Origin of the sequence: Vibrio maerlii (genome assembly GCF_003415655.1) — a bacterium.
In the GTDB taxonomy this organism is placed as follows: Bacteria; Pseudomonadota; Gammaproteobacteria; order Enterobacterales; family Vibrionaceae; genus Vibrio; species Vibrio maerlii.
Window position 1 is genome coordinate 1 of sequence record NZ_QRHC01000008.1, and the last position, 230,686, is coordinate 230,686.

203 protein-coding genes and 1 tRNA gene (1 of these 204 cut by a window edge) are annotated in these 230,686 nt (G+C 44.6%); 76 read left to right on the plus strand and 128 right to left on the minus strand.

Translation table 11 applies throughout. The features are described 5' to 3' along the window. The 10 genes from DPF91_RS14470 to nrfB all read right to left on the minus strand — a co-directional run. The coding region (locus tag DPF91_RS14470; protein WP_476756191.1) for a flagellin N-terminal helical domain-containing protein at positions 1-196 on the minus strand (196 nt) is incomplete at its 3' end. Positions 197-472: 276 nt separating this feature from the next. Beyond that, positions 473-1,606, minus strand: a complete 1,134-nt coding sequence (locus tag DPF91_RS14475; RefSeq protein ID WP_117235345.1) for a flagellin — start codon at positions 1,604-1,606, stop codon at positions 473-475. Positions 1,607-1,778: 172 nt separating this feature from the next. Continuing rightward, positions 1,779-2,681: a Dyp-type peroxidase gene (locus DPF91_RS14480; protein WP_117235151.1), complete on the minus strand. Its 903-nt coding sequence runs from the start codon at positions 2,679-2,681 to the stop codon at positions 1,779-1,781. Between the two features lie 69 nt (positions 2,682-2,750). Next, entirely contained in the window at positions 2,751-3,209 is a 459-nt protein-coding gene (locus DPF91_RS14485) for a DUF2919 domain-containing protein (RefSeq protein ID WP_117235152.1), read from the minus strand. A gap of 96 nt (positions 3,210-3,305) precedes the next feature. Further along, on the minus strand, positions 3,306-3,755 hold the full coding sequence (locus DPF91_RS14495) for a cytochrome c-type biogenesis protein (RefSeq protein ID WP_117235154.1): 450 nt from the start codon (positions 3,753-3,755) through the stop codon (positions 3,306-3,308). Continuing rightward, complete coding sequence (locus DPF91_RS14500) at positions 3,745-4,287, minus strand: DsbE family thiol:disulfide interchange protein (RefSeq protein WP_117235155.1); 543 nt, start codon at positions 4,285-4,287, stop codon at positions 3,745-3,747. Before DPF91_RS14500 ends, DPF91_RS14495 begins: the two co-directional genes overlap by 11 nt. Further along, positions 4,274-6,229, minus strand: a complete 1,956-nt coding sequence (locus DPF91_RS14505; protein ID WP_117235156.1) for a heme lyase CcmF/NrfE family subunit — start codon at positions 6,227-6,229, stop codon at positions 4,274-4,276. Before DPF91_RS14505 ends, DPF91_RS14500 begins: the two co-directional genes overlap by 14 nt. 11 nt (positions 6,230-6,240) lie before the next feature. Then, positions 6,241-7,212, minus strand: a complete 972-nt coding sequence (gene nrfD / locus DPF91_RS14510; RefSeq protein WP_117235157.1) for a cytochrome c nitrite reductase subunit NrfD — start codon at positions 7,210-7,212, stop codon at positions 6,241-6,243. After that, positions 7,212-7,901: a cytochrome c nitrite reductase Fe-S protein gene (gene nrfC, locus DPF91_RS14515; protein ID WP_117235158.1), complete on the minus strand. Its 690-nt coding sequence runs from the start codon at positions 7,899-7,901 to the stop codon at positions 7,212-7,214. Before nrfC ends, nrfD begins: the two co-directional genes overlap by 1 nt. 1 nt (position 7,902) lies before the next feature. Further along, on the minus strand, positions 7,903-8,502 hold the full coding sequence (nrfB, locus tag DPF91_RS14520) for a cytochrome c nitrite reductase pentaheme subunit (protein WP_117235159.1): 600 nt from the start codon (positions 8,500-8,502) through the stop codon (positions 7,903-7,905). 535 nt (positions 8,503-9,037) lie between these two features. On the opposite strand from nrfB, the gene nrfA reads away from it, so the two are divergent. Beyond that, positions 9,038-10,405 (plus strand): ammonia-forming nitrite reductase cytochrome c552 subunit, encoded by a 1,368-nt coding sequence (gene nrfA / locus DPF91_RS14530; RefSeq protein ID WP_420855607.1) that lies wholly within the window; start codon positions 9,038-9,040, stop codon positions 10,403-10,405. Between the two features lie 132 nt (positions 10,406-10,537). Here the strand turns inward: nrfA and DPF91_RS14535 are convergent, their stop codons facing one another. Continuing rightward, positions 10,538-11,080, minus strand: coding sequence for a TPR domain-containing protein (locus DPF91_RS14535; protein WP_117235161.1), 543 nt, complete (start codon positions 11,078-11,080; stop codon positions 10,538-10,540). Positions 11,081-11,166: 86 nt separating this feature from the next. Between DPF91_RS14535 and DPF91_RS14540 the strand changes: the two genes are divergently transcribed. Then, positions 11,167-11,511, plus strand: a complete 345-nt coding sequence (locus DPF91_RS14540) for a DUF2956 domain-containing protein (protein ID WP_117235162.1) — start codon at positions 11,167-11,169, stop codon at positions 11,509-11,511. A gap of 25 nt (positions 11,512-11,536) precedes the next feature. Then, a complete protein-coding gene (locus tag DPF91_RS14545) occupies positions 11,537-11,869 on the plus strand; it encodes a DUF4156 domain-containing protein (protein WP_117235163.1) in 333 nt (110 codons plus the stop codon). Between the two features lie 97 nt (positions 11,870-11,966). Here DPF91_RS14545 and DPF91_RS14550 read toward each other — a convergent pair whose 3' ends face one another. Both DPF91_RS14550 and DPF91_RS14555 read right to left on the minus strand, forming a co-directional pair. Continuing rightward, positions 11,967-12,248 (minus strand): winged helix-turn-helix domain-containing protein, encoded by a 282-nt coding sequence (locus DPF91_RS14550; protein ID WP_117235164.1) that lies wholly within the window; start codon positions 12,246-12,248, stop codon positions 11,967-11,969. A 251-nt stretch (positions 12,249-12,499) separates the two neighbouring features. Continuing rightward, complete coding sequence (locus DPF91_RS14555) at positions 12,500-13,102, minus strand: 2OG-Fe(II) oxygenase (protein ID WP_117235165.1); 603 nt, start codon at positions 13,100-13,102, stop codon at positions 12,500-12,502. A gap of 235 nt (positions 13,103-13,337) precedes the next feature. On the opposite strand from DPF91_RS14555, the gene DPF91_RS14560 reads away from it, so the two are divergent. Genes DPF91_RS14560 through DPF91_RS14575 form a run of 4 tightly spaced genes read left to right on the plus strand, consistent with a single transcriptional unit; the run spans position 13,338 to position 15,740 of the window. Then, the gene (locus DPF91_RS14560) at positions 13,338-13,685 is read left to right on the plus strand and encodes an ArsC family reductase (RefSeq protein WP_117235166.1); all 348 of its coding nucleotides are present in this window, start codon (positions 13,338-13,340) and stop codon (positions 13,683-13,685) included. 17 nt (positions 13,686-13,702) lie between these two features. Beyond that, positions 13,703-14,836, plus strand: coding sequence for a succinyl-diaminopimelate desuccinylase (gene dapE, locus DPF91_RS14565; protein WP_117235167.1), 1,134 nt, complete (start codon positions 13,703-13,705; stop codon positions 14,834-14,836). A gap of 2 nt (positions 14,837-14,838) precedes the next feature. Further along, positions 14,839-15,513, plus strand: a complete 675-nt coding sequence (locus DPF91_RS14570) for a M15 family metallopeptidase (protein WP_117235347.1) — start codon at positions 14,839-14,841, stop codon at positions 15,511-15,513. Positions 15,514-15,542: 29 nt separating this feature from the next. Beyond that, entirely contained in the window at positions 15,543-15,740 is a 198-nt protein-coding gene (locus tag DPF91_RS14575) for a DUF2897 family protein (RefSeq protein WP_117235168.1), read from the plus strand. A gap of 34 nt (positions 15,741-15,774) precedes the next feature. Here DPF91_RS14575 and bamC read toward each other — a convergent pair whose 3' ends face one another. Together bamC and dapA are read right to left on the minus strand one after the other, a co-directional pair. Continuing rightward, a complete protein-coding gene (gene bamC, locus DPF91_RS14580; protein WP_117235169.1) occupies positions 15,775-16,806 on the minus strand; it encodes an outer membrane protein assembly factor BamC in 1,032 nt (343 codons plus the stop codon). Between the two features lie 79 nt (positions 16,807-16,885). Then, positions 16,886-17,764, minus strand: coding sequence for a 4-hydroxy-tetrahydrodipicolinate synthase (gene dapA, locus DPF91_RS14585; RefSeq protein WP_117235170.1), 879 nt, complete (start codon positions 17,762-17,764; stop codon positions 16,886-16,888). Positions 17,765-17,980: 216 nt separating this feature from the next. On the opposite strand from dapA, the gene DPF91_RS14590 reads away from it, so the two are divergent. Together DPF91_RS14590 and bcp are read left to right on the plus strand one after the other, a co-directional pair. Then, the gene (locus DPF91_RS14590) at positions 17,981-18,520 is read left to right on the plus strand and encodes a glycine cleavage system transcriptional repressor (RefSeq protein ID WP_117235171.1); all 540 of its coding nucleotides are present in this window, start codon (positions 17,981-17,983) and stop codon (positions 18,518-18,520) included. 38 nt (positions 18,521-18,558) lie between these two features. Continuing rightward, a complete protein-coding gene (gene bcp, locus DPF91_RS14595) occupies positions 18,559-19,032 on the plus strand; it encodes a thioredoxin-dependent thiol peroxidase (protein ID WP_117235172.1) in 474 nt (157 codons plus the stop codon). Positions 19,033-19,100: 68 nt separating this feature from the next. Here the strand turns inward: bcp and DPF91_RS14600 are convergent, their stop codons facing one another. Continuing rightward, complete coding sequence (locus tag DPF91_RS14600; protein ID WP_117235173.1) at positions 19,101-20,168, minus strand: AI-2E family transporter; 1,068 nt, start codon at positions 20,166-20,168, stop codon at positions 19,101-19,103. Positions 20,169-20,174: 6 nt separating this feature from the next. Further along, on the minus strand, positions 20,175-20,399 hold the full coding sequence (locus DPF91_RS14605) for a sulfurtransferase TusA family protein (protein WP_117235174.1): 225 nt from the start codon (positions 20,397-20,399) through the stop codon (positions 20,175-20,177). 222 nt (positions 20,400-20,621) lie between these two features. Between DPF91_RS14605 and bepA the strand changes: the two genes are divergently transcribed. The 4 genes from bepA (at position 20,622) to DPF91_RS14625 (ending at position 23,574) form a co-directional block, all read left to right on the plus strand. Then, on the plus strand, positions 20,622-22,079 hold the full coding sequence (gene bepA, locus DPF91_RS14610) for a beta-barrel assembly-enhancing protease (protein WP_117235348.1): 1,458 nt from the start codon (positions 20,622-20,624) through the stop codon (positions 22,077-22,079). Between the two features lie 70 nt (positions 22,080-22,149). Next, the gene (gene arsC / locus DPF91_RS14615; protein WP_117235175.1) at positions 22,150-22,494 is read left to right on the plus strand and encodes an arsenate reductase (glutaredoxin); all 345 of its coding nucleotides are present in this window, start codon (positions 22,150-22,152) and stop codon (positions 22,492-22,494) included. A gap of 16 nt (positions 22,495-22,510) precedes the next feature. Beyond that, positions 22,511-23,086: an NAD(P)H:quinone oxidoreductase gene (wrbA, locus tag DPF91_RS14620; RefSeq protein ID WP_117235176.1), complete on the plus strand. Its 576-nt coding sequence runs from the start codon at positions 22,511-22,513 to the stop codon at positions 23,084-23,086. Positions 23,087-23,145: 59 nt separating this feature from the next. Further along, positions 23,146-23,574 (plus strand): DUF2069 domain-containing protein, encoded by a 429-nt coding sequence (locus DPF91_RS14625; RefSeq protein ID WP_117235177.1) that lies wholly within the window; start codon positions 23,146-23,148, stop codon positions 23,572-23,574. A 97-nt stretch (positions 23,575-23,671) separates the two neighbouring features. On the opposite strand, the gene flgP is transcribed toward DPF91_RS14625, so the two are convergent. After that, positions 23,672-24,103 carry a flagellar assembly lipoprotein FlgP gene (gene flgP / locus DPF91_RS14630; protein WP_117235178.1) on the minus strand — a complete coding sequence of 144 codons (432 nt, stop codon included), beginning with the start codon at positions 24,101-24,103 and terminating at the stop codon, positions 23,672-23,674. Between the two features lie 11 nt (positions 24,104-24,114). Further along, on the minus strand, positions 24,115-24,750 hold the full coding sequence (locus DPF91_RS14635; RefSeq protein ID WP_117235179.1) for a FlgO family outer membrane protein: 636 nt from the start codon (positions 24,748-24,750) through the stop codon (positions 24,115-24,117). A 171-nt stretch (positions 24,751-24,921) separates the two neighbouring features. Here DPF91_RS14635 and DPF91_RS14640 point away from each other — a divergent pair, with 171 nt between their 5' ends. Together DPF91_RS14640 and DPF91_RS14645 are read left to right on the plus strand one after the other, a co-directional pair. Next, positions 24,922-26,052: a flagellar assembly protein FlgT gene (locus DPF91_RS14640; protein WP_117235180.1), complete on the plus strand. Its 1,131-nt coding sequence runs from the start codon at positions 24,922-24,924 to the stop codon at positions 26,050-26,052. A gap of 92 nt (positions 26,053-26,144) precedes the next feature. Beyond that, a tRNA-Arg gene (locus DPF91_RS14645) sits at positions 26,145-26,220 on the plus strand. Between the two features lie 81 nt (positions 26,221-26,301). On the opposite strand, the gene DPF91_RS14650 is transcribed toward DPF91_RS14645, so the two are convergent. The 5 genes from DPF91_RS14650 to DPF91_RS14670 form a co-directional block, all read right to left on the minus strand. After that, complete coding sequence (locus DPF91_RS14650) at positions 26,302-26,709, minus strand: type 2 periplasmic-binding domain-containing protein (protein ID WP_117235181.1); 408 nt, start codon at positions 26,707-26,709, stop codon at positions 26,302-26,304. Between the two features lie 10 nt (positions 26,710-26,719). Beyond that, on the minus strand, positions 26,720-27,892 hold the full coding sequence (locus tag DPF91_RS14655) for a hypothetical protein (RefSeq protein ID WP_117235182.1): 1,173 nt from the start codon (positions 27,890-27,892) through the stop codon (positions 26,720-26,722). A gap of 123 nt (positions 27,893-28,015) precedes the next feature. Continuing rightward, complete coding sequence (locus DPF91_RS14660) at positions 28,016-29,482, minus strand: methyl-accepting chemotaxis protein (protein WP_117235349.1); 1,467 nt, start codon at positions 29,480-29,482, stop codon at positions 28,016-28,018. A 459-nt stretch (positions 29,483-29,941) separates the two neighbouring features. Next, a complete protein-coding gene (locus tag DPF91_RS14665) occupies positions 29,942-32,047 on the minus strand; it encodes a putative bifunctional diguanylate cyclase/phosphodiesterase (RefSeq protein WP_117235183.1) in 2,106 nt (701 codons plus the stop codon). Between the two features lie 11 nt (positions 32,048-32,058). Further along, positions 32,059-33,003, minus strand: a complete 945-nt coding sequence (locus DPF91_RS14670) for a phosphate/phosphite/phosphonate ABC transporter substrate-binding protein (RefSeq protein ID WP_117235184.1) — start codon at positions 33,001-33,003, stop codon at positions 32,059-32,061. A 503-nt stretch (positions 33,004-33,506) separates the two neighbouring features. Here DPF91_RS14670 and DPF91_RS14675 point away from each other — a divergent pair. Then, entirely contained in the window at positions 33,507-34,010 is a 504-nt protein-coding gene (locus tag DPF91_RS14675; RefSeq protein WP_117235185.1) for a Fe3+-citrate ABC transporter substrate-binding protein, read from the plus strand. Between the two features lie 319 nt (positions 34,011-34,329). After that, entirely contained in the window at positions 34,330-35,130 is an 801-nt protein-coding gene (gene nagB, locus DPF91_RS14680) for a glucosamine-6-phosphate deaminase (protein WP_117235186.1), read from the plus strand. Between the two features lie 227 nt (positions 35,131-35,357). On the opposite strand, the gene DPF91_RS14685 is transcribed toward nagB, so the two are convergent. From DPF91_RS14685 to DPF91_RS14695, 3 genes are all read right to left on the minus strand, one after another. Further along, complete coding sequence (locus tag DPF91_RS14685) at positions 35,358-35,894, minus strand: MltR family transcriptional regulator (RefSeq protein WP_206355576.1); 537 nt, start codon at positions 35,892-35,894, stop codon at positions 35,358-35,360. Between the two features lie 50 nt (positions 35,895-35,944). Next, on the minus strand, positions 35,945-37,093 hold the full coding sequence (locus DPF91_RS14690; protein ID WP_117235188.1) for a mannitol-1-phosphate 5-dehydrogenase: 1,149 nt from the start codon (positions 37,091-37,093) through the stop codon (positions 35,945-35,947). 94 nt (positions 37,094-37,187) lie between these two features. After that, on the minus strand, positions 37,188-39,077 hold the full coding sequence (locus DPF91_RS14695) for a PTS mannitol transporter subunit IICBA (RefSeq protein ID WP_117235189.1): 1,890 nt from the start codon (positions 39,075-39,077) through the stop codon (positions 37,188-37,190). A 468-nt stretch (positions 39,078-39,545) separates the two neighbouring features. Between DPF91_RS14695 and DPF91_RS14700 the strand changes: the two genes are divergently transcribed. After that, the gene (locus DPF91_RS14700; protein WP_117235190.1) at positions 39,546-40,187 is read left to right on the plus strand and encodes an HAD family hydrolase; all 642 of its coding nucleotides are present in this window, start codon (positions 39,546-39,548) and stop codon (positions 40,185-40,187) included. 114 nt (positions 40,188-40,301) lie between these two features. Here the strand turns inward: DPF91_RS14700 and DPF91_RS14705 are convergent, their stop codons facing one another. Further along, positions 40,302-41,888, minus strand: a complete 1,587-nt coding sequence (locus tag DPF91_RS14705; RefSeq protein WP_117235191.1) for an AbgT family transporter — start codon at positions 41,886-41,888, stop codon at positions 40,302-40,304. 408 nt (positions 41,889-42,296) lie between these two features. Between DPF91_RS14705 and tsaA the strand changes: the two genes are divergently transcribed. The 5 genes from tsaA (at position 42,297) to DPF91_RS14730 (ending at position 46,153) form a co-directional block, all read left to right on the plus strand. Continuing rightward, positions 42,297-42,992, plus strand: a complete 696-nt coding sequence (gene tsaA, locus DPF91_RS14710; RefSeq protein WP_117235192.1) for a tRNA (N6-threonylcarbamoyladenosine(37)-N6)-methyltransferase TrmO — start codon at positions 42,297-42,299, stop codon at positions 42,990-42,992. Positions 42,993-43,094: 102 nt separating this feature from the next. Further along, positions 43,095-44,810 carry a proline--tRNA ligase gene (locus DPF91_RS14715; protein ID WP_117235193.1) on the plus strand — a complete coding sequence of 572 codons (1,716 nt, stop codon included), beginning with the start codon at positions 43,095-43,097 and terminating at the stop codon, positions 44,808-44,810. Positions 44,811-44,970: 160 nt separating this feature from the next. Beyond that, complete coding sequence (locus tag DPF91_RS14720; RefSeq protein WP_117235194.1) at positions 44,971-45,648, plus strand: tellurite resistance TerB family protein; 678 nt, start codon at positions 44,971-44,973, stop codon at positions 45,646-45,648. Positions 45,649-45,756: 108 nt separating this feature from the next. Then, the gene (locus DPF91_RS14725) at positions 45,757-45,960 is read left to right on the plus strand and encodes a YaeP family protein (RefSeq protein ID WP_117235195.1); all 204 of its coding nucleotides are present in this window, start codon (positions 45,757-45,759) and stop codon (positions 45,958-45,960) included. A 1-nt stretch (position 45,961) separates the two neighbouring features. Continuing rightward, entirely contained in the window at positions 45,962-46,153 is a 192-nt protein-coding gene (locus tag DPF91_RS14730; RefSeq protein ID WP_117235196.1) for a DUF4250 domain-containing protein, read from the plus strand. Positions 46,154-46,306: 153 nt separating this feature from the next. On the opposite strand, the gene DPF91_RS14735 is transcribed toward DPF91_RS14730, so the two are convergent. Next, positions 46,307-47,071 (minus strand): DUF2884 family protein, encoded by a 765-nt coding sequence (locus DPF91_RS14735; protein WP_338116891.1) that lies wholly within the window; start codon positions 47,069-47,071, stop codon positions 46,307-46,309. 18 nt (positions 47,072-47,089) lie between these two features. Then, on the minus strand, positions 47,090-47,569 hold the full coding sequence (locus tag DPF91_RS14740) for a GreA/GreB family elongation factor (RefSeq protein WP_117235197.1): 480 nt from the start codon (positions 47,567-47,569) through the stop codon (positions 47,090-47,092). A gap of 77 nt (positions 47,570-47,646) precedes the next feature. Between DPF91_RS14740 and DPF91_RS14745 the strand changes: the two genes are divergently transcribed. Beyond that, on the plus strand, positions 47,647-49,578 hold the full coding sequence (locus tag DPF91_RS14745; protein WP_117235198.1) for a RecQ family ATP-dependent DNA helicase: 1,932 nt from the start codon (positions 47,647-47,649) through the stop codon (positions 49,576-49,578). Positions 49,579-49,601: 23 nt separating this feature from the next. On the opposite strand, the gene dinB is transcribed toward DPF91_RS14745, so the two are convergent. Further along, entirely contained in the window at positions 49,602-50,681 is a 1,080-nt protein-coding gene (gene dinB / locus DPF91_RS14750; RefSeq protein WP_117235199.1) for a DNA polymerase IV, read from the minus strand. A gap of 136 nt (positions 50,682-50,817) precedes the next feature. On the opposite strand from dinB, the gene DPF91_RS14755 reads away from it, so the two are divergent. Next, complete coding sequence (locus DPF91_RS14755) at positions 50,818-52,032, plus strand: GGDEF domain-containing response regulator (protein WP_117235200.1); 1,215 nt, start codon at positions 50,818-50,820, stop codon at positions 52,030-52,032. Between the two features lie 121 nt (positions 52,033-52,153). Here the strand turns inward: DPF91_RS14755 and nqrM are convergent, their stop codons facing one another. From nqrM to DPF91_RS14800, 9 genes are all read right to left on the minus strand, one after another. Next, the gene (nqrM, locus tag DPF91_RS14760; protein ID WP_117235201.1) at positions 52,154-52,408 is read right to left on the minus strand and encodes a (Na+)-NQR maturation NqrM; all 255 of its coding nucleotides are present in this window, start codon (positions 52,406-52,408) and stop codon (positions 52,154-52,156) included. A gap of 33 nt (positions 52,409-52,441) precedes the next feature. After that, the gene (locus DPF91_RS14765; protein ID WP_117235202.1) at positions 52,442-53,446 is read right to left on the minus strand and encodes an FAD:protein FMN transferase; all 1,005 of its coding nucleotides are present in this window, start codon (positions 53,444-53,446) and stop codon (positions 52,442-52,444) included. Between the two features lie 155 nt (positions 53,447-53,601). After that, positions 53,602-54,828, minus strand: coding sequence for an NADH:ubiquinone reductase (Na(+)-transporting) subunit F (gene nqrF, locus DPF91_RS14770; RefSeq protein ID WP_117235203.1), 1,227 nt, complete (start codon positions 54,826-54,828; stop codon positions 53,602-53,604). 29 nt (positions 54,829-54,857) lie between these two features. Further along, positions 54,858-55,454, minus strand: coding sequence for an NADH:ubiquinone reductase (Na(+)-transporting) subunit E (gene nqrE / locus DPF91_RS14775; RefSeq protein WP_117235204.1), 597 nt, complete (start codon positions 55,452-55,454; stop codon positions 54,858-54,860). A 7-nt stretch (positions 55,455-55,461) separates the two neighbouring features. Next, complete coding sequence (locus tag DPF91_RS14780; protein ID WP_117235205.1) at positions 55,462-56,094, minus strand: NADH:ubiquinone reductase (Na(+)-transporting) subunit D; 633 nt, start codon at positions 56,092-56,094, stop codon at positions 55,462-55,464. After that, entirely contained in the window at positions 56,094-56,864 is a 771-nt protein-coding gene (locus tag DPF91_RS14785; protein ID WP_117235206.1) for a Na(+)-translocating NADH-quinone reductase subunit C, read from the minus strand. The genes DPF91_RS14780 and DPF91_RS14785 overlap by 1 nt, the downstream gene beginning before the upstream one ends. Then, positions 56,854-58,098 (minus strand): NADH:ubiquinone reductase (Na(+)-transporting) subunit B, encoded by a 1,245-nt coding sequence (locus DPF91_RS14790; protein ID WP_117235207.1) that lies wholly within the window; start codon positions 58,096-58,098, stop codon positions 56,854-56,856. Before DPF91_RS14790 ends, DPF91_RS14785 begins: the two co-directional genes overlap by 11 nt. 3 nt (positions 58,099-58,101) lie before the next feature. Further along, complete coding sequence (locus tag DPF91_RS14795) at positions 58,102-59,442, minus strand: Na(+)-translocating NADH-quinone reductase subunit A (RefSeq protein WP_117235208.1); 1,341 nt, start codon at positions 59,440-59,442, stop codon at positions 58,102-58,104. A 446-nt stretch (positions 59,443-59,888) separates the two neighbouring features. Beyond that, a complete protein-coding gene (locus DPF91_RS14800; protein WP_117235209.1) occupies positions 59,889-60,200 on the minus strand; it encodes a BolA family protein in 312 nt (103 codons plus the stop codon). Positions 60,201-60,395: 195 nt separating this feature from the next. Here DPF91_RS14800 and DPF91_RS14805 point away from each other — a divergent pair, with 195 nt between their 5' ends. From DPF91_RS14805 to DPF91_RS14820, 4 genes are all read left to right on the plus strand, one after another. Then, positions 60,396-61,526, plus strand: coding sequence for a methyltransferase (locus DPF91_RS14805; RefSeq protein WP_117235210.1), 1,131 nt, complete (start codon positions 60,396-60,398; stop codon positions 61,524-61,526). 101 nt (positions 61,527-61,627) lie between these two features. Next, complete coding sequence (locus DPF91_RS14810; protein WP_117235211.1) at positions 61,628-62,197, plus strand: YajG family lipoprotein; 570 nt, start codon at positions 61,628-61,630, stop codon at positions 62,195-62,197. Then, entirely contained in the window at positions 62,197-62,745 is a 549-nt protein-coding gene (locus tag DPF91_RS14815; RefSeq protein WP_117235212.1) for a peptidylprolyl isomerase, read from the plus strand. The genes DPF91_RS14810 and DPF91_RS14815 overlap by 1 nt, the downstream gene beginning before the upstream one ends. A 66-nt stretch (positions 62,746-62,811) precedes the next feature. After that, complete coding sequence (locus DPF91_RS14820; protein ID WP_117235213.1) at positions 62,812-64,173, plus strand: AmpG family muropeptide MFS transporter; 1,362 nt, start codon at positions 62,812-62,814, stop codon at positions 64,171-64,173. A 123-nt stretch (positions 64,174-64,296) separates the two neighbouring features. Here DPF91_RS14820 and DPF91_RS14825 read toward each other — a convergent pair whose 3' ends face one another. From DPF91_RS14825 to DPF91_RS14840, 4 genes are all read right to left on the minus strand, one after another. Then, positions 64,297-64,956, minus strand: coding sequence for a ChrR family anti-sigma-E factor (locus tag DPF91_RS14825; protein ID WP_117235214.1), 660 nt, complete (start codon positions 64,954-64,956; stop codon positions 64,297-64,299). Beyond that, positions 64,953-65,537, minus strand: a complete 585-nt coding sequence (locus DPF91_RS14830) for an RNA polymerase sigma factor (protein WP_117235215.1) — start codon at positions 65,535-65,537, stop codon at positions 64,953-64,955. Before DPF91_RS14830 ends, DPF91_RS14825 begins: the two co-directional genes overlap by 4 nt. Before the next feature lie 69 nt (positions 65,538-65,606). After that, positions 65,607-66,941: a DUF4397 domain-containing protein gene (locus tag DPF91_RS14835; protein WP_117235216.1), complete on the minus strand. Its 1,335-nt coding sequence runs from the start codon at positions 66,939-66,941 to the stop codon at positions 65,607-65,609. After that, positions 66,938-67,531 carry an LON peptidase substrate-binding domain-containing protein gene (locus DPF91_RS14840; protein WP_117235351.1) on the minus strand — a complete coding sequence of 198 codons (594 nt, stop codon included), beginning with the start codon at positions 67,529-67,531 and terminating at the stop codon, positions 66,938-66,940. The genes DPF91_RS14835 and DPF91_RS14840 overlap by 4 nt, the downstream gene beginning before the upstream one ends. A gap of 295 nt (positions 67,532-67,826) precedes the next feature. Between DPF91_RS14840 and DPF91_RS14845 the strand changes: the two genes are divergently transcribed. The 3 genes from DPF91_RS14845 to csdA all read left to right on the plus strand — a co-directional run bounded on the left by DPF91_RS14845 (position 67,827) and on the right by csdA (position 70,817). Then, positions 67,827-68,609: an outer membrane protein OmpK gene (locus DPF91_RS14845; RefSeq protein ID WP_117235217.1), complete on the plus strand. Its 783-nt coding sequence runs from the start codon at positions 67,827-67,829 to the stop codon at positions 68,607-68,609. A 110-nt stretch (positions 68,610-68,719) separates the two neighbouring features. Continuing rightward, complete coding sequence (gene panE, locus DPF91_RS14850; RefSeq protein ID WP_117235218.1) at positions 68,720-69,595, plus strand: 2-dehydropantoate 2-reductase; 876 nt, start codon at positions 68,720-68,722, stop codon at positions 69,593-69,595. Further along, complete coding sequence (gene csdA, locus DPF91_RS14855; RefSeq protein WP_117235219.1) at positions 69,567-70,817, plus strand: cysteine desulfurase CsdA; 1,251 nt, start codon at positions 69,567-69,569, stop codon at positions 70,815-70,817. Before panE ends, csdA begins: the two co-directional genes overlap by 29 nt. A gap of 90 nt (positions 70,818-70,907) precedes the next feature. On the opposite strand, the gene csdE is transcribed toward csdA, so the two are convergent. The 4 genes from csdE to DPF91_RS14875 form a co-directional block, all read right to left on the minus strand. Next, entirely contained in the window at positions 70,908-71,336 is a 429-nt protein-coding gene (csdE, locus tag DPF91_RS14860) for a cysteine desulfurase sulfur acceptor subunit CsdE (RefSeq protein WP_117235220.1), read from the minus strand. 47 nt (positions 71,337-71,383) lie between these two features. After that, positions 71,384-72,193, minus strand: a complete 810-nt coding sequence (gene tcdA, locus DPF91_RS14865; protein ID WP_117235221.1) for a tRNA cyclic N6-threonylcarbamoyladenosine(37) synthase TcdA — start codon at positions 72,191-72,193, stop codon at positions 71,384-71,386. 94 nt (positions 72,194-72,287) lie between these two features. After that, on the minus strand, positions 72,288-73,400 hold the full coding sequence (mltA, locus tag DPF91_RS14870; protein ID WP_164684194.1) for a murein transglycosylase A: 1,113 nt from the start codon (positions 73,398-73,400) through the stop codon (positions 72,288-72,290). Positions 73,401-73,460: 60 nt separating this feature from the next. Beyond that, the gene (locus tag DPF91_RS14875; RefSeq protein WP_241033836.1) at positions 73,461-73,916 is read right to left on the minus strand and encodes a DUF2850 domain-containing protein; all 456 of its coding nucleotides are present in this window, start codon (positions 73,914-73,916) and stop codon (positions 73,461-73,463) included. A 205-nt stretch (positions 73,917-74,121) separates the two neighbouring features. Between DPF91_RS14875 and argA the strand changes: the two genes are divergently transcribed. Next, entirely contained in the window at positions 74,122-75,459 is a 1,338-nt protein-coding gene (gene argA / locus DPF91_RS14880; protein ID WP_117235223.1) for an amino-acid N-acetyltransferase, read from the plus strand. Between the two features lie 415 nt (positions 75,460-75,874). Here the strand turns inward: argA and recD are convergent, their stop codons facing one another. From recD to DPF91_RS14905, 4 genes are all read right to left on the minus strand, one after another. Beyond that, entirely contained in the window at positions 75,875-77,989 is a 2,115-nt protein-coding gene (gene recD, locus DPF91_RS14890; RefSeq protein ID WP_241033837.1) for an exodeoxyribonuclease V subunit alpha, read from the minus strand. Positions 77,990-78,008: 19 nt separating this feature from the next. After that, entirely contained in the window at positions 78,009-81,680 is a 3,672-nt protein-coding gene (recB, locus tag DPF91_RS14895; protein WP_117235226.1) for an exodeoxyribonuclease V subunit beta, read from the minus strand. A gap of 304 nt (positions 81,681-81,984) precedes the next feature. After that, the gene (gene recC / locus DPF91_RS14900) at positions 81,985-85,464 is read right to left on the minus strand and encodes an exodeoxyribonuclease V subunit gamma (RefSeq protein ID WP_117235227.1); all 3,480 of its coding nucleotides are present in this window, start codon (positions 85,462-85,464) and stop codon (positions 81,985-81,987) included. Between the two features lie 92 nt (positions 85,465-85,556). Then, positions 85,557-86,558, minus strand: a complete 1,002-nt coding sequence (locus DPF91_RS14905) for a TDT family transporter (RefSeq protein ID WP_117235228.1) — start codon at positions 86,556-86,558, stop codon at positions 85,557-85,559. Positions 86,559-86,728: 170 nt separating this feature from the next. Here DPF91_RS14905 and DPF91_RS14910 point away from each other — a divergent pair, with 170 nt between their 5' ends. From DPF91_RS14910 to glpD, 6 genes are all read left to right on the plus strand, one after another. Continuing rightward, positions 86,729-87,622, plus strand: coding sequence for a LysR family transcriptional regulator (locus tag DPF91_RS14910; protein ID WP_117235229.1), 894 nt, complete (start codon positions 86,729-86,731; stop codon positions 87,620-87,622). 116 nt (positions 87,623-87,738) lie between these two features. Then, on the plus strand, positions 87,739-88,032 hold the full coding sequence (locus DPF91_RS14915; RefSeq protein WP_117235230.1) for a YebG family protein: 294 nt from the start codon (positions 87,739-87,741) through the stop codon (positions 88,030-88,032). A gap of 373 nt (positions 88,033-88,405) precedes the next feature. After that, a complete protein-coding gene (dapD, locus tag DPF91_RS14920; protein ID WP_117235231.1) occupies positions 88,406-89,434 on the plus strand; it encodes a 2,3,4,5-tetrahydropyridine-2,6-dicarboxylate N-succinyltransferase in 1,029 nt (342 codons plus the stop codon). A 323-nt stretch (positions 89,435-89,757) separates the two neighbouring features. Then, positions 89,758-91,281, plus strand: a complete 1,524-nt coding sequence (gene glpK, locus DPF91_RS14925; RefSeq protein ID WP_117235232.1) for a glycerol kinase GlpK — start codon at positions 89,758-89,760, stop codon at positions 91,279-91,281. Positions 91,282-91,472: 191 nt separating this feature from the next. Continuing rightward, positions 91,473-92,237 carry a DeoR/GlpR family transcriptional regulator gene (locus tag DPF91_RS14930; RefSeq protein WP_117235233.1) on the plus strand — a complete coding sequence of 255 codons (765 nt, stop codon included), beginning with the start codon at positions 91,473-91,475 and terminating at the stop codon, positions 92,235-92,237. A gap of 268 nt (positions 92,238-92,505) precedes the next feature. After that, entirely contained in the window at positions 92,506-94,047 is a 1,542-nt protein-coding gene (gene glpD, locus DPF91_RS14935) for a glycerol-3-phosphate dehydrogenase (RefSeq protein WP_117235234.1), read from the plus strand. A 260-nt stretch (positions 94,048-94,307) separates the two neighbouring features. Here the strand turns inward: glpD and DPF91_RS14940 are convergent, their stop codons facing one another. Continuing rightward, positions 94,308-94,640: a tRNA-binding protein gene (locus DPF91_RS14940; RefSeq protein WP_117235235.1), complete on the minus strand. Its 333-nt coding sequence runs from the start codon at positions 94,638-94,640 to the stop codon at positions 94,308-94,310. A gap of 167 nt (positions 94,641-94,807) precedes the next feature. Here DPF91_RS14940 and DPF91_RS14945 point away from each other — a divergent pair, with 167 nt between their 5' ends. After that, positions 94,808-95,812 (plus strand): substrate-binding domain-containing protein, encoded by a 1,005-nt coding sequence (locus DPF91_RS14945; RefSeq protein ID WP_117235353.1) that lies wholly within the window; start codon positions 94,808-94,810, stop codon positions 95,810-95,812. 115 nt (positions 95,813-95,927) lie between these two features. On the opposite strand, the gene galM is transcribed toward DPF91_RS14945, so the two are convergent. The 4 genes from galM to galE form a co-directional block, all read right to left on the minus strand. After that, complete coding sequence (galM, locus tag DPF91_RS14950; protein WP_117235236.1) at positions 95,928-96,989, minus strand: galactose-1-epimerase; 1,062 nt, start codon at positions 96,987-96,989, stop codon at positions 95,928-95,930. 97 nt (positions 96,990-97,086) lie between these two features. Next, on the minus strand, positions 97,087-98,247 hold the full coding sequence (gene galK / locus DPF91_RS14955) for a galactokinase (protein WP_117235237.1): 1,161 nt from the start codon (positions 98,245-98,247) through the stop codon (positions 97,087-97,089). 121 nt (positions 98,248-98,368) lie between these two features. Beyond that, complete coding sequence (locus tag DPF91_RS14960) at positions 98,369-99,421, minus strand: UDP-glucose--hexose-1-phosphate uridylyltransferase (RefSeq protein ID WP_117235238.1); 1,053 nt, start codon at positions 99,419-99,421, stop codon at positions 98,369-98,371. Positions 99,422-99,533: 112 nt separating this feature from the next. After that, on the minus strand, positions 99,534-100,544 hold the full coding sequence (gene galE / locus DPF91_RS14965; protein WP_117235239.1) for a UDP-glucose 4-epimerase GalE: 1,011 nt from the start codon (positions 100,542-100,544) through the stop codon (positions 99,534-99,536). A 334-nt stretch (positions 100,545-100,878) separates the two neighbouring features. On the opposite strand from galE, the gene ebgR reads away from it, so the two are divergent. From ebgR to ygjK, 6 genes are all read left to right on the plus strand, one after another. Next, entirely contained in the window at positions 100,879-101,862 is a 984-nt protein-coding gene (gene ebgR, locus DPF91_RS14970; RefSeq protein ID WP_117235240.1) for a transcriptional regulator EbgR, read from the plus strand. Then, positions 101,859-102,722, plus strand: a complete 864-nt coding sequence (locus DPF91_RS14975; protein ID WP_117235241.1) for an SGNH/GDSL hydrolase family protein — start codon at positions 101,859-101,861, stop codon at positions 102,720-102,722. The genes ebgR and DPF91_RS14975 overlap by 4 nt, the downstream gene beginning before the upstream one ends. A gap of 301 nt (positions 102,723-103,023) precedes the next feature. Continuing rightward, complete coding sequence (ebgA, locus tag DPF91_RS14980) at positions 103,024-106,122, plus strand: beta-galactosidase subunit alpha (protein WP_117235242.1); 3,099 nt, start codon at positions 103,024-103,026, stop codon at positions 106,120-106,122. A 3-nt stretch (positions 106,123-106,125) separates the two neighbouring features. Next, positions 106,126-106,578 carry a beta-galactosidase subunit beta gene (locus DPF91_RS14985; RefSeq protein ID WP_117235243.1) on the plus strand — a complete coding sequence of 151 codons (453 nt, stop codon included), beginning with the start codon at positions 106,126-106,128 and terminating at the stop codon, positions 106,576-106,578. 115 nt (positions 106,579-106,693) lie between these two features. Next, a complete protein-coding gene (locus DPF91_RS14990) occupies positions 106,694-108,127 on the plus strand; it encodes an amino acid permease (protein WP_117235244.1) in 1,434 nt (477 codons plus the stop codon). A 226-nt stretch (positions 108,128-108,353) separates the two neighbouring features. Next, a complete protein-coding gene (gene ygjK / locus DPF91_RS14995) occupies positions 108,354-110,723 on the plus strand; it encodes an alpha-glucosidase (protein WP_117235245.1) in 2,370 nt (789 codons plus the stop codon). A gap of 108 nt (positions 110,724-110,831) precedes the next feature. Here the strand turns inward: ygjK and DPF91_RS15000 are convergent, their stop codons facing one another. Both DPF91_RS15000 and DPF91_RS15005 read right to left on the minus strand, forming a co-directional pair. After that, complete coding sequence (locus DPF91_RS15000) at positions 110,832-112,601, minus strand: solute:sodium symporter family transporter (protein ID WP_117235246.1); 1,770 nt, start codon at positions 112,599-112,601, stop codon at positions 110,832-110,834. 115 nt (positions 112,602-112,716) lie between these two features. Continuing rightward, positions 112,717-114,819, minus strand: a complete 2,103-nt coding sequence (locus tag DPF91_RS15005; protein WP_117235247.1) for an alpha-galactosidase — start codon at positions 114,817-114,819, stop codon at positions 112,717-112,719. Positions 114,820-115,039: 220 nt separating this feature from the next. Here DPF91_RS15005 and DPF91_RS15010 point away from each other — a divergent pair, with 220 nt between their 5' ends. Beyond that, complete coding sequence (locus DPF91_RS15010; protein ID WP_117235248.1) at positions 115,040-116,116, plus strand: LacI family DNA-binding transcriptional regulator; 1,077 nt, start codon at positions 115,040-115,042, stop codon at positions 116,114-116,116. A gap of 33 nt (positions 116,117-116,149) precedes the next feature. On the opposite strand, the gene DPF91_RS15015 is transcribed toward DPF91_RS15010, so the two are convergent. Further along, complete coding sequence (locus DPF91_RS15015; protein ID WP_117235249.1) at positions 116,150-116,761, minus strand: TetR/AcrR family transcriptional regulator; 612 nt, start codon at positions 116,759-116,761, stop codon at positions 116,150-116,152. 154 nt (positions 116,762-116,915) lie between these two features. Between DPF91_RS15015 and DPF91_RS15020 the strand changes: the two genes are divergently transcribed. From DPF91_RS15020 to DPF91_RS15030, 3 genes are all read left to right on the plus strand, one after another. Next, positions 116,916-117,932 carry an MBL fold metallo-hydrolase gene (locus DPF91_RS15020; protein ID WP_117235354.1) on the plus strand — a complete coding sequence of 339 codons (1,017 nt, stop codon included), beginning with the start codon at positions 116,916-116,918 and terminating at the stop codon, positions 117,930-117,932. 14 nt (positions 117,933-117,946) lie between these two features. Next, the gene (locus DPF91_RS15025) at positions 117,947-118,285 is read left to right on the plus strand and encodes a DUF5329 family protein (protein ID WP_117235250.1); all 339 of its coding nucleotides are present in this window, start codon (positions 117,947-117,949) and stop codon (positions 118,283-118,285) included. A 212-nt stretch (positions 118,286-118,497) separates the two neighbouring features. Continuing rightward, positions 118,498-119,853: an MATE family efflux transporter gene (locus tag DPF91_RS15030; RefSeq protein ID WP_241033838.1), complete on the plus strand. Its 1,356-nt coding sequence runs from the start codon at positions 118,498-118,500 to the stop codon at positions 119,851-119,853. Between the two features lie 47 nt (positions 119,854-119,900). Here DPF91_RS15030 and DPF91_RS15035 read toward each other — a convergent pair whose 3' ends face one another. The 9 genes from DPF91_RS15035 to DPF91_RS15070 form a co-directional block, all read right to left on the minus strand. Then, complete coding sequence (locus DPF91_RS15035; RefSeq protein WP_117235251.1) at positions 119,901-120,878, minus strand: DHH family phosphoesterase; 978 nt, start codon at positions 120,876-120,878, stop codon at positions 119,901-119,903. Positions 120,879-120,928: 50 nt separating this feature from the next. Then, complete coding sequence (locus DPF91_RS15040; RefSeq protein ID WP_117235252.1) at positions 120,929-121,747, minus strand: ETEC_3214 domain-containing protein; 819 nt, start codon at positions 121,745-121,747, stop codon at positions 120,929-120,931. A 2-nt stretch (positions 121,748-121,749) separates the two neighbouring features. After that, positions 121,750-121,920: a hypothetical protein gene (locus DPF91_RS22110; protein WP_164684196.1), complete on the minus strand. Its 171-nt coding sequence runs from the start codon at positions 121,918-121,920 to the stop codon at positions 121,750-121,752. Between the two features lie 63 nt (positions 121,921-121,983). Then, positions 121,984-123,462: a transglycosylase SLT domain-containing protein gene (locus tag DPF91_RS15045; RefSeq protein ID WP_117235253.1), complete on the minus strand. Its 1,479-nt coding sequence runs from the start codon at positions 123,460-123,462 to the stop codon at positions 121,984-121,986. An 81-nt stretch (positions 123,463-123,543) separates the two neighbouring features. Next, positions 123,544-124,158: a lipoprotein gene (locus DPF91_RS15050; RefSeq protein WP_117235254.1), complete on the minus strand. Its 615-nt coding sequence runs from the start codon at positions 124,156-124,158 to the stop codon at positions 123,544-123,546. 192 nt (positions 124,159-124,350) lie between these two features. Then, entirely contained in the window at positions 124,351-125,733 is a 1,383-nt protein-coding gene (locus tag DPF91_RS15055; RefSeq protein ID WP_117235255.1) for a hypothetical protein, read from the minus strand. Then, on the minus strand, positions 125,715-126,893 hold the full coding sequence (locus DPF91_RS15060) for a hypothetical protein (protein WP_117235256.1): 1,179 nt from the start codon (positions 126,891-126,893) through the stop codon (positions 125,715-125,717). Before DPF91_RS15060 ends, DPF91_RS15055 begins: the two co-directional genes overlap by 19 nt. Beyond that, a complete protein-coding gene (locus DPF91_RS15065) occupies positions 126,893-127,609 on the minus strand; it encodes a hypothetical protein (protein ID WP_117235257.1) in 717 nt (238 codons plus the stop codon). The genes DPF91_RS15060 and DPF91_RS15065 overlap by 1 nt, the downstream gene beginning before the upstream one ends. Before the next feature lie 11 nt (positions 127,610-127,620). Continuing rightward, a complete protein-coding gene (locus DPF91_RS15070) occupies positions 127,621-128,565 on the minus strand; it encodes a hypothetical protein (protein ID WP_117235356.1) in 945 nt (314 codons plus the stop codon). A 684-nt stretch (positions 128,566-129,249) separates the two neighbouring features. Here DPF91_RS15070 and DPF91_RS15075 point away from each other — a divergent pair. Continuing rightward, positions 129,250-129,918, plus strand: coding sequence for a YiaD family glycine zipper/OmpA-like lipoprotein (locus DPF91_RS15075; protein ID WP_117235258.1), 669 nt, complete (start codon positions 129,250-129,252; stop codon positions 129,916-129,918). Between the two features lie 184 nt (positions 129,919-130,102). On the opposite strand, the gene DPF91_RS15080 is transcribed toward DPF91_RS15075, so the two are convergent. From DPF91_RS15080 to DPF91_RS15115, 8 genes are all read right to left on the minus strand, one after another. Then, positions 130,103-131,140 carry an FAD-binding oxidoreductase gene (locus tag DPF91_RS15080; RefSeq protein WP_117235259.1) on the minus strand — a complete coding sequence of 346 codons (1,038 nt, stop codon included), beginning with the start codon at positions 131,138-131,140 and terminating at the stop codon, positions 130,103-130,105. A 67-nt stretch (positions 131,141-131,207) separates the two neighbouring features. Then, on the minus strand, positions 131,208-132,869 hold the full coding sequence (gene hcp / locus DPF91_RS15085; RefSeq protein ID WP_117235260.1) for a hydroxylamine reductase: 1,662 nt from the start codon (positions 132,867-132,869) through the stop codon (positions 131,208-131,210). 188 nt (positions 132,870-133,057) lie between these two features. Continuing rightward, positions 133,058-134,587, minus strand: coding sequence for a nitric oxide reductase transcriptional regulator NorR (norR, locus tag DPF91_RS15090; protein ID WP_117235261.1), 1,530 nt, complete (start codon positions 134,585-134,587; stop codon positions 133,058-133,060). Positions 134,588-134,709: 122 nt separating this feature from the next. Next, on the minus strand, positions 134,710-136,842 hold the full coding sequence (locus DPF91_RS15095; RefSeq protein ID WP_117235262.1) for an alpha-galactosidase: 2,133 nt from the start codon (positions 136,840-136,842) through the stop codon (positions 134,710-134,712). An 11-nt stretch (positions 136,843-136,853) separates the two neighbouring features. After that, positions 136,854-139,946, minus strand: coding sequence for a beta-galactosidase (locus DPF91_RS15100; RefSeq protein ID WP_117235263.1), 3,093 nt, complete (start codon positions 139,944-139,946; stop codon positions 136,854-136,856). A 293-nt stretch (positions 139,947-140,239) separates the two neighbouring features. Then, positions 140,240-141,466 (minus strand): ABC transporter substrate-binding protein, encoded by a 1,227-nt coding sequence (locus DPF91_RS15105; RefSeq protein WP_117235357.1) that lies wholly within the window; start codon positions 141,464-141,466, stop codon positions 140,240-140,242. A gap of 128 nt (positions 141,467-141,594) precedes the next feature. After that, positions 141,595-142,446: a carbohydrate ABC transporter permease gene (locus tag DPF91_RS15110; protein WP_117235264.1), complete on the minus strand. Its 852-nt coding sequence runs from the start codon at positions 142,444-142,446 to the stop codon at positions 141,595-141,597. Further along, entirely contained in the window at positions 142,446-143,366 is a 921-nt protein-coding gene (locus tag DPF91_RS15115) for a carbohydrate ABC transporter permease (RefSeq protein WP_117235265.1), read from the minus strand. Before DPF91_RS15115 ends, DPF91_RS15110 begins: the two co-directional genes overlap by 1 nt. Before the next feature lie 355 nt (positions 143,367-143,721). On the opposite strand from DPF91_RS15115, the gene DPF91_RS15120 reads away from it, so the two are divergent. Next, entirely contained in the window at positions 143,722-144,816 is a 1,095-nt protein-coding gene (locus DPF91_RS15120; protein ID WP_117235266.1) for an ABC transporter ATP-binding protein, read from the plus strand. Here DPF91_RS15120 and DPF91_RS15125 read toward each other — a convergent pair. Then, positions 144,813-145,754 (minus strand): LysR family transcriptional regulator, encoded by a 942-nt coding sequence (locus tag DPF91_RS15125; protein ID WP_117235267.1) that lies wholly within the window; start codon positions 145,752-145,754, stop codon positions 144,813-144,815. The two genes, DPF91_RS15120 and DPF91_RS15125, sit on opposite strands and share 4 nt — an antisense overlap. Before the next feature lie 97 nt (positions 145,755-145,851). Between DPF91_RS15125 and chrA the strand changes: the two genes are divergently transcribed. Beyond that, positions 145,852-146,991 carry a chromate efflux transporter gene (gene chrA / locus DPF91_RS15130; protein ID WP_117235268.1) on the plus strand — a complete coding sequence of 380 codons (1,140 nt, stop codon included), beginning with the start codon at positions 145,852-145,854 and terminating at the stop codon, positions 146,989-146,991. A 57-nt stretch (positions 146,992-147,048) separates the two neighbouring features. Here chrA and DPF91_RS15135 read toward each other — a convergent pair whose 3' ends face one another. The 13 genes from DPF91_RS15135 to DPF91_RS15195 all read right to left on the minus strand — a co-directional run bounded on the left by DPF91_RS15135 (position 147,049) and on the right by DPF91_RS15195 (position 159,934). Next, positions 147,049-148,125 carry an O-antigen ligase family protein gene (locus tag DPF91_RS15135; RefSeq protein ID WP_164684198.1) on the minus strand — a complete coding sequence of 359 codons (1,077 nt, stop codon included), beginning with the start codon at positions 148,123-148,125 and terminating at the stop codon, positions 147,049-147,051. 164 nt (positions 148,126-148,289) lie between these two features. After that, positions 148,290-149,372: a phosphatase PAP2 family protein gene (locus DPF91_RS15140; protein ID WP_117235270.1), complete on the minus strand. Its 1,083-nt coding sequence runs from the start codon at positions 149,370-149,372 to the stop codon at positions 148,290-148,292. Between the two features lie 23 nt (positions 149,373-149,395). Next, entirely contained in the window at positions 149,396-150,400 is a 1,005-nt protein-coding gene (locus DPF91_RS15145) for a tetratricopeptide repeat protein (protein WP_117235271.1), read from the minus strand. Positions 150,401-150,421: 21 nt separating this feature from the next. Next, positions 150,422-151,375 (minus strand): type II secretion system F family protein, encoded by a 954-nt coding sequence (locus tag DPF91_RS15150; RefSeq protein WP_117235272.1) that lies wholly within the window; start codon positions 151,373-151,375, stop codon positions 150,422-150,424. Positions 151,376-151,377: 2 nt separating this feature from the next. Next, on the minus strand, positions 151,378-152,343 hold the full coding sequence (locus DPF91_RS15155; RefSeq protein ID WP_117235273.1) for a type II secretion system F family protein: 966 nt from the start codon (positions 152,341-152,343) through the stop codon (positions 151,378-151,380). A 9-nt stretch (positions 152,344-152,352) separates the two neighbouring features. Continuing rightward, positions 152,353-153,789 carry a TadA family conjugal transfer-associated ATPase gene (locus DPF91_RS15160; protein ID WP_117235274.1) on the minus strand — a complete coding sequence of 479 codons (1,437 nt, stop codon included), beginning with the start codon at positions 153,787-153,789 and terminating at the stop codon, positions 152,353-152,355. Positions 153,790-153,810: 21 nt separating this feature from the next. Further along, positions 153,811-155,031, minus strand: a complete 1,221-nt coding sequence (locus DPF91_RS15165; protein ID WP_117235275.1) for an AAA family ATPase — start codon at positions 155,029-155,031, stop codon at positions 153,811-153,813. Between the two features lie 51 nt (positions 155,032-155,082). Further along, the gene (locus DPF91_RS15170; RefSeq protein WP_117235276.1) at positions 155,083-155,349 is read right to left on the minus strand and encodes a hypothetical protein; all 267 of its coding nucleotides are present in this window, start codon (positions 155,347-155,349) and stop codon (positions 155,083-155,085) included. A gap of 15 nt (positions 155,350-155,364) precedes the next feature. Continuing rightward, on the minus strand, positions 155,365-156,828 hold the full coding sequence (locus DPF91_RS15175) for a type II and III secretion system protein family protein (RefSeq protein WP_117235277.1): 1,464 nt from the start codon (positions 156,826-156,828) through the stop codon (positions 155,365-155,367). Positions 156,829-156,836: 8 nt separating this feature from the next. Beyond that, positions 156,837-157,589 carry a Flp pilus assembly protein CpaB gene (gene cpaB, locus DPF91_RS15180; RefSeq protein ID WP_117235278.1) on the minus strand — a complete coding sequence of 251 codons (753 nt, stop codon included), beginning with the start codon at positions 157,587-157,589 and terminating at the stop codon, positions 156,837-156,839. Beyond that, positions 157,586-158,938, minus strand: coding sequence for an AAA family ATPase (locus DPF91_RS15185; protein ID WP_117235279.1), 1,353 nt, complete (start codon positions 158,936-158,938; stop codon positions 157,586-157,588). The genes cpaB and DPF91_RS15185 overlap by 4 nt, the downstream gene beginning before the upstream one ends. Positions 158,939-158,954: 16 nt before the next feature. Beyond that, positions 158,955-159,470, minus strand: coding sequence for a prepilin peptidase (locus tag DPF91_RS15190; RefSeq protein ID WP_117235280.1), 516 nt, complete (start codon positions 159,468-159,470; stop codon positions 158,955-158,957). Between the two features lie 287 nt (positions 159,471-159,757). After that, positions 159,758-159,934 carry a Flp family type IVb pilin gene (locus tag DPF91_RS15195; RefSeq protein WP_117235281.1) on the minus strand — a complete coding sequence of 59 codons (177 nt, stop codon included), beginning with the start codon at positions 159,932-159,934 and terminating at the stop codon, positions 159,758-159,760. 190 nt (positions 159,935-160,124) lie between these two features. Here DPF91_RS15195 and DPF91_RS15200 point away from each other — a divergent pair, with 190 nt between their 5' ends. Together DPF91_RS15200 and DPF91_RS15205 are read left to right on the plus strand one after the other, a co-directional pair. Continuing rightward, positions 160,125-160,862 (plus strand): helix-turn-helix domain-containing protein, encoded by a 738-nt coding sequence (locus tag DPF91_RS15200; protein WP_117235282.1) that lies wholly within the window; start codon positions 160,125-160,127, stop codon positions 160,860-160,862. Between the two features lie 91 nt (positions 160,863-160,953). Continuing rightward, positions 160,954-162,639, plus strand: coding sequence for an AMP-binding protein (locus DPF91_RS15205; protein ID WP_117235283.1), 1,686 nt, complete (start codon positions 160,954-160,956; stop codon positions 162,637-162,639). Positions 162,640-162,826: 187 nt separating this feature from the next. Here the strand turns inward: DPF91_RS15205 and fusA are convergent, their stop codons facing one another. Then, positions 162,827-164,914 carry an elongation factor G gene (gene fusA / locus DPF91_RS15210; protein WP_117235284.1) on the minus strand — a complete coding sequence of 696 codons (2,088 nt, stop codon included), beginning with the start codon at positions 164,912-164,914 and terminating at the stop codon, positions 162,827-162,829. Between the two features lie 231 nt (positions 164,915-165,145). Next, a complete protein-coding gene (gene radA / locus DPF91_RS15215) occupies positions 165,146-166,525 on the minus strand; it encodes a DNA repair protein RadA (RefSeq protein WP_117235285.1) in 1,380 nt (459 codons plus the stop codon). A 173-nt stretch (positions 166,526-166,698) separates the two neighbouring features. On the opposite strand from radA, the gene DPF91_RS15220 reads away from it, so the two are divergent. Beyond that, positions 166,699-169,029: a PilZ domain-containing protein gene (locus DPF91_RS15220; RefSeq protein WP_117235286.1), complete on the plus strand. Its 2,331-nt coding sequence runs from the start codon at positions 166,699-166,701 to the stop codon at positions 169,027-169,029. A 92-nt stretch (positions 169,030-169,121) separates the two neighbouring features. On the opposite strand, the gene serB is transcribed toward DPF91_RS15220, so the two are convergent. Then, positions 169,122-170,102 (minus strand): phosphoserine phosphatase, encoded by a 981-nt coding sequence (gene serB / locus DPF91_RS15225; RefSeq protein ID WP_117235287.1) that lies wholly within the window; start codon positions 170,100-170,102, stop codon positions 169,122-169,124. A 109-nt stretch (positions 170,103-170,211) separates the two neighbouring features. Between serB and DPF91_RS15230 the strand changes: the two genes are divergently transcribed. After that, the gene (locus DPF91_RS15230; protein WP_117235288.1) at positions 170,212-170,823 is read left to right on the plus strand and encodes a YtjB family periplasmic protein; all 612 of its coding nucleotides are present in this window, start codon (positions 170,212-170,214) and stop codon (positions 170,821-170,823) included. Between the two features lie 158 nt (positions 170,824-170,981). On the opposite strand, the gene deoD is transcribed toward DPF91_RS15230, so the two are convergent. The 7 genes from deoD to DPF91_RS15265 form a co-directional block, all read right to left on the minus strand. Then, the gene (gene deoD / locus DPF91_RS15235) at positions 170,982-171,701 is read right to left on the minus strand and encodes a purine-nucleoside phosphorylase (protein WP_117235289.1); all 720 of its coding nucleotides are present in this window, start codon (positions 171,699-171,701) and stop codon (positions 170,982-170,984) included. Between the two features lie 119 nt (positions 171,702-171,820). Continuing rightward, the gene (locus DPF91_RS15240; protein ID WP_117235290.1) at positions 171,821-173,041 is read right to left on the minus strand and encodes a phosphopentomutase; all 1,221 of its coding nucleotides are present in this window, start codon (positions 173,039-173,041) and stop codon (positions 171,821-171,823) included. Between the two features lie 90 nt (positions 173,042-173,131). Next, entirely contained in the window at positions 173,132-174,475 is a 1,344-nt protein-coding gene (gene deoA, locus DPF91_RS15245) for a thymidine phosphorylase (protein ID WP_117235291.1), read from the minus strand. 87 nt (positions 174,476-174,562) lie between these two features. Then, a complete protein-coding gene (gene deoC / locus DPF91_RS15250; RefSeq protein WP_117235292.1) occupies positions 174,563-175,339 on the minus strand; it encodes a deoxyribose-phosphate aldolase in 777 nt (258 codons plus the stop codon). A 201-nt stretch (positions 175,340-175,540) separates the two neighbouring features. Beyond that, a complete protein-coding gene (locus DPF91_RS15255; protein WP_117235293.1) occupies positions 175,541-175,711 on the minus strand; it encodes a XapX domain-containing protein in 171 nt (56 codons plus the stop codon). A 220-nt stretch (positions 175,712-175,931) separates the two neighbouring features. Further along, entirely contained in the window at positions 175,932-177,185 is a 1,254-nt protein-coding gene (locus DPF91_RS15260) for a NupC/NupG family nucleoside CNT transporter (RefSeq protein WP_117235294.1), read from the minus strand. A gap of 204 nt (positions 177,186-177,389) precedes the next feature. Beyond that, positions 177,390-178,169 (minus strand): TatD family hydrolase, encoded by a 780-nt coding sequence (locus DPF91_RS15265; RefSeq protein WP_241033839.1) that lies wholly within the window; start codon positions 178,167-178,169, stop codon positions 177,390-177,392. A gap of 400 nt (positions 178,170-178,569) precedes the next feature. Here DPF91_RS15265 and DPF91_RS15270 point away from each other — a divergent pair, with 400 nt between their 5' ends. The 6 genes from DPF91_RS15270 (at position 178,570) to DPF91_RS15295 (ending at position 185,835) form a co-directional block, all read left to right on the plus strand. Continuing rightward, complete coding sequence (locus DPF91_RS15270) at positions 178,570-179,565, plus strand: BMP family lipoprotein (protein WP_206355574.1); 996 nt, start codon at positions 178,570-178,572, stop codon at positions 179,563-179,565. Between the two features lie 85 nt (positions 179,566-179,650). Next, the gene (locus tag DPF91_RS15275) at positions 179,651-181,234 is read left to right on the plus strand and encodes an ABC transporter ATP-binding protein (protein ID WP_117235295.1); all 1,584 of its coding nucleotides are present in this window, start codon (positions 179,651-179,653) and stop codon (positions 181,232-181,234) included. Continuing rightward, entirely contained in the window at positions 181,231-182,343 is a 1,113-nt protein-coding gene (locus tag DPF91_RS15280) for an ABC transporter permease (protein WP_117235296.1), read from the plus strand. The genes DPF91_RS15275 and DPF91_RS15280 overlap by 4 nt, the downstream gene beginning before the upstream one ends. Before the next feature lie 2 nt (positions 182,344-182,345). Further along, complete coding sequence (locus DPF91_RS15285; protein ID WP_117235297.1) at positions 182,346-183,311, plus strand: ABC transporter permease; 966 nt, start codon at positions 182,346-182,348, stop codon at positions 183,309-183,311. Between the two features lie 354 nt (positions 183,312-183,665). Further along, positions 183,666-185,006: a hypothetical protein gene (locus DPF91_RS15290; RefSeq protein ID WP_123766766.1), complete on the plus strand. Its 1,341-nt coding sequence runs from the start codon at positions 183,666-183,668 to the stop codon at positions 185,004-185,006. Positions 185,007-185,106: 100 nt separating this feature from the next. After that, positions 185,107-185,835, plus strand: a complete 729-nt coding sequence (locus tag DPF91_RS15295; protein ID WP_117235299.1) for a hypothetical protein — start codon at positions 185,107-185,109, stop codon at positions 185,833-185,835. Here DPF91_RS15295 and DPF91_RS15300 read toward each other — a convergent pair. The 7 genes from DPF91_RS15300 to ubiT all read right to left on the minus strand — a co-directional run bounded on the left by DPF91_RS15300 (position 185,832) and on the right by ubiT (position 190,841). Next, entirely contained in the window at positions 185,832-186,662 is an 831-nt protein-coding gene (locus DPF91_RS15300) for a LysR family transcriptional regulator (RefSeq protein WP_117235300.1), read from the minus strand. The genes DPF91_RS15295 and DPF91_RS15300 overlap by 4 nt on opposite strands. A gap of 90 nt (positions 186,663-186,752) precedes the next feature. After that, positions 186,753-186,914: a DUF5363 family protein gene (locus tag DPF91_RS22115; protein WP_206355575.1), complete on the minus strand. Its 162-nt coding sequence runs from the start codon at positions 186,912-186,914 to the stop codon at positions 186,753-186,755. A 208-nt stretch (positions 186,915-187,122) separates the two neighbouring features. Beyond that, positions 187,123-188,703: a peptide chain release factor 3 gene (prfC, locus tag DPF91_RS15305; RefSeq protein ID WP_117235301.1), complete on the minus strand. Its 1,581-nt coding sequence runs from the start codon at positions 188,701-188,703 to the stop codon at positions 187,123-187,125. Between the two features lie 98 nt (positions 188,704-188,801). Continuing rightward, complete coding sequence (gene rimI / locus DPF91_RS15310; RefSeq protein ID WP_117235302.1) at positions 188,802-189,242, minus strand: ribosomal protein S18-alanine N-acetyltransferase; 441 nt, start codon at positions 189,240-189,242, stop codon at positions 188,802-188,804. A gap of 50 nt (positions 189,243-189,292) precedes the next feature. Further along, positions 189,293-189,685 carry a DNA polymerase III subunit psi gene (locus DPF91_RS15315; RefSeq protein WP_117235303.1) on the minus strand — a complete coding sequence of 131 codons (393 nt, stop codon included), beginning with the start codon at positions 189,683-189,685 and terminating at the stop codon, positions 189,293-189,295. A 147-nt stretch (positions 189,686-189,832) separates the two neighbouring features. After that, positions 189,833-190,330 carry a GNAT family N-acetyltransferase gene (locus DPF91_RS15320; protein WP_117235304.1) on the minus strand — a complete coding sequence of 166 codons (498 nt, stop codon included), beginning with the start codon at positions 190,328-190,330 and terminating at the stop codon, positions 189,833-189,835. Beyond that, positions 190,320-190,841 carry a ubiquinone anaerobic biosynthesis accessory factor UbiT gene (gene ubiT / locus DPF91_RS15325; protein WP_117235306.1) on the minus strand — a complete coding sequence of 174 codons (522 nt, stop codon included), beginning with the start codon at positions 190,839-190,841 and terminating at the stop codon, positions 190,320-190,322. The genes DPF91_RS15320 and ubiT overlap by 11 nt, the downstream gene beginning before the upstream one ends. A gap of 210 nt (positions 190,842-191,051) precedes the next feature. Between ubiT and DPF91_RS15330 the strand changes: the two genes are divergently transcribed. From DPF91_RS15330 to DPF91_RS15340, 3 genes are all read left to right on the plus strand, one after another. After that, positions 191,052-193,100 carry a bifunctional diguanylate cyclase/phosphodiesterase gene (locus DPF91_RS15330; RefSeq protein WP_117235307.1) on the plus strand — a complete coding sequence of 683 codons (2,049 nt, stop codon included), beginning with the start codon at positions 191,052-191,054 and terminating at the stop codon, positions 193,098-193,100. Positions 193,101-193,258: 158 nt separating this feature from the next. Next, entirely contained in the window at positions 193,259-194,272 is a 1,014-nt protein-coding gene (gene ubiU, locus DPF91_RS15335) for a ubiquinone anaerobic biosynthesis protein UbiU (RefSeq protein ID WP_117235308.1), read from the plus strand. A 17-nt stretch (positions 194,273-194,289) separates the two neighbouring features. Beyond that, positions 194,290-195,168, plus strand: coding sequence for a U32 family peptidase (locus tag DPF91_RS15340; protein WP_164684199.1), 879 nt, complete (start codon positions 194,290-194,292; stop codon positions 195,166-195,168). A gap of 334 nt (positions 195,169-195,502) precedes the next feature. Here DPF91_RS15340 and DPF91_RS15350 read toward each other — a convergent pair whose 3' ends face one another. From DPF91_RS15350 to queA, 10 genes are all read right to left on the minus strand, one after another. After that, a complete protein-coding gene (locus DPF91_RS15350; RefSeq protein WP_117235309.1) occupies positions 195,503-196,846 on the minus strand; it encodes an MATE family efflux transporter in 1,344 nt (447 codons plus the stop codon). Between the two features lie 119 nt (positions 196,847-196,965). Next, positions 196,966-197,376, minus strand: a complete 411-nt coding sequence (locus DPF91_RS15355) for a MarR family winged helix-turn-helix transcriptional regulator (protein WP_117235310.1) — start codon at positions 197,374-197,376, stop codon at positions 196,966-196,968. 120 nt (positions 197,377-197,496) lie between these two features. Continuing rightward, positions 197,497-198,408, minus strand: a complete 912-nt coding sequence (gene nlpI, locus DPF91_RS15360) for a lipoprotein NlpI (protein ID WP_117235312.1) — start codon at positions 198,406-198,408, stop codon at positions 197,497-197,499. 120 nt (positions 198,409-198,528) lie between these two features. Continuing rightward, positions 198,529-200,646 carry a polyribonucleotide nucleotidyltransferase gene (gene pnp, locus DPF91_RS15365; protein WP_117235313.1) on the minus strand — a complete coding sequence of 706 codons (2,118 nt, stop codon included), beginning with the start codon at positions 200,644-200,646 and terminating at the stop codon, positions 198,529-198,531. A 372-nt stretch (positions 200,647-201,018) separates the two neighbouring features. After that, positions 201,019-201,288, minus strand: a complete 270-nt coding sequence (gene rpsO, locus DPF91_RS15370; RefSeq protein WP_032551549.1) for a 30S ribosomal protein S15 — start codon at positions 201,286-201,288, stop codon at positions 201,019-201,021. A 286-nt stretch (positions 201,289-201,574) separates the two neighbouring features. Continuing rightward, positions 201,575-202,522 (minus strand): protein translocase subunit SecF, encoded by a 948-nt coding sequence (secF, locus tag DPF91_RS15375; protein WP_117235315.1) that lies wholly within the window; start codon positions 202,520-202,522, stop codon positions 201,575-201,577. Between the two features lie 13 nt (positions 202,523-202,535). Further along, entirely contained in the window at positions 202,536-204,392 is a 1,857-nt protein-coding gene (gene secD / locus DPF91_RS15380; RefSeq protein WP_117235316.1) for a protein translocase subunit SecD, read from the minus strand. A 19-nt stretch (positions 204,393-204,411) separates the two neighbouring features. Further along, the gene (yajC, locus tag DPF91_RS15385) at positions 204,412-204,747 is read right to left on the minus strand and encodes a preprotein translocase subunit YajC (RefSeq protein WP_117235317.1); all 336 of its coding nucleotides are present in this window, start codon (positions 204,745-204,747) and stop codon (positions 204,412-204,414) included. 102 nt (positions 204,748-204,849) lie between these two features. Further along, the gene (gene tgt / locus DPF91_RS15390; protein ID WP_117235318.1) at positions 204,850-205,995 is read right to left on the minus strand and encodes a tRNA guanosine(34) transglycosylase Tgt; all 1,146 of its coding nucleotides are present in this window, start codon (positions 205,993-205,995) and stop codon (positions 204,850-204,852) included. A gap of 276 nt (positions 205,996-206,271) precedes the next feature. Continuing rightward, positions 206,272-207,324, minus strand: coding sequence for a tRNA preQ1(34) S-adenosylmethionine ribosyltransferase-isomerase QueA (gene queA / locus DPF91_RS15395; protein ID WP_117235319.1), 1,053 nt, complete (start codon positions 207,322-207,324; stop codon positions 206,272-206,274). Between the two features lie 260 nt (positions 207,325-207,584). Here queA and DPF91_RS15400 point away from each other — a divergent pair, with 260 nt between their 5' ends. Beyond that, positions 207,585-208,025, plus strand: coding sequence for a CBS domain-containing protein (locus DPF91_RS15400; RefSeq protein ID WP_117235320.1), 441 nt, complete (start codon positions 207,585-207,587; stop codon positions 208,023-208,025). Between the two features lie 88 nt (positions 208,026-208,113). Here the strand turns inward: DPF91_RS15400 and aceA are convergent, their stop codons facing one another. The 3 genes from aceA to DPF91_RS15415 form a co-directional block, all read right to left on the minus strand. Beyond that, positions 208,114-209,424, minus strand: coding sequence for an isocitrate lyase (gene aceA, locus DPF91_RS15405; RefSeq protein ID WP_117235321.1), 1,311 nt, complete (start codon positions 209,422-209,424; stop codon positions 208,114-208,116). Positions 209,425-209,566: 142 nt separating this feature from the next. Beyond that, positions 209,567-211,195: a malate synthase A gene (aceB, locus tag DPF91_RS15410; protein ID WP_117235322.1), complete on the minus strand. Its 1,629-nt coding sequence runs from the start codon at positions 211,193-211,195 to the stop codon at positions 209,567-209,569. Between the two features lie 510 nt (positions 211,196-211,705). Continuing rightward, positions 211,706-212,611, minus strand: a complete 906-nt coding sequence (locus DPF91_RS15415; protein ID WP_117235323.1) for a hydrogen peroxide-inducible genes activator — start codon at positions 212,609-212,611, stop codon at positions 211,706-211,708. Between the two features lie 221 nt (positions 212,612-212,832). On the opposite strand from DPF91_RS15415, the gene DPF91_RS15420 reads away from it, so the two are divergent. The 7 genes from DPF91_RS15420 (at position 212,833) to DPF91_RS15450 (ending at position 218,772) form a co-directional block, all read left to right on the plus strand. Continuing rightward, entirely contained in the window at positions 212,833-213,441 is a 609-nt protein-coding gene (locus DPF91_RS15420; protein ID WP_117235324.1) for a peroxiredoxin C, read from the plus strand. A gap of 282 nt (positions 213,442-213,723) precedes the next feature. Beyond that, positions 213,724-214,476 carry a copper homeostasis protein CutC gene (locus tag DPF91_RS15425; protein WP_117235325.1) on the plus strand — a complete coding sequence of 251 codons (753 nt, stop codon included), beginning with the start codon at positions 213,724-213,726 and terminating at the stop codon, positions 214,474-214,476. A gap of 45 nt (positions 214,477-214,521) precedes the next feature. After that, positions 214,522-215,451, plus strand: coding sequence for a LysR family transcriptional regulator (locus DPF91_RS15430; RefSeq protein WP_117235326.1), 930 nt, complete (start codon positions 214,522-214,524; stop codon positions 215,449-215,451). 218 nt (positions 215,452-215,669) lie between these two features. Next, positions 215,670-216,347, plus strand: a complete 678-nt coding sequence (locus tag DPF91_RS15435; protein WP_117235327.1) for a hypothetical protein — start codon at positions 215,670-215,672, stop codon at positions 216,345-216,347. Between the two features lie 49 nt (positions 216,348-216,396). After that, the gene (locus DPF91_RS15440) at positions 216,397-217,071 is read left to right on the plus strand and encodes a hypothetical protein (protein WP_117235328.1); all 675 of its coding nucleotides are present in this window, start codon (positions 216,397-216,399) and stop codon (positions 217,069-217,071) included. Between the two features lie 91 nt (positions 217,072-217,162). Then, a complete protein-coding gene (locus DPF91_RS15445) occupies positions 217,163-218,092 on the plus strand; it encodes a LysR family transcriptional regulator (RefSeq protein WP_117235329.1) in 930 nt (309 codons plus the stop codon). A 128-nt stretch (positions 218,093-218,220) separates the two neighbouring features. Further along, entirely contained in the window at positions 218,221-218,772 is a 552-nt protein-coding gene (locus DPF91_RS15450; protein ID WP_117235330.1) for a porin family protein, read from the plus strand. A 54-nt stretch (positions 218,773-218,826) separates the two neighbouring features. Here DPF91_RS15450 and phoU read toward each other — a convergent pair whose 3' ends face one another. From phoU to DPF91_RS15470, 4 genes are read right to left on the minus strand one after another with little or no spacing between them, the layout of a single operon-like run. Next, positions 218,827-219,534, minus strand: coding sequence for a phosphate signaling complex protein PhoU (phoU, locus tag DPF91_RS15455; protein ID WP_117235331.1), 708 nt, complete (start codon positions 219,532-219,534; stop codon positions 218,827-218,829). Between the two features lie 42 nt (positions 219,535-219,576). Further along, positions 219,577-220,395, minus strand: coding sequence for a phosphate ABC transporter ATP-binding protein PstB (pstB, locus tag DPF91_RS15460; RefSeq protein WP_117235332.1), 819 nt, complete (start codon positions 220,393-220,395; stop codon positions 219,577-219,579). Between the two features lie 7 nt (positions 220,396-220,402). Continuing rightward, on the minus strand, positions 220,403-222,049 hold the full coding sequence (gene pstA, locus DPF91_RS15465; RefSeq protein WP_117235333.1) for a phosphate ABC transporter permease PstA: 1,647 nt from the start codon (positions 222,047-222,049) through the stop codon (positions 220,403-220,405). 23 nt (positions 222,050-222,072) lie between these two features. After that, positions 222,073-224,274: an ABC transporter permease subunit gene (locus tag DPF91_RS15470; protein WP_117235334.1), complete on the minus strand. Its 2,202-nt coding sequence runs from the start codon at positions 224,272-224,274 to the stop codon at positions 222,073-222,075. A 257-nt stretch (positions 224,275-224,531) separates the two neighbouring features. On the opposite strand from DPF91_RS15470, the gene ppk1 reads away from it, so the two are divergent. Further along, entirely contained in the window at positions 224,532-226,649 is a 2,118-nt protein-coding gene (gene ppk1 / locus DPF91_RS15475) for a polyphosphate kinase 1 (protein ID WP_117235335.1), read from the plus strand. After that, on the plus strand, positions 226,618-228,189 hold the full coding sequence (gene ppx, locus DPF91_RS15480) for an exopolyphosphatase (RefSeq protein ID WP_117235336.1): 1,572 nt from the start codon (positions 226,618-226,620) through the stop codon (positions 228,187-228,189). Before ppk1 ends, ppx begins: the two co-directional genes overlap by 32 nt. Positions 228,190-228,221: 32 nt before the next feature. On the opposite strand, the gene DPF91_RS15485 is transcribed toward ppx, so the two are convergent. The 3 genes in view from DPF91_RS15485 to phoB are tightly spaced (at most 51 nt apart) and all read right to left on the minus strand, a layout consistent with a single transcriptional unit that may run on beyond the window. Further along, positions 228,222-229,175: a PstS family phosphate ABC transporter substrate-binding protein gene (locus tag DPF91_RS15485; protein WP_117235337.1), complete on the minus strand. Its 954-nt coding sequence runs from the start codon at positions 229,173-229,175 to the stop codon at positions 228,222-228,224. 2 nt (positions 229,176-229,177) lie between these two features. Beyond that, positions 229,178-230,473, minus strand: a complete 1,296-nt coding sequence (phoR, locus tag DPF91_RS15490; RefSeq protein WP_117235338.1) for a phosphate regulon sensor histidine kinase PhoR — start codon at positions 230,471-230,473, stop codon at positions 229,178-229,180. A gap of 51 nt (positions 230,474-230,524) precedes the next feature. Further along, on the minus strand, positions 230,525-230,686 hold the 3' end of the coding sequence (gene phoB / locus DPF91_RS15495) for a phosphate regulon transcriptional regulator PhoB (protein ID WP_117235339.1). It continues 528 nt past the right edge of the window; 162 of the gene's 690 nt are visible here — the last part of the coding sequence; its start codon lies off the right edge, out of view; it ends in the stop codon at positions 230,525-230,527.

The window sequence follows — 230,686 nt, forward strand, 5'->3', positions numbered from 1 at the left end:
GTACCGCTACATCAAGACCGCGGCTTTGCACGTTCAAGCGGTTCGAAATCTGTAGACCCGCTGCGTCGTCTTTCGCGCTGTTGATTTTGCTACCTGACGCTAGACGTTCCATTGAAGTCTGTTGTGCGCTGTTTGCTTGGTTTAGGTAACGCTGAGCGGTCATCGCTGATACGTTAGTATTTACATTCACTGCCATGGTGATTTCTCCAATTGATTTTCCGTTGTATCCGGCTTCCGACGTCTCGGAAAACCAAGTAGTTCTCTCAAAGTTCTGATTCTCTCAAGGACAAAAGTTATAGCGGCAAGAAAATTGGAACCTTTAGGAAATATTTAAGTTTTTTTCAAATAAATCAAAATGTAGGAAAATACGTGATAAAGGCGACACTTTGCCTACAAATGGGTGAGTTTTAACTAAAGAAATAGAAAATCTGCCGAAAGCAATGCGAACTAATGGATGGAACAATTCCGTCTATCAGTTCAGTAGAGTAAGAGCAAGATTTGGTGCTTGCTTCGCTTGCGCGAGAATGGTTGTACTGACTTGCTGCAAAATCTGTTGCTTCACCATTTGACTGGTTTCTTTTGCATAGTCGGTATCAACAATTCGACTATTCGACGCAGCGAGGTTCTCGTTGATATTATCTAGGTTATTGATTGCATGGCTAAAGCGATTCTGTTTAGCCCCGAGCTCAGCACGGTGGCTATCAACATACTTTAGAGCAGTATCAATCACAGAGACGGCACGCTGCGCACCACCAACATCCGTAATATTCAGATTATCAACCGCTTCGTAACCCATAAGGCCAAGCTGCAATTGATTCGCTAGATTGCCCGAAAGGCTGATGGTTCCAGATGTCTCCTCGCCAGCCATAAAGATCTGGAGCTGACCCTCTTCGTTCACTGACGCTGAGACCTTATCGGTTTGACCATTGATATAGGTAGCAAGCTGTTCGATATCATCACCGGCCTTGGCGTCAATCTGAATGGTTTCAGATTGCCCCTGAGCATTAGTGTATTGCATCACCAAGTCTTGATTACCGGCTGAGACTTGCCAACTACTGTCCGCTTTTGCCGCAGCCATATAGCTAAAGCCACCCATGGCAATATTGTCAGAGCGCATATCTTTAAGTTCTACTTGAACCGCCTCGCCTGAGCTTCCACCAATTTGAAATGCAGTAGAGCCGAACGACCCATTGAGGAGCTTACGTCCACCAAACGAGGTGGTTTCGGCAATGCGATTCAACTCATCATTTAGTGCAGTCATCTCTTCTTGCAACGCAACTCGCTCGGCTTGGCTATTTGAGCCATTTGAAGATTGCAATGAGAGATCTCGCATGCGCTGCAAGATATTGGTGGTTTCCTTCATCGCTCCTTCTGCAGTCTGCATGATAGAGATTCCATCATTAGCATTACGAACCGCGACATCTATGCCACGCATCTGAGATTCAATACGATTTGAAATTTGTAGACCTGCCGCATCGTCTTTGGCGCTATTAATACGCTTACCAGAAGCAAGGCGCTCCAGCGATTGGTTCAGCATATCGGTCGCAGAACTCAGATTTCTCTGTGCGATCATCGCTGAAACATTGGTATTAACAGTAATAGACATGATTAGTGCTGCCTGCATGAAAAGGTTGAAGATACAAATGGGTTATCGGCAGACCATTAGACAACTTTAGAGGTTAGAGTTGTTCGAGAAATAAAACAAAAGCGGCAAATGCCGCTTTTGTTTCTTAGTAAAAGTTTGAGCAAACAGAATTGCTCTATTGTAGATTCTCAGCTTAAGCGACTTTTAGTTCTGCAAGTTGCGCTGTCGATGGCGCGAAGAAGTAGGCGCCCGTTACAGCTTGAGTGAAACGCAGGAGCTGGTCTGTCTTACCATCTGTCTCACCGTACATGCTTTCTAGCATCGTCTTATGGTTGTGCAGAGTATTACAGTAAGCAATAAACAGTAGACCGTGGTCGCCGGTGACAGAACCATAAGGTAGGCTATGACGAACAATCTTTAGTCCCTTTCCTTCTTCTTTAATGTCAACACGACCCACGTGTGAAGCAGCAGGCACATCATCCAACTCAATAGAATCAGGCTTAGTACGACCTACTACTTTTTCTTGTGCAGACACGCCTAAGCGATTCCAAGCTGGAAGGTTATGCACAAAACGCTGAACCATCACATAACTACCCCCCGCGAACTCCCCTTCAGGGATGAGAGCCACTTCTGCACGCTGCTCATTCTTAGGGTTCTCAGTGCCATCAACAAACATTGTCATGTCACGAGAATCTAGATAACGATAGCCGTAAGTTTCATCGACTATTTCAACGTCTTGTTCGATGTCAGCAAACAATTTACGCAGCACGTAGAAGTGAAGATCGTGACGATTAGAGTGCAGGTGAATCAAGACATCAACGTCAGATGCTGGCGCAGTAACATCACCACTACCCAGTGGTGCAAATGGAATAAGCTCTGATGGCATTTCTTGATTCAGCGTCGACCAAAATTGGTGAGCGAATGCGATAGAAGACGTTAGGTTTGCTTCGGGCTGAGTCTCATTAAGTTCAGACACTAATGATGGTAACGCTTGAAGTGCTTCAAGTACTTGAGCTGGATTACTTTTCAACTTTAGTTGAACGTAAAGAGCGAATGGACCAGCCTCAGGTAAAATAGCAGTTTGTGCTTGAGTCATAATGCTTCCATGTTTTAACAATGATTATCGCAACAAGGTAGCGCAAAATGTCCAAGTTTTATATAGGAATTAGTCAATTTTAGGTGCAGTAAAGCAGGTTTTAACTCGGTGGCTGCGACCAACAAACAGTGCAAACCACGCAAGTAATACTAAGGTAATCGCATTCGGCCAACTAAAGGCTCCACGGTCAATCTGAATATGATGAATGGTCTGTAACAATTGGGCAGCAACCACCAGCAAGGTAATTGGCTTTGCCCAAGTAATAAGCTTATCTATCCAACGACGTTCACCATTACGCAAACTGATTATCCACATCAGTATAACCGTCGGGATTGATGTTGCGAGACCCACATATAACAGCTGCTGATCCGGGTACACGAATTCCAAGATCTTACTACCCGATTCTCTACTTGCTCCAGCCACAACAAATACAATCCAAGCGCGAGCCAAAAAGAACCACCCGGCCCACAGCCAGCGAGTCGGCTTTAAATAGCCGTATTTATCATAGGATTCAATGGAGTAACGCATAAGTGACGGGTAATAGGTAATAGGTAATAGGTAATAGGTAATAGGTAATAGGTAAAAAGTAAAAAGTAAAAAGTAAAAAGTAAAAAGTAAAAAGTACTAGCGTTTTCGCTGAATGGAACGAAAAGATAGTGCGAAGAATACCACAAGAATCAAGATTGGTAGCCCCCACAAAACGAGGTTTTTTCCATTGAAGGTAGGCTTATACAAAACAAACTCGCCAAATCGAGCCACCATGTACTCTTTTACCTGTTCATCGCTCGCTCCCTGTTTGATTTGTTGGAACACAATCAAGCGCAAGTCTTTGGCGATAGGTGAGTTTGATTCCACCAAGTTTTGATTCTGGCACTGTGGGCAACGCAGTGTTTTGGCAAGAGCAATCGCACGCTGCTGTTGCTGAGGGGAATCAAATTCAAACAGCTCAACATCAACCACTTGCTCCGTCGTGGCAGGTGCAAAAAACTCGTCATTGGCTTGAGTAGCCAGTGAAAAGCTAACAGCAACAAAAAGAAGCACAATAGAATGAAGTAGTCGAAACCTATTGATCATCGACAAGCTCCTGCTCAAAAAAGGAAACGAAGTGGCGTTGCCACACTTCACCAGTCAATGCGCCAGAATACTTATAGGCAATCTGTCCTTCTCTTGTCACTACGTAGGTTTCTGGTGTTCCAACCACACCTAAGTCGATAGAAAAAAGTCCGCTAGAGTCAAAGATAACCGATGTATAAGGGTTACCTGCGCTGCCTAGATAACGAGATGCCGCACCTCTCGAGTCACGGTAGTTCAGCCCAACTATCGCGATACCATTCTCAGCAAGTTGATTAAGAAATGGGTGCTCTGCTTTACAATAACCACACCAAGACGCCCAAACGTTCACCAACTGATAAGGTGCATCAAAAAGCGTATTTGATGCTACTCGCTGCTCAGTTAATAGTTCAACTTCAGCGTTAGGGAAGTCTCGCACCGTCGGCTCTGCTTGAAGACCCAACTGATTACTCTGTAAACCCACGACCAGAAAGAGAATAAATGAGACTAAAGCGAGTACAAACATCGCTATCTTATGTGTTTTAGTTAGTGCCATACTCTCTCATTCTTTGTAGCTTTGAACTGAGTTCGATTCTCGTTCGACTGTGTTTAGATTGAAAACCTCGATTCATCCACAGCGCCTGCATGCCCGCAAAAGCCAATAATAATCCACTCAGCCAAATCCAAGGGATGTAGGCTTTATATTGAATCTTCACGGCATAGGCGTGGGTATCGACTTTACCCGCAAGGGTGACATAGTAATCACCATGCCAAAAGGTTGTAATCGACGGCTCACTCATATTCATCACTCGAACCGGATAATAGCGTTTTTCTGGCTTAGAGGTGAACGATTGACCATCTTGGTGGGTGAATCGAATAAGTGCTCGCTCTGCCGTGTAGTTTTTACCAATTATCCAATCGGTAGACAGATATTCGGCTTGCCAATCGCCTAGCTCAACGATTTCATTCGGGACAAACTTCTTACTCAGTTCAAAAGAGTGATGACTGTTCATCATAGTCGCAGTGACACACACAGCTATTGCCACGTGAGCCGTCACCATGGGAGAGAAGCACCTAGTGCGAACTGCTAACCAAGCATGCCCAAATATCACCCACACACTCAAACACCAAACTATCAGGACTTCAAGTTGCCAGTATTCGACCTGAAGGAGATAAACTGCGCCTCCTACAACCATTGAAATAACAGCACTTACCAGTATCTCAACCCATTTGCGATTTACTCCCTTCTGCCACTTCAACCAAGGAACAATACCTATCGCTATTAAACCGATAAGCGATAGCGGCAAGAACAAGGTATTAAAATACGGCGCACCAACAGAGACACTCCCCATTCCTAATAGCTCATGCACCATTGGATAAAAAGTGCCAAGAAACACAGTAAAGGTCGCCACGACTAAAATACCGACGGCCAATAGTGACAAGTAACTGCGGCTGAGCAAGGAAGTAATAGGCTGACTAACTAACTGCTCACTTCGGCTCAAAAGTAGAATGAATGAACTGCCCAATACCACAGCAAGAATCAGTAGCAGTGCGATGCCTTTGCTTGGATCAACAGCGAACGCATGCACAGAGGTCAGTACACCCGAGCGAACAATAAAAGTGCCTAAGATACTTAAGCTAAAGGTCACTAGTGCGAGAGCGAAACACCACACTACCAGCTGTTGGTTGCGTCGTTTAGAAATTAGGGCATGCAATAACGCTGTACCGGTAAGCCAAGGAAGTAACGAGGCATTTTCTACTGGGTCCCAAAACCACCAGCCGCCCCAGCCAAGTTCGTTGTATGCCCACCAAGAGCCAACCAAAATACCTATAGTGAGAAACGCCCAAGCCGAGTAAGCCCATGGAAGGCAGGCTTTCTCCCAATCTGGTTTAATCTCCTTTTGCATCAAAGCAGCAAGAGCAAATGCCAATACTGTCGAGAAACCGATGTAGCCGAGATAAAGCAGAGGTGGATGAAAGATAAGGCCCACATCCTGAAGCATAGGGTTAAGGTCGCGCCCCTGAGTGACAAGCTGCTCAGAGTAGAGGTACGGATTAGAGGCGAACAAGGTAAACCAAGCAAATGCACCGGTCAGGCCAGCCATGACCCACAGCACATCATTGATGTAGTCTCGACCCACATTGGTATAGCGAGAGAACAGAGCAATCACACCGCTCCATACCGCAAGGGTGAATACCCAAAACAGCATTGAACCTTCATGCCCACCCCATACGGCAGCGATCTTAAAGAATAAGGGCAAGTCTTGATTCGAATGGCTAGCAATATAGGAAAATTGGAACTGGTCATAAACAAACAAAGCCGCAAGTAACACTAAACACAATATTGCTGCAACACTATTGGTTATGGTCAGTTTCAAGAAATCATCACGGGATTGGCGAGTAGCTTTCCTCCAGCCATAGTGAACGGCGGCAACTGAACACGTCACCGCTATCCATATCAACAAGAAGTGGCCCAACTCGCCAAGTAAACTAAACATCTCCAATGACTTTAAACAACCGTCATCTGTCCCGCATACAGGATGAAGGTACGCAGCATCAAAACACCCACCAAACTCAATGTTGTTACTACAAAGATAAAGCCACCATTATGCTTCACTTCTTTTGGCGTCACAGCGTTCAGTACCAACGGCAAGATCATGCCAACCAAAATTACCCCGAACCAGAACCAGTTTGACCAAAAACCGCCACCAATAGCGTTCCAAGCCGCAACTTCATTCTGACCTCCACTGAAAATCAGACCAGTAAAGAAAGTAATCAAGACAAACAGCTCGAACAATACAACTGGGCGTTCAAAACCGTGTACCCAACTAACACTTGGACTGTGAGCAGATTCTTTAAAGACTAAGATGCCAAACAACAGACAGGCTGCTGCGCCAGATGAAAGGCTTGAGAACAAGAATAGAATCGGCAATACCGGATTGTTTAGCATTGGGTAGGTCTTCAACGCCGATAATAAGAAACCAGTATAAGCAGCCAACATCACCGCCATAACCCCAAGGGCAATCTCGGTGCCATTATTAACTTTATTAGCTTTCTCCAGCACACCATCAACAAAATCAACCAGACCTTGAGGCAGCTTACCCTGAGCAAAGTCGATGATCGTATCTCGGAATATCACGCCAATCCAGATGAACAAAACAATCATGTATACCTGGAATAAGATAACCCCCATGGACATTACTGAACTCGGGTTATAGAAGATCATGATCTTCCAAAACGCCAATGGCTTGGTCAGGTGGAATATTAAGATAGTCAAACCAGAAATAATGCCAAACGGCGCTAGCCAAGCTACCGCCTTGAGGATGCCATTGTCTGCTGGATCGCCCTCAATCACTTTGCGTTTAAGATAAATGCCGATCATCACGGCACCTGCAGACATACCTGCTAAAAATAGATAAATCGCAATTATCCAATCCCACACCAAAGAGTCGAAGTGGAATGCACTTTCAAATCCATTCATTATGAGATCTCCCCTTTTTGATGCGGAACCTTAAACAACTTAGGTTTAGTGCCAAGATGCGACTTATCACGATACACTGGCTTATTGCTCAACACTTGATTGATTTCGCTGCCTTTATCGTTGAGGTCACCAAAAATAAGCGCCTTGGTCGGGCAAGATTCAACGCAAGCAGGCTGCTTCCCTTGCGCTAAGTTGGTATCACGACAGAAATTACATTTATCGGCAGATTTATCCACTGGATGGAAAAATCGTACTTGGTAAGGACACGCCGCCAAGCAATAACCACAACCTACACACTTGTCTTTGTGCACATCAATAATGCCGGTCTTTTCATCTTTATATGCTGCTCCCGTTGGGCATACATACACGCAAGGTGGATTCTCACAGTGCTGACAAGAGTTACGGGTAAAACGGTAATCAACATTAGGGAACTCACCCTGAGGCTCGCTACGAACGATCTCTAAACGGGAGACACCTTCTGGCACCTTATTTACCTCACGGCATGCATCGGTACATGCAGTACAGCCGATACAAGCCGTCTCATCATGCACCATGCCGTAGCGAACATTCGGCGTCGTATCGTCTTCGGATACCGATTGACGGCTATTAAAAACTGAGGTTGCAGCAACACCTGTAGTGAAAATCACCGCCCCGGAACCAGCTAAAAAGTTTCGTCTAGAATAACTCATACTATTGCTCCTCCTTCATCTTCAACTGATTGAAATCCGAGTGGCAGTCCACGCACATTTTGATCTTCTCTTTTCGATCAAAGCTCAGCACTTTTGCTTGCTTAACAGCATGAACGTCGTGACAATTTGAACAAGTCAGGTTCTGGGCGTGCACATCATGCGTCCAGTTCACTTGTTGCAAATTCTCAGAGGTATGACAGTTCATACACTGCCCATTTGCATCGAGAATTTCAGCTTGGGAAACATGAACCTTCTGCGTACCTTGTTGCGATTGCATAGGAGCGTATTTAGTGACAACCGGTGCGCCTTCACGGTGATCTGGACCAATGTTGCCATGACACGTTGTACAGTTGAGGGGGTTACCTACTTCTTCTAACTTCTCGACGGTATGAGTTTGGTGGATGGTTTGCTGTGAATCCTTGTGACACTGGATACACTTATAATCCTTGTCACGGATAAGCTCGACTTCATGGCGTGCAGATGAATTGGCAGCTTCAGTCGCAACCACCTCATTCGCAACGGCATGTAGGGAGTAACCATAGAGACAAAATGCAAGCAGGGACTTCAGCATTATGACTATGGTCAATTTAATATTGCCCATTTTATCCTTTCCTTATTTCAGTCCCGACAACCACTAATGATCGGAATCTGAAAACAATTAAAACCAGACGACGCCATTCAGCACGCCGAAAGATATCAATTCTTAATTTGGATAAAGCCACAACGCTTACAAGGTTAATTGTTGCCCATATATAGCTATATGCCCAACGCCATGCTATGAAATCGAGATCTATATCACCCTAATTTATAACACTGAACCTTGCTAAGTTATTGATGATAATGGTTTTTATTTAGATACAACACATAGCATTAATAACCCTAAAGAGGTAGTTAAACATGTATATGATCTACATCACTAGGTTAAATTGATCTAAAACAATCAATAGTGATGTCACTATTTTTAGATTTGTTTCATTTTATTAAAATTTATTTCAGTTACTCCAATTCTTACTTTGGATTCATTTGCCTTCACAACGCTGCGTGAAAAAGAACAGAATAATGGAGATAACACTGTGAACAAACTGCACTGGATACCAAAGTCCGCTGCTACTTTAGCGATCGTGGCAAGCTCATTAATGAGTGCCTCGGTCTTTGCAGCACCTGAAGAAAAAGGCTTAATTGATCCTCGCAACGATGCATACGAGGAGCAACACCCAGACCAATACCATTCTTGGAGAGCAACCTCAGAGAGCGAACACATCGAAGACGCACTAGCAGAAGATCCAAACATGGTGATTCTGTGGGCGGGATATGGTTTTGCCAAAGACTATAATAAGGCTCGTGGGCACTTTTATGCAGTTGATGACGTTCGCCAAACACTGCGTACAGGCGCACCTCAGGATGAAAGCTCAGGCCCTATGCCAATAGCTTGTTGGAGCTGTAAGAGCCCTGATGTCGGTCGTGTCATTGAAGAACGTGGGGAAGATGGCTACTTTGATGGCAAATGGGCTCGCTTAGGGAATCAAATTGCCAACCCAATTGGTTGTGCTGACTGTCATGATACGCGCAGCGATGAGTTCAAGAACGGTGAGCCTGCATTAGCATTGGCAAAACCCTATGTAGAGCGCGCATTCCAAGCCATAAACAAACCATTTGAAGAGCAATCTCGCCTTGACCAACAAGCATCGGTTTGTGGTCAGTGTCATGTCGAATATTACTTTGTGAAGTCAGAGAAGAACGCGGTGAAATTCCCATGGGATATGGGTACTAGCGTAGAGGAGATGGAACGCTATTACGATGCACTGGGCTTTAAAGACTGGACTCACAAGGTATCGAAAGCACCAATGCTAAAAGCACAGCACCCTGGCTACGAAACATGGCGTGAAGGTATTCACGGCAAGAACAAGGTAGCGTGTGTTGACTGTCATATGCCTAAAGTGACAAAAGAAGACGGCACGGTTTACACCGACCATAAAGTGGGTAACCCATTTGACCGCTTTGAAGACACTTGTGCAAACTGTCACACCCAATCTAAAGAGCAAATGCGTGAAATCGTATCAACTCGCAAAGCTCAAGTGCTGAACATGAAGCTGACCGCTGAGAAGCAAATCGTTGCCGCTCACTTCGAAGCAGGTGAAGCTTGGAAGGCAGGCGCAACAGAGGAAGAGATGAAAGATATCCTGCAAGATATCCGTCACGCTCAATGGCGCTGGGACTATGCCATCGCTTCTCACGGCGTGCACATGCATGCACCAGAAGTAGCACTTGAAGTACTTGGTACCGCGGTGGATAAAGCAGCCGATGCTCGTACTAAGCTAGTTCGCCTACTGGCGAAGAAAGGCATTACAGACCCTGTTGAACTACCAGATATCTCTACCAAGCTAAAAGCACAGCAAGCTCTGGGTATGGACATGGATACGATGAATGCAGATAAGAAGCACTTCCTAGAAACAGTTATCCCACAATGGGAAGCGGAAGCCGAGAAACGCGAAGCCACTTACTAGTTTTCATCAAGGACTAGGCATCAAGCACTCAACAACAAAGCCAGCAGATTCGCTGGCTTTGTTTTTTCAATCTTCTGAATTAATCAATCTACCCAAATACAAGTTATCGCGAACTGAACTATATAATTGATGCTACTTGGGTTGTTGACTCAACAGCTTGGCTTGGTTAAGGGATTGAATAATAGCGACTCTATCCAGGTCCGCCTGTTGTGAATCCAGAAGTTGCGTCCAGACATCAATCGCCTGCTGGTAGCGAAAACTAATAAAATGATCATTGGCAATCAGGGTTAGCGCAGTGATATTTGACTTATCGAGCTCTAAAGCCTGATTCAACAGAGCTTGAACATCATCTGTCATTTGCTGCGAACGCACGTAATAAAGTGCACTCGCCTTCGCCGCGAGTTGATTCGCTGACGGTTTTTCGCTCAAGCGAATAGCATAATCAAAACAAGTCACCGCAGAGTTAAAATCTTGCTCATTGAGATAACCATGACCCAATTGAAACCATAACTCTGCCTCATTGGGGTTTTGCTTTAGCTTTCCTTGAATCTCCTCCATCCATTCACTATGAGTTGGCATTTCCTCAACATTCATCTCAGGTAAGGGTGCTTCCCCCCTCAAATAGAGAAATATAGGCACAGATAACACCAAACTTGCCAACAACACTCGTTTCATCTTAGGTTCTCATTTATTGCTGTTACCTCCAGATAAGTATATCTTGTAACAGTAATTTTTTACTTTGACCTATGGTAACCCGCCCCATGAAAAAAAACGTCGTACCTTCTCAAGAAACCCAACAAGAAGCGATGAAAATCGCCAAAGCAACTCAAAAACCGGGGCAAACCAAAGAACAAACCAAGCTAATTGCACAAGGGGTCGAAAAAGGCATTGCACTGTACAAAAAGCAGCAAAAGCAAAAGAGCCGTGAAGCAGATAAAGCCAAGAAAAAAGCGTCTAGACTAAAAGCAGTGCAATCGGTAGAACGTGAAGCAAATGACCAACCGCAAATCCCAGCAAACAATGAAGAAAATAAAGCGAGTAATATGCTGCCATGGGTTTTGCTAGTCGCGAGCTGGGTTGGTTTTGCTGCCTACTTTTTCGTATAGATATTTGGCTCAAGGAAGAAGCACAATGATGAGAAAACTAATCCCGGCCGTAACCCTATTACTACTATCAGGGTGCGTTACACCGGATAACATCCTTAACAACAACGCCAAGAACGTTCAGATTCGAATGGATATGGGATTTCGAGCAGATCAGTGTGAGTGGAAGGGCGAGGTCATAGGCAGTGAAGGACACTGGTATTCCTATTGGTTCTACAGCAATGACCTCCTGACCCAAGGAGCGGTTAACGCGGTTAAGAACCAAGCCCATGAGCTTGGAGCTAATACAATATTTACACTACCGAATAACGACTTCCAAACCTCGGTCACTGTTTTTGGTAGTGCCTACTACTGCGAATAAACCTGTAACCTTGACAGATTAAGAGTCGCTTTGTAGATAGAGAAAGCCCCTAGGAACAGACGTTTTCTAGGGGCTTTTACACACATAAGGTCTAGCGCTAGACGCCTAAACCTGATTCAATCTCGTTTTGTTTATCCATCACCCAGCGGCTGTCAAACGGCCCCCAGTCAGATAACTTATAGTATCCGTCATTGTGGCGACGACCATCTTGAACAAACATCAGCTCAATGCCGATTCCTGGTAATGCTTTCAGAACATCTTGAATCGTTCGGCGTGGCCAACCTGTTTTTTCGATTAACTTCGGCACATTCGGTCGTTCTATGCTCTCTACGAGTAAAGCCAAATACAGTCGACGTGCAAACACAGGACTCAATTCCATTGATACCTCCTTATACTGTGCTTGTCACATTATTTCTGTTTTGCTATCAGGGATGTTGAGGCTGATCAATAAGTAAGCCAATGAAGTAAATTTACACCAATTTTTTTGATCTTCGAACAAAATGCGCCATATTCATGTAAATCAATGGTATTTGTTGTGTAGCTTACTTTTAACCTATTTGCAGCGATGTCGAATATAACGTTACCAATCGTTCACGAGCACGAAGCCATCACAGGTAATAAGTCATTCGATTAATTTGCTATATCGAGCTTGTTTCCCGTAACACCATTAACACGGAACCATCCTGCAATACTGAAGCGCTTAGCATTAGTCGGTAACACCTCGTGTGGAAACTGCTCAGAAAAAAAGACGAACAATCGACCCGATTTTGGTGGCAACTTCGCAAGCTGATTATCATCTAGGTCATAGACCACAAGCTCACCCGCATCTTCTTCAGACCACTCTTCATTCATATAGAAAACGGTCGTTAGACGGCGGTTCTCATAGCCTTGGAAGCAATCCAGGTGCTTCTGATAAAAGTCCCCTTTCTCATACTTAGCAAAATGCGCCTCGTATTCGAACAAACCCAAGAAGAATGCTCGGTTTGCTGCTAAACGAAGCTCTTCCATCTTATCGAGAAACTCCGCGACCGGCTCACCCATGTCACGCTTCAGCCATTGAATTTTATCGCTGCGAATTGCCGACTCTCGCGTGACTTCATCATTACGGCCAATCCTTGCCTTTTTCCAATCTTCAGGAATACAATCCCTTAACGCTGCCACCTGCTCTGCTGAAAAGAAATCATCCCAAATGTAGTAACCTTGGGTCGTAAGCGCATCGATAAGCTGGTTCATGTTTCGCACTCTGGCAGTAAAAAAAGGAGCGCATATATAAGGTTTAAATAGCCCATCACCAAATCGATTGTTTTGTCGTGACAATAAATATTGTTACAAATCTACTTTTAATCGGCGTTCAATCGTCCACTCATGCAGCAATTAACCACTCAACTCCTTGCTCGGGTTGAGGTCTACACCGTGTGACGGTAAGCTGTTTCCACTTTTATTTCCCCAATCGATATGGATATTTATTATGACCATCACCATGTATGGCATCCCGAATTGCGACACCATTAAAAAAGCCAAGAAATGGCTAGAAGCAGAATCAAAACAATACGACTTTCACGACTACCGTAAGCAAGGTATTGATACTGAGCTAGTTACTAAGTTCTGCAACGCTTTAGGTTGGGAAAATGTGCTTAATAAACGTGGTACGACCTACCGCCAGTTGACTCAAGAGCAAAAAGACGGCTTAAATGAAGCAAACGCTATTGAGCTATTAGTCGCTAACCCAGCAATGGTTAAACGCCCAGTTCTCGATATTGATGGTGAACTTCACCTAGGCTTCAAAGCCGAACAATACAGTAAGATTTTTAATTAGTAAGTAGGATTTCAAGGATGACAGACACCCCCACTCTGGCTCTTGCAAAAGATTTAATTAGCCGCCAATCAGTGACCCCTGTCGATGCAGGTTGCCAAGAGGTGATGATTGACCGCCTTAAAGCTCTAGGCTTTGAAATAGAAGTCATGGTATTTGAAGATACCACTAACTTCTGGGCACGCAGAGGCACACAAGCACCGTTATTTGCGTTTGCAGGGCATACTGACGTAGTTCCTGCCGGCAAAGTAGAGCTTTGGGACACACCGCCATTTGAACCAACCATCATCGATGGCATGCTTCATGGTCGTGGCGCTGCAGACATGAAAGGCTCTCTAGCGAGTATGATTGTTGCGGTTGAACAGTTCATTGCCGAACACCCAGACCATAAAGGCTCTATCGGTTTCTTAATTACATCTGATGAAGAAGGTCCATTCATCAACGGTACGGTGCGCGTAGTCGAAACTCTCATGGCTCGCGGGGAAAATATCGATATGTGTATCGTCGGTGAACCCTCAAGTACAGATATCGTTGGTGATGTGGTTAAGAATGGCCGCCGTGGTTCTATCACTGGTGATTTAACAGTGAAGGGGATTCAAGGTCACGTGGCTTACCCGCACCTTGCGAGTAACCCAGTTCATCAATCTCTGATGGCCATTCACGAGCTGGCAACCACAGAATGGGACAAAGGAAATGATTATTTTCCACCAACCAGTTTCCAGATCCCGAATGTTCATGCCGGTACCGGTGCATCAAATGTGATTCCTGGTGAATTCAATGTTCAGTTTAACCTGCGTTTCAGTACCGAACTGACTAATGAGATCATCGTTGACCGCGTTACCGCTACACTCGATAAACACGAACTCGACTATGACCTAAAATGGACATTCAATGGCGACCCGTTCCTAACCGATACAGGAGCACTGCTAGATGCAGTTGTTGATGCGGTAGATGCCGTAAACAATACCAAGCCAGCATTACTAACTACGGGGGGCACATCTGACGGTCGTTTCATCGCTCGTATGGGTGGCCAGGTTGTTGAACTCGGCCCTGTGAACGCCACCATTCACAAGGTTAACGAGTGTGTGAAAGTCGCTGACCTAGAAAAGCTCACTGACATGTACCAGAAGACGCTTGAGAACCTATTGGCATGATGATGTCGCCTGAGCAGCTTACGGGAAAGTTCACGACCCACTTAAAAGAGGTTGTGGTTGGTCAAAAGTCATTTTTTGTTCATCAAGATGTAACGCAAGACCTCCTATCTCTGAAGAAATCTGCAACTCAGGCAGGGTTTGATTTATGTATCGCAAGCGGCTTTCGTGAATTTTCACGCCAAGCCGCTATCTGGAATGCCAAATACGATGGTGAAAGACCCATACTCGATAACCAAGGCAAACCTGTTGATCCAGATACGCTAACAGACGAAGACAAGGTTTTAGCTATTATGCGTTGGTCTGCTTTACCTGGAGCGAGTCGTCATCATTGGGGTACAGACTTTGATCTCTATGCACGAGACCGACTGCCAGACAACACGACTTTGCAACTGGAGCCATGGGAATACCTAACCGGTCATCAGGCAGAGTTCTACACATGGTTAAGAGAAGCGGCGCCGATGCATGGTTTCTACTTCCCCTATGACCAGGATCGAGGAGGAGTAGCGGTTGAACCTTGGCACCTGAGCCATAAACAGACTGCGACCATCGCAATGACACAACTATCATTATCTGTCTTAGCGAAAGAACTGGAAAGAGCAAAAGAAATAAGTGGGCGCTCAGTAATACTTTCTCAATTAGAAAGCCTCTATAATCGTTTTGTGGTTAACGTTTCTTAGGGCCATTCAGCTAATGTGTAGGAGTGATTATGATTGAGTGGTTGTTTAATCCTTGGGTCATATCAGCCATCGTCGTCAGTGTAATTGTGGGCAATATCGCTGCACTCAAATACACCGCGAATATGAAGTTTGATAAGCCAAGTAAAACCGAGTCGGATCTCGATAGGCTCAATGAGCTAGACAAAAAGCATCACGCAGATGCCTCAGACAAAGAAAAAGGAGCCTAATGGCTCCTTTCTTGATCTTATTCAGCTGAACGAATTACTCAGCTTTATTACCTTGCTCAATGACCGCTGCCAGCACTGGTACTAGGTCTTGTAGCAACTGTTCTTCAACAGGCTTACCGGTTGAGTCCGTCACGTTAATTGATGTACGGTTACCCAAGTCACCTAGTAGGAAGGTGTAAGTACCTCCAGTCAGGTTAAGTGGTTTCACACCGATCTCATTCCAGAATTCGTCACTCGGAGCGGCAAATTTCGCTTTGATGGTACCTTGTGACTGATTTCGCTCTTCTAAAGTGAAACCAATCGTCGGTAGCAAGGAAGGCACTCGCTGCCAGAAAATGTTATATGGCGTACGTGCAATAATCACAGGGAAACCACTGCGGTCAGAACCCATGCTGATTGGGATCTGCTTCACTAGCTGTTGAGCCTTACGTGCAGCTTCTTCACGTTGAATAGTATCGTAGCGAGCAGCAACAAAGTTGGTCATCAGTGTGTTGTAACGCTCTTTGTTTACACGCGAAACTTCTTTCACTTCGCCCGCTTCACGCCACTCAATCAGGCGAACCTTAAAACCGTAGCGATTGTTCGCTTGGAAGCGAGATACTTCGTGGCGACTGCCTAGCTCTACATCTTCATCTTCCGATGTCCAAATCATCCAATCTGTTTCGATAAGATCGTCGGTATTCTTACGCAGGGCAACGCCATTTTCAGTTAAGATTCCTTTCGCCGTTTCCCACACGTTATCTGCTTCTTTTTCTTGAATCATCCACAATGTGATTTCGCTGTTTTCTTCTTCGACACGCGCACCCGGGATCAACTCAAGGATTTGTTGTGGTGGACGAATATCAACACCTCGGCCAATCTCACCCTTGAAATCTCCCTGAGGAATTTCGTAGTTTGGGTAAAACTGGGGAGTCGCATCCGCAGCAAGTTGCCATTCAGAGAACTCTGGGGTCTCCAGATATTTGAAATCATCTTTTGCCTGACGACGCTGTGCAGCCGAACCAGAACATGCTGTTAAAACGAGAACAGCTAGTGAACTGATCACTAGCTGGTGAGAAACCTTCATTGATACTCCTAGAAAAGCCGACTAAGTCGGCTTCATTCAAATTACGTTATGCGTCTTCGCTACTTGCTAGATACTAAGATTAATATACGCAAGCTTCCGCCATTGCTTGAGCAACAATTGGGCGAGCACCTTCTGACAGCTCAGTCAGTGGCAGACGTAGCTCACCGTTCGCAATCAAGCCCATTTTGTGTACTGCCCACTTAACTGGAATAGGGCTAGATTCAACAAACAGGTTTTTGTGTAAAGACATTAGACGCTGGTTGATTTGCTCTGCTTCTTCAAAGTTGCCTTCTTTCGCTAGACGAAACATTTTCGCCATGTCCGCAGCAGCAACGTTATTCGTTACAGAAATCACCCCTTGACCGCCTAGACGAACAAAATCTAGACCCGTTGCGTCATCACCACTTAATAGGACGAAATCTTCGCCACAAAGTTCACGGTGAATTGCAATTCTGTCTAAATCGCCCGTCGCATCTTTCAATGCAATGATGTTGTCGATCTTAGAAAGACGAGCAACCGTCTCTGGAAGTAGGTCAACAGCCGTACGACCCGGTACATTGTATAGGATCTGTGGTACGTCACTTACTTCAGCGATCGCTTTATAGTGTTGGTACAAGCCTTCTTGCGTTGGCTTATTGTAGTAAGGAGTTACGCTCAAGCATGCTGCGATACCAGAGTTGTTTAGCAAACGGCTAAAGGTAACGGATTCATGAGTTGCATTTGCACCTGTACCAGCGATAACGGGTAAACGACCATCCGCAAATTCAACAACCTTCGTCACTACCTTTACATGCTCTTCAACAGTCAGAGTTGCAGACTCGCCAGTAGTACCTACTGCGACGATACCATCAGTACCCGCTTCAACATGGAAATCCACCAGCTTTTTCAAGCTGTCGTAATCCACTTCACCGTCCTGATTAAATGGTGTAACTAATGCAACGATACTTCCTGAAAACATGTCTATCTCCCTAAATTGATTCTCTCTGCATGCTACCGTAAGCAAGCTAGGCAACACAAGGGATTAAACAAGTTTACACGTCACAAAATGTTGAATTGAGGAGCAACAAAATAGTTTGCCTTAAATGATGTACAAAATCGCAACAAAGCTGCGCATGATGAGTACAGTTAAGTGTGCTAACATGCAAAGATAATAATCAAAAAGAAGCACTAAAAAATGCAACATCTTGTCGTGACCGCTGTCGGTACGGACCGGCCTGGTATTTGCAACCAAGTCGTCCATCTCGCTACTCAAGCAGGCTGTAATATCGTAGACAGCCGCATTGCTCTCTTTGGCAATGAATTTACTCTCATCATGCTCGTTTCGGGCAGTAACGCGAATATCACTCGCGTCGAAACCATGCTGCCGTTGCTTGGTCAAGAGCATGAACTCATCACCATGATGAAACGTACATCTCCTCACGAAGAACTCGATAACAGCTACACACTTGAAGCGTTTATCGAATCAGATGACCGAATTGGCCTAACCGAGCAGTTCACTGAGTTCTTTGCAGATCGCAACATAGGCTTGTCGTCTCTGAGCGCTCAAACCATCAAAGGCTCAAAGGTACATACCTCGCAAGACCAGTTCCATATTTCAATGACTGCGCTTGTTGATGCCAACTGTAACCTAATGCAGCTTCAAGAAGAATTTGAGCAGTTATGCCAACAACAGGGTGTAACCGGTTCGCTTAACTTTATTAAAAACGGTGCGTAGACACCGCGATATCAGCAATCATTTAAAAAGGAAACTACATGAATACGCTAACTGCAGGCTCTCCTGCTCCAGCATTTTCTCTTCTAGACCAAGATGGCACCACCGTTAGCCTTGATCAATTCAAAGGTAAAAAGGTTCTGTTTTATTTCTACCCTAAAGCGATGACCCCGGGCTGTACGGTTCAAGCACAAGGCCTACGTGACGTAAAAGCAGAACTAGACGCTCACAATGTTGTGGTTTTAGGTGTTAGCATCGATCCAGTTAAGCGCCTAGGTAAATTCATCGAACGTGACTCACTAAACTTCACTCTATTGTCTGACGAAGACCACGCAGTCGCTGAGCAGTTCGGTGTTTGGGGCGAGAAGAAGTTCATGGGTAAAGTATATGACGGCCTGCACCGCATCAGTTTCCTTATCAACGAAGAAGGTGTGATTGAACACGTATTCAATAAGTTCAAGACCAAAACACACCATGAGGTGGTTCTGGATTACTTGAACGCTGCGCAAGCTTAATTCTGAGATTCAACAGATATCTGGCTTCAACAGGCATTAAAAAACCGCACCTAAGTGCGGTTTTTTTATCATTCTTGTACTACGTGTTCTTCGGTACTTGGTAGGGCTTTCCAAACAGCTTTTACTAAGGTTGCGAGCGGTATAGCAAAGAACACCCCCCAGAATCCCCACAAACCACCAAACACCAATACGGCGACAATAATTGCCACTGGGTGCAGGTTCACCGCTTCTGAGAACAGGATTGGCACTAATACATTACCATCGAGTGCCTGAATAATGCCGTAGGCAATCAGCAGTGAGTAAAACTGTGTATCTAAACCCCATTGGAACAAACCAACAATGGCAACAGGCACGGTAACCGCTGCCGCACCAATGTAAGGAATCAATACTGACAGACCAACACACACAGCAAGAAGCACTGAATAACGTAAGTCTAAGATAGCGAAAGTAATGTAACTCACACCACCAACAATCAGAATTTCAAGCACCTTACCACGGATGTAATTTGAAATTTGCTCGTTCATCTCTTGCCATACCTTGGTAGCAAGGCGACGATTTTGAGGCAATATCCCACTCATCATGTCCATCATTTCCGACTTATCTTTCAGCAAGAAGAAAACCAGAAGTGGCACAAGGATTAAGTAAACACCTAGCGCTGCGATGCTGACCAGTGATGCGAGTGAGCCTTTAACTACGCTCTCACCTAAACCAACCACTTTATCCTTTGCATTATCAAGCACCGACTCAACAATCTGTAGGTTTGCCAGCTCTGGATAGCGCTCAGGGATAGTTTGGATAAACTCCTGAAGCTCAATATACATGCTTGGAATATCGTTGATCAGGTTACCAATCTGATTCCAAATAGTCGGCACCAGGCCGAATATCGCAATCAAGGACAGGCTGATAAAGACGATGAGAACCACCATCACCGCGATAGTTCGAGGGACACCCACTTTACGCAATTGAGCCACCGGCCATTCCAATAAGTAAGCGAGAACAATCGCAACAAGAAGTGGTGCAATCAGGTGTCCGAAGAAGTAAATGGTAATAAAACCAAATAGCAGTATTGCAACTAGGCTAACGGCATGTGGATCAGAAAAACGTCGTTTATACCAACGACTGATCATAGTTAACATGTCGTACTATTCCTTATGTGAAAGAGAGATAATGGAGAACTCTGGCTCAGAATGAAGTTCAACATTTAAGGCTTGCTGTTGGAAATAGCGCAGCATATCTTGTAACGATGCTGCATCTTGAACGTAAATGCTTAATTTAGAGCCAGTTTTTAGGCTCTTACTCTCTCGTTTAGCCAACAAGAGTGCCATGGGACAACGTTCTCGGCGCAAATCTAGAATATTGGCTTTCATTCTATCGCTCGATGCTTATTATAGAGCGGGTATTGTATACTCTCACGTCGGTAAGATACAGAACATCCAAGACAGGGATTGGTAAACTTTAAAGCGCTTCTCATGCTTTTCGCTATCAATGACCAATTCCTACCGTTTGAGCTGATTTCCAACACCTCAACTCGAACCATTACGTATAACAGTGGTCGAAATGTCAGAAGAAAAGGAGCACTACTGACTACTATGAATTTTAAACGACTTCGTTCTATTGCTTGCCTAACTGCTGCAACGACTTTGGCAGCAAGCTTTCCAGCGACGGCCAATACCTTCGATTTACCCGATATCGGTACTGCTGCAGGTGGCACTCTCACTATCGACCAAGAGTTGGTTTATGGTGACGCTTACATGCGTATGATTCGTGCTAGCCAACCGCTCGTGAACGACCCAGTGCTCAACACTTACATCAGTAACCTTGGTCATCGCTTAGTCGCCAACGCTGATGATGTAAAAACACCCTTTCATTTTTTCATGGTTCGCGATAGAAACATCAACGCCTACGCCTTCTTTGGCGGTTATGTGGCGTTGCATTCAGGTCTCTTTCTTCATGCTCAAAGCGAGAGTGAACTCGCCTCAGTTGTCGCGCACGAAATCGCGCATGTAACCCAGCGACACTTAGCTCGTAGTATGGAAGAACAAGCTCGGCGTTCACCTGCGACCATGGCTGCGCTTGCCGGTTCATTACTGCTTGCGATTGCCGCTCCAGAAGCAGGCATTGCCGCAATAACTGCAACTCAAGCGGGCTCGATGCAAAGAACCATAAACTACACACGTAGTAATGAAAAAGAAGCTGACCGTTTTGGTATCGCAACCCTTGCAAAAGCGGGATTCGACGTCAACGCTATGCCAAAGTTCTTCAGCCGCCTTGCTGATGAATATCGTTACGCAAGCACACCGCCACCTATGCTGCTGACTCACCCACTGCCAGAAGACCGTATCACAGATACCCGAGCAAGAGCGCAATCTTATCCACCGATGCGTTTAGCGCCATCGTTGAACTACCATCTCGCTCGCGCTCGTATCGTCGCAAGATATGCTGGAATCGATTCGGACGCCTCCCTTGATTGGTTTGATCGTACATCACGGAAAGTCGATCCCGTTTACCAGCCGGCAATGGAGTATGGTGAAGCGCTGGTTTATCTAGACAGTAACAAGCTTGAAGAAGCCGAGAAGCGCTTAGTAAAACTCTACAATGAAGACAAGCACAACGATTTTTATCTGGATGCGATGTCTGACTTGTACATTGCATTAAAGCAACCAGAGAAAGCCATTGATCTGATGGAAAAAGCGCTAAAGAAAAAACCGGATAACGCAACCGTCACGATCAACTATGCTAACGCACTGATCAAAGGTGAGCGATATGAAGATGCGGTCCGTGTACTTCAACGTTATACCCACAATCACCCAGAAGATACTAATGGCTGGCACTTATTGTCTGATGCCAACATTCAACTGGGAAATAGTGACGAAGACCTAGCTGCACGTGCCGAAATTCATGCATTGCGCGCAAACTGGAATAAAGCCATTCAGTACTATACCCAAGCAGGTCAAATCGCGGAGCTGGGAAGCCTAAAGCAGGCTCGCTATGATGCTCGCATCGACCAGCTTATGATTCAGCGTGATCGCTTCATGCAACTGCAATAGAAGAAGTAAAAGCGATGGCCACTAACAAAAAATAGAAAATAAACAGCCTCAACAAGAATAAGGAATTGGAATGTCAGTAGAAATCTACCACAACCCTCGCTGCTCAAAGAGTCGTCAAACACTTGCGCTACTTGAAGAAAAAGGCATTGAGCCAACAATCATCAAATACCTAGACACACCACCATCGGTAGAGAAACTGAAAGAGCTTTATACTCAGCTTGGCATGAGTCAGGTTCGAGATATGATGCGTACTAAAGAAGATATCTACAAATCACTTGAGCTGAAAGACGCTGAAGATGAAGCATTGTTCATAGCAATGAGTGAAAACCCTAAACTGATTGAACGCCCTATCGTGGTAAATAATGGTCAAGCTAAACATGGCCGTCCACCTGAGCAAGTTCTCGACATTCTTTAATCGATAGACTCTTTATATGATTGAAGTACTCGTTCTTTACTACAGTCGACACGGCTCAACTCGGGCGCTAGCAAGACAGATTGCTCGCGGTATAGAACAAGTTGATGGGTGCGAGGCTACGCTTCGCACCGTGCCGGAAATTATCGAAAGTCACCACGCCAGTGAAGACCCTGTAGCAACGTTGGATGACCTGAAGCGTTGCCACGGTTTAGCGATGGGAAGCCCAGTATGGTTTGGCAATATGGCAGCGCCACTCAAGCATTTCTGGGATCAATCCACCTCGTTGTGGATTTCGGGTGACTTGATCGACAAACCCGCATGCGTATTTACCTCCGGGTCATCACTGCATGGTGGTCAAGAAACCACACTCCAGAGTATGCAGTTACCACTCCAGCATCACGGCATGTTGATCGTGGGTATCCCTTATTCCGAGCCTGAACTGCACACGACTGAACAAGGCGGTAGCCCCTACGGCGCAAGTCATGTTTCTCAGCATGGAAGCGAAGGGATATCTTCCACTGAGGCTCAACTTGCACGTAAGCTAGGACAACGCCTGGCAACGCTAAGTAAAACCCTCAGCAACGGCGAATAGAAAGCTGATCGGTCAGGTGTGAACTTAGCCAAATGTTATCGACCTTCAAGGAATTAAACATGAGAACCGAAATGGAATCGAAAACTAAGGTGATTCGATACCTCGCATTAACCGGTAATCTTGGACTACTCGTTTGGGTAGTCTTGTGGCAGTACACCCTATCGCCACATGAGCAATTCAACCCAAGCACATTAGCCATTGTGTGGGCGATACCGCTATTGTTCCCTCTTCCAGGGATCTTAATTGGCAAGCCTTATACCCACGCGTGGGCTAATTTCGTTCTAATGCTTTATTATCTTCATGGATTTACGATCTTATACATCAGCCCAGATGAAAGATGGTTAGCAGGTATTGAGTTACTACTCACCACAACCGCCTTCATTAGCAACATTCTTTATACCCGTTTCCGAGGTAGAGAATTAGGCTTGAAACTGACAAGACTCTCGGTAGTAGAGAAACAAGAGCGTGCTAAATTCGAACAAGAATAAGAGAAGCAATAAATAGAAAAATAACACAAAGCCGCTGATGAAAATCGGCGGCTTTGCTTTGAGATAAACGCAGCTTTGAGAGTGAATTAGAGAGAAATTAGAACAATGTTTGCTGGCGTTTTTCTGGTACCTGCTGCACTTCGCCGTAATCACGAAGCTTTTCCATTTTAGCAATATCTAGCTGCAGTTCAGTTACGTAGCTGTCGCCCACCTTGTAGCTGCGCACCACTTCGGCGCCACGAATCACACCATCTACCGCACCCGAGGTAAACTCTGTACCTAAACGTTGGTCTTGTAGCTCAGCACGGCCGCTTACGCGCATGCCATATACTTGCTCAGCTAACTCACGATAAGCATCGATTTTAGAGGCACGCATTGCTCGTATTTGTTTTTCTTCTTCATCACGACCCGCTTGCTCGCTAATGCTCGCATAGCCAACCGCAGTGAGATAATCATCTGGGCGCATGTGTTGTAATGGCTGACAACCCACCGTTGCAAAAGCCAACATGATTAAAAATAACTTTTTCATTCTATCAGCTCCTACGGGCGCAAAATTACGGTGTAAGGTTGGCGAATTGTTGGGTCAGAGCGGATAATGACACCATCTTCAGTACGCATAGTGTTTAGCGTATCAATATCACGGCCAATTCGATCCGCCGGCAAGAAACCTTGTGCTGTTGCTACAACAATACGTGACTGCATACCGACAACTCGAGCATTCACTAACACACCGCCTTCTTGGCGCAGCATAGTCCCCGTCAGTACGTATTGAATATCTTGTTCTTGTGCGAGGTTCTTCCAGTCACGGCTCAGCGCAAAGTCGCCTTGACTCGTTACCTGAATATTGCCCGTCGTCTTAAAGTCGACGACTTTAAAACCACGGCGCTGTAATTGATGAATAAAGGCTTCGGATACCGAATTACCCAACCAATTTGTCGCATCCATATGTTGCAGATCGACAAAAGAAGTAATCGCTATAGGTGTACGTGCAGATACACTTGTATTGGACACAATGAGCTCTTCAGTCATGCTTTCGACAAAGTAATCCATCGTATGACGTGGGTTCTCCATCAACATAAACTGGCTACCATTGTACGGTTCTTTACCATTATAAATTGGCGCATAGGAACAGGATGTTACCAACATCACTGACGCTAAGATTAGCCATTTTTTCATTTTCACTCTCCAGATACTCTCTATGGCGATGGCTCCATCAGGCTGATTCAAGCCCGATATATAAAGATGGAACAATCTTTGCTTTTCATTATTTGCGATTACAATGGAAAGCGTCACCAAATCTATCACTCAAACTTTAAGCAATAAGCGTACCCAATTGGTAAAAAGCTGATGAAAAAACATTTTTATGCCCTACTTTCAGTTATTTGTAGCCTTATCTCAATCAACAGCGTGAGCGCCGCTTGGTTTGAAGTGACAGGAACGGCAACGATCGTCTCGTCTGAAGAGGCAGCGAGGATCCACGCCTTAGAAGACGCGATCTACAAAGCTGTTCAATTTTCTGGCGCTGATATTGGCAGTATCTCCAACCTTCGACCGTTTTTAGAAACAGAAAGAAAGGAATACCAGTTCACCAATCACGAGGTACGCTACGTTCGAATCGACCGTGAACGCTCCCGTAGCGGTCAAATCGTGATTAATGCTCGTATCGATATCTATCCATCGGCAAATGGTTGCCATGTGGATCAATATAAGAAGACATTTTTGGTCGGCAACATTGATCTTGCCTCGCCGCAACAAGCGGTAATGGGTCAAATCTACAAGGTAGGCGATGACTTTTCACATGTGATCAATCGCCAAATCGATCAACAGTCACGTAGTTTTGTTTCGGTCGGTTCGACTGACTATGCACTTAGTAAAAATCAACCGGAGCGTTTAAAAATGATCGCTCAGGATCATGGTGCACAATACATCATGGCTGGTGTGATTACCGACTTAACCGCAACGATCGAACAAAAACTTCTACGTGATGATGTAATTAACCGTCAGTTCGCGTTAGAGATGTACGTCTACGATGGTAAAACCGGCCATGAGATATACAACCGTAACTATCGTGAAGTGGCGAACTGGCCTTTCCCGAAAACCAGCCAGGTAGATACTCGTAGCGCGCGCTTTTGGGCATCAACCTATGGTGACATGATGCTTCGCGTTAGCCGTAATATTATGCTCGACCTTGAATCGGAACTCTCTTGTAAGATCACTCTGCCTGAGATTGCTTACAAGTGGGGCAACACAATTACCATGGACCTTGGCCGTATGCATGGAGTAAAAGAGGGTGACAAACTGCAGCTATGGCATACCGGTTCATTCATCGACCAAAATGGCTTACCACGAAATAAAGTCAGCGAAAGTGGCATTACATTAACTGTAAGCCGAGTTTACGAGCATGAGGCTGAGCTAGCGGTTGACCAACCAGAACTTGCCGGTGCGATCCAAATTGGCGATGTAATGCATAAACTGTGATCAAGTTGCGACGCATGAGACTTTTCTCATTTGCAAGACGAACTTTAACGATGAGAGAATGACGTAAAGGTCTTAACGAATAAGACCTTTACGTCCCTATCGATTAACAGGATAAATCCCGGGCCTCCTAAGCCCGAGCTCCAGGTTCGAGTCCTGGTGGGGACGCCAATCGTTCAATTTGGTGCCTTTAGAACGAAAAATGCCAACCTTTTTAGGTTGGCATTATTGTTCACTGGTTAATGGGCGGTACTAGAATTTGAATAGTACTTTTACATCACCCGTTAGTGCTGACTCGTCAACATAACCAATGGCATTCGTATTGCCACTCACTTCTGCAATCATTGCAGAGTAATCGGCGACCTGAACAGGGGCTTCGGCTTTACCGGTAAAGACCAAACGCGACCAGCCAGATTGCAGCTGCGCTTCTGTACGACCTGTCGCCACTTCATGGAAAGCAATACGACCTGCATCACCATCCGTCAGTTCAACGATCTGCACCTTAGCACCGCTCATCTTGGTTTTCTTGCCCATGAAAAGCTTTTTCACATCACCTTGCTTTAGTGAATCGATACTGGCGTTATTGCCAATCACCACCATGCCCGCCATCGCATTGAAAGAGAGTGCAGAAGCCGCTAAAAGCGTAAATAATTTTTTCATCATGCTCTCCTTAGAATACGAAGTCTAAACGCGCTGAGTAGACAAGGGTGTCTTCTTCAACAAAACCACCACCAAGTAGCGGAGATACTACATTCTCTGTAGAGCCACCACTTGTGTCTTGATAATCAACATAGGTTACATCCAACTTAAGAGACATATTCTTTTCAAAATCCCAACGGGAGCCTACCGAATAAGCGATGCGCTCAAAGTTAAGACCTTGATTCAAACCATACGATATTTCGTCTGCCATCAAAGGACGCTCATCATCATCCGTTGTCTCCATCCAGCTCACCGAAGCATAAGGAGTAAACTCAGCCACTCGGTAGCCAACTAGACCAGAAACGGTACGGTAGTCGTAGTACTTACCTTCAAGCTGCACATCCGTCGCTTCGATGTTGACTAACGCAGACCCATTATCGTAGTTCATACCCGCAGAGACAAAGGTGCCATCTTGACCGTAGAGGTCTAAAGCCGTTGCCATGATGCATTGCTCTGAAGCTGTCACAACCTCGGCATTATTAGTAAAATCGACAGTCCCACATTCAGGATTCGCTTCCGCCACAAAATAAGACGCTCGAAGGGTCAAGTCTTCGTAGTTCCAGCTCGCTGCCAAGCCGTACATATTGTCTAGCTTCACCTCACCAGCAGCAGAATCATCTTCGTCGAGGGTTGCGATGCCAACTACAGGTTGTAGCATAAGACTTGAATTTTCAAACTCAATTGGGATGAGCAAATCAACACCAGTATGACCTTTTAGAAGAAGGTTTTCGTAGGTTTCTTGCGATGGACGAATCATCGGATATGCGTAACCGACATCTTGGAAGTCTGAATAAAAGAACAGTGGCAGACGCAACTTACCTGCACGCGCAGTTACGTTGTCAAACTCATAAGAGGCATATGCCATCTCAATTTTTGGGTCATAATCATAACGGCTATTCGCAACGATCTGCGTAACGAATTTAGCGCGCTCATTGATTTGGAAATCAAACTGGATACCGCCTAGCGTTTCCTGTTCCCACTCCACTTTATCATCAGTGTAACCGGCATACGCGATTGCATTGTCTGCTTTACCGACACCGACAGAACCAAACCCGCTGATAGAGAGATCATCCCAACTTGCAGCATTGACGGCACCACTGCCAGCAAGCGCGGCGATAGCCATCGCCAGAATAGACTTATTCATAACAAACTCCGTTATGTTATTTTAGTTATTAAACAGTATGTCATATCATTAATATTCAAATTTAACTCTAGACGAAACAAGCTCGATGTTCGTCTAGAGTGTGAGTAAAAATTTATGAGAAATTTATTGGACCTTGAAGTGCCCTGTTAGATCAGAAAGATCGTGAGTAATCTGGTTAATATCTTGTGCTACTTGTTCAAGCTCATTCACGCTGTCAGCCGTCACTTGGGCCATATCACGAATCTGTCCAACGTATCCTTCTACCTCTGTTGAGGTTTGTTCCTGTTCTTGAGTGGCAGATGCAATCATGTCATTGCGTGAACTTATCTCTTCAACATCGCGAGTGATCGCTTGCAGAGAGTCTTCAGCCACCAAGGACTTCTCAACACATGCTGCTGCTTTTGAAGCACTTTCAGAAATCAATTGTGATGCTGTCTTCGTCTGCTCTTGTAACTGCTGAAGAACATTGTGAATCTCTTGTGTAGATGTTTGTGTACGGCTTGCTAGTGTGCGAACTTCATCAGCAACGACTGCAAAACCTCGTCCCTGTTCGCCCGCGCGCGCTGCTTCGATAGCCGCATTCAACGCGAGCAGGTTTGTTTGCTCGGCAATCGCACTGATAGAATCTAGGATGGAGCCTGCACTTTGTGTGTTCGCATCCAGTTGTTGAACAAGTAGCGAGACATTTTCAACATCACTCGTCAACTCTTGCACGGCATGAATAGTACTCTTCACTTGCACTTCACCACGAGAAGCTTGGGATTTTGCGCTATTTGCAGACTCAGATGCGTCATTAGCGTTCGATGCAATATGTCTAGCCGCTTCAAATAATTGATCTAACGAATTAGACACCTCTTCGACAGCTTGATGTTGTTGATGAGACATACTTTTCGTTGACTGACTAGAAGAAACCAAACTATTCGAAATCATATCTAATTGCTTGATGCTCGAGATGGTATCTGTAATGTTTTGTTGCAGCTTTCCAACGAACATGTTGAACGAATCGACAAGCGGTTTGAGCTCATCATTTTTTGAATACTCGATACGTGCAGTTAGGTCACCATCCCCTTCAGAGATATCGCGCATCTTTGAAGAGATAATACCTAAATCAACGCGAATACGGCGAACGACGATCCAACTTGCAATGAGAATAAGCAGCATCGCTATCCCACCAAGAAGGCGCATCATCATACTTGAGCTTGAGTTTACCTCTTGAAGGTCTGTTACAGATGACTCAAATAACTCAACGCGCTGGCTTGAAAAGCTATCCATATCAGCAATCAATTTTTTCAGACGTTGTTGATTCTCGTTCGCTTGCTGAGCAGCCTTTGATAAATCGACATTACCATCGATCATGCCAAGAGCTAGGTCATAAGTACTCTGATAATAGTTCTTGAGTTGATTCTCTAGATTTTGAAGACTTGGCGCTAAGGCTGGTGCTAACTGACGTTGCAAATCAAAGTTTGCTTGAATATGACCCAAGGTTTCTTGGTTCATCTCTAAAAACTCTTCATCACCAACCGTTACAGCTAGGTTAAATCTTTCTGACAGTTGCTGAACCATCACGGCATTCAGTGACGCAGAGTTCATTATTGGGTAAACAACTTTATCTATCTCTGAGACTTTCTCTGTGTTTCTCGTCAGTGCGCTATTACCCACATAGGCAATACTGACAAACCCTAAAAGTGAGATAACTCCCAAGGTAATGACTTTTCCACGAATTGACAACATATTACATCCATGAATCTATTGGTAATTTATAATTTAGGGGGGGGGGGGAGGCATCTGTAAATTAGATATCTTTTAAAGAGAATAACATTCTATTTACAATAAATGTGCGGCACAGATCACACTGTTAATCGAGTTATAAAATTAGTCGCAAGGTCGCTGAGCCTATGCTGACAAATGAAATTACAACCCAATGAAAGAAAAAAACACTTACTCAGTGCCTTAGAAACTTCCGCTCTACTTGCTATCCAAACCCATTAGTATTTTGACATTCTATATATCAAATCTACATTCAATCATTTTTGCCCATACGATAAGTTATTATGCAACATGCTTATTGGTCTTAATAACTACATCGCCAATAGGCAATGGCTTAGAGTAAAAATAACCTTGGCCAAACTCACACTGCTCACTCTTTAAAAACTTCGCTTGTTCTTTTGTTTCTATCCCTTCCGCGACGACTCTAATGCTTAACTTTTTCGCCATTGAAATAATCGCTGAGCATAGAACATTATTAGTCATGTTCAGATCCTGACCAGATACAAAACTTCTATCAATCTTGAGTCCATCGACGGGTAGCTTCTGCAAATAACTGAGTGACGCGTACCCCGTACCAAAATCATCAAGCCAGATTTCTACTCCAAGTGCTCTAATTTGCATAAGGGTATCAATCGCGACTTGCCAGTTCTCCATCAAAGCCGTTTCTGTCACTTCGACTTGTAACTGATGAGGTTCGATACCCGACTCCTTAATTCTGGATTCTAAGTATGCGATAAGGTCCTGATCACGCAGCTGTTTTGCAGATACATTCACCGAAATGCTGAGATTAGAATCCATCTGAAAATCGATCGTATCTTTAATTACCTGGTCAAACACCCACTTACCTAAATCAACAATAAGACCTGTTGATTCGGCAATAGGAATGAAATCTGCGGGAGAAATGAACCCTTTTTCTGGATGTTTCCAACGCACTAACGCTTCATAACCTACAGTCGAGCCATCTTGCAATCTCACCTTCGGCTGATACCACACCTCGAAGTCCTGATAGTCACCTATCGCGAGCCTGAGATCTCGCTCCATCTCTTCAGCAATACTCAAGGAGTCTTCAAGTTGCTGTGAATAGAGTGTGCACTGATTCTTACCTAAAGATTTCGATGAGTACATTGCGAGGTCTGATTTTTTAATCAGCTCTTCCGCAAGATCACCTAAATTAGAGTAAGAAACAATACCAACGCTCGCACTTGCGTTAAACAATTCAGAACAACCCGTTAATACCATTGGCTCTCGTATTTCCTCCAACAACGTCTCTGCCATCGTAGAAGCTTGAGTCGTATCCTCGAGAGCACAAACGACAAATTCATCACCACCGACCCGAGCTGCAATATTGGAGGAATTCGATTCTTTTATCCTTCTATTGATTCTATCTGCTACAGTACAAAGCAGCTCATCACCCGCTTGGTGGCCAAAACTATCGTTTACCCGTTTGAAGCCATCTAAATCAATAAACAAAATGGCAAACGGTTGATACTGCCGCACATTGAGATCGATAAGATGTTGAATGTGCCTAATAAGGGTCACTCGATTGGGCAACTTCGTGAGAGAGTCATTAAAAGCCAAGAATTCGATCTCTGCTGTACGCTCCTCCAAACGGACATCGACGTCATTAATCGATCGAGCGAGCTCACTAAGTTCGTCTTTAGAAGAGATGGTGTTATATGTGCCATACTCACCGGTCTGTAAGCGTTTAGAATGCTTCAATAGCGAGTAGATAGGTCGAATCAAGCGATTAGCTAAGTTCAAAGACAAAAACAAACTGAGTACAGTGATGATGACAAAAACGAAAAAATTCAGTTGGTTAAACAATGATTCATTCGACTCACTTAGCTTTATGACCAGTTGTTCATGTTCAAGAATATCATTGTGAACCGCTTCCATAGAGTAGACAATTAGCACCCCCCCCAAGACATTATTTTGTAGCTTTAAAGGGGCGGCGAGCATCAGTGACTCTTGGGAAATATGTTCGTATATTTCGCTAAGCCCCAATACGCGGTGCTCAAGTTCTGGTAAATGAACTCTTTGACCGTAGCGATCATCAATATGACTCGAATGAAAAATCTTACCTTCTTGGTCGAACACCACCACTTTCTGAATACTATTGTCATTGGTGACGGGTTCTACCACATAGCGGATACCATCTAAATCGAAGAAGTACATGGGATCGACAACCGCATCGACTAAGTAATTCAGAGTCGTCGATGCCCTTTGTTTTGCTTGTTCAATGTAACTATTGGAGATATTTGTTGAAGTTACCGTCAACAACTCCTCGGTATAACGAGAACGAATATGACTTTGCGAATAAAAGAGAGCGAGTACGGTGAGAAGCATAAACACCGTGCTCGTCATCAATATTTTGCCTTTTAACTTCATACAGGTTCTCTTTAATGCTCAATTAAAGATGAAGTCGCCCCAATTTCGCGAATAGTCCGGAGAGACTCTTCAGTGACGGTATCAAAGAGGGTAGTTTTCTTAAACGCTTTTAGGGCTTCTTGCCCTTCTTCCGTTGTTTCTGCACTAAACAATAACTGCTGTATCTCTTTTTTAAGCGATTCATCTAATGATGAGCGCACCAGCATTAAGGCTCTTGGAACGTCAGGAGTTCGATAAAAAATTGTTAGGTTTGACTCGATTTCAGGTGTGATTTCTTTTTCCCAATCTTGGTTACTAAAAGCCGTGGCAGCAACAATTTCATTGTCCACCCAAGACATCATGTTTGACTCATCACCATAACGAGAGAGTTCATCAGCAAAGAAGTAACCAATCTCACCGGGTTGAGGTCGTTCTCGAGGTGAAGACACTTCACCTAATTGATATCCTTGTTGAATAAGTGTTGCTGCCGGCAGCAAATAGGCACTGGTGGATAATCGGTCTTCAAATACAATAATTTTCCCAACGAGATCATCAAAGCTACTAACGTTGCTATCTACACGGGAGAAAAAGATTGAGTGGTATTCTGCTGCCCCGTCCTTCCATTGACGAGCAATGATCTCAGCAAGCTCTACTTGCTCTAGTTGATAAGCAGCAAAAATAGTCTCGGAAAAAAGGTCGACTTGGCCGTTCTTAAGCCATCGCTGCAGCTCACGTAGATCTCGTGCTACCTTCACCTCACCATGGGTATAACCCAAATGTTTTAGGTTCAAGGCTAAATAATCAGAGAGTGGCTGCGCACGTTTGAATGCCTTTTTAGGCTTGGAGCTAATAACCCCTATAACAAATGCCTGTTCGGTACTATTTTCTGCTTTAGTAACGACAGGGAAAGAAGCGAATAAAAATAGACATAAAAATGAAACAAGGCCAAAATTACGACGGTTTAACTGTTGTGCCATATATCTTCCTTAACACCGAGATTCAGCATCCATACAATCAGTACAGCGTTTTATATTCTCAAATTAAAGCAGCGAATAAAAGAGCATTTTATTGTTAATATCCAGTTAATGAGGTGATGAAAAAATCACATTTGGTAATGTTTTATTAAGTTGCCTCTCCCAAAGTCATAACTTATTGAATGAGCTGTCATTTATTTATTCTTGTTATTGACGATTCGTCAAAGTAGTTAATGAACTCTTTCATTCTGCGATTGAGATTTTGTTATTCAAATCACATTGAATTTATAAATCAAGAGCGAAAAGCAAGCCTATAATGTGCAACTTGACCAATAAAAATCAAACTGTAGTGATAGTGCCTAACAACAAATGTGACTAAGCTAGATGAAAGGTAGAAATGAATCGTTTACATTTACACTCGGTTTCCCGATGAAACCTATTAAACTTTTCGTTCTTAGAATCATCGCTTATTATTAATAATACGATTATCAGTAGCTGTAACCCTTATGCCGCAGAAGAAACAACCTACCACCGAACATCGCTTTATTTCCCAAAGCAAAGCTGCATTTAAAATTCATATCCACACCCCTGAAGATACAATCCTGAGCCGCTCTATCGGCTATCTTAAAATTGGTGAAGAGGAAGGATTGAAAAAGGCCATTAAAACCAGAAATGAGTTAGGCAAAGAACTGTGGGGGAAACACTGGTCACGCATTCTTAATGACCCTACCGTCATGCTAAGACTACCCCACTCTTTAGAGCCAAAGATCGTTCATAAGCCGAGCCCTACCAAAGATAATCCTGACAATCGTGATACTTGCTATATTGCCAAATGGCGAGAGGTCGATGAAGACGGTAAGTACAAATATAAGACGGTTGTTCGCTCTATCAACAAGTACGGCAAGCTCGCCGCTTATTCGCAAACCAAGCGCGCCCTGCTCGATGCTCACAAAGAGAATCTAGAGATCCTCACTTATATGGGTCGGTTGAGTAGTATTGATTTGAAATAGAGCCTAGATAACAGGTAATACATAGATAAAAGGTTAACGGCATTCCTTTTCCCTTTAAGCACACGACCTTTTATCTTTCACTTTTTCTTTAACCGCCCCTTCTTTTGCTTCAATAATTTTCCTACAAACCATCCTCAGCCGCCCGTTATTATCTATACAATAAGATTACAAAATGATTCAAAAATTGTAACTTGTGGCTCTAGATCTCATCTTTGGCAAAAAAACACACATTTATTTGGGCCAATCTATAGTCAGATTCGAACACTTATTTTATAATGCGAAATAACAAGACAAAACTTCAATCCATAGAGGTCATACAATGAGACTTATTCCATTAAACAACGCTGAACAAGTAGGTAAGTGGGCAGCTCGTCATATCGTAAACAAGATCAACGCATTCCAGCCAACTGCTGAGAAACCATTCGTTCTTGGTCTACCAACAGGTGGCACTCCTCTATCAACTTACAAAGCGCTAATCGAGCTATACAAAGCTGGAAAAGTAAGCTTCAAACACGTTGTGACTTTCAACATGGATGAGTACGTTGGTATTGACCCTAGCCACCCTGAGTCTTACCGCTCTTTCATGTATAACAACTTTTTCAACCACGTTGATATCCAAGAAGAGAACATCAACCTGCTAGACGGCCTAGCAGACGACATCGATGCTCACTGCGCAGCGTACGAAGAAAAAATGCGTTCTTACGGTAAGGTTAACCTGTTCATGGGTGGCGTTGGCATCGACGGTCACATCGCATTCAACGAACCTGGTTCTTCTCTAGCATCTCGTACTCGTATTAAAACTCTGACGCAAGAAACTCGCATCGCGAACTCTCGTTTCTTCGATGGCGACATCAACCAAGTACCTAAGTACGCTCTAACTATCGGTGTTGCTACTCTACTAGACGCTGAAGAAGTAATGATCCTGACTCTGGGTCATAACAAAGCACAAGCTCTGCAAGTGGCAATCGAAGGTTCTGTAAACCACATGTGGACTGTTACAGCTCTTCAAATGCACCCTAAAGCGGTTATCGTTGCTGATGAGCCAGCTCAACAAGAGCTAAAAGTTAAGACGCTTCGCTACTTCCAAGAGCTAGAAGCTGAGAACATCCAAGACCTATAAGAGTCAAGGATGGGCTGCGGCCTAAAGAACGCTTCGCTATAGGTTTTAGAAAACCTAAAGAAGCAGAAAATACGAAGGGGTTGATGTTTCGCATCAACCCCTTACTTTTAATAACAAACTAAGCTCAATTGTTGTTAATCCCAAACTCTCAACTCTTACTTTCCAAATCATAGGCACAAAAAAACCTGCATCCTGCAGGTCCATTTCTTTTCGAATTTTATGCTGTCTTATGACGTCAGTGCGTTATCACGGCACAGCTCATTCACTATATCCGTAACCGCAAGTACTATGGTTGATTGGACTTTTTGATTATGGCGACCTTGAAACATTTCCAGCATAGGGCCACTCATCCCTTCAACAAGCGCAGGGTCATAATCGATTGGCATAATTTTTTGGATAGCATTCACCTTATTCAACTCAAAGATGACGTTTATATCCATAAAGTTGATTTTATCTTCTTCTAGCTTCGCGAACTCTTTCAGTGTGACGAAAATTTCAATGTCGTCGTAGACTTCCTTACTAATCACACCAAGACCAAGCAATAACTTGGTACGCACTGCAATCTCACCCAAAGGACCAGAGCTCGTTAATAGTGGCTCCACCACGAATTTCACCGCATAGTCATCTTTGTGGAAGATGTTTTGTAGCAGTGCATCGACGGTATCATCAAGCGCATCATAAGCCGCCATCAGGATCTCTCCTGCGCCTTCTGCTTCTGACAGAGCTTCTAATAGTTCGGTTTCGTGGGTTGGATGTATTGGCATAACGCTTCTATAAGAAGAAAGTGCCACTTGCGTGGCACCTTTCATTTGTATCATTTCATTGCTAGGTAAGCTTGTTCCGCTAGTTTAACAACTTCTGAGTCTTTATTCAGCTCTGAATAGTGTGCTAGCGTCTCAGCAAAACCTTTTTCTGCGAACATTGCTTGAAGTTCAACCGCTTGAGGGTCATCTTCATTCTTGTAATGGAACGCAGCCGCGATACCTTTCAATAGGTTTTCGTTTGGTAGACCGTATTCAAGCGTACCGTTAAGTGGCTTGATAAGACGATCTTGTGGGCTTAGCTTACGGATTGGTTGACGACCAACGCGGTCAACTTCGTCACGTAGGTAAGGGTTAGCAAAACGACCAAGGATTTTCTGAATGTAAGCCGCGTGTGCTTCTGGGTCAAAGCCGTAACGCTTAATTAGGACCGCACCACTCTCTTCCATTGTCGCAGTCACTTGTGCACGGATTTCATCGTTCTCGATAGAATCTTTGATTGTCTCAAGACCCGCCAGTACACCAAGGTAAGCCGTTACTAGGTGACCTGTGTTAAGGGTAAATAGTTTACGCTCAACGAAAGCCATAAGGTTATCTGTGCATTCCATACCAGGGATGTTTGGAATCTCACCTTTAAATTGAGTTTGATCTACGATCCACTCGCTGAATGTTTCTACTGTAACTGCTAGAGGATCAGTCTCACCAGCTTCTGCCGGTGGAACAATACGGTCTACCGCAGAGTCAACGAAACCGATGTTCTCTTCAGTAAATGCTTTCATTTCATCAGACAGGTGATCAAGAACTGCCGCTTTAAGCTGGCTAGTACCACGAACCATGTTTTCTGCAGCGATGATGTTCATCGGTGCTGTATTACCCGCTGCTGCACGCTTCTCGATGCCTTGAGCGATAGACTTAGAGATGATTTTTAGAACTGTTGGGCCAACTGCTGTTGTGATTAGGTCAGATTCAGCAATGCAATCTACTACAGCGTCAGTTGCTGAGTTTACTGCAGTTACGTTCTTAACTGTCTCAACCACACACTCTTCACCCACGATCTTTACTGGGTATTCTTGGCGCTCGATTAATGCATTTACAACCGTCTCGTTTACGTCTGCAAATGTTACGCGGATACCAGCGTCAGCTAGAAGCTTACCAATGAATCCACGACCGATGTTACCTGCACCAAAATGTAGAGCTTTCATAACGTTTTCCTAAAGTGTCAAAGTAAAAAATAAAAATATAAAATCGAAAATGAGGCCAGAGGGGGTATCTGGCCTCCATACTTAGGAGCTTTGATTAAGCGTTCAAGATGTTTAATACGTCTTGAGGGTTCGTTGTGTTTTGCAGTTTCTCTACCGCTTCTTCATCGTCTAGAGAGTTAGTGATAGCCATCAATACCATATTGTGTTCATCACCTTGTGCTGCAATACCGATAACCATCTTTGCGATATCATCTTCGTCATCACCCCATTGGATACCCTCTGGGTACTGACAGAACACGATGCCAGTCTTCTGTACGTATTGTTTCGCTTCGATAGTACCGTGAGGAACCGCAATTGATTCACCTAGGTAAGTCGATACAAGTTCTTCGCGAGCAAACATACCTTCCACGTATTCAGGAGCTACGTTGCCCAGTTTTACTAGTTGCTCACCAGCAAACTTAATTGCGTCTTGCTTGTTGTCAGATTTAAGACCTAGGAATACAGCGTCAGCAGTTAGAGTCAGACCTTCTTCTTTCTCTTCTGCGGCAGGAGCTGCTGGCGCTTCAGCCTTTTTTGCATCACCTTTCTGTGCTTCAACAAGTTCAGCAACTAGGTTGTCGTATACCGCACCGTCTAGGAAGTTGTTCAGAGACATGTGCATTGCACCCGGAATTGTCTTACGAGCACGGTCCGTCAGGTCTTTGTGTGTAATTACGATTTGTGAATCCGCTGGTAGTGCGTTGATAGCGTAGTTCGTTACCGTAATATCTAGGCCTGCAGCGTCTACTTTCTTACGTAGTAGACCAGCACCCATTGCACTTGAACCCATACCCGCATCACACGCTACGTATACTGCTTTCACGTCAGCTAGGTTGATGTCAGCACCCGTCGCTTGACCTTTAGAAGACGCTTTCATGTCATTCATTTGCGCAGATGCTTTTTCTAGAGAATCTTCATCCTCGTCTTGAGAAGTCGTCTTAAGCAGGATAGAAGCGACAATGAACGATACAGCTGTTGCAGCGACTACCGATAGGATTACACCTAGGTAAGCACCTTTAGGTGTCATCAGTAGAATCGCAAAGATAGAACCCGGAGACGCTGGAGAAATTAGACCAGAGCTGAACATTACGTTTACGAATACACCAGTCATACCACCTGCGATAACCGCTAGGATTAGACGTGGGTTCATTAGTACGTATGGGAAGTAAATCTCGTGAATACCACCTAGGAAGTGGATGATAGATGCACCTGCAGCAGATTGCTTCGCGCTACCTTTACCAAATACCATGTACGCTAGTAGTAGACCAAAACCTGGACCTGGGTTCGCTTCGATTAGGAAGAAGATTGAACGGCCAAGCTCTTCAGATTGCTGGATACCTAGTGGAGAGAAGATACCGTGGTTAATAGCGTTGTTTAGGAATAGGATTTTCGCAGGTTCAACGAAGATAGATGCTAGAGGAAGAGCACCCGCTTCAACCATTGCGTTTACACCAGCCGCTAGACCGTTAGACAGTACTTTAACTGCAGGACCGATTAGGTAGAACGCAAGGATTGCGCAAACCATACCAATGATACCAGCAGAGAAGTTGTTCACTAGCATTTCGAAGCCGCTCTTCACTTTACCGTGCATAGCGTCATCGAATTTCTTAATTGCGATACCACCTAGTGGACCTACAATCATTGCACCCATGAACATTGGAATGTCTGTACCAACAATTACACCCATAGTTGTGATAGCACCAACAACCGCACCGCGGTCGCCGCCAACCATCTTACCACCGGTGTAACCGATCAATAGTGGTAGCAAGTAAGTGATCATTGGACCAACAAGTGCTGCCAGTGTTTCGTTTGGCAACCAACCCGTTGGAATGAATAGAGCAGTAATGAAACCCCACGCGATAAACGCGCCGATGTTTGGCATTACCATGTTCGAAAGGAATCGACCAAAGTTCTGTACTTTGATCTTCGCTTCTGGTGATAGCATAAGGTTAACCCCGTGTTTATTGGATGGCCAAATGGCCCAAAGTGTTTGTTCAAAAGTTGATTAAAATGTATCACAAGATTTCCAAATTGCAGCCCAACCCTAAATTTTGTGACATATATCACATCGGCAAATCCAAAACCCAAACCGCAAAGTGATATAGATCGCACAAAACACGTGTTTTTAAATTACAGTTTCATATATATGATAATGACTATCAACAAATAGTGATCAGCCTCACAATCATAAACAGCAACCACCCCAAATAGTTAGTGACCAATATCACATTTTTATTATTGGAATTATTTTTGTGAATTAGATCAGCACATTAAAGCAGCACCTCAAAGACAACCAATATGCAACAAGTTTCAATTTATATGGTTATTTGTAATTAAGTTACACATTGATTTTTTGATTGATTAGAGAGCTGTGGTAAAAAGATAAGGTACCCACAACAAAAATAAGAGAATTATGATTACAACATTATTGTTTGATATGGACGGGCTTATCTTCGATACCGAGTCTGTTTACAAGAAAAGCTGGCAATATGCTGCGAGTGAGCAAGGCTTAGATTTAAACGATGAGTTCTACCAAAACTTTTTAGGTGTCCAAGACCCACAGTGTGAAGCAATGATGCAAGATCGCTTTGGCGAAGCACTAGATTTACCTCATTTTAGAGAAGTAAGGGATAACCACTTCCACGAATCTCGAGAACAAGGGATTGATTACAAACAAGGCTTCGCTGATCTGTTCAAAGCCTTAAAAGAGAGGAAACTTCGCTGCGCTCTTGTCACCTCGTCTCACCTACCTGATGTAAAACACAACTTCCTAGGCAGTGACTATCTGTCTCAATTCGATCTCGTGATTACCGCAGAAGATGTAGACAATGGCAAACCGGCCCCGGACTGCTACCTGATGGCATGCGAAAAGCTTGGCGTACAACCAAGTGAGTGCTTGGTACTAGAAGATTCGAACAATGGAGTACGCTCTGGCCTAGCCGCAGGCTGCCAAGTAACAATGATCCCAGATATGCTTCCACCAGCAGAAGAGCTGGTTGATAAGGTTATTTTGAACAACAGCTTGCTGGATGTGGTTGGATTACTAGAGAGCTAGAGAAAAATAAGGGGGTTGACGTGTAAGCGTCAACCCCCTATTTCGTATGTCTGAAAAATCTAGATATCTAGTTTTCCAAGAGCGAAGCGCTCTAGCTTTCTAATCTATTTAGGATTAAGGCGTGTAGTACGTCGCTGCGCCTGGGCCTACAGGTAGACCAAATACGAATACCCATACGTAGAATAGTACACTCCAACCTACAAGGAAGCAGATTGAGTAAGGAAGCATAGTCGCGATCAGCGTACCAATACCTAGGTTCTTCATGTAACGCGTTGCTACGGCTAGGATTAGACCGAAGTAGCTCATCATAGGTGTGATGATGTTCGTTGTTGAGTCACCGATACGGTAAGCCGCCTGGATAGTTTCCGGAGCGTAACCAACTAGCATTAGCATTGGAACGAAGATAGGTGCAGTTACTGCCCACTGAGCAGATGCAGAACCAATCATTAGGTTAATGAAGCCACACATTAGAATGAATGCGAAGAACAACATTGGACCTGTTAGACCGATGCTTTGTAGGAAGTCTGCACCCGCTACTGCGAATACTTGACCGAAGTTAGTCCACTTGAAGAAAGCAACGAACTGAGCTGCAAAGAATACCAGTACGATGTACATGCCCATAGAAGACATAGACTTCGACATAGCATCAATCACATCACGGTCAGACTTCATTGTGCCCGTCACTTTACCGTAAACAAAGCCAGGAACAGCAAAGAATACGAAGATGAACGCTACGATACTTTTTAAGAATGGAGAACCCGCAACTGTGCCAGCGTCTGAACGAAGTACGCCGTCAGCAGGAACGATAGTCCATGCCAGAATTGCAGAAACAACTAGAACTGCGATACCAGCTAGCTTAAGACCTTTCTTCTCAACTGCAGTTAGAGAACCCATTGAATCGTTTGATAGATCTTCTGCTGCTTCTTCATCGTTGTATTTACCAAGTTTTGGCTCAACGATTTTTTCAGTTACAAATGCACCCGTAATCGCAATGAAGAACGTTGAAACAAACATGAAGTACCAGTTTGATTCAGGACCAACGCTATAAGTTGGGTCGATCATTTGCGCTGCAGTTTCTGTAATACCAGAAAGCAGTGGGTCAACCGTACCAATAAGCAGGTTTGCAGAATAACCACCAGATACACCCGCAAATGCTGCAGCAAGACCTGCAAGAGGGTGACGACCTAGTGAGTGGAATAACATTGCCGCTAGTGGAATTAGTACCACATAGCCCAATTCTGATGCGGTATTAGAAATGATACCTGCAAAAACAACCGTTACGGTAACCATGCGCTGAGAAGCACCCATTACCAAACCACGCATTGCTGCAGAAAGTAGACCTGAGTGCTCAGCGATAGCAACACCAAGCATTGCTACTAACACTGTACCTAACGGAGCAAAGCCAACGAAGTTTTTCACTAGGTTAGTTACGATAAGCTGTAGGCCTTCAGCATTTAGCAGACTTACTACGTGGATCATACCATCAGCAGCACGACCTGAAGCGCCTTCTGGACGAGGGTCCATGACTGATACTTCGAAGTAACCTGCAATTCCCGAAAGAACAAGGATAGCAACACAGAAGATTGCAAAAAGAGTGATCGGGTGTGGTAATAGGTTACCAAGGTATTCTACGCCATCAAGAAAGCGCGTAAACAACGGCTTCTTTGGTGAGTTTTGTTTTATTGAAGCAGATGAACTCATCTGTTCCCTCCATGTATTAATTCCTGTTGGGTTGTGACGTTAAAATCACAAAGCCCGCGCAGGGTAATAGACATAGAGCACAATTGGAACAGTAAAATGTTTCCAATTGTAAATATAAAGGCTAATTGCGCTGCTATATGCCTAAAACGCAAGCAAAAACCCCTAAAAGTCATGTTATTGTTAAATTATTGTTCTAATTCTTGATGGGATTTAGATCACGCTTAGAAACCGAAGTGAGCAACTATATTCACAATGAGAACCTATTAAATACGGAGCTCACTATTAATTGGTCTATCATTTACTTCTAAACGGCCTTAAATCTAGAGTTCGTTTTGCAGATGACATACAGCTGACACTTCAATTGTGATAGTTTGTTTACCCTCCTATTTAGTCGATTAGAACCGTCTTATGTATTCCATCTCACCTATTGGTTATATCGAAAGCCCATACAAAGAAAAATTTGCAGTGCCAAGACAACCTAGCCTTGTGTCGACAGCCACATCTCGCGTACGTCTTGCTGGTGAAGCCAATTGCCCTGAATCTCTGCGAGGTATCGAGCAATTCAGTCACATTTGGCTGTTATTCCTATTTGATCAAAACCTGGAGCAGGGCTGGAAGCCGACCGTACGCCCACCTAGGCTGGGAGGGAATGAGAGGATTGGAGTGTTCGCTTCACGCGCTACTTTCCGTCCAAATGGTATCGGCATGTCTGCTGTCGAAGTAAAAGGAGTCACAAAACAGGGCGATCAGATGTATCTCGAACTAGGCAATGTCGATTTGGTCGACGGAACGCCTATTGTCGATATTAAACCTTATATCCCTTATTCAGATGCCATTGATGATGCAAAAGGCGGCTACGCAGAAGAAGAGCCCACCACTAGTGAGGTAATCTTCTCAGTTCAACCAAGATCTCTATTATTAGACAGACCCAATGGTGACACAGAGAAAGAGGTCATTAGCCAAGTTCTGGCTCAAGATCCTCGTCCTGCTTACAAGAAGAATAAGCTCGACCTAAAAGAATATGCGGTAAATTTGTTCGATATGAACGTTAAGTTCACGGTTACAGACAACTTAGTGACAGTTACAGCAATCGAAAGCTTTTGAGATTCGCCATAGGCTGATATAATTTCGGGCTAATTTTTATTTATCATTTCTCTCTAAAGAGTGAAGTGATTCCTTCAATCATGATGAAACGGATACCATAGAATGCGTACCAGTAACTATCTTCTTTCTACTCTGAAAGAGACTCCAAACGACGCAGTAGTAACCAGCCACCAGCTGATGCTACGTGCAGGTATGATCCGTAAGCTAGCTTCAGGTCTATACACTTGGCTACCTACCGGTCTGCGTGTACTGCGTAAAGTCGAAAATATCGTTCGCCAAGAGATCGATAATGCAGGTGCAGTTGAGACTTTGATGCCCGTAGTGCAGCCGTTTGATCTATGGGAAGAGACTGGCCGCTCTGAGAAAATGGGTGCAGAACTACTTCGTTTCACTGATCGTCATGACAGCCCATTCGTACTAAGCCCAACTGCTGAAGAAGTGGTAACAGCACTTGTACGTCACGAAGTTAACTCTTACAAGCAGCTTCCACTTAACCTGTACCAAATCCAAACTAAATTCCGTGATGAGCGTCGTCCACGTTTCGGCGTAATGCGTGCACGTGAATTCTCGATGATGGATGCGTACAGCTTCGATATCGATAAAGAAGGCCTAGAAAAATCTTACGACAAGATGCACGCAGCATACTGTGCAGCATTTGACCGTATGGGTCTTGATTACCGTCCAGTACTGGCTGATACCGGTGCTATCGGTGGTAACGGTTCTCACGAATTCCACGTACTGGCAGAAAGCGGTGAAGACCTAATCGCATTCTCTTCTGAGTCTGACTACGCAGCAAACATCGAGAAAGCGGAAGCACTAGCTCCTGCGACAGAAGCTGCAGCACCGACTCAAGAAATGACACTGGTTGACACACCAAACGCGAAAACTATCGATGAGCTAGTTGAGCAGCACGGTGTAGCAATCGAGAAAACGGTTAAGACACTATTCGTTAAAGCATCTGATGAAGTAGAAGCAGACATCATTGCGCTTATCATCCGTGGTGACCACGAGCTAAACGAAATCAAAGCAGAAAACCTAACAGAAGTGGCTTCTCCTCTAGAGATGGCAACAGAAGAAGAGATTCGTACACTCGTTAATGCAGGTCCAGGTTCACTAGGCCCTGTTGGTCTTGAGCTGCCATTTATCGTTGACCGTGCAGTTGCAGTTGCAAGCGACTTTGGTGCGGGTGCCAACGTAGATGGTAAACACTACTTCGGTATCAACTGGGGTCGTGATGTTGAGCTAGGTAAAGTTGCAGACCTTCGTAACGTCGTTGAAGGTGACCCAAGCCCATGTGGCCAAGGCGTTATCCAGCTTAAGCGTGGTATTGAAGTTGGTCACATCTTCCAGCTAGGTACAAACTACTCAGAGAAAATGAACGCTGCGGTTCTTGGTCCTGATGGTAAGAACACTATCCTAGAGATGGGCTGTTACGGTATCGGTGTTTCTCGTGTAGTTGCATCTGCAATCGAGCAGAACCACGACAAGTACGGCATCATCTGGCCTGACGCACTAGCACCTTTCCAAGTGGCTATCGTGCCAATGAACATGCACAAGTCTGAAGAAGTTAAGGAAGCGGCTGAGAAGCTTTACGCTGAACTAACAGCAATGGGTATCGAAGTACTATTCGATGACCGTAAAGAGCGTCCAGGCGTCATGTTCTCTGACATGGAACTCGTTGGTATTCCTCACACTGTTGTGATTGGCGATCGTTCAATGAAAGAAGGCAACTTCGAGTACAAGAACCGCCGTACAGGTGACAAAACTGCAGTTGCAATGGCAGACATCATTGAGCACATTAAAGCTCAACTGGCGTAATATCATCGCCCTGACTCTCAAAGGCTACCCTCGGGTAGCCTTTTTTGTGCCTTTAAATCTTACTTCCGAGATAGCGACAAAGTCTGTAAACAAACGTCAGTTAATCTTGTGTTCATCTTCCCGCGTATAGACTACACCTACGACAATATTGGAGGTAATGATGGATATTAAAAGTTTACTTAACCAGGCGTTAAACTCAGACCTAGTTAAACAAGGTAGTCAAAAGATTTCACAAGGTTCGTCAGGCCTGTCTTCCATCACCAAAGATAAAGGCAAGCTTGGCGCTCTTGGAGCCGGTGCCGTTGGCGGTGGGTTGCTTGGTATGCTCATGGGCTCTAAGAAATCAAAAAAAGTAGCCCAAAAAGCGGTGGGGATTGGTGGTGCTGCCGCACTAGGCGCCCTCGCCTACAAGGTGTACAACGACTATCAATCCAATAGCCAAACCGAACCAGAGCCAAACCACGCAGACAGTGAGTTCAATGCCAACGATGAGAGCCATCAGGTACTGATATTAAAAGCGATGATCGCCGCCTCTAAAGCTGATGGTCACGTAGACGAAAGCGAGATGGCAAAAATCGAACAAGCACTTGAAGATATGAGTGCAGATTATCAGCTGACTCAAATGGTATCGCAAGAGCTTCACAAACCGCTCGACCCGACTGAGATAGCGAACTTAGCGCAATCTCCACAACAAGCAAGCGAGATCTACCTCGCCTCCCTTATCGTCGCAGATGATCAAAACTTCATGGAAAAGGCTTACTTAAAAGAGTTAGCGAAACAGCTCGGCCTTGCACAAGAAGTGATCGAACAGCTAGATGCTCAGGTGCAGCCGGAATAGAAAACTTGAGTGAGGACAAGCTTAGATAGGTATTTTCTGTTTCGAGATTGTCTTTAACTGCTCTCTGTGTATGATTGAGAGCAGTTATCATTTAGTTAGGACAAAACCATGAAAGTATACGATTGTTGTGACTTGGTTCGTGAACTTTATTCTCTTATCGGTAGTGGCGATCAAGGCTACATCCCACAAGCGATCACCTGTGCTGTGAAAACTTTCAATGACATTGCTGCAGATGAGTCACTGCCAATGGAAACCCGTGAAAGAGCCGCTTTTGCAGCTGCTAACCTATTGATCTCGGACTTCGAGGATTAATATGAACCTAGCTAATTTTGAATCTATGGATCCAATCATGCTGATGAGTATTGTCAACATGAAGCTTCGTGATGATTTTGCTGGTGACCTAGATAAACTAGTGAACTACTTTGATATTAGCCGCGAAGCGTTAGAAGCCAAGTTGGCGACCGCTGGTTTTGAGTTTCTACCCGAAGCAAAACAGTTTCGCTAACAAATCTGTCTTGCAAACTATGCAAACACGTTAACAACAAAAACAGCCAGTGTTTCGAAAAACACTGGCTGTTTTTATATCCGTTATGCCTAAATAACCTCAGCTCGGTATAATTGAAGCCATTCAGCACAGCTTCTTAAGCGCCTAGCTTCGTTAAATTGTGAAGACCTGATAGTCCTTCAACGCTGGGATCTTTTCATGCAGAGCTTTCTCTTCTTCTGCGAGATCACCTACAGAATCACACAACTCTTGAGACTGCCTTTCAACTTCTGCCTCATGGGCTTTGAGTCGCTCATCAAACTTAGCTTTTAGCTCTGACATGCTATCCGCTAACTCACTCAGGTTAAGGCCACCCTCTTGATCCATCTTTGCCGACAAAGCATTAAAAGCGCTTTCGAAAAACTCTTCGTTTAGCACTGCCATTAGAGCATCAATATCTTGCTGCCAGCTTTTTTGCAGTTCATCGGTATCCACTGAAGGTAACACCCAGTCACCGTTTTCTGAGTACTTCTCTTGAAGCCCATCAAAAAACTCTTTCACTGAGACCTTGGCATCATCGAAGGCACCTGGCATATCTAAACTAACCGCAATATCATCCATAATGTCTTCAGCTAGCTTCAGGCTCTCTTCCGCCATCTGTTTTGCTTTTGGCACATAACTATTTATTTTATCGCGATACTCCGCGATAGCTTGCTCTTGGTCGGGATCGAGTTCAATCTTATCACCGTGAATATACAGGTGATTGTCATCATCCATTACGACCGCGGTCTCTCCTTGATGTTCGATCTCCAATTCACTATCACCAATATGTACCTCGCTCTTTATAGAGATATCACACTGTGCTGCACTAGCCAAAGGTGCACTCAATGCAGTCGCACACGCTAAAGCCATCAGGGCAAATTTATTGGTTGGCTTCATTACATCCTCCAACATCAGTTATTCAACAACATCTACTTCGTAATAAGTGTGCTTACCATTAATGACAAGCTCAACTTCATCCCCCACAGCTTTGCCAAGAATGGCCTTTCCTAGTGGCGATCCGGGCGTCAATACGTACACTGATTGACCCTCAAGCTCAACTGTCAATCCGCCTGATGTTGGACCGATGAAAAACGCCTTCGTTTCATCCTCTTCATCAAGCAATTCGACATAGGCTGTCATACCGGCAGTCTTACCATGGTAATCGCGTAAAACTAACTCACGATACTGACGGACCTCTTCTTCGCTTTCACTCACGCGCATCGCTTGCCCATGAGCTAAGTAAGAAGCCTCCAAAGCCAGTGTATCGTATTTATGCTCTGGTAGTGTCTCTTCATCAGTTGCCGCATCAATGGCTCTTTGGGTAGAAGCCACAGCGATTTGATACTTTTCCTCCAGCAGATTGATTATTTTCTGCTTGAGTTCGTCTTTTCTCATTCTTAGTCCGTGCTTAAGGTTCAGCAAACGACCCTAAAATCCAGTAGTATTAGCTCAATACAACAGAGGACTTCACTATGTCAGATACGCTTCACTCTAGAATCAGCACGACTCTTCAACAACACTTCGGCTTCGACTCTTTGCGTTACGGCCAACAAGAGGTGATTGAAAAGGTACTTTCAGGGCATTCGAGTGCAGCAATATTCCCTACTGGGTCTGGTAAGTCGTTATGCTATCAATTACCGGCTCTGATGTTACCACACCTAACACTCGTGATATCACCTTTGCTTGCATTGATGAAAGATCAGCTAGACTTCCTGACCAGCAAAGGCATCAATGCTTCATCTATTGACTCGACTCAGACACGTCAAGAAACACAAGCTATCATGCAGTCCGTAAAAGACGGACAAACCAAGGTTTTGATGATCTCAGTGGAGCGTTTGAAGAATGAGAGGTTCCGTCAGTTCATCTCGCAAGTTCCTATCTCTTTATTAGTAGTCGATGAAGCGCATTGTATCTCTGAATGGGGCCATAACTTCCGCCCAGATTACCTCAAGTTGCCACACTACAAACAGCAATTGAACATCCCTCAGGTACTGCTATTAACCGCAACGGCAACCACACAAGTGATCGAAGATATGCAGGCCAAGTTTGCTATCGCTCCTGATGATGTGGTCGTTACAGGCTTCTATCGCTCGAATCTAGACCTTGAAGTAATCCCTTGTGAAGACTCTAACAAGCTAGCAACTCTAAACGCCCTAGTACAAAAACAACCGACGCAACCAACCATTGTTTATGTCACGCTTCAACACTCAGCTGAGGACGTCGCTCGAGCATTGCAAGCTGCTGGAGTCAATGCTGCCGCTTATCACGCTGGGTTAAAAGCCGATGTGCGTGAGCAACTCCAACAACGATTTATGGCCGGAGCCGTTGATTGTATTGTTGCAACGATTGCATTTGGTATGGGAGTGGATAAATCTGATATCCGTCGAGTGATTCATTTTGATTTGCCGAAGTCGGTCGAGAACTATTCACAAGAAATTGGTCGAGCTGGACGTGATGGTCAACCATCTAAATGCATCATCATTGCCAACCAAACAGGCAGAAATACCTTAGAAAACTTCGTGTTCGGAGATACTCCAGACTTGTCTTCTATCAAGCTAGTTCTCGGCCAAGTCATTGCATCTAGCCCTCAATGGGAGACGGTGCTGCTGCGATTATCGAAAGAGACAAATATTCGCCAACTTCCCCTGAAGACACTCTTGGTTTACCTAGAAATATCGGGAATTATTGAACCTAAATACAGCTATTTTGCTGACTACCGTTTTAAATTTCTTCTTCCTGCAGCACAGATCGTGGCTAAGTTTGAAGGGGAACGACAACACTTTGTTCAAGGTATTTTTAATTGTTCCCCGAAGGCGAGAACATGGTGCCAACTTGATTTTGAGGCTATCTACCAAGCAGGGATTGGTGACCGACAACGTGTCATTACGGCAATGGACTATTTCCACCAGCAAGGCTGGATTGAACTCGAGAGCAAGCAACTCACCGATGTTTACCAAGTCTCAAATACTCAGATTGATGTAGAGTCAGAGGCACAGAAGCTGTTTAACCTATTCAAGCAAAAAGAAATCAACGAAGTCGCTCGAATCGAGCAGATGATCAGTTTCTTTGAATCCAACCGCTGCCTGAGCGCATCATTAGCAGAATACTTTGCCGATGCACAAGCACCACAAGCATGTGGGCATTGCTCGGTGTGTCGTGGAGCCGTCGCCTCGTTACCTAGTCAGCCGACAGTCGATATCGAAACAAGTCAGCTTCAAAGTTGGGTAACACCTTTTGTACAAGCAGCAACACAACCGCTGACGAGTGAAGCGATTACTCGATTCTTATGTGGTATTGCCACGCCACTATCTACTCACCTTAAAGCCAGCAAGATGGCAGGATATGGCAAACTGGAAAATGCCCGCTTTGAGGATGTGCTCAAGTTGACCCAACAAATCCAATAAGCCTTGTGGGCTTCCAAAGCACACTACTCACTTTCGTCAAAGAAACTCAGTTGTTCAATCGGTTCAATAGGCTTAAGCATCACACTTAAGCCTAACAAACGAATCTCTCGCCCTTGTTGACGCTGCATGATTTCAGCGAGGAGCTCTTTGAAATGGTTGAGATCCAAATAAGGCTGAACATGCTCAATAGTCGTTTGCTGAAAATCAGCAAACTTCATTTTAATGCCTTGCTTGATGATCGCTTTGTCGGGGCGAGCCTTCTCTAAACGCTGCGCCAATTCGGGAAATAAACGCTCTTCTATCACTTTCCAACATTCTTCGTACTCTAGAATGTTCTCACTAAAGGTACGTTCTACACCAACCGATTTACGCTCTCGTTCAACCACTACCTGACGGTTATCAATACCATGGCTGCGCTTCCACAAAGAAGCACCCAAGCGCCCAAAGCGTCTCAATAACTCTCGATAGTCAGTGTTTCGAATGTCCTCACATTGATAAAAGCCTGCACTGTTAAGCTTGGCTAGGCTCACCTTACCTACCCCAGGTATTTTCTCTAGCGGCAGTTGGTCGATCTCTTGCTGTACCTTTTCGGGAGGAATGACGTACTGACCGTTCGGTTTGTTCATATCTGACGCCACTTTTGCGAGAAACTTTATCGGCGCCACACCGGCAGAGGCAGTGAGATTCAGTTCATTCCAGATATCATTGCGAATAGCTTTGGCTATAAGGGTTGCTGAACCATGGTGTAACTTACAATCGGTCACGTCGAGATACGCTTCATCCAATGATAAAGGCTCGATTAGTTGGGTATAACGAGAAAATATAGATCGGATCTGACGAGAAATGTCTTTGTAGACCTGCATGCGACCCGGTACAACGAGTAAATTAGGGCAAAGCTTGAGCGCTTGACCCGTTGGCATAGCAGAGCGAATACCAAACTTACGCGCTTCATAATTACATGTACTGAGTACCCCTCGCTGTTTCTCGTGACCACCAACCGCAAGAGGTCGATTTCGATAATGGGGATTATCGCGCATCTCGACGGCTGCATAAAAGCAGTCCATATCAACGTGGATAATTTTTCTATCGTAAACCGGTTCCATACAAACACTCAAAACTGTATATATAGACAGTATACAGCCAATTTTTAGGATTGAGAAACGACTCTTGATTTACGCTCGTTATTAAACGGCAATTATGTTTAAATGCTAAGAGAATGTTAAAAGAAAGGGACTTCTTTTGAGTCATAAAATTCTTGTTGTTGAAGACAGTCGCGCTTTTAGAAACTATTTAGAGCAACAACTTACCCAAGCGGGCTATCACGTTTACCTCGCAGAATCTGTCGCAGAAGCAAAGCAAGTACTAGCGAGTGAAAGTGGGTTCGTGTGTACTGTTCTCGACTATTGCTTACCTGACGGACAAGACGGTGAAATCATCGATATTGTACTTGAACATGGGTACAAGGTGATACTGCTCACAGCTATGTTTAACGAAGATATCCGTGAACAAGTTCTATCGAAAGGCGTCTTAGATTACATACTCAAGGATAGTCAGGCTTCGGTCTCTTATATTCTCCCTCTTATATCCCGTATCATCAACAACCGTCACCATAAAGCACTGGTTGTGGATGACTCAGCCATGGTTCGCAAACATATTGTACAGTTACTTGAGCATCAATATATTCAAACCGTTATTGCAAATGATGGTGAAGAAGCACTTCAGGTCCTACGAGAATGCCCAGGTATCACCTTTGTCATTACTGATCATGATATGCCTGTTAAAGATGGCATCTCGATGATCCAAGAAATTCGCGCTCAATATGACAAGAACCAATTGGCAATTCTAGGGCTATCTGGCAGCAACGACCGAACGATGACGGCTCGTTTTCTAAAAGCTGGTGCCAATGACTTTCTCTATAAACCATTCAACCAAGAAGAGTTCTATTGCCGCGTTCACCAGCTGCTCGATATCAAAGAGGCAAACAACCAGCTCTATCGTCTGGCAAATCAAGATGCTTTAACCGGATTGTGGAATCGCCGCTTTTTATTTAGCCAAGCGTGTGGAGGTTGTAGCAGCCGCCATATAGCGATGATGGATATTGATCACTTCAAACGTGTTAATGATACCTACGGTCACGATGGCGGCGATGCTGTGTTGGTGACTGTTTCTAATATCCTAAAGATCTACTTCAAAGAAGATGTCGTCGCTCGATTTGGTGGAGAAGAGTTTTGCATTCAGTCGTGCTCCTCATTCGAAGACTTTACCACACGGCTAGAGCAAGTTCGGACACGTATCGCCAAGACTCCGATTAATCACAATGGCTCCGATATTTCTGTCACTATCAGCATGGGTGCAACCAACAGTGAGGCCACGTTGGATGAGCAGATAAAGATAGCTGACACGAGATTGTATCAAGCGAAAGAGAGTGGCCGAAACCAACTCATTTATTCCTAGCTCTCTAGCTCTCTAGCTCTCTAGCTCTCTAGCTCTCTAGCTCTCTAATGAGAACCCCTATAACAAGAAAAGCTCAAGGCATAACCTTGAGCTTTTCTAGTCTAAGTCAATAGCTGATCGACTATGCGATACGATCGTTTTGCCAAGACTTAAGCTGTTCTTCACGTGCGGCTAGCTTTTCAGCTCGCTCTGCTTCACGAGCTTCACGCTTTTTACGCGCATCACACGGCTCAGGGCAGTTACATACTTTGTCGATACCTACAGCACCAAGGCCACCACAACTGCCTTTTACCACTTTTTTCTGGAAGATATAGCCCACTGCCATTGCAGCGATAACAGCCATAAACACACCGAAAGTAATTAGAAATGTACTCATAATTCTTGCTCTCTGTCTTTTCTTAAAGAACGATTATTTGTTTAATAACGGCTTATACGCTTCCGATGCCATCTCTTTAAATCCGTCTTCTGTTTTCACAATCATAAAAACAGGAATATTGTGTTGCTCAGCAACCTGCATACCTAGTTCTTCTCCCAAGACCATTAGACCCGTTGCAAGGCCATCAGCCGTCATCGAAGATTTATCCACCACGGTTACAGAAACAACTTTGTTTGAAATAGGCTTACCTGTGTTTGGATTGATAATGTGCGAATATCGAATTCCGTCACGTTCAAAGTAATTACGGTAATCACCTGACGTCGCCACTGCCATATCGCCTGGCTCAATAATATCTTGAATCGCACGTTCTTCAACCGATGGTTTCTCAATTGCGATGCGCCATTTAACGCCTTCGCGGTTCAAGCCTTTCAAACGCATCTCTCCGCCAACTTCTACCATATAGTTAGTCACGCCTTGAGATTGAATGTAGTCGGCAACAACATCGACACCCCAACCTTTCGCAATCGTCGAAAGATCAACGTATAGATTAGGAATGTCTTTAGTCAATGTATTGCCATCTACTGATAGGTGGCGAATACCAATATTAGCCTTACGAGCAGCTAACTCTTCTTCGGTTGGCACTACCTCAGGACGAGCTTCCGGGCCAAATCCCCACAAGTTAACTAAAGGACCAACAGTAACATCCAGCGCTCCCAGAGTAAGACCGTTTAAACGAATCGCTTCTTGCACTACGATTGCCGTTTGTGGCGATACTACAAAAGGTTCTGAGTTTTGAGTTTGGTTAAAACGACTCAACTCTGAATCTTTACGGTAAGTCGACATCTGATCATTCACTTCTTCAAGTAAACGGTCGATTTCTAGCTGCAGATCTTCAGCCGACGGCTGTCCCTCTTCAGCAATGTATTTTACGTTATATGTGGTGCCCATTGTAGGGCCGCTTAAATGAATCTGCTCTACTGGCTTTTCACAGCCTGCTAGAACAAGAAGAGAAGCTAATGCAACAAGCCACTTTTTCACTTGAATTAGGTTCCTAGTTTTGAGTACCTAGTGCCTAGATCCGACCTCCTGAAGAATACTTCTAGGAACTAGGATCTAGAAACTAGGTTCTTGAAAAAATAATGGCTGACTCTAGTCGAGTCAGCCATAACATTCAGAGATTAAAGCAGTTTTTATTAACCACCAAAATCATCTAGTAGAATATTCTCGTCTTCTACACCTAGATCTTTCAGCATGCCGATAACAGCTGCGTTCATCATCGGTGGACCACACATGTAGAACTCACAATCTTCAGGAGCTTCGTGATCCTTCAGGTAGTTTTCGTACAGTACGTTGTGGATGAAGCCTGTGTAACCATCCCAGTTATCTTCTGGCATAGGGTCAGACAGAGCACAGTGCCAAACGAAGTTGTCGTTTTCTGCTTGTAGGCCGTCGAAATCCTCTACGTAGAACATTTCGCGCTTAGAACGTGCACCGTACCAGAAAGACATCTTACGAGAAGACTTCAGACGCTTAAGTTGATCGAAGATGTGCGAACGCATTGGAGCCATACCAGCACCACCACCAACGAATACCATCTCGTTGTCTGTGTCTTTCGCAAAGAACTCACCAAATGGACCAGAGATAGTACATTTGTCACCGTCTTTAAGAGACCAGATGAATGAAGACATGATACCTGGTGGTACGTCAGGATTATTAGGCGGCGGCGTAGCGATACGCACGTTCAGCATAATAATACCTTCTTCTTCTGGGTAGTTAGCCATAGAGTATGCACGAATTGTTTCTTCGCTTACCTTAGACTCGTAACGGAACAGGTTAAACTTGTCCCAGTCTTCACGGTACTCTTCTGGTACATCGAAATCAGAGTATTTCACGTGGTGAGCAGGCGCTTCAATCTGAATGTAACCACCAGCACGGAAAGGTACTGATTCGCCATCAGGGATTTGAAGCTTAAGCTCTTTGATGAATGTTGCTTTGTTATCGTTAGAGATAACTGTACATTCCCACTTCTTAACGCCGAAGATTTCTTCAGGTAGTTCGATATCCATGTCAGTTTTCATTGCAACTTGACATGCTAGACGTTCACCTTCACGAGCTTCACCTTTAGAGATGTGATCAAGCTCTGTAGGTAGAATGTCACCACCACCAGATTTCACTTTTACGCGACACTGACCACAAGAGCCACCGCCACCACAAGCAGAAGATACGAATACACCTGCACCAGCTAGTGCACCTAGTAGCTTACCACCAGGTTGAGTAGTGATAGCTAGGTCAGGGTTATCGTTTACAGCAATAGTGATGTCACCTGTAGGTACTAGCTTAGATTTAGCGAAAAGAATCACTAAAACTAGCGCCAGTAGGATAATGGTAAACATCGCTACACCAAGAATAATGCTTTGCATTTGTTATTCCTTATTTTGGGGTGCGAACCCTACAGTTGAACACCAGAGAAAGACATAAAGCCTAACGCCATTAGACCTACTGTGATGAACGTGATGCCAAGACCACGTAGACCAGGAGGTACGTCAGAGTACTTCATCTTCTCACGGATACCCGCAAGAGCGACGATAGCAAGCATCCAGCCCACACCAGAACCGAAGCCGTAAACAACAGATTCAGCAAAGTTGTAGTCACGTTGTACCATGAAAGATACACCACCAAAGATTGCACAGTTTACTGTGATCAGCGGTAGGAAGATGCCGAGTGCGTTGTACAGAGGCGGGAAGAAACGGTCTAGAACCATCTCTAGGATCTGTACAAGTGCTGCGATTACACCGATGAAAGTGATGAAGTTTAGGAAGCTAAGATCCACACCGGCAACAAGAGCGTTCTCTTTTAGTACGAGGTTGTAAACTAGGTTGTTCACAGGCACAGCGATTGTAAGTACTACAACTACCGCAACACCAAGACCAAAAGAAGTTTTAACTTTCTTAGAAACCGCTAGGAATGTACACATACCTAGGAAGAAAGAAAGCGCCATGTTTTCGATGAAGATCGATTTAACTAGCAGACTAATATAATGTTCCATGACTACCTTACTCCTTCGCTTCTACTTGTTCAGGTCTTAGGATACGAATAGCCCAGATCAAGAAACCGATTAAGAAGAATGCTGAAGGTGCTAGAAGCATCAGACCGTTTGGCTGATACCAACCACCGTTGCTCACTAGAGGTAGAACTTCCATACCGAACAGTTTGCCTGAGCCGAACAGTTCACGGAAGAAACCAACAGTGATAAGAACGAAACCGTAACCAAGACCGTTACCAATACCATCGATAAATGATGGGAATGGCGCAGACTTCATAGCGAATGCTTCTGCACGACCCATTACGATACAGTTCGTAATAATTAGGCCAACGAATACAGAAAGCTGCTTAGAGATGTCGTAAAGGTACGCTTTTAGTACCTGGTCTACCACGATTACTAGTGATGCGATGATCGCCATCTGAACGATGATACGCACACTATTAGGAATGTGGTTACGGATAACTGAAACGAAGAAGTTCGACAGCGCAGTAACGAAGATTACCGCAAGTGTCATAACGAAAGCCGTTTCTAGTTTAGTAGTTACCGCAAGAGCAGAACATACACCAAGAACTTGTAGCGCGATTGGGTTGTTATCCAATACCGGCGCTAGGATGCTCTTTTTAATTTCTTTAGCACTAGACATTAGTTAAGACCTCCGTCGCGTACTTTTGCTAAGAATGGACCAAAGCCCATATCACCTAACCAGAAATCGAATGTGCCTTGCACACCGTTACCAGTTAGGGTTGCACCAGATAGACCGTCAACGCCGTGCTCAGAACCTTCTGGAGCACCGCCTTTAACAACCTTGATAGCTGGCTTGTGGTTTTCATCAAATAGCTTTTTGCCTTCCCACTGAGCACGCCATGTTGGGTTCTCAACTTCACCACCAAGTCCAGGAGTTTCACCTTGCTCGTAGTAAGTGATACCAGAAACTGTGTTGCCATCAGTTTCTACCGCCACGAATGCGTACATCATTGACCAAAGGCCGTTACCGTGTACTGGGATGATAACTTTAGAAGTCTCATCACCGTCTTTCACTAGGTATACAACACCCGTGTTAGCGCGGCGTAGGATCTTCGCCTTATCGTCTTCTGCACTTAGTTTGATAGATTCAGCAGGATCTTTCGCAGCTTTACGTTGGTCGTAAGCGCCAGCATCGCCTTCAACGAAATCACCTGACTCAAAGTCTACCAGGCGAGGTTCGATGTTTTGTGCGAATAGCTCAGGGATGCTTTGACCTGCTGCTTCAATACCTGCAACTTCAATGATTTTAGTTTGCTTATCAAGAACAGCATTATTTTGCTGTTTCTCACGCAAACCAACCGCTGCTGTCGATACGATGATTGAACACACAAGGCTCAATCCGATAACAACACCCAGCGTCTTTTTAATGCTGTCGTTATTACTTGCCATAGCGTGCTAGTCTCCGCTTAACGTTCTTCTCAATTACAACGTGGTCAAACAGTGGTGCAAACAGGTTCGCGAATAGGATTGCCAGCATCATACCCTCTGGGTACGCTGGGTTTACTACACGGATCATCACACACATAACACCGATTAGAGCACCGTACCACCACTTGCCACCATTGGTGAATGAAGCAGATACTGGGTCTGTCGCCATGAAGAACATACCGAATGCGAAGCCACCTAGAACTAGGTGCCAGTGCCAAGGCATGCTGAACATTGCGTTAGTGTCAGAACCGATAACGTTGAATAGCGTAGACGCTGCAATCATACCGATCATTACACCAGCGATGATGCGCCATGAAGCGATGCCCATGTAAACGATCATTGCTGCGCCGATCATAAGTGCTAGCGTAGAAACTTCACCGATAGAACCAGGGATGTTACCTAGGAATGCGTCCATCCAAGTGATAGCTTCACCAGAAACTGTGTTCACTAGTGCACCGTTACCGCCTTGTGCCCATTGGCTCAGTGCTGTTGCACCAGAGAAGCCATCTGCAGCAGTCCATACTACGTCACCAGAAATCTGTGCAGGGTATGCAAAGAATAGGAACGCACGACCAGCAAGCGCAGGGTTAAGGAAGTTACGACCCGTACCACCGAAGATCTCTTTCGCTACCACAACACCAAATGTGATACCAAGAGCTGCTTGCCATAGAGGAAGCGTTGGTGGAACGATCAGTGCGAACAGGATAGAAGTTACAAAGAAGCCTTCGTTAACTTCGTGCTTACGCACCATACAGAACAGTACTTCCCAGAAACCACCAACGATGAATACCGTTGCATAGATAGGCAGGAAGTAAGTTGCACCAAGCAGCATCTTGCTACCCCAACCTGCATCAGCGCCAAGTGTGCCGCCGAGCATTTGAGTTAGCCAATAGTGCCAGTTACCATCAATTACAGATGCTAGTTCAGCGCCTGCGTACATATGGTTAAGTGCAGCGATAGCTTGGCCACCCGCGTTGTACATACCCCAGAACATAGCTGGGAATACCGCGAACCAAACCATAATCATGATACGTTTTAGGTCAACGCTATCACGAACATGCGAGCTTTTCTTCGTTACAAGACCTGGTGTGTAGAACACAGTAGCTGCAGCTTCGTAAAGCGCAAACCACTTTTCGTGCTTACCACCTGGCTCAAAATGATGCTCGATGTCTTCAAGAAACTTTTTAAGGCCCATGAATTACCCTTCCTTCTCAATCTTATCTAGACACTCACGAAGTAGCTCACCGTACTCGTATTTGCCAGGGCAAACGTAAGTACATAGTGCTAAATCTTCTTCGTCTAGTTCTAGTGCACCTAGGCGCTGAGCGTTGTCAGTATCACCTGCACACAGATCACGAAGTAACAATGTTGGTTCCATATCCAACGGTAGTACTTTTTCGTAGTTACCGATTGGCACCATAGAACGGTCACTACCGTTAGTCGTTGTTGTCATGTTAAACAACTGACCTTTGAATAGGTGACTCAAGAAAGAGCGAGTTACAGAGAACTTGTTCTTACCAGGCATAGCCCAGCCAAACAGTTCTTTCTCACGGCCTTCACGAAGTACAGAAACTTGCTGGTGGTAACGTCCTAGGAATGCATGTGGACCAGATGCTTCAGTACCCGCAAGTACAGAACCAGAGATCACACGAACTTCACCCGGCATTAGTTCGTTATCAGTCAACTCTTCTAGGCTAGCACCTACTTGAGTACGAACTAAACGAGGGTTGTTCACAACAGGACCTGCAAGTGAAACAACACGATCTGTGTATAGTTCACCTGTTAGGAATAGCTTACCGAACGCGATAACGTCTTGGTAATTGATGCTCCACGCAACATTCTCAGCACTTACTGGGTATAGGAAGTGCATATGCGTTCCAGCTAGACCAGCTGGGTGTGGGCCATTGAATACGTGTTCTTCGACGTTCGATTTCTCAGAACGAGGTAGGCTTTCGCCACCCTTACACACGTAAACTTTGCCGTCAGTTAGGCTTGAAAGGATATCAAGACCTGCAACGAAAGCTTCAGATTGCTCATTGATGATCAACTCTGGCTGAGCTGCTAGTGGATTAGTATCCATTGCAGTTACGAAAATAGCCTGAGTAGAAGACTCAATTGCAGGAACCTTGCTGAACGGACGAGTACGCAGAGCGGTCCATGAACCAGACTCAACCAGTTGAGCTTTAACCGTTTCACGGTCTAGGCCTGCCAGTTGACTCGCTTCATAGCTATTGAAAGTGATTTGCTCTTCGCCTGCTACTTCAATCACTACAGATTGAAGAACACGCTTAGCGCCACGGTTCACTTCAATAACTTTGCCACTTGCTGGTGCAGTAAATACTACGCCTGGGTTCTTTTTATCAGCAAAAAGAACTTGGCCTTTCTTCACTTCATCACCTACGCGAGCATGCATCGTAGGACGCATGCCAACGTACTCTTCGCCAAGCAAGGCGACTTTAGTGATGGACTTACCATCATTAATCACCTGGGATGGAGCTCCTGCGATAGGAAGATCCAAACCCTTCTTTATTGTAATCATACGCACTTGCACTACTTTATCGGGAAAAAGATTCTTTTAATTGCGTAAATTCAGGGTTGAACAGTCATACCCTTGACACGACATATATGTGTTATAGCGCATAAATTGAAATAATTACGCACTGCAACATCCAATTAAAATTCTCGTTACAAACTAGTACCGAGATTTATCAGGTGCGATAGTCTAGCATTTTTTGTGTTTAGGTTGCCATGACCAATAAGGGGAATGGTGGAAATAATTGATAGGAATGAAGGGATAAGGGCTAGCGAATTTTCATAACTTTGACGCATCGCACATCTATTGTCTAAACCATACTTTAGTGGTATTCAGCCATTCAATTAATGACACAATTTACTTTAACATTTCATATTATCGAATTGTTAATAATGTCAATTCACATACTGAATGGCTGTTCTCACTCATAAATGAGGAATACTTTTTGCGTGCTACAACTTATTCCCACCAAGGCACATAGGACTTTCTGGTACACCGCCAGTTTGCGCAGCCCACTCTTCTTTGGTGTAAGTGTGCATAGATAGAGCATGTAACCCTAGTTTGAACTCGTCCGCTAACAGCTCATTAACCATGCGATGACGAGGTAACAGACGCTTGCCTTCAAATGCATCACTAACAACAATCACTTTAAAGTGACTCTCTGAGCCTGCAGGTACATTGTGCATATAGCTTTCATTAATCACCTCTAAGTGCGATGGTAGTAAGCCCGTTTCCAGTTTTGATTCGATTGATTGCTGTAACATTGAAGGTGCCTTTCTTGTTTTTATTGAGTACTAGGGCCTTTAATCATAATTTCACACCCTAGTTGACTACTATTAATGGTTGCTATTGATGAGCGACTACTAAGCTATCACTTTTCACTAAATCATCAAATAGGTTCCCTGCGACGCGAGCTTTTGCGACAATAAAGACAGAAACTAGACCAAAACACTGACTTGATGAAAACTGAACTCTCCCTATTCGATCGTGCTCTAAACCTCTTTCGCTATCCGAAGCGCAGTAATGAAACCCTACAAGCCTGGGATGCGGGTGATGAGTACCTGATTAATCATGTTGAAGAACTAGCACTCGAAGATAATCAACACATCGTTATTCTTAATGATAACTTTGGCGCCCTTGCTTGTTGGTTCTCTAGTAAACATCGCGTAACAGTGATGAGCGACTCTTATATTTCGCATCAAGCGGCATTCAGTAACCTCAAGGAAAATGGATTAAACCCAGTTACACTGCTCGACACCAATCAGGCTATTCCAAGCGATGCTGATATCGTTCTGATGCAGATACCGAAAAGCAATCGCCATTTAAAATGGCAGTTATCACAACTAAGAGAGTCACTGTCACCATCGACACCTTTTATTGCTGTAAATAAAGCGAAAGAGATACACACCTCGACATTAAAACTCTTCGAACGTTATTTGGGTACGACCAAAACGTCATTGGCTTGGAAGAAGCACCGCCTGGTATTTTCTGTTGCGGACAGTTCTCCAATCGAATCGGTTGACCCTATTACTCGCTGGAATGTCGATGGAGAGAATTATCAACTAGACAACTTACCCAACGTCTATTCAGGTGAGAGTCTCGATTTAGGTGCGCGGTTCTTCTTGAAACACTTACCACAAGATGAGTCTATTACTCACGCTATCGACCTTGGATGTGGCAACGGCGTATTGTCTGTGAAATTAGGACAGATCAACCCTGAAGCTAAGATCACTAGCGTTGATGAAAGCTATATGGCGGTTGCTTCGGCAAAAAGAAATGTTGAACAAAGCTTAGGTAGCAGTGACAACTTTACCTTTGTTGCAAACAATTGTTTGGATGGTTTTGAGGCAAAGCGCTACGACTTGGTCATGTGCAACCCTCCATTCCACCAGCAACAAGCGGTTACGGATCACATTGCTTGGCAAATGTTCTGTGACGCAAAACATGTTTTATCGAATGGTGGTAAGCTACTTGTTATTGGTAACCAGCACCTTGGCTATGAGGCTAAACTAGTGCGCTTATTTGGCCGAAGCAACGTTAGTTTGGTGTCAAGAAACAATAAGTTTGTGATTTTACAAGCAATCCGCTAGCTCAACGCCGTTATTGCTTGAACTCAATCGATTTCTGAATAAGATTGAGACACTAAAAATTTAATCCCTTGATGTGTCTACAAAAAGGAAAGGAAACAACAATGAAAAAACTCATCCTGGTGGCATCGGTATCATTACTTGCAGCGTGTGCTGCGCCACAGCCAGAGCAAATTAACCTTGCTCCAAAAGCGACTCTTGCTAACAGTGACCTCGTTTCCGGCTCTACAGTGAATCTAACAAGTAAAGACGTACGTGCTGCGCAGTATGTAGCACTCGTCGATAGCGGTCGTTCAAACATCGAGCCTCTACACCCAAAACAGAACGTACGTATCTCAGTTGAAGACGCGGTTGCTAAACAGCTTCAGTCTCAAGGCTTCGACCTAACAGTAAACAGCGAAAACTCTATCATTGTTGAAATCCAAGAAGCACTAGTGAACGTTAGGCACACTGTGATGAAAAACGAAATGGATGGAAAAGTAACCATCCAGATCACTGCTGAGACACCACAAGGCAAACTCGTTAAGACTTTCACAGGTACAGCTAAGCGTGAAGGCTCTCTATCGGCAAGCAACGAAGAGATCGAAACAGTATTGAACGATGTTACTAACCTTGTCCTTAAAGAAATTGCTAATGACCAAGAGTTGAACGGTTACCTTAAGGAGCGCTTCTAATGAAATGGTTAGCACTACCAAGCCTTTTGCTTGCAAGCTTTACTGCATGGGCAGCACCTCAGGTTCACTTTGAAACCACCTTAGGTGAAATCGTTATCGAGGTGAACGAGAAGCAAGCGCCAATTTCTGCAAAGAACTTTATCCGTTACGTTGAAGACGGCAGTTACGTTGGCAGCCAGTTCCACCGCGTAATTCCAGGCTTTATGGCTCAAGGCGGTGGTTTTGATCAGGAGATGAATCGTCTACCAACCTACGCGCCGATCCCACTAGAAGCAGACAACGGTTTGAAGAACCTAACAGGCACCGTTGCAATGGCTCGTACCAATAACCCAGATTCTGCGACTCGCCAATTCTTTATCAACTATGCGGACAATAACTTCCTAGATGCTGACCAGCGTCCACCAGGTTACGCAGTGTTTGGTAAAGTGGTGAAAGGTATGGATGTCGTTGAGCAAATGGCCCAAAAGCCGACTCGCTCACAAGGTCGTATGCGTGATGTACCAGTGGAACCTATCATCATCACCAAAGCAACGTTAATCATTGAGTAACAGCGAATTTAGCAACAATAAGCAGTAGCCAAGGCTACTGCTTTTTTTTCAACAAGGAAGTCGTGAATGTCAGAGAGCTCTTCAAACTTAACTTGGTCTCAAACCATTAAAAGCTATATGGATAAACGCCTTATGTGGGTGTTTATGCTTGGATGCTCAAGTGGCTTCCCTTGGGTTCTCATTGGCTCCAACATGTCAGGCTGGCTCAAAGATGCAGGCTTAACGCGTGCTGCTATCGGCTACTTCGGTAGTGTCTTTGCTGTCTATGCTATCAACTTTTTATGGGCACCCTTAGTCGATCGTGTGAAGCTACCTGTTTTACATGCAATGTTGGGACAACGACGCAGCTGGATTTTCTTGTGTCAGTCGATCGTACTGGTTTGTACCTTATTTATTGCCGGTGTCAATCCAGCCAACGATTTGATGTTTACTTCGATGTTGGCTTTAGGTATCGCCATTGCTTCAGCGACTCAAGACATCGCTATTGATGCGTTCCGTATCGACACCTTTCCTAAGTCTGAATCCAGTAAATTGCCCCAAGCGTCGGCAATGGCCGTCATTGGTTGGTGGACTGGTTACTCGCTTCCGGGTTACCTAGCCTTCATTAATGCAGATTCTATGGGTTGGAACGGGGTTTACTATGGCATGGCTGTGATTATCGGCGTGCTGATGTGTTTTACCGTTCTTGTTGGTGAGCCAAATACTCAACGTGAAGCCTTACAACAAAAAGCAGAGCAGCGCCATAGTCAGGTGGTGGGTTCACAGCTAATGAGTTGGATTACCGTTACTGCGGTAGAGCCGTTTTTAGACTTCTTCCGTCGCAACGGTGTAAGAGTCGCAGTTACGCTACTCCTGTTCGTATTCTTGTTTAAGATTGGTGAAGCGTTCTTGGGTCGGATGTCGATTCCATTTTACAAAGAAATTGGCTTTAGCAACGAACAAATCGGTTACTACTCGAAGTTAATTGGTTGGGGTGCAACAATATTCTTCACCTTGGTTGGTAGCATGTTTAACGTGAAGTTTGGCATCGTCCGCGGATTAATGATCGGCGGTATCGCTATGTCTGCTAGCAACCTTATGTTTGCTTGGATTGCATCGGTTGGCCCTAGCGAGAACCTATTTTTAGCAACCATTATTGTCGATAACTTCACTACGGCATTCTCAACCGTCGCCTTTGTTTCCTTCTTAACCGTACTGACCGGTCAAGCCTTCTCAGCAACCCAATACGCGTTGCTTGCTTCATTGGGTAACTTTGGGCGGACAACGCTCGCCTCGTTCAGTGGCGAACTGGTCGATTACCTCAATGACTGGTCATTGTTCTTTATCATCACTGCATTGATGGTTATCCCGAGCTTGATCATGCTTTACTCGCTTCGTCACTACTTTACTGACTTACTAGAGAAGGCTAAGAAGGATGTGAGCAGTTAATTTTTTGCCTCAACAAGTTCGATAAACTAAAAGCCCAGCTATTTCACAACGGCTGGGCTTTCGCTTTCTATTTTCTAGATTCTAGCTCTCTAGCTCTCTAGCTCTCTAGCTCTCCAAGCATTCTTACGGATACATGCCACGTCCGAACAAATTAAATACCCTCGCAACGCCCTGGGTGAATACCATCGGCTCAGTGAGAACAGTAAGGCAGAGGCAATCTTGCCCTGGTTTTGTTTGTGGTGAATGTTTTGTTGAACCGTCTGCGAACAGGTAATCCCCTTCTACGTACTCACCGCCTTCATCACTGAAGCTACCATGAAGAACAAGGGTGGACTCCATTCCTTTGTGCGAGTGTTGAGGTACCTGCACATCTTCCCCTATGTACAAGAGATTAACTCGTTCTTCTTCACCAAGATCAATAGTAGAGCTAAACACTTTTCCGCCATAGCTACGCCATTCACCCATCTTCTCTGGGAGGTGACTCAGAGATTTGGGCAAAGTGAATTCTTTTCCATTCACTTCAATTGTTGCTTTTTGGCGTAGGGTCAGTGGCTCGCTCACCACGTCCATTAAGAGAATGTCATCTAATATACTATCCATAGACACATCATATTCACTGTCATGACTTTCAAGCACTAGGGCGTGTTGATGTTCAAAAGAATCAACAGCTTCGCGACACTTGGCACACGTTTCTAGATGTGTTGCAATAACTAGCCCTTCAACTGCTCCAATCGTACCGGTGGCATAGGACTCTAACTGAATGTTTGTTGGATGATAGGTCATACTTCCTCCACCTTAATCGAATGTCTTAATTTCTCTACGGCCAAGCGTAAACGCGATTTCACTGTCCCTACTGGAATATCAAGCATGTCTGCGACTTGCTGATGCGGTATCTCTTGTAGGTATACCGCTTGGACCACTAACCTTTGGTTTTCTGGAAGCTTGTCTAAAAACTTCACTACTTGCTCTTTCAGCATGTCCTGCTCAGGAGAATAGTGTTCTACTAAGTCTGCAGGCATGTAATCTGATGGCCAAATATCATCAGAATGAACGTGAAGCTCCCTTCCTTTTTGTTTGCGCAGCAGGTCAAAACACAAGTTACGAGCAATGGTGTATATCCATGTCGAAAGCGCGCTCTTAGTTCCATCAAACAGGTGCGCTTTTTGCCAAACTGCAGCCATTGTTTCCTGCACCATTTCCACCGCGACCTGCTCGTTTCCTACATGCTTAAAAGCAAACTGTTTTAATTTTGGAGAATAGAAGCGGAACACGATGGCAAAAGACGCTTTATCTCTCGCCTTCACTTTCTCCATACATGCCGTCCACTCCTGACGACTCGATGGTATTGGACTCTCTGCGTGCATACTGCCCTATCCTTAGAGATTCTTAATCTCTGAACTGAAGAGCGCATCACTGCGCTCTGTGTACTTTGTCTAATCTGTAATTGTTGGTAAAGCTATCGCTCCAAACCCAGTAGATGACGTCGAATCGTCAATCGCTATGATTTGATATACCTCACCAGAGACCAATGGGATAGTCGCTGATATTACCGCACTCCCGATACCTGCTCCCGCTGGTGCGACATCTATGTCGTAAGAACCTTCAGCAAGGTAGACACCACTTATAACTTCTTTATACGGGAAATCACTTACAGCCAGATCACCGTTGATGAAAATATCTACTGTCGCTGCCGCTGGGTTGGCTGCAGCGTGAGTAATATTCACCACAGCACTGGTTGCTACAGGTCTACGTTCTTCAACAACTACTAGCGGTGAAATGTTGTTTAGAGCGACCTGTCCCGACGCGTAAACGCTGTAGTCCATACCCGCTTCAAAGCTCACGCCTGGTGCACTTAGAATGTCTGCAGTTCTAGTCGCGTTGTCTACGATTGAGATGTCGTAGGTACCTGACGCTGGCAGATCAAGGAACGGTGTAATAGTTTGGAATGTTACCGCGGCCAAAGCCTGATTAGCTGGCCCAGTCACATCTACATCAACGGCTGGCGCATCACTCACCAAATGACCGATACGAACTTCGGCGACTTCATTAATATCGTTAATTATAGAAGAGCCTGAACCGTCCATTACTATAAGTTTGACCGGGGATTTGCTGCTTGAGTCGCCGGTTTTCACTGCAGCTACTGTAAGTTCACTACCCGCAGCCAGTGACACGATGCCAGAATCGAATACTATCGCGTTGCCCGCTTCCAACTGAATTTGGTAATAACCTGCTTCAATGTTGAGCACGCCAGTAAATGCTTCATAACCTAGAGTGGCGAGCGTGGTTGGAGATCCACCAGTCGCAGGCCCTGTCACGATTACATTGACGTCTGGTATATCAAACGCAGCATGCACCACTTGAAGATCTAGCGTTGTACTGTCTGCCTCGCCGTCTGCCGGACGAGTCACGACAAGTGCATCGACAGAATTAGCAGCGACATCCCCGACAACCATTACGGTGTAGTCTGTATCAGAAGAGAGATCAAAAGTGGAGTTGGGAATAGCAGTAAATAGCTCGCCACCAGGCAGCTGTACATCGACCTGAATCGAGTTAGAACCTTCATCTAAACTCAAATAACCTGACGCTTGAGCGTAATCCACGCTATCCAGTTCCTTCGTACCGTTGATTAATACATTTGCTCTAGGTGCATCAGAAGACGCATGGACTGCTTGAAGGTTCGTTTGTGGCGGCTTGTCGTCGTCTTTTGGACAGCCTACAAGTAAGAGTGTCGCTGAAATCACGGCCGCTGTTGAGATTAAATTTTTCATTGTCTTGTCTCTTTCGGAGATGGACATTCAATGGCGCTGCGCAAAAAATCTATTGAAGGCTGACACGAGGATGCCGACGTGAGTAGTTCAAATTGCTCGCTTTCAAGAGGCAATAATTCCAACCACCTTTGGGCGACCCAACTGGCGTCGTCAAAAAAGCGGTGGGAATAGAGAGCTCCCAACTGCGGGAATTTGTTATAGATCTGTTCGAGCTGAACACTCAAGAAAGAATCGCTGCCGTTGAGTTCTGAATGATTCCAGTTATCTAACCACTCAACCTTTGCTTTCCTTAAACCATCGTGTTCACTCCAAACCTGCTGCAAGCTGAATCTTTGATTACCGACAACGGTAATACCGAGTAGTCCATCTGGTAGGGTTTCGAAGTCGATGATTTTCACCATCGTACCGACTGTAGAGATAGTGATACCTGAGGTGCTCTTGCGGCCGCTGGCCAAGTTCATGCCGAAACCAATGTCATTCGCACAGCATTCCTTCACCATACGCTTATATCTTGGTTCGAAAATCCTTAGGTTCATTTTGCCTTCAGGGAGTACAACTGAATTCAAAGGAAATAGCATTAACTCGGTCATGAACACCTCTCGTACTTTAAGTCTCATGACTAATTACGCAGCTTCATTTCAGAGGATCAATCGCGGTTCAAATTCTTCAGCCAGCTAAACGGTTGCGCAAACGTTTTGCGAAAAGTTCCTCAAAAATTTATAAAACCATCTAAAAAGGTGATTTACATCACACTTTTAGGTGTAATAGCGTAGTTTTACCACTTTATTTTGCGACCAAAGTCATTAAGATGCGCCCCATATCGGAATTATTAACGCATGGATAAGCGATTAAATACTCAACCATTACACAAGAGTTCACCACAATATGCGTAAATCACTTTTAGCTCTAGGCGTAGTAGCAGCAACTGCAGTTGCTCCAGTACAAGCAGAATATCTTTTCGGTTTCGGTAGCATGTATGCAGACTACCAAGTTTGGGATCACGGCTTTGGCAACGATGCTGATAATAACGGTGGCGACATCTCAGATCGTAACCAAGCGGTAATCGGTATCGATGGTGGAGCAGTTTTCGATTGGGGCCAAGTTTACGGTTTCTATGACTACGAAGGTGTAGACCGTTCTGGAGACGATCGTGGTGCTTCTCTAAAAGGTACTATCCACTACAACCTGATGGATACTAACGTTAGCCTTTACGCTCAAGTTTACAACACAGACGCAGACTCAGGCTTCCACGAACAAAACCGTGTACTAGGTCTTGGTTACACAGGTCTAAAAGGTAACGGTTGGGCGTTCACACCATTCATCGGTGCTCACCAAGTAAACGCTACTTTTACAGACCTTAGCGATGACAACTATAGTTCAATCGACTCAGGCTCAAACGGCGGTATGCTAGGTTGGACTGGTTACTACAATACCGATATTGCAGGTCAAAACTTTACTTTCTCTACGTGGGGAGAGTACGAATTTGCACGTAACTCAGATTACGCAGCCGCTCAAGGTGGTGACTGGGGTCTAAACGGCTCGATCAACGCAATGTGGAACTTCCACAAAGGTTGGTCAACTGGTGTTCTTTACCGTTACACAGTGAACAAGCTAGCTCGTGAAGACTACCAAGATCTTCTAATTTACCGTCTACAATACAACTTCTAATTGTAGAACGCTGTAAATCCCTAAATGGCACCCTCGTGGTGCCATTTTTGTTTGCTTTCTTCCCTCTCCCCTTTATCCTTACGCCCATCGCTGCAAAACGAGATATTTCCGTGCATATTACAATCCTTGGGCCTGGCGCCGTCGGTTCACTGTGGGCAACGAAGCTGAAACTAGCAGGCCATAGTGTTGCGTTGTGGAGTCGTGAAAGTGAGTCCTCTTTAGAGCTCTCGCCCGATGAACAAACTCCAGTTCTGTTTGATAACAACAACAGTGAAAAACTAAAAAACTGCGACTTACTGCTAGTCACGGTCAAGGCTTGGCAGGTGAAGGATGCCTTAGCAAAGGTGCTACCTCAGTTAAACCAAGACACTATTTTAGTCTTTATGCACAACGGTATGGGTGCTGTCGATGATATCTCAGCAGAACTCGCGAACTACCCTGTACTACTCGCAACCACGACACACGGCGCATTCAAACCAAATAAACATTCGATTCACCATACTGGTCAAGGTGCCACCCAAATAGGAGCATACAACTGCAAAGGTGAACAATGTCGCTTCCTCGTTGAAGTGCTCAACCATGCGCTACCTAAAGTGGAATGGGCCGACAACATACAGACAGCGTTATGGAATAAGCTTGCTATCAATTGCGCAATCAACCCACTCACTGCAATTGAGCAATGCAGAAATGGGGACTTAGCCGATTCTCATTTTGAATCTATAATCTCTGCGGTACTGCACGAAATTCATCAAGTGCTCAGTGCCGAATATGTTCCACTTTCTCAACAAGAGCTCAATGATAGGGTATACCAGGTGATTCGTGCGACGGCGCAAAACTACTCTTCCATGCGCCAAGACATCGCAAATAAAAGACGTACAGAGATCGACTTTATTACCGGCCACCTGATACGAACGGCTAAGATGCATGGTATCGCTGTACCAAACAACCTAGCCTTATATGAACAAATTAAACGACTTGAGAAGTAAGAGAGCTAACGTGTTAGATATCGAACTTATCCGCAACCAATTTCCAGCTTTAATGCAGCAGGTTAACGATCAAGCACTGATCTACCTAGACAGTGCAGCAACCACACAAAAGCCTCAAGCCGTGATCGATAGCATCACACACTATTACTCAAGCCAAAATGCCAACGTGCACCGTGGCAGTCATAGCCTTACCGCTCATGCTACCACTCAGTTTGAACAAGCCCGTGAGTGTGTGGCAGACTATATTGGTGCTCAATCAAGCAAAGAGATTATCTGGACACGCGGTGCGACTGAAGCACTCAACTTAATTGCTCAAACCTATGCCCGCAGCACACTGCAGGTTGGCGATGAAATCCTTGTTAGCGAAATGGAACACCACGCCAACATCGTGCCTTGGCAAATTGTCGCAGAACAAACAGGTGCTAAAGTGGTAAAAGTGCCGATGACCGCTAATGGTGAATTTGACTTCGATACATTCACCACTCTCCTCAGCGAAAAAACCAAGATCGTTGCATTAGCTCAAATCACTAACGTAACTGGGTGTCGTCAACCTATCGAACAGGTTATAGAAACTGCTCATCAACATGGTGCTGTTATCGTCGTCGATGGAGCTCAGGGTATTGTTCATGAGTCAGTGAACATGCAACAGCTTAACGCAGACTTCTACGTTTTCTCCGGTCACAAGCTCTATGCCCCGGCAGGTATTGGTGTACTTTATGGAAAGCTTGCTCTACTGGAAGCCATGCCCCCATGGCACGGTGGTGGAAAAATGGTAAGCAAAGTCAGCTTTGAAGGAACCACCTTCTCCGAATTACCGGGTAAGTTTGAAGCTGGTACCCCCAATGTAGCCGGAGCCATTGCACTCAAAGCGGCTATTAATTGGTTACAACAGTTTGACCAGCGCGCTGTCGAGCAGCACATCCACCACCTGCAGCAAAAGACTTACAACGCGCTATCGAACATCGAAGATATCCAAGTACTTGGTTATCAAGCCAATGCCAGTGTGATTACCTTTGTTATGGATGGGGTCCATCACCAAGATATCGCGACATTGCTTGACCAACAGGGCATTGCAGTGCGAGCTGGACACCATTGTGCTCATCCTTTGATGGATGCATTTGGGGTAAAAGGTACGGTGAGAATTTCGTTTGGTCTCTACAATACCGAAGAGGAAGTGGATCTACTGATTGCAGCGATCGAGAAAGCGGTAGATATGCTCTAAAGAGTCTAGATTTTAGAACGCTTCGCTATAGATTTGAAAAAAGCTTGGTAGCGGAACGTTCACGATTCAAAAAATTAAGTCTGAACCCTGCTAGGCTGCAATAGCTTTTATTTGCTCGACAATCGCCTTGAGCCCATTGCCACGAGATGGGCTTAAGTGAGCTATCAAGCCAATTTTCTCAAAGTACTGGTCGATATCAAATGCTTGGATTTGGTCAGAGGTTTTACCTTGATATGCTGCCATAACAAGAGCGATCAAACCGCGGACGATACGGGCATCAGAATCGGCACTGAAGTACCAGATTCCGTCAACTTGCTCGCTAACCAACCAAACCTGACTTTCACAGCCCGCAACGATGACTTGATCAGATTTAAGCTCTTCCGCCATTTTTGGCAGTTTTTTACCCCATTGAATAACCTGACGATAACGGTCTTCCCAACCAGAAAACTTCTGCATGGTGGCAACCACATCATCGCTGGATATTTCAGAGCCAAAAGGCATTACTGGAAAGTTTGTCATGTTTTGTTCTCAGGGTAATAAATCAATAATAGGATCTGTTGAGCTTTCTAGGAACGATACTTCTGAATCAGTTTTTCAACGATACGAGAAACCGCCACAAAACCAAACGTCGCAGTGACAACCGTTGCCGCCCCAAAGCCGCTTGCACAGTCCATGCGTTTTGGACCTTCAGCCGTCGCTTTTACACCGCACACTGAACCGTCTGGCTGGGGGTATTTGAGCTGCTCGGTGGAGAACACACATTCAATACCAAACTTACGAGCTGGGTTTTTAGGGAAGTTATGATTGCGACGCAACGTATCCTTAAGTTTTTTCGCCAATGGATCTTGAATCGTTTTGGTCAGATCAGCCACTTTAATCTGTGTTGGATCGACTTGACCACCAGCGCCACCCGTCGTGATCACCTTGATTTTATTACTGCGGCAGTATGCAAGCAGTGAGGCTTTCGCATTTAGGCTATCAATCGCATCAAGCACGTAATCGTACTCTTTGGTCAGGTATTCCGCTTGGTTATCAGGGCCAATAAAGTCATCAATTAAGTTAACCTTACAATCAGGGTTAATCAGCTTGATACGCTCTGCCATCACTTCGATTTTGCTTTGGCCTACTGTGCCGGTCATCGCGTGAATCTGACGGTTAATGTTGGTTACGCACACATCATCCATATCGATAAGGGTAATCTCACCGATACCGGTACGGGCAAGCGCTTCAGCCGCCCATGAACCAACACCACCAATACCGATTACACATACGTGAGCAGCTCGAAGAATCTCAACTTCACTGTTACCGTAAAGTCGTCGAGTACCACCAAATCGTTGGTCGTAGCTTTCTGAAGCTGGAGCATCAAGTTCACGCATAATGAAATTTCCAAGGTAGTAGAAAAACAAAAGAGTGCGATTTATACGCACTCTTTCAATAAAGGTCAACAGTCAAGTAAGTTACTTAAAGTTACTACTCTTTTTTCTCTGGTGGCATCGCCCAAGGTGCTTGGGTTGCAGAGCCGTCTAAGCCGAGCTTCCAAACGCGGCCAAAGTGCTTGTAATGACCCGCTTCAGTACCTGCTCGCGGTCCCATACCATGATAGAGGTCCAGATGATTTTGTTTCACTGCACCACCCGTATCTAACACAAGCAACAGACGCAGTTGGTGTGCCCCACTCCACGTACCATCTTGATTAAGCAATGGTACCTCAGCTAAGATCGGTGTGCCCATTGGTAGGATGGAACGATCACCCGCGACAGCCGCCATTGGTTGCAGAGGAATCCCCGCGGACCCCATTACATCGTGAGACTCTCGACGTTCAAAGAAAACAAAGGAAGGATTTTGCTCTAGCAGCTCTCGAACGGTGGCTTCATCATTCTCATAAACCCACTCTTTGATTGCCTTGAGAGACATCTTAGAACGCTCCACTTCTCCACGTTCAATCAATACACGACCAATGCTAACGTAAGGGTGGTTATTTTTCCCCGCATAAGCGAAGTATTCAAGAGTATCGTCGTCTTCAAAGTGGACAAATCCACTGCCCTGAACTTCCATCATGAAAGGCTCAATTCGGTTCGCTGCGTAACCCAAAACCAGATCTTGACCTTCTAACGCTCCGGAATAAATTTCTGCTCGTGTTGGACATTTTTTTTCACAATCTGGCAGAGCATAAACAGGATAACGGAACTCTTCGTTTTGCGTATGACGCAGTTCCATCACAGGTGAGAAATAGCCCGTGAACATGACATTGCCTTGCTTATCGCCACCACCGAGTTGAGCGGCTTGAATGCCGTAAGCACTAAGCTCCGCGGGCTGACCACTCTGAAGTACCCATTCATTGAGTTTGTCATATAAAGGTTGATAGCTTTGTGCCATTGAAGGAGAACGCTCGGTCACAAGCTCAGCTTGCTGTTGAAACTTAGTAAAATCTTGAGGCTTATCTGACTCAACGACTTCGACTTTGTTCAGTATTTGTGGGAATTCGCCATCAAGATATTGTTGAGCGCGATCGGTTGATTGAGCACAACCCGCAAGAATAGAAATTAAGCTTAAAGGGAGGATTTTATTTAACACATTAGCCATCCGGTGGTATCAGTGGCAACAGAATGACAAACTATGCAAACTAGCGCAAATAGGAAAGTGTTAACGGAGTTGTTTTTTGTGCTTTCCTACCAAAATAAAAACTGGATTATAGTGGTTGTCAGAAACTTGAACCATTTGTGTGCGAGCATCATCAGTAAAGCGATAACGAAACACCCCTTCACCGGTAGTATATTCCAAGTATCGACCATCGTAATCAAAGCTTGTCGATATCAGGTTTCCGTCTTTGATAACCCCATCATCAGACAGTAGGATGTATTCCTTCGCATACTCGGCTACTTTCTGCTCCTGCCATTCTCCATAGACATCTGATTTGGGATAGGTTTGTTCAACATATCGACCAAACAAATCGCTGTATAAACCGAACACAGCAGCACTACCAATCAGTGCTAACACAATTAGCACACGCTCGATAATCTTTCTTTTGCGCTTGGTGTTAGAAGTATCAACTTCTGGGTAGAGATTCTTGGTGATCTCATCAATTTTGTTTGGTTTCACATCAACTGCCACAAGCTAAGCCTATATGCCCATTTGAAAAGTGCGCGCTCCACTCTACGCAAGAATAAATAGAATACAACATACTATTAATTTTTTCTTGCGCTTGCTTCCAAACCTTAGCTTCACTTTCTTGAGAAAATACTTGCTCAAAACTGAATAAAGAATCATTATTAACGCATAGTTAAACAGATGCGCAAATTAAATTGTGAAAATAAGAAGTACGGCACTAGTAAAAGGATTTCGACAGTCTACTCCCTATGTCAACGCTCACCGTGGAAAAACCACGGTCATTATGCTTGGGGGAGAGGCGGTTGCCGATTCCAATTTTGGTAACATCATTAACGATATTGCACTCCTACATAGTCTAGGGGTAAAAATCGTATTAGTACACGGCGCTCGGCCTCAGATTAATCAGATTCTCAAAGACAACCAATACCACACGCCCTATCACAATGGTGTGCGTGTCACTGATGAAAAAGCGCTACAGTTAGTCATGCAGGCAGCCGGACAACTGCAATTAGCCATTACGGCACGACTATCGATGAGCCTAGGCAACACACCGATGGCGGGAAATCAACTCAACGTTGTCAGTGGTAATTTCGTTATATCCCAACCTCTTGGAATTGATGACGGTGTCGATTATTGCCACAGCGGGCGTATCCGTCGGATTGATATCGATGGTATCAACCGAACGCTCGATCAGGGCTCAATAGTGCTACTTGGCCCTATAGCAAGCTCCGTGACTGGCGAGTGTTTCAACCTACAATCAGAAGAAGTAGCCACCCAGGTTGCGATTCGTTTACAAGCAGAAAAATTGATTGGCTTCTGTTCTGAGCAAGGGGTTATAGACCCAAGTGGTCGTGTGATTGCAGAGCTATTTCCACGCGAAGCTGAAGAGATCATTTCAGCGACTCCCCTCTATTCATCCGATGACGATGACACCTCAACGGGCACGACTCGTTTCCTGCAAGCCTCACTCAAAGCCTGTCGCGGAGGTGTTCGACGTAGCCACTTGATCAGTTATCAGGAGGATGGGGCACTGATTCAAGAATTGTTCTCGTTCGACGGTATCGGTACCCAAGTCGTAAAGGCAAGTGCTGAGCAGGTTCGATTAGCCAACATCGATGATATTGGCGGGATCTTAAAACTGATTCGTCCACTAGAGGAACAAGGTGTGTTGGTACGCCGCTCTCGTGAACAGCTTGAGCAAGAGATCCATCAATTCACTATTATCGAAAAGGATGGATTGATCATCGGTTGTGCAGCGCTTTACCCATATCAAGAGGCACGAATGGCGGAAATGGCGTGTGTGGCTATTCACCCAGACTACCGCGATGGAAACCGTGGCTTAATGCTACTCAATCACATGAAGCAACAATCTTTATCCAAAGACATCGACCAAATATTCGTCCTTACTACGCACAGTTTACACTGGTTCAGAGAGCAAGGTTTCTATGAGATTTCTGTTGAGGAGTTACCGATGGAGAAACAAAACCTCTACAACTATCAAAGAAAATCCAAGATCCTCTCACTGCAGGTTTAGCCCTAGGCTTATACAGGAAGTTATCTTAGATCAATTTGAACGATGTTTTTTTATACGGAAGACTTTCCATATGCAACTCGGTCATTTAACATACGACCGCGCCATGATGGACTGCATGAGTGTGAATAAAACGACAATACCGCATGGATTGCCCTTTAATAAAAAGAGCAAAACTATGAGAACCATTATCTGTAACTCAATACAAAGTTTTTGGGATATGGCAGACAATCGCTTTTTGGAGGGACTCAATGTTCATTGTGTCTTCCCTGCGAGCGAGGAACTTAAAGAGTTTCTTCTTAACTGTAAGAATCAATATAAGATCAACGAAATATCTTTTACTAACAGTATTTGATCTTATCGCTTGATACCAAAAGCAAAGGCAGCCTCGCTGCCTTTTTTAATGAATTCTAGCGCGTTAGTTATTCAGCCTAGCAATCAACCCACTCGCTCGCTGCGTCTTGGCTTTCACCGCTCTTTTTAGCACAGCGGAGTCAGTCAGCAACATCAATCGCTGCTTCGCCCTCGTTACTCCGGTGTAAACCAGTTCTCGCGTCAAAACTGGACTGAAGTCCGGCGGCAGGATCATCAAAGTAAACTGAAACTCACTACCTTGAGACTTGTGTATCGTCATAGCATAAGCCGTCTCATGCTCTGGTACTCGACTCGGTAATATTGCTTTGACGCTGCCATCAGGTAATTCAAAATAGACTTTTAAACGAACATCTTCACCGTCAGTATCCAGCATACAAATGCCAATATCACCGTTATATAACCCCAGTCCGTGGTCATTCTGGGTGATCATTACAGGACGTCCCGGGTACCAAAGCTCATCTTGAGTTTGAATCATACGGCGAGCACTTAAGGCTCGTTCTATACGCTGGTTCAATCCAGTAACACCAAAGTCGCCTTCACGCACTGCACACAATAATCGACATTGGGCAAACTCCTGCAACGCTTGCTTCGCTCGTTGATTCTGACTCTGCTCTTTAAGCACATCATCTTTAACAGTTTTGAGATAAACACTGTACTGCTCAACCAAAGAGCGAATCATTTGGTTATAGCTTTCACTTGCTAGTGGCAGAACCTCAATGTCGCCAAAACCCTTCGCTAGTACGCTATCGACATTCTTAGCAAAGCCAGAGTTGATTGCTTTCGCCAATTGACCGATCCCAGATCGCGCATCAAAACGGTAACTCTTTTGCAGCATACATAAGCTATCCGCGACCGCAGCATGACTCTGAACGTGCGGTGAGCTTTGGGCCAGTGTTGAGTATCCAGTGAGATCGCTAATCAATCGGCCTTGAGGAACACTCATCCCCATAGCATTAAACGAGCAAATATCTCCTAGTACGGCCCCTGCCTCCACTGAAGCCAACTGATCTTTATCTCCCAACAATATCAGTCGAGCGTGCTTTGGTAATGCATCGATTAGCTTGTACATCATAGGTAGATCGACCATCGAGGCCTCATCCACCACTAAGACATCTAGGTGCAAGAGGTTGTCACGATTATGACGAAACTCGGCACGCCCTGGTATTGCACCCAACAGGCGGTGAAGCGTGCTCGATTCGGTAGGGATTCGCGTTTTGATCGATGGATCGAGCGGCAGTTGTTCAATCGCTTGACCAATGGATTCAGTGAGGCGCGCCGCCGCTTTACCGGTTGGAGCGACCAACTTAATACTTGGCTCGTGTCCATCCTGTTGCGCCTGTTCGATCAAGGCGGCAAGCAACTTGGTTACTGTGGTGGTTTTACCGGTGCCTGGGCCACCTGAAATCACTGAGAACCGGCGAGTTAATGCGACTGCAGCAGCGACTTTCTGCCAGTTCACACACACAGATTGAGGGACCAGTTCATTGAGCTTTTCGAGATCCTTAATCTGCACGGCTTGTGCAAGCACCTGCTCAATCGCTGGCCAATTTAAAGCACCGCTGTCTACCACGTCAAGGTGATCACACACCAGCTGCTGACGGATGACTTGGGTACTCTGATTGGATTCTTGTACAGCCTTTAACGCCTTGAACAAGAAGCTGTAGCTGCGCTCAAACAATCTATTGAGAGATGCCTTCAACGCAATCTTTTGGTCACTAGATAAATCGACGGCCACACTCCAGTCATTCAAACGGTTAGCGAGTGTCATCTCATAGTGCCAGTAACGATGAAGATAAAGTCTTTCACCGTCGAAGATTAATGGTCGAGTTTGATGCTGCTTACCAACGACACTACTCTGGCTTAAAAGCGTACTCCAATCGACTGTTAAGATGTGTTGATTAAGCGCTAGCGCTGATTCGCCATACAGTCCGAGTAGCACAGCGGTATCAACTTGCATCTCCGCGTCAAGCACGATACAGATGTTACCCTTACCAAGTTCATGGCTCAGCACTCCGGCAATAAAGCCGATTGCATCGGCAACTCCTTCTTCACTCGCAAGGCACTGCTGTTGAATAAATCGTGCGAACTGATAATCAAGTTGACGAATCGCTCCACGTTTAGCCAGCGCCTCCAAGGTCGTCATGAGAGGTGTTGTCATCGTTATACTCATCATTAAATTAAATACCTAACCCCATTTGACCAGACGTCGATTCATCTTCTGAGCTTTTCAGCTGGCGCTCTCGCTCAATATCAGCCAACGAATCACCATCAATTAACCGATCCATTTCTGTAAGAAACTCCAACGATGGTTTGGCAGAGAAAACACCTTGCTCTGACTGTCCATCCATACCACGTAAGAACAGATAATAGACACCTCCAAAATGCTGCTCATAATCATAATTCGCTACACGGCTGCGTAAAAAACGATGCAGAGCGAGAGCGTAGATCTGGTATTGGAGATCATAGCGGTGATCGGCCATCGCTTCTTTCAATGCCGCACCATGATAAGCACTGGAATCATCCCCTAAGTGGTTGGATTTCCAGTCAAGTACGTAGTATCGACCTTGATGCTCAAACACCAAGTCAATGAAACCTTTCAGCATCCCTTGAGTAGTTTTAAATCCCAACTCGCCAGCTTTCGCAGATAGTGGGTCATAGTATTGAATCACGCGATTAAGAGCTGGTGCCGCAAGGACTTCAATGGGTAACAAAAACTCCATTTCAACCAAGCGTTGACTTGGACCTTTCTGGTTCAAAACCAGAGATTTTCCATCCAACTTGGTCGCGAGAACGGTATCCACCAGCTGTTGCAAAATTGGCAACCACTCTGGTTCATACTGCTCGCTTTCTAGTAAACGGGTAATAGTCCCTGTGTTCTCTTCCGTGGTTGCAGGTTGGGTAAACTCAACCTCTTCAAACAGCGTGTGCAAGAAGGTACCTGGGCGTGCGCCTCTTGGAAAGGTGAAGATTGAACGCTCAGGTTCCACCAACTCGACCTCATCATGCTCTTGTGCAGAATCAATATCAAAGCCAGACACCTCACTCGACGCATCAAACTGCACATCATGATGTGCTCCATGGCTCCCCTGCTTCACCAATCCCGAGTAACTGGTGATACGCCAATTCCTATCAATATCGGCGGTAAGCTCTTGCGCTGTTAACTCCACCTCGAGGTCATCTTGAATTTGGTATTGTTGCTCGAGTCTTTCTGGCGGCGAGCAAGTATCAGCAGCCTTGTTTGCTATAACTAGCTGTTGGACGCGGCTATTCAACTCAGCAATGCCAGCTTCTTTACCATCTTGCAATAGGTAGCCAATCGCACTTAAGTGCACGCCAGTCGGCTCTTTGGTAGAGCGCCCCTTTCGTAAAGGCGCCAAGCCAATGAAACAGCCATATACTGCACGAGTTAAGGCGACATAAATGAGTCGTAAGTCTTCTGCAAGACGCTCTTTATCTGCTTGGGCCAATGATGCCTTGTCATTGGTGATGTCGAGAATTGTGTTGTCGCTGTCAGCATCATAGTACTTACCTTCACTTGCCTCTCGGTAGCTGGCAACGAATGGCAAGAAGACTAAGTCATATTCCAAGCCCTTAGACTTGTGGATTGTGACGATTTGGACCAAGTTTCGCTCTGATTCCAAGCGCTGTATCTCTTCATCGCTTCCACCTAGCCCTTCGTGTGCCTCTTGTACCGATTCAGCTAACCAACGCAACATACCGTAGTCACTGTCAACGTCCTGTCTGGCTTGTTGCAGTAGTTCACCTAGATGCATCAAATCAGTTAGAACCCGTTCACCTTGGCTTTCTTCAAGTAGACGTTCAGCGATGTGACGCTTCGCCATCACACTGCGCAGCATCGGCAGTACGCCACGCATTAGCCAAAGCTTACGATACTCTTTGAACTCGTTGATGGCGTTTTCCCACGCAACTTCATCATTATTTAACTGGTCTAAGGTTGCTGCATCCAGAGCAAACAGCTCAGAGGCCAAACTCGCTCTTAAAGCTCGATCGTTTTCTGGGGTCAATACGGCTTGCAGTAAGCGTTGCACATCTTGCGCAACAGTACTGGTAAACACACTGTCTCGGTTAGAAAGGTAAACGCTGGCAATGCCTTGCTCTGCCAATGCCTCTTTGATTAAGCGGCCTTCGTTGCCGGTTCGCACTAATACCGCAATATCACCGGCTTCGATGTTATGCTGCGTTTTCCCTGAGTGAAACTGCGCCTTACCTTGCTGAGAGGCGGTCAGAATAGATTGAATCTGACTGGCCGTTGCCTCCGCCATACAGGTCAGGTACTCGCCTTTTGGCAGTGGTTTCTCTTCGGTATCTTGCATCCAGTAGGTGATCGCTTTTTGCTTCTTATCATCAATAAACCAAGCCCGCTTATCTGCATTCGGGCTCGAGTTTACGGGTAAGAAAGGGATGTCTTGATCATAAATAAACGCACTTTCTGGCGTAGCAAAAATCTGATTCACCGATTCAACCATATCGGCACTGGAGCGCCAGTTTGTACCCAGAGTATAATGGGCGGTCACCTGATTTCTTGCTTTGATGTAGGTAAAGATATCGGCACCACGGAAGCCGTAGATCGCCTGTTTCGGGTCACCAATCATAAATAAGCCAGATTGCGGATTCGCCAGATAGATTCGACTAAAAATACTGTATTGAAGTGGATCCGTATCTTGGAATTCATCAATCATCGCCACCGGGTAGAGTTGACGAATCCGCTCAGTAAGCAGCGCCTCATCATCCACATCGATTGCCGCCGATAATTGAGTGAGCAGATCGTCGAAAGAAAGCCACTGCTTTGCATTTTTGGCTTTCGCTAACATCTCACGGCAGTGAGTAATCGCATGTGCCAACATCGCGGGTTTTAAGTCAGCAGGTTGTGCTAAAAAATCATCAATAGCTTCAAAAACAGCGTGCGTTGGAGGCGTTCCTTTGGGCGTTTTCTCCGTCAGAATGCTCTGAGCAAACTTCTCTAGCTTATCTGGATAGTGGTGATCCGTGGTTTCACTCTCAGCCCAAGCGGTGACTACATCCAACCAAGTTGGTAGTGATTTCTTCGTATAGCTGCGTTTGTTCACATCGGAGCCAGAAATCAATGCATGGAAATCGTCGCAACTCTCCAACCACTGAAACTTAAGCGCCTTCACCTTATCGATATTTTGCTGATGCAATTCTGCTAATCCAGATTGCATCGGTTCAACACTGAGCTTAAGCGGCGAACCCGTAAGATAGCGAGTTACATCCGAGAGCAAAGCTGAAGGTGAAGACCAAATGTTGCGGACTTCTCCGGCCAGGTTCATTGGCAAAGGATAGAAGTTGCGACGCCAATAATCGGCCACCACTTGAGCTTTCAAATGGCTCTCATCAGTCACAAACTCATTGTTAAATCGACTACCTGATTCAAAGGCATTCTGTGTCAGCATGCGTTGGCAGAAACCATGAATGGTGTATACCGCTGCTTCATCCATCTGCCTTTCTGCTTGTAATAAGATCTGCGCCGCTTGCTTATGGTCAGATACCTCTTCAAGCAAAGGATCGATCACGGGGTCATCACTGTACCCACGCGAGAAAGCGATGCGAGCGTCATGAATTCTGGCACGAATACGGTCACGAAGCTCAGCTGTTGCCGCCTCAGTAAAGGTCACAACCAATATTTGATCAACGGTCAGTGGCGTTTGATGCTTAGTTTGATCGTTCCCATGCCCCAACAGCAAGCGTAAATACAGGCCTGCGATAGTAAAGGTCTTACCCGTACCCGCAGATGCCTCGATTAAACGCGCACCGTGTAGCGGGAAGGTCATGGTATCAAGATTTTGTGGTGTGACAGTTGGCTGCGTCATGCAAAATGCCTTCATCTTTCTTGTCTTGATCTTCTCTATGCAAAAAGAAGATGCTCTTTAAATGTGATCCAACCGAAAAAACTGCGTTCAAGTTAATACAAAACAGTATTATGTATACTTGGTTGGGATCTACCTCACGGATCAAGGATCCGCTTCTCGTTAGTATGCGCGCCACGAGCCGAGACATGCCTGAAGTTCTCATTAGGCTCAACCTAATTATGGTCCCTCTGACCTGTGGCCGCACAGCGAACGCCCTACACTAATAATGATTTACTGGCGGCCACTTTAATTCTCTCTTCATCGATTACTCTTTCCCATCAGCAATGTCTTGAGCTGCTAGTCGTGGCGCTTGCAATACCAAACTTGCATACAAACGTTGTTGAGTCGCGAGTTCATCCGTCCATTCAGGCCAGATCCTTGAAATATAGCTATCACGGCCTTCGCCAGTGAATGCATAGCTGTCATTAAAGGTTTCTGCCATTTTTTTCAGCGCTTTATCTTCATCATCTGCCCAAGCTCCTCCACGGCTGAATCCAGCCTCAACACCCGCAAGTGCAGTCTTGGGGAAATATGGCAGCGGCTCAGTCATACCTTGATAGAACAAACGCACTAACTCATTAAGTAGCGATAATGCTTGGTCTTTTGAATCAAGCGGTGGATAGGTAAAGTGAACCACCCCTTCTTTTTTGTCATACCCAATGAGATGCGTGGTTTTACTTATCCCTTGGGCATTCATACAGAGATGATCAATCCAAGCTGAGAGGTAATCCTGTGAGCGGATCTTGCCGCTGCGATAGCGAATCAAACCCGATTGATAGTGGTTTGTCAGCCAGCCAAGTAAACGAACCGGTTTGCTTTCACCTAGCGCGTTCAAGGCCAGGTTAACCTCAATGTCTTGTTGAGCACTCGCTGTAACAAATGCGACTTCTTTGGCCAGCTCTTCTGCTTGTACACGGTTGGTTTCAAACTCAATGGTTCCGAACGCTTCAATCGGCAGCTTACCTTGAGCACGCTGTATTCGAGTAAAATCATCGACTGCCTGTTCAACGGCTTCCCCCTTACGTTCGCACTCTAGTAAGAGCTCAAGCAGTTGGGATTTCATCTGATAGCTTTCCAAACCATTCAGAGCAAATGGCTCATCGTCTTCCATCACCGGAAGTGGGGGTTCAAACATCACTTTTAAGCGACGATTGAAGAAATATTGCACGGGTAAACGCCAAAATCGTTGCAGCTCTACCAAATCCAGCTCTAGCGGATAGGTTGCACCCAATAGGTAATCACTAAGGGCTTGCTTAAACTCACCACTCTTCTGACCTTGGCGATTGGCCGCTGGCAACCACTCTTTTGCATAGCTCATTGCTGGTTGGGTAAATGATGCAGGACTAAATGGCGTCATAGCATGATGCGAGGTGATAAATTCAACCAGCTTCTTACCAGAATCATCCACTCCGAGTTGTTCATCGCCCACTAAGCAGTAGTTCTGTTGGCAATACTCCATTAACTCAGAGACTAGGACAGACGGAACACGCTCAGTGTTGTCTTGGATCGAACGCCCCACGTAGCTGATGTATAGGGTTTGCTGCGCAGATAACATCGCTTCAAGGAATAGGTATCGGTCGTCATCTCGGCGTGAGCGATCACCAGGGCGGGTTCGACCGTTCATCAAATCAAAGCCTTCTGGTGGCATCGTTCTTGGGTAGACACCATCGTTCATGCCAAGTAAACACACCGTCTTGAAGGGAATAGAACGCATTGGCATTAGCGTACAGAAGTTCACTTGGCCCGCTAAGAAACGCTGACTGACTCGAGTACCTGAGAGCTTATTGGTTAAGTATTGCGATACGATAGCAGGAGCAAGTTCAGCGTCATACTGCGCGTCCGATAACTGCTCCTTTAATTGGCCTAATGTGTCGCGAATCGACTTCAATGCCAGCTCACCCTCGAGCTCCACTTTAAAGAAGTCTTCTAGCACTAAATTCAATTGCTCTCGCCAGCTATCAATGGATTGAGTATTGCCAAGAACATGACGATAGTGACTGATGCGCTCAATGTAATGAGCAAGCTTGCCTGCAAGCTCAGCAGCCATACCTTGCACTTCATTGTAAGGCGCAATCTGGTCATCTACTCCCTCATAAAGTCCATGAGCGTCTGACATCGCATAACCCAACAGCATGCGTTGAATTCCAAATAGCCACGTATTTTGTTCGGTTGCCGGAAGGTCAAACTCACTGGCTGTACCGCCATCGACTCCCCAACGTACGCCCGATTCTTCTACCCATTGCTTGGCTTGCTCAAACTGTTTCTCATCGAGTTCAAACTTCGCCATGATGGAAGGAATTTCGAGCAGTTCGAGTAACTCCGATGCATGGCAACGAGAATTAGGCAGAGCCACCAGCTGGAGAAACGCCGCGAGAATTGGGCTTTCTTGGTCTGCGGTTCTATCCGAAATTGAGTATGGAATGTAACGTTCGCCAGGTGCGTTACCAAACACCGCTTGAATCGCAGGGCTGTACGCATTGATATCTGCCACCATCACGATGATATCTCGAGGTTTCAAGCTTGGGTCGTTATCAAACATTGCCAGCAGCTGATCATGCAAAACCTCGACTTCACGCATTGGACTATGACACGCATGAATCGTCAGTGAACGGTCTTTATAATCAACCACTTGTTTGTGTTGGCTTGACTCTAGAATCTCATCATTTTGATGCTCTTCTAATTGCAAGATATCGGCTTGTAGTTGATGCAATAGGCTATCTCGCTCCACATCAATAAAGAATTCATGCTCTTCACATTCAGATTGTGAGAGCAAGTACAGGTTGTCACGACCTAATTTACCCATGGATGCCAGCAAGCTATTGCCAACCGCATGACTAGTATGAAGTTCATCTTCAACATTCGCTTCGAGGCCATCTTTAAGCTGAGAAACCTCCCCCTCAAGTAGCAATTCACCTTGAGTTAAGCTGAACTGTTTTCGACGCTGGTTTTCAATTCGAGCCAGATATTTACGATCACGAATATCTCCCCAGTAGTGCTGACATGGGTTAGTAAACATTAGATGCACATCAATGTGTTCGCCTAGCGCTTGGAGCGCGTCCATATAGCGAGGTGGCAATGAGGAAATACCAAAAACAAACAGTCGCTTAGGTAGCTTCTCTAATGGCTTATCTAACTGCTCCAGAGAAGATATAAAGTCATGATACAAGTTACCACGGTGATATTTAGACTGACCTTGAGTCAACGTCTGCTCATAAAGCGCATGCCACAGGATAGGTTGCCATGGATGCTCTTGACTGCTCTCTTCATTTTGCAGTTCTGCGACGGCTTCACCATTTTCCCACGCGGCAATCCACTCTGGACGATACACCAAGTAACCGTCGAAGATATCGGCAATTTTTTCTGCCAACTGATAGAGCTTTGAACCGTCATCGTCACTATCGAGATAGCGTTGTAGAGGAGAGAAATCAGGATGAGAAAGTTGACTTGGTAATAAGCTCATCAAGCGCCAAGTCATTGCCTCCTTGTTAAAGGCGCTGCGCTTTGGCACATCAGGAAGTACCTGGGTGAACATTTCCCAGATGAAGGTCGCTGGTAGCGGGAAATCAATGTTTGCCGCCACGCCAAATTCTTTGGCAAGTTCCATCTTCAGCCACTGAGACATACCCGGACTTTGAACAAGGATCTGTTCTTTATCAAAAGGGTTCGCTAATGGATCGCTTTTGATTAAGTGAACCAGAAGAATTTTAAGGGTTTCGACTTGATTGGAGTGATAAACAGTAAACAAGATGAACCTGCGCTAAACGACCAAAATTGCTTTGAGATTAGCACAAGTCCAGAGGTGAGATGAGTAATATAAGCTTATGAAAAGTTAAAAGGTTAGTGATTAATCACACCTTGTGCTTTTGAGTCTTTTATAAAGTGTTGGTGCGGTTGGTAATGATAGTAATAACGCACGGCCACATAGCCCACGACCAAAGTAGCAACCACCAGCTCAATCACAGCAATGAAATGGATCTGAGCGACATATTGCTCGGCAATTCCAACATCAGCCATCCAATCCGCCATCTTAAATAGTGCGGTTGAACCAATCACCATTGGAAAGGTAAAAGCGGCGTACCCCGGTGAGAAAGGCAGTTTCATTAAGTGAAAGAAGGCCAAGTAAATAATTGACGTCATTAGAATCGCAATGCCAAATAGCAACGCGACTAATACCGGCGATGGTGCTGCGGTGACGCTCAAATAGCCTGCTAGGGTTAAGCTTGCTGGCGCCGCCAGTATCGCAATCGTCGGTTTCGCTGCATCAGGAATTTCATGTCTAAATACGATTCGATAAATCATCATCGGAAGCATCACAGCATAAGTCACCAAGCCGAATATTAAAGCACCATGAGCGACAGGTTCAAGTACTGCCACACCAGAGAAGGAAACATCAGCCACCACGATGCCGACAGGTGGCACAAACCAACTCGGCACCATATGGTGTAGACGAAACTCTTTTGCACGGTGGTAGATAAAGCTCACCAAAAACACAAGATGCAGAATCACCGCTGCAAGCCAGATCGCATTGCCCACATAAGGTTGGAAGTGCACAACGGAGTTTGAAACCACCATCCATGCCATCGCATAGGTAGGAACAACACTGCCAACAACAGGGTGTGATAGATCTTGGTGGAGCAAATGACCATGAAACAAGAATTTGATCGTTAAGATAAGTAACAGAACAGTCGCAATAAACGCACTCGCCCATTGAGCGTAGCCTTGATGACCAAGCAGGTTTTCCCAGCACCAACCTAAACTTGCAATCGCTAATGCCAAACCCGCCATTGGGGTTGGCGCTCCGGTCGTAATCTGACTGAATGTTTTGATTCGCTTAAGCATAAAACTATCTCTTACTTTGGTGCCTTCTCACATAGTGTGAAAAGGCTCAATAACCTATAGCCAAAATCATATGCTTGAACTATGTTTAGGTATATCTAATAAAACATAACCAAGGTTCAGATATTCTGAACATATAAGGTTATCTTTCGAAGTAAGGATCACAAACCAAAGTGGCCAACATTTCACTGAAGCAAATCAAAGTGTTTGTAACTATTACCCAACACAACACGTTAACCGCAGCGTCTGACGCACTTTTTCTTTCAAAGGCGGCAGTCAGCATGGCGCTCTCAGAGATGGAGAAGCAACTCGGTCACTCACTGTTTGATCGAGTCAATAACCGATTAATCCTCAATCAGGAAGGACAAAAGTTATTACCGCTCGCTGATGAGTTACTCCACCGAGCGCAAGATATCGACCAACTGTTTAACGATCAAACAAGCTTAAACGGCACCCTGCGCATCGGTGCGAGTGACACCATTGGCAATCAAGTCGCACCTCAATTACTGGCAGGATTTCGTCAACATACAGAGCACAAGTCTCAAAGCGTGTTCATTTCAAACAGCGCATTAATTTGCCAAAAGGTGGTCGACTACGAGCTCGATTTAGCTCTCATCGAGGGAAAAACGGTGCACTCAGAGTTGATCGCTGAGACGTTTGGTAGTGATGAGATGTGTATTATCGCTAGCCCTAACTACCCTCTTACTGGTAGCAAGCAAGTCTTCCCGCACGATTTAGAGAACAGCGAATGGATACTAAGAGAAGCAGGCTCTGGAACACGAGAGTTCTTCTTACGTAATATCGCCCCTCGTCTTGATGAGTGGCATGAAGCCTTTGAATTCAATACAACAGAGGCCATCATCAACTCGGTCTCAGCAGGCCTTGGGGTCGCTTGCCTCTCACACCTCGCCGTTGATGCTGCCATTCGAGATGGACGTGTAGTGGAGCTGCCCATCTCTCTGGATATGAAGCGCCGCTTCTGGATGCTGGTGCACAAGGAGAAATATCAGAGCCCACTACTTAAATCATTTATGAACTATTGCCAGCAATGGCAACATAAGCAGTAGTAACTGAGAGCGATAAAACGCGATAGGTCTCAATAACCCAGCCTCAACTGGACTTTTGAACGTCAAAACTGTATAAAAAGCCAGTAAAAATTCACCCAAGATTTGAGGATAAAACCATGGCTGTAATCGTTAAGTACGTGGTCGAGCGCAATGGAGAAGAAAAGATGACTTTTACCTCTAAAGCAGAAGCGGACGCTTACGACAAAATGCTTGATATGGCGGACGAGCTTTTTGAACTTCTAGGTAAGAGCGAGCTTGTTGAAGATGAAGCTAAGCAAGAAGAACTTGCTATGTACCTTGCTAAAAACAAGGAAGAAGTGCTTTACGCACTAGGTGCAAAACGTAAACCTGCACCTAAGAAAGCAAAAATTGAAGCTGTTGAAGAGCCAAAGGCAGAAGACGCGGCTTAATTGTCTTTAATTCACTTTTACTATAAAAACCAGCGCTAAAGCGCTGGTTTTTAAGTATTACGAGTCAATAATTATAGCCATTATTACATTGCAGCAGAGAAGATCGCAGAGATCTCTTCGTGCGTCGCTTATTTCGGGTTAGTGAAACCACACGCACCTTTTAGTGCATTATCGGCTAGAGTTGGAATATCATCTCCCTTTTCTTACTAAAGAAAAGTATTTCCAAAAAGACAACGCATATCCTTTTACGGACTTTCTATTCCTTTACCTCTTTCATCTCCACCCTGCTCTCTTTATGATGTTGTTCATTCAAAGCTTTCCACCACCAACCGGAAAGCAGACAACAGAATAATTTTGAACACGGAGACTCAACATGGCTTTCTTTTCTCTAGCCTTCGGTACGGCAACCAAAAACCGCGACGGTAAAATCATCGAAGCATTCTTCCCGAACCCACTACTTAACCCTTCTGAAGAACTGGTTAACGCAGTGGCAAAGATTGCGGGTTACGAGCAAGGCAACCAAGCTATCGAGGTCTCTGCTGAGCTAAGCGGTGAATTAGCGAACGCTTTTGCGGCACAAGGTGATGTAGCAAACGCAAGCTTTGCTGAAAAAGCGGCAGCCTCTTCACAGCCGCTAGTGCTTGTTGTACTAGCAACGGACGAAAAGCCAGCCTCTGTTGCAGAAGGCTTCCTGAAGCTTCAACTTATCTCTAACCGTCTCGTTCAGCCGCACGGTACTGTACTAGACGGCATCTTCGGCCTACTGCACAACATCGCATGGACCAACGAAGGTCCTATCGACTTACCAGAACTAGCAGACCGCCAAATCGAAGCTCGCTTAGCAGGCCGCGCGCTTTCCGTCGATTGCGTAGACAAGTTCCCTAAAATGGTGGATTACGTGGTACCAACGGGCGTGCGTATCGCAGATACATCTCGTGTACGTCTTGGTGCACACGTTGGCGAAGGCACTACAGTTATGCACGAAGGCTTCATCAACTTCAACGCGGGTACAACTGGCGTGAGCATGGTTGAAGGTCGTATCTCAGCTGGTGTTGTTGTGGGTAATGGCTCTGACATCGGTGGCGGTGCATCTATCATGGGTACACTATCTGGTGGCGGTACCGTGGTCGTTTCAATCGGTGAAAATTCACTACTTGGCGCAAACGCAGGCCTTGGTTTCCCACTAGGTGACCGTTGTACTGTGGAGTCTGGTTTGTACGTAACGGCAGGTTCTAAAGTACGCATGATTGCTGAAGGCAAAGAAGTAGAAGTAGTGAAAGCACGCGATCTAGCAGGCGTTTCTGACCTACTATTCCGTCGCAACTCGGTAACAGGCCAAATCGAATGTCTTGCTAACAAGTCTGCGGTTGAGCTAAACAGCGAACTACATAGCAACAACTAATTTGCTTCGCGATTAACCTTGTACTTAATCGCAGAGAAAGCGCCTACAACCAAAGCCCTTGCTATATGTAAGGGCTTTTTTATTACCTTTATTATTTCGAACGCTCAATTTTTGCACTTAATTTAACATCTAGATCACTTTTAGTGCGAAATTTAATGTTCGAACACTCATTTTTTGCTCATTTTTGTTTTCGATTTGTTTTCGTTATGCAAAATAGACGGCATTGAAAATGCCGACTTGCTCTCGATACCTAAAATAGAGAGATATCTCCTAAAATAAACTTTAGGGAGTCAGTCTGGTGACCATAGAAAAAGGAATCCATTATGAACGAGCAAAAATATATAGTCGCATTAGATCAAGGCACCACGAGTTCTCGCGCCGTCATTTTGGACCACGACGCTAATATCGTTAGCGTAGCCCAACGTGAATCCACCCAGATTTACCCAAAAGCGGGTTGGGTTGAACAAGACCCTCTAGAAATTTATGCTGCTCAAAGCTCGACTCTGGTTGAGGTGCTTGCTAAATCTGAAATTCGCAGTGACGAAGTCTGCGCCATCGGTATTACCAACCAACGCGAAACCACCATTGTATGGAATAAAGAGACTGGTAAACCTGTATACAACGCCATTGTATGGCAGTGTCGTCGTACCGCGGCTATCTGCGAGGAGCTCAAAACTCGCGGGCTAGATGAGTACGTTCGTGAGAACACCGGTCTGCTTCTCGACCCTTATTTCTCTGGTACCAAAATCAAATGGATTCTCGATAATGTAGAAGGCGCTCGCGAAGATGCTGAGGCGGGTAAACTGTTATTTGGTACCGTGGATACTTGGCTTGTTTGGAAGATGACTCAAGGCCGTATCCATGTCACTGATTACACCAATGCGTCTCGCACCATGCTATTCAATATCAACGAGATGAAATGGGATCAGAGGCTGCTTGATGAACTTGGCATCCCAATGAGCATGATGCCTGAGGTTAAACGCTCTTCTGAGGTTTACGGTGAAACGAACATCGGTGGTAAAGGCGGTACTCGTATTCCTATTGCAGGTATCGCTGGCGACCAACAAGCCGCGCTGTTCGGACAAATGTGTGTAGAGCCCGGTCAAGCGAAGAATACTTACGGTACGGGTTGTTTCTTGTTGATGAACACCGGCCAAGAAAAAGTCACATCCACTCATGGCCTATTAACCACGCTATCTTGTGGCCCTGAAGGCCAGCCAGCTTATGCACTAGAAGGTGCAGTATTCATGGGTGGGGCATCGATTCAGTGGTTACGCGACGAACTAGGCCTCTTAAATGATGCGAAAGATTCCGAGTACTTCGCGACCAAGGTCGACTCTTCAAACGGTGTTTATGTCGTGCCCGCCTTTACAGGATTAGGGGCTCCTTATTGGGACGCTTATGCTCGAGGTACCATTGTCGGTTTAACTCGTGGTGCAAGCTCAAACCACATCATTCGCGCAACCCTTGAAGGGATCGCGTATCAAACCCGAGATGTACTCGATGCTATGCAGGCAGACTCTGGGATTCAACTTTCAGCCCTACGCGTAGATGGTGGCGCAGTAGCCAACAACTTCTTAATGCAATTCCAATCGGATGTTCTGGATACTGAGGTTCATCGACCTAAAATCACTGAGGTGACGGCTTTGGGTGCGGCATACCTTGCCGGTATCGCTGTCGGTTTCTGGGATAGCTTGGATGAGCTAAAAGGCAAGGCGGAGATCGATAGAAGCTTTATACCTCACCATGATGAAGAGAAGCGAAACCGCCGCTACCGTGGTTGGAAACGCGCAGTCAAATGCGCACAAACTTGGGCAGAATTGAGAGCGGAAGAGGAAGACGATTAAGCACAAGGCTATTTCGAACTCGAACATTAATTAGATCTAAAGCTCTAAATCGAGCAAAAGAGCGTGATAATAAACCGATTATTACGCTCTTTTTTGCGTTTGAACGCAAAAACACACAAACGAAGCTTCTCCCAATCAGCAGTTTGCCGCACAATACAGTCAATTGAAACGATACTTCGCTAGGAGTGAGCGTGAAGCAAATCCCAAGACATCAGCAGATCATCGAACTGGTGACTACTCAAGGTTACGTGAGTACCGACGAACTCGTCGAACGATTCAACGTCAGCCCACAAACCATTCGCCGCGACTTGAATGAGCTTGCTGATGAGAACAAAATCCGACGCTATCATGGCGGAGCAACTATCCCCCTTAGCTCAGAGAACACCTCTTACAACACCCGCAAATCTCACAACTTCAGTGAGAAAGACCAAATAGCGGAGAACCTGGTAAGACATATCCCTGACGGTGCGACGCTTTTCATAGATATCGGTACCACACCAGAAGCGGTGGCGCACGCACTTAATAAAAAACACAAGCAACTCCGAGTGGTTACCAACAACATCAATGTAGCCACAATTCTGCAACCGAACCCAGAGATCCGCGTTATCTTGGCCGGCGGCGAAGTTCGTGATCGTGATGGTGGCATCATTGGGGAAGCAACGCTCGATTTCATCCAGCAGTTCCGTTTAGACTTTGGCATCATAGGTATCAGTGGTATAGATTTTGATGGTTCACTGCTCGACTTTGATTACCACGAAGTTCGCATCAAGCAGGCCATCATCGAAAACAGCCGCAGTGTATTTCTTGCCGTAGACCATTCAAAATTTGGCCGCAATGCCATGGTAAAACTGGGCAGCATTACCCAGATTCACACGCTATTTACCGATAATCAGCCACCAGCAGAGATCCAGGCGCTTCTAGACGAACACAATATCCCTTGTGAAGTAGCGCTTTAAGACACTAGCTCAAAGTTCCTAGTTCATCGGCTAGGGACTCTCTCCCTTGTCCATAGTCCTCCCTCCCCTAAAGCTCCAGGTCCTGAATCATCTCTCAGCTCTCAAATCCATTTTTTCGTTCTCATCATGAGCTAACGAACATTTTTACGTGCTCATTTCACACAAAACGCGCAAATACGAAAATAATTAGTGATCATATGCGAAAGCTATTGTAGAGTTTATTCAGTTTCATTTATGTTCGTTCGCTCATTTTAGATAGGCCATTCTCATGGATATGAAAACAAAAGAGATTGATAACCGTGTACTTGATTTAATTGTAATTGGTGGCGGGATCAATGGTGCAGGTATTGCAGCCGACGCCGCAGGACGCGGTCTTAGTGTTGGACTTTATGAACTTAACGACTTTGCCTCAGCAACGTCTTCTGCAAGCTCTAAGCTGATTCATGGTGGCTTACGCTATCTGGAACACTATGAGTTTCGTTTGGTCTCGGAAGCACTCGCAGAGAGAGAGGTGCTACTGGCAAAAGCTCCGCATATCGCACAGCCAATGCGATTCCGCCTCCCACACCGCCCTTTCTTACGCCCAGCCTGGATGATTCGTTGCGGTTTGTTCCTTTATGATCACCTGGGCAAACGAACAACGCTTCCAGCAAGCCAAAAGGTAGACCTTGCGGCTTCAGGTTTGCTGAAGCCAGAAATGAAGATTGGATTTGAGTATTCAGACTGTTGGGTCGATGATGCTCGTTTGGTTCTTTTGAATGTTTTATCTGCTAAACAAAATGGTGCGGAGGTTGAGAACTACTGCAAGGTTGAGAGTGCAACACGTGAAGGAAACATCTGGCGCGTGACACTAGTGGACCAAATCACTGGCGAAACCAAACAGCGCTTTGCAAAAGCAGTCGTTAACGCGGCAGGTCCATGGGTAAAACAGTTCTTTGATGATGGCTTAGAGACCCCATCACCAAGAAATATTCGCTTAATTAAAGGCTCACATATCGTCGTACCTAAAGTGCATGACGAAGAACAAGCTTACATCTTGCAGAATAAAGATAATCGAATCGTATTTGTTATCCCTTATATGGACGACTTCTCTATCATAGGTACAACCGATGTTGAATACAAAGGCAACCCACGTGAAGTGGCTATTGATGATAATGAGATCAATTACTTAGTCGATATCGTCAACCAGCACTTTGTTAAGCAACTTACTCCTGCTGATGTAGTATGGACTTACAGCGGTGTTCGCCCTCTTTGCGATGATGAGTCGGACTCACCTCAAGCGATCACCCGAGACTACACCCTAGAGTTAGAGCAAGAGCTAGATCAGGCGCCGCTTCTGTCTATTTTTGGTGGCAAGTTAACGACTTATCGAAAACTAGGTGAGTCAGCAATGAAGATGCTAGCACCTTACTTCCCTGAGATGGGCTCACCTTGGACGGGGAAAGAAAGCCTACCCGGTGGTAACTTCAGTTGTAGCCGCGAACAGCTCGCAAACAGCATTACGCAACAATATCCTTGGATTACTAATAAGCTAGCTCACCGCTACGTACGTCAGTTTGGTACCCACACCTTCGCGATGCTAGCCAACGTCAAAGACTCTAGCGATATGGGTCATGAGTTTGCTGAGGATGTGTATCAAGTTGAGGTTGATTATATGATCGAGCATGAGCTGGTTAAGACAGGTGAAGACCTAATGTGGCGCCGAACCAAGCTTGGTTTATATCTAAACCACGAGCAGCAACAATCAGTCACACAATACATCTCAGACAAACAAAGAGTCGTGACTACCGAGTTTGTTAAAGTGAGCTAGAGAGCTAGAGAGCTAGAGAGCTAGAGAGCTAGAGAGCTAGAGAGCTAGAGAGCTAGAGAGCTAGAGAGCTAGAGAGCTAGAGAGCTAGAGAGCTAGAGAGCTAGAGAGCTAGAGAGCTAGAGAGCTAGAGAGCTAGAGAGCTAGAGAGCTAGAGAGCTAGAGAATTCTGAAGGGTTGACGTTTAACGTCAACCCTTTTGTTCACTTTCGGTTCTGAAAAACTAGATATACAGTTTTCCAGAAGCTAAGCGCTCTAGATTGCTACACAATACGTGTCCCTGCCGCCATAGCGCGCTCTGGTTTTAGCAAAACACTTTCTGACTCATCATCCGCTTCCGCACAAAGCAGCATGCATTCAGATATCTCACCACGCATCTTCGCTTTTTCAAGGTTACACAGCACCACAACTTGCTTGCCCATCAACTCTTCTTCTGTGTAATACGGAACTAGGCTCGTCACCGTCTGCAGCTTTGTTCCACCAACATCAACCTGAACAATATAGAGCTTGTCAGCGTTTTCGTGGCGCTTAACCTCGACAATATTTCCGACACGCATCTCAAGTTTTGCAAAGTCTGCATATTTGATCTTATCCAAAGTAAAAACCTCTAGTAAAATTTAGTAAAAGAGAAACGTTTACACTAACAACAATCCAAGTGATTACAACAGGTAAACCTCTCATTTTTGAAAGTAATTAGATGGAAGAGTTGCGTTATTTACATACCGACTGTTTAATAAAAGGATAACGATAATGAGGGTGAATGATGGCAACAATTAAGGATGTGGCGAAGGAAGCAGGCGTCTCGGTTGCAACGGTATCTCGAGTGATAAACAAGTCACCAAAAGCCAGTGCAGCATCAATCGAAAGTGTGTCCAAGGCAATGGCGAAGTTAGGGTATCGTCCTAACGCCGCGGCTCGTGCGCTCGTAAGTCAAAGTACCAATACCGTTGGCGTGCTTGTCAGTGATGTATCTGACCCATTCTTTGGCACCATGGTCAAAGCTGTCGATACAGTGGCGCATGCTGCTGGTAAACATATTCTGGTCGGCAATGGTTACCATGATGCCAACGAAGAACGTCGTGCAATCGAGCTTTTGATTAATAGTCGCTGCGACGCTCTCGTTATTCATTCTAAGGGCCTATCGGATCAAGAGTTAATTCAATACGCCAGCGAAGTAAAAGCGATGGTACTGGTTAACCGCCACATACCAGAGTTGGCTGATCGCTGCATCTCTCTTGATAACTATAAGGGTGCTTACTTAGCAACCGAACACCTTATTAAGAATGGCCATCAACAGATTGCCTGTATCGCCTCTTCTCATGCTATCGAAGATGCCGATGAGCGTGTCAAAGGCTATTTGGCGGCACTTAAAGACAACAATATCATGCTGCCAAAAAGCTACATCGAATACGGCGAACCCAACAATACCGGTGGTGAGAATGCTATGACCAACCTGCTGAGTAAGTCACTGTCGGTCACAGCAACCGTGGCTTATAACGACTATATGGCTGCTGGTGCTCTTGCTGTTCTCGAAGAGAATGGCATCAGTTCACCGGGCGATATGTCCATTATCGGCTTCGATGACGGCATTATTGCAAAATACCTGAGTCCTCGCCTCACAACCATCCGTTACCCAATCCATATGATGGCAGAGAAGGCTGCAGAACTTGCTTTGACCTTAGCGAAGCAAGAACCGGTTGAGGCTCAGCCAATGATGTATTCGCCTACTATCGTTAAGCGCAACTCTGTTAAAAGCATCTCAGCGTAAATAACTCCGGCTAAGATTACGACAACAACAGAAAACGGCTGACGATGCTTCTTTCAACTAGAAGTATCGTCAGCCGTTTTTCGTATTTAGTTGGCGAATGAAATTGCTCTAGGATTTACACCACAAACTGATAGCGAGTGTAGAAACTATATTCCTCACTAGGTTGCAGAATACAGCTTGGTTGAGGCCACTCTGGGTGATTCGGAGAATCTGGAAGGAACTGCGTCTCCAATGCAACACCGGCATGTGCGACATACTCACCATCTTGTCGATTCGGAGTACCCTCCAACCAGTTACCGGTATACAGCTGCATTGCTGGTTTATCAGTATAGAGTTTGAGCGTAATTAAACTGTCAGGAGACGTCACAGTTGCTGCGCACGTTCCTGATTGCGTATCTGTATTTAAAAGATAGGAGTGATCAAAACCACGCGCAGGCACTTGCTGTTCGTCTTGCATAAATTGCTGAGAGATCACCTTTGGCTCTCGGAAATCAAAGCCAGTGCCATCAACACTCTCAAGTTCGCCTAATGGAATGCCAACCTCTGTTGTCGGCAAGTACTGAGCACTGTTCACACTCAAGATATGGTCAAGACAGTCAAAGCCAGACTCGGCACCAAGCAGATTGAAATAGCCATGATTAGTCAGGTTCACCACTGTTGCTTTATCGGTCTGAGCAAAGTAGCGGATCGTCACATCGTTGTCGTCGGTAATCTCGTACCGAACCGAGACGGTAAGATTACCCGGGAAACCCTGATCGCCATCTTCTGAGTTCAGCGTAAATACGACATGAGTTTCGGATTGCGCTTCAACCTGCCAACGACGTTTATCAAAGCCATTTGGTCCACCATGGAGTGCGTTACCCGCTTGGTTGGTCAACACTTGGTATGCTTTATCATCGACCTCAAACTGACCATTCGCAATTCGGTTGGCATAGCGACCGACTGTCACTCCCATATAACTGCTCTGTTTATCAAAGTCAGTCATATTGGTAACGCCTAACAATACTTCGCGCTTTCTCTCTTGAACGGGTACGAGGCAGCTAAGCCATGTTGCACCAATATCCATAAACGCTACTTGCATACCAATACGATTGGTTAGAGTAATGACCTTTGCAGGAAGCCCATCGTAAGCCTCCGATTTACCCATTGTGAGTTCTAATGTCGTTGTATCCATCATTCATTTCCTTTTGTTTCCATATGCGACTTTCGACATCATTTTTATCATCGCAAATATGCAAACAGCCCCATTTAAGGGGCTTTGTTATCTATTCGGTTTATAGTGTTTCCACCAAACCTGCGCCATTTTTCGCTTGGCAAACGTAAATGGACTCTTTTAGTCCCGTTGAAGCTTCGTACTTCGCTTCAACGGTCGCTTTCACGTCATCAACCAGACTTGGCGGTACTAGTGCGACGATACAGCCACCAAAGCCGCCGCCTGTCATACGAACGCCACCCTTGTCACCGACTACCTCTTTCACGATACCCACTAAGGTATCAATTTCTTTCACCGTAATTTCAAAATCATCACGCATTGAGGCATGTGATTCTGCCATCAGCTCACCCATGCGTTTCATATCACCCGAAATCAGTGCTTTTGCAGCTTCCTCTGTACGGTCATTTTCAGTGATAACGTGACGCGCACGTTTTGCAACCATCTCATCAAGTTCCGCTGCTTTGACATTGAATTGCTCAATGGTCACATCACGCAGTGCTTTCACTTCAAAGATACGTGCTGCTTCTTCACATTGTTCACGGCGAGTGTTGTATTCACTGTCAACCAAGCCACGTTTCTTGTTTGAGTTAATGATAACCACCGCCATATCCTCAGGCATAGATACAGCGGTAGTTTCAAGACTACGACAATCCAGCAGCATCGCATGGTTTTCACGACCCTCTGCTGAAATCATCTGGTCCATGATGCCACAGTTACAACCAACGAATTCGTTCTCTGCTTGTTGACCATTAAGCGCAATCTCAGCTTGAGTGATTTCCAGGTTGTATAGCACCTTGAAGGTTTGACCAATCACAACTTCCAGTGCTGCAGAAGAGCTCAAGCCTGCACCTTGTGGAACGTCACCACTTACAGAGATATCAGCACCACCCAGCTTATAACCACGACCAATCAAACACTTCACAACACCACGGATGTAGTTTGCCCACATTTTGTTTTCTTGGAAGGTGATTTCTTGGGTGATATCAAATTCATCGAGGGCATTTCCGTAGTCAACAGAAACAACACGCACGATGTTGTCGTCACGCTTTGCTGCAGCCACTACAGTCTGGTAGTTGATCGCACACGGCAGTACGAAACCATCGTTGTAATCGGTGTGTTCACCAATTAGGTTTACACGACCTGGCGCTTGAACGATATGAGTCGGTGAATAATTCAATACTTCATTGAAAGAGGCTTTCACGTTTTGGATTAGATCAGACATAGTAAATTCTCAAACTGTTTTATTAATTGGTAGTAGCTCCAAACCTAAAGCCACTTTTATTCTTCTGCTTGCCGGATTGAAACTGTAGCTTTCGTCATTACAGCTTCAAATAAGACAGCCGTTATTGTTCTTTATAATGCACGTCACTTAAGTCACGTAGACGCTGTGCCGCTTGCTCTGCCGTTAAGTCACGCTGAGATTCTGCAAGCATTTCATAGCCAACCATAAATTTACGCACAGTGGCGCTACGCAGCAGTGGTGGATAGAACAGAGCGTGTAGCTGCCAGTGTTCGATATCCGTTCCTTCTTCGAAGAACGGCGCATAGTGCCAGCCCATCGAGTAAGGGAATGAGCACTGGAACAGATTGTCATAACGACTCGTCAGCTTCTTGATTGCAACCGCTAAATCGTCACGCTGCTCGTCTGTTAGTTCACTAATGCGACGAATGTGTGTTTTTGGCAGAAGCATGGTTTCATACGGCCATGCCGCCCAATAAGGCACCACCGCAATCCAGTGTTCGGTTTCAACGACAGTACGCTCACCATCTTTCATTTCAGCCTGAACGTAGTCCACCAACAGGTTTGAACCTTGCTCTTGGTAGTACTCTTTCAGAAGCTTCTCTTTGCGCTCTATTTCATTTGGTAAGAAACTATTCGCCCAGATTTGACCGTGTGGGTGTGGCTGTGAACAGCCCATGGTTTCACCCTTGTTTTCAAAGGCTTGAACCCAAAGGTAGTCTTTACCTAACTCTTCAATTTGCTCGTTCCATGTATCTATCACACCACGAATTTTAGCAACGGATAGTTCTGGCAACGTTTTGCTGTGATCTGGCGAGAAACAGATAACACGGCTCAAACCACGCACACCCTGAGTTTTAAATAGCGGGTTTGCAGACTCTGGTGCATCCGGTGAGTCCGGCATCAATGCCGCAAAGTCATTGCTGAATACATAAGTGCCTTCGTAATCTGGGTTTTCATCACCAGAGATACGCGTGTTGCTTGGACACAAGAAACATTCTTTGTCGTAAGCTGGTAACTCTTCGGTAGAAGGCTTTTCATCTTGGCCACTCCATGGGCGCTTCGCACGATGTGGAGAAACCAAGATCCACTGACCCGTCAATGGGTTGTAGCGGCGGTGTGGGTGATCCACTGGGTTAAATTCAATATTAGACATTGAGGTACTCTTTTCTTTCTTCAATCCAAAGCGTTTACTGTCCGCTTTGGTGATTAATTCTTGTGTTAAAGCTCCCTGCTGCACTTACGCTAACTGCAGGGAATAACGATGTTTAGTACCCTTCCGGGTTGTTTGATTGCCAGTTCCAGGTGTCTGCCGTCATTGCGTCGACATTGCGAGTTGCTTTCCAACCAAGGTCTTGCTCCGCTTTGGTCGTACTTGCCCAGCACTCTGCAATATCACCAGGGCGACGAGGGCAGATCTCATAAGGAACAGGCTTACCACACGCTTTGCCAAAGGCTTCTACCATCTCGAGTACGCTTGAGCCTTTACCCGTACCTAGGTTGTAAATGTGCAGACCTGATTTTTCACCCACTGCTTTTAATGCCGCGATGTGTCCATCAGCAAGATCCATAACATGAATGTAGTCGCGAACACCTGTGCCATCTGGCGTTGAATAGTCATCACCAAATACTGAAAGTTTTTCACGGCGGCCAACCGCAACCTGCGCAATGAATGGCATCAGGTTGTTCGGAATACCTTGAGGGTCTTCACCCATGGTGCCAGATGGATGAGCACCAACAGGGTTGAAGTAGCGCAGTAAGGTGATGCTCCAATCGTCTTCTGCTTGGAACAAATCAGAAAGGCATTGCTCTACCATATACTTGCTGCGACCGTATGGATTGGTTGTCGCACCTGTTGGAGAATCCTCGGTAATAGGTACTACGTCTGGGTCGCCATAAACTGTTGCTGAAGAGCTAAACACAATGCTCTTAACACCCGCTTTACGCATTGAGCGAGCGAGTACTAGGGAACCATTTACGTTGTTGTCGTAGTACTCCAGTGGTTTTGCCACTGACTCACCGACCGCTTTCAAACCAGCAAAGTGAATCACAGCTTGGATATTATGGTTCACAAACACTTGATCAAGCAGCGCCTCATCTCGAATATCCCCTTCAATAAACTCAGGTCTCACCTGAGTAAGAGCTTCAATACGTGAAAGCACCTCTTCTTTACTGTTACACAGGTTGTCTAAAATCACGGGAGTCATACCCGCTTCTATCATTTGCACACAGGTGTGACTGCCTATGTAACCCATGCCTCCGGTGACCAATACTTTCACGTTGAATCTCCTACCTAAATTGTTTCATTAAACAAATGCGTTTGCGTTATTACTGAAGTAAGTTTAGCAGCAGCACTCGGTTAGGTTCTGTGATCAAATTCCCATTGTGTAAACGTTTCCACAAAACATTACACTCATATCACCGACGCGTTTATAATCTGTTTAAGACATTAATCCGCACAAAAAAAACACTACCCATCATTCAATTGGACTAAAAATAGTCCGATTTATCGATAGTTAGAAAGTTTTACTAAAATCGTTGGAGTGTCTTTTTTAAACGCTTTACAATGCTTAAAGCTAAGAATAGAAGTAAAAGAATTATTTAGGACACAACATGGCTACTTTAAAAGACATCGCACAGGAAGCTAATGTCTCTTTGGCAACCGTTTCTCGCGTGTTAAATGATGATCCGACGCTAAGCGTGAAAGAGGAAACCAAGCGCCGCATCTTTGAAATTGCCGAAAAACTGGAATATCGCACGACCACAGCAAAGCGCGCGACGGTCGCTAAAAAGCAACACCAACACATTGTCGCTTTGTATAACTACAAACAAGAAGCAGAGGTCGCTGACCCATACTATCTTTCTATCCGTCACGGTATTGAAACCCAGTGTGAAAAACTGAGCATCGAACTCACCAACTGTTATGACAATCAACTGGATACAGGCCTGAGCAATGTGACTGGCGTGGTGCTAGTTGGTCGTTCAAACACGAAAGTAATTAATCAAGTAAAGAAAATCACAGACAACATCTGTTATGTTGACTTCACCGATCATGCTCAACCGTTTGACTCTGTGGATATCGACCTCACTCGTATTAGTAAGCAGGTTACAGATTACTTTATTAAGCAAGGTTATCAGCGCATTGGCTTTATTGGTGGCCAAGATAGCGAATCGACGCCTGATATCCGCGAAGAAGCCTTTGCCGAATATGGTAGCTTGAAAGGCGTGGTAAAGGACCAAGATATCTACCGTGGCGATTTTACCAGTTCATCAGGTTACGAGCTGACCAAAAAAATGCTCAAAACCGGCGACTACCCAAGTGCGCTTTTTATCGCTTCAGACTCAATAGCAATCGGTGTTTTACGCGCTATTCATGAGCACGGTTTATCGATCCCTGAAGACATTGCATTGATCAGTGTAAATGATATCCCAACGGCTAAGTTCACCTTCCCTTCGCTTTCTACAGTAAGAATTCACTCCGAAATGATGGGCGTGCAGTCAATCAACCTCATCATTGAAAAGCAACGTGATGACCGAGAGATCCCGATTCGCCTCTATGTTCCGGGTAAATTAAAGCTAAGAGGAACGACACAATGAGTCGTGATGAATTAGTTCAAGTACTCAAGAATAACCAATGCTTAGATCTTCATGAGTTGTATACCCAAAACCCTTCACGCTCGATGTATGCATTGGTCAATGAACTTGATCAATTGCGAGAAGAACATAACCTCAAGACAAAAATTTCCGCATTCAATAGTGAGATAGATGGACTTATCCAGACTCACTTATCGCAACATGATTGGCAGCAACCTATCCCTGGTGATGTATTCAAACAGATTGCTCAAAGCCTCGACTTAAATCAGAGAGCCCATAAGATGAGTCGCTTTATTTTGGCTAAGAATAACCATACCCACTTCTCTAAACAGAGTGATTTAGTGATGTTCGGTGATTCTATCACCGAGTGGGGTCCATGGCATGATGCCATAACCGATATCAGCCTCAGCAACCGTGGACTCGCGGGCGATACCACCAGCGGTATGATCCAACGACTTGAGACAACATTAAATTGTAACCCTCAGCTCGTATGTGTGATGGCTGGCATCAATGACCTTGCACAAGGTTACTCTGTAGATTCTGTCATCAAGAACTATCAAACCCTAATCGATACTTGGCAAGAGAGCGGCATTGAGGTTTGGGTTCAATCAACACTATATGTTGGTACGCGTATGGCGGCGCTGAACCCAAAAGTAGAAGCGCTCAACTCATGGTTAAACTCGTACTGCGAACAGCAGGGCCATATATTTATCGATTTAAACACATCGCTGAGCCCTGAAGGTATCCTTCCCTTAGAGTGCAGTTGCGATGATTTACACCTAAATGCTTTTGCTTATCAGAATTGGCTTGACGTGTTACTGCCAATGCTGGAGAAAAGGTTTCCTTCAGTCGAACAATATTAGTAAAACTTTTATTCAACCTTAACCGATCTTCAAAGGAGGCGTTCGCCTCCTTTTTTTATCTATACCTTTCAACATCCCAACTCTGTCATAGAACGTACGTCATCCCATGGTTAATTTTTAACTCGATCACACCTAGAGGAACAGTCTGCTAGCAAAACGTGATCTAGTTAAAGTAAAACGTTTACATTAATTTATTTTAGTAAAAGTTTTACTTAATATCTTTCCCAGATGCTCAAAGAGCTTTTATTCATAGAACGTCGGTCTGCTGGCTGCATCAGCGAAAACCGAGGGAGAGAACAACGTGAACAACTGGGAAAACTTCCTACATCTGCATGAGAATCGTATGGCACCTCGCGCCTACTTCTTCTCATACGGCTCAGAAAAAAACGCAAGAACGTTTCAACGTGAATTAAGTAATCATTTTCAACTACTTAGTGGTCAGTGGTCATTCAACTACTTTACGAACCCATTACTAGTTCCTGAAGAGTTTTATACCCAAGAAATGAAAGACTGGGGACACATTACCGTTCCTAACATGTGGCAAATGGAAGGCCACGGTGATCTTCAATACACAGATGAAGGTTTCCCATTCCCTATCGATGTACCTTTCGTCCCTACAGATAACCCAACCGGCGCATATCAACGCTCATTCTACCTGGGTGAAAACTGGCATGACAAACAAACCATCATCAAGTTCGATGGCGTCGAGACCTACTTCGAAGTGTATGTGAACGGCCAATATGTTGGCTTTAGTAAAGGCAGTCGCTTAACGGCTGAGTTCGATATTTCACAGCACGTAAACACAGGCAATAACCTACTTTCCATTCGCGTCATGCAGTGGGCAGACTCAACTTACATCGAAGACCAAGACATGTGGTGGACTGGCGGTATCTTCCGTGATGTTTACCTAGTCGGTAAAGAGCAGTTGCACGTTCAAGACTTGATGGTTCGCACAGACTTTGATGACAACTACCAAAGCGCAACACTCTCTTGTGAGGTTGAGCTAGAAAACCTTGCAACAGCGGCAAATGCCAACCTTGAATACGTACTTTACGACGGTAAACAGGCTATCTCACAAGGCTCTGTTGACAACATTTTGGTTGATAACAAAACATCGACTCAATTTGCAATTGATGTCGTCAACCCAACCCAGTGGAACGCAGAAACCCCATACCTTTACCACCTGCTGCTCACGCTGAAAGATGAGCAAGGTAAGATTCTGGAGATCATTCCTCAGCGTGTCGGTTTCCGCGATATTAAAGTGCGTGACGGACTATTCTACATCAACAACAAATACGTGATGCTGCACGGTGTAAACCGTCACGACAACGACCACCTAAAAGGTCGTGCGGTTGGTATGGATCGTGTCGAAAAAGACCTGATCTTGATGAAGCAACACAACATCAACTCGGTACGTACTGCTCACTACCCAAATGACCCTCGCTTCTACGAGCTATGTGATATCTACGGCCTATTTGTGATGGGTGAAACCGATGTAGAAACCCACGGTTTTGCTAACGTTGGCGATCTGGACCGCATCACTAATGATCCAGCATGGGAGGCGGTGTTCGTTGAACGCATTGAGCGTCATATTCACGCTCAAAAGAACCACCCATCGATCATCATGTGGTCACTAGGCAACGAGTCTGGTTATGGCTGCAATATTCGCTCTATGTACGATTCTGCAAAAGCCATTGATGACACTCGCCTAGTTCACTACGAAGAAGATCGCGATGCGGAAGTGGTAGACGTGATTTCTACTATGTACTCTCGCGCACAATTGATGAACGCATTTGGTGAGTACCCACACGAAAAGCCACGCATCATTTGTGAATACGCACACGCAATGGGTAACGGCCCTGGTGGTTTGACTGAATATCAAAACGTGTTCTATAAGCATGATTCGATTCAAGGTCATTACGTATGGGAGTGGTGTGATCACGGCATTCTTGCACGTGATGAAACAGGCACAGAGTTCTACAAGTACGGTGGCGATTACGGCGACTATCCAAACAACTACAACTTCTGCATGGATGGTTTGATTTACCCAGACCAAACCCCGGGCCCTGGCCTAAAAGAGTACAAGCAAGTGATCGCACCTGTGAAGATCCGCGATTTCAACGCAGAAGACGGCACGTTCACTGTCGATAATAAACTTTGGTTCTCTAACATCGATGATTACACCATCACAGCGGAAATCCGTGCTGAGGGTGAAACGCTTGAAGTTATCCAACTAAAAGCAAAAGAACTTGCTGAAAACTCGAGCCGCGAGTTAGCGATTACCCTGCCAGAAATGGATGAGCGTGAAGTGTTCGTTAATTTCACGGTACGAAAAGACACTCGTACACCTTACAGTGAAGCAAACCATGACGTCGCGGTTTACCAGTTCCAAATTAAAGAGAACACTGCGCAACTTGAAAGCTTCACCAATACCAACGCAACTGCACTTCAAGTTGAGGAGTCACGCCTTGGCTATCTTATTAAAGGCCACAACTTTGCACTCAACTTTAGCAAGGTAAACGGCAAACTCACCTCTTGGTTAGTGAACGGTGAAGAACTGATTAAATCTGAGCCCAAGCTGAGCTTCTTTAAACCGATGATCGATAACCATAAGCAAGAGCACGATGGTTACTGGGAGCCAGCGCATCTACAAATCATGCAAGAGCACTTCCGTACATTAAAAGTAGAAGAAAACAGCGGCAAAGTCGACATCACAACCACCAGCATCATTGCACCCCCTGTGTTTGATTTCGGTATGCGCTGTAAATACCGCTACCAAATCAATGCTGAAGGACAATTGAACATTGAACTCAGCGGTGAACGCTACGGCGATTACCCGCATGTGATTCCCGTTATCGGCTTAGACCTAGGCATCAATGGAGAGTTTGACCAAGTTCAATACTACGGCCGAGGCCCAGAAGAGAACTATCAAGACAGCAAACAAGCCAACTTGATTGACGTTTACCAATCGACCGTCTCTGAAATGTTTGAAAACTACCCATTCCCGCAAAACAACGGCAACCGTCAACATGTTCGCTGGACAGCACTATCAAGCCGAGCGGGTAACGGAATTGCGATTAAACCACAGCAAGAAATCAACTTCAGTGCTTGGTTCTATACCAACAAAAACTTACATGAATCTCAACACACCATCGAGCTAGAGAAAAGCGGCTACATCACACTGAACCTTGACCACCAAGTAATGGGATTAGGTTCGAACTCTTGGGGTAGCGAGGTTCTCGATTCTTACCGTGTTTACATGGAAGAGTTCCGCTACGGCTTAACTTTGATTCCATTCCAAGCGGGTGACTGTAGCGCTCAGACATTGGTAAACCACAAGTTTGAAGACAACTTCTTCACCACATCAACCTCTGTAACAACAGAAAGTAACGAGGCGTAACCCATGATCGTTTTACCAAACCTAGAACAATTCAAAGTGGTATATCGCGATGGTCGTAAGTGGCAACGCTGCGTCGAAGCGATTGAGAACATCGGCAATATCAAAGATGGCGTGATGTATTCCATTGGTGACTCGCTGGCTTACATGATTGAAGACGGCGTGGCTCGTCATACTGAAAACTTCATCGGTAATCGTCGTTACTTTGACGTTCATTACTACCTAGAGGGACGCGAAACGGTCGAATTTGCTAACAAGTCTCAGCTTGAACAAATCCAAGCTTACAGCGATGAAACTGACCGTGAGCACCTGGTTGGCCGTGGTGAAACTCAACAATTACACGAAGGTCAAGTTGCAATCTTTGATAACAGCAAAGCCTATCGCTTCCACGGTGACAGCCGAGTTCGCAAGGTTGTGTTGAAAGTCACAATTGAGGATGGATACTTCCTAAATAAATAAGTCATTAGTCAATGACCAGATAAAATACGGGCCGGACATAAGGATCTGGCCCACCTAAATAACAAAGCATCACAAAAAAGTGACGCACTAATATTCAGTGAAACCGGAGGACATTATGTCTGAATCTGTACGCGGTAAGTTAGGCAAATTCGCCCTACTATCCATGACGTTTGCGGCGGTATTTAACGTTCGTAACATCGTAAACAACAACATCGAACTGGGTTTAAGCTCGGCACCTATCTTCTTGCTTGCAACCCTTGTCTACTTTATCCCGTTCGTATTTATCATTGCTGAGTTTGTATCTGCGAACAAAAACTCAGAATCTGGTATGTACGACTGGCTGAAAAAACCACTAGGTTCTAAAGCGGCTTACCTTGGCTCGTTCCTTTACTGGTTTGTAAACCTGTTCTGGTTCGTGTCACTGCTACCAAACGTAATCGCATACGCATCTTACGCAATGCTTGGTTACGAGTACGCGTTCTCTCCAATGGTGACCTCGGCAATCTCGATTGTGCTATTCGCAGCAGCGACGCATATCTCGACGAAAGGCGCAACTTGGTTAGGGAAGATCTCTGAAATCGTCGCTTACGGTGTATTTGCTCTGTTCTTTATCTACGTGATCGGTGCACTAATGGCACTGGGTGGTAATCACGAGCCAGTACAACCAATCACTATGGAGGCAATGTCGCCAACCATTAACTGGGCAACGCTAGGTATCATGTGTTGGATCTTCCAAGCAGCAGGTGGCGCTGAAACTGCAGCAGCTTATCTAAACGATGTGAAAGGCGGTCATAAGTCATTCATCAAGGTCATCATCGGTGCAGGTATCGCAATCGGCACTATGTACGCGGTTGGTTCACTGTTGGTTAACGTATTCGTAGCTCGTGAAGACCTAACCTACGCTGGCGGCATGGTTGAAATCTTCACTGGTATGGCTCAGTACTTCAATATATCTGAAGGTCTGGTTGGCCGCTTCGTTGGTATCATCCTATTCGTAGCAATGTTCGGCTCAATGATGATGTGGACAGCAGCACCGGTTAAAATCCACTTCTCTGAGATTCCAAAAGGCGTTTACGGTGAGAAAACAACCGAGCTTAACGAACACGGTGTTCCCGTCCGCGCAGCATGGTGGCAATTCGCGTTCGTACTCGTAATGCTAATCGTGAATGGCTTCGGTTCTGAATCGGTACAAGACATGATGAACACCGCTATTAACCTAACGGCTGGTACAGCAATGCTTCCACCTATCTTCATCATGGCAGCGTACTTTGTCTTCCGTCTGAAGCACGATGATACCCCACGTGATTTCCGCATGGGCACACGTACTCAAGGTATGGCAGTGGTTTCGGTACTCATCACCATCTTCGTAGTAAGTATGACAGCATCAGCATTCCCAACAGGCGTTGACCTAGTACAAGCGTTCTTCGTGAACGTATTTATGACGGCGGTGTTCTCAGGTATCGCTTGGTGGTGGATATCTCGCTTCGAGAAGAAACAAGCACTAAAGCAATCTGAAGACGTGACATCAGAACCAGCAACTCAAGCTTAAGTCTATGTTCTAAATAAATAAAAACGCCGCAGACCTTGCGGCGTTTTTTCGTTTGTTGAATAGGTAAAGTCTAAATTAAAACCTAGGTAAATATTTTACTAAAAGGATCACACTTTTAAACTGAAAGCGTTTTAACCCAATTCGCTTGTCGATATGATCCTCTCTGTTATCACAGAGACTCCCCCACCTCTAGAGTAACGACGTTTTTAATAACCGAGATTAAACGATGAAATTGAATACTCTATTTGCCGCCATTTCTACCGCCCTAATCGTATCGGGCTGCGCTTCTGTTGACTCAACCACCAGCGATGATGCCCAAGCACTAAACTTTAAAAATGTGATTGATCGTACGGGCTCACCTGAATATATGCGTGACTACGACTTCGATGACCACCAGCGCTTTAACCCATTCTTTGATAAAGGTGCATGGCATGGCCATCTCTTACCTGATAACGATGAAGGGATGGGGGGATTCCCTGGTACCGCTCTACTAACCGAAGAATACATCAACTTCATGGCAAACAACTTTGACCGCCTGAGCATCTACAAGGATGGTCAAAAGGTGTCATTTACGATGGAAGCCTACAGTATTCCAGGAGCATTGATTCAAAAGCTCACATCAGACGATGTAATCATTGAAATGACAATGCGCTTTGCGACAAACCGTACTTCACTATTGGAAACTAAGATCACTTCTGATTCAGCTTTGGAGTTGGTTTGGGATGGTGAGCTACTAGAGAAATATTATGCGAAAGAGGGTGAAGCTCAGTCCGATAAAACTATCGACCAAGCATACCCAGATTATAATCGTCAGATCACTGCGACGGATGATGGCCTAGCGGTAACCTTTGGTCAGGTTCGTGCAACTTGGAGCCTGCTAACTTCTGGCGAGTCTGAGTATCAAATCCACAAATCTATTCCGATGAATACCGAAGTGAATGGAAAATCATTTGTATCAAAAGCCTCGGTAGACGGATCAACCACGCTTTACACCACCTATACCCATGTTCTCACCGCAGAAGAAAACCAAGCAGAACAAGCAAAGATCACAGATATTCTTGCCAACCCACAACAGTACTTTGATGCCTCTGAACAACGCTGGGAAGAGTATCTACAAGCCGGTTTAACCAACCCAAATGCCACGCCAGAGCAAGAACGCGTCGCTGTTAAAGCGATGGAAACCTTGAACGGAAACTGGCGTGGTGTCGCCGGTGCCATGAAGTTCGATTCGGTTACTCCTTCAGTCACCGCACGTTGGTTCTCTGGTAACCAAACTTGGCCATGGGATACATGGAAGCAAGCTTATGCAATGGCACACTTCAACCCAGACGTCGCAAAAGACAATATTCGCGCGATGTTTGCTTACCAGATCCAAGCTGACGATTCAGTACGCCCTTGGGATGAAGGCTTTGTTCCTGATCTCCTGGCATACAACCAAAGTCCAGAGCGTGGCGGTGACGGTGGCAACTGGAACGAACGTAATACCAAACCAAGCCTAGCGGCTTGGGCTGTCATGGAAGTATACAAAACCACAGGCGATGAAGCTTGGTTAGAAGAGATGTATCCAAAGCTTGTGGCTTACCACAACTGGTGGCTAAGAAACCGTGATAACAACGGCAACGGTGTGCCTGAATACGGAGCGTCACGTGACAAAGCCCACAACACGCCTAGCGGCCAAATGACCTTTACGGTAAAACGCGGCGACAAAGAGCAAATCTTTAGTGGCTTAGAGCAATACCGAGAGATCATCAAGAACGGTCAATACGACCACATCGAGATCCCAGCGCAGACAGCTGCGTCCTGGGAGTCGGGCCGTGATGATGCCGCAGTATTTGGCTTTATCGACAGCGAGCAGCTCGATGCTTACGTAGCAAACGGCGGCAAACGTAGCGACTGGGATGTCGAGTTCGCGCAAAACCGTTCGCAAGAAGGTGTACTACTGGGTTACTCACTGCTTCAAGAATCCGTTGACCAAGCGAGCTACATGTACAGCGATAACCAATACCTTGCACAGATGGCGGAGATCTTAGGCAAAGCTGACGAAGCGAACGAGTTCAATGAAAAAGCTGACAAGCTCGCAGATTACATCAACACCTGTATGTTCGATGAGAGTACGGGTTTCTTCTACGATATTCGTATCGAAGATCAACCGCTAGTCAACGGCTGTGCGGGCAAGCCAATCGTCGAACGTGGAAAAGGCCCTGAAGGCTGGTCACCGCTGTTCAATGGCGCTGCAACACAAGAACACTCAGATTCTGTCGTAAAAGTGATGAAAGATAGTAATGAGTTCAACACTCATGTTCCTCTAGGTACCGCCTCACTAACTAACCCAGCATTCGGTCCAGATATCTACTGGCGTGGACGTGTTTGGGTAGACCAATTCTACTTTGGCCTGAAAGGTATGGAGAAATACGGTTACCGTGATGATGCAGTAGAGATGGCAACCAACTTCTTCAACCATGCCGATGGCTTGGTACAAGATGGGCCAATTCGTGAGAACTACAATCCATTGACCGGCGCTCAACAAGGTGCACCGAACTTCTCTTGGAGTGCTGCTCACCTTTACATGCTCTACAACGACTTTTTTACTAAATAAAGCTAACTTTGGTTAGGGTCTGTTTACCCAGCAATGAGAACTAGAAAAAGCCCGTTAACTTACTCGTCAACGGGCTTTGTTTTTATCACGAAATGGTGTTTTTAAACGTTACGCTTCTTGTGCTTTTAATTGAGCTGCTTTCGCTTGCTTCTTTCTAATACGAGCGAACAAACCACCCAGAATCACGATGCCACACAGTGCGTAAGTCACCATGAATGAAGTGTCACCTGCCACTAGGCCTAGGTCAGAGAACGTGATGTAAGCGCCAAGTACCATGTATAGAATCACTGCAGAAGCTTCGAAACGGAACTCCCAAGGTTTGATGTCCATCGCTTCGTTTACTGGCAGTACGTAGTCAGTATCACGTGGGCGAACCTTACCAATAGCCAGCATAATGGCGCAACATGCAACAAACAGTACCGCGAGTTGGTGGAAGAAGTGTAACTCCGCCAGTGGTTTTAATGGACCAAGGTAATCATGCATTGCCGCTGGGGTAAACTGAACGATACCGTAAGCCGCTACGAATACTGCTAGTGATACTTTCGCCGCTACCGCTGGTACACGCTTAGTCACGTAACCCATGAATACGATAGTGAAGATTGGCACGCTGAATAGACCTGCTAGACGTTGTAGCAAATCGAACAGACCGTTTGGAGCGAACATGATAAACGGCGCAATGCCAACAGACAGAATAGCGATAAACAGACCAAATGAACGACCTTTGTTTACTAGCTGTTCATCAGAAAGCTTGTTCTCTTTATCAAATAAAGGCTTGTAAACGTTCAGCGTAAACAGAGTTGTTGACGAGTTCAGTACGCCGTTAAACGTAGACAGAATTGCGCCAAACATTGCTGCTAGGAAAAAACCAACCAATGGTTTAGGCAGTACTTCGTTTACCAGACGAGTGTACATGGTGTCGGCTTCGTAGCTTTGACCTGCTGCATCAACCGTACCGAACATGTGGTATGCGATGATACCTGGGATGATTAAAAATAGCGGTGTGATAACCTTAACGGCACCCGCTAGGATTACACCTTTTTGACCCTCTTTGAGGTTCTTCGCACCAAGAGCACGTTGGATAATTGCTTGGTCCGTACCCCAGTAGTAAAGGTTTACTAGCAGCAGACCTGTGAACATGGTTGAGAATGGTACGTTTGGATCATCTTCTGCACCCACCGCTTGAAGCTTATCCGTTGCGTTAGTGCTAATAACGTTAACGCCTTCCATGAAGCTACCGTCACCAAGAACGATCAGACCGAAGATTGGGATCATTAGGCCACCTACAATCAGGCCGACACCGTTTAGCGTATCTGCGATTACGACCGCTTTCAGGCCACCGTAGATTGCGTAGAACAGACCAAGAAAACCGATAATTGATGCAATAAGCAGGATCGCTTGGAAGCGACTAATACCCAGCATTGTCTCCACATCGAAGATGCCACCGATAACCATTGCCCCTGCGTAAAGCGTGTTTGGCAGTAGGTTGATGATGTAGCTCAGCAAGAACAGAACCGTGACAAACTGCTTAACAGACAGGTCATAGCGCGATTCTAGGAAATCAGGAATCGTGGTAATACCCTGCTTTAGGTAGCGTGGTACTAGGAATAGAGCAATGATGATCAGGGTAATACCTGATGCAACTTCATAGCCCATCACTGACATGTTACCTTTAAACGACAGAGCACTCATCCCTACAAAGCTGGTTGCAGAAAGGTTGGTTAGGATAAGTGAACTTGCGATAAGGCCACCGGTCAGGCTTCGGCCTCCGAGGAAGAAGCCATCTTTTGAATCATTTTTCTGATTCTTCACACGCGACCAGGTGAAAAACACCACGAAGCCAGTGAAGAAAAAGAATGACAGTAGGATTGTCATTGGCATAATTTTGTCCTTAATTATTGGATCTTAATATAGATTTTTTTGTTTACGACAAGGATGCGAACCGACACTATCACCGCACCCTTGCCATGTTTTCTTGGGCTTTTCTGTTTGTTAATTAGATTTTTTGTAGGTGCACGATCAACGCTGATTCAGGGTCAAGAATTGGCAAAGTTAGGCCAATCTCTTTCAGGTTGTCGCCGCTTAGCGTTAGTGTTTTGTCCAACCACTTAGGGCGCTGCTTCATCAATTGAAAACTGGTTTGAGGCATCTCAACCAACTTCACTTGATACTTCGCATTCACGTCAGCGCAGCTGATACGCAATGGTGAAGGCAGAGCGTGGTCTGGCATTGCCAATTGGCAAACCGTAATTAGCATTTCATCATCGCTCTCTACGCCGTATATGTTCTGATTCTTGTCTGCTGGATCGATACGGAAGCTACGGCCACCGTGAAGCACATGGCGATATTCTTTGTGTAGCGCGATATAGCGAGAGAAGGCCTCTTTCTCTTCTTTTGACTCTTTCACAGGGTCAAGCTCAACCCCCATGTGACCACCAAGCGCTGTGACCCCCCGCATGTTGATACCGTGACGACGATTGGTTGAGTGACACTCGTAAGGACCGATATGTGCACCCATCACTTCCGGTGGGAAGAAGTAGCTCATGCCCTTCTGAATCGATTGGCGCTCAAGCGCATCGTTACAGTCCGACGCCCAGAATCGCTGGGTACGTTTGAGGATTTCGAAGTCGATACGACCGCCGCCTGAAGAACAAGATTCAATCTCGACTTCTGGGTGTGCTTTATTCAACTCATCCACTAAGCGGTACAACGCTTGGGTTTGACCATGTACCGCAGGGCGACCTTGGTGGCCAGGCTGAACCAACTCGCGGTTCATATCCCACTTAAGGTAAGTAATGTTGTAACGAGTCAATAGATCGTTAAGACGCTCAAACAAGTAGTTGAAGCAATCTTTATTTTGTAGATCAAGCACATACTGCCAACGACCTGATGGTTGATGATAGCCTTGCAAACCTAGCACCCAATCAGGGTGGTTGCGGTATAGGTTTGAGTCTTGGCTCACCATTTCAGGCTCAACCCAAAGACCAAACTCCATACCTTGTTGGTTCACGTGGTTAATCACAGGCTCTAGACCGTCCGGGTATTTCACCTCGTCTAGGTACCAGTCACCCAACGCTGCTCGTTCACCATCACGACCGATGAACCAGCCATCATCAATAATGAAACGCTCTACACCCATTTCAGCTGCTTCGGTTGCCATCTGCATGATGTATTCTGGTTTGTGGTCAAAGTAGATGCCTTCCCATGTATTTAGGTGTACCGGGCGTGGCTTACTAACTGGGAACTTCACAATGTTCTCGCGAACAAATTGTTGGAAACGTTGTGAGATACCATTTAGACCTGTGTTGCTATAACAGCCATACAACCAAGGTGTTTGGTACTCATCTCCCGCTTCAAGAATGGATTCCCCAGAAAGTAAGAGCTCACCAGCTTGAACGAAGCGACGACCATCACTACGTACATCTGCACGCATTTGATGGTTGCCACTCCAACCAAGGTGGAAGCCCCACACCTGGCCAAGCTGTTCACTAAAACCATTTGTCCCCACAAATAGCCCTGGAAAGTTTTCATGTGATGTACGACCACGACGGTTCTCTTGCATGAAGCCGCCATGTTCAAAACGTTGACGCTGAGTTTGGAACTCATGACACCAGCGACCATGGAAAGTCATTAACTCATTAGCGTGGTTTGGCAAAGGTAAGGTCGAAGAGAGTTTGCCAAGGTAGTATTTGCTGTCACCGAGGTTTTTAACACTAACGCGCTTTTGAACCACATCCGTGTTCACATTCAGCTTCAATTCAACAGTTAACTCAAGCTTGGCAACCTCATCAGCCATCACAAACATCGCTTGATTGTCTTCAACCTGAGTTGATGTCAACTTGAACACGGGTGCCCAATCAAAACCATCACGGTGCCCCTCAATACCCGGCGCATTGAAGTGACCACTACCAAGCTCAGGACATAGTGATAAAGGTACATCAACATCTAAACGAGCCTGAGAGATAGGGCGCTCTGTCGATAGCAAAAGGTCTTCATCGATCTGTGCAATCTTTGCACCCCAGTGAAGAATTTCTGGCACTCGGTCTGTTTTGATAATCAGACTGTGGTTATTGCTTTGTAGATGGACAAACTTACTCATGACCTGTTCAACCCTTCCGTTTCAAATTTGGTTTTATTTTTTGTTTTCGTAAACATTAATTGAGCGCCATCTTGCTCTGTTTAATCCTAATTAGTAGCTGGAATGCCATTTATTGTGATCTAAAGCGGGTCTGAAATTGACTTTATTTGCACTAGATCTCTTTGTTTTCGGAAACATTCGGATATGTTATTCAAGACATTTTTACTTGGATGAAAACACCATGACCGTGACCTTCAAAGATGTGGCTAAACTGGCTGGCGTCTCTACTCAAACCGTTTCTCGTGTCACTAATGGATCAGAGAATGTGGCGGAAAAAACACGAAAGAAGGTAAATCAAGCCATTAAGCAGTTGGGGTACGTGCCAAATAAAGGGGCGCAAATGCTCAGCCGTGCAAAATCAAAAAACATTGGCTTGGTCACTTTAGATATGGCATTACATGGTGCAGCTTTAATTGCCAACGGTGTTCGCCATATGGCGCATGACTTAGATTGTGGTACTGCAATCTCTGTGGTCTCTGAACCCACACTAGCCAATGTACAAGAGGCGATCAGAGAGCTTATTGCACAGCAAGTTGAAGGGGTGGTACTCAATGTTCCTCTGACCAGTGAAAATGCTCTAAAGGTGGAGGAGCAATTCCAAAGCCTCAAACTGGTGTTTATTGATGTCCCTGAAACCGCACCTGTTCACTTCGTTCATGGTGCTCATGCCGAAGGGGCTGAGCAAGCCGCAGCTCATTTAATTAATCGCGGTCGAGGCTCATTTATGCTGATTACTGGTCCGGAAAACTCGAGTGCGTCGCAAGTACGCCTTGAAAGCTGGCTAAAGATCATCAAGCAAGAGGAAAGACAGATCGCTTGGCGTTACACCGGTGATTGGCAGGCACAAAGTGGTTACTTAGCGATTCGTGAGGCCTTTGCTCAAAACAAACAGTTTGATGCGGTGCTGGTTGCTAGTGACCAAATGGCACTTGGCGCACTACGAGCGCTGTATGAACTGAACATTCGCGTGCCAGAACAAGTAGCGGTGGTGGGTTTTGATGGCATTGAGGATAGTGCTTACTTCACCCCTCCTCTAACGACCATCAAACAAGATTTCAAAGAAATTGGCAGGCAAGCTGTCATTCAAGCAATGAAACTGATTGAACTTGGCAATCAACCGAACATCGAGCTGCATCAGCACCATGTACCGGTCGATTTAATTGAACGCAGAAGCAGCGAGGAAAAGGAAATCTCGAACTACAATAAGCATGACATTCAACAGCTTCTGCGTCAGATAGAGTCTATGCTACCGGGTTAAGGTTGACCTAAACAAACCCTAAGTCCATCGTGATTAAGCTCGGTAGTGACTTAAGAACATTTTCGCTGTTTGAGTTGCCAACTGTCTTGCTTGGTCTTGAGTTAAGGAAGGGTGCATACCCATGACTTGAGGCCAAAATGCACTGCCTTTAACCAAGCTATGCAATTGAATATTAGCAAATTCAATATCCTCGATTTTCAGCGTACCTACTTCTACTTGCTGCCCTAGCCACCTGAAAATCGCGGTATCTTTTTTTGATATCTTCGCCTCTTGTTCTTTAAGCTCTTCAGGCTTGTGGAAGTAGTGACTCATCGCGACTTTGGCCAGTTCAATGTAATGAGGTGCTGTCGCCACATTGATTTCACTTTCAAGCAAAACGATCAACTGCTCCTCTAAAGACAGGTTTGCCAAGCCAGAGATTTCCTCTTCGGTCGTGGCTTCGCGCCATAACTCTGACAGCAGTTCTACGACCAAGGCTTCTTTCGAAGAAAAATGGTTATACACGGTTCGCTTGGATACTTGAGCCAGCGCAGAAAGCTTATCCATGCTGGTATTTTGCACGCCAAATTCCTGAAATGCTTGCTTGGCCGCAGTAAGGATCGCTTCGCGTTTTAATTCACTGCGTCCTTTTCTTTTTGTATTCATACGGTTAAAGATCCTAGTCCCAACTAACATTCACTATTTTACACTAAGCAGTTTACTTTTAAAGAACTAAGTGTAAACTACACCGTACAGTTTACTTTGTGTGTGAATCTTTAGAATGAAAAAAGCTATCTTAGCCACTGTTGGAGCCGTTGCCATGACTACATCGATCATCTCTTGTTCTAGTTCTGATGAAAAAAATAAAACCAACTACCCAAAAACTTTCGCTAATACAGAGCTTGAGTACAAAAGTGGTTTGGGCGACATCCTTAAGATTGCAAAGTCTTACTTCACGACTGAACGTCTGAATCCAACACCCACTTTTGATTTGCCTGTACAAGCCATCACTGCAGAACAACTCACCGAAGAGCAAGAAGATGTTATCTATCGCCTTGGTCACTCAAGTATCGCGATGAAGATCGATGGCCAGCTTATCCTTACGGATCCAGTCTTCAGTGACCGTGCATCACCAGTACAGTGGGCTGGGCCAAAACGCTTCCATCAAACGCCGATTTCTTTGGACGATCTTCCAAACATTGACGTAGTGATGATTAGTCACGATCACTACGATCATCTGGATAAAGCAACGGTTAAACAGCTTGCTGATCGAGTGGGTGTTTTCTTAGCGCCACTGAAAGTCGGCCAAATCATGATCAACTGGGGAATTCCAAAAGAAAAAGTGGTGGAACTAGAGTGGTGGCAGTCATACACAGTCAACAACGTAGAGTATGTTCTCACACCAACCCAGCATTTTTCAGGTCGTGGGCTGACCGACCGTGATGGAACGCTTTGGGGCAGCTGGGTGATCAACGGCCAAACAAACAAGGTGTTCTTTAGTGGTGATTCAGGTTACTTCTCTGGGTTTAAAGAGATTGGTGATAAATATGGGCCATTCGATTTTACTATGATCGAGACCGGCGCTTACAATACCTTATGGGCAGACATTCACATGTTCCCAGAGCAAAGTGTTCAAGCGCATATCGACCTACAAGGTAAAGTGATGATGCCTATTCACAACAGTACCTTTGATCTCGCTATGCACGATTGGAATGAACCTATGCAGCAAGCAATGGAGCTGAGCGAGCAACGTGGCGTAACTATGGTGAGCCCAGAAATTGGGCAGCGTTTAGAAATCAATAACCCACTCCCATTGCAAACTTGGTGGAATCGATAACCTAAGGAAAAAGTATGAAGCGTACCGCTGTTTTGATGAGTTTGAGTCTATTGTGTACTCCTGCCATGGCTAATGTGTCAGATGATGTAACCCAACTCATCACTCAAGTCGAACATTCAGAGTGCACCTTCATTCGCAATGGCAAACGCCATACTCAACAAGAAGCCGCCGATCATCTACGTAGAAAATGGGATTATGCAGAAGACGATGTCACAGATATCCAAGTCTTTATTAGTGAAGTGGCTTCAAAAAGCTGGTTCACTGGGACTCCCTACACCGTTGACTGCCAAGGTAGGACTCTAACCAGTGAAGAGTGGTTAACTCAGCTTTGGCAGCAAGCGAATAGCTATTAACATTTAACCGTCACGTCAATCCGTGGCGGTTTTTTCAAATATAAAATTCTAATCCTGCAGCCACTCCTAACAATTTTTATCTAGCAGTTTCATAAGCCATGATTGTTCAGTGACATTATGCACAGAAATAACTCGCGTTCCCCTCTCTAACTTCAGTACAATATTGCCCTTACGGCTACTCTGGCCTCTCTTCTGATACCGGGCACTCACCCATGACAACTTCGACTCAAACCGCGTCATCTAACTTAGATCAACGCATGAACATCGTGACCCTTACCTGGCCGATTTTCATCGAGATTCTGCTGCGCACCGCACTCAGTACCAGTGACGTATTTATGTTGAGTAGCTATTCAGATAAAGCGGTATCAGCAGTCGGCGTGATCAGTCAGATCGTCTTTTTCTTAATTGTCGTTTCTATGATGGTCAGCAGCGGTACAGGTATATTAATTGGCCAATACAACGGCTCAGGCAGACTGAAGGATTCCGCCCACGTTGCCGTTGCCAGTACCATGTTAGCTCTGTTAGTCGGAGGCTTGTTGAGCATCGGTGCTTTCGTCAGTGCCGAGGGCATCATGATTCTATATGGGCTTGAACAACAGGTAGCCCAATACGGTTATGACTACCTAATTATTAGTGGTAGTTTGACGATAAACGTCACCGTAGGCATCGTATTCGCGACGATTCTACGCAGTAATGGCTACTCAAAAGAGCCGATGCTCATTAACTTAATATCAGGTGTTATCAATGTCATTGGTAACTATATTGCCCTGTATCAGCCATTTGGTTTGCCTGTTTATGGGGTGAGCGGTGTCGCCATCGCAACGGTATTAAGCCAAATCATCGGCACCATCATGCTGTGGTTTGTGATGAAGCAAAAGCAGATCGACCTTCCTTTCCAAGAATGGCGTACCATCCCTAGCCAGCTCTACAAGAAAATCATGAAGATCGGCATGATGAATGCGGGTGAGATTCTGTCTTATAACTTGATGCAAATGACAGTAGTGTATTTTGTCGTACAGATGGGCACAGCCTCATTAGCTGCGTTCACCTACGCGCAGAATATTGCTCGCCTCTCTTTTGCATTCGCTCTCGCACTGGGTCAAGCGAGCCAGATTCAAACCAGTTACTTTGTAGGTAAAGGCTGGGTAGATGAGATTCTACATAAGGTACAGAAATACTTCGTGGTGGGTTTTCTCGCTTCGACAACTATCACTTTGATTGTTTTCTTATTCCGTTACGAAATCGTCGGTGTGTTTACCCAAGATTCGGATATCCTAGCGCTTACAGCTGGCTTAATCGCCGGCTCCATCCTGCTCGAAGCTGGGCGGGTATTTAACCTCATCTTTATCTCAGCGCTTAAGGGCGCTGGTGACATCAAATTCCCAGTTCAACTCGGAATCGTCAGTATGTGGGGCTTCGGTGTCGGATTTACCTACATCCTTGGTGTCTCATTCGGCATGGGCGTTCTTGGCGCTTGGCTCGCTATCGCAATGGACGAGTGGTTTCGAGGTGTAATTATGGCAAGGCGCTGGCGCAAGAAGGGCTGGACAAGGTTTATTGAAAAATAGGCGAAACACTTTTTAGAAAAATACATAAGTGCGTCGCCTTCCAATATTTATGCACCAAGCACAAGGTTTGGGCGAATAAGGTCGTAAACGAAATCCAGCTCATCACTCAACTGATATTGATTATTAATGATTCCGCCGGCCATATGTGAATGCCCTCCCCCAAAACCAAGCCTTTGGTCATTAAGGGATCGACGCACAATATTCGCCACATTATTCTTTGGGCACTCTGAGCGCATTGATAAAAACGTTTTTTCTCTATTGCGAGCGGTAAGGACAATAATATCCAACTCATCAACGCCCAGTAGGAAATCTCCTAACACACCAAGCATGTTCTTTGGGCAACCTTCCGGAAGCACCGCAAACGCTGCATTTTTCTCCCTACGCATCGTATTCAACATCGAGTTAAAGAGCTGTAGTTCATGGAACTCGACCTGGTTCCTACAGATCTTATTTACCATCTCGTTGTCCGCTTTGGCTTGCAGATAGTGCAACGCTTTCAGATCTGCCGGGCTCACTGCACGTGTGAAATTAGCGGTATCGAAACTTAACCCGACTAGCAGTGCTGTTGCCACTTTTTCAGGCATACTCAATGAGAAATAACGATAGTATTCAACCATCATGGTCGCTGTTGAACCATAGTTTGGCCGTATATCGTCATACCAAACAAAATCCGGCGCTTTCACTTGGTGATGATCAATGACACCAACCTCTAAACCAGGAAAATCAGTAATGTTCTTCTCACCAATACAGCCATCGATTACTATAATTTTGTCCGACGGTTGTAACTGTAACTCTCTCGGTTCATAAATGGGTATATCTAACCAGTCGATGAGATTGCGAAGTGAGATACGATCGACATACCCTTGAAAGGTGATGAATGGTTCAAAGCCCTTGCTCTTGAGTAAATGAGCCAGTGCGTATGCTGACGACAAGGCATCATGATCAGGGAAATCATGAGCTTGAACAATAATCCTTTTGTTGCCCTTTAAACGCTCTAAGAACGCTTCAAATTTTTTATTAGCCATATATAAAACAGGCCCTAAACTTTGCAGGTTAGAGCCTTCTTCAACTGTTATTAGATCTTATTGATTAGTCGATACTCTGTATTCGAAAGAATCGCATCTTCTAAAGCACCAATTCCAAGAGTGCTATAACCATAAAAGTTCGGTTTTGTATGTAGACGAAGTGACTGTACGGACTCCGCCACGTTCTCATCCAGCATTAGCGCATCCGTTACTCCCGCCAAAAGCTTCTGAGTACCATCACTCATTGGGGAAATAAATTCACTCACTCCACTGATAGACGCATATAAGAAGCCGAACTCACCACCATTGTTTTCCTCAATATAGTAGTTACCCGTTCTTGCGTAAGAAGCCCGAATTTCGTTAACACTTTCAATGGCATTGAAATGATTATCAAAGAATTCTGTTCCTCCAGCATGCTCTAGTGTTTCTGGAGCAAATCCTTCATTAGGAAAAACCAGATAAGCCACGATCGCATCATCTCGAGAGATTGCAGACAGTATGAAGTTATCATCCTGATAGTATTTAATAACATCATCATTTGATGAGCGCTTGATATATACCGGGGCACCAAAGGTTTCATCCAAGATGTCAGCCGACGAGCGAATATAGATCTTATCTAACTTCTTATGGGATGGGATATCTGTCATTTGAGATAAACCGAAATCTACTATCTTCTCAATCGCATCAAAGCTGTCATTAAAACCGCCTAGTGCAATCGAGACGACAGAAGCCAAGCCAATAGTCTTCGCCCAACCTCCCGCCCAAGAGTTATGCTGTCGCGCTTCGACTAACTCGTCTTGGGTTTCTTGGATCTCCTTGAGCTCTTCTTGAATCTCTTTCTGAGCTTCATCTATTTGTGCTACAGACATGATTAGCCCTTAATTTCGTCAATTTTATCAAGAAGGGCCTCTTTCCCCTCTTCGGCATGCTCCTGCACACGCTCAAATGTGTCTGTGTCCATCAACTGTTCAATCTCATCGGTGTAGTTAATGCCGACATAAATTCCGATAGCGATAAAAAAAAGTACAAAAATCTTAAACATGGTTTATCTCAATTTCTTTTAAATAAATTGAGCGCATCACAAGGTAATGCGCTCGTTATAACGTTATTTATACAGTGATATGCGCCCACTTACTTTTTCTAAATAGCCCTTCGTTTCATCGTAAGGGAGATTTGCAAGCATATGGTTATAAACTTCATCAGGAGTCATCGAGTTGATTACTTTAATCGCACTCGATTTTTTCATAGAGCGGTCCTTATTGAAGGTACGATACACGTTCCCATGGCCTGTGTTATATGCTGCGATTACGCAGTATTTAAGGCTCTCTTTGTTTTCAACACCTTTCATGTATCTATTCGTTAAAATATTTAGGAAGGCCGTACCGGTTTCAACGTTGATAACTGGTTGGTATAAATCTGCGGATTTCATTGGTGCATCGATCTTGCGAACTATCTTGTTCACATCATGACCTGCACTGGTTGGTACCACTTGCATCAAGCCAAACGCAGGAATATGCGATTTAGCATCTGGACGGAAGGCTGATTCTGAGTGCATGATCGCCATGATGAGCGCCGCATCGATTTCCCAGTTTTTACTCTCTTTCTCAGCCAAAGGCGCATATTTGCTTGCACGTGCTTTTAGACTGTTTTCAGGAAGCTTAACCTTGTAACTCACCACTTTCTTCGGCTTTTCAGCATCTAAGGCTGGCTTCGATACTTGTGGTTTAATCGGCTTGGCTTCAGCTTTTGCCACGTCTTTCGCTACCGCTTGTTTTTTCTCTACAGCAGGTTTCTCTGCTTTAGCGATGGCTGGCTTCGCTTCGGCCTGTGGTGCTGTTTCAATGACAGCTGTTTTTTCTGGGCGCTCAACTTTAATGCCGTGCTTAGCTCGCATTTCATCATACAGCTTCGTTTGTGCTGCAATACGTTCTTGCGCTTGAGCAAGTAGTGCTAACTTCTTGTTGTGCGCGCGCTGGTAAATAAATGAATCCGGAATACCAGTATTTGAATTAATCAAACGGTCAGCTTGCACGTCTAACTCTTTCATTTGACGTTGAGATTGCTGAATAACAAAGTCTTTCTCAGCTTGTTCTTTCTCTAATGAGTAAAGAACCGCGTGATCTTCTGCCTTCAAGTTCTCTAGCTCGACTTTTTGTCCCGCAACTTCAACCGGCATGTCTTTAACCAGTGCCTGAACGTCAGCCTCTGAACTATCTGCATCGACTAAGATAGAAACTGTGGCTTCATTTGCCTCGTAATCAACCGCGGTCTTAACTGAATCGTCTTCAGAATATTGAACATCTTTAGTTTGAGAAGACACTTCACCTTCACCCCAAACTTTAATCAGGTCAGAACGTCGCTCATCTAGGTTCTTCGTATATTCATCACGCCAAGCTTCATACTCATCCAAATACGCATTAACGTACGCATGAAAGGCTTTCTTCTTTTCTTCTGGTGTTTGATTTGCTTTTGCTACAGCCTTGTTTAGCTGCTGAAGTTGGTCTTCAGAAACCGCAAAAGCAGGAAAGCTCACAGCTGCTGAAATAGCCACAGCTAAGAACGTTTTTCCTAATTTCGTGTACATATATCACTCCTTGAGCACAGAAAGACAAAAAGCCGCCATAGTGGCGGCCCTTATCTACTTTAACGAGTCATGAATCCGCGTTTATTTTTTCAAAGCTTCGAATGCTTCTGCTAGATCAGCAGCCGCTTGCTCGTTATTGAACTGGTCCCAAAGTGCAGAATCCTCACCTGCTACTTGGTCAATCACATTGTTCATGTTTGAGTCAAACGTCGCTTGGTCCATACCAATAAGAACGTACAGGCCACCAGCAGGGCTAGCTTGGCTTACAATCACTCGACTGTTCGTTAGGTTACGAGTTACTACGGTTTTAGTGATGTTCTCGAACGTTTCTTGTACATTCTCATCAACAATACTTACACCCTCAGCAGATGAAGTATTGACTGAGCTTTCAACTGCTTGTTGAAATAGGTTGTTTACGTCAGTCTCAAACTGAGCAGCAAGATTAACGCGAGCATCGTTAGTAGCGATCTTGCGCATAACACTCATACCCGCTGCGCTTTTCTTCGCATAACCTGTAGCGCCTGCAGCAAGATCAGTTGGGAGCACATCACAGATCCACCCTGGAGCTTCCACTGTTGGAGCATCAGGGAAAGTACATTGCGCAAAGTTCTGAGCTTGCTCAACCGTTGCATGGTTGTTGCTCTGACAGCCTGCTAGGGCTGTAACTAGTGACGCTGCAATAAATAGTTTTTTCATTATTAAAAATTATCCGTAACGGTTTTTAGTCGTGATTCCCATAAGTAAGTTTGAAAGTGAACAATTTCTTGTAAAAGTCCAGCTTACCTATAGTGTGTTTTTATATTCTCAGTGATGCTTCTCAAGCATTCTGCAATCGGCTGTGTGAAAGCGTATAGTTCACTGAAAACGAAAGCCTTATAGAAGCAATGCTTAAAGCACTTTTATTTGGTATTCATTGAGCACATTCAGCTTCGAATGATAATTCGACTTATGGGTTCGCATAATGCGTTCAATATGTTTAGCTAAATCACTTGTATCGCTAAGTGACCTTAACTGAATAACAATATTGCTTCCTTTCTGGCTTGGTTTTATATCGGAAACTCCATTGATATTGCGTATCGATTGATAAAGCTGCCCCTGATTGCCTACTGCCTTTTGTGAAATAATTAGCTCTCGAATAGGCCCACCTCGGCTTGCCATTATTTGCACCGAAGACTGAAGCTCACGCTTTAATGCTACTTGGTTATCTTCGACTGCAAGATGAACAGTGGCGAGTTCATTGAGCATGCCTTTTTTGTTTGGTAACGTCATGAGAGTAGGATCATTGCGCCAACTTCCATATCGGTTTCCAGCGCGATCGAGCACGGTTGCCTCAAGCTCAAGCTGTAAACCAGAAGGCGTTACTTTTTGAGTTTCTTTTACATCGAGAATGAGACTCGACTGAGCAGGGTTTAAAGCAAGATCAAAGCCCAATTCCGCAAGAGTGTTTGAAAAGGTGTTTTTTACGATCGGAAGCTGTGAGCTAACATAAATAGAGGGCTGACCAAGACTTTTTAACAACCTTGCTATTCTGTCTTCCACTTTTTGTCGCTCAACAAATACATCAAGCGTAAGTTTAACGGAACCGTTAGGATTTTCTTGGTAAGAGATTTCATTCCAACTGGAAATCATACCTTGAGGTTCTAGCGACAGTGATTTTGTAGCGATCTCTTGTAGCTCGAAGCCATCACCACTTTGTTGTCCTAACTGCATATGGTTGGAATTGACCATAGCACCTAATACCTGACTAATCGCACGCCTAAAAGCATCCTGTTCAGCAACTTGCCTAGCACTCAATGCGAGCTCCTTGCTTTGACTGCCTTCGCCAATAACTACAACGGACATTACGGGTGAGTCATCCCACTCAATATCGCCGTCAAAACCCGAAAGTTCCGTGCTAGGTTGCGGTGCCAAACGTACAGTTACACAAGTATCATCTCCTAGAATTTCCGCTGGACCATACTCTGCACCAACATTGTCGTTAGCAATGTCTTTTATCAGTAAATCACGACTCTGTTGGTCGAAATGTTGATCTATCAATGCTCTGTCTTCTGCAGAGAAAGACACCGAGGTTCTACCTTGCAAAAACAGACGAAGGCTATTCAAACCATCAGCCTTTGCAGATTCAATTGCCATTGCTCCACGACCATATGCACAGCCCTGTTCGATGAGAGCCAACGTCGGTTGGCCCTTATCTAGTTCCAATGCAGGAACGGACATGCTTACAAACAAAGTTCCAATAGCAAAGCTTTTACCTAGCCCTTTGTTGCCCATGTGCTACGCTCCTTCATAAACTCCAGTGGCACTCCTACGCTCACAGCAAAAATACGTCGCTGACGGTCAGGACGATAGATTCCATCCTCAGCAATGTCTTTCACTTCATCGGCAACATTACTGTCCTTCCAACGAATTATTTTGCCTTGGGCACTTTGTTGACTTGGGTTAACGGTAGCAACACCAATTGGCTCGACAAACCCTGCACTGTACTCAAACACAACCATGGTTTCATTAGGTAATACACCTGCATTTTGACCACGATCTAGCGAAATGCGATCACCTTTAATACCCATAACTTGAGCAGTAGCCGGCATCTCTTTGAGCAAGCGTGTCAGCATAATATCGAAGCCACGTGATGACATTTCATTCAAAACTGCATCGACATCTTTACCACTTGTGTAGTTGAAACCGCGATAATAATCGCCATTTGCAATCACAGTGGTGTAGCTGTCTTTATCACGCACATCAAAGTTGGAAACACGAATCTTCCCGATGTTTGGATAACTCAGCTTTTCACGTGTATAGGGGTCGATCACACCCGTCGTCATCTCCATTGACGTTTGAAATAATGACTGGGTTGAACCAAATAGCATATCGGCCGTTTTGAGCACATCGACTTTCATTATGTAATCAGTCGATAATTTACTCCTGCCACTTACTTTTTTCGCTACATTCGCGGCACCTTCATCTGCGAGAATTTCTTCCATAGCAGCATTTACAGAATCAGTATCACGAGTAAGAATACGGAAGCGGTTAACACCCGCAAACTGATTTTCTAAGGTGTTTTCTAGCGCCTTAGTTTGGAATTTTCCAATACTTGAATGCATCGCATTGAAAACATCTGCAGATTGCCCCTGAAGGCTCTCATTCACATCCGTTTTCACATCACCGAAATACAAACGAATCGTTTTCTTCGCTAGTGGGCAGCGTGAGTCTTTTTCTTCCGCTTCATAGCTACAAAATTGAAGACCTTGTGTATTGAAGTACGCCGGTACTTCAATATCATCACTGCTAAATTCATACGCTGACTTTCCGATAACCAGCGATGAATTTCCCGCATTGCTTTCAACTGAGTACGTTTGGCTACCTTGATTACTCTGACAGCCAGCTAAAACAATGGCAGCCGAGACTAAACCTGCAATACGAGAAATTTTCATTATGATTTCACTTTATCTGCAACAACTTTATCTAAGTTTTCAAGCTGTTCAATAGTATTTTTATCCAAAGAAATCAGCTGATTAGCATCAAACGCAAGTACAGAACGCGCTTCCATCTCTTTGTATGCCTCAACTACAGGTACGATTTCTTCTTCACTTTCATCTTCAGCTTGCTCATTTGAGAAAGCTGCTAAAGCACTGCTAAATCCGCCAGCTGCTGCATCTTGTGCCAATAAAGATGCATTGTCAGATGCAATGATAGCTAGCTCACCAGCTTGAACTGCGATGTCCAGTGCCAATTCAACGTTTTTATCGAAGATATCATCAGATGCTTTTTTATAAGCTTCAACTAGCGGTGTGATTTTTTTGTTAGCAGGCTTACCTTCGTCAAACTCTGCCATAGCAGCACGAAGCTCTTCATCAGACTTATCCGCGTTTACAGCCAAGAAACCAGCAACGTCACCGTGCTTAGAAGCAAGCGTACGATAGTCATTAAACACGGCACATTGGCGCTCCTGGATCGACACCATTACCTCAGATACTTTATCAACTGTGAATGAAACAGGAGTAAAGTCAGCACCTAGCTCATTACAATTCTGAGTCAATTCCGTGCTCATAGCTTCGCGGTCTACTGTTGCTGATTCCATGCCTGGAATTGACGAACAACCAGCCATCGCTGATACAACTAAGCCGGTAAGAATTGTTTTTTTAAGCATTTTTAGATCCTTTAGTTAAAGAGAGTATAAATAGAATTTTCATTCAGAATTTTTGTTATTTTATCTTGTGCAGAAATAAGTGCTTCTTCTTTACTTATCGCTGATTCACCTATTTCAGATAGAACTTTTTGACCAACCGCTACATTAGTGTTTCTAGCTTCAAACACTTGTAAAATGAGTTTTTGCTCTGCCATGTATTTGTTGTTTTTTCGACCTTTTCTTGCATGTCCTTTGATATATACAATGATGTCCCCTTGAGAGGTGGCCCTTACCTTCTCACTTAATAATGAATTAACTTCTTGGGAGTACATATCTGAGGCTGAGCGAATAGAAATATTGATACTTTTAACACGCTCGATAGTCTTACTTTCCAGCACGACTTGTTGGTCATGAAAGGCTCTGGCTACATCATTATTTATCGACGATAAAACAAGAATTGATTGTTGCGTTTTCTTTAGTAAGTTTTCAGCTTCACTGAAAGACAATGTACTTTTCCAGTCACGGCCTTGATTTAAGGTATACTGCTGGGCGCGACGGTGTTGCTGATTAATATCACGTGATAGTTGTTCAGCCCAACGTTCTTTATTAACGCGAAATTCGAAATAACACTCTGAACCATTGCAGTCTGACTTCACCACTTCCATATTGGTAATGTTGATGGGTGCCGACGTGATTGTTGATGTTGTATCAAGTGTGTTGTGCAGTTGAGCGTCTGACTCTCGCTCTTCTCCGTTTCTGATTTTTGTTGTCTCTCGGTATGTCTGCGAGCTACTCTCAGAAACCTGAACAGTACTACTCATTCGCAAGGCTAACTTTTCTTTGGCGTCCCTTTCTGCTTGAGATTGATTTTTCCCATAGCCCTCAATATATAGGTACGGCTCAGCTAACACGGAACATGAAATATTAAATAAACATGTAACGATTAGTAATTTAAATATAGCGTTAACTTTTCTCACAAAAACCTCAATCAACTTCCTTGTATCTAAGTAACATTAGAAACATTGATTCCCATAAAGTTATCTATTTACAGTGCTAATTAACTTGATAAATAAAAAACCAAGCATGAACAAAATGTAAAAACGTTAACACTTTACAAACAACAATTAATAAGCTGAGCTTATGTTATATACCTAAGACCCTGCACTCAAGATTACAATTATAAAATTGACTAAGTAATATACAAAATATCACTTATATTTGACATAACCCTGACTTAACAAGTATAAAATTCACCCACAAATGACATTTAAATCAATATAAGTTAATGTTTACCAATAAATTAATTAACAAAATTTTTAAGGTGGAATTATTTATTTCTTTTATAGATAGTTTTTATAATTCTCAAATATGTGACATTGATCACGGGTAGTATTTCAGTCAAAGTTTGATACCTGGTCAATATTCATACAAAGCTAACACTATTGACATTTAAGTTAATACATTAGAATTCGTAAGTACTCTTCCAACTGAGCCCCTTTAGCTCTTGTAAAATATCGGTCTTATAAATGGCTAGAGTAAGATTCACAGATTGCAGAACTACTCTCGTATTTACTTGCAATTTTTATCTTCTTAACAGCATTGCAATATCTAAATTTTTAAAATAGCCTACGGTTACTCTTGAGAATTATGGATTCAGAAGTATGAAAAAAATTTCCGTCGCTTTGGCTCTTCTAGTTGCCCTAACAGGCTGTCAGGCAACTCAACGTCAAAATGCAACAACAGGTGAGACAGAAACCAATTCAGCAACCAAAGGGGCTGTTATTGGCGCCATTGGTGGTGCAGCTATTGGCTTAGCAACAGGTAAAGATGCAGATGATCGCCGTAAGCGTGCACTAATCGGTGCAGGCGCAGGTGGTGCTATTGGTGGTGGTGTTGGTTACTACTTTGACCAACAAGAAGCAGCGCTGCGTGAAGAACTAAAAGCCTCTGGCGTGCAAGTGAAGCGTGTAGGTGAAAACCAGCTAGTGCTTGTAATGGAAAACGGCATTGGTTTCCGTTCTGGCGATTACAACCTAGATGCAAGCATCTTTAATACGCTAAATGGTGTCGCTCGTATCCTAGTTGAGTACCCAGAAACCTCATTGCAAGTTGTTGGTCACACTGACAGCACAGGCTCTGATGCAACGAACCAAACGCTATCTGAGCAACGTGCGAACTCTGTGCGCAGCTACCTAGTCAGCCAAAAAGTAGCTTCTGGCCGCATTTTCGCTACAGGTTACGGTGAGCGTTACCCGATCTGTGATAACGGTACTTCGGAAGGTCGTGCGTGTAACCGTCGTGTAGAAATCTCTATTCAGCCTCTGCAATAAAAGCTAGAGAGCTAGAGAGCTAGAGAGCTAGAGAGCTAGAGAGCTAGAGAGCTAGAGAGCTAGAGAGCTAGAGAGCTAGAGAGCTAGAGAGCTAGAGAGCTAGAGAGCTAGAGAGCTAGAGAGCTAGAGAGCTAGAGAGCTAGAGAAAAATAGGGGGTTGACGTTTACAAAGCGTTCTAAATTATTAGTTCAAACTCACTTCAACATCACTTTGTACCTGCGTCGAACATGCTAGCGTATATCCCGCTTCGATATCGGCTTCAGTCAGAGTTTCAGTGCTGCTACGGGTAACTTCACCTTTGGTAACTTTGCACTTGCAAGAACCACACATGCCGCTACGGCATGCGATAATCACGGGCACACCATTTTCTTCCAATACATCGGCAAGAGTTGCACCTTGAACGACTTCAGCACTGACCCCAAAAGCGGGAACCTCGAACTGAACCACGCCACCAGCATCTTCTGCCTCTGTGTGAGCGTCAATAGGAGTAAAGCTCTCTTGGTGGAACTGACTTGCGTCGACACCTAGCTCTAATGCGTTTGCTTCCATATCACTCATGAAGGCCGTCGGCCCACAGAGATACACTGTGCGTTCTGCCAAATCAGGGCAAAGTGTAGTTAGCCACTCTTTATCTAAGCGACCTTCCTCATGCTCTGCGTCGGTATTGTCTTTAAGCAACAACTTAAGATTGAAGTTGTCATGCTCTACAGCGAGTGCTTCTAACTCTTCAAAGTAGATGGTTTGAGCTTTGCTTTTCGCTTGATGGATGAAGGTAATATCAATTTCCGCTTCATCACGCAGCCAAGTTTTTGCCATCGACATGACAGGCGTAATACCACAACCCGCACTCAGCAAAGCCACTTTCTTTTTAGGTTGGCAATCAATACTGTTGAATGGACCTGTCGGAGTTAACACAGCGACTTCATCACCCGCTTTCAACTCATCGACAATGTAGTTAGACATTAAACCGCCTTCAACTCGTTTGATGGTCAACTTAAGGTGGTTATCGCCCGGCATCGATGCGATAGAGTAAGCACGGTATTCCATCTTGCCATTGAACTCTAAACCCAAAGAGACAAACTGCCCCGGCTTAAAACCACTAAAATGCAGATGCGTTCCATCTGTGGCTGCAAGCTGAATACTCACGGTATCTTGAGTCTCAAACCACTTGTTGACGCAGCGCATTTGGGCTGGTTGATTGTTTTGCCATTCAATAAACATGTTATTCCTCGTAAAAACGCCCAATGTTTCGAGCAAAACATTGGGCGATAAAAAGGTTAGCTTGAAATTAAGCTGCTAGGATATCGTTCAGATCGCCTTCAACGGTGCCAATACTGCGCATGTCGAACTTCTCTTGGATGATCTTAACCAGATTCTCAGTCAGGAATGCAGGTGCCGTTGGGCCTGTGTAGATGCCTTTTACACCTAGAGCAAAGAGCGTTAGCAGAATAACAATCGCTTTCTGCTCAAACCAAGATAAAACCAGTGTTAGTGGCAGCTCGTTGATATCGCAGTCAAACTCTTTTGATAGAGCAAGCGCAAGCTGAATTGCAGAGTAAGCATCGTTACACTGACCAACATCAAGAAGACGCGGGATCCCGTTGATATCGCCAAATTGGTTCTTGTTGAAACGGTACTTACCACAAGCAAGAGTTAGGATGACTGTGTCTTCTGGCGCTTGAGCCGTGAAGTCTGTGTAGTAGCTACGCTCTGCTTTGTCGCCATCACAACCACCCACTAGGAAGAAGTGCTTGATGTTACCCGCTTTGACTTCATCGATAACTGCAGGTGCGGCTTGCATCAGTGCATTACGACCAAATCCAACCGTGATCATCTGCTCTATTTCATCGTGCTTAAAGCCTTCTTGCTCTAGTGCACATTCAACCACTTGGTTGAAGTCATCACCTTCAATGTGTGCAACACCCGGCCAGCCAACAATGCTACGAGTGAATAGACGGTCTGCATACTGACCCACATTTGGGTTCAGTAGACAGTTTGACGTCATCACGATAGCACCAGGGAAGTTTGCAAATTCTTTTTGCTGGTTCTGCCATGCGCTGCCGTAGTTACCTACTAAGTGAGAGTACTTTTTAAGCTCTGGGTAAGAGTGTGCTGGCAGCATTTCACCATTGGTGTAAACGTTGATGCCTTTACCTTCTGTTTGCTGAAGGATTTTTTCTAGGTCGTGAAGGTCGTGACCAGAAACTAGGATCGCTTTGCCTTTTACCGTCTTAACATTTACTTGTGTTGGCTCTGGGTGGCCGAAGGTTGTTGTTTCGCCTTCGTCCAACATTTCCATCACTTTGTAGTTCATTAGACCGATCTGCATCGTGCACTCAAGTAGCGCATTCAGGTCTGTTGGATCCGTACCTAACCAAGCCATGATTTGGTGGTATTCGGCGTAGATGTCATCGTTAGTTTGCTCAAGAACGCGAGCATGCTCCATGTACGCTGCTGCACCTTTCAGGCCGTAAAGCGCAAGTAGACGCAAACCAATTACATCTTCGCTGATTGTCTCGTAACCACGGTTTACCGCAACTTGAGGAGCAAACGCTAGGATCTCCTCCGCTGTTTTTGGTAGCTCGAAGTTCGCCACTCCTGGTGCTTCTTCCAATGCAACATCACCTAAACGAGCAGCTGCGATAGTTTGATCTTTAAGGCGAGCTTTGTAAGTTGCTGCTTGCTCTGATAACTCAAGAATACGAGCAGGGTCAAAGTTAACGTTAGTCAACGTCGAGAAGAATGCACGTGGAGCCCACTGGTTGATCTCGTTATCAACAATGTCGAATTTCTTCGCTTGCTCTGCCCAGTAAGACACACCCTGTAGAACGTAAACTAGAACGTCTTGTAGGTCAGATACTTCGGATGTCTTACCACACATACCTTGTGCGAAAGAACAACCTTTAACAGTTGGGGTTTGAATAGTCTGTTCACATTGAATACAGAACATGGGTGTCTCCAGTGGTTATTATTTCTATTGTTACGATGTTTCTACACATCGCGATAATTACACTGGAATTGCACGGGTCGTGCCAAAAGTTAAGCTATTGAAATTAATAACATTTAAGTAAATCAACAAAGCACCTTGATGTATTAAAGACTACACAACTGATGTCATTAACACATCCACGCACTATTTTATTCCGGCTTGATTCCAAACTTCTTACCCATCCGGTAGAGGTTTCCTCGGTCCATTTGGAGAAATTCTGCCGCTTTTGACCAAGTTCCATCCGATTTGTTAAGTGCATGAACAATGAGATCTTTTTGATACTGTTCAACCAATGATCGCATTGGCTGACTATCACTAGGCAATAAGCTTGATGTATTTTTCACATCAAAGCTTAAATCGTTATCAAAATGCGCAGTCGTGATTGTAGAGGTTTCTTCTTGAATCGCTCGCAATGCAGAGCGTGTTAACGTGTGCTCAAGCTCTCGCACATTACCCATCCACGGCATATTTTCTAATTTTGTCAGTGCTTTAGGGTGTATATGTAGATTCGGAATATTGAACTGGCTGCGCACCTTTTCTAGTAAGAATCCTGCAAGTACGGGAATATCCCCTTCACGTTCGCGCAATGCAGGAACCGCAATAGGAAACACATTGAGGCGGTGATAAAGATCAGCACGGAACGCCCCTCCTTCAACTTCTTGCTGCAGATTACGGTTTGTAGCTGCAATCAAACGAACATTCACTATCTGATGCTTGTCGCTGCCCACTCGTTGTAGTTCGCCTTGCTGGATCACACGCAACAATTTAGCTTGCAGAATAAACGGCAGCTCCCCTACTTCATCTAAGAAGATCGTTCCACCATCGGCCAATTCAAACTTACCCGCACGATTGCTTGTCGCGCCAGTAAATGCGCCTTTGACGTGACCAAACAACTCACTCTCGGCAAGTCCTTCAGGCAGCGCAGCGCAGTTGACGTAAATCATAGGTTTATCTTTACGGCTAGACTGCGCATGTAAGCTATGAGCTACCAGCTCTTTACCTGCACCAGTTTCTCCCGTAATCAACACCGCATAGTCCGACTGAGCAACGGTAGAAATATTGTTTCTGAGGTTTTGTATTTGAGGGCTGAAGCCAACCATCTCGCCTTGTTTAGAGCGAGCTTGTTGAATCAAGGTTTCGGTGACGTGCTTCTGCTTCTTGTTTTGTGCTTTCAGCGCGCGAATTTGTCCGATATTACGAAGAGTTGCGGCCGCCAATGCCGCAAAGGTTTCTATCGCAACAGAGTCAATGGTATCAAACGCCCCAACATTGAGAGAGTCCAAAGTCAGCACACCGACCAATTGCCCTTCAACGTATAAGCTGCACCCAAGGCAATCATGAACATCTAGCTCAACCTCCTCACTCAGTAGTGCTCCAGTAAATGGGTCAGGTAAATCACAGTCAGCACCAAAGCGCACAGGTTGCCTGCTTTGTATGATCGCTTCTAATCGTGGGTGGGCCTTGGGAAAAAAGCGACGCCCAAGTATTGAACTGGTCAGCCCCTTTACCGCAACCGGAGTCAAAAAGCCGTCCTCATCCAAAATAAACAACGCGCTAGCGTCACATGGAAATACCTTGTCGATACCATCAATTAGATGCTGGTATTGAGCTTCACTGTTTAGGTTTGAGCTGAGGTTGAGTGCAATATCGAGTAGCACTTGATTGAGATGGCTTTGCATAGCAGGGTTCATAGCATGGGTAATAAAAACACACCCAATAGAATAAAGGCGCGATGTCAAAACAACATCACACCTTTAGGTATAACTTCCATTAGCTTGAGTTAAATCAAGTGAAGTGGTGATTAAACCCTTTCTATGTAGATGAGTAAGCACGCTTCAGGGTCAAGAACCGGTAAGGTAATACCCACTTGTTTGAGTATCGCACCATTCACAACTACTTCATCCTGCTCCACCCAATCTGGCATCACTTTCATCAATCCAGCACTGCTTTGCGGGTACTCCACCAGCTTAACTTTATAATCAGACTCCGAGTCTAAAATTGATAAACGAACAGGCTCAGGCAGCATGTAATCTGGCATCGCTAGCTGGCTCACCGTTAGTAGCGCTTCACGTTCATTGTGCACACCATACGCATGACGTGTCTTGTCATTACTATCGAGATAGAAGCTATCGCCAGTATGAAGCAAGTGGCGATATTGCTTGTGCAATGCAATGTATTTCGCGAATGCCTGCTTCTCTACTTCGCTCTCTTTTACCGGATCAAGCTCTACGCCCATATGACCTGCAAGCGCTGTAATGCCACGTAAGTTGATGTCATGTTGACGACGAGTCGTATGGCTATGGTGCGGACCAATATGCGCGCCCATTACCTCTGGTGGGAAGAATATCCCCATGTTCTTTTGAATAGTCTGGCGCTCTAGCGCGTCGTTGCAATCGGATGTCCAAAAGCGATAGGTTCGCTTTAAGATCTCATAATCAATGCGACCACCACCTGAGGAGCACGATTCAATCTCGACGTCTGGGTGCGCTGCCACCAATTTATCTAGCAAGCGATACACTGCTTTAGTTTGCCAATGCACAGCCGCGCGGCTGTTATGGGTTGCTTGAACCAATTCGCGGTTCATATCCCATTTAACATAGCCGATGTTATTTTCGCTTAGCAGTTCATCTAAGCACTTATATAAGTAATCGAAGCAGTCTTGGTTTTGCAGGTTGAGCACATATTGGTAGCGCCCCGTTGGCGTAGCATAACCTTCGGCTGTCAGCAGCCAATCAGGGTGAGCACGGAACAGGTCTGAATCAGGATTAAACATCTCAGGCTCAACCCAGATCCCAAACTCCATGCCCAGTTTGTTTACGTGTTCGATCACTGGCGTTAAACCATTTGGGTATTTCTTGCGGTCAAGAATCCAATCACCTAGTGCCGCTTTATCATGGTCACGACCTTTGAACCATCCATCATCAATAATGAAGCGTTCAACACCGATCTGCGCCGCTTGGGTCGCCATCTCACAGATGTAGTCTGGATCGTGGTCAAAGTAGATGCCTTCCCATGTATTGAGGTGGACAGGCCTTGGTTTACTTTCATCAAAGTTAAGTAAGTGCTCCCTTACATATCCGTGGTTAGCTTTACGTAAACCGTTAATGCCTTTTTGACTATAGGAAGCATAGAGCTCTGGTGTGGTATAGGAATCACCTTGCGCCAGCTCAATTTCACCGGCAAACAGCAGCTCACCAGCCTGAACAAAACGGCGACCATCGCTTTTCGCTTCTGCGCGCCAGCTATGGTTGCCACTCCACGCAAGGTGGAAACCCCACACTTCGCCCTGTTCTTCGCTAAAGGCGTGAGAGCCAATTAAGCAACCTGGGAAGTACTCATGCGACGTGCGCCCGCGACGGTTTTCTTGGGTAAACACGCCGTGCTCAAGCTGAGTTCGTTGTGGCTGGAACTCTCGGCTCCAACGCCCAGTGTAGGATTCCAACTCCTTCGCATGGTATGGCAAAGGCAAACTAAGCACTAACTTATTGAGTTGGTACGCACTCTCATTGTTGTTGATTAACTGAATCGATTTCTTCACCACGCCAGTTTTGCCGTCCATTGAGAGTGAAATCAGCAGCTCCAATTTGGCGATATCATCAACACAACGTATCTCAACTTGATTACCGGTTTGTGTATGCGAATCGTACTCAAAAATTGGGGTCGAGTTTTGACCCAAATGGTGCCCCTCTAAACCAGGGGAGCCATAACTACCTCGGCCGGTTTCTGGGCAGAGTGAAACCGGCACATCGAGGTCGAGCCTCGCTTGAGGAACCGCACGAGAAACCACCATTGCCATTTGAGAAAGCTGCGCATCATCAAGATGACCAAGTTGGTGACCCCAATAGATAATTTCGGGAGCTGGCGCGAGCTTAATAATTAAGCTCGCCACATCACTATGAAGCTGAATGAAAGAAAGTTGCTGAGTTAAAGACATTCCTTTGCTCCTTAAAATTGTAAAGTCACTTGGTAACGGTAGCGCTCGGCGACCAACTTGTATTCTTCATGAACACTTGGCGTCCAAGAGTCATCGCCTCCTACACCCATGTGGAATCCATCTAAGCGAACAAACACATTGCCACTGTCTTCAAGTTCATTGGTGTGTTTTGCTTTCGCAACATTCGATTGTTCGTATCGGCTCACTGACAAGTAGAAATCACCTTCCACTGATAACTGACCAACCTGCGCTTGTTTCACATCACAACGAAGTCCACTGTCCGAAGGGAAGATGTAAGGGGTGTGCATCTCTTGCTGAGTCGCACTAAAGCGGCCAATGTGCGCAGAATCGAGGCGGTCTGGGTAGTTTTCATGAGGTCCGCGACCAAACCACTCCACAGTTTGCTGTTGTTGTGGCAACGCCAATTCCATACCGACACGAGGAAGTGGAGGAAGCCCTTTACTGGCTTTAACATCGACATCAATAGAGACCTTACCGTCAGCAAAAATCTCATAGTGCCATTGCGTGGCAAACAGCACAGAGCCTTGGTATTGATGAGCAAAACGACAGATAATCACAACCTTATCCTTGCCCTCTTGAGCAGAGAGTTCAATACAGTGCGATTCTAGATTTGCTAACCCCACCGCATCCCAACGCGAAGTCCACGCTGTTGGGTCGATTCTATCAGCTTCACTCACACCAATATCGTTATCCAAAGGCGCACGATAGAAATTGTCTTTTGGCCCTACTGCAATCTGCGGCTGCCCACCTTTCTCCCAGCTTTCAATTAAGCCTGAGAGTCGATTGAAACGGATAACGAACTTATCGCCAGAAACAGTTACAGATTTTTCATTTTGCTCTAGGCTTAGCTTGCCCTCGGGAGCACTAGGCTCTAGCTCTAAACTTAGATTTGCAGGCAATTCAAACTGCGCAGTAGCAGTCACATGACCCGCTTCAGCCCAAGCTGTCGATTCTCGCAATGAAACAGATAGGTTCAGGTGGTAGTCTTTACCTGGTTTGGTATTAGGAAGGGCTTTATCCAATTCGATATCCACTAGCTCTTCTGCACCGACCGCTAATTCAATTTCTCCAGAGCTGATCACATGACCATCTTCGGTAATCGTCCAACTCAAGCGTTCGTTGTCAGAACTGGTAAATAGGTTTTCACTGCTCACTCGAATTGTAATTGGTGAGGTACCTATCAGCTCAAACTGATAGAACTGCTGAGCATACTTCGCTTCCAACAATGTCGGGTGAATACTTCTATCTGGGAAAACTAAACCATTAATACAGAACTGTCGGTCATTGATGGTGTCACCAAAATCACCGCCGTAAGCCCAGTATTTTTCTCCACTCTCATCGGCTTTAGTAATACCTTGGTCGACCCAGTCCCAGATAAAACCGCCTTGCAAGCGAGGATGGTCACGAAATGCTTTCCAGTATTCCCCAAAGCTACCCAAGCTGTTACCCATGGCATGAGCATACTCACACAAGATCAATGGACGCGTCTCGTTAGGTAGTGCGATAGATTTCTTAATGCCGACGCGCGGCGTGACTTCGGGTTGATGAGCAACGACAGGTAGATCCCAATCAACACGTGCATACATCGGGCAAATAATGTCGGTGGCTTCGGTCATAGCACCGCCGCCCTCGTACTGAATCGGACGAGATGGGTCACGACGTTTTGTCCATTGATACATAGCATGATGGTTAGCACCAATGCCGGATTCGTTACCAAGGGACCAAATAATGATAGATGGGTGGTTTTTATCGCGCTCGACTAAACGGGTCATACGACGCATAAAGGCATTGAGCCAGCTTGGGTCATCCGCCAGGCGACACATTGGCACCTGGCCATGAGTTTCGATGTTCGCCTCATCCACTAAGTACAGCCCATATTCATCACACAATTCGTACCACATAGGGTGATTCGGGTAGTGTGCGGTGCGAACCGAGTTGAAATTATTCTGCTTGAGTAGTTTGATGTCTTCGATCATCCCTTCACGAGTCATAGTATGACCCAACTCGGGGTGATGCTCATGGCGGTTGGCACCACGAACTAAAATCGCCTTGCCATTCACCTTTAGCTGCCCATCTGCGATCTCCACACTGCGGAAGCCAACGTTATACGCCTCACAATCAAGCAGTTCATCGCTTTTATACAGGCTGATAACCACTCGATATAGGTAAGGCGATTCAGCGCTCCATTTATGAGGATTCTCGATGTAAACCTTATGCTCGGCACGATCAAGCCAAGGACCTTTCTCATCGACAAAACGTTCGCCACATTGTGCGGACTTCTTGCCGAAAACAGAGCCTCCCTGTGCGTCAAAAAGCTCGACTTCAACACGGTTGGCATCGATTTTTTCATTAACGAATGTGGTGACTTCTAAAAAGGCATCTCGGTAGCAAGCATCAAGATTGGTCTTCACCTCCACATCTTGAATCGCCACATGCAGTTTAGCCGTTAATGTCACATCACGGAAAATACCGCTTAGCCACCACATGTCTTGGTCTTCTAGATAAGAACCATCAGACCAACGCATCACCATCACGGCAAGTTGGTTCTTTCCTTGTTGAAGAGCCTCTGTCAAATCAAATTCGGCAGGCAGACGGCTATCTTGAGAGTAACCTACCCACTCACCGTTACACCAAAGATGAAAAGCGGAGTTGACCCCGTCGAACGTAATCATCTTGCGTTTTCCCACAAAACAATCAGGCAATTCAAACTCTAAACGATAAAGCCCCGTTGGGTTTTCATTAGGAACAATCGGTGGCGTATCGGCGAACGGATACTTCACGTTGGTATAAATGGGTTTGTCGTGACCTTGAAGCTGCCAGTTGCTTGGTACCGTGATATTGTCCCAGTGAGAATCATCAAATGAAGAAGCAACACATTCACTCTCAACAGTCTCTGGTCGTTCGAAAAGTTTGAACTTCCAATCACCATTCAAAGAGAGTTGATTTGAAGAGGGGGTATTGTCCAACGCCGCCTGCACCGTTGGGTATGCGTGCAACGGAGCGTGAGTTTCACAGACATTATGGTGAGTGACATATTGGTTTTCCCACTCTCGGGCCGCAATCACTTGCTCAAATGTTCTCATTGTTCTTTCCTATCATGTTTCACGATGCCGCGGCTCGGCAGCAACAAGCTATTGATGATTCTCTACCCTGCTCTAATAATTTTATTGTTGTGTAACGTATCTCAAATCATTCACTAGAGCAGAGATGAAAACGTTTACATGAATTTACCACCAGCCCTTGATATGACTGAGTTTTTTGCATTAATTTCGTGATCTATTCACAAACTATTTTCAGCATTAAAACAAGGATCACTAAAACGAAAAAAGCCAGCACCGGAGTACTGGCTTCAGATTGTCGTTGTTCTTACAGCTAACTACTTAAACGTACGCTTACGAACTTTCTCTAGACGCTCAAGAATCTTGTCAACACGCTCAGGTTTCACCATGAACTCTTGGAAACCTTTCATGCCTTCTTTCGCCATTGCAGGGTCAGTATCACGGTCGTAGAACTGCGCAGTACCACTCGCATCAGCAAGCATTTGGACACCAACATTCAAGAATTCGTCTTCTGCTGGTTTCGCTTTACTGTTGGTTGGGATTTGCAGTAGTACGTCGTTGATTAGCTCTTGAATCTCAGGCTGAGCAACAAACGCTAGGAACTTACGTGCATCTTCTTTGTTCTTCGCTTTCGCAGGGATGTGAATCGTATCCATTGGCGCATCTTCTGCCATTGGTACTGAAGGGTCGATCTCTGGGAACTGGAAGAAGCCCATCTTACCTTTTAGCTCTTCTGGGAAGTTAGGTGCAATGAAGTTACCAATTAAGTACATTGCCGCTTGGCCGTTATATAGGAACGGCTGCGCTTCCTGCCAAGAGTAAGACGCATGGTTTTCTAGGAAGTAACCTGGCTCAACAAGCTCAGCCCAGTTTGCGAACGTCTTCTTAACACGATCATCAGTGTAAGGAACCTTACCGTCCATTAGGTCGATGTGGAAATCAAGACCATTGGTACGTAGGTTGATGTAGTCGAACCAACCTGCCGCAGTCCAAAGGTATTTAGTACCGATAGCAAACGGAGCGACATCGTTAGACTTCAGCGTTGCTGATGCGGCTTTTAGCTCTTCCCATGTTTTTGGTTCTGCAATGCCGTATTGCTCAAAGATGTCTTTACGGTAGTAAACACCCCATTGGTAATATGTGTAAGGCACACCATACTGCTTGCCATTCACTGTCATCGCTGGTGCTGCTGACTTGAAGTCTTGCTTCATGTTGTTGTCAGCCCATACGTCACTCACGTCTTCAATTAAGCCGCGGTCAACGAATGTTTTCATACGGTTACCCGCATACCAGAAAACAACATCAGGTGGTGACGTTACCAACCAGTTACGAATCGTAGTTTTGTACGCTTCTTTATCGTAAAGGTTGTACTTCACTGTGATGTCTGGGTTTTCTGCTTCGAATCGCTTAACGATTTCTTCCCACGCAGCTTTTGGTGCAGGGTCCGCTTGGTCCGAGTTAATCACTAGCGTTCCTGCGAATGCAGAAGTCGATAGTGTCGCCCCGAGTACAGCGGTAGCAGCAAGGTGTTTCACATATTTCATAGTCAGATCCTTATTGTCGAGCAAAAGCTCTGGGTCCATTTATTATCGTTTTTGTGATGCCAGGGCTGCTAACCCTGGCATGTGATACCGATTGGTATCTTCCTTCGCTTAACAGTGTAGTTTGACGGTTATCCTTTCGTCGCACCGAGCGTTAAGCCAGCAATAAAGTGACGCTGCATTGTGAAGAACAGCACCACAGGAGGAATCGCAGCAACAACCGCACCAGCAGAGATAAACTGCCAAGACGCAAGCCATTGACCTTTCAACGCACTTAAACCAGCCGTTACAGGACGAACTTCATCACTCTGAACCAATACCAACGCCCAGAAGAAGTCATTCCAGATGAAGGTGAATACAAGTACTGCCAATGCTGCTAATGCAGGACGAACCAATGGCAGAACGACGTGACGGAAGATTCTCCACTCACTCACACCTTCTACACGCGCCGCTTCAATCAGCGCATCAGGAATACCAACTATAAAGTTACGCATAAACAAGGTACAGAAGCCGGCTTGGAACGCGATATGGAAGAAAATCAGCGCCCAGTGGGTGTCGTACAATCCAAGACTAATCGTCAAGTCACGTACCGGAATCATTAGGATTTGGAACGGTACAAAGTTACCCGCAATAAACATCGCAAAGATCCAGATGTTCGCTTTGAACTTGTACTTAGCAAGTGCATAACCCGCTAATGTCGACAAAGCCACTGCTCCAGCCACCGCTGGTAACGTTATCATCAAGCTGTTTAACAAGTACTGTCCCATAGAAGTACTAGTAAAAACTTGGGTATAGTTCTCAATAAACTGAATTTCTGAGGGCCAACCCCAATAATTACCCGTATTAATATCTTCTATTGAACGAATAGATGTCATCATTACCGCGATAAGAGGTAGTAACCACATCACGATTGCAATAGGTAACGCGACACGATAACTAATATTGGTGAAGCGACCTGATTTAGAAATTGGTTGTGGGTACATTATTTTTCACTCCTTAACATACGCCATAAGAAGTATGCGATGTAGACATCCATGATGAGGAACAAGACAACAGAAACCGCCGCACCGTAACCCATACGATAGTTAAAGATAGATTCTTCATACATTTGGTAAGCAAGTACTGATGAGCTACCCCAAGGACCACCCGCCGTCATTGTTGCTACCAAGTCGAACGAACGCAATGCACCGATAACCGTAACAACGATAGCGATAAAGGTTGCAGGTCTTAGCTGAGGAAGTACCACATACCAAAGCATGCGCAGCTTCTTCGCGCCATCAAGACGCGCAGCTTCAAGTTGCTCCGGATCTAGGTTGTTCAGACCTGTTAGGTACAAGATCATGCAGTACGAAATCTGAGGCCACAAACCCGCAGCGATAATGCCGTAGGTCACGTAGTCTTCGTCGGCTAGAACCGAAATAGGATCAATACCAAATGCTCCTAACGCGATGTTAAACAAACCGAAAGATGGATCGTAGAACCACGCAAACACAAGACCAACCACCACTTGTGAGATAACAAATGGGAAGAAGAAAAGAGATTTAACAACTCGAATCCCACGGACTTGCTGGTTCAAGAAAAGAGCAATCGCCAAGCCTAATGGCGGCGCTAACATAAAGAACACCAACCACAAGAAGTTGTTCTTTAAAGAAGTGTAGAACGCCTCTGAATCGAACAACTCACGATAGTTGTCCAAACCAACCCACGTTTTTTCTCCTAATCCATCCCACTCAAAGAAGCTTAACCAAATACTATCGAGGATCGGGTAAATCACGTAGACAGCAAAAATTAAAATAGCAGGTGCTAAAAACAGCCATGGGGAAAGTTTGGCTGAGATTCGAGCCTTCTTTCTAGCTGAGGGTAAATTATTTTCCGGATAGGTCGCTTTCACTGAACGCTCCATTTCGGTTCTCCATACATCCACCACTTTTTACAGTGGCTATAATCGCTGTTATGCCTAACCTTATTAAAATGTGTGTTTTTGGTTAGGCATGCGCGTTCGAATATTCAACGAACAAATTGTAGACCGTGTGAATATAATTCGCACATAAAGATACATTTTTTGTAAACGTTTCCACAAAAATCCCAAAAAGTAACACCAAAACCATGAAGATGATCAACTATTCGGTAACATCGACTATATCAACGCTGAGATGCGCGTATATTTGACAGCATCTTAAAATTCGTCGAACAAGCCAATTAATTACCCACTAAGTAGTAGAAATTAGTTTGGTTATCAAAAAGATAAAGGACTCGATATGGCCAACATTAATCTAAAGAATGTCATCAAGCGTTTTGGTGATGTACAAACCATCCATGGTGTCGACCTAGACATCAATGACGGTGAATTCGTCGTTTTTGTTGGGCCATCGGGTTGTGGTAAGTCAACACTGCTTCGCTTAGTTGCGGGTTTAGAAGAGATTACCGAAGGTGAGCTGTCTATTGATGGCCAAGTCGTCAACGACGTTGACCCGGCAGAACGTGGCGTTGCAATGGTATTCCAGTCCTACGCACTATACCCACATATGACAGTAGAAGAGAATATGGGTTTTGGTCTAAAAATGACTGACCACCCTAAAGAATTTATTGAAGAACAGGTATCAAAAGCCGCAAAAACTCTTCAACTAGACCACCTACTAAACCGTAAGCCAAAAGAACTCTCAGGTGGTCAGCGTCAGCGTGTCGCTATCGGCCGTGCCATCGTACGTAATCCTAAAGTGTTCCTATTCGATGAACCGCTGTCTAACCTAGATGCTGAGCTTCGTGTCGATATGCGCCTACAAATCGCGAAACTTCACCAAGATCTGCAAAATACGATGATTTATGTAACGCATGATCAGGTAGAAGCAATGACGCTAGCTGATAAGATTGTGGTATTGCGCGATGGTCGTGTTGAGCAAGTGGGCTCTCCTCTGGAGCTGTACCACCGCCCAGCCAATGAATTTGTAGCAGGCTTTATCGGCTCACCAAAAATGAACTTCATTCCAACTACTGTGGAAGCGTTATCATCGGAAACGTTAACACTAGTAACCAATGACAACCAAGTGATTACGCTGCCTGCTAACTCTAACATTGGAGCTAAAGTGTCGACAGGTGACCCGCTAACACTGGGTATCCGACCTGAACACCTAGAAATCCATCAAGATTGCGACGTTAAGCTCAACTTCAAGAGTGAAGTGGTTGAGCGCTTGGGCAACAGTACCTACATGTTTGGTCAATCAAGTGGTATTGATGGCTTCACGGTTCACCTGCCTGGTGACCAAGAGGTTCAGCGCCATCAAACGATTCAACTGAGCTGCAAGAGCAGTGATTGCCATCTGTTTACTACAGACGGCATCTGTATCACTAGCTAATTCAATGGTTCATCTGACCCAATAACACTTAAAACAGCTTCTTGAATGTTCCCTCGCAAGAAGCTGTTTTTTTCATCCTTCTCTTTATTCGCTCTGTAGACCAAGTGAATATTGAAGTCAGGTACATCGATAGGTGGCTCACACGCAACTAAGTCTTTATCTTCACCTTCAGCTGTAATGGCAACTAAACGCGGCACAATACACATTAAACGTCGACCTCGAACTAATTTACGAATTGTCAAAAAGTTACTCGATACGAACGACACATCACGTTTAAGCCCTAACTCTTCTAATTGTGCATCGACCTGTGTCGCAACCGCACCAACCGGGGAAACTAAAGCATGTTCAACAGACACAAAATCTATCTCGCTTAGCGGCAATTCAAATTCAAGCTGGCGGTTATCAAACAAGCACAAATGCTTTTCTGTATAGAGTTGCTGCACACGATACTTTGAACTCGTTTGACCAAAGCTACCGATCACTACATCCAACTTGTGTTCCTCGAACTGGCTCTGATAGTTCGACTTATTCACGTTAAAGAACACAACCTTTGCATTTGGGGCTATCTGTTTAATCAGATCGAACAGTATTGGGCCAAAGGCTTGCTCTGCATAATCGGTCAAGCCTATTCGCCATAGACCTTTATATTCTTCGGGGTTGAACTGTTTAGGTTCTAAAAGCTCAGTCTTCACCGTCAACAACAGTGAATCTACAACCTTACTAAGCTCCAAAGCCCTAGGTGTTGGCTCCATTCGACTACCCACACGCTCAAACAACGGATCATCCAACAGCACTCTTAATCGTTGCAAGCTGTGGCTCATTGCAGATTGACTCACATAGCTCTTCTCAGCGGCTCTAGTGACACTTCCCGCTTCCATCAGCGCCTGAAAAGCAACTAGCAGATTAAGGTCTATATTTTTCCAGTTAAAATCGCTCACAACCCATCTCATTCATAGTTGATATCAAAACTATCGATTTGAATCATAGTTCATTCCTGCATACATTACAGCCAGTCACTTACACTATGAAACGATTATGCTAACTATCTTTAAAACCTTTTTCTGGCTTGGCTGGATCAGCTTCGGCGGGCCAGCCGCTCACATTGGTTACTTTCGACAAACTTTTGTCGAAAAGTTGAATTGGTTAACGGACGAGGAATATGGGCAGATTGTCGCCCTAAGCCAATTCTTACCAGGCCCAGGTTCCAGCCAAGTGGGTTTCGCATTAGGATACAAAAAAGGCGGACTAACAGGTGCGATTGCAGCTTTTGTTGGTTTCACGTCACCATCTGTTCTATTAATGCTAGCGCTCGCCGTGTTAAGCAGCCAATTCATGTCGAACGACCTGTTTCAATCCATTATTCACGGTTTGAAATTGCTGGCTGTGGTCGTTGTTGCTGATGCGACATTCGGTATGTACAAGAACTTCTGCAAAAACAAGCTCACCACCACTTTGTTCATGCTCACCGCCGTCGTATTGTTATTGGCACCTGGAGTATTACCTCAGATCTTGGTACTGATCTTTGCTGCACTGGTTGGTGCTTTCTATCTCCAAGGAGCAGAAACCAACACGCCTTCAAAAGAAACTAAACTTTCCATTGCTCCTTTAATTCTTTTCGTTGTTCTTTTACTTGGCATGCCAATGTTAAATGGACTGTTCTCAGGTGTTAACATTTTCAATCAATTCTACCAAGCGGGAAGTCTCGTGTTTGGTGGCGGCCACGTGGTTTTACCTCTACTTCAAAATGGTATTGGCGACCAACTTACACAAGATACCTTCTTAACCGGCTACGCTGCCGCTCAAGCAGTACCGGGACCGATGTTTACCCTAGCGACATACTTAGGGTATTCACTCTTACCTGCTTCACCAATTGTCGGTGCATTAGTTGCCACCATCGCTGTGTTCTTGCCAGGCTTCCTACTGCTATTAGCAGCGCTGAAAAACTGGCAAGCCATCGCATCGATTCCAAAAGTCTCTGGTGCGTTAACAGGCGTTAATGCAGCCGTAGTGGGTCTACTTCTAACGGCTCTATATCAACCGATTTTTTCTAGCTCTGTTTTGTCATCGACCGATTTTGTGCTAGTTATCGTAGGTGCATGGTTGCTAAAAGGGCTCAAGTTGCCAATAGTTGGATTGGTTGGGTTCTTTGTTGTGGCGGGGGCTCTAACTTTATAAACCATAAAAATGTGGTCCACAAAGGTGAACCACATATTCAATTTCACATTACTATTGCTAAGACTGTTGCTCTTCTATTTTAGTAACTTCGGCAGCCATATAAGCACACAAAACGAAAAATACCATCAATGGGGCTGCATGGTAGAAATTTCCATCAATCAGGCCTTGTGCAATTAATGCAGCAAAAGCCATAAAAGCAGGAAGTATATGCCGATGGCCTCTAAATAACGCTTTGGAGCACACTCTCCAAGTGAGCAAGGCCATTAAACTTAATAGTAATGTTGTACCTACTAACCCAAACTCTACTAACCATTGTAAAATAAAGTTATGGGGTTGAAGAAAGCCAATCTCCGTTATGTAATAGTGTGCCTCTGCACCATAACCAAACCAAGGCTTATCAAGAAAGTTCGCGTAAGCCTCTTGCCATAATTCATATCTAGCAACCATCGAACTAGATGACAAAGCGTCTAGTGTTTGACCTGGGTCTAAAAAACGGTTCAAACCATTCCACTTAAAAACATTCAAAGGTAAGGTTATCACCACAGTGAAAAGCCACACCAAAGCTAATCTCAGCATTAAACTGGCTCGAAATTGGTTGCAGTAGATCAAATAAACAGCAGCGAGAGCAACTGAGCCCAAGTAAGCAACAATTGCACCACGACCTCCAAGCCAAACTAGATAGCCCAAACAAACAACTAAACCCAAGTAACTTGAAACATTAGTCTGTTTCATCAACAGTCGAATTGAGTACATGACGGTCGGAATCAGAACTAAGTAGCCTTGATACCGGCGGTTAGCACTGAAGAAAAACTGACCTTCTTTGAGCCCTTCTCTTAGTGATGGGTCTACAAAAGAAACCAGGCTAAACAAAACTGCGATGCACGTAGTTACAGTCAGCACATAAGACAATTCAAAGTTGACACCTCCTTCGTCAGAAAAATAAAAACAAAGCACGTAAAAAACACAAAAATGGGTTGTTATATAGAGAGATCTTATAAGAGAGCTAATAGAGAACTCGAAATCAACACTAGTAAAAAAAAGGGATGCAGATCCCAAAAGCGTTAACAATACAAATGTAAATGAAATGTATCTATTTAACGAATTTACCCTAAATGCTATTCTATTTATATCCATGATATTTCTATGGACATATATAAGAAAAAACACTTCCAAAGTAAATATTATAAAAGCCCCCAACGCTGGGGTATAAAATGTTGAGAAAAAAGAAATACAAATGATAACCGATAATAAAGAGCTAATATAACAATTACTACTGTAAAGTTTCAGAATGCTATAGTTCATATAGTAACAACGCCTCTATCTTTTCGACAATTTAAAATATACTTGACCAAAGACCAAATAAAAACAGTCAGAATAATAGACAAATACCCATCAATAGCATAATGCCAGCCAATATGAACTGAGCCTACTTGAATTAACAACGCATAGGTCCACATAACGTACCCCATGTATCTATTAAGCTGAGAAGCACCTAAAGCCATAACTACGCTTAGTGATACATGCATACTTGGCATAGCCGATATCCCTGCTCCTAACATATTCCCATCATTTATATGCTGTTGCCAAAGTGTATCTTGAACATTCAAGAACCATAAATTTATACCCCACTGCGATTCTAGAGATAAGCTTTGGGCTTCTAATTTACTAAACAGTCCAAAATAAGCTTCAGTATTAGATGAAACATAATGAAAGAAGCAAGGACCTGCCGATGATAAAAATGTTGCGACAATATTTCCTAATAAAAACCAAGTTAAAACAAAAGATATGATAAACTGATTTCTTTTTCTTTCCGATCCAGAGTAAAAAACATAGAAAACAAACCACAACCAAAGAATAACAAACCACAAGTAATACAATGAAGTTATGAATAAAGTAAAATATTCGTTAGGAAATAAGAAGTGCGTAATTTTCCACGGGTCTATACCAAAATGTAAGAATCTATCAATTTCATAAAAAAATTCATCATAAGAAAAAGGAATTATTTGTGGGATAATTTTTTTAAAATAGGTATAGTTTGAAATTATTAAGTTTAAAACTAAAAACCTGAAGACCACATCATAAAAATAATTTCCTGATTTAACAAAGACGGTCACCTCTCCTATTATCTTTTTAGTTGGATGAGACTCTCCACCAATGAAACACATTACATATTTATATGATAACCAAAATATAAACGTGATATAAATACCAGTCAATAACTGACCGAAATAATCCATCAATTGATAAGAAGAATAGTCTGGAGCAAATAAAAACTTAACAACAAAAGTAATAAAAATAGAAACGAAACAAATAAAACATATAATCTTTTCTTTAAAAAAAATAGATGAAATGTCTTTGATTTTGAGTTTGGTTACATCCATATAAACCAAGCCTTAAATAAGATTTAGGATTTTTCTTCACGCATCATTGACAGCGCTCTTTCAAGGTTCTCATTTGCGACTTGATAGTAAGTCGGTTGGGTGTCAATAGCTTGTTTCAAGTAAGGTACTGCTTCTTCTGGTTTATCTTGTAGTATCAAAATATAACCTATATTGTTCAGTGCCTCAGGTTCAGACATTTGACTCTTAAAAACATTCAAAGCTCTATTCACCTGGCCTTGAGCAATGTATGTCAGCGCAAGATTATTTTTTGCTTTCTCGTTATTGGGATTTACCTCCAATGCAGAAAACAGGTAACGTTGAGCGCTTCTATACGACCCAGATAAATAATAAGAATAGCCAATATTGTTGAGTACTTTCTCTGACTTCGGATCGATTTGAAGTGCTTTGCCATGAAATACTTGAGCTAACTCATTCTCTTTTTCTACATCATATAAAACGCCAAGCCCTGCATATGCAAATGTAGGAGACGCATTAACCTCAACCAGTAGAGTTTTCGCTTCTTCTAAAGTCACACTACGGCTTGATGAAAGATTGGCAGATGATTTTTGACGAATTTGGTCGGCATTTACTGATCTCAAAAAATAGCTCTTACCTTGCTCAGTATCACCCAACCTAGTATAAAAAACACCGAGCTGCTCTAACGTTTTTATGTTGTCTGGATTTTCATCGAGAGACATTAAAAATGCGCGCTCGGCAATTGATGAATTCGATTTAGCTAAATGAATCATACCGATGTTATATAGGGTTTTATCTTTATAAATGCCGTTTTCAAATGATAGCGAACGAATATACTCATACAAAGCCAGATCTAAGTTTCCCGTAGAATAGGCTCGATCTCCACGAACTATCGCTTGCTTTTCGGTTTGAGGTATATTTTCTTCATCAACACTTAAAGAATCTACTGGCATCCCAGAATACAAAGTTTCGTCAAAAGAAGTTGGTTCTGTAGAACTACATCCAACTAGCCATATTAGACCAAGAACCACGAATGACTTTCCAATTCTCATGTTTTTACTCCTTTTTCAGACCTATCTATTTCCCATGGATTCCATCAAATTTATTATAGAAGGACCAATCGCGACGATGAAGAAACATGGCCATATAAATAAGAGTAGAGGAAATATCATCTTTGTAGGGATCTTAGCCGCGACTTCTTCCACTTCCTGGTTACGCTTATCTCTATAATCTTCGTTAAACTCGCGAAGTGTCTGTGCAACGCTACCACCAATTTTTGCAGCATGGGTTAATGTGCTAACCAAACCCTGAATATCACGTACACCAGTTCTTTCAACTAAATCGGCAAATGCATCAGACATTTCGACACCGGCGCTTATTTTTGAACATACGGTATCAAGTTCATCCGCAAATTCAGGGTGGGAAATCATCACCTCATCCGCCACTTTTTTAATAGAAGCATTGAGACCTAACCCAGACTCGGTACAAACAACGAGTAGATCAAGCGCATCTGGAATAGCACTTTTGATTCTAGACTTTCTTTTATTACCTATTCTCTCTAATACAATGTTAGGAAGTAATAACCCAACACCAACGCTGAGTGCCATGTACAAATATAATTTATCAATGTCAGGCGTATAAAAATATAGAGTTGCTGCAACTAAAACGCCTAACGTGAATGTTACTATTTTTATTATATAGAAAGCTGTTAATGCACTAGCATCATGGTAACCTGCATGCATCAATTTAATTCGTATACTTTCACTCTCTTTACCGCTACTCGTCGCGATTACAGGAGCTAAAGACTCTAGGGTACCGCCCTTGGTTGACCTTTGGTTCTGGGAAACTCGCAAAGACTCTGACTCTTTTGCAACTTCACGAATCCTCTTTTTTAGTGTTGTTTGACGATTAGCCAACAAAACATACCCAATCGCAAACACAAGTAACATTGCAGATAAGAGAATTAAAATGAGTAAAATAAGCTCATCATCGACGAGGTTAATAACATTATTAAAATATCGTTCCATAGTTAGACCTCAAAATTAATAATATTACGAATCCAAATAGAACCGAAAAATAAACATACAATACCTATCGATATAAGCTTTATTCCCGAAGCTGTTTGGTACAACGGATCCATATAACCAGGGTGCATAAATACCATTATTCCAAACATAACGAATGGAGAAAGAACTAATATCCAAGCAGATAAACGGCTTTCAGCTGAGAGTGTTTTAATCTTTCGCTGCAACTTAAATCTAGACCGTAACACTTTTGATACTTTGTCTAAATTCTCTGATAGGTTCCCCCCCGTCTCTTTCTGAAGTAACACTGCACTAGAAAAAGCAAGCATTGAAACCGTGGGGGTACGTTCCGCCATTTGCATAATTGCAAGGCGCATATCGTAGCCATAGTTCAACAAATTGAACGTATTTTTAAATTCAACGCCTATCGGATCTGGTAACTCCTCTCCTACTTCATTAAACGCTTGAGTTATCGGCTGCCCTGCTTGCAACATTCTCCGCATGATATCTAAAGCATCAGGTAGCTGCTCCTCAAAGGCATGTAATCTATCAGAAACTTTCTTTTGTAAATAAAAATAAAGCAATACCCAAACTGTAAAAAACACAACTACTGTAATAATCCATTGTGCCGTTAAAATCCAGACCGTGATACTGAGACCAAGACCCAACAAGAATGCTGAAGCTATCGTTCCAGTCAGAGACCAACTCAGCCCTGATAACTCTATTAATTTCTTTATCGACGCAAAGATCGGAACCTTAATCAGACTTCTATCCGTTGATGATAATGAGCCTAAATATTGTTCTCTTAACAACGTTCTACTTTCTTCATCCAGACTCATTTGAGTCTCTTTGAGCCTTTCTGACAATTGTTTATGTTTGGCTTTGCTACCGACTGCCGGTAGTAATAAGGCTTGAGAGATAAAAACAACGGCTAAAAACAATAACACAAAGAATAAAGTTGCATCCTGCATACTAGCCCCCTACCTTAAGACTTCGTTGAAGATATCAAACGGCATGTGAAGACCTCGTTTCGAAAGCTTGTCATGGCAAATAGGAATGACACCCGTGGCTGTGTAGTAGCCGATGACATTTCCTTCTTCATCCATTTTTTCTCGATGAAAACGGAAAATTTCAGACATGGTTATAATGTCACCTTCCATACCATTGATTTCGGAGATACTCACCATTCGACGCTTACCATCTTCTTGACGTTCCATTTGCACGACAAGGTGTATTGCAGATGCAATTTGAGCTCTAAGGTTTTTAGTCGGCATGTTCCAACCAGCCATGGCAAACATATTCTCTACACGGCTTAGAGCATCGCGGGGTGTATTGGCGTGAATCGTCGCTAAAGATCCATCGTGACCGGTATTCATAGCAGAAAGCATATCTACTGCCTCTGCTCCACGAACCTCCCCTAAAACTATGCGATCAGGTCGCATACGCAATGAGTTTTTTACCAAGTCCCTTTGTGTGATTTCACCTTTTCCCTCAAGGTTTGCAGGACGAGTTTCTAAGCGAACGACATGAGGCTGCTGTAATTGAAGTTCAGCTGAGTCTTCAATAGTCACGATTCGCGAATCTGAGGGGATAAAGCCCGAAAAAATGTTCAGAGTAGTGGTTTTTCCCGAACCTGTACCTCCAGAAATAAGTACATTCAGCTCACCATGAACTGCAGCTTCGACAAACTTAGCCATTTCAGGGGAGAGGGAATCAAAGCTCAGCAGGTTATCCATCGTCAACTTATCTACAGCAAAACGACGGATTGACACGGATGGTCCATCAAGCGCCAGAGGTGGGATAATTGCGTTAACACGTGATCCATCAGCTAAACGAGCATCAACCATAGGCGAAGCTTCATCGATACGCCTTCCTACACGGCTTACAATGCGGTCAATAATGTTTCTTAGATGTCTGTCATCTAAAAAAGTATACGGTGTTTTCTCAAGACGACCTCTGCGTTCAACAAAAACATCCTTAGCACCGTTGACCAAAATATCAGACACAGAGTTATCTTTAAGGAGAGGCTCCAGAGGACCAAGGCCAAAAACTTCGTCTTCAATCTGCTGGACGATACGTTTCCTCCCCTCGGAACTCATAGGGTGGCTGGAGTCTTCCGCCATTAGCTGTAAGATAGCCTCATGAAGTTCACTTTTAGCTCTATCTATCTCAAGGCTTGATAACAAACCTAGATCTAAGGTCTCTAATAAACGTTGATGGTAATAGTGTTTAACCGATAGTTCGTGTTCTAGTTGCTTTCGTGCGTCATCTATAGCTTGCTCGCGTACACTTTGCTCAGCGAGTTTATTTTTAATAGCATTAGATTGCTCTTCAGCCTTTTGACTCGTCACATCACTTTCAATGTTACGTACTTTATCTTGGAAATCTGGATTGATATTTTTTCGTTTAAAGAACATAGCCACTCCTTAGCCTAACTATTAAGAAAACAGTCGCTTTATCCAAGACTTTTTAGGCTCCTCACTAGAGGTGACCGTATTTGCTAACTTGATTATAGACTTAGATAGAGGACTTCCTTTTTTCCCTTCAACAAAAGGTTGCCCTAAGTTCACACTATCTAACGCTGTTTTAAAATCATTTGGGATCGCATGTACAGGAGTACTACCTATCGCCTCTTGTATATCTTTCAGCTTTATTGATTGGCGGCTCTCAAAACGATTGACAACAACCTCGACAATATCCCTACTTACAGCGAATTCAAAAGTGAGCAATTTCAAAACTCGGCTCACGTTTTTTATGGCAACCAAATTCTGCTGTGTTACGAGTAATATTCTTGTCGCTGGATTAATAACAGGAGATGTCACATAGTCAATACCTCTAGATAAATCAACCACAACATAAGAGTAAAACTCTCTAAGTAAAGGGAGCAGCTTCTTAATATGAAGAGATTTATTGTAGTTATCTTGAATATTACCGAACTGAAATCCCAAAACGTGAAGACCAGACGAATGTTTTGTGACAAAACTCCCCAAAGACTCTTGATCTAAATCACCAACGTTATCTATTGCATCAACCAGACTATAAGGTGATGATATGTTTAAATATTCATCAGTAACTCCAAATTGCATGTCAAGATCAAGTAACAACACATCTCCTTTATTGCTATGAGCCATTTCAACCGCTGTATTCATTGCTAAAGTTGAAGCTCCTGATCCACCTTTAGTGTTAATAAAAACTAATAACTCTCCAAGCTCTCGGTTTGATATTTTTTCATGCGCAATACCCTCTAGGATCGGGAAAAAATCAGACAATTCAGCTTTATCAGAAATAAAGTCCGCAGCTCCTGTTCTTAACGCCAGTTTTAATGCTTGACTATCGCTATCATCTCCAAGTACGACAAGTGTCGGTTCGTAACTATCAGAGACAATACCAAGGTCTATGTTTTGTAATTCCAGTATCGTTTTTGCCCATTGTTCACCAGTATCAATCAGAATCAGGTCTGGGGCATTCCTTTGACCTGATACACCGATGTTAATTTCTTTAAATGAGAAGGTTTCGATAGTAAGGCTGGAGCTTCTGTTTAACTCGTTGGTAATATGCCTTTGAAAATTTTCATTAGAGTATATAACCCAAACAATTAAGTTGGTTCTCAGGCGATATCCACTTCCCTTATGTCTTGATATATTAATAGCTTCGCTCACACACCACTCCCTTGCATTTCAAAGCACTCGTTTAAATTGGTTTGTGCTACATCAATTTGAAAAACCACCAATAAACTGGCTATCACTACCAGACAAATCATTGTCGCCTTTGCCTGTATATGCCTGGTAAGCACCTTCCATACGCTCACCGGTACCCGTTGGCACGACACCCAAGTTTTCCTGGCTAGCATTAGGGTTATAAACTTGCTCACTTTTCAAACGCGCAACATGCTCTCCAAGAGGGGGTTCATTGGTCACACACCCAATAATTACAACTGGAGATAGGCAAACAACAATTCTCATCAATAACGTTTTCATACCATCACTCCCTTCTTACAAACTATGCCCAAATGAGCTATCTGTGCCACCTTGTGAGTTGTCAACATAGCTTTTAGATTGATTAGTTTGCGAACCTTTATTAGATGATTCGCCTACTTCGATATGTGAGCTACGTCCTAGTAAGTAGAATTCTAAGTCACTCGGTGAAACATAGGCGTCTGTAGGTAGAGTCACTTTACTTCTATCAATAGGTTTAGCTAAACGAGGAGTCACAAGTATCACCAATTCGGTTTCTCCGGAGACAAACTCTTGACTATTGAATAATTGTCCTAAAACCGGAAGCTCGCCTAAACCTGGCATTTTATTAGCCACATCACGAACGTTTTCGCTTAACAGTCCCGCAATACCAATTGTTTGACCATCAGCAAGTTCTAATGTAGATGAAGCACTACGGCGAGTAATCGGTGGAATAATATAAGAGCCATTCGTTTCACCCGGGCTCAATGTAAGAGCGTTGGAACTTGCAATCTCACTGACATCAACCGCTAGATTTAGGTTAATTTTTTGATCACTTAATACTGTAGGGACAAACTTCACTCCAACACCGTACTCTTTATATTCAATGGTAACGCCATCATCATTCGGTACGGGAATAGGAAACTCTCCACCCGCCAAAAATTCAGCTTTTGAACCACTTAGTGATGTTAAATTGGGTTCAGCAAGAACTTTCGCCGTCCCTGATTGCTTTGCGATATCGAGAGCGAAAGTAAACAATGTATTCCCATCGATGAACGACCCTAGAACACCATAATCACCAACTGCAGGAATATTAAAGATTGGTGTAGCATCAGGTAGTATTCCACCACCACCCGCTGTTCCGCCCCACTTAAAGTTCGAACCACTTGATTGGAAAAAAGTAAAGTTGGCATCAAACTTCCTAACCAAGCTTCGTTGTACTTCAGCTACTGTGACCTCAAGCGTAACCTGTTGGGCCCCGCCAATACTCATTAAGTTGATAACACCTGTCTGTTGTACCGAGCTACTCAGCGATTCCCCACTTTCATCAGCCCCTTGGCCCGCAGCAAATGTTTCTGCTACTCGGAGTGCTATGTTCATCTTTGATTGAGAGCTCACTTGACCACCCAATATCAATCGATTTTGAGAGCTATGTACCTCGATTTTTTCGTTCGGTAAAAACTCAAAAAGCTTAGCCTTCAATCCATTGAGGTCATGAGTTACCTCTATGTTCAATGACTCGATTAGTTGCCCCTGGCTATTCCACGCCATCAAATTGGTCGAGCCTAACTTTTTACCGATTAGAAACACCTCGTTGGACTTGAGCATGACGATGTCCAAGACACTAGGGTCCCCAAGTGAGATTCGCTTTGCCTTACCTGCGAGGTTAATGTGAAGAGATTTATGATGAGGAACCTTTATGATCTCTCCGCTTTGTACTGCGGCGTAAGTACTAGAAACACAAAACATGGCAAGTGCAATGGTTAATAAGATATTTCTCATGTTTCACCTCAATCCTTGACTCGAACATTGCTAGATTGCGTTCCCTTTAGAATAGTCACACTTGGTGCGGCAACTCTGCGAATAGGTTTAACCGGCTTGTCTATGGTTACAGGGTTTCTGAGAGCAAGTTGAATAGCCCCTTTGCTCTTTGCTGTAAGTAATAACTCTGCTTGTTTTGGTGTAACTTCTAGCGTCACAGCCCGCACTATTATTGGTTTGTTATCATCAGTTTTAGCCGTTTGGTCAACCGCTAAAACTTTGATATCTTTAAGTACCGTTTTAGTCGCTGCACTACTTTTTCCATAACTGATCGTATTCAGAATATCGACTTTGTTTCCCGGTAACAGGAAGCCCGCTACACCGATAACATCGTTCACCCGTATCGTAAGTGCGCGCATGTCTTCGCCAATTAATGATGCTAAAGTATTGCCTTCGCCTTGAGGAGCGACTCTGAGCTTATGAATAACTTCACCAGGATATATATCCACAGATGCAACAGTACCAATTACGTCTTCAACACGGGTGTGTTGTGTTTCTTCACGCCACTCTTTCTCCAAAAGCTTACTGGTTAAGTGTTGTTCATCGATAATAGTACCTTCTGGGATTTCTTTAGCTGCAACCACGACAGGTTCTCTGAACACTTCTTCAACTTTAACCTCGGGCTCTGTTTGTCCTTCCATCCATTGTTTGGCAAAGAAAACTGCTCCCAGCCCAAATAGCACAGATAAAAACAACAGCATTACGACAACATTTTTACTCATCGCTTACCTCCTCCATTTCCTTCTGCTGTAAAATAGACACTCCATGCACGTTCAACAATTTCCGGCGTAATGACTGCGTCATATTCTTCAAATACAATAATATCGCGACTTATCCCCACCATGTCTTTTGGCAGACATGGGTAGAAATTGATATCATCCTGGCGATGTAGCTCAAACAGTTTTTCTAATGTTGGGGTCGTTAACTCAAGGTTCTTTGAGGACGCCACAATATGCCAAAGTTGGTGATATTCAGCTTTCGTCAAAGGTTGGAACTGTATCTTGTAACCAATTCGACGTAAGAAGGCAGGATCACTGATCTTTTCGGGGTCTAAATTGGTTGAAAAAGCCAATGTCAAAACAAACGGAACGGTAACTTGCTGTCCGTTAGGAAGAGAAAGAAAGTCCTCAAAATACTCCATCGGAACGATCCAACGATTGAGCAGCGTATCGACAGACATACTTTGCCGCCCTAGGTCGTCAATAATAAAAATTCCATTATTTGCCATCATTTGCAGTGGAGCCATCCAGACTTTGTTGTGTTGCGAATGGTTCACTTCCAACATATCCATAGTGAGCTCCCCACCGACCTGTACACTCGGACGCTCACACAGTACCCATCTGGGATCGTATTTATCCTTATATATATGTGACCCTTGTCGCTCATTTTCCTGCACTTTTTCATGATGTTGAGCAGAGAACACTCGTATTACATTACCTGAAGCAAACACTGCGTAAGGAATATATACAGATGTATTCAATGATCTAAGCAACTTAGTCGCTACAAATGTTTTACCGGTGCCTGCGTCTCCATATAACATGAGAGCACGTCCAGAATTAATCGCAGGGCCAATCATCGAAATAAGTCGTTCACTGCCGAGTACATCCTCTAATGCATGCTCAACCTCGGGTTTAGTAACGACTCTATTTCGAACATCCTGCGCATTGACCATTTTTTCATAGTCTTTTAATGAAATTGGGGTCGGGCCTAGGTATGGGTCTTCTTTAAATGCATTATCAGCTTCTTCTAGACCCGATTGAGATAGCGAATACCTAACACCACCTTGCTGTGTTACGGCTGCGTAAGAGTTAACCTCGTTGGCAGAAAATACTTCTATATGAGACTTTCGTCTTAAGTCAGCAAGCATTTCTTCAACAAGGTGACTGTTAATTGCCATCAGTTTAGTGAGCTGTAGAACATCCGATTTTGGGTATGCAGCTAAGTGCTTGATTAGAAGGTTTTCAACAACTGTACGTGGGATACCTAACTCAAAGAAACTTGTTGGCACTTGAGGTGCCAAAGCCTGAGGCGACAGCGTATCTCTATGTCGACCTTCCTTTGTCGTGTTCATAGAGGCTCCTTAAAATCTAAATAAAATAACGTGACATAGCAATTCCAATCACAACTACAGGCCCAAAGGGCATGTACATTTTTGAAACTTCATTCGAGTCAAAAAGATCTGTTTTTTCTACAGGAGATTTAAATAACACCTTTTGATATAAGTACTGAAGGTAATCTGTCCTCGTCGCGATAAAGGAAGCTAGATAAAAAATACCAACAAGGACCCCTGATATCAAAATCCAACAAATAGTTTCATACAAACTACCCCAGCCAACGACAAAACCAACAACACCAAGCAACTTAACATCGCCTGGAGCAAGCGCACCTAAGAAATAAGCAGAAAGACCAATTAAAAAAAGAGTCAGAAATGATATTACCGACCAAGATAAAGAAGTAAGTGGTTCCGGTGTAGACAAAATATCAATAAAAGAAACCATCACTATAAGGAACAAACTAGCATTCGATATTCGATGTTCTCTTGCATCGCTTACTGCGATAACAGCAAACATAAACCATATCAATAAACTATTATTTCCATCCATTTATAGCTCCGTTAGTGGCTTAATCCGATGGGATAGAACTCGTTATATCGGACATTTCACCACTTGTTTGGGAAAGTAACGAGGCAAACAAACTTCCCAAAACTACCAAAATAACCCCGCCCGCGATTACATACTCTGCTGAACTCAAACCACGCTCGTTACTAAAAAAAAGAAGTAAACGATGGGAAAGACGTTGACGTGTTGATATCATTCGTATCTTCATTCCAAAGACCCTCCCAAAGTCTATTTGCTTTTTGAATTCAGGTTTATATTTACGTTTAAGACGGTTACTCTGCCATTTTAGTAGTGATAGTACCCATTTCCGTAGAAACAGCTTCCTCTAGACTCGAAAATATAGCAGCAATCCCAACTAGCAAAACCCCACCCGCAATTACATACTCTACCGCACTCAAGCCATCTTCATTGTTATAAAAATCTTTAATATTTTTCAGAAACTTATCCATGAGAATCTCTCCTTTTCAATCATGTCACAGGGAACTAAACCTGTAACTTAAAGTTAGTGATAGAAATATTGTTTAGTTAGGATTTTCTTGTAATACGTTTGCACTTTCTTGTAGTACTTCTATGCTAAGTATTACAGTTAGCTAGTACTTTAGTTAGAAAGATAAAAAAAGCAGTCTGAGTACCAAGAAAATGAACATTAAAATTGCTGTCATAGGAAGTGACACATCTTTATTAAACAAAGAGTTAAACTTAATTTCAGAAAGCGAGTTTGAATTTATAAAATGCAACATGGATGTTTCGAGGGTGAGTGACCCCGATACGCAATTTGTTTTTTTTACGACATCTGGTCATGGTTTGGATCATTTATATAGGATGAGCATTAATCTGTGCTCAAACCTAGGTAAGTCTTTGGTCTTGTTTCACCATGGTGAAATGCTTTCTACTGTAAATCATAATTCACTACTTCAGTGCATCGATTTATCAAAAGAAAATGCTTCAGATATGATAAACAAGCTAATAACACAGGTTTCATATCAATCTGTTGGGTATAACTTTTATGACTCCAAGAATAAAAAAAGCTCTAAATTTACCTCTCAAATATCTGTTGATGAAGTCACCGGATTTATAAAACAAAACTTAAATTCCAATATACGCGAGGAAGACATTGCACAACGCTGTCATTGCTCTATCACCCACTTTTCAAAACAGTTTCATAAACAAATAGGCATTAGCTTTCGAGATTATATTTGTGAAGAAAGGGTTAAGTTAGCAAAAGACCTTATTCGTTCTCAGCCCTCAGATAAGTTTGCAGTTATTGCATATCAATGCGGCTACCACGATGTCTCCTACTTTACTCGTGCTTTTAAGAAGCGGACTGGGATTACACCAAGTGGTTATCGCCAATCGTTACTCAGTAAACAAAACTGATTAACTCATCACCATGTTTAGCTCAAGTGTGCTACGATTTAACAGTTAGTTAACACTAATCAATAATAACAATACAAACATGGAGTTAGACATGGTTCAGCCTGACCAAGTAACGGACACGACAAAAGCTCTCCCTACCCCTAACGAGATGATTTTGAAATGGGCAGAGGAACGCCCAGATGACATCTACCTGAAACAGATAATCAATCGTCAATTTGTCACCTACACCTTTGGAGAGGTGGCAGATAGAGCACTAAGATTGGTGAGCGCACTCAGAACGCTCGGTCTCGAACCTGGCGATAAGGTTGCGCTTATATCAAAAAACTGTGCAGAATGGTTCATTACTGACTTAGCATTAATGCTTGGTGATTACGTTAGCGTGCCTATATTCCCAACCGCAGGCTCCGATACAATTGAGTACTGCCTAACACACAGTGAAAGTAAGGCGCTGATTGCCGGTAAGCTTGACGACAACGCTGCTACCACAAGCGTGCTAGGCAACATGCCTGACCTTATTAGTATCGCGATGTCTTATGACACTGCACCAAAGTGCCAGCATGATTTTAACGCAATCATTGACGCTGCAGAGCCTAGTACCGAACGACCAGATCACCACGACCAAAAACTCATGTCGTTGGTATACACTTCGGGGACATCCGGCTTACCAAAAGGAGCCATGCTGACGTACGGCGCTTATGCTTGGTCGGTTGCGCGCTTAGTCGAGCTTATCAGTATCAAAGGAGATGACCGCTTATTCTCATATCTTCCATTAGCGCACATTACAGAGCGTGTCTACATCTTCGGCTCATCGATTTACGGTGGGGTGCAGACGGCATTCCCTGAATCACTCGATACCTTTATTGAAGATGTGAAAATGCAGCGACCAACGCTGTTTATCTCGGTGCCACGTCTCTGGACACTGTTCCAGCAACGAATTCAAGACAAGCTACCGCAGAAGAAGCTCAATATATTGCTGAAAATCCCATTCATCAACTCAATCATCAAGAAGAAACTTGCTGATGGTTTAGGTCTTGATCAAGCTCGTGTACTCGGTTGTGGCTCAGCCCCTGTTTCTCCGGCTTTACTCGAATGGTATGAAAGCGTTGGCTTACACATCACCGAAGCTTGGGGGATGACGGAGTCCTTTGCCTACAGTACGCTAAACTACCCATTCAGGGCCGATAAAATCGGTAGTGTGGGTAACGCAGGACCAGGTATTGAACTCAAAATCGCTGAAGATGATGAGATCATGGTTCGTGGTGAGGGTTTGTTCTCTGGCTACTACAAGAATGATATCGCAACACAAGAATCCTTCGACTCTGAGGGTTGGCTGCATACCGGCGACATCGGCTTTATCGACGCCGACGGCTACCTAACCATTCAAGGTCGTAAGAAAGATACATTTAAGACGGCCAAGGGTAAGTTTGTTGCACCGGTACCAATCGAGAAGAAGCTGTTTGAATATAGCCGTGTGGAGATGATGTGTTTGATCGGGTTAGGACTTCCAGCGCCTATCTTACTCGTGGTGCCTCATGACTTCCCTAACTTTGACCGTGAACGTTATGCCCGTACAACCAAACGTGTCATCGAGAAAATGAACTCAGAGTTAGCATCACATGAGAAGATCAAAGGCGTGCTAATGATTAAAGACCCGTGGAGCATTGAGAACGGGATTTTAACTCCAACGCTTAAAATAAAACGCCACGTACTTGAGCAGAAATATCATGAAATTGGTCATAACTGGCCTAAAGACCAGCTAGTGGTGTGGGAAGAGTAACCGCATTTAGATGAGTTTATTTAGGAGTTAACGGCAGCGACGACATAGTTTCTGCCGTTTTCTTTTGCCGATCTTTCAAGCAAGAAGCTCCTTTCAGTCAATTGCAGGTATAACAAAAAGCCCCGCAAGCTTTCACTTGCGAGGCTTTAATAGCTATCTGCTTTTAGCTAGATAAGAGAATCAACAATTACTTGTTTTCTTTCTCTTCTTTAGCTTTAGCGATTACTTCTTCAGCTACGTTCGCAGGACATGCAGCGTAGTGTGCAAATTCCATTGAGAACTGACCACGGCCAGAAGTAATAGTACGTAGGTGACCGATGTAACCAAACATTTCTGATAGAGGTACGTCAGCTTTAATACGTACGCCAGTAGCACCAGCTTGTTGGTCTTTGATCATACCACGACGACGGTTAAGGTCACCGATTACGTCACCAACGTTGTCTTCTGGAGTGAACACGTCAACGTTCATGATTGGCTCAAGAAGTTGCGCACCAGCTTTTGGCATAGATTGACGGAATGCGCCTTTCGCTGCGATTTCAAATGCGATTGCAGATGAGTCAACTGCGTGGAAGCCACCGTCGAATAGCTCAACTTCAACGTCTAGAGTTGGGAAGCCAGCAAGAACACCGTTTTCCATCATAGACTCGAAGCCTTTCTCTACTGCAGGCCAGAATTCTTTAGGTACGTTACCACCAACAACTGTTGAAGAGAACGTGAAGCCTGAGTTTGGCTCACCTGGCTTGATGCGGTAGTCGATCTTACCGAACTGACCAGAACCACCAGACTGCTTCTTGTGCGTGTAGCTGTCTTCGATAGCTTGAGTGATTGTCTCACGGTAAGCTACTTGAGGAGCACCTACTGTTAGCTCAACGCCGTAAGTACGCTTAAGGATATCTACCTTGATGTCTAGGTGAAGTTCACCCATACCTTTCAGGATAGTTTCGCCTGAATCTTCGTCAGTCTCAACTTGGAAAGATGGATCTTCTGCAACCATCTTACCGATAGCGATACCCATCTTCTCAGTAGAACCTTTATCTTTAGGCGCTACAGCGATAGAGATTACTGGTTCTGGGAAGATCATTGGCTCAAGAGTACATTCGTGCTTAGGATCACATAGAGTGTGACCAGTTTGAACGTTCTTCATACCAACAACTGCAATGATGTCACCCGCTTGAGCTTCAGTTAGCTCGTTACGGTCATCAGCTTGCATCTCAACCATACGGCCGATACGCTCAGTTTTACCTGTTGCTGAGTTAAGGATTGTGTCACCCTTCTTCATAACACCAGAGTAGATACGGATGAACGTTAGTGCACCGAAACGGTCGTCCATGATCTTAAATGCTAGAGCACGTAGTGGCTCGTCTGCAGATACTGTTGCTACTTCGCCAGTTGGCTCACCAGTTTCTTTGTCAGTTAGAGGTTGAGCATCTACTTCTGTTGGAGAAGGTAGGTAGTCAACAACTGCGTCAAGTACTAGCTGAACACCCTTGTTCTTAAATGCAGAACCACAGAATGTTGGGAAGAATGCTAGGTCACGAGTACCTTTACGAATACAACGCTTGATGTCTTCGATAGAAGGCTCTTCACCTTCCATGTAAGCTTCCATTAGGTCATCGTCTTGCTCTACAGCAGTTTCGATTAGCTCTTCACGGTAAGCTTCAACGTCATCAACCATGTCAGCTGGTACGTCTTGTACTTCGTAGTTTTCTGGAAGACCTGAGTCATCCCATACGTATGCTTTACGGCTTAGTAGGTCTACAACACCAACGAAATCGTCTTCACGACCGATTGGTAGAACCATAACTAGTGGGTTTGCAGCAAGAACGTTCTTCACTTGGTCAACAACGTTGTAGAAGTCTGCACCCATACGGTCTAGTTTGTTAACGAAGATCAGACGAGATACTTCTGATTCGTTCGCGTAACGCCAGTTAGTCTCTGACTGAGGCTCAACACCACCAGAGCCACAGAATACACCGATACCACCATCAAGTACTTTAAGTGAACGGTATACTTCTACTGTGAAGTCAACGTGTCCAGGAGTATCGATTACGTTTAGACGGTGACCGTTCCAGAAACAGCTTACAGCAGCTGACTGGATTGTAATACCACGCTCAGCTTCCTGTTCCATGAAGTCAGTAGTAGATTCACCATCGTGAACCTCACCAGTTTTGTGGATCTGACCTGTTAGCTTAAGGATACGCTCAGTGGTAGTTGTTTTACCCGCATCAACGTGCGCGAAAATACCAATGTTTCTGTATTTCGATAAATCTGCCATTGTCTTACTCTGTTAATAGGATATAAATTGCGCGCAGAGTATACCACAATCTGTGAGGACTGATAGCTTTGCGTGCAGTAAAGGCCGAGAATTTTACATTTTTCATTAGAAAGAAAAAAGCACTAATGGAAAACAAACGCTAAAAAGCTGTTTCATAAGTACTTTTATCAAAGTAAGAACAAAACAGCCCATTGATTCGTCTACCCATAAAGGTAGCTTAAGATGAATTGATTACAACTCGTCGAAGGCACTAATTGCTTCAGAGAGTTTTTTCACTCCGTGGATCTGCATTCCAGGAATTCCACCCTTTGGCATATTAGCCGCAGGAACGATTGCTTTCTTAAAACCATGCTTAAAGGCTTCATTCAAACGTTCTTGCCCACTCGGCACGGGACGAATCTCACCCGCCAAGCCAACCTCTCCAAATACCACTACATCTTTTGGTAGCGCTCGGTCACGGAAACTAGAGAGAAGCGCCATGACTAACGCTAAGTCAGCACTGGTTTCTGTTACCTTCACGCCCCCCACAACATTGACGAATACATCTTGGTCCGCCATTTGGAGACCACCGTGTTTATGCAGCACGGCTAATAATAGAGAGAGTCGATTCTGCTCAAGTCCTACCGCAACTCGACGCGGGTTGGCTAATTGTGAGTAATCCACCAGCGCTTGAATCTCCACTAATAGTGGGCGAGTACCCTCCCACACCACCATAACCGAAGAGCCCGAGGTCTCTTCTTCTCCACGAGACAGGAAAATTGCAGAGGGGTTGGACACTTCTTTCAGCCCCTGCCCTGTCATCGCAAACACACCTAACTCATTAACAGCACCAAAACGGTTTTTATGGCTGCGCAAAGTTCTGAAGCGGCTATCCGTCCCACCATCGAGCAATACCGAACAGTCAATGATGTGCTCCAATACCTTAGGGCCAGCCAAGGTGCCATCTTTAGTAACGTGACCAACAATAAACACTGCCACATTATTTTGCTTCGCGTAGCGAGTGAGTGCCGTAGCTGATTCACGTACCTGTGCCACACTACCTGGTGAGGATTGAACATCACCGACATGCATAACTTGGATAGAGTCGATCACCATAATCTTTGGCTGTTCTTTCTCTGCTACCTGGCAAATCTTATCGACGTTAGTTTCCGATAGCATCTTAAGATGCTCTTTCGGTAGACCTAAGCGAGAAGCACGCATGGCGACCTGCTGTAATGACTCCTCACCGGTCACATATAACGTTGGCATTTGCGAAGAGAGCAAACACATGGTTTGCAGCAATAAGGTCGATTTACCTGCACCTGGATTACCACCAATCAGAATCGCCGCACCCGGCACAATACCACCACCCAGTACTCGGTCTAATTCTTTAAAACCACTGGTGAAGCGCGGTACCTCTTGTAGGTCGATTTCAGAGAGAGTTTGGACTGTCGATTCTGTCGCGCTACCCGCATAACCCGATAAACGTTCATTACGAGCGGCTGCTGGAGATGCTGCAATACGCACTTCTGTTATCGTATTCCAAGCACCACATGCATTACACTGTCCCTGCCAGCGAGGGAAATCTGCGCCACAATCGTTACAAACGTAAGCGCGCTTTGCTTTAGCCATAGCCAAATGTACCTAAATAATTTGAGTGGGTTCTATTTTGTTAGGGTAAGAGGTTAAATAGAGTGGCTATATATGTAAAGATATCCATTCGTTGGTCGATATAACCAATATATATAAAAGCGATCAACGATAAATCAAAGCTATCAATGTTTGCCATAACTATAAATTAATTCATGCAACAGTCAGAAATTCTATCCCTTACAGAAAAGCTCATCCCCGTCTATCGCTCAGACGACTTTGAGTTTGTGCTCAATCAACTCACCGAAGGCGAACCAGCCTCACTTAAACTATTAGTGAAAATGGAACTGAACAAGCTGATGGCGCCCTGCCAGAAGTCTATTGATCTTAGAGGTCGAGTTCAGGGTGAAGTTCGTGAGTATGTGCTAGATGGTAAGACTCACTGGTTCGATGACGTAGCACTAAATGCCTATCATAAGAACGTACAGAAATACGGAAGTTTTACTGAAGGCGTTTGGCAAATCCTCACCAATACTCGAAACAATTTTCGAGTAATGCATCAAAAGAACAAACAATCGCAAGTTCAAGGACAGAAAGTGGATCCAGCCTTTGTTGCTGAACCCATTCGCCTCGGCTTTCATTTACAACGACAAGAGAATCGCCTCAAGGTTGCAAGCCAAGTTGAGATAACTCTCGACAACCAAACCAACATTCATGGTGTGAGTGTTGATTTATCAAGCTCTGGTGCCAAATTTAAGCTTCCAAGTGCATTCCAGTATCAGCTGGGTGATGTTATTTCTGTCTCTTTTACTGAGTTACGCCAATCAACCAACATTCCTGGCCTATCAAAACCTATCGAATATCGAATTCTCGGAGTTGATGACTTCAGTGAAAGTGTTCGTATTATTCGAACACTTAAATTGACCGAGACAGAGGTTATCGACCAAGCCATCGAAAAGTCGCTACAGTCTGAAACGAAGCGCAGTCAACATGACAATCAAGATAAAATCATTCGCACACGTACTAAAGGCTATGAACACGCTTATCTGAAACATACGTGTCACCTTCCGCTGTTTTTTAGCGGCAAAGATCTGAAGCTTGCGATGTTGACTGACAATAACCAACCTTTATGGCAATACTGGCAGGATGAACGAAACCAGCAAACCATAGCCAACCTATTTAGCCCGAATCGCATGGAGTATCTCACTCGACCTGGAATGCGCAACTCGAGCAATATGATTTATGCATTCAATCACCAACACAAAGAGCGACAATTCTTCTACTCTATGATGCTGCCTGAAGCTTCAATTGAGCAGCGCCAACTTTTTTGGCATTTAGGCAGTCGTCAAGACAGCTGGAAAGCTTTCCGTATTCAAATTTTTGAATTGTCGGAAAGTGAGAGCCAAGCACTCGCAGAAAATACTGAAGCTCTACGCTCCATCAATGAGCCATTAACTCATTGCGGTATTCTGCAAGAAATCAGCAGTAAAGATTCAGCAAGCGATTACCTACTCACAGAAAGGCCGCGATTGCCTAGTAGCGAGATAAACCCTTTCCGCCACGCGAGAAAGATCGTATCCCAACCACTGTGTATGTATTTCGATGACAAATCTCGTCGCCGCGAACCTCGTTATCAGTTCACATCACCTTTGACGGTAACGACAACGGAAGGGAAGGTCTTTAATGGAAATACTATTGACCTATCTAAGCATGGGTTGAGTCTCAAGCTTGATGAACCGGGCATCTTCAAAGCGGATGACCAGATTAAGATCCACTTTAAAGAGCTTCAGCGCTATGACAGCTCAGTACCACTTTCTAAGGTACCGTATCGTGTCATCCGAACCAACAATCATACGCTGCAATTAGCAATTTTGAGTAGCGGTGATACGGTCAAAACCACGGTTTTCCTCAATAAACTGATTGAACACAACCAAGAAAAGCTTAAATCGAAGAAAGAAATTTTGCCGAGCCCTGAGCTACTGCAAAGTTTACATGCCTGCTTACTTGATAAAATGGTTTCTTCGCCTTTCTTTGTGCATAAAGACAATAAGGTCTTAAGTACCAATGTCATTGGCGTTAACTATCCGCTTCCTGAATACCTAAAAGTGCTCTCGCAATACTCTGGTTCACAAGGGATCAGCCTAGAACCTTTGTTCAAAGGTAAAACCAATAGCTTGTTGGCGACGCCAATGAAGCGCATTGTAGGTGCCGAACCAAGCTTTAATGAGCTTTATGTTGCTGTGGTTAAGAGCGGAGAACGAATAGACTCGATTCACACTCGATTGAGGCAAGAGTTTAAGTCGATTAACGAACGAATCATGTTCATCAAGAAGGCCAGAATGCTTGGCGAATGCTTCGTACTTCGTCTTTCGGGTGCCCCTGTCTTTGATAGCTTTACTAAGATATTGCAGCAGGATCTTCTCGACCTGACTCAACTTAATATGATCAGTGCGCGTAATGTAGAGAAAGAAATCGCCAATATTATCGGCTACGGTGAGATCACGGACATTACCGAAGAAGTACTGATCCGATTGGAGCTTACCTAGTACAGTTTTAGAAAACCTTAGGGTAGCAAGCTAGTAGAAAGAGCCTCTATTGAGACTCTTTTGCCAAATAATCTATAACGATTAAATTAAAACTATGGCTTACGCTGCCAGCTCACTTTCTGCTGCTTGGCCAGTGCTGCTGATAAGATACAAAGCACACCACCTAGGCCCGAATAACGAATGGCGACTTGAGCTTGTTGTTCTACCTTAGGTTTAGCGTGGTAGGCAATACCTAAACCAGCACTATCCATCATAACAAGGTCATTGGCACCATCGCCGACTGCGATCGTGTTATATGCATCGACATCATACTCTTCAGCCAAAGACTGAAGGATATCGGCTTTAGTTTGAGCTGAAACAACATCTCCCAACACTTCACCCGTCAGTTTGCCATCAACAATCTCAAGCTGATTCGACTGTGCATGATCAAGGCCTAATGTTTCTTTAAGATAATCAGAGAAGTAAGTAAAACCACCCGAAGCAATGGCGGTTTTCCAACCTAAGGCGTTTAGCGTAGACACAAGTTCTTGAAGGTCAGGCATGAATAGCAGTTCATCACGCACTGAGCTAAGAATGGATTCGTCGGCACCTTTTAGTTTAGCAACACGCTGACGAAGGCTCTGTTCAAAATCTAGCTCTCCTTGCATCGCACGCTCGGTAACGTCAGCAACCTCTTCGCCCACACCGGCCAGTTTTGCGATTTCGTCAATGCATTCGATCTGAATTGCAGTAGAGTCCATATCCATCACAATCAGACCAGGCTGACTTAAATCAGGTACGTCCGCTAAGTTTGCATAATCAATTCGCAATGCTTGAAGGATCTCTTCGTGCTCTGAAGTCAGTTCGCCCGACATTAAAGCGACATCATAGTGGCCTACCTTCCACGTATCGAGTACTGGATTGTATATCCCGGTATAAAAGTCGATATCATCAAAGTGTTGTGGCGATAGATACTCGGCAAACACGACCCAACTTGCTTTCGCTTTTGCCAAACGCGTTGAGAAACGAGTCTCAGGCAATCGCTTTAACAAAGAAGTGTGACGATGAATCGGTAAAGTTTTTTTCAAATCCATATGTTGATATTCCTAAACAAATTAGACAAACGTTACCCTATTGCAATTTATAAACGCAAGTCTCAATATTACTCACAGAGAAATTGACAATAAAAATACTGAGTTTCCCATGAAAGAGTCCTTATTTTCCATACGAGTATTTGCCCGCGCGCTTGCGGCCATCCTCCTTATGGTGATGTTTTTCACTATTGCTAATAATAGCCAAGTGATCAGCAAGGGAAATGAAACCATTCAAGCACGTCAGCTTGAAACGCTTACCAAGGTACTCATTACCCAAGCGGCACTCTCTGCTAGCAATAGCATTGCAACCCAAGATCAAGAGCGCTTACTACACCTAACCAATCAACTTGCACAAGACAGACTCGTATTCGATGCCACTATTTATGATGCCGAAGGGGTTCGTTTAGCCTCAAGCAGTAACGCGTTAACTGCTCGTGAGGTATTAGGATTAGATACACCGCTTTCTACTGCTTCCATTGGTAAGCAGCAACTTGTCGAGCCTATCTACAGAGATTCGAGCCTAGTAGGCTATGTACGCGTGACATTTGAAACAGGAAAGGTAACGTCTATCTCTGACCATCATTATCGTAAGAGCGATCGCTACATGATTGTGATGATACTGATGAGTTTTATCAGTGGCGTGCTGATTACGCTATTACTACGCAAGAAGAAGATTGCCCACAGAACACGTGGCGAAAATCAGTTGTTGAAAGATATGTAAGAGCTAGAGAGCTAGAGAGCTAGAGAGCTAGAGAGCTAGAGAGCTAGAGAAAAATAGGGGTTGACGCTTACACGTCAACCCCTATTTCGTATGTTAGAAAGAATCTAGTTCTCTACCTTTCCAGCAGCGAAGCGATCTCGCAACTCAAGTTCTAGCGATTACTCTTCATCACCTAGAAGAACTGAATCTAGAGCGATTTCCATCATCTCGTTGAACGTCGTAGCACGCTCTTCAGAAGTCGTTTGCTCACCTGTTTTGATGTGGTCAGATACAGTACAGATAGCTAGCGCTTTTGCACCGTACTCAGCAGCAACGCCGTAGATGCCTGCAGCTTCCATTTCAACACCTACGATACCGTACTTGTCCATTACGTCGAACATTTCTGGATCTGGCGTGTAGAACAGCTCAGCAGAGAATAGGTTACCGACTTTTACGTCGATACCGCGAGCTTTTGCTGCTTCTTCTGCAGCTTTAACCATTTTGTAGTCTGCAATTGCCGCGAAATCATGGCCCTTGAAGCGAATGCGGTTCACTTTAGAGTCCGTACATGCACCCATACCGATCACTACATCACGTACCTTGATGTCTTCGTTTACAGCACCACAGCTACCAACACGGATGATCTTCTTAACACCGAAATCTTTGATTAGCTCAGTTACGTAGATTGAACATGATGGGATACCCATACCGTGGCCCATAACTGAGATCTTACGGCCTTTGTAAGTACCTGTGTAACCAAACATGTTACGAACGTCACACACCTGAACAACGTCGTCTAGGAAAGTTTCTGCGATGTATTTAGCACGTAGCGGGTCACCCGGCATAAGTACTACGTCTGCGAAAGCGCCCATTTCTGCGTTGATATGAGGAGTTGCCATTTTTTAATTCCTTTGTTGTGTTGTTGGCGCAATATATCACGCCATTTCTTTACTGTTTTCAGGTAAGAACCTAAGAATTCACTACCTAAGCTCTCACCAAAATAAACCGTTAAATCAGCTTATAGAAAGCTCTTACCATATTCCATATCAGACGTACCAAAGTACTCTGCTAAGGTTTGGCCAATATCTGCAAAGCTATCACGGCGACCTAGAGAACCCGCTGGAACCTTGTTGCCATATACGATAACAGGGATATGCTCACGAGTATGATCGCTACCAGGCCATGTTGGGTCACAACCGTGGTCAGCTGTCAGGATCAAGATATCGTCTTCTTTCATCATTTCGACGACTTCGTTGATACGACCATCAAAGTACTCAAGAGCAGCAGCATAACCTGCAACGTCACGACGGTGACCATAAGCTGAGTCGAAATCTACGAAATTGGTGAAGACGATAGTGTTATCACCTGCTTCAGCAATCGCTTCTTTAGTTGCTTCAAACAGTGCTGGGATACCCGTTGCTTTGGTCTTCTTAGTGATACCACAACCTGCGTAGATATCAGAAATCTTACCGATCGAGTGAACTTGACCGCTCTTCTCGTCAACCAACTTTTGCAGCACGGTTGCTGATGGTGGCTCAACTGATAGATCACGACGGTTACCCGTGCGCTCAAATTGACCTTTACCTGGACCAACGAACGGACGCGCGATTACACGACCAATGTTGTAGTCTTCAAGCTCTTCACGTGCAATTTGGCACAGATCGAGTAGGCGCTCTAGACCAAAGGTTTCTTCATGACACGCGATTTGGAATACTGAATCAGCAGAGGTATAGAAGATAGGTAGGCCTGTCTTCATATGTTCTTCGCCAAGATTATCTAAAATCTCAGTACCAGACGAGTGACAGTTACCCAAGAAACCATTTAGGTCTGCACGTTCTAGAATGCGGTCTGTCAGCTCTTTCGGGAAGCTGTTCTCTTTGTCAGTAAAGTAGCCCCAATCAAATAGAACCGGCACACCTGCAATTTCCCAGTGACCTGATGGAGTATCCTTACCCGATGAAAGTTCAGCCGCGTGGCCATAAGCGCCGATGATCTCTACATCATCAGAAAAACCAGCAGCAAAGCTACCCGTCGACTCTTTATGTGCCATTGCCAAACCAAGTTTAGATAGGTTAGGTAGCTTCATTGCACCTTGGCGGTTTTCATTGTCTGCTAGGCCTTTATCACACTGCTCAGCAATGTGACCCATAGTATCTGAACCCACATCTCCGAACTTGTCTGCATCACCTGCAGCACCAATTCCGAATGAGTCTAAAACTAAAATAAACGCTCTTTTCATCTTTCTTTCCCTCTAATTGGCCGAGAGATTTAACCCACTCGACCAATCTATACATTCTTAATCAAACTAAGCTATTCAATTTGCTCAGAGTTATAGGTCTTCTTGACGAATAAACTTATAGACTTCTGGAGTTGGCGAGTATTCACCACCAACAGTAATTGCTGCTTTCAGCGCATTCGCTGCGTCTTGCCATTGCGCTTCATTTCGAGCGTGAATCACAGCAAGGGGCTTCTCTGTGGAAGCTTGTTCGCCTAAGCGGATAAATTGGTCGAAACCAACCGCGTAGTCAATCTCATCGGTTGCAACTCGACGACCACCGCCCATAGCAACGACTGCCATGCCGATAGCACGGGTATCCATCGCGGATACCACACCAGATTCATCCGCGTAAACTGGCTTAACAATCTCGGCTTTATCTAAGTAATTATCGTAGTTTTCTACGAAGTCTGCCGGACCGCCTAGTCCTGCGACCATCTTACCAAAGCACTCTGCCGCTTTACCGTTATCTAGAACGGTCATTAATTTCGCACGAGCACCTTCAGTGTTGTCAGCAAGCTTGCCCAGCACCAACATTTCCGCACATGAAGCAATCGTCACCTCAAGAAGGCGTGGATTGCGGTATTCGCCCGTTAGAAACTGAACCGCCTCACGAACCTCAACGGCATTACCAGCCGACGAAGCAAGCACTTGGTTCATATCCGTTAGAATTGCCGTCGTCTTAGTACCCGCGCCGTTTGCTACTGCAACGATTGATTTCGCAAGATCTTCAGACGCTTCGTAAGTTGGCATAAATGCGCCAGAGCCCACTTTTACATCCATTACGAGAGACTCAAGGCCCGCCGCTAGCTTCTTCGATAGAATTGAGGCTGTGATTAGCGAGATATTATCTACTGTTGCTGTGATATCGCGAGTCGCATACACACGCTTATCAGCAGGTGCAAGATCGCCAGTCTGGCCGATAATCGCCACACCTGCGTCTTTGGTTACATCACCAAATACGTCGTTCGTTGGTGTGATGTTGTAGCCAGGAATCGACTCAAGCTTGTCTAGCGTGCCACCGGTGTGACCAAGACCACGACCAGAGATCATAGGTACAAAACCACCACATGCTGCCACCATAGGGCCAAGCATAAGTGAGGTTACGTCACCAACGCCACCAGTTGAATGTTTATCGACAATTGGGCCACCGAAGTTTTTGTGGCTCCAGTCAATCACCATGCCTGAATCGCGCATTGCACAAGTCAGTGCGATACGCTCTGGCATTGTCATTTCATTAAAGAAGATTGCCATGGCAAATGCGGCAATTTGGCCTTCAGAAACGGTATTTTTCGCGACACCTTGAATGAAGAAGTCGATCTCTTCAGCAGTTAGGACTTCGCCGTCACGCTTCTTACGAATGATTTCTTGAGGAAGAAAAGTTGCTTTTACTGACATTAGTAACCTCCCGAGAGTACGATTTCTCGGTTTGTAGAGTAGAGAGGTTAGGAGGTCGCTACACAGCGACCTTCTATCTTGACGAATTTAGTATGCTGCTGGATCAGCAGTCTCGTCTGTCACTTCTAATGTATTAAGAAGGTTAGTCAGTAGGCTTGAAGCACCGAAACGGTAGTGACGAGCATCAACCCAGTTGTCACCAAGAATTTCGTCAGCCATTGCTAGGTAAGCTGCTGCATCTTCTGCTGTACGTACGCCACCTGCTGGTTTGAAACCGACAGTTTCAGCAACGCCCATATCGCGGATAACTTCTAGCATCATGCGCGCGTATTCTGGTGTCGCGTTTACTGGCACTTTACCTGTAGAAGTTTTGATGAAATCCGCACCCGCTTCGATACAGATTTGAGAAGCTTTCTTGATAAGTGCTTCTTCTTTTAGTTCACCCGTTTCGATGATCACTTTAAGAAGGATGTCACCACATGCTTCTTTACAAGCTTTCACTAGGTCGAAACCTACTTGCTCGTTACCAGCGATAAGAGCACGGTATGGGAATACCACGTCAACTTCGTCCGCACCGTAAGCAACCGCTGCTTTCGTTTCAGCAACTGCAATTTCGATATCGTCGTTACCGTGTGGGAAGTTAGTTACTGTTGCGATACGTACTTCAGGTGTACCTTGTTCACGTAGCGTTTTCTTAGCAACAGGGATAAAACGTGGGTAAATACAGATTGCTGCTGTGTTACCTACCGCTGATTTTGCGTCGTGACAAAGCGAGATCACTTTCTCGTTTGTGTCGTCATCATTCAGCGTAGTTAGATCCATAAGTTTAAGTGCACGTAGAGCTGCTGCTTTTAAATCGCTCATTTCTATCTCCGATCAATATATTCATATAGTTCGTTATACAAGTTTGTATAACCACAAATGAACGGACTTGGTTCCTTGAAGACTTGATGCCTTTGCATCAATCGATATCCCTTTCGCCGCACAGTACCAGTTTGGTCTATGGCACGATAACAGGCTGATATCGTGACTAACGTTTAAATTTGTTGCTAACGCATCCTCGCGTTAACTAAAAAATCGTTCGACTACCCAATGGTAAGCCACGCCACCAAGATACACCCCAACTATTCCCATGACACCAGAAAGTACTGGCGGTGCGGGAATCGGCAACTTGATAGCAGAAAACAAAATTCCGACAACAAATCCGGCAAGTGTCGCTAAGATCACTTCGTTCATGTTTATCACTCTATTTTCTTACGGTACTTACAGTATAGGTATTTCTCAGTAAACGGTAGTCCAAACCAAGACGCAAACGGTTTGCATCTCAAAATAATTACAACTAAGAAATTCAAATCTGAGTTGCTTTATTTTTCAACAGAAAAATAAATAAAACGCCCCGCAGCACAGAGGGCTACGGGGCGTTTTTATAATAGCGTCTATATAAAACTAGACCTAATTAAAGTGCCGCTAGGCTTAGGCAGAAACCAGCGATTGTCGCTGCCATTAGGTTAGATAGCGTACCCGCGATAACTGCTTTAACACCCATACGTGCGATATCACCGCGACGGTTTGGTGCAAGGCTACCTAGACCACCCAGTAGGATTGCGATAGAAGAAAGGTTCGCAAAACCACATAGAGCAAATGAAATGATTGCTTTAGTCTTCTCAGATAGTACAACTGGAGCTGCATCACCAAGGTACTGAGCAAAGCCAGCGTATGCTACGAATTCGTTCGCTACAGTCTTAAGACCAATGAACTCACCAGCAATGATTGCTTCTTCCCAAGGTACACCTAGTAGGAATGCTAGAGGAGCGAAGATGTAACCAAGGATCATCTCCAGGCTTAGCTCAGGCATACCAACCCAGCCACCGATGCCACCAAGCATACCGTTCACTAGAGCGATAAGACCGATGAATGCGATTAGCATTGCACCAACGTTAAGCGCTAGTTGAAGACCTGCAGATGCACCGCCCGCTGCTGCGTCGATTACGTTTGCTGGCTTCTCAGCACCTTCAGCATCGATATCGTCTAACTGATCAATGGCTTCTTCAGTTTCTGGCTTGATGATTTTAGCGAATAGAAGACCACCTGGAGCCGCCATGAAAGATGCTGCTACTAGGTATTCGATTGGCACACCCATTGATGCGTAACCCGCAAGTACACCACCTGCGATAGATGCTAGACCACCACACATTACTGCGAATAGTTCAGACTGAGTCATCTTAGGAACGAAAGGACGTACCACCAGCGGTGCTTCTGTTTGACCAACAAAAATGTTAGCCGCTGCAGACATTGATTCCGCACGAGAAGTACCTAGGGCTTTCTGAAGACCACCACCTAGAATTTTGATAACCCACTGCATGATACCTAGGTAGTAAAGAACCGAGATAAGCGCAGAGAAGAAGATTAGAGTTGGTAGTACTTGGAATGCGAAGATGAAACCAAGACCGTCAACAGAGAATGTTACTAGGTTACCAAAAAGGAATTTCGTACCGTCTGCACCGTAGTTAATTACGCTAGATACAGCATCTGAAAAACTCTTCAGGATCTCTTGTCCCCAAGGAACGTAGAGTACGAACGCACCGAGTGCGAATTGGATGGCAAATGCGCCACCGACAGTTCTAAAGTTAATAGCTTTGCGGTTGTCAGAAAGTAGTACTGCGATAGCAATAAGTACGATCATACCAACCAGGCTCATAAACAGGCTCATAGTTTATGATTTCCTTCTAATTTGTTTGGCGTGTTACAAAATGGGAGCTAAAAAGCGGGGCGATTATACGCACGCCACCAAATAGAAAGTAATACACACCTCACACAATGAAGTTAAATACACATTACATTCACAGAAAAATGCGACACACATCACAAGAAAACGTTTAGCCGAGTCTACACGTTACATCAAAAAAAGATCTATTTAACAAAAATCAAACACCGAGCTTGCGTTATAATGGACTTTTAGGGCAACCGTTTGCTCACCCTCATTTCTTAGCAATATCAATTCATTTAGCACCAATTTTATGAATTTTGGTTCATTTTGTGAGCCTTGTTTGCCATTTAACGGCATGTCTGGTGCATCCGTTTCTAAAACCAAAGAATCAAGTGGCAACTGGCTGATTGCTTGCCTGGTCTTGCTTGCTCGAGGGTAAGTAATAGAACCTCCTACCCCAATTTTGAGGCCCAGTTTGACGTACTCCATCGCTTGCTGATAACTCCCAGTGAAGCCATGAAGCACACCACCTTTTATCGGTTTGTTTGCTTTGAGTACTTTCACCAGATCTTGGTGTGCTTTTCGGCAGTGTAAGATCACTGGCAATAAATGTTGGTTCGCAAGCTTGAGTTGCTTAACTAGGTATTCTAGTTGCAGATCCGCATCTTCTCTTCCTTTATAAAAGTCTAAACCGCACTCTCCAACCGCAACACATCGCTCATTTCGATTATCTAACGCTAGCTCTAATCGACGAAGTGAAGAGGAGATATCAGCAGAGAGATACATAGGGTGGCATCCCAATGCATAATAAACACTTTCATTCTGCCGGGAGAGCAACTCAACTTGTTGCCAATTTGATGGAGAGATTCCAGGAACGAGTATTTTATCTACCCCCAATTGCGCGGCGTCATCTATTACCTTTTGTGTTGAAAGAGGGGCTTTGATTAAATCGAGATGGCAGTGGCTATCAATCATTACGTACTGCATTTTCTTCCCACCTTTTTATAAATCATGTTCATTCGAGAAACACATTTAGAGCATTTACTCATCACACCAATAACAAGCATCTAATAACCACCATATTCTTCTCAAAAGATATTAACACGATGTAATCGATTGCAAGCAGAAACACGCTACAGCCCCCGTCCTGTCTAGACTTTAGTTTTTTGACATTTTTATTGTCAACTCTTGATCTAAGACACATACGCAAACGATGAAATGGTTTTTTTTTTGCTAAGCAAACGATAAAATGTCCAATCATCTATGCGGATGACCTCATGTAGTAGCCTCACCGCTTTGCATAATTTCGACACAATGATTCAATGTTGACAGTCTTGAACTAAACACAACACAGTCTTGGACTAAAAAACAACATAGGGAAACGACCGTGAAAAAAACTATTCTAAAACTTTCTACGCTAGCGCTAGCAGTATCTTCTTTCAGTGCTCTAGCAGCAAAACCAGCAGTGGTTTACGATACAGCAGGTAAATTTGACAAGTCTTTTAACGAAGCTGTATTCCAAAATGGCGTTAAGAAATACAACGCTGACAAAGGCGTTAAAGTTCGTGAGTTTGAACCACAAAACGAAGCACAGCGTGAGCAAGGTCTTCGTCGTCTAGCAAGCCGTGGCTTCAGCCCAATCGTTGCTGTTGGCTTCAACTTCTCTTCTGCTGTTGAAAAAGTAGCAAAAGAATTCCCAGATGCACAATTCACAATCATTGACTCAGTGGTTGACCTACCGAACGTACAGTCTGTTGTATTTAAAGAGCACGAAGGTTCTTTCCTTGTTGGTGCGCTAGCAGCGAAAGCTTCTGCAACAGGTAAAGTTGGTTTCGTTGGTGGTATGGATATCCCACTAATCCGTAAGTTTGAGTGTGGTTACCAGCAAGGTGCGAAATACGCAAACCCATCTGTAGAAACATTCCTAAACATGACAGGTTCTACTCCAGCGGCATTTGCTGACCCAGCAAAAGGTTCTGAGCTTGCAAAATCTCAGTTCTCTAAAGGCGTTGACGTAATCTACGCAGCTGCAGGTGGTACTGGTCTAGGTGTTTACCAAGCAGCAAAAGATGCGGGTAAATTCGCTATCGGTGTTGACTCAAACCAAAACCACCTACAACCAGGCACAATGCTAACTTCTATGGTTAAGAAAGTAGGCGTAGCAGCTTACGCGACTTGGGAAGATGCAGAAGCAGGTACTTGGACTGCAGGTATCAAATCTCTAGGCCTTAAAGAAGGTGCAGTTGAGTGGGCTCTTGATGAGAACAACAAAGAGCTTATCACTGAAGAAATGAAGACTTACCTAGCGGGTCTAGAAGCAGACATCATCGCTGGTAAGATTTCAGTTCACGACTACATGTCTAACAACAAATGTGAATACTAATAATAAGATAGCTTCTCTATCTTAATTTTATTACGCCGCTGTCTTGGTACAGCGGCGTCTTCGTTAACTATGCAGGACAAACTTAGTGAATCCGACACAACAATTTGCCATTGAGCTCCAGCAGATTGACAAGCGTTTTGGTGCCGTACACGCCAACCGTGCTATCGATCTAAAAGTTCCTGCTGGCACAATTCACGGTATTATCGGTGAAAATGGTGCTGGTAAATCCACTCTAATGAGTATCATCTACGGCTTTTATCATGCCGACTCTGGTGAAATGCTCGTAAACCATCAACCTTATAAGCCAGCAAACTCGCAAGAAGCGATTTCAGCAGGCATTGGTATGGTTCACCAGCACTTCATGTTAGTTGAAACCTTCACCGTTCTGGAGAACATCGTTCTTGGTGCTGAAGATGGTTGGAAACTAAATGAGAGCCTACGTGCAGCACGTAAGAAACTAAAGGCGCTTGCTGAAGACTACGGCCTAGAAGTACCTCTTGATGAAGTGGTGGGTAACCTACCTGTTGGCCTCCAACAACGCGTAGAGATCCTAAAAGCCCTGTATCGTGGTGCGAAGATCCTGATTCTTGATGAACCAACGGGTGTATTGACACCACAAGAAGCAGACCACCTATTCAAAATTCTTGATAAACTGCGCGCTCAAGGTACAACGATCATGATCATCACGCACAAACTGCGTGAAGTCCTTGCGATTACCGATAACGTATCTGTCATGCGCCAAGGTGCAATGGTTGAACACGTCGTCACTGCTGAAACCGATAAAGAACAGCTTGCTGAACTGATGGTTGGCCGCAAGGTTCGTTTGAAGGTTGAAAAGCAAGCCTCTTCACCGAAGAAAGAGCTGATTAAAGTCAATGACCTAAGCTACTTTGATGACGCTGGCGTTGAGCGTGTTAAATCAGCAAACTTCTCTGTACGCCAAGGTGAAGTTGTGGGTATTGCCGGTGTATCTGGCAATGGTCAATCCGAACTTCTTGGCTTACTTTCTGGTATTTTGACACCACATTCTGGTTCTATCGAGCTCAACGGAAAGACAATCACACCAGAATCTAATCTATGCCCGCAACAGGTACGTGCTAACGGCGTAGGACACATCCCAGAAGACCGTCATAAACAAGGCCTTATTAACAAATTTGAAGCGAAAGAAGCTTATATTCTGGGCTACCACAACAAGCCTGAATACAATAAAGGCTTGCTCCAAGACAAGAAAGCGATTGAAGAAGCCTGTCAAACCAGTATGGATAAGTGGGACGTTCGCCCAAACGACACTAACCTAAAGACAGCAAACTTCTCTGGTGGTAACCAGCAGAAACTGGTCATCGCTCGTGAGATGGAGCAAGACCCTGATGTTATTCTGATCGGTCAACCGACTCGCGGTGTGGACATCGGTGCTATTGAATACATCCACCAGCAAGTCATTGCTGCTCGTGATGCCGATAAAGCAGTACTACTCGTATCGGTAGAGCTTGATGAGATTCTAGCCCTTTCTGATCGAATTTTAGTGGTGTTTGATGGTGCCATCGTTGGTGAGGTTTCCGCCAAGCAAGCTGATGAGAAGACACTAGGTCTAATGATGGCGAACATCATGCCAGATCACCTCAAGAACCCAACTCAACAAGATAATACAACTCAAGAGGACGTGGCATGAGTCAGGCAAAAGTCCCTGCTTGGGTAACCGTGGCATTACTGCCTGCGATTAACGTACTGGTTGCCTTTCTAGTTTCAGCTTTGCTGTTTATGTACATCGATATCAACCCTATTGATGCGGCAAAAGTGATGTGGACAGGTGCATTCGGCTACGCTGAAGGCTTTGGCTACACACTTTATTACGCAACCGGCTTTATCTTTACCGGTCTTGCTGTTGCTGTGGCGTTTCACGCTGGCCTATTTAACATCGGTGGTGAAGGCCAAGCTTACATTGGTGGGCTAGGTGTTGGCTTAATCTGTCTAACATTGGGTGAATTCGCTCCTTGGTACATTGTGTTCCCTGTAGCGATCATCGTAGGTGGTCTCTTTGGTGCTGCTTGGGCATTTATCCCAGCTTACCTTCAAGCAAAACGCGGTTCACACATCGTAATCACCACCATTATGTTCAACTTTATTGCTTCTTCTTTGATGGCATACCTGCTGGTTGATGTATTGAAGCCAGAAGGCACGATGGCGACAGAAAGCCGTGTATTCGCAGTAAGCAGCTGGCTACCAAAAATGCACGATGTACTAAGTATATTTGGCATTGAGATGGCAGCAAGCCCACTGAACTTGAGCTTCTTCTTCGCTCTACTTTGCTGTGTATTTGTATGGCTGTTTATCTGGCATTCTCGCTGGGGTTATGAGATCCGCTCTGTTGGCTCAAACCCATCTGCAGCTGGTTATGCGGGTATCAAGTACGTGAAGGTGATTGTAATCACTATGCTTATTTCGGGCATGCTGGCAGGCTTCTTCGGGCTTAACGTACTTCAAGGTGAGCTTCACCAGATCAAGCTGAACTTCGTTGAAGGCTTTGGCTTTACAGGTATCGCGGTAGCGCTTATGGGCCGTAACCACCCTATCGGTGTTCTACTGGCAAGTTTACTGTTCGGCTTCCTATATCAGGGTGGTGCCGAACTAAGCTTTGAATACGGTGTTGACCGCAACATCGTTGTTGTATTGCAAGGCCTAGTTATCTTGTTCTCTGGTGCACTTGAGCACATGTTCCGCCCATCTCTAGAACGAACTTACCTCAAGTTCTTCGCTAAACCTGCACAAGGAGCAGCATAATCATGTTTGAAACGATTATCCTTATGCTGGATGCAACCCTACGTGTTGCAACTCCGCTAATTTTGGCTTCACTTGCAGGTATGTTCTGTGAACGTGCAGGTATCGTAAACATTGCACTTGAAGGTAAGCTTCTGGCTGCGGCGTTTGCTGGCGCTGCGACAGCGCACGTAACAGGTTCGGCATTTGCTGGCCTATTTGCTGGTGTCGGTATCTCTGTTCTGCTTGCGCTACTTCACGGCTTTGCGTCTATCACACACCGTGGTGACCAAGTTGTGAGTGGTATGGCTATCAACATCCTAGCAGCAGGTTTAACAGTGACCTTAGGTCGTCACTGGTTCCATCAAGGTGGTCAAACACCGGCACTTTCTGGTGATGCGCGCTTCGCACCAATCACCTTCCCTGGTGCTGACGCGCTTGCTGATGTGCCTGTACTTGGCCTTCTTTACTCAGAACTTATCAGCGGTCACTCGTTTATTGTCTACCTAGTGGTATTCATCGTTCCTGCAGCTTGGTTCTTGATGTTCCGCACCCGCTTTGGCTTACGCCTTCGCGCAGTAGGTGAATCACCAAATGCAGTTGATACGGCGGGTATCTCTGTAACAGGTATGCGCTACGCAGCCGTTGCGATTTGTGGTGTGCTTGTGGGTATTGGCGGTGTTTACCTTTCTGTAGCTCAAACCGCTCAGTTCATTCCAAACATGAGTGCAGGTAAAGGCTATATGGCACTTGCTGCCCTTATCTTTGGTAAGTGGCGTCCATTCACTGCTATGGGTGCATGTCTGCTGTTTGGTTTCCTAGATGCATTAGCAATTCGTCTACAGGGTGTTTCAATTGGTGACTTCCCTATCCCAGTACAAGCAATCGAAGCGATTCCTTACGTACTAACGGTATTCCTACTTGCTGGCTTTATTGGTAAGGCCATTGCACCAAAAGCAATTGGTGTTCCTTACAGCAAAGAGCGTGAGTAAGAGCTAGAAAACTAGAAAACTAGAAAACTAGAGAGCTAGAGAGCTAGAGAGCTAGAGAGCTAGAGAGCTAGAGAGCTTATTGAAGAGGGTTGATGTGAAAGCATCAACCCTCTTTTTTATATACCTTACGAAGGCAAACACACCAAAAGCATAAATAAAAACACAGAAGCTAGTCATACAAATATCAAATAACAACCTATCAAGCCTTAAATTTGGTCAAATATATAAATAGAATTTATTAGAAAACACTAGCTGGCTTTATTGTTGTAAAGTCATACAAATCCAATAATACCCTCATCAGCCAGGAGGCACACACCTCGCAAGATGCCCCAACTTATTAAGATGAGAACTCAAATGAAAGCTTCTATCCTAGCCGTTACCATATCTTCGCTGCTATCTGCTCACGCTATTGCATCAACACCTAAAGTTGATGTCGAACTAGCTAACTCACATACTAACCAGCTAATCACAGATCAAATGGGTTTTGTTGATGCGTCTGTTCAAGCTCAGCTCAATGCACAACATGCAAACGCTGTAGCTGGTACAACTGCCACTTTGGATGACGTGAACTACGAAAAACAAGCAAATGGAACTTGGGCTGCAGTAGGCGCAGCATCTGCTACCTTGGTGGCGGGCCTATTGAGTTCTTCGTCTACTTCTAGTAACAGCGATGGCAACGACACTCCACCGGCTCTTCCACTAGATTCATTGGCTATGGATGACTTAGGCACCTGGGAAGGTGATAACAGTGGCTATGTACTAACAGTAGCAGGTGAGAGCATTCACGTTGATGCCGAAAATGTTGTAGATAATGGTAACGGAACAGCTACGATTACTGTCGATGACCAAAAACTTACGCTAGGCATCAATGGAGACACGATCTACTGGGTAGACCAAGTTGAGCACCCTGAAGTCGAGGCTCCTGAATTTGGTGATGACCGCCCAGAGATGGAAGAGCGTGACCTTACCGTTAAGATCGTTAACGGTGAAATCCACATCATTGATGAAAACACCAGTGAGTGGGTAGGTACGGTTCAGCGTAAAGATGGCGAGCTTGTGTTCATCGGCAACGGTGACTTCAATAAAACTCTACTTAAAGTTGAAGGCGATTTAGAAGCCGATGGCACTGCAGCTATCGTTAAAGGCAACGCTGAGTGGGTGGCAACGATTGAGCGCGTAGACAATGGTTTTGAGCTTACAGGCAAGAATGGAACAATTGTAGTTAACAGCCCTCGCCCAAATTTACCTACTTCTCCTGAGCACCCAGACTTGGAAGTTGATGATACCCCACGTTGGGCTCCTGAATTCGGCGATGACCGCCCAGAGATGGAAGAGCGTGACCTTACCATTAAGATCGTTAACGGTGAAATCCACATCATTGATGAAAATACCAGTGAGTGGGTAGGTACGGTTCAGCGTAAAGATGGCGAGCTTGTGTTCATAGGTAATGGTGATTTTGAGAAAACTCTACTAAAAGTTGAAGGCGATATTTCTTCTGACCAATTCGCTTTAGTCAAGGGTAATGGTCAATGGGTAGCAACGGTTTCAAAAGTAGAGAATGGTTTACGTGTACAAACTAAGAATCACGACCATGTTTTCGATGGTTCTAACATTGACCGCAGCAAGCTACAAAATATTAACCCAACTAAACTACAAAAAGCGAAATCAGCAATTCAACAACGCTTACGTGGCTAAGCCAATCACTAATTAAAAAGACTAAACCCGGTAATTTCTATTGCCGGGTTTTATTTACCACCCACTCTTTGCTATGGAAAGCGCTTCAGGATTTAAAGATATGAAACGCCTTCTTCTACTCGCTACACCGCTACTCTCTTTTCAATCTATTGCCAACGACACCTTAATCGAATCTATTGAACGCTTTACTGATATCTTCTCAGTCAGTCTTTCTCAAAGCCCAGATAATGATAAAACAGTTGCAACGTTAGATATTAACTACCAGCTCACTGATCAGTTTCGTATTTTTGGTGAAGTTGATACCCGGGATTATTGGCAAGCAGGTTTAGGGTACTCATTTTGGCAAGGGGATACTTATTACACGGAGAACAACTTAAAAGTCAGTGAGCATGAAATTAATACAGGGATCTTTGCAGCAAAACTCATTCACGAGCAATGGACTCTTCTAGCTGAACTAAACTACAACTTCATGGATAAAGATTCTGAGTTTGATAATGCAGCTAGTAAAGTTCAGTTCAACATAGCTGATACATTTGACTATGGTATCGGCACACTATGGAGCCCTGTTAAATACGTAGACATTTTATATAAATTCAATCACGAAATTGGCGTTACAAAAGATTCGCGTAACTTGTACGTCAAAAACGATTATCCGATTCTAGGTATAGATTCTGGACATTACAAAAACAAAGATAGGTTTAACCACCATTACCATGAAGTTGCTATGTTTCTGAACCTCAAATACCTTAAGCCATCTGTAACTTACACATTCGACCTAGAATATTCTGACAACAATTTTGTAGAATTCGGCTTAGCGTTCGACTTTTAACTATTCAAATACCCACGAATCATATCCCGCAACGCTTGATGCTGGCCGTTGGTTTGATACTTTTTGTGGAAGACCAACTCAAATTCAACGGGGCGCAATTCAAAGGGTGGTTCGTGGATTTTAAAGCCCATACCTTTGGCCAGGTGCGTCATTGTTTTAGGTAAAGCAGCGATATAACTCGTTCCTTTCAATGCCAACAATAAATTGGTGACGTTTCTTACCTCGATAGCAACATCTCGATTGAAGGCTTTCTCCGATAAAAAATCAACAATAGGGACGTCTTGGCGCAAGAGCTTCAACGTAATGTGCTTGCCCTCTAAAAATGCCTCCATAGAGAGCTTTTCTGGATAATCACTCATCTCAGGGTCGGTAATAAAAATGATTCTATCTGTTGTTGCTTTTTCAAACGCCAAGCTAGCTTGCTTGGGAATACCTGCATCAATCACTAGGTCGACTCGGTTCATGCGAATATCTTCAACAATATCATCCACTGAGACCGGAGCTTCAATGAGCAGTACCCCATCCATCATTGGCAGCTTGTGCAATAAATTAGCTGGGGTGTAAACAGTAAAGTCACGCTTGGTCGATACCGCACCTTCCATCAGCTCCAATGCTTCACCTAGCTGTCGAGCCAATTTGTGAGCCATAGAAGTCGGTTCAATCGCGCGTCCGACTCGAACAAATAGTGGATAGCCAACAATTTTTTCGAAACGCTTGATTGCTGCACTGACAGCCGGTTGGGTTAACTCTAATGCTTCCGCCGCTTTGGTGATGGAGTTGAACTGATAGACAGAGAGAAAAGGCTTCACTAAATTCAGGTCAAACATTGGAGGCTCCCTCAAAGGTAATAGACATAAGTGTACCAAAAAAGATTCCCGCAAAACGCGGCGAACCTCAATATACACACCTAATTACAATTACTTAGTTAGCTCTCTTTCAGTTTCTACTTTCTTGTCATCTGCTGATTTGGTTGTGGGTTCTGCTTTGTAAGGGACACAAGAACGCTTTTTGTCAGGCGTTAATCCTAGCTCTTCACACCATGCATCATAACGCGCAATAACCCGTTTCAACCATTTCATCAGTCCCCCTCCTGTGCACTATCACAACTCGAGAGTAACAAAAAAGCCGAACGCAAAATGCGTCCGGCTTTAAAATTACAGCATATCTTCTAAGTAATTGGGGTTAGAACAAGGCAACAAGCAAATTCAGCCCCATGAGCATAGTCCACTATGTGATTGGGGTGAATTTGTGCTGTTAACGCAGTAGTCACCCCAAGTACGACGAAGATTAGTGTTCGCGAGTTGCTCTAAACTCAACATCTGGGAAACGCTCTTGCGCTAGGTTCAGGTTCACCATAGTCGGTGCGATGTAAGATAGGTTATCACCACCATCAAGCGCTAGGTTTGACTGGTTCTTACGTTTGAACTCTTCGAGCTTCTTCGCATCGTCACACTCAACCCAACGTGCTGTTGCTACGTTAACGCCTTCGTAGATTGCTTCTACGTTGTATTCTGCTTTTAGACGAGCCACAACCACATCAAACTGAAGCACACCAACCGCACCTACAATTAAGTCGTTGTTTTGTAGCGGGCGGAATACCTGTACCGCACCTTCTTCAGAAAGCTGGACCAGACCTTTTAGCAGCTGCTTCTGCTTCAAGGGATCTTTTAGGCGAATACGACGGAACAGTTCCGGTGCGAAGTTTGGAATACCAGAGAATTTCAGTGCTTCACCTTGAGTGAAGGTATCACCAATCTGGATAGTACCGTGGTTGTGTAGGCCTATGATGTCACCCGCATAGGCGTTTTCTGCACGCGCACGGTCGCCCGCCATAAAGGTAACCGCATCGGAGATGCTGACCTTTTTACCAGTACGAACGTGGTTCATCTTCATGCCTTGCTTGTAGGTACCGGAAACGATACGCATGAAAGCAATACGGTCACGGTGTTTCGGATCCATGTTCGCTTGGATCTTGAATACGAAACCAGAGAAGTCTTCTTCTGTCGCTTCAACATCACGCTCTACCGCTTGACGAGTCTTCGGCGCTGGAGCCCATTTCGTCAGGCCGTCAAGCATGTGGTCAACACCGAAGTTACCCAGTGCAGTACCGAAGTAAACTGGCGTTAGCTCGCCCGCTAGGAATAGGTCTAGATCGAACTCAGGACACGCGCCCATCACTAGTTCTAGCTCTTCACGCACGCTTTCTGCTAGGTCTGCACCGACTTTCTCATCAAGCTCTGGATTGTCTAGACCTTTGATGATACGCACTTCTTGGATCTCGTGACCGTGACCAGATTCATACAGAATCGTTTCATCACGGTGGATGTGATACACACCTTTAAACTCTTTACCACAACCGATAGGCCAAGAGATTGGCGCACACGCCATACCCAGTTCGCTTTCTACTTCGTCTAGAACTTCCATTGGGTCACGTACATCACGGTCCAATTTGTTCATGAAGGTAACGATTGGCGTATCACGTAAACGTGTTACTTCCATTAGCTTACGCGTACGATCCTCGACACCTTTTGCAGCATCGATAACCATCAAACATGAGTCAACAGCAGTAAGAGTACGGTAAGTATCTTCCGAGAAGTCTTCGTGTCCAGGAGTATCAAGTAGGTTTACTAGACAGTCATTGTATGGGAACTGCATAACCGACGTTGTTACCGAGATACCACGCTCTTTTTCCATCTCCATCCAGTCCGACTTCGCATGCTGTGCTGAGCCACGACCTTTCACCGTACCCGCTTTTTGAATCGCGTTTCCGAATAAAAGTACTTTTTCTGTGATGGTGGTTTTACCCGCATCCGGGTGAGAGATAATTGCAAACGTTCTACGTTTGCCAACTTCTTGTTGGAAAGACATAACCGCCCTTTACTGATCTAAAGCGTAAAAAGGGCAGTAATAATACTGCCCTTAAAATTTGTGTGCGGATTATACAGAAATTGCTGTCATTTCTAAAGTTAGAAAAAGAGGTAACTCATGATTATCGCATCCTCTTTACCGCTTTTAGTCGGATAATAGTTGCGGCGACGATCCACTTCATTAAAACCAACCCATTCGTATAAACCAAATGCTGTCTGATTGCTCTCACGTACTTCTAGCCATGCACTCTCTGCTTTCGCGTTTTGGCATACCTCTAAAAAGTGCTCAATTAAAGCCTTACCCAAGCCTTTACCTTGTTGAGCTGGATCTACCGCTATATTCAACAAAGTTACTTCGCCAACAATATTCTGGGCATAGAAATAACCAACAACTACTTGTTCTAAAGTCAAAACATAGTGACAAGCGCCGCGGCTATTGACGTCCCGAATCATGGATTCTGCCCAAGGGTGAGAATGTGCCGCTTGCTCAATTCGCCAAACGGCATCGAGATGGTGTGGTGCTAAAGGTTCAAACTGCATGTGAATACGCTTTCGTTGATTCTGCTTTTGTAGAGTTCGCTTTTTACAATCTAGTTATAGAGACAGATTTGCTGCCAAAGCTCACGCTTGAGTTGATTGTTGCCATCCACTTCTTTCAACAATGGCGAGGTAAGTTTGTTCAGTTCAGCTAGGGTATCTGCGTTGCTTTCGCTACAACCCGAATACCAAACCCATTTAAGTTGATGCTTGGAAAGCTGAGATAATAGCTCAGGCTCTAAATACATAGCTTGAGACAACTCGAGCTTCATACTCTTGAGTACACGCTCAAACATCTCAGCCAACTGACCTTCTGGCTTTTCAGGTGATACAAGCAATAACAAGCAGGTATCTGGTAGCTCAATGCCAGGTGCTTGATAGTTCTCTAATCTTTCTGGGTGCACCAAATGCCACTCTTGGATACCCATTTCTTGTAGATAGCTCATTGCTTACCAAAATCTGTTGCTTGTTACGGATCGAATAGAAAAAGGAGCCGAGGCTCCTTTAAAGATAACGCTGATGATAACAAACTCGTAAAGAGAAAGTCATTAGGCAAAAATAGCAGCTCTGATCGCTTTAGCTTCTCTAGTGATTTAGAGCTCTGAGAACTCAGGCGCGTATTCAATCAAGCCTTGTTGATTGTCGAGTGTGCCTTCAACCAACTCGATCACACGAAAGACACCTTGAGGTACCTCCCATGGGCAAGTAAAGCGAGCATCATCTTGATAGCCAAACTTGCTGTAGAATTCTGGGTCACCCAATACAGCGACAGCTGGATAACCAAAATCTGCCAATGTAGAGTGTGCTTCTTCAATGAGCGCTTTTGCGATGCCTTGGCCTCGATACTCTTCTTTCACTGAAATAGGCGCAAGCCCTTGCCAGTTTAAGTGTTCACCATTGAGTGTGACTGGTGAAAACATCACGTGACCAATCACCTCTCCTTCATCAGAACAAGCTACCAGCGATAGCGTCAACTTTGCGTTCTCACGCAGCTTCATCACTAGGTTCGCTTCGGCTTCCGTTGGGAAAGCAGATTTAACCAAGCGGTCGATGGTCAGGATGTCGGCTGGTGCCTCAGTTCTAATAAGCATGTTTAACCTCACTTTGTGCAGGCTCGGATTGTACTCCTTTATGCACAAAGTCAGCTAGTTGATTCATCGCAATTTGAACAGCTTTTGGTAATAAATCTAAATCTACGCTATCCATCAGGTTCTTCACTTCCAAGCCAAGTTCAGTATCACCTTCAATAGATAGTCGGCGCTGGAAGAACAAGGTGTCCGGATCTTCTTTGCGCCCAGCAATTAATACAAGGTCGTTTAGGTTACCTGCAAAGCTCACATCTTCCTGCACTGGCTTGTCCGCTACCACGAGCTTTTCACCTTCGTAGCTAATGCACCAGTTGAGGTTTAGATCCTTGATCGAAACCTTAAGCCATTTACCCTCTAAAAATTCAAAGTCACCGTCTTCAAGTGATTCTTTAAAAACGGTTTTTAGACCTTCAAGCAAGGCTTTTTTTTGTACAGTTTGCGGCAATAGTTGGATTGGAGATCGCAAAATTGACGCTGCGTTTTGCACTAAGTGCGCTCGAATCTTGTTAAACACGTTGTTTATCCGTTACTTTATTGACTGTAGTATTAGGCGATAATAATGGAAGCATCGATCTTTTTTCCTGTTGTGTATCAATAAAGCAAACAGTCCAATCGCACTTTTATATCTGAAAGATCACAGTTATAGTTAACTCATCGGACAACACTCGGTGAAGTTCACCTCCAATCGAGATATCAAAGACATTCCAAGGAGTATGGGTCTCAAATGCCTTCTCAAAATTTAAAACATTGGTTTGAGAAACTGACGGCTAATAGCCCCTTCTTTTTTGCCATTCTTGATGACAAGCACAACTACAGTATGGTTAACCAACGATACTGCGAAATTGCAGGTCTCAAAGAATCCGACTTGGTCGGAATGTCGGACAGACAAGTCCTCGGTGAATACTTCTACGAAACACTAAAGCCTTATTACGAACGCACGTTCAAAGGTGAATCTCTAGAAGCCGAAATCACTCTCAAAGATCTCAACCTCGATACCAGTTTATACTTCACCCTAACTCCTTTAAGCAACGACGACTCCGATATCCAACAAATCTTATTCCAAGCCGTCGATACCTCAGAAAAACAGCTACTGATTCGGACACTAGAAGAATCAGAAACTAAACTTTCGACCCTTTCGACCTTGCTTAATGACGGTCTACTATTGGTTGATGATGACATCATCATTTCAGCCAACCCCGCTGCGGCCAATATTCTTGGTTTCCGAAGCTACAAGGATCTACTAGGTGAAGAACTCAGTAGGCTATTTGTCGAAGAGACAAGTAAAACGGTCTTCACACAACCTGTCTCATCATTATTGAATGACTCACCGCTCATCTGCTTGACAGGGGCTCGTTGTGGTATCGAGCGTGTGGTGAAGCTAAAGTCAGAAAGCACAACACTGCTTGGCAGCAACACTCAATTTATTTTGCTGCAAACGACTAATAATGAGACTGTGCCTTCCGTTCCTGTGACAACGGACAGCCCGCACATCGACACCTTAACTGGTCAATTAAATCGTCAAGGTTTTACCCGCAAGCTGGAGCAATATATCCAAGATGAAACACCACTCACGATGTTTTACTTGGATATTGATAACTTTAAGAATATCAATGACTCACTAGGTCACCATGTCGGTGATAAGGTGATAAAAGAAGTCGCTACTAGGCTTAAGCGCCTGCTACCCACTAAGGCAATCATTGGTCACTTAGGTGGTGATGAGTTTGGTATCATCTTCCCTGATCCTGACCGTGAGCAGTCTAACTTTGAAGAGCGAGTGGCAGACAAGATTATCTCACTGGTCAATCAACCGTTTGACCTACACCACTTCTCTAAACGACTTGCCTGTTCTATTGGCAGCGTTTGTTTCCCAGAAGATGGGACCGATGCTCGTATCTTGCTACAAAACGCAGATACGGCAATGTATGAAGCCAAGGATCGCGGCCGCAATCGCCTTATCAAGTTCAATGATCAAATGAACAAAGAAGCCCGCATGCGCCTTTGGCTTGAGATTGAACTACAAAAAGCACTGCAACAAAATGGCCTTGAGGTGTGGTACCAACCTAAAGTGAACGCCCGTGATTTCAGCATCAACGGCGCTGAGGCTTTGGTTCGTTGGAAGCACCCTGTTGAAGGCTATATCAGCCCTGGTGCCTTTATTCCTGTCGCAGAAAAAGCAGGGCTAATCGAACACCTTGGTCGTGTAGTCATGCGCGATGTATTCTCTACGGTTAAACATTGGAAGAACCAAGGTATTTTACCTGGTCGTGTCGCTATCAACCTATCACCAGAGCAGTTTGGTAACCCTAGCCTGATCAGCTACATGGAAAAGCTGCTCAAGAGTACAGGTCTTGATCCTAGCTGCATTACTTTTGAATTAACTGAAACAGCTGTTATGAGCGATAGTGAACATACTCTGCAAATGCTCAAGGCGATCAAAAAACTTGGTTTTGCTCTCTCTATTGATGACTTTGGTACTGGTTACTCTTCCCTGTCTTACCTAGCGCGATTCCCGCTGGATGAACTCAAGATCGACCGTGCCTTCATCACTAACATTGATGAGTTACCTAAGCAGGTGACAGTGGTTGAGAACATCATTAACCTTGGTAAGTCATTGAACCTGACTGTTGTAGCTGAAGGCATTGAGACGCACGAACAAGCGACTCTGCTTTCGAATCTAAACTGTCACTCGATTCAGGGCTTCCACTTCCATCGCCCACAACCTCGTCATGAAGTTGAACAACTCTTAGTCAAGAATCGCCGTCACAAGAACTAACTGCAATTGAGTACAGATTGTTACTCAGTAAGTTAATGAGTCGTTGAGATTTTTTTGCTACTAGAATGGGTTAATCCCACTCAAACCTGCCTCACATCAAATTTGCCATTCATTATTCTTCATAAAATGCCTGCATTAGAAAACCGACTGGTAATGACATGGAACTTTTATGCCCTGCGGGTAACTTACCTGCACTTAAATCTGCTATCGATTGCGGTGCTGACGCTGTCTATATTGGTTTTAAAGACGATACCAATGCTCGCCATTTTGCAGGCCTTAACTTCACAGGTAAAAAACTCGATAAAGCGGTGCAATATGTACACGACCGCAATAAGAAGATTCATGTTGCGCTGAATACCTTTGCTCACCCTGATGGTTTTAATCGCTGGACGAATGCTGTAGACCAAGCAGCCGCATTGGGTGTAGACGCTCTGATCGTTGCTGATATTGCTGTGCTCGAGTACGCAGCAAACAAGTACCCTCATATGGAGCTTCACCTGTCAGTTCAGGCATCAGCGACCAACGTCGCAGCGATCGATTTCTACCACAAGAATTTCAATGTTAAGCGTGTGGTTCTTCCGCGCGTATTATCTATCCATCAGGTAAAACAGCTCTCTCGCAACATCACTAGCGATGTCGACCTAGAAGTGTTTGCGTTTGGCAGCCTTTGTATCATGTCTGAGGGTCGCTGTTACTTATCATCTTACATGACGGGTGAATCGCCAAATACAGTCGGTGCTTGTTCTCCGGCGAAATATGTACGCTGGCAAGAGACAGAGCAAGGCCTAGAGTCTCGCCTAAACGATATTTTGATCGACCGCTACAGTGAAGGCGAGAACGCAGGCTACCCAACGCTATGTAAAGGCCGTTTTGAAGCGACCATCGAAGGTGAAACCAAGCGTTATCACGCACTTGAAGAGCCAACCAGCCTTAACACCCTTTCGATGTTACCAGAGCTATTTGCCGCTAATGTAGCCTCGGTGAAGATTGAGGGTCGTCAACGCAGTCCAGCTTACGTTGAGCAGGTGACGCGAACTTGGCGTGCAGCGATCGACCGCTACCAAGCAAACCCAGAAAACTACCATGTCGATGACGCTTGGAACGCAGCACTTGCAAACGTATCGGAAGGTACACAAACCACACTCGGTGCATACCACCGTAAATGGCAATAATTGAGGAGTTGGAATCCATGAAATACGCACTAGGCCCACTACTCTACTTTTGGCCGAAACAAGACGTCGAAGCTTTCTACCAGCAAGCAATGAGCAGCTCTGCAGACATCATCTACCTTGGTGAGTCAGTCTGTTCAAAGCGTCGTGAAATGAAGCCAAAACACTGGTTTGATATTGCTAAGGAGCTCTCTACTGCAGGCAAGCAAGTCGTATTGTCAACTATGGCGCTACTTGAAGCTCCGAGTGAAGTAAGCGTGATGAAGAAGTACATCGACAACGGTGACTTCGCCATCGAAGCAAATGATGTATCCGCAATTCAACTTGCGTCTGAAAACAAGGTACCGTTTGTTGTTGGCCCAGCAGTGAATACCTACAACGCACACACACTGAACCTATTCTTAAAACAAGGTATGACACGTTGGTGCATGCCTGTTGAACTATCTCGTGAATGGTTAAGCAATGTAATAAGCCAGTGTGAGGCTCTAGGTATTCGCAATCAGTTTGAAGTGGAAGTGTTCAGCCACGGCTATCTACCACTGGCTTATTCTGCTCGCTGCTTTACGGCCCGCGCAGAAAACAAAGCCAAAGACGACTGTGAGACTTGCTGTATCAAGTACCCAACAGGTCTTAAAGTCAGTAGCCAAGAAAGCCAAGAGGTGTTCAACCTCAATGGTATTCAAACTCAGTCTGGTTACTGTTATAACCTAATCAATGACTTGCCAAGTATGGAAGGCATTGTGGATGTGGTGCGTTTAAGCCCGCTAGGTGTCGATACCTTCTCTGAGCTTGATAAGTTCAAGTCAAATGAGCAAGGCAATTCTCGCTTCCCACTAGAAGCTCGTCAATGCAATGGTTACTGGCATCAGATTGCAGGTCTCGATATTAAGAATGTCTAATTCCTAAGATTAGGGTCTGTTGACCTTTCGAGCTGGTTTTTGCAGCAGTTTGTGGGAAATTTAGGCTTTGATGTGTAGCTAGCCTACATGAGAAGCCGATAACGCAGTAGAAATGAAGCACAAACGCTGCCCGAAGGGTTCGAACTAGGCGTCCCCGCAAAAATCATTTTATGCTTTGTTAAGGGGTATTTACTTAGAGTGACTAGGCTACACACCCCTTGCCGCGCCTAAAACGATTTTATCTCGAACAAAATTTAACCTCGAAAGATCAACAGACCCTAGTTCTTCTAAAATTTAAGTTCCTAGTGCACACAAGCACTAGGAACTTTTTTGATTATGAAGTCGGTGCAACCTTCAAGTCAGTTTCGCTTTCCAGACCTCGCACATCTCTCCAAAGCATAGCCATGACCAACAGACTCAACGCAATGTTGGATAATGGGTAGGCTAACCAGATCCCCTCCAATCCATATAGCTTCGGCATGATGTATAGGAAGGGCAATTGAACCGCCATATTACCTATCGTCACGAATAGTGCTCTTCCACCTTTATTCACTGCTTGATAGTAAGCGCCAGCCACGACCAAGAAGCCATCTAAGAATAAGGCAAACATATGTAGGCGAATCCCCAATACCGCTCCTTCTATCAACTCAGGCTCTGAGCTATTGAAGACGGATACAGCCTGGTATGGAAACACGTTAAGCACTACAACGAAAGCAATACCCAAACTTACTGATGTCACCATAGCAATGCGCAGCAAGGTTTTAATATTCGCTGTATGCTTTGCACCATAGTTATAGCTCACTAATGGTTGCATACCGTTAGCGATCCCTTCAGCCGTTAGGTAATAGATTGTCACTATGTACCCAAGCACTGCATAAGCTCCCACTAGCATTGCACTGCCGTATTGGGTAAATAGCCCATTGTGTAATGCCACCATGATTGAGCCATAGGCATACATGAAGAAGCTCGATACACCGATCATGAATATCTTCGGCAGTACGTCATAGCGGAACTCCAACTTAGCGATACTCAGCCGTACCTTGGCAAAGCGAGAGAAGAAGTAACTCACACCCAAAACGGTAACCACCGCCTGCGCTGCGCCTGTTGCAAGTGCTGCGCCCGTGAGCTCCCATTGGAATACCACGATAAATAAATAATCTAGCGCGATGTTAATCACCGCACCCACCACCATCAATGCCGTTGCTAGATTTGGACTGTTGTCGTTTCGTAGTAAAAAAGGAAGAGCAATCGACCCTAAGGTGAATACGCTCGCAAAGATCAAAATATCGAGATACTGCACGCCCAGCTCATAAGCTCGACCTTCTCCTCCTTGGAGGCTAATAAAAAGCTCGGCATTGAACCACAAAATGACACCGACAATCGGTGCCAGCAGAGCCAATAAAATCAAACCCGTTGTTAATGTTGTGGTTGCTTGCTCAGTTTTACCCTCACCCTGCTTAATCGATGCTAATGCACCTGTACCGACACCGACCATCATACCGATACCCAAGATAGTACCGATCACCGGCCACGCCAGATTGATACCGGCCAAACCATCCGCTCCAACGTATTGACCAATGAAAATCCCATCAACGACTTGATAGAGACCATTCACTAGCATTGCTGCTACCGTCGGAATGGTATAGCGCCAAAATTGTCTTTGGATAGAAACTGTCATTACACTCTAACTCAATTTTTGATCTGTCTTTCTGATTTGGCGAACATCACCAATCACCAAATTTAGTTATCCAAGCTAACTAAATATTCAAAATTTTTATAAGGCTCTTATTAACTGAATTACTTCAGCGCCTTGGCAAGGATCTCCTCTAACAATTCGAGCTCAGATTTGTTGATTTTGGCTCTCAATTGGGTCGCCATTTGTTGATAAATTTTTAACTCTAAAGTCATACACTGCTCAGCATAAGCCGTTAGCTTAACCCTCTTTGAACGTGCATCTTCAGGGCACGGCTGAGTTGCCACCAGATCTTTTTTAACGAGTCGTTTCACCATATTGGTTGCAGAAGGCTTTGACACCTCCATTTCCGATGCTAAATCTGTAATACGCAATGGCTCATTAGCCAACTGAATCACCTTTAGATAGTCGTACTCATTAAAGCTAAGCTGAGCAAGCACATCTTCCTTAGAGCAAGCTCGCCAATGCTTAGCCGCAAATCGTTCAATATGTTCTAGTGCATTATCTAATTTCACATTAGCCCTATTTAGTTAGCATAGCTAACTATAATAATCTTAGATAAAAATATATCAATAAAAAAATCCCGCAGCTGAAATCAGCTGCGGGATTCGAGAAACTCAGATTTCTAGGACGAGTTAGTAATTCGCCGCAATGTCTGCTTGATTCTGCTCAGCTTGAACGGTGTCATAAACTCGCGCTAGCTCAAGGAACGAGTAGCGATGCTCAACATACTCATACACGTTCAAAGACAGTGTCAGCTTATAAAGAGAAATTGCGTTAACGTAATCACCCTCTTGTTGGTAACGCTTCGCAAGGTAGAAGTAAACCTCTGTTAAGCGCTGCGCCAATAGGGTGTTATCACGAGTATTCGACACAACGGCTTTCAGCGCTTGCTCTTCATTGATTTCACCCAGAGTCAGAGCAACAAGCACCCAACCCCACTGGTCATCTTTCTCTTGGTATCGGCTCAGTAGTGCGTCACGAGCGCTGTCGTAATCCATTTCAGACTCGATGATGTATAGCCATAAAGCACGGAACGGGTCGCTAGGGTCTTCTTGGTAATGGTTAGCCATTTCTTCTTGTGCAAGCTCGAGACGGTCACCATAGTAAAGCGCGACGGCACGGTTGCGGGAAGCATAGCTGTTTGAAGGATCAAGCTCTAGTGTTGAATCAAACGCATCGTAAGCTGCGTCATACTCTCCAACTTGAGTCAAGAACACACCAAGCACGTTAAAAATGTCAGGCTGAGCCGGGTTTAGTGAAAGTGATTGATTATAGTCTAAGCGAGCTAAATCACGCAGGCCAACGCTGTCGTAATAGTTACCACGCTCGTTAAGCATTTTAGAGCGTACATCTTTACTTAGGTCATCACGCTTAAGCAATTGAGTGATACGAGCGATTTGCACTTCCTGTTGAACGCTAGGTTGAAGAGGAATGGCCATTGGGGGATAAAACCATTGGTTAGCCGAAGCCGTTTTCTCACTGGTTGAAGCGCAACCACCTAATGCCATCAACAGTACAAGACTTAAAGTTTTAACCAATTTCACAAAAACTTACTCCTTAAGCTCCAGAAAAAAACCAAAAAGGGAGCCAATTGGCCCCCTTTATACCATGCTTATTATAAATTGGCTAAAAAAAAACCAATTCTTTATAAGCCTACAGTTGCATTACTCAGCTGCTGGCGCTTCGCCTTCAGCCTTCTCAACTGCTTCTTTCATGCTTAGACGAACACGGCCTTGGCGGTCGATTTCAAGTACTTTAACTTGAACTTCTTGACCTTCAGTTAGGTAGTCAGACACTTTCTCAACACGCTTGTCCGCGATTTGAGAGATGTGTACTAGACCATCTTTACCAGGTAGTACTGTCACGAATGCACCAAAGTCAGCTAGACGAGCAACTTTACCCGTGTAGATGCGACCTACTTCAACTTCAGCAGTGATCTCTTCGATACGGCGGATAGCTTCTTTCGCAGCTGTACCTTCAGTTGCAGCAATCTTGATTGTACCGTCGTCATCGATCTCGATAGTTGTACCAGTTTCTTCAGTTAGCTGACGGATAACCGCGCCACCTTTACCGATAACATCTTTGATCTTCTCAGCACTGATCTTCATTGTGTGAATACGCGGAGCGAACTCAGAGATATCTTCACGAGCACCAGAGATAGCTTCATCCATTACAGATAGGATGTGCTTACGTGCACCTTGCGCTTGGTTAAGAGCAATTTGCATGATCTCTTTAGTGATACCTTCGATCTTGATATCCATTTGAAGTGCTGTGATACCAGTGTTAGTACCCGCTACTTTAAAGTCCATGTCGCCTAGGTGGTCTTCGTCACCAAGGATGTCAGAAAGAACAACGAAATCGTCGCCTTCTTTAACAAGACCCATCGCGATACCCGCAACAGAAGACTTGATTGGAACACCCGCATCCATAAGCGCTAGAGACGTACCACATACAGAAGCCATTGAAGAAGAACCGTTAGATTCTGTGATTTCTGATACTACACGTACAGTGTATGGGAACTCGTCTACAGATGGCATTACCGCAGCAATACCACGCTTAGCTAGTTTACCGTGGCCGATTTCACGACGCTTAGGAGAACCTACAAAACCAGTCTCGCCAACACAGTATGGAGGGAAGTTGTAGTGTAGTAGGAAGTGATCTTTACGCTCACCCGTTAGCTCATCGATGATTTGAGCGTCACGTTGTGTGCCAAGAGTAGCAGTAACGATAGCTTGAGTTTCACCACGAGTGAATAGAGAAGAACCGTGAGTACGTGGAAGAACACCAGTACGTACATCTAGCGCACGAACCATGTCTTTTTCACGGCCATCGATACGTGGGTTACCAGCGATGATGCTGCGACGTACGACTGTTTTTTCTAGATCGTGGAAGATAGAGTGAGCTTCTTTTAGATTCACTTCTTCGTTTTCAGCTACTAGCACTTCGTTAACTTCTGCTGCGATCGCGTGGATGCGGTCGTAACGAGTCATTTTCTCAGTGATTTGGTAAGCTTCAACTAGCTTAGCTTCAGCTAGTTCAGCGATGCGAGTGTTAAGCGCAGTGTTCTCTTCTGGAGCAACCCAATCCCATGCAGGAGTAGCAACTTCAGCTTTGAATTCGTTGATTGCGTTGATAACAACTTGCTGTTGGTCATGACCAAATACAACTGCAGATAGCATCTCTTCTTCAGTTAGGTTGTCTGCTTCAGACTCAACCATAAGAACAGCGCCTTCAGTACCTGAAACAACAAGGTCAAGCTTAGAAGTTTCTAGCTCAGTGTTGCTTGGGTTAAGTACTAGTTGACCGTCGATGTGACCAACACGCGCTGCACCGATAGGGCCGTTGAACGGAATACCAGAGATAGCTAGTGCTGCAGAAGTACCGATCATTGTAACCATGTCTGGTTGAACGTCAGGGTTAACAGACATTACTGTCGCGATAACTTGTACTTCGTTTTTAAACGCGTCTGGGAATAGTGGACGGATTGGACGGTCGATTAGACGAGCCGTTAGTGTCTCACCTTCAGATGGACGACCTTCACGCTTGAAGAAACCACCAGGGATTTTACCTGCAGCGTAAGTACGCTCTTGGTAGTTAACTGTTAGTGGGAAGAAGTCTTGACCTTCTACCGCTTCTTTTTTACCTACAACAGATACGAATACAGAAGTATCGTCCATTGTAACCATTACTGCTGCTGTAGCTTGACGTGCAATAACGCCAGTTTCTAGAGTAACTGTGTGGTTACCGTACTGGAACGTTTTAACAACTGGTTTTTCGAACATGGAAATTCCTTGTTAGATTGATATGTAGATCTCCACTGCTACCAATCGCGACTAGTAAAAGCCAACTTACCGCTTCAACGTGCTCGTTAAAGACAAAATAAGCTTCTAATAGCCGCGACCATTTGGTCGACTTACGTGACTGTAGTCAGTGGGCAAAAGTGCAACTCTCTCAATACCTATCGATTAGGTTATTGAAATAGCGGCACGATTATAGACTAGTTTAAGGGCTAGATCCCCTTTATTTTCCGGCTTATGTGCTCAGCTTCTGAGAAAGAAGTAGCTTTGTTTAGTAACAAGTCATTAAGCGAAAATTAGCAGAAATAAAAAAGCCTCAGCAAATGCTGAGGCTCTTTCATCAAATTCGAGATTTGATTAGCGACGTAGACCTAGACGCTTGATAAGCTCTTGGTAACGACCAAGATCTTTACCTTTTAGGTAGTCTAGAAGCTTACGACGGCTAGAAACCATGCGTAGTAGACCACGACGGCTGTGGTGATCGCCTTTGTGAGCTTTGAAGTGACCTTGTAGGTGGTTGATAGAAGCAGTTAGTAGTGCTACTTGTACTTCTGGTGAACCAGTGTCGCCTTCAGAACGTGCGTATTCTGCAACGATTGCTGCTTTAGTTTCTGCATTCAGAGACATAATGCTCTCCTAATAAGAGTAGGTTAATATTTGTGCCAGCCAATCTCTGATTCAGCCGACACGGGAGCGCGTATTCTATGGAAAACTGTATTCAAATTCAACAGATAATTTAAATTCGGTTTACAGGCAGAAAACTAGATAGCAAGAGAACTAGATATCTAGTAGCACAGCGCTCTGTAGGACGAAGTCCGTTCTAGGTTTCTCTATAAAAAAAGCCCCAACCTTTCGGTCGGGGCTTGATATTTTAAAGCATAAGCTTCAAGAAACGACTTCTTGCTCAACGCCCTTATGGCATTTCGTCGAACTCAGCGCCTTCTTTTTCAACCTGAGGTGGCATTAAGTGCTCACGTTCTACACCCAGTTTCAGCGCAAGAGCAGAAGCTACGTAGATCGAAGAGTAAGTACCTACAGTAATACCGAGTAACAACGCCGTAGCGAAACCATGGATCATCGCTCCACCTTGAGTGAATAGCGCGATAACCACAAACAGTGTCGTTGCTGATGTAATTAATGTACGGCTCAATGTTTGAGTTACTGAGCTGTTCATCACCTCTGTTGGCTCACCCTTGCGCATTTTGCGGAAGTTCTCACGAATACGGTCAAACACAACAATGGTATCATTGAGCGAGTAACCAACAACCGTAAGCAGCGCCGCTACAATCGTTAGATCGACTTCGATTTGCATCAAAGAGAAGATACCTAGCGTGATGATGATATCATGCGCCAATGCTAGCACCGCACCCGCAGCTAGACGCCATTCAAAGCGCATAGATACATAGATCAAAATACAGATAAGTGATACTAAGATTGCAAGACCACCAGCTTCGGTTAGTTCGTCCCCAACATTCGGTCCCACAAACTCAATTCGGCGCATTTCAACGCTCTTGCCAGTACCATCTTTAATTGCATTAAGGATTTGGTTGCCAAGTGTCTCGCCCGCCATATCATCACGAGGACGAAGACGAACCATCACATCGCGAGCAGAACCAAAGTTTTGCACCGTTGCATCACCAAAGCCTTTCGCTTCAAGCGAGCTACGGATCTCCTCCAGATCAGCAGGCTGTTCAAAGCCAACCTCAATCAGCGTACCACCGGTGAAGTCTAGACCCCAGTTCAACCATTTAGTTGAAAGGGTAAAGATCGCCGTAGCAATCATGACAAGAGAGAAGACAAAGGCAAACTTCGACCAACGCATAAAGTCGATCGTTTTGTCTGCTTTCATTATTTGAAACATAGTCATTCCAGCCTTAGATCGACAACTTATTAATACGTTTGCCGCCGTATAAAAGGTTTACAACACAACGTGTACCCACGATAGCTGTAAACATCGACGTCAAAATACCGATAGATAGCGTTACGGCAAAGCCTTTAATCGCACCTGTACCAACAGCAAATAGAATGATTGCAGTTAACAGCGTGGTGATATTGGCATCGGCAATCGTACTGAATGCATTCGCATATCCTTGGTGGATAGCTTGTTGTGGGCTACGACCATCACGCAACTCTTCACGAATTCGTTCAAAGATCAGTACGTTAGCATCAACCGCCATACCTACCGTTAATACAATGCCGGCAATACCTGGCAGCGTCATGGTTGCACCTGGGATCATCGACATTACACCAATGATTAACACTAGGTTAGCCATTAGAGCCAAGTTAGCGATAAAGCCAAACTTACGGTAGTAGACCAAAGTAAAGAGCATTACAGCAACCATACCCCAGATCATCGCTTGGATACCCATATCGATGTTCTGCTGACCCATAGATGGACCAATCGTACGTTCTTCAACGATAGAGATAGGTGCAATTAGAGCACCCGCTCGAAGTAGAAGCGCTAGGTTGTGAGCTTCAGCTGCAGAGTCAATACCCGTGATTCGGAAGTTACGACCAAGAGCAGACTGAATCGTCGCTTGGTTGATCACTTCTTCATACTTAGTCAGGATAACCTTGCCTTCAGGTGTCTTACGACCGCTGTCCTTGTACTCAGCAAATACCGTAGCCATTAGCTTACCGATATTTGAACGAGAGAACGCAGCCATCTTGCTACCACCTTCGCTATCTAGCGAGATGTTAACTTGAGGACGACCGTATTCATCAACACTTGAGCTCGCATCCGTAATGCTTGAACCGCCTAAGATAACGCGCTTCTTAAGTACAACAGGACGACCATCACGATCTTGCTTGATTTCGCTGCCCGCTGGAGCACGACCAGCCGCTGCCGCCGCTAAGTCTGCTTTGTCATCAACTTCACGGAACTCTAGCGTAGCTGTTGCACCAAGAATCTCTTTTGCACGAGCAGTGTCCTGAACACCTGGAAGCTCTACCACAATACGGCTTGCACCTTGGCGTTGTACCAATGGTTCAGCAACACCCAGTTCGTTTACACGATTACGTAGGATTGTGATGTTTTGCTCTACCGCGTAGTTACGGATTTCAGCTAGACGAGTTTCTGTAAAGGTGGCACGAAGCGTGAATCGACCATCAGAGTCAGAATCAACAAACTGCATGTCTGGATGTAGGTTAGTCAGTACACGTTTTGCAGAAGCAAGTTGCTCCGCATCACGTAGCAGCACTTCAACTGCATCTTTACCAGAAGGACGGATAGCACGGTAACGAATCTTCTCTTCACGAAGTTCACTACGGAATGCTTCTTCTTGCTGCGCGACCAGTTTTTCCATCGCTGCGTCCATATCCACTTCCATCAAGAAGTGAACACCACCACGAAGGTCAAGACCAAGCTTCATTGGAGCCGCACCAATAGACTCAAGCCAATCAGGTGTTGCAGCAGCTAGGTTAAGTGCCACAATAACGTCATCACCAATGCTTTCGCTGATAACATCACGCGCACTGATCTGAGTATCGGTATCGTTGAAACGAACAAGAATAGAACCGTTTTCTAGAGCAACGGACTTGTATGAAAGGTTCTCTTTTTCAAGAGATTGAGTGACAGTATCCAGCGTTGACATATCAACAGAGGCGCCACGCGCCCCTGTTACTTGAATTGCCGGATCTTCACCGTAAATATTTGGAAGTGCGTATAAGGCTGCAGTTGCAAGTGCAAATACAACCATTAAATACTTCCATAAAGGATAGCGGTTTAGCACAGCGAGGATCCTCAGGCTGTTATAGAGATTTCAGCGTACCTTTAGGTAGCACTGCAGTCACGAAGTCTTTCTTGATTACAACTTCGTTGTTTGCATTCAGTTCGATTGAAACGTAGTCGTTGTCTTCAGCAATCTTAGTGATTTTACCAACTAGACCACCGCTAGTTAGAACTTCATCACCCTTGCCCATTGAAGCCATTAGGTTTTTGTGCTCTTTAACACGTTTTGCTTGCGGGCGGTAAATCATGAAGTAGAAAATAACCGCAAACATACCTAGCATGATTAGCATCTCGAAACCGCCACCTGCTGGTGCACCTTCAGCTGCTGCGTGAGCTTGAGAAATGAAAAAACTCATTGAGAACGTCCTCTATATTTTTTGTTTAATGTTCAATAAATTGGGCTGCGCCACCCAGTTTTCAAGAGCACGGGCTCATAAAAGTGGGTGGCGCATCAAACTTTAAGACTCTGAAGTTTCTTTGTTCAGTGGTGGAACTTCACGTCCCATTCTTGCGTAGAACTCTTCAACAAACTCTTCGAAGCGATCTTCATCAATCGACTGTCGAATGTCTGCCATTACACGCTGGTAGAAACGCAGGTTGTGAATGGTATTGAGTCGAGCACCTAGGATCTCGTTACAACGGTCTAGGTGGTGCAAGTATGACTTGCTGTAATTCTTACAAGTGTAACAGTCACAGTTCGAATCTAGTGGCGTTGTATCCGTTTTATGTTTCGCATTACGGATCTTGATCACACCTTCGGTCACAAACAGGTGGCCATTACGTGCATTACGCGTTGGCATTACACAGTCGAACATGTCGATACCACGGCGTACACCTTCTACTAAATCCTCTGGTTTGCCAACACCCATTAAGTAACGAGGTTTGTCTTCCGGAAGCTGTGGACATGTGTGCTCAAGGATACGGTGCATGTCTTCTTTTGGCTCGCCTACTGCTAAACCACCGACTGCATAGCCGTCAAAACCGATATCAGTCAGACCTTTAACTGACACATCACGCAGGTCTTCGTATACGCTACCTTGAACGATGCCAAACAGTGAGTTCGGGTTTTCTTGCTTATCGAAGTGGTCACGAGAACGTTGAGCCCAACGTAGAGACATCTCCATCGATATCTTCGCTTCGTCGTGAGTCGCTGGGTAAGGCGTACACTCATCGAAGATCATCACAATATCAGACCCTAGGTCTTTTTGGATTTCCATCGACTTTTCTGCGTCCATGAAAATCTTGTCACCGTTTACTGGGTTGCGGAAATGAACACCTTCTTCGGTGATCTTACGCATTGCACCCAGGCTGAATACTTGGAAACCACCTGAATCGGTTAGGATTGGGCCTTTCCAGTTCATGAAGTCATGCAGGTCACCGTGCATCTTCATGATCTCTTGGCCAGGGCGCAACCAAAGGTGGAAGGTATTACCTAGTAGAATTTCTGCACCGGTATCAGCCACTTCTTCTGGCGTCATACCTTTAACAGTACCGTAGGTACCCACTGGCATGAATGCAGGTGTTTCTACCGTGCCACGCTCAAACTGAAGTTGACCACGACGGGCGTTACCATTTGTTTTCTTAAGTTCGTACTTTAATCTCACGAAGCCTCCAATTGTCAGAGAAACAGTCTGACGTTTCTATTGAGGAGTGGTCGCTCATCCTTGCGAGACGCAAAATGGCCAATCCATTTTGCTTCCTAGCTTACTGCTAGCACTCGTAAATTCTATTTTATTTCCAACTTCCCTTCAGTTCGTCATCCCCTACAGTGAGGAACGAACGAGATAGGGAATCTAATCTTTCATATCTCTATCGCTAAAGATCCCCGATGAACTCGTCGGCTCGCGCTCGAGGATGACATTGAATAGCGTAAGATGAAGCTAATCTGTTTTTTTGTTGATGAACATTGAATCACCATAAGAGAAGAAGCGGTACTTGTTCTCTACAGCGTGCTTATAAGCATTCATCGTATTGTCATAACCAGCGAACGCACTCACTAGCATGATCAGTGTAGACTCTGGTAGGTGGAAGTTTGTTACCAAAGCGTCAACCAGTTGGAATTCATAACCTGGGTAGATGAAAATTTCGGTGTCACCAAAGAATGGAACCAATTCAGTGCCCTTTCTTAATGCATCTTGCGCAGCACTTTCCAATGAGCGAACCGATGTTGTACCGACTGCGATCACTCGACCACCACGTGCTTTAGTTGCCGCAATGGCATCAACCACTTCTTGCGGCACTTCGACGTATTCCGAGTGCATGTGGTGCTCAAGAATGCTGTCCACTTTGACTGGCATAAACGTACCAGCACCAACGTGGAGTGTTACGTAAGCAAGGTCTGCGCCTTTAGCTTTAATTTTCTCCAGTAACGGCTCATCGAAGTGCAGGCCAGCAGTCGGAGCCGCAACAGCACCCGGCTTTGCGTTATATACAGTTTGGTAGCGCTCTTTATCCGCGTCTTCATCAGGGCGGTCAATGTACGGCGGTAGTGGCATGTGGCCTACCTGCTCCAGGATCTGCAGTACTGAGTTATCCGATTCAAAGTGGATCTCAAATAGCGCATCGTGACGGGTAACCATAGTCGCTTTAAATTCGTCATTTTCACCCAGGAAAAGCGTCGTGCCTGGTTTTGGTGATTTAGAACAACGAACATGAGCCATGATACTCTTCTCGTCGATCATGCGTTCCACCAGTACCTCTAGTTTACCGCCAGATTCTTTACGACCAAAGATACGCGCAGGAATAACTCGAGTATTGTTGAAGACCAATAAGTCTCCTGGCTCAATCAAACTCAATACGTCAGTAAAAGTATTATCCGTTAGCGACCCCGTCTCACCATTTAGGTGTAGAAGGCGACTCGCTGTACGCTCTGGCATTGGGTAGCGAGCGATAAGCTCATCAGGTAGTTCGAAGTTAAAATCGGATACTTGCATAGCGATGGTTTACCTACTGATGGAATATGATTGAGCAACGAAATTTTTTGCAGTGCGCTAGTATATTCTTCAGCCTGCGAATAGCAAGAATTGTCGGCCTTTCCCTCAATAAATTCATCAAAGTTATGCATGATTAAACCTTTTATAAACCTCTGACTTTTCTACCTCGTTCGGGTTAGCAAAATCCCGATATAGCTCTCATTTATGTTGTGAGAATCTGACTATATTAAGGTTATATTCCAGATAAAGTAGGAGGCCCTATGATCAAGGTCGAAGACATGATGACGCACAACCCACACACCTTATTGCGTTCACATTCTCTTGCCGATGCTAAGCACACCATGGAGGCTCTGGACATTCGCCATATTCCCATTGTCGATGCTGATAGACAACTTTTAGGGATCGTGACCCAAAGAGATGTATTAGCCGCACAAGAATCTAGCTTACAAAAAATTCCAGAAAACCAATCCTTTACCCTCTCCACCCCAATTAATAAAGTCATGCATACCAGCATTATGACCGTACAACCAAAGGCGGGATTGAAAGAAAGTGCTATCTATATGCAAAAGCACAAAGTGGGATGTTTGCCTGTGGTAGATGATGGTCAACTCGTTGGTATTATTACAGACAGTGATTTTGTCTCTATAGCGATTAACCTGCTTGAGCTCCAAGAAGAGACCGAACCCGAAGAGGTAGTTTAGACTCTCATTGACCACCTAAGAATAAAAGTAAAAACGCGCCTCAACTGAAGCGCGTTTTTTAGTAGTTTTCAGATAAGATTTTAGGGCGTTAGAATTGGTCTTCTTCCGTCGACCCGGTTAATGCTGTCACCGAGGAGTTGCCACCTTGAATAGTATTGGTCATCTTATCGAAGTAACCGGTACCCACCTCTTGCTGGTGAGCTACAAATGTATAGCCCTTCTCTGCCGCTTCAAACTCTGGACGTTGAACCTTCTCAACATAGTGACGCATGCCTTCACCTTGCGCATATGCGTGTGCTAGTTCAAACATGTTAAACCACATATTGTGAATGCCCGCTAGCGTAATGAACTGATACTTGTAGCCCATATTAGAAAGCTCTTGTTGGAACTTAGCAATTGTTTCAGCGTCTAGATTTTTCTCCCAGTTGAATGAAGGTGAACAGTTGTAAGCCAGCAGCTGATCTGGATGCTCTGCCAGAATCGCTTCAGCAAATTTACGCGCTTCTTCTAAATCGGGTTTTGCGGTTTCACACCATACGAGGTCAGCATAAGGTGCATAAGCTAGGCCACGAGAGATCGCTTGGTCGATGCCGGCACGAACTTTATAGAAACCTTCTGCTGTTCGCTCACCTTCAATGAAGTCGCGATCGTATGGGTCACAATCTGATGTCAACAAGTCAGCCGCATTGGCATCGGTACGTGCAATTACCAAAGTAGTCGTCCCTGCTACGTCAGCAGCTAATCGCGCTGCCACCAATTTCTGTACCGCTTCTTGGGTTGGCACAAGCACTTTACCGCCCATGTGACCACACTTCTTAACAGAAGCAAGCTGATCCTCAAAGTGAACACCAGCAGCGCCAGCTTCAATCATCGACTTCATCAGCTCATAAGCATTGAGTACGCCACCAAATCCTGCCTCAGCATCGGCTACGATGGGTAGGAAGTAATCAATACCACCTTCATCTTCCGGTGTTTTACCACCAGCCCATTGAATTTGATCTGCACGACGAAACGAGTTGTTGATACGTTTTACTACCGACGGAACTGAGTCTACTGGGTAGAGAGATTGGTCTGGGTACATGGTAGAAGCCGTATTATTATCCGCTGCTACCTGCCAACCTGAAAGATAAATCGCTTCAATGCCTGCCTTCGCTTGCTGAACCGCTTGACCACCGGTTAGTGCACCTAAGCAGTTCACATAGCCTTTTTTCGCATCTCCATTGACTAGCGACCATAGTTTGTCAGCACCACGTTGAGCAATAGTATTTGCAGGTACCATAGAGCCTCGAAGTTCTACTACTTCTTCTGCTGTGTAAGTTCGTTTTACGTTTTTCCAGCGAGGATTCGTTGCCCAGTCTTTTTCTAAAGCTTCGATTTGTTGGCGGCGAGTTAAAGTCATAGTAATTCCCTCTTACTTTGGGCGAACCCAGTTATTATCGATTTCCTTCCAGTACTTCTCGGCTCTGTTGGTAGAAATTCAGTTTCACGTTATTGGATATTGCTGTTACGGGCAGGTTTTTCCTGCCTCATTTAAGATTCATTTAGTCGAGCAGTTCGTAGCCCGGCAGAGTTAAAAAGTTCTCTAACTCATCACTGGTGGTTATCTGCTTCATCAGCTCTGAGGCTTGCTCAAATCTCCCCAGTTCAAATCGCTCTGCACCGAGCTCTTGTTTCACCACTTGTATTTCTTCATTAAGGTATTGCTCAAACAGTGCTTTAGTAACCGTCTTACCGTTATCTAGTGACTTACCATGTTTGATCCATTGCCAAATGGAGGCGCGAGAGATTTCCGCAGTGGCCGCGTCTTCCATCAAGCCATAGATAGGCACACAACCATTGCCTGAAATCCACGCCTCAATGTATTGCAATGCCACGCGAATGTTATGGCGCATCCCTACTTCAGTTCTTTCACCTTCACAAGGCATCAATAACTGCTCTGCAGTAATCGCTTCATCTTGCTCACGGATAACGTCGAGTTGGTTGGTTCGACTACCTAAAGTGTTATCAAATACAGCCATTGCAGTATCTGCTAATCCAGGGTGCGCTACCCAAGTACCATCGTGACCATTGTTGGCTTCTAGCGACTTATCGTTATTAATTTTGTCTAGAACCAACTGGTTTTCTGCCGGGTCTTTTGCCGGGATAAAGGCAGCCATCCCCCCCATAGCAAACGCTCCACGGCGATGACAGGTACGCACTAATAGTCGTGAGTAGGCATTCAAAAATGGTTTATCCATAGTCACTACTTGGCGATCAGGCAGCACACGCTCTGGATAATTTTTTAGGGTTTTAATGTAGCTGAAGATGTAATCCCATCGACCACAATTCAAACCAACAATATGTTCTTTAAGGGCAAACAAGATCTCGTCCATTTGGAATACTGCAGGCAAGGTTTCAATCAGTACCGTCGCCTTGATGACACCGGTATCCAAGCCAAAGTAATCTTCTGTGAAGTGAAAAACTTCGCTCCACCATTGTGCTTCTTGGTGATCTTGAAGCTTAGGGATGTAGAAATATGGGCCACTACCTTTCTTTAGTAAATTTTTGTAGTTATTAAAGAAGTAAATAGCGAAATCAAATAGCGCTCCCGGAATAGGCATTCCTGATAAAAGGACATGTTTTTCTTTTAAGTGAAGTCCTCTCACACGGCAAATCATTACTGCAGGATCTTCTTTGAGCTGATAGTGTTTTCCATTAGTTGGATTGGTGTAATCAATCGTTTGATTAACAGCATCGCGAAGGTTTATCTGACCATCCAGTACCTTGCCCCACGCAGGTGACATCGAATCTTCAAAGTCAGCCATGAATACCTTTACATTTGCATTCAGGGCATTGATCACCATCTTTCTGTCGGTTGGACCGGTAATTTCAACTCGGCGATCTTGCAGATCATTCGGAATCCCTAAGATCTTCCAGCTTCCTTCCCGAATATCTTGGGTTTCCGTTAAGAAATCCGGTAACTCGCCATCATCGATTTTTTGTTGTCGAACTTCTCGTTGTTCCAGTAACTCATCCACTTGTGATGCAAAGCGCTCACAAAGCGAACTCAGAAAGGCTTGGGCTTCGTAAGAGAGAACCTCCTCATGCTGTGCATTCACTACACCGTTGATCACAAGGCGGTTTTGATTCTCTATTGAGTGACTCTTTTCTGGGGTAGCGGATGCAAACATAGACTCTTCCTTAAAATCTTTCATCTGTAACTAAAATCCAACATTAAATTTCAAGTGATACCATGAAATGGATAACACCTTCGACTTCTACGTTACGCTTCTGTCAGAGTTATTCAATAATTCCATACCTAGACATAAGTCTTAACGCCCTATTAAATCTAGCTTTAAACAACTTAGAGTAAAAGTACTAAGTTACAATTAGAGTTAAATTCGACAGATCATAAAATCAGAGAGATAGAACAGTTATTGAAAGTTATTACGTAATTAAATTACAAGATTGGTTTCTCTGTTTTTTGCAAAAAACGAAGAGTTAAGAACGTTACCCCCTTGAGAACAGACACTTAGTGAGCAATAACAGAGTACGGATTGTAAAATTGACACTGTGAAATTTCACAAGCTTATGAAATTCACTCCCATAAGAGCTGTAAAATTTCACAATAAAAAAACCACTGTCGGAATTAAATTCTGACAACGGTTTTAAAATAGTTAAAACACAGAATATTTAACTAGCTACAAAAGCTCAGAAACCACATCCGCTAATTGATTAAAGGTTTCGCTACGAGAAGAGCTTGGACGCCACACTAACCCGATATCACGATAAGCTTGCTGACCTGGAGGGTCGACCACCACTAGGTTCTGGTTGTCGAGTAGACCATGCTCAATCGCCATTTGAGGAATAAAGGTGGTACCCAAACCATTCGCCACCATTTGGACTAAAGTATGAAGGCTTGTCGCGGTAAATGGATTAATTTTTTCTTTATCTGTCAATTTACACGCTGAAACCGCGTGCTCAGTTAAGCAGTGTTCATTCTCAAGAAGGAAAACAGACTCATCCGGAAGGTCATCATATTTAATAGGCACTCGAATTGCGTTAGCTTGGTTGCGGCTAATCACCATGCGAAACGCATCTTGCCCTACAACTCGGCTATCCATTTCACCGATATCAACAGGCAACGCTAATATAAGGACATCCAACTCACCGTGACGGAGAGCGGCCATCAGATTAGTGGTTGTATCTTCTCTTAATAGAAGGTTTAGTTGCGGGAACTTTTGATTTACCTCTTGAACAAGGTCGATCAAAAGAAATGGAGCGATCGTGGGAATACAGCCTACTTTAAGTGGCCCCTGCATCGCACCACCTTGGCACAGCTGCCCAAGCTCAACCAGATCTTGACCTTTGGCAAGCAATTCACGCCCTTGCTTGACGACCATCTCACCAGCATGGGTGAACACAAGCGGGCTCTTCTTGTCCTTCTTTTCATAGAGAGGGCAGCCAATAAGCTCTTCAAGGTTTTGAATACCTTTACTTAGGGTCGACTGGCTGACAAAGCAACGCTCTGCTGCATCACCAAAGTGACGGGTTTCGTGCAGCATCACAAGGTAATGCAGCTGTTTTAAACTGGGCCATTTGTTCATACAGGGACTCAAATACTTATCGTACAATTAACCATTCAGTTAGAATCGATTAATCGAAAAAATAGATACGTTTATTATCGCTTTTTTCGATTGAATTAATCTATTTATTTCGCTTTTTTCACACCTCATTTCTGTACTATAGTTTGTGTCGAACGAAAACGGACTAAGTCAGAACCTAAGTTTCTGGCTTAAACTAATTAAAGAATTTTAGGAGCAACACAATGGTACTAGTAGGTCGCCAAGCACCAGATTTCACTTCAGCTGCAGTTCTAGGTAACGGTGAGATCGTTGAAAACTTCAACTTTGCTGAGTTCACTAAAGGCAAAAAAGCAGTAGTATTCTTCTACCCACTAGACTTCACATTCGTTTGTCCTTCAGAGCTTATCGCTTTTGACAACCGTCTAGCTGACTTCCAAGCGAAAGGCGTTGAAGTAATCGGTGTTTCTATCGATTCTCAATTCTCTCACAACGCATGGCGTAACACTGCTATCGCAGACGGTGGTATCGGTGAAGTGAAGTACCCTCTAGTTGCTGACGTGAAGCACGAAATCTGTCAAGCATACGGTATCGAACACCCAGAAGCTGGTGTTGCTTTCCGTGCATCTTTCCTAATCGATGACACTGGTCTTGTTCGTCACCAAGTAGTTAACGACCTACCACTAGGCCGTAACATCGACGAAATGCTGCGCATGGTTGACGCACTAAACTTCCACGAGAAGAACGGTGAAGTTTGTCCAGCACAGTGGGAAGAAGGCAAATCAGGTATGGACGCAACTCCAACTGGCGTAGCTGCATTCCTATCTGAGCACGCAGACGACCTAAGCAAGTAATTGCCCTTTTAACACCTAAGCTCAATAGGTGAACGGTTGGAGCTTTCAAAAAGAAAGCACATATAAAGCAATAGCGTAAAAACGCAGCGCCAATCAGTTAAAAGTGAAGTCAAAGAATCAAAGCCCGAAGCACTGCTTCGGGCTTTTTGCATTTTTTAACCTGCATTTGTCTCACTTACTTACAAGTTCCTATTTGAGGAAAGCAAACTCTTACATTTCTACCTCAATTGCTAGCGCGAGCTAAGATACACTTACGCTCAGAAAAAACTCAGGAGCTTTCTCATGCAATTCCATATCGAAGTTTGTATCGATAACCTAGAATCTCTTCATAACGCTATCGCCGGTGGAGCAACACGCATTGAACTTTGCTCTTCTCTCGCGCTTGGAGGGTTAACCCCCAGCTTTGGGTTCATGAAAAAAGCCGCGCAGATCTCGCCTATTCCTGTTTATGCGATGATTCGCCCTCGTCAGGCTGACTTTCTTTATGATCAAGATGATGTTGACGCCATGCTTATGGATATAGAGGCTGCAGCTGAAGCTGGCCTGCAAGGCGTTGTGTTTGGTGTGCTTACAGAAAGTGGGGCTATTGATAAGTCGGTCGCTAAACAATTAATGACACGAGCACAATCTTTTGGTCTTGGCGTCACGTTTCACCGCGCCATAGACCAAAGCGTAAACTTAGAACAAGCCATTGACGATATAGCTGAGCTTGGCTGTGATCGAGTCTTAACATCAGGCCTCGCATCGAACGTGACTCTAGGTAAAGAGACACTCGCAAAGATGGTTGATTTGGCAAATGGTCGTTTTTCTATCATGGCTGGAGCCGGCTTAAACGCCAGCAATGTACAAATGATAATTGAACAAGCCGGGATTAGAGAAGTACATTTATCTGCGAAAGGCTCCCGCCCTAGTAGAATGAAAGTTCAATCAATTGATGCCAAAATGGGCAATGAATCATTTGATGACTTTATCATTCCATTAACGGACAGCAATACGCTACAAGCCCTTGTTTCCAAAGTGTTATCTTATAATTAGCACCAATACAAAATCAATTTCACAACCTAAGGGCTCTCTTCTCTCATGAATCGAGATCTGTTCTTTAGTTTAGACCTCAACTTGTTACGTACTTTATTGGTCTTATCTCAAGAGAAAAACATGCGTAAAGCTTCCCAGCGCTTATTCGTCTCACAGCCAGCAATCAGCCAAGCTTTGCAGAAACTACGTAATCACTTTGATGACGAGCTATTTGTTAAAGCACCCAAGGGGCTAGAGGCAACCCCATTTGCTAAACAGCTGGTCAACGACCTGACTCCGTATCTAGATGGACTAGCGAATGCACTTAATAAACGAGAAGAGTTCGATCCTGAAACTTTACAGCAAAGTCTAAGAATTGCCGTTGCTCCTGTTGTTTTAACGTGTTTATCCGGTGCACTTTTTCAGCATCTAAATAAAATCGCACCAAACTGCACCATAGAGTTGTTGGGTTGGTCTAAAGATACCTTTGATGATTTACAAAAAGGAGAAGTTCTCATTGGGTTGACACTCGACACTGATGCCCCACAAGGGATATACGCGCATCATGTTTCACAAATCGAAGGCAAATTGATTGTTCGAGCAGGTCATCCAATCACTCATTCACCAGTTACCTCAAAGGATATGGAGCCGTATCCGATTGCGTCGATACACTCCCCTGGTTGGAATGATCATGTCACTATTGCAGCTGAGATGATGAAAAGAGACGGTGCAAACCCAACCGTTGGATTTCGCTCCCAATTTGTAATGGCAGTGGTTGATGTTATCGAACACACTGACTTTTTCATGCCCCATTCAGACCTATTTCCACTGCACCGATTCCCAAATTTGAAAGCGTTAACACCCAATATCAATGGTCACGTTTATAAACAAGACCTCTATTGTTACTACCACACCAAGCATAGAAACCATGCATTGATCACCTGGCTTCACCAACAGATTCAATATGTTGTAGAACAAGAACGCCAACAATCTTGATAAGAAAATCTTATTGCCTTAATAATTTCAAATAATTAGAAGCTATTACGTAAACCTTTCATTATCACTTCCGCACTTAGCTACCTGTCAGGGAAGACGGGTAGATAAGACAAGATATCGGTAGTGGATTTTAAACCTAAGTCTTTGTCTTCTCGCTAATGGATTAGCACTTCAATTTCTATGAGATTTCATTTAGACAATTTTTAGGTAATAAGATAATGAAAAAAACATTACTCGCGCTTGTCGTAACTGGTTCTTTTGCACTTGCAGGCTGTTCTTCTTCAAACGGCGGCAGTGGTTCGAATGGTGGTACTTCTCCTGATTATGGTGATACTCCAGATTGGGGACTAGTTGCAGATGATAGCCCAGCTCGCCCTGAACCTGTCGATCCTGGTTTTGGATTAGTGACTCCACCGGTAGATCGCCCTATGCCAGACAATACTCCGGATCGTCCATTGCCGGAAGACACTCCAGACCGCCCACTCCCTGGAGATACACCTGACTGGAGTGGTCCTGTAGATACGCCGGACCGTCCATTGCCGGAAGATACTCCAGACCGCCCACTCCCTGGAGATACACCTGACTGGAGTGGTCCTGTAGATACGCCGGACCGTCCATTGCCGGAAGATACTCCAGACCGCCCACTTCCTGGAGATACGCCTGACTGGAGCGGTCCTGTAGATACGCCAGATCGTCCATTGCCGGAAGATACTCCAGACCGCCCACTTCCTGGAGATACGCCTGACTGGAGCGGTCCTGTAGATACGCCAGATCGTCCTAGTATCGAAGATATGCCTACTTGGGGTGGTGAAGCAGATCCAGAAGTAAGCCCTGCAATCAACTCTATCGACCGCAATAAAGTACGTGATGCAATCCGCTCACGCCTAAACGGTTAATACCCAACGCCCTGAGCCCATTTTGGCTCAGGGCATAATAAGAATTCCCATGAAAAGACTCCCACTCACACTCCTGCTTAGTTCAATCAGTTCAGCTAGTCTTGCCGACGTCACTGTCTCTGTAGAAAAAGATTTCTTTGAGTTAGGGCTTTACGCCTCGTTATTCGATAACAGCTACCTGTTTGTTGGGGCTGATACCGATGATTGGCTTGGGGTTGGTGTAGGCTATCGCTATGACGTAAATCAACGCTGGCGATTAAGCGCATACTATGAATATGGCCTTTATGATGACTGGTTAATGCATGAGCTTGGCATTGATGGTGTTAAAACCTCTAGCCACCAATTAGACCTGGGAGCCACTCGTTACTTTACACAAAGCGCAATCAACCTTGGGATCACAGGGGAACATGTTCGTAATGGCTTTACTGGATTGACCGTCGATGATGTTGATCGTTATTCCGCTTATGTGGGTTACTCATATTACTTCGAGCATGTTTATCTCTCATCTAAATACGAGCACTACATGGCTATCGATAAATCCGATATGAAAGACTTTAATCAAGGACGCGCAAATGTCTGGGAGTTATCTGTAGGCTCGATGAAGTCATTTTATAAGTTCTTTCCATATGCCAAAGTCAGTATTTTTGACCCAAATGGCTCTTATTACGGATTGACTAACTCCGACGTCACTTTTTCTATCAACGGTACTTTCTCTTTTAAGTAGTTAACCAGCCAGAGTTGGTGATTCCACCCTATCGCAATAACAATGAACTCTAGTATATTAGTAGTTTCAATATAGCGACTCATGGAATGTTATGGCTAAGGATCTATTCAGCTCTCTTGATTTAAACCTATTGCGCACCTTTTTGGTTGTATACCAAGAGCAAAATACCAGAAAGGCAGCAGAGCGATTATTTGTATCTCAACCCGCTGTGAGTCAGGCATTACAAAAGCTGCGACACCACTTCAACGACGATCTATTTGTTAAAGTGCATGGTGGATTACAGCCTACCTACTTTTGTGAACAGCTTGCTACTAAAATAACTCCGCACTTGGATGGTTTAATGACAGCAGTCAACTTATCCAGTGAATTCGACCCTAAAGAAATTGATTTTCCAATTCGGATCGCCTTATCACCTGTCGTCATGGCTTGTCTATCTGGTGCACTGTACAAAAACATCAAACAGCAAGCACCGAATTGCCAATTAGAGTTAACCAACTGGAGCACATTCTCTGCTGAGGATATCCAAAGAGACCATGTTCTACTCGGTGTGGGTTACCAATTGCCCAACGCCTCAAAAGAACTCTACGTTAAAAAGCTTGTTGATATTACTGGGCGCCTATTTGTTAGAAAGGGACACCCCCTTAGCCAATCCATCGTCAAACCTAGTGAACTTGCAGGCTACGATATCGCATCGCTGATATCACCAGGCTGGAATGACAACTTTAGTCAAGCGTCTCAGGTGTTGTCTGAGCACTCCGTGCCACACCAAGTTGGGTTTCGCTCCGAAATACTGATGGCCGTTATTGATGTCATCCTAAACTCTGATATGTACATGCCTCACTCTAACCTATTCCCCATACAAAACTATCCAAGTTTAAGAGCCATCGAAGTCGATGTAGAAGATAAACACAAGTTTGTTTCTGTATACAGCCATATCCATACAAAGAATAGAAACAACCCGCTATTAATTTGGCTGTATGAAGTTATCAAAGACGCACTTATCGAACAGGTTAATAAGTAATACTTATTTCCCATATACAAAATACTACTTAGCCTAATAAAAGGACACTGTTTAATATTAGCTCTATCAAACGGACACTGAAGTACGAAGGATCGTGCAGTTAAAGTTACCACTAAATAGAGACTAATATGAAAATTGCACTTACTACCCTAATTTCAGCTTCACTCCTTTCTGTTCCTGCTCTTGCAAACAATTTTGATAGCCAACACCGTGTAGGTATTGGCTATAGCAAAACCCAGGTAGCTGATTGGTTATCAGACAGCACGGTAGACTGGGGAAATGGCATCAAGCTTGAGTATGGTTATGAGTTCAACCACATCGTGGGCATCAACGTCGCGTATGCAACCAATAGTGACGATGAAACAGTAGATGGTTTAAAAGCTGATATCGATGGTTCTAAGTTTCAAGTCGATGCTGATATCGGTTACAAGTTCGACCTAGATGGTTTTTCTATCAAGCCTTATGGTTTAATTGGCTTAGCACGTCACAGCGAAGATATCTCACTAATATTCGCTGGAGATAAAGAAACGGTATCATTTAACGATACCAGCATCATCGTTGGTATTGGTGGTCGTGCCGAGTTCGGTCGCCATGTTTATACTGATATGCGTTTCGAATTTGCAAGCTACGACGGTGCTGATTACGACACCTTCTCTTGGACTGTCGGTTACCGCTTCTAATTGCTCTACTGAATATAAAAACAGAGCCAGCATCATTGCTGGCTCTGTTTGTGTTTATTTATGAGTTCTCAATAAATCGTCAATGCTCTGCTCACCTAAGTGGCGTACATCTTTGCCTTTAACAAAGTAGATAATGTACTCACAAATGTTCTGGCAGCGATCACCGACTCGCTCAATCGCTCGGGCTGACCACATCACTTGCAAAATACTTGGGATGTTTTTCGGGTCTTCCATCATGTACGTCATAAGCTGGCGAATTACTGCTTCATATTCGGCATCGATCTTATCATCGAGCTTATAAACGCGAGCTGCAGATTCAACATCCATTCGAGCAAATGCATCCAGTACTTGATGCAGCATATCAATCGCTTGACGGCATAGTGGTTCAAGAGACACGTGGAAATGACGTTCTTTGGTCGACGGGTTTTCTATCGTCACTTCCGCTATTTTAGTTGCAACATCGCCAATTCGTTCAAGGTCTGTAATCGTCTTGATGATCGCCATGATAAGGCGAAGGTCTTTGGCTGTAGGTTGGCGTTTGGCAATAATACGGGTACAAGCTTCATCGATGGAGACCTCCATCGCATTTACCTTATGGTCATCTTTTACCACTTTGCGAGCTAAATCGATATCATCTTTGTGCAAAGCCTGCATTGCGAATGACAATTGCTGCTCCACCAGCCCTCCCATGGTTAACACATGAGTTCTGATTGCTTCTAGCTCTACATTAAACTGCCCCGAAATGTGGCGACCAAACTGCATGATTACTTATCCTTAACCGCTTAATACCCTGTCATTATACTATTAGCCATAGCGGCCTGTTATATAATCTTCTGTCTTCTTGTGGACTGGAGAAGTAAATATTGAATCTGTATCACTGTATTCCACGAGCTGCCCCATATGAATAAAGGCAGTATGGTCACTTACCCTCGCAGCCTGTTGCATGTTGTGTGTTACCAACACCACACTATATTTACTCTTAAGATCATTGATTAGCTCTTCAATCGTCAGCGTCGAGATAGGATCAAGAGCAGAGGTAGGCTCATCAAGCAAAAGTACCTCTGGTTCAATCGCAATTGCACGTGCAATGACGAGGCGCTGCTGTTGACCACCCGACAGACCAAAAGCATTTTCATGCAACCGGTCTTTGACCTCATCCCATAATGCAGCTGCACGTAAAGAACGCTCAACCGCATCATCTAAGAAACGACTCTCTTTACTCCCCTGGAGACGCAAGCCATAAACCACATTTTCATAGATAGACTTAGGGAATGGATTAGGCCTTTGGAATACCATACCGACACGTCGACGCAAGGTAGGCACGTCTACTTTTGGGTGGTAGATATTCTTGCCGTGCAAACGCACCTTTCCCTCAACACGACACCCTTCGACTAGGTCATTCATTCGATTGATACAACGAAGCAGAGTCGACTTTCCGCAGCCAGAAGGGCCAATGAAAGCCGTCACCTGACCTTTAGGGATCGTCATGGTGATATCACTCAGCGCTTTCTTCTGCTGATAGTAAAGGTTCAATCCTTCAATAGAGATCGCCGTTTGCTCCTTGGTGAGGTTGTTCACGTCCAGAGGTGGTGCGTATCCAAGTGTGGCATTCAAATCAAACATGAATCGATTAATCCTGACCTAGCGTGCGGTACTTCTCACGCAAATTATTTCGAAAACTAATAGCCGTTAAGTTAAGGCCTACAATCACAGTCACAAGTAAAAATGATGTTGCATAGACCAAAGGCCTTGCCGCCTCGATATTCGAGGTTTGGAAACCAACATCATAGATATGGAATCCAAGGTGCATAAACTTACGTTCCAAGTGTAAATATGGGAACTGACCATCAATTGGTAAGCTCGAAGCCAGTTTAACAGCACCCACCAGCATTAGTGGGGCTACCTCACCTGCCGCTCGCGCAACGGCAAGAATCAATCCAGTGATCATTGCTGGGCTTGCCATTGGTAATACTATGCGCCAAATGGTCTCAAACTGTGTTGCACCTAAGGCTAAAGAACCGTGCCGTACTGATGAAGGAATACGAGTTAGGCCTTCCTCTGTCGTCACTATCACAACGGGTAACGTTAAGAGTGCTAGGGTCAATGCTGACCACAATAGACCTGGAGTACCAAATGTTGGCGCAGGAAGGCGATCGGCATAAAAAAGGTCGTCGAGCGAACCCCCAAGGGTATATACAAAAAAGCCTAAACCAAACACGCCATAAACAATACTCGGAACACCCGCCAAATTGATCACCGCAATACGAATCAAACGAGTAAACGCATTGTTCTTGGCATACTCATGAAGATAAACTGCCGCTATAACGCCTAGTGGCATCACGATAATAGACATGATGAGCACCAAAAGCACTGTGCCGAAGATAGCAGGAAAGACGCCGCCTTCTGAGTTCGATTCTCTTGGGTCTTCCGATAGGAACGCCCATATCTGTTTAACCCAATGCTTTACCTTTTCCCAGTAACTCATATTATTCGGATACCAGGTATCGATAATACGGCTAAGTGGTATAGACACTTGCTTGCCAGTCATATCCATTAGAACCAGCTGTTCTAACTCCAACTGAGCACGTAATGCATCTAATCTCAGCTCAATGCTTTCGACTTGAGCCTCCAGGCCCCTTCTTTGGGCTAGATAGTTCTGTTCATCTTGTTCAGTATAGCCAGATTCAAACTTAGCTTTGCGATTGTCGTTACGCAGCTTTTCTAGTCGCCAGCTGAGTCCATCGACTTGATCATCAATCGTGCGTTCAATCTCATCACGAATCGTTTTAGCAAACCCAACCCCACGGACAAGTTGTAAATCGGTGTCAAAGTTCTCAGCATTACTGACACTCTCATATCGGACAGGGATACCAAAAAATGCCCCTCCTCGCGAACGCTCAACCACCATCAAGTTTTCAGGGGTAGCTGCAGAAGATAATTCACTCTCAAATACGGAAATAAAATCAGCATCATACAACTCACGGTTCGCGACTTTGATATTGAGCCGAGCAACCTTGCCATCAATGATCTCTGATTCGGTAAAGCGAGTATTCGCATTCACGATATGATCAACAGGAATCAACTCACGCTGGTAAACCTGCCCAATCAAGGTATCGCCAGAGGGTGTGGTCCATTGATAAAGTGGCGCTGCCCAAAAATAAGCAAAGCCCTTCCAACCAATCAGCAATAAAAGCCCTAGTACAGACAGTAAACTAATACTGACTGCACCACTGGTTAGCCATATCCACGGTGATCCGGAGCGAAACCACTTAAACATTCATTAATACTCTCTGTTACCACTTAGAGTGAACGATACTTATCTCGCAATCGCTGTCTTACCCATTCAGCGACTGAGTTCACCGCAAAGGTGAAGGTAAATAGAATTAGTGCAGCTAGGAATAACAGCCGATAATGCGCACTGCCAACTTCTGATTCTGGCGTTTCTACTGCGATGGTTGCAGAAAGTGAACGCATTCCCTCAAAGATGTTCCAGTCCATAATCGGGGTGTTACCCGTTGCCATTAACACAATCATAGTCTCACCTACCGCGCGACCAAGCCCCATCATGACCGCAGAGAATATTCCAGGTACTGCAGTTACAAGAACCACAGTTGTCAGTGCTTGCCAAGGAGTAGCCCCTAACGCAAGTGAACCATCAGACAAATGCTTCGGGACTGAGAAGATGGCATCTTCAGCAATGGTAAAAATGGTAGGAATAACCGCAAATCCCATTGCAAAGCCAACCACTAGCGCATTCCGTTGGTCATAATCAATACCGTGAGATGCCAAGAATAGTCGCGCATCACCATCAAATAACCACCGCTCAACGAATGTACCCTGAGTGAAGCCAATATAGATAATCAGCAAGTACGCAGGGATCAAGATTAGGCTATGCCACCCTTTGGGTAGAGCGCTGAGCCAAACTTTAGGTAACAGTGACCAAACAACGCCAACGAAGAAAGTCGTCAATGGCAATAGAACCGCCAGCAGCAATATCGCCGTTAGATTCTGTTCAACAATAGGAGCAAGCCACAAGCCCGCAAGGAAGCCGATAATCACGGTTGGCAACGCCTCCATCAGCTCAATGGTTGGCTTCACCACTTTTCTCATTCGGGCCGACATAAAGTAAGCGGTATAAATGGCACCACAAATAGCTATAGGTACAGAGAACAGCATCGCAAACAATGCTGCTTTGATTGTTCCAAATGCAATTGGTACTAAGCTAAATTTGGGCTCAAAATTGTCATCTGCTGAGGTAGATTGCCAAACATAGTCTGGCTCAGGGTAGTTTTCATACCATAGCTTTTGCCACAGTGCAGAAAAAGAGATTTCTGGATAGGCATTATCAACATCAACAACTACCCAACTATTTTTGACCAGTGCTAATAGGTACTGCTCATTGTTTGACATCGCCACCATCGAAGGAGCTTGCTCAAACAACGCGTCTGAATACACATTGTTGGAGTTAGTTGTAAATGTACTTTCGACCCAGCCATCTTGGTGAAAACTGTAGAAACCCTTTCGGTAACTGTCTGGCAGGATATCCACCAGCGGCTCAGACAAAGAGAAGTCTCGGATGAAACTCAAAGAACGCTGGCCATCGCGGACAACATCAAACCACTGTCCTACCGAGTTATCTTGATAGGTGACCAGTAAGGAATAAGCTCCCGAAAGCAATTGTATATTTTTGATCGAGTCCTCGTTATCACGCTTTAGCGAAATCACTTCTCGTACTGAATAGCGATGACCCACTTTTTCAAATATCGCCAGATCATTACCCATTCTCACATACAGAAGCCGACCATTGGGAATCATCAATATTTGGTCAACCTGATCAAAGCCATTCGAAATAGTAATTGTATTTGTCTCGTAACGCCCATTGAACTCATTAAAGCGAATCTGTAGAGCTGACAAAGCATTAGTTTCATCAGCAATAACCAACCATGCCTCTGATAACTCACCATACTGCTCTTGAACAGCAAAAGCAGTATGTTGAACTTGACGGTTAGCTTCTATGGGTAACTCAATGCCTTGTAAGTTGCGTGGAGAGTCAACAACATGGGCATCATTGAGATTGCTACCATGTATGCGATGAAGGCTTACTCGATTGTTGGAAGTGAGCGTTGCGTACCAATTGAAGCTGCCTACCGACTTAACAATATGATTGGCAGACTTGTCCAACCAAGTTTGTTGGGCCACTTCACCCGTGCTTACATCAACAATGGATAGTTCTGAGCGCTCATCAAGTGTGAAAAAATAACCACCATGATCATCAATACCTATAGAAGAGTAGGCTTTGTCGGTATTAACAGGATAGCTTTGAGATATGGACAGCGTCGCAGGAGAAAAAAGCGGAATAACCACACTTGCTAGATAAACAAAAATCAGCATTAACGCGCCAAATACAGCAACGCCACCCATTGTCACGATATAACGAATGAGTCGATCTTTTATCAATCGAGATTTATCGCGTTCTTTGAGTGAAAAGTCGGCCGCTGCCATGTTTTAGTCTACCTTTTTGAGCTAATCTGATTTTATGTCGTTTAGGTGACACTTATATTACAACTCTCACCAGGTCGCTGAAAGATAAGTGATGAAAATGTTGGTTAACAGCAACATACACTGCAAACGTTTCATTTGTGCAAGTCTCATTACATTTTTCTAACGCTAGACTGGAATCTTTCTAAGTGAAATAAAAGTGTAACAGTAAAGGCATACCTTTCTTGCAAAATTTATCAAGATTAATAAGGATTTGCTAAATGAGCACCGAAAAACTCTACATTGAAAAAGAACTCAGTTGGCTATCATTTAATGAGCGAGTTCTTCAAGAAGCGGCAGATCTTTCTGTTCCACTGATTGAAAGAGTTCGATTTCTAGGCATTTTCTCCAATAACCTTGATGAGTTCTACAAAGTCCGCTTCGCTGACGTCAAACGTCGAATATTGATTAGCCAAGAACGTGATGACGACGACAACTCAAAGCACCTACTTTCCAAAATGCAGACCAAAGCGTTAAGGCTCAACCAACGCTTTGACGAGCTATACAGTGAACTCCTTCTTGAACTGGCTCGTCGCCATATCTTTCTCGTAAATGAAAATCAACTGAGTGAGCCGCAACTCAAATGGATTCAGAAGTATTTTCACAAGAAGGTATTACCTCATATCACACCATTTATCATCCAAAATGATATAGATGTTCTGCAGTTTTTAAAGGATGAATGTGCCTACCTAGCCGTTGAGCTCATCAACCATGATAAGGTGACTTATGCCTTGGTTGAGATACCAACGGAGCACCTTCCAAGGTTTGTTACCTTACCCGATAAAAAAGGCGAGCGACGTAAGACGATTATCCTGCTCGACAACATCATCCGTTATTGCATTGAGGATTTGTTCCGCGGCTTCTTCGACTATCAAGACCTAACTTGCCACGCCATGAAGATGACTCGAGATGCCGAATACGACCTAAGCTTTGAAGTCGACCATAGCCTATTAGAGCAAATGTCCGAAGGGGTAGCCCAGCGATTAAGTGCGATGCCAGTAAGATTTATTTATGAAGAAACCATGCCCGAAAATATGCTGACGTTCTTGTGCAAGAAACTGGGCATTTCAAACTACGATAGCCTTATTCCTGGCGGACGCTACCATAACTTCAAGGACTTCATTAGTTTTCCGAACATGGGTGCAAAATACTTGGAAAACAAACCACTACCACCGATCAAATGCGACGATTTTGAAGGGTATGCTAACTATTTTGATGCAATTAAAGCTAAAGATATTTTGCTCCATTATCCCTATCACACCTTTGATCACGTCACCGAACTTGTTCGACAAGCTTCGTTTGATCCGAAAGTGGTTAGCATCAAAATCAACATTTACCGTGTTGCTAAGGACTCTCGTCTCCTGAACTCTCTCATTGACGCAGTACATAACGGAAAAAAAGTTACCGTTGTCGTTGAACTACAGGCTCGTTTTGACGAAGAAGCAAATATTGAGTGGTCTCGAGTTCTTACCGATGCAGGGGTACACGTTATCTTTGGTGCGCCGGGGCTAAAGATCCACGCGAAACTTATGTTGATTAGCCGAAAAGAACAAGAAGAAATTTTTCACTATGCTCATATTGGTACGGGGAATTTTCACGAGAAGAACGCTCGTATCTATACTGACTTTTCATTGCTTTCAGCCGCTCCAGAGCTCACTAAAGAAGTTCGTCAAGTCTTTGGGTATATTGAAAACCCCTATCGTCCGGTGAAGTTTGATCAATTGATTGTATCCCCTAGAAACTCACGCAAAAAACTCTATCGGATAATCGATACTGAAATCGCCAATGCTAAAGCTGGGAAAAAAGCCCATATCACCCTCAAAGTAAATAACTTGGTTGATAAAGGTCTCATCAACAAACTTTATGGTGCCAGTAATGCTGGTGTAGAAATTCGTATGATCATTCGAGGCATGTGCTCTCTTGTCCCTGGGGTTGAAGGTGTCAGTGAGAACATAAAGATCATCAGTATTATCGACCGCTTTCTGGAGCACCCTCGCGTTCTCATTACACACAATGATGGTGATCCACAGGTCTATATATCGTCGGCCGATTGGATGACGAGAAATATAGACCATCGCATTGAAGTTGCAGCACCAATCCGTGACGAGCGCTTGAAACAGCGCATTATCGACATTGTAAATCTTCATTTTACGGATACAGTTAAGGCTAGATGGATTGATAAAGAGATGAGTAACGAATACGTTGCCCGAGGCAATCGCAAAAAAATTCGTTCTCAAATCGCTATCTATGATTACTTAAAACAGGTCGAGAAGCAGGCCAAAAAAGCCAGAGAACAAGAACTGAAAGATGAGCAAAGCGAAAACAGCAGATCAGATTAACCCAAACGATGCTCCCCTAGCCGCTACTATCCCTATAGATGCGGCTTCTCAATCCGTTAAAGATGTCGCAGCAATAGACCTCGGCTCTAATAGTTTCCACATGGTGGTCGCTAAAGTTATTGGCCAAGAGCTACAAATGGTCAGCCGACACAAACAGCGTGTGCGTTTAGGCTCTGGCTTGGATGCTCACAATAACCTTAGTCATGAATCTATGGAACGAGGGCTTGAGTGCTTAGCAATGTTTGCCGAGCGCTTACAAGGTTTTGACGTTGAAAATGTGCGCATCGCCGCCACTCATACTCTCCGTGTAGCAAATAACGCTCATATCTTTATCCAGCGTGCTCAAGAAGTCCTACCTTTTCCTATTGAAGTTATTCCCGGAGAAGAGGAAGCTCGCCTTATCTACCTTGGGGTTGCACATACCCAGCAGGAAACCGACACAAAGTTAGTTATCGATATTGGTGGCGGAAGTACCGAACTCATCATAGGTAAAAGGTTTGAAGCGAAATTGGTTAACAGTAAGCAAATGGGCTGTGTTAGCTTCACTCATAAATTTTTCTCTAAAGGAAAGCTTACCAAGAAGAACTTTTCCAAAGCCATCATTGCAGCTCAACAACGATTGGAACCGTTAGCCAATCAATACAAAAAGAAAGGGTGGGATGTAGCACTCGGTTCTTCGGGTACCATCAAGGCAATCAAAGAGGTTCTCATTGGTCTGGGCTATGAAGACGCACTTATCACTCTTAAGCGACTTGAGCATTTAATAGAAACCCTGTGCGAACACGACAACATTAGCGGCTTGGACCTAAAGGGGTTAACTGTTGAGCGTCAACCTGTATTTGCCGCAGGTGTTGCCATCTTAACAGCGATATTTAAGGCTCTGTCCATCAAGGAGATACATTTCTCAGAGGCAGCTCTTAGAGAAGGGGTTCTTTATGAAATGGAGGAGCGCTTTGAACGCTCTGACATCCGTATGCGCACTACCGAAAACCTAGCCATCAAGCACTCAGTCGATCTAGAGCATGCCGCCAGTGTTAAAGGGCAAGCAAGAGAGTTTCTAACGCAAGTTCATGATGAATTGGGAATCAAGAAAAAGAGCCCATTATTCGATTTATTGGATTGGAGTTCGTTGCTGCATGAGGTGGGCTTAAGCATTAGTTTTCGTGGTTTTCATAAACATTCTGCTTATATCCTCCAGCATACTAACATGCCTGGTTTTAACAGCGAACAGCAACTGGTAATGGCAGCATTGGCTCGCTTTCAAAGAAAGTCGCTCAAGCTACAAGAGCTACCCGAGTTTAACTTGTTTAAGAGGAAGCATATCCTTAGCCTCATTCGCATCCTGAGATTATCGATATTACTCAATGGTCAACGCAGTGATGAGCCATTACCTGCTCTCAACCTATTACTGAAAGGTGATACGTGGGAACTAACGAGTAATGATGAGCAATGGTTGGAAAACAATAAATTGTTGTATGCCGATCTTATGATTGAGCAGGAGCTGTGGGCCAGTGCCGAATGGGACTTAAAATTCGCTTAATCCAGTTTGACTAGCTCAAATAAATGGTCGGGTTACAACCCGACCTTTGCTAACTCGCTTTGTGCAAACTCGGCGCTAATTCCCAAATAGCCGTCTTTCTCAACCAGCCTCTGACCGATTTCCGAATAGATAAAGCGAATAAACTCTTGCTCGACCTTGGGTAGTGGTTTGTCAGGGTGTTTATTGACATAAACATAAAGGAATCTAGATAGTGGGTAGCGACCATCAAGGATGTTTTTCTTTTCTGGTAGTACAAAATCATCTTCATGGCGAGCAATAGGTATCAGCTTAACTCCTGACACATGATAGCCAATACCAGAGTATCCCAGAGCATTGATCGAAGAGGCTACGGACTGAACAACTGATCCAGAACCTGGTTGCTCATTGACTGATTTTTTGAAGTCACCATTACAAAGCGCATTCTGTTTAAAGTAGCCATAGGTGCCTGAAACTGAATTACGGCCAAACAATTGAATACGACGCTTCGCCCATTCTTGAGAAATACCTAGCTCACTCCAACTATTAATATTCTGGTTTTTTCCACATCGTAATGTTGAAGAAAAGATTGCATCTAATTGGCGAAAGTTGAGCCCTTCAATTGGATTATCGCGGTGCACAAATACCCCAATGGCATCAATAGCGACTCTAAGTTGAGTTGGTTTATAGCCATAGTTACGCTCAAAAGCCTCTATTTCTTTTGCACGCATTGATCGACTCATAGGGCCAAACTGAGCAGTACCTTCAGCGAGTGCCGGCGGTGCGGTTGATGAACCAGATGCTTGTACCTGCAAATTCACATTTGGGTAAATAGCCTTAAACTCTTCTGCCCATAAGGTCGTCATGCCAGCAAGCGTATCTGAGCCTACCGATAAAACGTTACCACTCACACCGGATAACTTAGTGTAAGGCGGCAGTTGAGTCTCAGCGAGTGCAGAGCTGCTCAATACAGCAGTTATCGAGATGAACGCACGCGCGAGCAATCGCATAATTAAACAACCAATCTCTGAGGCAGTACAAAGGAGAACATGCTGCCCTTGCCCACCTCACTTTGGATTTCTAGATGCGAGTCATGGTGATTCAGTGCATGTTTCACAATCGCTAAACCTAATCCACTACCACCAGTATCTCGAGATCTTGCTTTATCCACACGGTAGAAACGCTCAGTCAGTCGATGCAGATGCTGAGGTTCAATTCCATCACCACCATCCTCCACTTCCAGCGTTGCTCCGGCATTTGAGCGATACCAGCGAACCGTTACTTCAGCACCGTCAGGTGTATATTTCACGGCGTTGTAAACGAGGTTAGATATTGCGCTTCGCAACTGGTCTTCATCTGCAAAGACTTTTAGACTCGAGTCCACATCGAACGTAAGTTTATGTTGACGATCACCACTGAGGCTAACGGCTTCTTTCTCTAAGACTTCAAGCATAGCTGGCACATTAACGACTTCATCGAGATCATGCATGGGTGCTGCTTCAATTTTAGATAGCGTCAGCAATTGATTAACCAAAGCATTCATTCGATTAAGTTGCTCAGTCATCACCCCATGAGCTTTGGTCCACATAGGGCCAACAACCATGTCAGGGTCTTCGGTCATCTCCAGGTAACCCTGTAAAACCGTCATTGGGGTTCGAAGCTCATGTGAAACATTGGCAAAGAAGTTGCGACGCATACCCTCGAGTTGCTTCAACTGGGTAACGTCACGCACCACCATCAGGTGTTCACCCTCAGTGTAAGGCACAATACGCAGCTCTAGCATACGCTCAACATTGAGCGGCGAGCACATCTCAAGCGGCTCAGAAAAATCAGCTTTGTTAAGATACTTAATAAAATCAGGTGTGCGGATAAGATTAGCGATAGGCTGACCGGAGTCGTCAGGCCAACGGAAGCCTAATAGATGCTGCGCAAGGCGGTTACACCAAACTATGTTACCTTCGCTACGAAATACCACTACCGCATCCGGTAGGGATTCAGCACCGTTCCGGAAACGGCGGATCAAATTTGTCAGCTCTTTACGCTTGCGACGCTGACGCTGTTGAAGGCGATAAATACCATTGAAAAGCGACTCCCAATTTCCGGTTCCTGAAGGTGGTGTTAGGCGCTTTTCATCCCACAACCAAGCAGATAAACGCATTTGATTATGTAGATGCCATAGAAGCTGCAAAACCGTAGCAGCTAACAGCAACCACGGCATATACCCAAAAAACCACCCTACAAGAACCCAAGGGCTATAGAAAAAAACCAACTCCCATGCCAGCTTTTTCCAGGTCAACCTTTCAACCATTTAACTCTCCATGCTGGCAACATTAAATTACCAGCATTCATTAATTCTTACTTAAGATTTTGTCGAGAAGCGATAACCTGCACCACGCACAGTTTGTATCAACTTATCGTGACCTGCCGATTCTAATGCTTTACGTAAGCGACGAATATGTACATCAACTGTACGGTCTTCGACGTAGACGTTAGTACCCCAGACATTATTCAACAATTGCTC

Bases quoted from the DNA above. Each gene is read 5' to 3' on its own strand.
- DPF91_RS15175 (WP_117235277.1), bottom strand. From the start codon at position 156,828: ATGAGAAATATCTTATTAACCATTGCACTTGCCATGTTTTGTGTTTCT.
- DPF91_RS14485 (WP_117235152.1), bottom strand. From the start codon at position 3,209: ATGCGTTACTCCATTGAATCCTATGATAAATACGGCTATTTAAAGCCG.
- recD (WP_241033837.1), bottom strand. From the start codon at position 77,989: ATGACAACACCTCTCATGACGACCTTGGAGGCGCTGGCTAAACGTGGA.
- DPF91_RS15230 (WP_117235288.1), top strand. From the start codon at position 170,212: ATGAAAGAGTCCTTATTTTCCATACGAGTATTTGCCCGCGCGCTTGCG.
- wrbA (WP_117235176.1), top strand. From the start codon at position 22,511: ATGATTGAAGTACTCGTTCTTTACTACAGTCGACACGGCTCAACTCGG.
- galM (WP_117235236.1), bottom strand. From the start codon at position 96,989: ATGATGGATACAACGACATTAGAACTCACAATGGGTAAATCGGAGGCT.
- phoR (WP_117235338.1), bottom strand. From the start codon at position 230,473: ATGGTTGAAAGGTTGACCTGGAAAAAGCTGGCATGGGAGTTGGTTTTT.
- DPF91_RS14675 (WP_117235185.1), top strand. From the start codon at position 33,507: ATGCCGCAGAAGAAACAACCTACCACCGAACATCGCTTTATTTCCCAA.
- DPF91_RS14825 (WP_117235214.1), bottom strand. From the start codon at position 64,956: ATGACCTATCATCCAACAAACATTCAGTTAGAGTCCTATGCCACCGGT.
- DPF91_RS14800 (WP_117235209.1), bottom strand. From the start codon at position 60,200: ATGTTACAGCAATCAATCGAATCAAAACTGGAAACGGGCTTACTACCA.
- DPF91_RS14660 (WP_117235349.1), bottom strand. From the start codon at position 29,482: ATGAACTCTGCGTCACTGAATGCCGTGATGGTTCAGCAACTGTCAGAA.
- DPF91_RS14715 (WP_117235193.1), top strand. From the start codon at position 43,095: ATGCGTACCAGTAACTATCTTCTTTCTACTCTGAAAGAGACTCCAAAC.
- DPF91_RS14500 (WP_117235155.1), bottom strand. From the start codon at position 4,287: ATGGCACTAACTAAAACACATAAGATAGCGATGTTTGTACTCGCTTTA.
- DPF91_RS14990 (WP_117235244.1), top strand. From the start codon at position 106,694: ATGTCTGAATCTGTACGCGGTAAGTTAGGCAAATTCGCCCTACTATCC.
- DPF91_RS14590 (WP_117235171.1), top strand. From the start codon at position 17,981: ATGCAACATCTTGTCGTGACCGCTGTCGGTACGGACCGGCCTGGTATT.
- aceA (WP_117235321.1), bottom strand. From the start codon at position 209,424: ATGACTTTAACTCGCCGCCAACAAATCGAAGCTTTAGAAAAAGACTGG.
- tcdA (WP_117235221.1), bottom strand. From the start codon at position 72,193: ATGCGTGAACTTGATGCTCCAGCTTCAGAAAGCTACGACCAACGATTT.
- DPF91_RS14975 (WP_117235241.1), top strand. From the start codon at position 101,859: ATGAGTCGTGATGAATTAGTTCAAGTACTCAAGAATAACCAATGCTTA.
- DPF91_RS15095 (WP_117235262.1), bottom strand. From the start codon at position 136,842: ATGTCTTTAACTCAGCAACTTTCTTTCATTCAGCTTCATAGTGATGTG.
- dapE (WP_117235167.1), top strand. From the start codon at position 13,703: ATGACAGACACCCCCACTCTGGCTCTTGCAAAAGATTTAATTAGCCGC.
- DPF91_RS14555 (WP_117235165.1), bottom strand. From the start codon at position 13,102: ATGAACCAGCTTATCGATGCGCTTACGACCCAAGGTTACTACATTTGG.
- DPF91_RS14550 (WP_117235164.1), bottom strand. From the start codon at position 12,248: ATGGAATTGAGTCCTGTGTTTGCACGTCGACTGTATTTGGCTTTACTC.
- DPF91_RS15470 (WP_117235334.1), bottom strand. From the start codon at position 224,274: ATGGCAGCGGCCGACTTTTCACTCAAAGAACGCGATAAATCTCGATTG.
- DPF91_RS15295 (WP_117235299.1), top strand. From the start codon at position 185,107: ATGAAACGCCTTCTTCTACTCGCTACACCGCTACTCTCTTTTCAATCT.
- DPF91_RS15415 (WP_117235323.1), bottom strand. From the start codon at position 212,611: ATGAACAAATGGCCCAGTTTAAAACAGCTGCATTACCTTGTGATGCTG.
- DPF91_RS14960 (WP_117235238.1), bottom strand. From the start codon at position 99,421: ATGTCTAATATTGAATTTAACCCAGTGGATCACCCACACCGCCGCTAC.
- DPF91_RS14665 (WP_117235183.1), bottom strand. From the start codon at position 32,047: ATGAAGTTAAAAGGCAAAATATTGATGACGAGCACGGTGTTTATGCTT.
- DPF91_RS14650 (WP_117235181.1), bottom strand. From the start codon at position 26,709: ATGAAAAAATTATTTACGCTTTTAGCGGCTTCTGCACTCTCTTTCAAT.
- dapD (WP_117235231.1), top strand. From the start codon at position 88,406: ATGGCTTTCTTTTCTCTAGCCTTCGGTACGGCAACCAAAAACCGCGAC.
- recB (WP_117235226.1), bottom strand. From the start codon at position 81,680: ATGACGCAGCCAACTGTCACACCACAAAATCTTGATACCATGACCTTC.
- csdA (WP_117235219.1), top strand. From the start codon at position 69,567: ATGAACAAATTAAACGACTTGAGAAGTAAGAGAGCTAACGTGTTAGAT.
- DPF91_RS15115 (WP_117235265.1), bottom strand. From the start codon at position 143,366: ATGGAGCGTTCAGTGAAAGCGACCTATCCGGAAAATAATTTACCCTCA.
- DPF91_RS15140 (WP_117235270.1), bottom strand. From the start codon at position 149,372: ATGGATGTAACCAAACTCAAAATCAAAGACATTTCATCTATTTTTTTT.
- DPF91_RS14835 (WP_117235216.1), bottom strand. From the start codon at position 66,941: ATGAAAAATTTAATCTCAACAGCGGCCGTGATTTCAGCGACACTCTTA.
- bcp (WP_117235172.1), top strand. From the start codon at position 18,559: ATGAATACGCTAACTGCAGGCTCTCCTGCTCCAGCATTTTCTCTTCTA.
- DPF91_RS14540 (WP_117235162.1), top strand. From the start codon at position 11,167: ATGAAAAAAAACGTCGTACCTTCTCAAGAAACCCAACAAGAAGCGATG.
- dapA (WP_117235170.1), bottom strand. From the start codon at position 17,764: ATGTTTTCAGGAAGTATCGTTGCATTAGTTACACCATTTAATCAGGAC.
- DPF91_RS15350 (WP_117235309.1), bottom strand. From the start codon at position 196,846: ATGACAGTTTCTATCCAAAGACAATTTTGGCGCTATACCATTCCGACG.
- DPF91_RS14535 (WP_117235161.1), bottom strand. From the start codon at position 11,080: ATGAAACGAGTGTTGTTGGCAAGTTTGGTGTTATCTGTGCCTATATTT.
- DPF91_RS15420 (WP_117235324.1), top strand. From the start codon at position 212,833: ATGGTACTAGTAGGTCGCCAAGCACCAGATTTCACTTCAGCTGCAGTT.
- DPF91_RS15040 (WP_117235252.1), bottom strand. From the start codon at position 121,747: ATGTCTGTAGCACAAATAGATGAAGCTCAGAAAGAGATTCAAGAAGAG.
- prfC (WP_117235301.1), bottom strand. From the start codon at position 188,703: ATGTCTTTCCAACAAGAAGTTGGCAAACGTAGAACGTTTGCAATTATC.
- DPF91_RS15160 (WP_117235274.1), bottom strand. From the start codon at position 153,789: ATGTTCTTTAAACGAAAAAATATCAATCCAGATTTCCAAGATAAAGTA.
- DPF91_RS14790 (WP_117235207.1), bottom strand. From the start codon at position 58,098: ATGGGCCTTAAAAAGTTTCTTGAAGACATCGAGCATCATTTTGAGCCA.
- DPF91_RS15065 (WP_117235257.1), bottom strand. From the start codon at position 127,609: ATGCTTAAAAAAACAATTCTTACCGGCTTAGTTGTATCAGCGATGGCT.
- DPF91_RS15240 (WP_117235290.1), bottom strand. From the start codon at position 173,041: ATGAAAAGAGCGTTTATTTTAGTTTTAGACTCATTCGGAATTGGTGCT.
- nrfD (WP_117235157.1), bottom strand. From the start codon at position 7,212: ATGAATGGATTTGAAAGTGCATTCCACTTCGACTCTTTGGTGTGGGAT.
- DPF91_RS15320 (WP_117235304.1), bottom strand. From the start codon at position 190,330: ATGCTTATTAGAACTGAGGCACCAGCCGACATCCTGACCATCGACCGC.
- ppx (WP_117235336.1), top strand. From the start codon at position 226,618: ATGAGCAAAGCGAAAACAGCAGATCAGATTAACCCAAACGATGCTCCC.
- DPF91_RS15285 (WP_117235297.1), top strand. From the start codon at position 182,346: ATGTTTGAAACGATTATCCTTATGCTGGATGCAACCCTACGTGTTGCA.
- DPF91_RS14695 (WP_117235189.1), bottom strand. From the start codon at position 39,077: ATGCTATCACCAGAAGCGAAGATCAAAGTACAGAACTTTGGTCGATTC.
- DPF91_RS15400 (WP_117235320.1), top strand. From the start codon at position 207,585: ATGATCAAGGTCGAAGACATGATGACGCACAACCCACACACCTTATTG.
- DPF91_RS15005 (WP_117235247.1), bottom strand. From the start codon at position 114,819: ATGAGTAAGTTTGTCCATCTACAAAGCAATAACCACAGTCTGATTATC.
- tsaA (WP_117235192.1), top strand. From the start codon at position 42,297: ATGTATTCCATCTCACCTATTGGTTATATCGAAAGCCCATACAAAGAA.
- mltA (WP_164684194.1), bottom strand. From the start codon at position 73,400: ATGGCTAATGTGTTAAATAAAATCCTCCCTTTAAGCTTAATTTCTATT.
- DPF91_RS15330 (WP_117235307.1), top strand. From the start codon at position 191,052: ATGCCTTCTCAAAATTTAAAACATTGGTTTGAGAAACTGACGGCTAAT.
- DPF91_RS15060 (WP_117235256.1), bottom strand. From the start codon at position 126,893: ATGAAAATTTCTCGTATTGCAGGTTTAGTCTCGGCTGCCATTGTTTTA.
- DPF91_RS15260 (WP_117235294.1), bottom strand. From the start codon at position 177,185: ATGAGCCTGTTTATGAGCCTGGTTGGTATGATCGTACTTATTGCTATC.
- DPF91_RS14795 (WP_117235208.1), bottom strand. From the start codon at position 59,442: ATGATTACAATAAAGAAGGGTTTGGATCTTCCTATCGCAGGAGCTCCA.
- nqrM (WP_117235201.1), bottom strand. From the start codon at position 52,408: ATGAGTACATTTCTAATTACTTTCGGTGTGTTTATGGCTGTTATCGCT.
- galK (WP_117235237.1), bottom strand. From the start codon at position 98,247: ATGTCTGATCTAATCCAAAACGTGAAAGCCTCTTTCAATGAAGTATTG.
- DPF91_RS15170 (WP_117235276.1), bottom strand. From the start codon at position 155,349: ATGAAAACGTTATTGATGAGAATTGTTGTTTGCCTATCTCCAGTTGTA.
- DPF91_RS14670 (WP_117235184.1), bottom strand. From the start codon at position 33,003: ATGGCACAACAGTTAAACCGTCGTAATTTTGGCCTTGTTTCATTTTTA.
- nqrF (WP_117235203.1), bottom strand. From the start codon at position 54,828: ATGCAAAGCATTATTCTTGGTGTAGCGATGTTTACCATTATCCTACTG.
- DPF91_RS15010 (WP_117235248.1), top strand. From the start codon at position 115,040: ATGACCGTGACCTTCAAAGATGTGGCTAAACTGGCTGGCGTCTCTACT.
- DPF91_RS14740 (WP_117235197.1), bottom strand. From the start codon at position 47,569: ATGAGAAAAGACGAACTCAAGCAGAAAATAATCAATCTGCTGGAGGAA.
- DPF91_RS14730 (WP_117235196.1), top strand. From the start codon at position 45,962: ATGAACCTAGCTAATTTTGAATCTATGGATCCAATCATGCTGATGAGT.
- DPF91_RS15080 (WP_117235259.1), bottom strand. From the start codon at position 131,140: ATGTTTATTGAATGGCAAAACAATCAACCAGCCCAAATGCGCTGCGTC.
- DPF91_RS14640 (WP_117235180.1), top strand. From the start codon at position 24,922: ATGAAAAAACATTTTTATGCCCTACTTTCAGTTATTTGTAGCCTTATC.
- rimI (WP_117235302.1), bottom strand. From the start codon at position 189,242: ATGCAGTTTGAACCTTTAGCACCACACCATCTCGATGCCGTTTGGCGA.
- DPF91_RS14810 (WP_117235211.1), top strand. From the start codon at position 61,628: ATGAAAAAACTCATCCTGGTGGCATCGGTATCATTACTTGCAGCGTGT.
- ppk1 (WP_117235335.1), top strand. From the start codon at position 224,532: ATGAGCACCGAAAAACTCTACATTGAAAAAGAACTCAGTTGGCTATCA.
- dinB (WP_117235199.1), bottom strand. From the start codon at position 50,681: ATGGAACCGGTTTACGATAGAAAAATTATCCACGTTGATATGGACTGC.
- chrA (WP_117235268.1), top strand. From the start codon at position 145,852: ATGCTAACTATCTTTAAAACCTTTTTCTGGCTTGGCTGGATCAGCTTC.
- fusA (WP_117235284.1), bottom strand. From the start codon at position 164,914: ATGGCAGATTTATCGAAATACAGAAACATTGGTATTTTCGCGCACGTT.
- DPF91_RS14690 (WP_117235188.1), bottom strand. From the start codon at position 37,093: ATGAAAGCTCTACATTTTGGTGCAGGTAACATCGGTCGTGGATTCATT.
- DPF91_RS15015 (WP_117235249.1), bottom strand. From the start codon at position 116,761: ATGAATACAAAAAGAAAAGGACGCAGTGAATTAAAACGCGAAGCGATC.
- DPF91_RS15195 (WP_117235281.1), bottom strand. From the start codon at position 159,934: ATGGATAAGTTTCTGAAAAATATTAAAGATTTTTATAACAATGAAGAT.
- DPF91_RS15050 (WP_117235254.1), bottom strand. From the start codon at position 124,158: ATGAAAAAACTATTTATTGCAGCGTCACTAGTTACAGCCCTAGCAGGC.
- DPF91_RS15020 (WP_117235354.1), top strand. From the start codon at position 116,916: ATGACTACATCGATCATCTCTTGTTCTAGTTCTGATGAAAAAAATAAA.
- DPF91_RS15035 (WP_117235251.1), bottom strand. From the start codon at position 120,878: ATGGCTAATAAAAAATTTGAAGCGTTCTTAGAGCGTTTAAAGGGCAAC.
- DPF91_RS22115 (WP_206355575.1), bottom strand. From the start codon at position 186,914: ATGAAATGGTTGAAACGGGTTATTGCGCGTTATGATGCATGGTGTGAA.
- ubiU (WP_117235308.1), top strand. From the start codon at position 193,259: ATGGAACTTTTATGCCCTGCGGGTAACTTACCTGCACTTAAATCTGCT.
- DPF91_RS15025 (WP_117235250.1), top strand. From the start codon at position 117,947: ATGAAGCGTACCGCTGTTTTGATGAGTTTGAGTCTATTGTGTACTCCT.
- DPF91_RS15425 (WP_117235325.1), top strand. From the start codon at position 213,724: ATGCAATTCCATATCGAAGTTTGTATCGATAACCTAGAATCTCTTCAT.
- DPF91_RS14830 (WP_117235215.1), bottom strand. From the start codon at position 65,537: ATGCACGCAGAGAGTCCAATACCATCGAGTCGTCAGGAGTGGACGGCA.
- nagB (WP_117235186.1), top strand. From the start codon at position 34,330: ATGAGACTTATTCCATTAAACAACGCTGAACAAGTAGGTAAGTGGGCA.
- flgP (WP_117235178.1), bottom strand. From the start codon at position 24,103: ATGAAAAAGTTATTTTTAATCATGTTGGCTTTTGCAACGGTGGGTTGT.
- DPF91_RS14820 (WP_117235213.1), top strand. From the start codon at position 62,812: ATGTCAGAGAGCTCTTCAAACTTAACTTGGTCTCAAACCATTAAAAGC.
- ygjK (WP_117235245.1), top strand. From the start codon at position 108,354: ATGAAATTGAATACTCTATTTGCCGCCATTTCTACCGCCCTAATCGTA.
- DPF91_RS14505 (WP_117235156.1), bottom strand. From the start codon at position 6,229: ATGTTTAGTTTACTTGGCGAGTTGGGCCACTTCTTGTTGATATGGATA.
- DPF91_RS14560 (WP_117235166.1), top strand. From the start codon at position 13,338: ATGACCATCACCATGTATGGCATCCCGAATTGCGACACCATTAAAAAA.
- DPF91_RS14570 (WP_117235347.1), top strand. From the start codon at position 14,839: ATGTCGCCTGAGCAGCTTACGGGAAAGTTCACGACCCACTTAAAAGAG.
- DPF91_RS14605 (WP_117235174.1), bottom strand. From the start codon at position 20,399: ATGAAAGCCAATATTCTAGATTTGCGCCGAGAACGTTGTCCCATGGCA.
- DPF91_RS15255 (WP_117235293.1), bottom strand. From the start codon at position 175,711: ATGAACGAAGTGATCTTAGCGACACTTGCCGGATTTGTTGTCGGAATT.
- radA (WP_117235285.1), bottom strand. From the start codon at position 166,525: ATGGCTAAAGCAAAGCGCGCTTACGTTTGTAACGATTGTGGCGCAGAT.
- DPF91_RS15055 (WP_117235255.1), bottom strand. From the start codon at position 125,733: ATGGGCAACAAAGGGCTAGGTAAAAGCTTTGCTATTGGAACTTTGTTT.
- DPF91_RS22110 (WP_164684196.1), bottom strand. From the start codon at position 121,920: ATGTTTAAGATTTTTGTACTTTTTTTTATCGCTATCGGAATTTATGTC.
- DPF91_RS15205 (WP_117235283.1), top strand. From the start codon at position 160,954: ATGGTTCAGCCTGACCAAGTAACGGACACGACAAAAGCTCTCCCTACC.
- cpaB (WP_117235278.1), bottom strand. From the start codon at position 157,589: ATGAGTAAAAATGTTGTCGTAATGCTGTTGTTTTTATCTGTGCTATTT.
- DPF91_RS15150 (WP_117235272.1), bottom strand. From the start codon at position 151,375: ATGGAACGATATTTTAATAATGTTATTAACCTCGTCGATGATGAGCTT.
- DPF91_RS14480 (WP_117235151.1), bottom strand. From the start codon at position 2,681: ATGACTCAAGCACAAACTGCTATTTTACCTGAGGCTGGTCCATTCGCT.
- ebgR (WP_117235240.1), top strand. From the start codon at position 100,879: ATGGCTACTTTAAAAGACATCGCACAGGAAGCTAATGTCTCTTTGGCA.
- DPF91_RS15265 (WP_241033839.1), bottom strand. From the start codon at position 178,169: ATGCAGTACGTAATGATTGATAGCCACTGCCATCTCGATTTAATCAAA.
- DPF91_RS14840 (WP_117235351.1), bottom strand. From the start codon at position 67,531: ATGACCGAGTTAATGCTATTTCCTTTGAATTCAGTTGTACTCCCTGAA.
- DPF91_RS14815 (WP_117235212.1), top strand. From the start codon at position 62,197: ATGAAATGGTTAGCACTACCAAGCCTTTTGCTTGCAAGCTTTACTGCA.
- DPF91_RS15045 (WP_117235253.1), bottom strand. From the start codon at position 123,462: ATGTACACGAAATTAGGAAAAACGTTCTTAGCTGTGGCTATTTCAGCA.
- DPF91_RS14600 (WP_117235173.1), bottom strand. From the start codon at position 20,168: ATGTTAACTATGATCAGTCGTTGGTATAAACGACGTTTTTCTGATCCA.
- DPF91_RS14700 (WP_117235190.1), top strand. From the start codon at position 39,546: ATGATTACAACATTATTGTTTGATATGGACGGGCTTATCTTCGATACC.
- deoD (WP_117235289.1), bottom strand. From the start codon at position 171,701: ATGGCAACTCCTCATATCAACGCAGAAATGGGCGCTTTCGCAGACGTA.
- DPF91_RS14545 (WP_117235163.1), top strand. From the start codon at position 11,537: ATGATGAGAAAACTAATCCCGGCCGTAACCCTATTACTACTATCAGGG.
- DPF91_RS14805 (WP_117235210.1), top strand. From the start codon at position 60,396: ATGAAAACTGAACTCTCCCTATTCGATCGTGCTCTAAACCTCTTTCGC.
- nrfA (WP_420855607.1), top strand. From the start codon at position 9,038: ATGAGTGCCTCGGTCTTTGCAGCACCTGAAGAAAAAGGCTTAATTGAT.
- DPF91_RS15290 (WP_123766766.1), top strand. From the start codon at position 183,666: ATGAAAGCTTCTATCCTAGCCGTTACCATATCTTCGCTGCTATCTGCT.
- aceB (WP_117235322.1), bottom strand. From the start codon at position 211,195: ATGTTTGCATCCGCTACCCCAGAAAAGAGTCACTCAATAGAGAATCAA.
- DPF91_RS15110 (WP_117235264.1), bottom strand. From the start codon at position 142,446: ATGTACCCACAACCAATTTCTAAATCAGGTCGCTTCACCAATATTAGT.
- norR (WP_117235261.1), bottom strand. From the start codon at position 134,587: ATGCAAAGCCATCTCAATCAAGTGCTACTCGATATTGCACTCAACCTC.
- nrfC (WP_117235158.1), bottom strand. From the start codon at position 7,901: ATGAGTTATTCTAGACGAAACTTTTTAGCTGGTTCCGGGGCGGTGATT.
- DPF91_RS14495 (WP_117235154.1), bottom strand. From the start codon at position 3,755: ATGATCAATAGGTTTCGACTACTTCATTCTATTGTGCTTCTTTTTGTT.
- arsC (WP_117235175.1), top strand. From the start codon at position 22,150: ATGTCAGTAGAAATCTACCACAACCCTCGCTGCTCAAAGAGTCGTCAA.
- DPF91_RS15280 (WP_117235296.1), top strand. From the start codon at position 181,231: ATGAGTCAGGCAAAAGTCCCTGCTTGGGTAACCGTGGCATTACTGCCT.
- DPF91_RS15315 (WP_117235303.1), bottom strand. From the start codon at position 189,685: ATGAGCTATCTACAAGAAATGGGTATCCAAGAGTGGCATTTGGTGCAC.
- DPF91_RS14745 (WP_117235198.1), top strand. From the start codon at position 47,647: ATGTCAGATACGCTTCACTCTAGAATCAGCACGACTCTTCAACAACAC.
- pstA (WP_117235333.1), bottom strand. From the start codon at position 222,049: ATGTTTAAGTGGTTTCGCTCCGGATCACCGTGGATATGGCTAACCAGT.
- DPF91_RS15185 (WP_117235279.1), bottom strand. From the start codon at position 158,938: ATGAACACGACAAAGGAAGGTCGACATAGAGATACGCTGTCGCCTCAG.
- queA (WP_117235319.1), bottom strand. From the start codon at position 207,324: ATGCAAGTATCCGATTTTAACTTCGAACTACCTGATGAGCTTATCGCT.
- DPF91_RS15030 (WP_241033838.1), top strand. From the start codon at position 118,498: ATGACAACTTCGACTCAAACCGCGTCATCTAACTTAGATCAACGCATG.
- DPF91_RS14905 (WP_117235228.1), bottom strand. From the start codon at position 86,558: ATGCTTAAGCGAATCAAAACATTCAGTCAGATTACGACCGGAGCGCCA.
- DPF91_RS14780 (WP_117235205.1), bottom strand. From the start codon at position 56,094: ATGTCTAGTGCTAAAGAAATTAAAAAGAGCATCCTAGCGCCGGTATTG.
- DPF91_RS15100 (WP_117235263.1), bottom strand. From the start codon at position 139,946: ATGAGAACATTTGAGCAAGTGATTGCGGCCCGAGAGTGGGAAAACCAA.
- DPF91_RS15120 (WP_117235266.1), top strand. From the start codon at position 143,722: ATGGCCAACATTAATCTAAAGAATGTCATCAAGCGTTTTGGTGATGTA.
- DPF91_RS15300 (WP_117235300.1), bottom strand. From the start codon at position 186,662: ATGTTTGACCTGAATTTAGTGAAGCCTTTTCTCTCTGTCTATCAGTTC.
- DPF91_RS15485 (WP_117235337.1), bottom strand. From the start codon at position 229,175: ATGCGATTGCTCGCGCGTGCGTTCATCTCGATAACTGCTGTATTGAGC.
- pstB (WP_117235332.1), bottom strand. From the start codon at position 220,395: ATGTTTGATTTGAATGCCACACTTGGATACGCACCACCTCTGGACGTG.
- bepA (WP_117235348.1), top strand. From the start codon at position 20,622: ATGAATTTTAAACGACTTCGTTCTATTGCTTGCCTAACTGCTGCAACG.
- nqrE (WP_117235204.1), bottom strand. From the start codon at position 55,454: ATGGAACATTATATTAGTCTGCTAGTTAAATCGATCTTCATCGAAAAC.
- DPF91_RS15105 (WP_117235357.1), bottom strand. From the start codon at position 141,466: ATGAAATATGTGAAACACCTTGCTGCTACCGCTGTACTCGGGGCGACA.
- rpsO (WP_032551549.1), bottom strand. From the start codon at position 201,288: ATGTCTCTGAATGCAGAAACTAAAGCAGCAATCGTTGCAGAATACGCA.
- deoC (WP_117235292.1), bottom strand. From the start codon at position 175,339: ATGAGCGATTTAAAAGCAGCAGCTCTACGTGCACTTAAACTTATGGAT.
- DPF91_RS15430 (WP_117235326.1), top strand. From the start codon at position 214,522: ATGAATCGAGATCTGTTCTTTAGTTTAGACCTCAACTTGTTACGTACT.
- DPF91_RS14655 (WP_117235182.1), bottom strand. From the start codon at position 27,892: ATGAATAAGTCTATTCTGGCGATGGCTATCGCCGCGCTTGCTGGCAGT.
- DPF91_RS15340 (WP_164684199.1), top strand. From the start codon at position 194,290: ATGAAATACGCACTAGGCCCACTACTCTACTTTTGGCCGAAACAAGAC.
- serB (WP_117235287.1), bottom strand. From the start codon at position 170,102: ATGGATTTGAAAAAAACTTTACCGATTCATCGTCACACTTCTTTGTTA.
- DPF91_RS14915 (WP_117235230.1), top strand. From the start codon at position 87,739: ATGGCTGTAATCGTTAAGTACGTGGTCGAGCGCAATGGAGAAGAAAAG.
- pnp (WP_117235313.1), bottom strand. From the start codon at position 200,646: ATGTTCGAAAAACCAGTTGTTAAAACGTTCCAGTACGGTAACCACACA.
- DPF91_RS15145 (WP_117235271.1), bottom strand. From the start codon at position 150,400: ATGAGAATTGGAAAGTCATTCGTGGTTCTTGGTCTAATATGGCTAGTT.
- phoU (WP_117235331.1), bottom strand. From the start codon at position 219,534: ATGCAGTTTGGTCGCCACATTTCGGGGCAGTTTAATGTAGAGCTAGAA.
- yajC (WP_117235317.1), bottom strand. From the start codon at position 204,747: ATGAGTTTTTTCATTTCTCAAGCTCACGCAGCAGCTGAAGGTGCACCA.
- DPF91_RS15435 (WP_117235327.1), top strand. From the start codon at position 215,670: ATGAAAAAAACATTACTCGCGCTTGTCGTAACTGGTTCTTTTGCACTT.
- DPF91_RS15200 (WP_117235282.1), top strand. From the start codon at position 160,125: ATGAACATTAAAATTGCTGTCATAGGAAGTGACACATCTTTATTAAAC.
- hcp (WP_117235260.1), bottom strand. From the start codon at position 132,869: ATGTTCTGTATTCAATGTGAACAGACTATTCAAACCCCAACTGTTAAA.
- DPF91_RS15075 (WP_117235258.1), top strand. From the start codon at position 129,250: ATGAAAAAAATTTCCGTCGCTTTGGCTCTTCTAGTTGCCCTAACAGGC.
- DPF91_RS14985 (WP_117235243.1), top strand. From the start codon at position 106,126: ATGATCGTTTTACCAAACCTAGAACAATTCAAAGTGGTATATCGCGAT.
- DPF91_RS14705 (WP_117235191.1), bottom strand. From the start codon at position 41,888: ATGAGTTCATCTGCTTCAATAAAACAAAACTCACCAAAGAAGCCGTTG.
- glpD (WP_117235234.1), top strand. From the start codon at position 92,506: ATGGATATGAAAACAAAAGAGATTGATAACCGTGTACTTGATTTAATT.
- glpK (WP_117235232.1), top strand. From the start codon at position 89,758: ATGAACGAGCAAAAATATATAGTCGCATTAGATCAAGGCACCACGAGT.
- DPF91_RS14475 (WP_117235345.1), bottom strand. From the start codon at position 1,606: ATGTCTATTACTGTTAATACCAATGTTTCAGCGATGATCGCACAGAGA.
- DPF91_RS15445 (WP_117235329.1), top strand. From the start codon at position 217,163: ATGGCTAAGGATCTATTCAGCTCTCTTGATTTAAACCTATTGCGCACC.
- DPF91_RS14625 (WP_117235177.1), top strand. From the start codon at position 23,146: ATGAGAACCGAAATGGAATCGAAAACTAAGGTGATTCGATACCTCGCA.
- csdE (WP_117235220.1), bottom strand. From the start codon at position 71,336: ATGACAAACTTTCCAGTAATGCCTTTTGGCTCTGAAATATCCAGCGAT.
- DPF91_RS14735 (WP_338116891.1), bottom strand. From the start codon at position 47,071: ATGAAGCCAACCAATAAATTTGCCCTGATGGCTTTAGCGTGTGCGACT.
- DPF91_RS14845 (WP_117235217.1), top strand. From the start codon at position 67,827: ATGCGTAAATCACTTTTAGCTCTAGGCGTAGTAGCAGCAACTGCAGTT.
- DPF91_RS15000 (WP_117235246.1), bottom strand. From the start codon at position 112,601: ATGCCAATGACAATCCTACTGTCATTCTTTTTCTTCACTGGCTTCGTG.
- DPF91_RS14685 (WP_206355576.1), bottom strand. From the start codon at position 35,894: ATGCCAATACATCCAACCCACGAAACCGAACTATTAGAAGCTCTGTCA.
- DPF91_RS14720 (WP_117235194.1), top strand. From the start codon at position 44,971: ATGGATATTAAAAGTTTACTTAACCAGGCGTTAAACTCAGACCTAGTT.
- DPF91_RS15440 (WP_117235328.1), top strand. From the start codon at position 216,397: ATGAAAAGACTCCCACTCACACTCCTGCTTAGTTCAATCAGTTCAGCT.
- DPF91_RS15220 (WP_117235286.1), top strand. From the start codon at position 166,699: ATGCAACAGTCAGAAATTCTATCCCTTACAGAAAAGCTCATCCCCGTC.
- nrfB (WP_117235159.1), bottom strand. From the start codon at position 8,502: ATGGGCAATATTAAATTGACCATAGTCATAATGCTGAAGTCCCTGCTT.
- DPF91_RS14635 (WP_117235179.1), bottom strand. From the start codon at position 24,750: ATGAAAAAATGGCTAATCTTAGCGTCAGTGATGTTGGTAACATCCTGT.
- DPF91_RS14785 (WP_117235206.1), bottom strand. From the start codon at position 56,864: ATGGCAAGTAATAACGACAGCATTAAAAAGACGCTGGGTGTTGTTATC.
- DPF91_RS15135 (WP_164684198.1), bottom strand. From the start codon at position 148,125: ATGGATATAAATAGAATAGCATTTAGGGTAAATTCGTTAAATAGATAC.
- deoA (WP_117235291.1), bottom strand. From the start codon at position 174,475: ATGTCAGTAAAAGCAACTTTTCTTCCTCAAGAAATCATTCGTAAGAAG.
- secF (WP_117235315.1), bottom strand. From the start codon at position 202,522: ATGTTTCAAATAATGAAAGCAGACAAAACGATCGACTTTATGCGTTGG.
- bamC (WP_117235169.1), bottom strand. From the start codon at position 16,806: ATGAAGGTTTCTCACCAGCTAGTGATCAGTTCACTAGCTGTTCTCGTT.
- DPF91_RS14725 (WP_117235195.1), top strand. From the start codon at position 45,757: ATGAAAGTATACGATTGTTGTGACTTGGTTCGTGAACTTTATTCTCTT.
- DPF91_RS14945 (WP_117235353.1), top strand. From the start codon at position 94,808: ATGGCAACAATTAAGGATGTGGCGAAGGAAGCAGGCGTCTCGGTTGCA.
- DPF91_RS15190 (WP_117235280.1), bottom strand. From the start codon at position 159,470: ATGGATGGAAATAATAGTTTATTGATATGGTTTATGTTTGCTGTTATC.
- DPF91_RS15450 (WP_117235330.1), top strand. From the start codon at position 218,221: ATGAAAATTGCACTTACTACCCTAATTTCAGCTTCACTCCTTTCTGTT.
- DPF91_RS15155 (WP_117235273.1), bottom strand. From the start codon at position 152,343: ATGCAGGATGCAACTTTATTCTTTGTGTTATTGTTTTTAGCCGTTGTT.
- DPF91_RS14575 (WP_117235168.1), top strand. From the start codon at position 15,543: ATGATTGAGTGGTTGTTTAATCCTTGGGTCATATCAGCCATCGTCGTC.